At 38.7% G+C, this 230,686-nt stretch carries 240 protein-coding genes, 1 tRNA gene, 11 pseudogenes and 1 riboswitch (1 of these 253 cut by a window edge); of the genes and pseudogenes, 119 read left to right on the plus strand and 133 right to left on the minus strand.

Translation table 11 applies throughout. From position 1 onward, the window contains the following. Positions 1–4,514 (plus strand): PAS domain S-box protein (locus CFPU101_RS02490; protein ID WP_206813764.1); only part of this gene is annotated, 4,514 nt, incomplete at its 5' end. Positions 4,515–4,564: 50 nt separating this feature from the next. On the opposite strand, the gene CFPU101_RS02495 is transcribed toward CFPU101_RS02490, so the two are convergent. Then, positions 4,565–5,803: a methionine gamma-lyase family protein gene (locus tag CFPU101_RS02495; protein WP_206813765.1), complete on the minus strand. Its 1,239-nt coding sequence runs from the start codon at positions 5,801–5,803 to the stop codon at positions 4,565–4,567. 236 nt (positions 5,804–6,039) lie between these two features. On the opposite strand from CFPU101_RS02495, the gene CFPU101_RS02500 reads away from it, so the two are divergent. After that, a complete protein-coding gene (locus CFPU101_RS02500) occupies positions 6,040–6,861 on the plus strand; it encodes an acyl-CoA desaturase (RefSeq protein ID WP_206813766.1) in 822 nt (273 codons plus the stop codon). A 49-nt stretch (positions 6,862–6,910) separates the two neighbouring features. Here the strand turns inward: CFPU101_RS02500 and CFPU101_RS02505 are convergent, their stop codons facing one another. From CFPU101_RS02505 to CFPU101_RS02520, 4 genes are read right to left on the minus strand one after another with little or no spacing between them, the layout of a single operon-like run. Continuing rightward, positions 6,911–7,318 (minus strand): DUF4332 domain-containing protein, encoded by a 408-nt coding sequence (locus tag CFPU101_RS02505; RefSeq protein ID WP_206813767.1) that lies wholly within the window; start codon positions 7,316–7,318, stop codon positions 6,911–6,913. A gap of 30 nt (positions 7,319–7,348) precedes the next feature. After that, the gene (cofG, locus tag CFPU101_RS02510; protein ID WP_206813768.1) at positions 7,349–8,287 is read right to left on the minus strand and encodes a 7,8-didemethyl-8-hydroxy-5-deazariboflavin synthase subunit CofG; all 939 of its coding nucleotides are present in this window, start codon (positions 8,285–8,287) and stop codon (positions 7,349–7,351) included. Positions 8,288–8,296: 9 nt separating this feature from the next. Beyond that, complete coding sequence (locus tag CFPU101_RS02515; RefSeq protein WP_206813769.1) at positions 8,297–8,518, minus strand: DUF4926 domain-containing protein; 222 nt, start codon at positions 8,516–8,518, stop codon at positions 8,297–8,299. A 23-nt stretch (positions 8,519–8,541) separates the two neighbouring features. Further along, positions 8,542–8,850 carry a DUF6883 domain-containing protein gene (locus tag CFPU101_RS02520; RefSeq protein WP_206813770.1) on the minus strand — a complete coding sequence of 103 codons (309 nt, stop codon included), beginning with the start codon at positions 8,848–8,850 and terminating at the stop codon, positions 8,542–8,544. A gap of 147 nt (positions 8,851–8,997) precedes the next feature. Here CFPU101_RS02520 and pheS point away from each other — a divergent pair, with 147 nt between their 5' ends. Both pheS and CFPU101_RS02530 read left to right on the plus strand, forming a co-directional pair. Continuing rightward, complete coding sequence (gene pheS / locus CFPU101_RS02525; protein WP_206813771.1) at positions 8,998–10,002, plus strand: phenylalanine--tRNA ligase subunit alpha; 1,005 nt, start codon at positions 8,998–9,000, stop codon at positions 10,000–10,002. A gap of 23 nt (positions 10,003–10,025) precedes the next feature. After that, positions 10,026–10,364: a DUF4870 domain-containing protein gene (locus tag CFPU101_RS02530; RefSeq protein ID WP_206813772.1), complete on the plus strand. Its 339-nt coding sequence runs from the start codon at positions 10,026–10,028 to the stop codon at positions 10,362–10,364. 40 nt (positions 10,365–10,404) lie between these two features. Here CFPU101_RS02530 and CFPU101_RS02535 read toward each other — a convergent pair whose 3' ends face one another. After that, positions 10,405–11,223, minus strand: coding sequence for a carbon-nitrogen hydrolase family protein (locus CFPU101_RS02535; protein ID WP_206813773.1), 819 nt, complete (start codon positions 11,221–11,223; stop codon positions 10,405–10,407). Positions 11,224–11,580: 357 nt separating this feature from the next. On the opposite strand from CFPU101_RS02535, the gene CFPU101_RS02540 reads away from it, so the two are divergent. From CFPU101_RS02540 to CFPU101_RS02550, 3 genes are all read left to right on the plus strand, one after another. Further along, positions 11,581–12,543 carry a hypothetical protein gene (locus CFPU101_RS02540; protein ID WP_206813774.1) on the plus strand — a complete coding sequence of 321 codons (963 nt, stop codon included), beginning with the start codon at positions 11,581–11,583 and terminating at the stop codon, positions 12,541–12,543. A gap of 131 nt (positions 12,544–12,674) precedes the next feature. Beyond that, positions 12,675–12,833: a hypothetical protein gene (locus tag CFPU101_RS02545; protein WP_206813775.1), complete on the plus strand. Its 159-nt coding sequence runs from the start codon at positions 12,675–12,677 to the stop codon at positions 12,831–12,833. Beyond that, positions 12,820–13,290, plus strand: coding sequence for a GNAT family N-acetyltransferase (locus CFPU101_RS02550; protein WP_206813776.1), 471 nt, complete (start codon positions 12,820–12,822; stop codon positions 13,288–13,290). Before CFPU101_RS02545 ends, CFPU101_RS02550 begins: the two co-directional genes overlap by 14 nt. Here CFPU101_RS02550 and CFPU101_RS02555 read toward each other — a convergent pair. Both CFPU101_RS02555 and panD read right to left on the minus strand, forming a co-directional pair. Next, the gene (locus tag CFPU101_RS02555; RefSeq protein WP_206813777.1) at positions 13,287–13,991 is read right to left on the minus strand and encodes an HAD family phosphatase; all 705 of its coding nucleotides are present in this window, start codon (positions 13,989–13,991) and stop codon (positions 13,287–13,289) included. The two genes, CFPU101_RS02550 and CFPU101_RS02555, sit on opposite strands and share 4 nt — an antisense overlap. 3 nt (positions 13,992–13,994) lie before the next feature. Then, positions 13,995–14,474 carry an aspartate 1-decarboxylase gene (panD, locus tag CFPU101_RS02560; RefSeq protein WP_206814118.1) on the minus strand — a complete coding sequence of 160 codons (480 nt, stop codon included), beginning with the start codon at positions 14,472–14,474 and terminating at the stop codon, positions 13,995–13,997. A gap of 37 nt (positions 14,475–14,511) precedes the next feature. Between panD and CFPU101_RS02565 the strand changes: the two genes are divergently transcribed. Beyond that, complete coding sequence (locus CFPU101_RS02565; RefSeq protein WP_206813778.1) at positions 14,512–15,333, plus strand: DUF3598 family protein; 822 nt, start codon at positions 14,512–14,514, stop codon at positions 15,331–15,333. A 1-nt stretch (position 15,334) separates the two neighbouring features. Here CFPU101_RS02565 and CFPU101_RS02570 read toward each other — a convergent pair whose 3' ends face one another. After that, entirely contained in the window at positions 15,335–16,015 is a 681-nt protein-coding gene (locus CFPU101_RS02570) for a cysteine hydrolase family protein (RefSeq protein WP_206813779.1), read from the minus strand. A gap of 4 nt (positions 16,016–16,019) precedes the next feature. After that, positions 16,020–16,409, minus strand: a complete 390-nt coding sequence (locus CFPU101_RS02575; protein ID WP_206813780.1) for a glutamyl-tRNA amidotransferase — start codon at positions 16,407–16,409, stop codon at positions 16,020–16,022. Between the two features lie 471 nt (positions 16,410–16,880). Here CFPU101_RS02575 and CFPU101_RS02580 point away from each other — a divergent pair, with 471 nt between their 5' ends. From CFPU101_RS02580 to CFPU101_RS02600, 5 genes are all read left to right on the plus strand, one after another. Continuing rightward, on the plus strand, positions 16,881–17,642 hold the full coding sequence (locus tag CFPU101_RS02580; RefSeq protein ID WP_206813781.1) for a Coq4 family protein: 762 nt from the start codon (positions 16,881–16,883) through the stop codon (positions 17,640–17,642). 131 nt (positions 17,643–17,773) lie between these two features. Next, on the plus strand, positions 17,774–18,070 hold the full coding sequence (locus CFPU101_RS02585) for a 4a-hydroxytetrahydrobiopterin dehydratase (protein ID WP_206813782.1): 297 nt from the start codon (positions 17,774–17,776) through the stop codon (positions 18,068–18,070). Positions 18,071–18,177: 107 nt separating this feature from the next. Beyond that, positions 18,178–18,795, plus strand: a complete 618-nt coding sequence (locus tag CFPU101_RS02590) for a MarC family protein (RefSeq protein WP_206813783.1) — start codon at positions 18,178–18,180, stop codon at positions 18,793–18,795. A 53-nt stretch (positions 18,796–18,848) separates the two neighbouring features. Next, entirely contained in the window at positions 18,849–19,109 is a 261-nt protein-coding gene (locus CFPU101_RS02595; protein WP_206813784.1) for a hypothetical protein, read from the plus strand. A gap of 203 nt (positions 19,110–19,312) precedes the next feature. Further along, positions 19,313–19,528: a hypothetical protein gene (locus tag CFPU101_RS02600; RefSeq protein WP_206813785.1), complete on the plus strand. Its 216-nt coding sequence runs from the start codon at positions 19,313–19,315 to the stop codon at positions 19,526–19,528. A 21-nt stretch (positions 19,529–19,549) separates the two neighbouring features. Here the strand turns inward: CFPU101_RS02600 and CFPU101_RS02605 are convergent, their stop codons facing one another. The 6 genes from CFPU101_RS02605 to CFPU101_RS02630 form a co-directional block, all read right to left on the minus strand. After that, positions 19,550–20,476: an ABC transporter permease gene (locus tag CFPU101_RS02605; RefSeq protein ID WP_206813786.1), complete on the minus strand. Its 927-nt coding sequence runs from the start codon at positions 20,474–20,476 to the stop codon at positions 19,550–19,552. Between the two features lie 12 nt (positions 20,477–20,488). After that, positions 20,489–21,562 carry an ABC transporter permease gene (locus CFPU101_RS02610; RefSeq protein ID WP_206813787.1) on the minus strand — a complete coding sequence of 358 codons (1,074 nt, stop codon included), beginning with the start codon at positions 21,560–21,562 and terminating at the stop codon, positions 20,489–20,491. Between the two features lie 49 nt (positions 21,563–21,611). Next, positions 21,612–22,808, minus strand: coding sequence for a BMP family ABC transporter substrate-binding protein (locus CFPU101_RS02615; protein ID WP_206813788.1), 1,197 nt, complete (start codon positions 22,806–22,808; stop codon positions 21,612–21,614). A gap of 56 nt (positions 22,809–22,864) precedes the next feature. Then, the gene (locus tag CFPU101_RS02620) at positions 22,865–23,551 is read right to left on the minus strand and encodes a cysteine hydrolase family protein (RefSeq protein WP_242577737.1); all 687 of its coding nucleotides are present in this window, start codon (positions 23,549–23,551) and stop codon (positions 22,865–22,867) included. Beyond that, the gene (locus tag CFPU101_RS02625) at positions 23,552–25,096 is read right to left on the minus strand and encodes an ABC transporter ATP-binding protein (RefSeq protein WP_206813789.1); all 1,545 of its coding nucleotides are present in this window, start codon (positions 25,094–25,096) and stop codon (positions 23,552–23,554) included. 252 nt (positions 25,097–25,348) lie between these two features. Beyond that, positions 25,349–26,512, minus strand: a complete 1,164-nt coding sequence (locus CFPU101_RS02630) for a sugar phosphate nucleotidyltransferase (RefSeq protein WP_206813790.1) — start codon at positions 26,510–26,512, stop codon at positions 25,349–25,351. Between the two features lie 239 nt (positions 26,513–26,751). Here CFPU101_RS02630 and CFPU101_RS02635 point away from each other — a divergent pair, with 239 nt between their 5' ends. Both CFPU101_RS02635 and CFPU101_RS02640 read left to right on the plus strand, forming a co-directional pair. Beyond that, positions 26,752–27,126, plus strand: coding sequence for a DUF2237 family protein (locus CFPU101_RS02635; RefSeq protein ID WP_206813791.1), 375 nt, complete (start codon positions 26,752–26,754; stop codon positions 27,124–27,126). Between the two features lie 138 nt (positions 27,127–27,264). Next, a complete protein-coding gene (locus CFPU101_RS02640) occupies positions 27,265–27,501 on the plus strand; it encodes a hypothetical protein (RefSeq protein WP_206813792.1) in 237 nt (78 codons plus the stop codon). Between the two features lie 84 nt (positions 27,502–27,585). Here the strand turns inward: CFPU101_RS02640 and CFPU101_RS02645 are convergent, their stop codons facing one another. The 5 genes from CFPU101_RS02645 to rpsF form a co-directional block, all read right to left on the minus strand. After that, positions 27,586–27,909, minus strand: coding sequence for a DUF4278 domain-containing protein (locus CFPU101_RS02645; protein WP_206813793.1), 324 nt, complete (start codon positions 27,907–27,909; stop codon positions 27,586–27,588). Between the two features lie 38 nt (positions 27,910–27,947). Next, positions 27,948–28,015: riboswitch (Glutamine riboswitch) on the minus strand. 91 nt (positions 28,016–28,106) lie between these two features. Beyond that, complete coding sequence (locus CFPU101_RS02650; protein ID WP_206813794.1) at positions 28,107–28,703, minus strand: hypothetical protein; 597 nt, start codon at positions 28,701–28,703, stop codon at positions 28,107–28,109. Between the two features lie 46 nt (positions 28,704–28,749). Beyond that, positions 28,750–29,679, minus strand: a complete 930-nt coding sequence (locus tag CFPU101_RS02655; protein WP_206813795.1) for an FTR1 family protein — start codon at positions 29,677–29,679, stop codon at positions 28,750–28,752. Between the two features lie 42 nt (positions 29,680–29,721). Next, positions 29,722–30,159, minus strand: a complete 438-nt coding sequence (locus CFPU101_RS02660; RefSeq protein ID WP_206813796.1) for a bacterioferritin — start codon at positions 30,157–30,159, stop codon at positions 29,722–29,724. 202 nt (positions 30,160–30,361) lie between these two features. Further along, entirely contained in the window at positions 30,362–30,790 is a 429-nt protein-coding gene (gene rpsF, locus CFPU101_RS02665; protein ID WP_206813797.1) for a 30S ribosomal protein S6, read from the minus strand. A gap of 151 nt (positions 30,791–30,941) precedes the next feature. Between rpsF and CFPU101_RS02670 the strand changes: the two genes are divergently transcribed. From CFPU101_RS02670 to CFPU101_RS02685, 3 genes are all read left to right on the plus strand, one after another. Next, positions 30,942–31,760, plus strand: a complete 819-nt coding sequence (locus CFPU101_RS02670; protein ID WP_206813798.1) for a fumarylacetoacetate hydrolase family protein — start codon at positions 30,942–30,944, stop codon at positions 31,758–31,760. Between the two features lie 135 nt (positions 31,761–31,895). After that, positions 31,896–32,666, plus strand: a complete 771-nt coding sequence (locus CFPU101_RS02675; protein WP_206813799.1) for a pentapeptide repeat-containing protein — start codon at positions 31,896–31,898, stop codon at positions 32,664–32,666. A gap of 131 nt (positions 32,667–32,797) precedes the next feature. After that, complete coding sequence (locus tag CFPU101_RS02685; protein ID WP_206813800.1) at positions 32,798–34,156, plus strand: pentapeptide repeat-containing protein; 1,359 nt, start codon at positions 32,798–32,800, stop codon at positions 34,154–34,156. Position 34,157: 1 nt separating this feature from the next. Here the strand turns inward: CFPU101_RS02685 and CFPU101_RS02690 are convergent, their stop codons facing one another. From CFPU101_RS02690 to CFPU101_RS02725, 8 genes are all read right to left on the minus strand, one after another. After that, positions 34,158–34,592, minus strand: a complete 435-nt coding sequence (locus tag CFPU101_RS02690; RefSeq protein ID WP_206813801.1) for a DoxX family protein — start codon at positions 34,590–34,592, stop codon at positions 34,158–34,160. Positions 34,593–34,660: 68 nt separating this feature from the next. Further along, a complete protein-coding gene (locus CFPU101_RS02695) occupies positions 34,661–35,200 on the minus strand; it encodes a DUF2267 domain-containing protein (protein WP_206813802.1) in 540 nt (179 codons plus the stop codon). Between the two features lie 212 nt (positions 35,201–35,412). Continuing rightward, entirely contained in the window at positions 35,413–37,080 is a 1,668-nt protein-coding gene (locus tag CFPU101_RS02700) for a hypothetical protein (RefSeq protein WP_206813803.1), read from the minus strand. A gap of 5 nt (positions 37,081–37,085) precedes the next feature. After that, a complete protein-coding gene (locus CFPU101_RS02705) occupies positions 37,086–37,259 on the minus strand; it encodes a hypothetical protein (protein ID WP_206813804.1) in 174 nt (57 codons plus the stop codon). Between the two features lie 133 nt (positions 37,260–37,392). After that, positions 37,393–37,551, minus strand: a complete 159-nt coding sequence (locus CFPU101_RS02710; protein WP_206813805.1) for a hypothetical protein — start codon at positions 37,549–37,551, stop codon at positions 37,393–37,395. A 19-nt stretch (positions 37,552–37,570) separates the two neighbouring features. Further along, positions 37,571–37,717, minus strand: a complete 147-nt coding sequence (locus tag CFPU101_RS02715) for a hypothetical protein (protein WP_206813806.1) — start codon at positions 37,715–37,717, stop codon at positions 37,571–37,573. Positions 37,718–37,757: 40 nt separating this feature from the next. Then, complete coding sequence (locus CFPU101_RS02720; protein ID WP_206813807.1) at positions 37,758–37,937, minus strand: hypothetical protein; 180 nt, start codon at positions 37,935–37,937, stop codon at positions 37,758–37,760. A 62-nt stretch (positions 37,938–37,999) separates the two neighbouring features. Beyond that, positions 38,000–38,167, minus strand: coding sequence for a DUF4278 domain-containing protein (locus CFPU101_RS02725; RefSeq protein WP_206813808.1), 168 nt, complete (start codon positions 38,165–38,167; stop codon positions 38,000–38,002). Positions 38,168–38,393: 226 nt separating this feature from the next. Here CFPU101_RS02725 and CFPU101_RS02730 point away from each other — a divergent pair, with 226 nt between their 5' ends. Then, positions 38,394–41,912: a WD40 repeat domain-containing protein gene (locus CFPU101_RS02730; RefSeq protein ID WP_206813809.1), complete on the plus strand. Its 3,519-nt coding sequence runs from the start codon at positions 38,394–38,396 to the stop codon at positions 41,910–41,912. Here CFPU101_RS02730 and CFPU101_RS02735 read toward each other — a convergent pair. Together CFPU101_RS02735 and CFPU101_RS02740 are read right to left on the minus strand one after the other, a co-directional pair. After that, complete coding sequence (locus tag CFPU101_RS02735) at positions 41,895–42,530, minus strand: HEAT repeat domain-containing protein (protein ID WP_206813810.1); 636 nt, start codon at positions 42,528–42,530, stop codon at positions 41,895–41,897. The two genes, CFPU101_RS02730 and CFPU101_RS02735, sit on opposite strands and share 18 nt — an antisense overlap. Before the next feature lie 5 nt (positions 42,531–42,535). Beyond that, the gene (locus CFPU101_RS02740; protein WP_206813811.1) at positions 42,536–43,354 is read right to left on the minus strand and encodes a HEAT repeat domain-containing protein; all 819 of its coding nucleotides are present in this window, start codon (positions 43,352–43,354) and stop codon (positions 42,536–42,538) included. Positions 43,355–43,504: 150 nt separating this feature from the next. Here CFPU101_RS02740 and CFPU101_RS02745 point away from each other — a divergent pair, with 150 nt between their 5' ends. The 7 genes and pseudogenes from CFPU101_RS02745 to CFPU101_RS26120 all read left to right on the plus strand — a co-directional run. Next, a complete protein-coding gene (locus tag CFPU101_RS02745) occupies positions 43,505–43,882 on the plus strand; it encodes a DUF3110 domain-containing protein (protein ID WP_206813812.1) in 378 nt (125 codons plus the stop codon). Between the two features lie 7 nt (positions 43,883–43,889). After that, positions 43,890–44,807, plus strand: coding sequence for an N-acetylmuramic acid 6-phosphate etherase (gene murQ, locus CFPU101_RS02750; protein WP_206813813.1), 918 nt, complete (start codon positions 43,890–43,892; stop codon positions 44,805–44,807). A 20-nt stretch (positions 44,808–44,827) separates the two neighbouring features. Then, a complete protein-coding gene (locus tag CFPU101_RS02755; protein WP_206813814.1) occupies positions 44,828–46,330 on the plus strand; it encodes a site-2 protease family protein in 1,503 nt (500 codons plus the stop codon). 3 nt (positions 46,331–46,333) lie between these two features. Continuing rightward, entirely contained in the window at positions 46,334–47,089 is a 756-nt protein-coding gene (locus CFPU101_RS02760; RefSeq protein WP_206813815.1) for an ATP-binding cassette domain-containing protein, read from the plus strand. A 3-nt stretch (positions 47,090–47,092) separates the two neighbouring features. After that, positions 47,093–47,560, plus strand: coding sequence for a GNAT family N-acetyltransferase (locus CFPU101_RS02765; protein WP_206813816.1), 468 nt, complete (start codon positions 47,093–47,095; stop codon positions 47,558–47,560). A gap of 49 nt (positions 47,561–47,609) precedes the next feature. After that, a pseudogene (locus CFPU101_RS26115) lies at positions 47,610–48,641 on the plus strand (DNA cytosine methyltransferase); the annotation flags it as partial. 39 nt (positions 48,642–48,680) lie between these two features. After that, positions 48,681–49,730, plus strand: a pseudogene (locus tag CFPU101_RS26120) (HpaII family restriction endonuclease); the annotation flags it as partial. Positions 49,731–49,837: 107 nt separating this feature from the next. Here the strand turns inward: CFPU101_RS26120 and CFPU101_RS02775 are convergent. Both CFPU101_RS02775 and CFPU101_RS02780 read right to left on the minus strand, forming a co-directional pair. After that, positions 49,838–50,032, minus strand: a complete 195-nt coding sequence (locus tag CFPU101_RS02775; RefSeq protein WP_206813818.1) for a hypothetical protein — start codon at positions 50,030–50,032, stop codon at positions 49,838–49,840. Between the two features lie 4 nt (positions 50,033–50,036). Continuing rightward, positions 50,037–50,177: a hypothetical protein gene (locus CFPU101_RS02780; protein ID WP_206813819.1), complete on the minus strand. Its 141-nt coding sequence runs from the start codon at positions 50,175–50,177 to the stop codon at positions 50,037–50,039. A gap of 204 nt (positions 50,178–50,381) precedes the next feature. Between CFPU101_RS02780 and CFPU101_RS02785 the strand changes: the two genes are divergently transcribed. Together CFPU101_RS02785 and CFPU101_RS02790 are read left to right on the plus strand one after the other, a co-directional pair. Then, entirely contained in the window at positions 50,382–50,582 is a 201-nt protein-coding gene (locus tag CFPU101_RS02785; RefSeq protein ID WP_242577763.1) for an aspartate aminotransferase, read from the plus strand. Between the two features lie 2 nt (positions 50,583–50,584). Beyond that, complete coding sequence (locus CFPU101_RS02790; RefSeq protein WP_206813820.1) at positions 50,585–50,821, plus strand: DUF6737 family protein; 237 nt, start codon at positions 50,585–50,587, stop codon at positions 50,819–50,821. Between the two features lies 1 nt (position 50,822). On the opposite strand, the gene ilvN is transcribed toward CFPU101_RS02790, so the two are convergent. Next, positions 50,823–51,341 carry an acetolactate synthase small subunit gene (gene ilvN, locus CFPU101_RS02795; protein ID WP_206813821.1) on the minus strand — a complete coding sequence of 173 codons (519 nt, stop codon included), beginning with the start codon at positions 51,339–51,341 and terminating at the stop codon, positions 50,823–50,825. Positions 51,342–51,402: 61 nt separating this feature from the next. Then, on the minus strand, positions 51,403–52,335 hold the full coding sequence (locus CFPU101_RS02800; RefSeq protein ID WP_206813822.1) for an alpha/beta fold hydrolase: 933 nt from the start codon (positions 52,333–52,335) through the stop codon (positions 51,403–51,405). Between the two features lie 218 nt (positions 52,336–52,553). Between CFPU101_RS02800 and infC the strand changes: the two genes are divergently transcribed. Beyond that, on the plus strand, positions 52,554–53,090 hold the full coding sequence (gene infC, locus CFPU101_RS02805) for a translation initiation factor IF-3 (RefSeq protein ID WP_206813823.1): 537 nt from the start codon (positions 52,554–52,556) through the stop codon (positions 53,088–53,090). A 47-nt stretch (positions 53,091–53,137) separates the two neighbouring features. Here the strand turns inward: infC and CFPU101_RS02810 are convergent, their stop codons facing one another. From CFPU101_RS02810 to CFPU101_RS02840, 7 genes are all read right to left on the minus strand, one after another. Further along, a complete protein-coding gene (locus CFPU101_RS02810; RefSeq protein WP_206813824.1) occupies positions 53,138–54,028 on the minus strand; it encodes a PD-(D/E)XK nuclease family protein in 891 nt (296 codons plus the stop codon). 18 nt (positions 54,029–54,046) lie between these two features. Beyond that, positions 54,047–55,840: a protein kinase gene (locus tag CFPU101_RS02815; RefSeq protein ID WP_206813825.1), complete on the minus strand. Its 1,794-nt coding sequence runs from the start codon at positions 55,838–55,840 to the stop codon at positions 54,047–54,049. A 34-nt stretch (positions 55,841–55,874) separates the two neighbouring features. Further along, positions 55,875–58,373, minus strand: a complete 2,499-nt coding sequence (locus CFPU101_RS02820) for a DNA translocase FtsK (protein ID WP_206813826.1) — start codon at positions 58,371–58,373, stop codon at positions 55,875–55,877. A gap of 13 nt (positions 58,374–58,386) precedes the next feature. Beyond that, positions 58,387–59,382, minus strand: a complete 996-nt coding sequence (locus tag CFPU101_RS02825; RefSeq protein ID WP_206813827.1) for a YbjN domain-containing protein — start codon at positions 59,380–59,382, stop codon at positions 58,387–58,389. A 57-nt stretch (positions 59,383–59,439) separates the two neighbouring features. Beyond that, positions 59,440–60,501, minus strand: a complete 1,062-nt coding sequence (locus CFPU101_RS02830; RefSeq protein ID WP_206813828.1) for a hypothetical protein — start codon at positions 60,499–60,501, stop codon at positions 59,440–59,442. 63 nt (positions 60,502–60,564) lie between these two features. Next, positions 60,565–61,416 (minus strand): P-loop NTPase fold protein, encoded by an 852-nt coding sequence (locus tag CFPU101_RS02835; protein WP_206813829.1) that lies wholly within the window; start codon positions 61,414–61,416, stop codon positions 60,565–60,567. A gap of 49 nt (positions 61,417–61,465) precedes the next feature. Further along, positions 61,466–62,293, minus strand: a complete 828-nt coding sequence (locus tag CFPU101_RS02840) for a hypothetical protein (protein WP_206813830.1) — start codon at positions 62,291–62,293, stop codon at positions 61,466–61,468. 225 nt (positions 62,294–62,518) lie between these two features. Between CFPU101_RS02840 and fumC the strand changes: the two genes are divergently transcribed. From fumC to leuD, 7 genes and pseudogenes are all read left to right on the plus strand, one after another. Beyond that, complete coding sequence (gene fumC, locus CFPU101_RS02845; protein WP_206813831.1) at positions 62,519–63,904, plus strand: class II fumarate hydratase; 1,386 nt, start codon at positions 62,519–62,521, stop codon at positions 63,902–63,904. Positions 63,905–64,097: 193 nt separating this feature from the next. Beyond that, positions 64,098–64,397: an RNA-binding protein gene (locus CFPU101_RS02850; protein WP_206814121.1), complete on the plus strand. Its 300-nt coding sequence runs from the start codon at positions 64,098–64,100 to the stop codon at positions 64,395–64,397. A gap of 290 nt (positions 64,398–64,687) precedes the next feature. Next, positions 64,688–65,994 (plus strand): annotated as a pseudogene (locus CFPU101_RS02855) (ATP-binding protein). A gap of 257 nt (positions 65,995–66,251) precedes the next feature. Further along, complete coding sequence (gene phoU, locus CFPU101_RS02860) at positions 66,252–66,920, plus strand: phosphate signaling complex protein PhoU (protein ID WP_206813832.1); 669 nt, start codon at positions 66,252–66,254, stop codon at positions 66,918–66,920. Between the two features lie 76 nt (positions 66,921–66,996). After that, positions 66,997–68,388 carry a magnesium transporter gene (gene mgtE / locus CFPU101_RS02865; protein WP_206813833.1) on the plus strand — a complete coding sequence of 464 codons (1,392 nt, stop codon included), beginning with the start codon at positions 66,997–66,999 and terminating at the stop codon, positions 68,386–68,388. Positions 68,389–68,397: 9 nt separating this feature from the next. Next, positions 68,398–69,891 (plus strand): WD40 repeat domain-containing protein, encoded by a 1,494-nt coding sequence (locus CFPU101_RS02870; RefSeq protein ID WP_206813834.1) that lies wholly within the window; start codon positions 68,398–68,400, stop codon positions 69,889–69,891. Positions 69,892–69,895: 4 nt separating this feature from the next. Further along, a complete protein-coding gene (leuD, locus tag CFPU101_RS02875; RefSeq protein ID WP_206813835.1) occupies positions 69,896–70,504 on the plus strand; it encodes a 3-isopropylmalate dehydratase small subunit in 609 nt (202 codons plus the stop codon). Here leuD and CFPU101_RS02880 read toward each other — a convergent pair. Beyond that, the gene (locus CFPU101_RS02880; protein ID WP_206813836.1) at positions 70,458–71,147 is read right to left on the minus strand and encodes a Coq4 family protein; all 690 of its coding nucleotides are present in this window, start codon (positions 71,145–71,147) and stop codon (positions 70,458–70,460) included. The two genes, leuD and CFPU101_RS02880, sit on opposite strands and share 47 nt — an antisense overlap. Before the next feature lie 75 nt (positions 71,148–71,222). Between CFPU101_RS02880 and rimK the strand changes: the two genes are divergently transcribed. From rimK to CFPU101_RS02910, 6 genes are all read left to right on the plus strand, one after another. Further along, positions 71,223–72,146 (plus strand): 30S ribosomal protein S6--L-glutamate ligase, encoded by a 924-nt coding sequence (rimK, locus tag CFPU101_RS02885; protein ID WP_206813837.1) that lies wholly within the window; start codon positions 71,223–71,225, stop codon positions 72,144–72,146. Continuing rightward, positions 72,143–73,147: a Gfo/Idh/MocA family protein gene (locus tag CFPU101_RS02890; protein WP_206813838.1), complete on the plus strand. Its 1,005-nt coding sequence runs from the start codon at positions 72,143–72,145 to the stop codon at positions 73,145–73,147. The genes rimK and CFPU101_RS02890 overlap by 4 nt, the downstream gene beginning before the upstream one ends. Positions 73,148–73,235: 88 nt before the next feature. Beyond that, positions 73,236–73,484 (plus strand): hypothetical protein, encoded by a 249-nt coding sequence (locus CFPU101_RS02895; RefSeq protein ID WP_206813839.1) that lies wholly within the window; start codon positions 73,236–73,238, stop codon positions 73,482–73,484. A gap of 8 nt (positions 73,485–73,492) precedes the next feature. After that, positions 73,493–73,927 carry an MgtC/SapB family protein gene (locus tag CFPU101_RS02900; RefSeq protein WP_206813840.1) on the plus strand — a complete coding sequence of 145 codons (435 nt, stop codon included), beginning with the start codon at positions 73,493–73,495 and terminating at the stop codon, positions 73,925–73,927. A gap of 16 nt (positions 73,928–73,943) precedes the next feature. Next, positions 73,944–74,825 carry a polyphosphate kinase 2 family protein gene (locus tag CFPU101_RS02905; protein WP_206813841.1) on the plus strand — a complete coding sequence of 294 codons (882 nt, stop codon included), beginning with the start codon at positions 73,944–73,946 and terminating at the stop codon, positions 74,823–74,825. Between the two features lie 98 nt (positions 74,826–74,923). Continuing rightward, entirely contained in the window at positions 74,924–76,624 is a 1,701-nt protein-coding gene (locus CFPU101_RS02910; RefSeq protein WP_206813842.1) for an alpha/beta hydrolase, read from the plus strand. 3 nt (positions 76,625–76,627) lie between these two features. Here CFPU101_RS02910 and CFPU101_RS02915 read toward each other — a convergent pair whose 3' ends face one another. From CFPU101_RS02915 to CFPU101_RS02945, 7 genes are all read right to left on the minus strand, one after another. Then, positions 76,628–76,954, minus strand: a complete 327-nt coding sequence (locus tag CFPU101_RS02915) for a YbaY family lipoprotein (protein ID WP_206813843.1) — start codon at positions 76,952–76,954, stop codon at positions 76,628–76,630. Continuing rightward, complete coding sequence (locus CFPU101_RS02920) at positions 76,951–77,142, minus strand: hypothetical protein (RefSeq protein WP_206813844.1); 192 nt, start codon at positions 77,140–77,142, stop codon at positions 76,951–76,953. Before CFPU101_RS02920 ends, CFPU101_RS02915 begins: the two co-directional genes overlap by 4 nt. A gap of 73 nt (positions 77,143–77,215) precedes the next feature. Then, positions 77,216–77,884 (minus strand): Uma2 family endonuclease, encoded by a 669-nt coding sequence (locus CFPU101_RS02925; protein ID WP_206813845.1) that lies wholly within the window; start codon positions 77,882–77,884, stop codon positions 77,216–77,218. A gap of 5 nt (positions 77,885–77,889) precedes the next feature. Further along, positions 77,890–78,165 carry a hypothetical protein gene (locus tag CFPU101_RS02930; RefSeq protein WP_206813846.1) on the minus strand — a complete coding sequence of 92 codons (276 nt, stop codon included), beginning with the start codon at positions 78,163–78,165 and terminating at the stop codon, positions 77,890–77,892. Positions 78,166–78,198: 33 nt separating this feature from the next. Then, a complete protein-coding gene (upp, locus tag CFPU101_RS02935; RefSeq protein ID WP_206813847.1) occupies positions 78,199–78,852 on the minus strand; it encodes a uracil phosphoribosyltransferase in 654 nt (217 codons plus the stop codon). Between the two features lie 181 nt (positions 78,853–79,033). Beyond that, a complete protein-coding gene (gene rpsU, locus CFPU101_RS02940; RefSeq protein ID WP_002738938.1) occupies positions 79,034–79,216 on the minus strand; it encodes a 30S ribosomal protein S21 in 183 nt (60 codons plus the stop codon). 101 nt (positions 79,217–79,317) lie between these two features. Next, positions 79,318–79,713, minus strand: coding sequence for a metal-sensing transcriptional repressor (locus CFPU101_RS02945; protein WP_206813848.1), 396 nt, complete (start codon positions 79,711–79,713; stop codon positions 79,318–79,320). Positions 79,714–79,955: 242 nt separating this feature from the next. Here CFPU101_RS02945 and ndhL point away from each other — a divergent pair, with 242 nt between their 5' ends. The 4 genes from ndhL to CFPU101_RS02965 are packed head-to-tail and all read left to right on the plus strand — an operon-like array spanning position 79,956 to position 81,755. Beyond that, the gene (ndhL, locus tag CFPU101_RS02950; RefSeq protein ID WP_206813849.1) at positions 79,956–80,195 is read left to right on the plus strand and encodes an NAD(P)H-quinone oxidoreductase subunit L; all 240 of its coding nucleotides are present in this window, start codon (positions 79,956–79,958) and stop codon (positions 80,193–80,195) included. A 15-nt stretch (positions 80,196–80,210) separates the two neighbouring features. After that, complete coding sequence (locus CFPU101_RS02955; RefSeq protein ID WP_206813850.1) at positions 80,211–80,522, plus strand: DUF3007 family protein; 312 nt, start codon at positions 80,211–80,213, stop codon at positions 80,520–80,522. Further along, positions 80,500–81,171: a DUF4335 domain-containing protein gene (locus CFPU101_RS02960; protein WP_206813851.1), complete on the plus strand. Its 672-nt coding sequence runs from the start codon at positions 80,500–80,502 to the stop codon at positions 81,169–81,171. The genes CFPU101_RS02955 and CFPU101_RS02960 overlap by 23 nt, the downstream gene beginning before the upstream one ends. A gap of 14 nt (positions 81,172–81,185) precedes the next feature. Continuing rightward, positions 81,186–81,755 (plus strand): Uma2 family endonuclease, encoded by a 570-nt coding sequence (locus CFPU101_RS02965; RefSeq protein ID WP_206813852.1) that lies wholly within the window; start codon positions 81,186–81,188, stop codon positions 81,753–81,755. Positions 81,756–81,780: 25 nt separating this feature from the next. Here the strand turns inward: CFPU101_RS02965 and CFPU101_RS02970 are convergent, their stop codons facing one another. From CFPU101_RS02970 to CFPU101_RS02980, 3 genes are all read right to left on the minus strand, one after another. Continuing rightward, positions 81,781–82,311 carry a GAF domain-containing protein gene (locus CFPU101_RS02970; RefSeq protein ID WP_206813853.1) on the minus strand — a complete coding sequence of 177 codons (531 nt, stop codon included), beginning with the start codon at positions 82,309–82,311 and terminating at the stop codon, positions 81,781–81,783. 625 nt (positions 82,312–82,936) lie between these two features. Next, entirely contained in the window at positions 82,937–83,269 is a 333-nt protein-coding gene (locus CFPU101_RS02975; protein ID WP_206813854.1) for a P-II family nitrogen regulator, read from the minus strand. Between the two features lie 88 nt (positions 83,270–83,357). Further along, complete coding sequence (locus CFPU101_RS02980) at positions 83,358–84,485, minus strand: sodium-dependent bicarbonate transport family permease (protein WP_206813855.1); 1,128 nt, start codon at positions 84,483–84,485, stop codon at positions 83,358–83,360. A gap of 427 nt (positions 84,486–84,912) precedes the next feature. On the opposite strand from CFPU101_RS02980, the pseudogene CFPU101_RS25380 reads away from it, so the two are divergent. After that, positions 84,913–85,053: pseudogene (locus CFPU101_RS25380) on the plus strand (IS6 family transposase); the annotation flags it as partial. Between the two features lie 136 nt (positions 85,054–85,189). Here CFPU101_RS25380 and CFPU101_RS02985 read toward each other — a convergent pair. Continuing rightward, positions 85,190–86,137 carry a fused MFS/spermidine synthase gene (locus CFPU101_RS02985; RefSeq protein WP_206813856.1) on the minus strand — a complete coding sequence of 316 codons (948 nt, stop codon included), beginning with the start codon at positions 86,135–86,137 and terminating at the stop codon, positions 85,190–85,192. Positions 86,138–86,326: 189 nt separating this feature from the next. On the opposite strand from CFPU101_RS02985, the gene CFPU101_RS02990 reads away from it, so the two are divergent. From CFPU101_RS02990 to cofH, 6 genes are all read left to right on the plus strand, one after another. Next, positions 86,327–87,139, plus strand: a complete 813-nt coding sequence (locus CFPU101_RS02990) for a slipin family protein (RefSeq protein WP_206813857.1) — start codon at positions 86,327–86,329, stop codon at positions 87,137–87,139. Between the two features lie 192 nt (positions 87,140–87,331). Continuing rightward, complete coding sequence (locus CFPU101_RS02995) at positions 87,332–89,584, plus strand: PP2C family serine/threonine-protein phosphatase (RefSeq protein WP_206813858.1); 2,253 nt, start codon at positions 87,332–87,334, stop codon at positions 89,582–89,584. Continuing rightward, on the plus strand, positions 89,584–89,946 hold the full coding sequence (folB, locus tag CFPU101_RS03000) for a dihydroneopterin aldolase (RefSeq protein ID WP_206813859.1): 363 nt from the start codon (positions 89,584–89,586) through the stop codon (positions 89,944–89,946). Before CFPU101_RS02995 ends, folB begins: the two co-directional genes overlap by 1 nt. Before the next feature lie 191 nt (positions 89,947–90,137). Beyond that, complete coding sequence (locus CFPU101_RS03005; protein WP_206813860.1) at positions 90,138–90,317, plus strand: hypothetical protein; 180 nt, start codon at positions 90,138–90,140, stop codon at positions 90,315–90,317. Between the two features lie 28 nt (positions 90,318–90,345). Continuing rightward, on the plus strand, positions 90,346–90,957 hold the full coding sequence (locus CFPU101_RS03010; protein ID WP_206813861.1) for a DUF3318 domain-containing protein: 612 nt from the start codon (positions 90,346–90,348) through the stop codon (positions 90,955–90,957). A 40-nt stretch (positions 90,958–90,997) separates the two neighbouring features. Beyond that, a complete protein-coding gene (cofH, locus tag CFPU101_RS03015) occupies positions 90,998–92,143 on the plus strand; it encodes a 7,8-didemethyl-8-hydroxy-5-deazariboflavin synthase subunit CofH (protein WP_374191929.1) in 1,146 nt (381 codons plus the stop codon). A 9-nt stretch (positions 92,144–92,152) separates the two neighbouring features. On the opposite strand, the gene CFPU101_RS03020 is transcribed toward cofH, so the two are convergent. From CFPU101_RS03020 to CFPU101_RS03040, 6 genes are all read right to left on the minus strand, one after another. Then, on the minus strand, positions 92,153–93,631 hold the full coding sequence (locus CFPU101_RS03020; protein ID WP_206813863.1) for an alpha-amylase: 1,479 nt from the start codon (positions 93,629–93,631) through the stop codon (positions 92,153–92,155). 238 nt (positions 93,632–93,869) lie between these two features. Next, positions 93,870–94,139, minus strand: coding sequence for a YciI family protein (locus CFPU101_RS03025; protein ID WP_206813864.1), 270 nt, complete (start codon positions 94,137–94,139; stop codon positions 93,870–93,872). A gap of 11 nt (positions 94,140–94,150) precedes the next feature. Further along, a complete protein-coding gene (pheT, locus tag CFPU101_RS03030) occupies positions 94,151–96,643 on the minus strand; it encodes a phenylalanine--tRNA ligase subunit beta (RefSeq protein ID WP_206813865.1) in 2,493 nt (830 codons plus the stop codon). Between the two features lie 78 nt (positions 96,644–96,721). Then, on the minus strand, positions 96,722–97,201 hold the full coding sequence (locus CFPU101_RS03035) for an SRPBCC family protein (protein WP_206813866.1): 480 nt from the start codon (positions 97,199–97,201) through the stop codon (positions 96,722–96,724). Between the two features lie 101 nt (positions 97,202–97,302). Continuing rightward, a complete protein-coding gene (locus CFPU101_RS25385; protein WP_242577738.1) occupies positions 97,303–98,061 on the minus strand; it encodes a two-component system response regulator in 759 nt (252 codons plus the stop codon). A 59-nt stretch (positions 98,062–98,120) separates the two neighbouring features. Next, entirely contained in the window at positions 98,121–99,785 is a 1,665-nt protein-coding gene (locus CFPU101_RS03040) for a sensor histidine kinase KdpD (protein ID WP_242577739.1), read from the minus strand. 269 nt (positions 99,786–100,054) lie between these two features. Between CFPU101_RS03040 and CFPU101_RS03045 the strand changes: the two genes are divergently transcribed. The 7 genes from CFPU101_RS03045 (at position 100,055) to glnT (ending at position 107,619) form a co-directional block, all read left to right on the plus strand. Next, entirely contained in the window at positions 100,055–100,954 is a 900-nt protein-coding gene (locus tag CFPU101_RS03045; RefSeq protein WP_206813867.1) for a circadian clock protein KaiA, read from the plus strand. A 51-nt stretch (positions 100,955–101,005) separates the two neighbouring features. Beyond that, positions 101,006–101,320 (plus strand): circadian clock protein KaiB, encoded by a 315-nt coding sequence (kaiB, locus tag CFPU101_RS03050; RefSeq protein ID WP_206813868.1) that lies wholly within the window; start codon positions 101,006–101,008, stop codon positions 101,318–101,320. 81 nt (positions 101,321–101,401) lie between these two features. Continuing rightward, complete coding sequence (gene kaiC / locus CFPU101_RS03055) at positions 101,402–102,961, plus strand: circadian clock protein KaiC (RefSeq protein ID WP_206813869.1); 1,560 nt, start codon at positions 101,402–101,404, stop codon at positions 102,959–102,961. A gap of 2 nt (positions 102,962–102,963) precedes the next feature. Further along, positions 102,964–104,280 carry a cell wall metabolism sensor histidine kinase WalK gene (locus CFPU101_RS03060; protein ID WP_206813870.1) on the plus strand — a complete coding sequence of 439 codons (1,317 nt, stop codon included), beginning with the start codon at positions 102,964–102,966 and terminating at the stop codon, positions 104,278–104,280. Positions 104,281–104,378: 98 nt separating this feature from the next. Further along, the gene (locus CFPU101_RS03065; protein WP_206813871.1) at positions 104,379–105,296 is read left to right on the plus strand and encodes a fatty acid desaturase; all 918 of its coding nucleotides are present in this window, start codon (positions 104,379–104,381) and stop codon (positions 105,294–105,296) included. Then, positions 105,293–106,294 carry an alpha/beta fold hydrolase gene (locus CFPU101_RS03070; protein ID WP_206813872.1) on the plus strand — a complete coding sequence of 334 codons (1,002 nt, stop codon included), beginning with the start codon at positions 105,293–105,295 and terminating at the stop codon, positions 106,292–106,294. Before CFPU101_RS03065 ends, CFPU101_RS03070 begins: the two co-directional genes overlap by 4 nt. A 14-nt stretch (positions 106,295–106,308) precedes the next feature. Next, positions 106,309–107,619 (plus strand): type III glutamate--ammonia ligase, encoded by a 1,311-nt coding sequence (glnT, locus tag CFPU101_RS03075; RefSeq protein ID WP_206813873.1) that lies wholly within the window; start codon positions 106,309–106,311, stop codon positions 107,617–107,619. Here glnT and CFPU101_RS03080 read toward each other — a convergent pair. After that, positions 107,616–108,848: a WcaI family glycosyltransferase gene (locus CFPU101_RS03080; RefSeq protein ID WP_206813874.1), complete on the minus strand. Its 1,233-nt coding sequence runs from the start codon at positions 108,846–108,848 to the stop codon at positions 107,616–107,618. The two genes, glnT and CFPU101_RS03080, sit on opposite strands and share 4 nt — an antisense overlap. A gap of 302 nt (positions 108,849–109,150) precedes the next feature. Here CFPU101_RS03080 and CFPU101_RS03085 point away from each other — a divergent pair, with 302 nt between their 5' ends. Beyond that, positions 109,151–109,768: a hypothetical protein gene (locus CFPU101_RS03085; RefSeq protein WP_374191926.1), complete on the plus strand. Its 618-nt coding sequence runs from the start codon at positions 109,151–109,153 to the stop codon at positions 109,766–109,768. Between the two features lie 38 nt (positions 109,769–109,806). Further along, a complete protein-coding gene (locus CFPU101_RS03090) occupies positions 109,807–110,694 on the plus strand; it encodes a hypothetical protein (RefSeq protein WP_206813875.1) in 888 nt (295 codons plus the stop codon). Between the two features lie 81 nt (positions 110,695–110,775). Here the strand turns inward: CFPU101_RS03090 and CFPU101_RS03095 are convergent, their stop codons facing one another. Next, positions 110,776–110,991: an NAD(P)H-quinone oxidoreductase subunit O gene (locus CFPU101_RS03095; protein ID WP_206813876.1), complete on the minus strand. Its 216-nt coding sequence runs from the start codon at positions 110,989–110,991 to the stop codon at positions 110,776–110,778. Positions 110,992–111,044: 53 nt separating this feature from the next. Beyond that, complete coding sequence (locus tag CFPU101_RS03100) at positions 111,045–113,165, minus strand: recombinase family protein (RefSeq protein WP_206813877.1); 2,121 nt, start codon at positions 113,163–113,165, stop codon at positions 111,045–111,047. 144 nt (positions 113,166–113,309) lie between these two features. Between CFPU101_RS03100 and CFPU101_RS03105 the strand changes: the two genes are divergently transcribed. Together CFPU101_RS03105 and CFPU101_RS03110 are read left to right on the plus strand one after the other, a co-directional pair. Next, positions 113,310–114,656, plus strand: a complete 1,347-nt coding sequence (locus CFPU101_RS03105) for a proton extrusion protein PcxA (RefSeq protein WP_206813878.1) — start codon at positions 113,310–113,312, stop codon at positions 114,654–114,656. Positions 114,657–114,846: 190 nt separating this feature from the next. Continuing rightward, a complete protein-coding gene (locus tag CFPU101_RS03110; protein ID WP_206813879.1) occupies positions 114,847–115,230 on the plus strand; it encodes a group 1 truncated hemoglobin in 384 nt (127 codons plus the stop codon). 87 nt (positions 115,231–115,317) lie between these two features. On the opposite strand, the gene CFPU101_RS03115 is transcribed toward CFPU101_RS03110, so the two are convergent. Next, complete coding sequence (locus CFPU101_RS03115; RefSeq protein ID WP_206813880.1) at positions 115,318–116,271, minus strand: NAD(P)-dependent oxidoreductase; 954 nt, start codon at positions 116,269–116,271, stop codon at positions 115,318–115,320. Between the two features lie 115 nt (positions 116,272–116,386). Then, positions 116,387–117,448 (minus strand): uroporphyrinogen decarboxylase, encoded by a 1,062-nt coding sequence (gene hemE, locus CFPU101_RS03120; RefSeq protein WP_206813881.1) that lies wholly within the window; start codon positions 117,446–117,448, stop codon positions 116,387–116,389. Positions 117,449–117,874: 426 nt separating this feature from the next. Between hemE and CFPU101_RS03125 the strand changes: the two genes are divergently transcribed. From CFPU101_RS03125 to CFPU101_RS03145, 5 genes are all read left to right on the plus strand, one after another. Beyond that, positions 117,875–118,189 carry a hypothetical protein gene (locus tag CFPU101_RS03125; RefSeq protein WP_206813882.1) on the plus strand — a complete coding sequence of 105 codons (315 nt, stop codon included), beginning with the start codon at positions 117,875–117,877 and terminating at the stop codon, positions 118,187–118,189. A 146-nt stretch (positions 118,190–118,335) separates the two neighbouring features. Further along, the gene (locus tag CFPU101_RS03130) at positions 118,336–118,677 is read left to right on the plus strand and encodes a hypothetical protein (RefSeq protein ID WP_206813883.1); all 342 of its coding nucleotides are present in this window, start codon (positions 118,336–118,338) and stop codon (positions 118,675–118,677) included. A gap of 39 nt (positions 118,678–118,716) precedes the next feature. Continuing rightward, positions 118,717–119,100 carry a hypothetical protein gene (locus CFPU101_RS03135; protein WP_206813884.1) on the plus strand — a complete coding sequence of 128 codons (384 nt, stop codon included), beginning with the start codon at positions 118,717–118,719 and terminating at the stop codon, positions 119,098–119,100. An 18-nt stretch (positions 119,101–119,118) separates the two neighbouring features. Continuing rightward, positions 119,119–119,556, plus strand: coding sequence for a hypothetical protein (locus CFPU101_RS03140; protein WP_206813885.1), 438 nt, complete (start codon positions 119,119–119,121; stop codon positions 119,554–119,556). A gap of 2 nt (positions 119,557–119,558) precedes the next feature. Continuing rightward, on the plus strand, positions 119,559–119,822 hold the full coding sequence (locus CFPU101_RS03145) for a hypothetical protein (protein ID WP_206813886.1): 264 nt from the start codon (positions 119,559–119,561) through the stop codon (positions 119,820–119,822). Positions 119,823–119,837: 15 nt separating this feature from the next. On the opposite strand, the gene CFPU101_RS03150 is transcribed toward CFPU101_RS03145, so the two are convergent. The 3 genes from CFPU101_RS03150 to CFPU101_RS03160 form a co-directional block, all read right to left on the minus strand. Continuing rightward, entirely contained in the window at positions 119,838–120,308 is a 471-nt protein-coding gene (locus tag CFPU101_RS03150; RefSeq protein ID WP_206813887.1) for a gluconokinase, read from the minus strand. 2 nt (positions 120,309–120,310) lie between these two features. Next, positions 120,311–122,647 carry a glycoside hydrolase family 31 protein gene (locus CFPU101_RS03155; RefSeq protein WP_206813888.1) on the minus strand — a complete coding sequence of 779 codons (2,337 nt, stop codon included), beginning with the start codon at positions 122,645–122,647 and terminating at the stop codon, positions 120,311–120,313. An 85-nt stretch (positions 122,648–122,732) separates the two neighbouring features. Beyond that, complete coding sequence (locus tag CFPU101_RS03160) at positions 122,733–123,515, minus strand: SDR family NAD(P)-dependent oxidoreductase (RefSeq protein ID WP_206813889.1); 783 nt, start codon at positions 123,513–123,515, stop codon at positions 122,733–122,735. Between the two features lie 556 nt (positions 123,516–124,071). Here CFPU101_RS03160 and CFPU101_RS03165 point away from each other — a divergent pair. Further along, a complete protein-coding gene (locus CFPU101_RS03165; RefSeq protein WP_206813890.1) occupies positions 124,072–124,896 on the plus strand; it encodes a hypothetical protein in 825 nt (274 codons plus the stop codon). A 389-nt stretch (positions 124,897–125,285) separates the two neighbouring features. Then, a complete protein-coding gene (locus CFPU101_RS03170; protein WP_206813891.1) occupies positions 125,286–127,427 on the plus strand; it encodes a catalase in 2,142 nt (713 codons plus the stop codon). 114 nt (positions 127,428–127,541) lie between these two features. Here CFPU101_RS03170 and CFPU101_RS03175 read toward each other — a convergent pair whose 3' ends face one another. The 8 genes from CFPU101_RS03175 to CFPU101_RS03210 form a co-directional block, all read right to left on the minus strand. Next, positions 127,542–128,288, minus strand: coding sequence for a D-alanyl-D-alanine carboxypeptidase family protein (locus CFPU101_RS03175; RefSeq protein WP_242577740.1), 747 nt, complete (start codon positions 128,286–128,288; stop codon positions 127,542–127,544). A 106-nt stretch (positions 128,289–128,394) separates the two neighbouring features. Next, entirely contained in the window at positions 128,395–130,089 is a 1,695-nt protein-coding gene (locus CFPU101_RS03180) for a serine/threonine protein kinase (protein ID WP_206813893.1), read from the minus strand. 187 nt (positions 130,090–130,276) lie between these two features. Further along, a complete protein-coding gene (locus CFPU101_RS03185) occupies positions 130,277–130,576 on the minus strand; it encodes a hypothetical protein (RefSeq protein WP_206813894.1) in 300 nt (99 codons plus the stop codon). Positions 130,577–130,933: 357 nt separating this feature from the next. Beyond that, a complete protein-coding gene (locus CFPU101_RS03190; RefSeq protein WP_206813895.1) occupies positions 130,934–131,083 on the minus strand; it encodes a hypothetical protein in 150 nt (49 codons plus the stop codon). Between the two features lie 137 nt (positions 131,084–131,220). Further along, positions 131,221–132,837, minus strand: coding sequence for an ATP-binding protein (locus CFPU101_RS03195; protein ID WP_206813896.1), 1,617 nt, complete (start codon positions 132,835–132,837; stop codon positions 131,221–131,223). Positions 132,838–132,964: 127 nt separating this feature from the next. After that, positions 132,965–134,104 (minus strand): transposase, encoded by a 1,140-nt coding sequence (locus CFPU101_RS03200; RefSeq protein WP_242577741.1) that lies wholly within the window; start codon positions 134,102–134,104, stop codon positions 132,965–132,967. 250 nt (positions 134,105–134,354) lie between these two features. Continuing rightward, complete coding sequence (locus CFPU101_RS03205) at positions 134,355–134,822, minus strand: response regulator (protein WP_206813897.1); 468 nt, start codon at positions 134,820–134,822, stop codon at positions 134,355–134,357. Between the two features lie 29 nt (positions 134,823–134,851). Continuing rightward, a complete protein-coding gene (locus CFPU101_RS03210) occupies positions 134,852–137,131 on the minus strand; it encodes an ATP-binding protein (RefSeq protein WP_206813898.1) in 2,280 nt (759 codons plus the stop codon). Between the two features lie 152 nt (positions 137,132–137,283). Between CFPU101_RS03210 and ruvX the strand changes: the two genes are divergently transcribed. Together ruvX and hisIE are read left to right on the plus strand one after the other, a co-directional pair. Next, positions 137,284–137,733, plus strand: a complete 450-nt coding sequence (ruvX, locus tag CFPU101_RS03215; protein WP_206813899.1) for a Holliday junction resolvase RuvX — start codon at positions 137,284–137,286, stop codon at positions 137,731–137,733. Positions 137,734–137,820: 87 nt separating this feature from the next. Next, on the plus strand, positions 137,821–138,453 hold the full coding sequence (hisIE, locus tag CFPU101_RS03220; protein WP_206813900.1) for a bifunctional phosphoribosyl-AMP cyclohydrolase/phosphoribosyl-ATP diphosphatase HisIE: 633 nt from the start codon (positions 137,821–137,823) through the stop codon (positions 138,451–138,453). Here hisIE and CFPU101_RS03225 read toward each other — a convergent pair. Both CFPU101_RS03225 and CFPU101_RS03230 read right to left on the minus strand, forming a co-directional pair. After that, complete coding sequence (locus tag CFPU101_RS03225; protein WP_206813901.1) at positions 138,450–139,640, minus strand: aspartate aminotransferase; 1,191 nt, start codon at positions 139,638–139,640, stop codon at positions 138,450–138,452. The two genes, hisIE and CFPU101_RS03225, sit on opposite strands and share 4 nt — an antisense overlap. Before the next feature lie 126 nt (positions 139,641–139,766). After that, the gene (locus CFPU101_RS03230; RefSeq protein ID WP_206813902.1) at positions 139,767–140,144 is read right to left on the minus strand and encodes a hypothetical protein; all 378 of its coding nucleotides are present in this window, start codon (positions 140,142–140,144) and stop codon (positions 139,767–139,769) included. A 560-nt stretch (positions 140,145–140,704) separates the two neighbouring features. Here CFPU101_RS03230 and CFPU101_RS03235 point away from each other — a divergent pair. The 5 genes from CFPU101_RS03235 (at position 140,705) to uraD (ending at position 145,304) form a co-directional block, all read left to right on the plus strand. Beyond that, the gene (locus CFPU101_RS03235; RefSeq protein ID WP_206813903.1) at positions 140,705–141,997 is read left to right on the plus strand and encodes a type IV pilus twitching motility protein PilT; all 1,293 of its coding nucleotides are present in this window, start codon (positions 140,705–140,707) and stop codon (positions 141,995–141,997) included. A gap of 83 nt (positions 141,998–142,080) precedes the next feature. Beyond that, positions 142,081–142,845, plus strand: a complete 765-nt coding sequence (locus CFPU101_RS03240; protein WP_206813904.1) for a circadian clock KaiB family protein — start codon at positions 142,081–142,083, stop codon at positions 142,843–142,845. A gap of 132 nt (positions 142,846–142,977) precedes the next feature. Next, positions 142,978–144,414, plus strand: coding sequence for a uracil-xanthine permease family protein (locus CFPU101_RS03245; protein ID WP_206813905.1), 1,437 nt, complete (start codon positions 142,978–142,980; stop codon positions 144,412–144,414). A gap of 19 nt (positions 144,415–144,433) precedes the next feature. Continuing rightward, positions 144,434–144,796 (plus strand): hydroxyisourate hydrolase, encoded by a 363-nt coding sequence (gene uraH, locus CFPU101_RS03250; RefSeq protein WP_206813906.1) that lies wholly within the window; start codon positions 144,434–144,436, stop codon positions 144,794–144,796. A 7-nt stretch (positions 144,797–144,803) separates the two neighbouring features. Continuing rightward, a complete protein-coding gene (gene uraD, locus CFPU101_RS03255; protein ID WP_206813907.1) occupies positions 144,804–145,304 on the plus strand; it encodes a 2-oxo-4-hydroxy-4-carboxy-5-ureidoimidazoline decarboxylase in 501 nt (166 codons plus the stop codon). A gap of 13 nt (positions 145,305–145,317) precedes the next feature. On the opposite strand, the gene CFPU101_RS03260 is transcribed toward uraD, so the two are convergent. Together CFPU101_RS03260 and CFPU101_RS03265 are read right to left on the minus strand one after the other, a co-directional pair. Beyond that, complete coding sequence (locus tag CFPU101_RS03260) at positions 145,318–145,899, minus strand: antibiotic biosynthesis monooxygenase (RefSeq protein WP_206813908.1); 582 nt, start codon at positions 145,897–145,899, stop codon at positions 145,318–145,320. A gap of 1 nt (position 145,900) precedes the next feature. Then, on the minus strand, positions 145,901–146,470 hold the full coding sequence (locus tag CFPU101_RS03265) for a DUF3124 domain-containing protein (protein ID WP_206813909.1): 570 nt from the start codon (positions 146,468–146,470) through the stop codon (positions 145,901–145,903). 99 nt (positions 146,471–146,569) lie between these two features. Here CFPU101_RS03265 and CFPU101_RS03270 point away from each other — a divergent pair, with 99 nt between their 5' ends. Both CFPU101_RS03270 and CFPU101_RS03275 read left to right on the plus strand, forming a co-directional pair. Continuing rightward, positions 146,570–146,872 (plus strand): hypothetical protein, encoded by a 303-nt coding sequence (locus tag CFPU101_RS03270; RefSeq protein ID WP_242577742.1) that lies wholly within the window; start codon positions 146,570–146,572, stop codon positions 146,870–146,872. Then, on the plus strand, positions 146,869–148,419 hold the full coding sequence (locus CFPU101_RS03275) for a sodium:proton antiporter (protein WP_206813910.1): 1,551 nt from the start codon (positions 146,869–146,871) through the stop codon (positions 148,417–148,419). Before CFPU101_RS03270 ends, CFPU101_RS03275 begins: the two co-directional genes overlap by 4 nt. Here the strand turns inward: CFPU101_RS03275 and CFPU101_RS03280 are convergent. Genes CFPU101_RS03280 through CFPU101_RS03290 form a run of 3 tightly spaced genes read right to left on the minus strand, consistent with a single transcriptional unit; the run spans position 148,416 to position 150,680 of the window. Continuing rightward, positions 148,416–148,805, minus strand: a complete 390-nt coding sequence (locus tag CFPU101_RS03280) for a clan AA aspartic protease (RefSeq protein WP_206813911.1) — start codon at positions 148,803–148,805, stop codon at positions 148,416–148,418. The two genes, CFPU101_RS03275 and CFPU101_RS03280, sit on opposite strands and share 4 nt — an antisense overlap. A 38-nt stretch (positions 148,806–148,843) precedes the next feature. After that, on the minus strand, positions 148,844–149,524 hold the full coding sequence (locus CFPU101_RS03285) for a TrkA family potassium uptake protein (protein ID WP_206813912.1): 681 nt from the start codon (positions 149,522–149,524) through the stop codon (positions 148,844–148,846). Between the two features lies 1 nt (position 149,525). Continuing rightward, a complete protein-coding gene (locus CFPU101_RS03290; protein WP_206813913.1) occupies positions 149,526–150,680 on the minus strand; it encodes an anhydro-N-acetylmuramic acid kinase in 1,155 nt (384 codons plus the stop codon). A gap of 72 nt (positions 150,681–150,752) precedes the next feature. Here CFPU101_RS03290 and CFPU101_RS03295 point away from each other — a divergent pair, with 72 nt between their 5' ends. After that, positions 150,753–151,208: a hypothetical protein gene (locus tag CFPU101_RS03295; RefSeq protein WP_206813914.1), complete on the plus strand. Its 456-nt coding sequence runs from the start codon at positions 150,753–150,755 to the stop codon at positions 151,206–151,208. On the opposite strand, the gene CFPU101_RS03300 is transcribed toward CFPU101_RS03295, so the two are convergent. Beyond that, entirely contained in the window at positions 151,205–152,800 is a 1,596-nt protein-coding gene (locus CFPU101_RS03300; RefSeq protein WP_206813915.1) for an Hsp70 family protein, read from the minus strand. The two genes, CFPU101_RS03295 and CFPU101_RS03300, sit on opposite strands and share 4 nt — an antisense overlap. A 98-nt stretch (positions 152,801–152,898) precedes the next feature. After that, positions 152,899–153,837 carry a polyphosphate kinase 2 gene (gene ppk2, locus CFPU101_RS03305; protein WP_206813916.1) on the minus strand — a complete coding sequence of 313 codons (939 nt, stop codon included), beginning with the start codon at positions 153,835–153,837 and terminating at the stop codon, positions 152,899–152,901. Between the two features lie 479 nt (positions 153,838–154,316). Between ppk2 and CFPU101_RS03310 the strand changes: the two genes are divergently transcribed. From CFPU101_RS03310 to thiS, 5 genes and pseudogenes are all read left to right on the plus strand, one after another. After that, entirely contained in the window at positions 154,317–154,619 is a 303-nt protein-coding gene (locus CFPU101_RS03310; protein WP_206813917.1) for a hypothetical protein, read from the plus strand. A 34-nt stretch (positions 154,620–154,653) separates the two neighbouring features. Next, a complete protein-coding gene (locus CFPU101_RS03315; RefSeq protein WP_206814123.1) occupies positions 154,654–155,028 on the plus strand; it encodes a cyclic nucleotide-binding domain-containing protein in 375 nt (124 codons plus the stop codon). A 57-nt stretch (positions 155,029–155,085) separates the two neighbouring features. Further along, positions 155,086–156,105 (plus strand): thiamine phosphate synthase, encoded by a 1,020-nt coding sequence (locus CFPU101_RS03320; RefSeq protein ID WP_206813918.1) that lies wholly within the window; start codon positions 155,086–155,088, stop codon positions 156,103–156,105. Between the two features lie 273 nt (positions 156,106–156,378). After that, positions 156,379–156,888, plus strand: a complete 510-nt coding sequence (locus tag CFPU101_RS03325) for a DUF1269 domain-containing protein (protein ID WP_206813919.1) — start codon at positions 156,379–156,381, stop codon at positions 156,886–156,888. A 64-nt stretch (positions 156,889–156,952) separates the two neighbouring features. Then, positions 156,953–157,159: pseudogene (thiS, locus tag CFPU101_RS03330) on the plus strand (sulfur carrier protein ThiS); the annotation flags it as partial. Positions 157,160–157,433: 274 nt separating this feature from the next. Here the strand turns inward: thiS and CFPU101_RS03335 are convergent. The 3 genes from CFPU101_RS03335 to CFPU101_RS03345 form a co-directional block, all read right to left on the minus strand. Then, entirely contained in the window at positions 157,434–158,912 is a 1,479-nt protein-coding gene (locus CFPU101_RS03335) for a carotenoid oxygenase family protein (protein WP_206813920.1), read from the minus strand. Between the two features lie 56 nt (positions 158,913–158,968). Continuing rightward, on the minus strand, positions 158,969–160,438 hold the full coding sequence (locus CFPU101_RS03340; RefSeq protein ID WP_206813921.1) for a folate/biopterin family MFS transporter: 1,470 nt from the start codon (positions 160,436–160,438) through the stop codon (positions 158,969–158,971). Between the two features lie 148 nt (positions 160,439–160,586). Beyond that, on the minus strand, positions 160,587–161,219 hold the full coding sequence (locus CFPU101_RS03345; RefSeq protein WP_206813922.1) for a DUF3038 domain-containing protein: 633 nt from the start codon (positions 161,217–161,219) through the stop codon (positions 160,587–160,589). A gap of 139 nt (positions 161,220–161,358) precedes the next feature. Here CFPU101_RS03345 and CFPU101_RS03350 point away from each other — a divergent pair, with 139 nt between their 5' ends. Genes CFPU101_RS03350 through CFPU101_RS03360 form a run of 3 tightly spaced genes read left to right on the plus strand, consistent with a single transcriptional unit; the run spans position 161,359 to position 163,238 of the window. Then, positions 161,359–161,877 carry an adenine phosphoribosyltransferase gene (locus CFPU101_RS03350; RefSeq protein ID WP_206813923.1) on the plus strand — a complete coding sequence of 173 codons (519 nt, stop codon included), beginning with the start codon at positions 161,359–161,361 and terminating at the stop codon, positions 161,875–161,877. Positions 161,878–161,890: 13 nt separating this feature from the next. Continuing rightward, on the plus strand, positions 161,891–162,943 hold the full coding sequence (locus CFPU101_RS03355; protein WP_206813924.1) for an ABC transporter permease: 1,053 nt from the start codon (positions 161,891–161,893) through the stop codon (positions 162,941–162,943). Between the two features lies 1 nt (position 162,944). Continuing rightward, on the plus strand, positions 162,945–163,238 hold the full coding sequence (locus tag CFPU101_RS03360; RefSeq protein WP_206813925.1) for a hypothetical protein: 294 nt from the start codon (positions 162,945–162,947) through the stop codon (positions 163,236–163,238). A gap of 35 nt (positions 163,239–163,273) precedes the next feature. Here the strand turns inward: CFPU101_RS03360 and CFPU101_RS25940 are convergent, their stop codons facing one another. The 11 genes from CFPU101_RS25940 to rpmB form a co-directional block, all read right to left on the minus strand. Continuing rightward, complete coding sequence (locus tag CFPU101_RS25940) at positions 163,274–163,654, minus strand: aminotransferase class III-fold pyridoxal phosphate-dependent enzyme (protein ID WP_277988724.1); 381 nt, start codon at positions 163,652–163,654, stop codon at positions 163,274–163,276. Continuing rightward, positions 163,654–164,505: an aminotransferase class III-fold pyridoxal phosphate-dependent enzyme gene (locus tag CFPU101_RS03365; RefSeq protein ID WP_277988725.1), complete on the minus strand. Its 852-nt coding sequence runs from the start codon at positions 164,503–164,505 to the stop codon at positions 163,654–163,656. Before CFPU101_RS03365 ends, CFPU101_RS25940 begins: the two co-directional genes overlap by 1 nt. A 360-nt stretch (positions 164,506–164,865) precedes the next feature. Next, complete coding sequence (locus tag CFPU101_RS03370; RefSeq protein WP_206813926.1) at positions 164,866–166,251, minus strand: transglutaminase domain-containing protein; 1,386 nt, start codon at positions 166,249–166,251, stop codon at positions 164,866–164,868. Between the two features lie 127 nt (positions 166,252–166,378). After that, positions 166,379–166,451 (minus strand) — tRNA-Glu (locus tag CFPU101_RS03375). 72 nt (positions 166,452–166,523) lie between these two features. Further along, a complete protein-coding gene (locus CFPU101_RS03380) occupies positions 166,524–167,081 on the minus strand; it encodes an NYN domain-containing protein (protein ID WP_206813927.1) in 558 nt (185 codons plus the stop codon). 76 nt (positions 167,082–167,157) lie between these two features. Beyond that, positions 167,158–167,826, minus strand: coding sequence for an energy-coupling factor ABC transporter ATP-binding protein (locus CFPU101_RS03385; RefSeq protein ID WP_206813928.1), 669 nt, complete (start codon positions 167,824–167,826; stop codon positions 167,158–167,160). A 110-nt stretch (positions 167,827–167,936) separates the two neighbouring features. Further along, positions 167,937–168,689 (minus strand): phycobilisome rod-core linker polypeptide, encoded by a 753-nt coding sequence (locus CFPU101_RS03390; RefSeq protein WP_206813929.1) that lies wholly within the window; start codon positions 168,687–168,689, stop codon positions 167,937–167,939. A gap of 141 nt (positions 168,690–168,830) precedes the next feature. Beyond that, the gene (locus CFPU101_RS03395) at positions 168,831–169,412 is read right to left on the minus strand and encodes a phycobiliprotein lyase (protein ID WP_206813930.1); all 582 of its coding nucleotides are present in this window, start codon (positions 169,410–169,412) and stop codon (positions 168,831–168,833) included. Positions 169,413–169,500: 88 nt separating this feature from the next. Next, a complete protein-coding gene (locus tag CFPU101_RS03400; protein WP_206813931.1) occupies positions 169,501–170,010 on the minus strand; it encodes a GNAT family N-acetyltransferase in 510 nt (169 codons plus the stop codon). Between the two features lie 19 nt (positions 170,011–170,029). Further along, positions 170,030–170,905 carry an NAD(P)-dependent oxidoreductase gene (locus CFPU101_RS03405; RefSeq protein ID WP_206813932.1) on the minus strand — a complete coding sequence of 292 codons (876 nt, stop codon included), beginning with the start codon at positions 170,903–170,905 and terminating at the stop codon, positions 170,030–170,032. Positions 170,906–170,975: 70 nt separating this feature from the next. Next, complete coding sequence (gene rpmB / locus CFPU101_RS03410; RefSeq protein WP_206813933.1) at positions 170,976–171,212, minus strand: 50S ribosomal protein L28; 237 nt, start codon at positions 171,210–171,212, stop codon at positions 170,976–170,978. A gap of 150 nt (positions 171,213–171,362) precedes the next feature. Between rpmB and psb29 the strand changes: the two genes are divergently transcribed. The 5 genes and pseudogenes from psb29 to CFPU101_RS03435 all read left to right on the plus strand — a co-directional run bounded on the left by psb29 (position 171,363) and on the right by CFPU101_RS03435 (position 175,602). Beyond that, positions 171,363–172,055, plus strand: coding sequence for a photosystem II biogenesis protein Psp29 (gene psb29, locus CFPU101_RS03415; protein ID WP_206814124.1), 693 nt, complete (start codon positions 171,363–171,365; stop codon positions 172,053–172,055). A 90-nt stretch (positions 172,056–172,145) separates the two neighbouring features. After that, positions 172,146–173,096, plus strand: coding sequence for an ABC transporter ATP-binding protein (locus CFPU101_RS03420; protein ID WP_206813934.1), 951 nt, complete (start codon positions 172,146–172,148; stop codon positions 173,094–173,096). Continuing rightward, positions 173,093–174,073 (plus strand): glycerophosphodiester phosphodiesterase, encoded by a 981-nt coding sequence (locus CFPU101_RS03425; protein WP_206813935.1) that lies wholly within the window; start codon positions 173,093–173,095, stop codon positions 174,071–174,073. Before CFPU101_RS03420 ends, CFPU101_RS03425 begins: the two co-directional genes overlap by 4 nt. 8 nt (positions 174,074–174,081) lie before the next feature. Next, a complete protein-coding gene (gene tyrS, locus CFPU101_RS03430; protein WP_206813936.1) occupies positions 174,082–175,293 on the plus strand; it encodes a tyrosine--tRNA ligase in 1,212 nt (403 codons plus the stop codon). A 76-nt stretch (positions 175,294–175,369) separates the two neighbouring features. After that, positions 175,370–175,602 (plus strand): annotated as a pseudogene (locus tag CFPU101_RS03435) (toxin-antitoxin system HicB family antitoxin). A gap of 284 nt (positions 175,603–175,886) precedes the next feature. Here the strand turns inward: CFPU101_RS03435 and CFPU101_RS03440 are convergent. The 9 genes from CFPU101_RS03440 to CFPU101_RS03475 all read right to left on the minus strand — a co-directional run bounded on the left by CFPU101_RS03440 (position 175,887) and on the right by CFPU101_RS03475 (position 184,299). Next, complete coding sequence (locus CFPU101_RS03440) at positions 175,887–176,567, minus strand: peptidase E (RefSeq protein ID WP_242577759.1); 681 nt, start codon at positions 176,565–176,567, stop codon at positions 175,887–175,889. Next, positions 176,515–176,652 carry a hypothetical protein gene (locus CFPU101_RS25390; protein WP_242577764.1) on the minus strand — a complete coding sequence of 46 codons (138 nt, stop codon included), beginning with the start codon at positions 176,650–176,652 and terminating at the stop codon, positions 176,515–176,517. The genes CFPU101_RS03440 and CFPU101_RS25390 overlap by 53 nt, the downstream gene beginning before the upstream one ends. 236 nt (positions 176,653–176,888) lie before the next feature. Then, entirely contained in the window at positions 176,889–177,143 is a 255-nt protein-coding gene (locus tag CFPU101_RS03445; RefSeq protein ID WP_206813938.1) for a hypothetical protein, read from the minus strand. A 35-nt stretch (positions 177,144–177,178) separates the two neighbouring features. Next, on the minus strand, positions 177,179–178,144 hold the full coding sequence (locus tag CFPU101_RS03450) for an XdhC family protein (protein WP_206813939.1): 966 nt from the start codon (positions 178,142–178,144) through the stop codon (positions 177,179–177,181). A gap of 1 nt (position 178,145) precedes the next feature. Then, complete coding sequence (locus CFPU101_RS03455; RefSeq protein WP_206813940.1) at positions 178,146–178,316, minus strand: hypothetical protein; 171 nt, start codon at positions 178,314–178,316, stop codon at positions 178,146–178,148. Positions 178,317–178,393: 77 nt separating this feature from the next. Beyond that, on the minus strand, positions 178,394–178,627 hold the full coding sequence (locus CFPU101_RS03460) for a hypothetical protein (protein ID WP_206813941.1): 234 nt from the start codon (positions 178,625–178,627) through the stop codon (positions 178,394–178,396). 49 nt (positions 178,628–178,676) lie between these two features. Then, the gene (xdhB, locus tag CFPU101_RS03465; RefSeq protein ID WP_206813942.1) at positions 178,677–180,995 is read right to left on the minus strand and encodes a xanthine dehydrogenase molybdopterin binding subunit; all 2,319 of its coding nucleotides are present in this window, start codon (positions 180,993–180,995) and stop codon (positions 178,677–178,679) included. Next, on the minus strand, positions 180,995–182,404 hold the full coding sequence (gene xdhA, locus CFPU101_RS03470) for a xanthine dehydrogenase small subunit (RefSeq protein WP_206813943.1): 1,410 nt from the start codon (positions 182,402–182,404) through the stop codon (positions 180,995–180,997). Before xdhA ends, xdhB begins: the two co-directional genes overlap by 1 nt. Before the next feature lie 116 nt (positions 182,405–182,520). Continuing rightward, entirely contained in the window at positions 182,521–184,299 is a 1,779-nt protein-coding gene (locus CFPU101_RS03475; protein WP_242577744.1) for an iron uptake porin, read from the minus strand. Between the two features lie 450 nt (positions 184,300–184,749). On the opposite strand from CFPU101_RS03475, the gene CFPU101_RS03480 reads away from it, so the two are divergent. Next, the gene (locus CFPU101_RS03480) at positions 184,750–186,186 is read left to right on the plus strand and encodes an NCS2 family permease (RefSeq protein ID WP_206813944.1); all 1,437 of its coding nucleotides are present in this window, start codon (positions 184,750–184,752) and stop codon (positions 186,184–186,186) included. 80 nt (positions 186,187–186,266) lie between these two features. Further along, positions 186,267–187,592 (plus strand): guanine deaminase, encoded by a 1,326-nt coding sequence (guaD, locus tag CFPU101_RS03485; RefSeq protein WP_206813945.1) that lies wholly within the window; start codon positions 186,267–186,269, stop codon positions 187,590–187,592. 25 nt (positions 187,593–187,617) lie between these two features. On the opposite strand, the gene CFPU101_RS03490 is transcribed toward guaD, so the two are convergent. The 3 genes from CFPU101_RS03490 to CFPU101_RS03500 form a co-directional block, all read right to left on the minus strand. Then, positions 187,618–188,151, minus strand: coding sequence for a GNAT family N-acetyltransferase (locus CFPU101_RS03490; protein WP_206813946.1), 534 nt, complete (start codon positions 188,149–188,151; stop codon positions 187,618–187,620). Beyond that, positions 188,139–188,432, minus strand: coding sequence for a DUF1778 domain-containing protein (locus CFPU101_RS03495; protein ID WP_206813947.1), 294 nt, complete (start codon positions 188,430–188,432; stop codon positions 188,139–188,141). Before CFPU101_RS03495 ends, CFPU101_RS03490 begins: the two co-directional genes overlap by 13 nt. Before the next feature lie 189 nt (positions 188,433–188,621). Beyond that, positions 188,622–189,971, minus strand: coding sequence for a glycosyltransferase (locus tag CFPU101_RS03500; protein ID WP_206813948.1), 1,350 nt, complete (start codon positions 189,969–189,971; stop codon positions 188,622–188,624). A 223-nt stretch (positions 189,972–190,194) separates the two neighbouring features. Between CFPU101_RS03500 and CFPU101_RS25395 the strand changes: the two are divergent. After that, positions 190,195–190,281 (plus strand): annotated as a pseudogene (locus CFPU101_RS25395) (helix-turn-helix domain-containing protein); the annotation flags it as partial. Positions 190,282–190,490: 209 nt separating this feature from the next. Then, a complete protein-coding gene (locus tag CFPU101_RS03510) occupies positions 190,491–194,324 on the plus strand; it encodes a PAS domain S-box protein (RefSeq protein WP_206813949.1) in 3,834 nt (1,277 codons plus the stop codon). 18 nt (positions 194,325–194,342) lie between these two features. On the opposite strand, the gene pth is transcribed toward CFPU101_RS03510, so the two are convergent. The 6 genes and pseudogenes from pth to CFPU101_RS03540 form a co-directional block, all read right to left on the minus strand. Beyond that, positions 194,343–194,963 carry an aminoacyl-tRNA hydrolase gene (gene pth / locus CFPU101_RS03515; RefSeq protein WP_206813950.1) on the minus strand — a complete coding sequence of 207 codons (621 nt, stop codon included), beginning with the start codon at positions 194,961–194,963 and terminating at the stop codon, positions 194,343–194,345. A gap of 79 nt (positions 194,964–195,042) precedes the next feature. Then, on the minus strand, positions 195,043–195,264 hold the full coding sequence (locus tag CFPU101_RS03520; RefSeq protein WP_206813951.1) for a DUF2811 domain-containing protein: 222 nt from the start codon (positions 195,262–195,264) through the stop codon (positions 195,043–195,045). A gap of 446 nt (positions 195,265–195,710) precedes the next feature. Then, positions 195,711–197,230, minus strand: a pseudogene (locus CFPU101_RS03525) (cryptochrome/photolyase family protein). A gap of 45 nt (positions 197,231–197,275) precedes the next feature. Continuing rightward, positions 197,276–198,406 carry a SpoIID/LytB domain-containing protein gene (locus CFPU101_RS03530; protein ID WP_206813952.1) on the minus strand — a complete coding sequence of 377 codons (1,131 nt, stop codon included), beginning with the start codon at positions 198,404–198,406 and terminating at the stop codon, positions 197,276–197,278. A 130-nt stretch (positions 198,407–198,536) separates the two neighbouring features. Beyond that, positions 198,537–198,953, minus strand: coding sequence for a universal stress protein (locus tag CFPU101_RS03535; protein ID WP_206813953.1), 417 nt, complete (start codon positions 198,951–198,953; stop codon positions 198,537–198,539). A 76-nt stretch (positions 198,954–199,029) separates the two neighbouring features. Beyond that, a complete protein-coding gene (locus CFPU101_RS03540; RefSeq protein WP_206813954.1) occupies positions 199,030–199,890 on the minus strand; it encodes an alpha/beta fold hydrolase in 861 nt (286 codons plus the stop codon). A gap of 72 nt (positions 199,891–199,962) precedes the next feature. Here CFPU101_RS03540 and CFPU101_RS03545 point away from each other — a divergent pair, with 72 nt between their 5' ends. Together CFPU101_RS03545 and CFPU101_RS03550 are read left to right on the plus strand one after the other, a co-directional pair. Then, positions 199,963–200,172 (plus strand): hypothetical protein, encoded by a 210-nt coding sequence (locus tag CFPU101_RS03545; protein ID WP_206813955.1) that lies wholly within the window; start codon positions 199,963–199,965, stop codon positions 200,170–200,172. Positions 200,173–200,245: 73 nt separating this feature from the next. After that, a complete protein-coding gene (locus tag CFPU101_RS03550) occupies positions 200,246–200,425 on the plus strand; it encodes a hypothetical protein (protein ID WP_206813956.1) in 180 nt (59 codons plus the stop codon). 44 nt (positions 200,426–200,469) lie between these two features. Here the strand turns inward: CFPU101_RS03550 and clpX are convergent, their stop codons facing one another. From clpX to tig, 3 genes are all read right to left on the minus strand, one after another. After that, on the minus strand, positions 200,470–201,819 hold the full coding sequence (clpX, locus tag CFPU101_RS03555) for an ATP-dependent protease ATP-binding subunit ClpX (protein WP_206813957.1): 1,350 nt from the start codon (positions 201,817–201,819) through the stop codon (positions 200,470–200,472). Positions 201,820–201,827: 8 nt separating this feature from the next. Then, a complete protein-coding gene (gene clpP / locus CFPU101_RS03560; protein ID WP_206813958.1) occupies positions 201,828–202,517 on the minus strand; it encodes an ATP-dependent Clp endopeptidase proteolytic subunit ClpP in 690 nt (229 codons plus the stop codon). Positions 202,518–202,703: 186 nt separating this feature from the next. Continuing rightward, positions 202,704–204,086: a trigger factor gene (gene tig / locus CFPU101_RS03565; RefSeq protein WP_206813959.1), complete on the minus strand. Its 1,383-nt coding sequence runs from the start codon at positions 204,084–204,086 to the stop codon at positions 202,704–202,706. A 203-nt stretch (positions 204,087–204,289) separates the two neighbouring features. Here tig and CFPU101_RS03570 point away from each other — a divergent pair, with 203 nt between their 5' ends. The 3 genes from CFPU101_RS03570 to CFPU101_RS03580 all read left to right on the plus strand — a co-directional run bounded on the left by CFPU101_RS03570 (position 204,290) and on the right by CFPU101_RS03580 (position 208,214). Next, positions 204,290–205,327: an aspartate-semialdehyde dehydrogenase gene (locus CFPU101_RS03570; RefSeq protein WP_206813960.1), complete on the plus strand. Its 1,038-nt coding sequence runs from the start codon at positions 204,290–204,292 to the stop codon at positions 205,325–205,327. 9 nt (positions 205,328–205,336) lie between these two features. Further along, positions 205,337–206,230: a 4-hydroxy-tetrahydrodipicolinate synthase gene (gene dapA, locus CFPU101_RS03575; protein WP_206813961.1), complete on the plus strand. Its 894-nt coding sequence runs from the start codon at positions 205,337–205,339 to the stop codon at positions 206,228–206,230. Positions 206,231–206,459: 229 nt separating this feature from the next. Continuing rightward, positions 206,460–208,214 carry a ribonuclease J gene (locus tag CFPU101_RS03580; protein WP_206813962.1) on the plus strand — a complete coding sequence of 585 codons (1,755 nt, stop codon included), beginning with the start codon at positions 206,460–206,462 and terminating at the stop codon, positions 208,212–208,214. 15 nt (positions 208,215–208,229) lie between these two features. Here the strand turns inward: CFPU101_RS03580 and CFPU101_RS03585 are convergent, their stop codons facing one another. The 3 genes from CFPU101_RS03585 to CFPU101_RS03595 form a co-directional block, all read right to left on the minus strand. Then, a complete protein-coding gene (locus tag CFPU101_RS03585; RefSeq protein WP_206813963.1) occupies positions 208,230–208,409 on the minus strand; it encodes a type II toxin-antitoxin system HicB family antitoxin in 180 nt (59 codons plus the stop codon). Between the two features lie 49 nt (positions 208,410–208,458). Further along, positions 208,459–208,926 (minus strand): DUF29 domain-containing protein, encoded by a 468-nt coding sequence (locus CFPU101_RS03590; protein WP_206813964.1) that lies wholly within the window; start codon positions 208,924–208,926, stop codon positions 208,459–208,461. Positions 208,927–209,015: 89 nt separating this feature from the next. Further along, positions 209,016–209,381 carry a cupin domain-containing protein gene (locus CFPU101_RS03595; RefSeq protein WP_206813965.1) on the minus strand — a complete coding sequence of 122 codons (366 nt, stop codon included), beginning with the start codon at positions 209,379–209,381 and terminating at the stop codon, positions 209,016–209,018. Positions 209,382–209,541: 160 nt separating this feature from the next. Here CFPU101_RS03595 and CFPU101_RS03600 point away from each other — a divergent pair, with 160 nt between their 5' ends. Beyond that, entirely contained in the window at positions 209,542–210,147 is a 606-nt protein-coding gene (locus tag CFPU101_RS03600; RefSeq protein ID WP_206813966.1) for a hypothetical protein, read from the plus strand. A 37-nt stretch (positions 210,148–210,184) separates the two neighbouring features. On the opposite strand, the gene CFPU101_RS03605 is transcribed toward CFPU101_RS03600, so the two are convergent. Further along, a complete protein-coding gene (locus CFPU101_RS03605; RefSeq protein ID WP_242577745.1) occupies positions 210,185–210,487 on the minus strand; it encodes a DUF4090 family protein in 303 nt (100 codons plus the stop codon). Positions 210,488–210,563: 76 nt separating this feature from the next. On the opposite strand from CFPU101_RS03605, the gene CFPU101_RS03610 reads away from it, so the two are divergent. The 4 genes from CFPU101_RS03610 to CFPU101_RS03625 are packed head-to-tail and all read left to right on the plus strand — an operon-like array spanning position 210,564 to position 213,592. Further along, positions 210,564–210,983, plus strand: coding sequence for a BlaI/MecI/CopY family transcriptional regulator (locus tag CFPU101_RS03610; RefSeq protein ID WP_206813967.1), 420 nt, complete (start codon positions 210,564–210,566; stop codon positions 210,981–210,983). Position 210,984: 1 nt separating this feature from the next. Further along, complete coding sequence (locus tag CFPU101_RS03615; RefSeq protein WP_206813968.1) at positions 210,985–211,833, plus strand: M56 family metallopeptidase; 849 nt, start codon at positions 210,985–210,987, stop codon at positions 211,831–211,833. Position 211,834: 1 nt separating this feature from the next. Further along, the gene (gene bcp / locus CFPU101_RS03620; RefSeq protein ID WP_206813969.1) at positions 211,835–212,305 is read left to right on the plus strand and encodes a thioredoxin-dependent thiol peroxidase; all 471 of its coding nucleotides are present in this window, start codon (positions 211,835–211,837) and stop codon (positions 212,303–212,305) included. Next, on the plus strand, positions 212,306–213,592 hold the full coding sequence (locus tag CFPU101_RS03625; protein WP_206813970.1) for an MFS transporter: 1,287 nt from the start codon (positions 212,306–212,308) through the stop codon (positions 213,590–213,592). 3 nt (positions 213,593–213,595) lie between these two features. On the opposite strand, the gene CFPU101_RS03630 is transcribed toward CFPU101_RS03625, so the two are convergent. Continuing rightward, positions 213,596–213,973, minus strand: a complete 378-nt coding sequence (locus tag CFPU101_RS03630) for a phage holin family protein (RefSeq protein WP_206813971.1) — start codon at positions 213,971–213,973, stop codon at positions 213,596–213,598. Positions 213,974–214,142: 169 nt separating this feature from the next. Here CFPU101_RS03630 and CFPU101_RS03635 point away from each other — a divergent pair, with 169 nt between their 5' ends. Next, the gene (locus tag CFPU101_RS03635; protein ID WP_206813972.1) at positions 214,143–214,316 is read left to right on the plus strand and encodes a YqaE/Pmp3 family membrane protein; all 174 of its coding nucleotides are present in this window, start codon (positions 214,143–214,145) and stop codon (positions 214,314–214,316) included. A gap of 43 nt (positions 214,317–214,359) precedes the next feature. Here CFPU101_RS03635 and CFPU101_RS03640 read toward each other — a convergent pair whose 3' ends face one another. Both CFPU101_RS03640 and CFPU101_RS03645 read right to left on the minus strand, forming a co-directional pair. Then, positions 214,360–215,190, minus strand: a complete 831-nt coding sequence (locus CFPU101_RS03640) for a histidine kinase (RefSeq protein WP_206813973.1) — start codon at positions 215,188–215,190, stop codon at positions 214,360–214,362. Positions 215,191–215,299: 109 nt separating this feature from the next. After that, a complete protein-coding gene (locus tag CFPU101_RS03645; RefSeq protein ID WP_206813974.1) occupies positions 215,300–216,265 on the minus strand; it encodes an ADP-ribosylglycohydrolase family protein in 966 nt (321 codons plus the stop codon). Between the two features lie 320 nt (positions 216,266–216,585). Between CFPU101_RS03645 and CFPU101_RS03650 the strand changes: the two genes are divergently transcribed. Together CFPU101_RS03650 and CFPU101_RS25400 are read left to right on the plus strand one after the other, a co-directional pair. After that, positions 216,586–217,143 carry a DUF2828 family protein gene (locus tag CFPU101_RS03650; protein ID WP_206813975.1) on the plus strand — a complete coding sequence of 186 codons (558 nt, stop codon included), beginning with the start codon at positions 216,586–216,588 and terminating at the stop codon, positions 217,141–217,143. Positions 217,144–217,158: 15 nt separating this feature from the next. Continuing rightward, positions 217,159–218,754, plus strand: a pseudogene (locus tag CFPU101_RS25400) (DUF2828 family protein); the annotation flags it as partial. Positions 218,755–218,898: 144 nt separating this feature from the next. Here the strand turns inward: CFPU101_RS25400 and CFPU101_RS03670 are convergent. The 4 genes from CFPU101_RS03670 to CFPU101_RS03685 form a co-directional block, all read right to left on the minus strand. After that, positions 218,899–220,116: an ATP-dependent 6-phosphofructokinase gene (locus CFPU101_RS03670; protein ID WP_206813977.1), complete on the minus strand. Its 1,218-nt coding sequence runs from the start codon at positions 220,114–220,116 to the stop codon at positions 218,899–218,901. A 148-nt stretch (positions 220,117–220,264) separates the two neighbouring features. Continuing rightward, entirely contained in the window at positions 220,265–221,038 is a 774-nt protein-coding gene (locus tag CFPU101_RS03675; RefSeq protein WP_206813978.1) for a DUF6816 family protein, read from the minus strand. A gap of 224 nt (positions 221,039–221,262) precedes the next feature. Then, on the minus strand, positions 221,263–222,717 hold the full coding sequence (locus CFPU101_RS03680) for a diguanylate cyclase domain-containing protein (protein WP_206813979.1): 1,455 nt from the start codon (positions 222,715–222,717) through the stop codon (positions 221,263–221,265). After that, entirely contained in the window at positions 222,714–224,477 is a 1,764-nt protein-coding gene (locus CFPU101_RS03685) for an ATP-binding protein (protein ID WP_206813980.1), read from the minus strand. Before CFPU101_RS03685 ends, CFPU101_RS03680 begins: the two co-directional genes overlap by 4 nt. A gap of 209 nt (positions 224,478–224,686) precedes the next feature. Here CFPU101_RS03685 and psb34 point away from each other — a divergent pair, with 209 nt between their 5' ends. After that, the gene (gene psb34 / locus CFPU101_RS03690; RefSeq protein ID WP_206813981.1) at positions 224,687–224,866 is read left to right on the plus strand and encodes a photosystem II assembly protein Psb34; all 180 of its coding nucleotides are present in this window, start codon (positions 224,687–224,689) and stop codon (positions 224,864–224,866) included. A 54-nt stretch (positions 224,867–224,920) separates the two neighbouring features. Here the strand turns inward: psb34 and CFPU101_RS03695 are convergent, their stop codons facing one another. Then, complete coding sequence (locus CFPU101_RS03695) at positions 224,921–225,703, minus strand: tetratricopeptide repeat protein (RefSeq protein WP_242577746.1); 783 nt, start codon at positions 225,701–225,703, stop codon at positions 224,921–224,923. A gap of 60 nt (positions 225,704–225,763) precedes the next feature. Between CFPU101_RS03695 and psbP the strand changes: the two genes are divergently transcribed. The 6 genes and pseudogenes from psbP (at position 225,764) to CFPU101_RS25410 (ending at position 228,561) form a co-directional block, all read left to right on the plus strand. Continuing rightward, on the plus strand, positions 225,764–226,315 hold the full coding sequence (gene psbP / locus CFPU101_RS03700) for a photosystem II reaction center PsbP (RefSeq protein WP_206813983.1): 552 nt from the start codon (positions 225,764–225,766) through the stop codon (positions 226,313–226,315). A 3-nt stretch (positions 226,316–226,318) separates the two neighbouring features. Continuing rightward, positions 226,319–226,909 (plus strand): nucleoside triphosphate pyrophosphatase, encoded by a 591-nt coding sequence (locus CFPU101_RS03705; RefSeq protein ID WP_206813984.1) that lies wholly within the window; start codon positions 226,319–226,321, stop codon positions 226,907–226,909. Beyond that, positions 226,909–227,538 (plus strand): ribonuclease H-like domain-containing protein, encoded by a 630-nt coding sequence (locus CFPU101_RS03710; RefSeq protein WP_206814128.1) that lies wholly within the window; start codon positions 226,909–226,911, stop codon positions 227,536–227,538. Before CFPU101_RS03705 ends, CFPU101_RS03710 begins: the two co-directional genes overlap by 1 nt. After that, positions 227,539–228,018: a GNAT family N-acetyltransferase gene (locus tag CFPU101_RS03715; protein WP_206813985.1), complete on the plus strand. Its 480-nt coding sequence runs from the start codon at positions 227,539–227,541 to the stop codon at positions 228,016–228,018. It begins immediately after the preceding gene. 100 nt (positions 228,019–228,118) lie between these two features. Then, positions 228,119–228,388 (plus strand): annotated as a pseudogene (locus CFPU101_RS25405) (papain fold toxin domain-containing protein); the annotation flags it as partial. 2 nt (positions 228,389–228,390) lie between these two features. Continuing rightward, entirely contained in the window at positions 228,391–228,561 is a 171-nt protein-coding gene (locus tag CFPU101_RS25410; protein WP_242577748.1) for a hypothetical protein, read from the plus strand. A 184-nt stretch (positions 228,562–228,745) separates the two neighbouring features. Here CFPU101_RS25410 and CFPU101_RS03730 read toward each other — a convergent pair. Further along, positions 228,746–229,923, minus strand: a pseudogene (locus CFPU101_RS03730) (aminotransferase class V-fold PLP-dependent enzyme). Between the two features lie 157 nt (positions 229,924–230,080). Between CFPU101_RS03730 and CFPU101_RS03735 the strand changes: the two are divergent. Continuing rightward, positions 230,081–230,686, plus strand: partial view of a TM0106 family RecB-like putative nuclease gene (locus CFPU101_RS03735; RefSeq protein ID WP_206813986.1) — the 5' end (the start) only. 843 nt of this gene lie beyond the right edge of the window; 606 of the gene's 1,449 nt are visible here — the first part of the coding sequence; its start codon is at positions 230,081–230,083; its stop codon lies off the right edge, out of view.

Here is a 230,686-nt window from a genome sequence, read left to right on the forward strand (position 1 = left end):
ACAATTCGCAACTTGGTATCAGTCAATATTGTTTTGGTTGGGATTTAGGGATTGATCAATTATTTTTTCGCGACACCACCGCTTTATTGCCGAATTCCTATCCTGGCAGAATGGGCATTAATACAGCACTCAATTTCTTGCTGATGGGTTTGGCTTTATTAGCACTCTCTCGTAATACTCATCAGGGAAATTGGCTGGCGCAGATTTTAAGTAGTGTAGCGGCAAGCATTTCGTTGATGGTATTCTTTGGTTATTTTTTTGAAGCTCATGTTCTTGCTCAATGGATAACCTATACAACTGGTCAAGCTCTATCCACAGCAATTACTTTTCTAGTGCTGTATCAAGGAATTTTATGCCTACGACCAGAACAAGCACTCATGCGAGAGATCAGTTGTTTTTCTATTGGTGGGCTAATGGCTCGTCGGCTTTGGTTTTGGCTTTTTGTTTTTCCAGTCTGCCTTAATTGGTTTGTGCTTAAAGGTTATCATCTTGGAAAATACGACATTAATTTTGCTTATGCCGTTCATTCAATACTAAGTACAATTGTATGTGCTTGTCTGCTGTGGTGGAGTGCGCGTTTATTAAATCAGATTGATCACTATTATCAAAATTCGATTAATGCTCTTGTAGCAAGTGAACAAAAGCTACAGTTAGCTCTAGAAGCTGCTCATTTAGGGATCTGGGAATGGAACGTCATAACAGACGAAATCATTTGGTCATCGCAATGCGAGGCTTTATTTGGCTTACAGTCTGGGGATTTTTTAGGGACTTATAAGGCTTTTACTCGCTTTGTTCATCCAGATGACCTAGCTCCTCTAAAACGATCGCTGAAAATGGCGATGCTGAGTCATAGTAGCTGGGAAATGGACTATCGCTCCATTCATCACGATGGCAGCCTGCACTGGCTCACCTCAATGGGAAAATTTCAATATAATCAAGCAGGACAGGCGGTACAAATGCTTGGGGTCGTTAGAGATACCACCCATCGCAAACACACCGAAGAAGCACTTAAAAAACTCAATGAAACTTTAGAAAGCCAGGTTGCCGAACGGACAGAGGCTTTAATTCAAATCAATACTCAACTCAAACAACAATTATCAGAACGGCAACAAATCGAAAAAGCTTTACGAGCCAGTGAAGAACGGTGGCAACTTTCCTTACAAGGCAATCAAGATGGAATTTGGGATTGGAATGTACAGACCAATGAAATCTTTTATTCTTCCCAGTGTAAAGAAATGCTAGGCTATAGCGATCATGAACATGGGAATTTCGCACAAAATCGGCTCGATTTATTACATCCCGAAGACCGAGACTGGGTAGTACAAGCGGTTCAAGACCACTTAGCCAAAAAAACACCCTTTTATCGCTCAGAACATCGTGTGCGCTGTAAAGATGGTAGCTACAAATGGATATTAGATCGCGGACAAGCACTTTGGAATGATGACGGAAACGCAATACGCATGGTCGGTTCTCATACTGATACGACCGTTCGCCGACAAATGGAGGAAGCTTTACGAACCAGTGAAGAATGCTTTCGCAGTGCTTTTGATTACGCAGCGATCGGTATGGCTTTAGTCGCTCTTGACGGCGGTTGGCTTAAAGTGAACCAATCCTTATGTGAAATGCTCGGCTATTCTGTATCTGAGTTGTTAGCAATTAATTTTCAAGCCATTACTCATCCCGATGACTTAGAAACGGATTTAAGATTTGTTCACCAACTTCTGAACGATGAGATTCGTTTTTATCAAATGGAAAAACGCTATTTTTCAAAAAAAGGTGAGATTATCTGGGTGATTCTTAGCGTTTCTCTGGTTCGCAACCAGGAAGGACAACCACAGTATTTTATCTCTCAAATTCAAAATATTACCGCCCGTAAACAGTATGAACGGGAACTAGCCAAGAAGACGGCCGAAATGGCTGCTATTTTTCGAGCGATTCCCGATACAATTGTTTTCGCTGATGAGAATCGTTGTATTCGTCAAGTTAATCCCGCTTTTACTCGATTGTTTGGCTATAGTTCTGAAGAAGTTTTAGGAAAAACTACTGAATTTCTCTATTCTCAGCCAGAGGATTATCTTCAACAAGGAAAAAACCGCTATAATCGCAACGCTCAAGAACAATGGCAACCTTATGAAATTTCCTACCAACACAAAAATGGTCAAATTTTGTTTACTGAAACGGTTAGTGCTGTAGTAAAAGATAGAACGGATACCCTGATTGGTTTTATTGGCATTGTCCGCGATATTAGTGAGCGTAAACAATTGGAGAAAACGCTACAAAAAAACCTGACGCTGCAACAGGCAATTCTGGATGGTGCTAACTACTCTATTATTTCTACCACTGTCGAGGGGACGATTCTCATCTTTAATTCAACAGCTGAAAGATGGTTAGGATATCAAGCTGATGAAGTAATCGGAAAAACTACACCTGTCATCATACATGATCGCAATGAAATCATACGGCGATCGCAAGTCTTATCGGCTCAAATGGGATTTTTAATTGAGCCAGGATTTGATGTTTTTGTGACCAAAGCTTGTTTAGGGGAAATAGATGAGAATGAATGGACTTACATCCGCAAAGATGGCAGCTATTTTCCAGTACACTTGTCAGTTACAGCTTTGCACGACGAAGAAGGCAATATTACAGGGTTTCTCGGCATTGGTAGCGATATTACTGCAAGAAAAGCATCAGAAGAAGCATTACGCCAGAGTGAAGCAAAGCTACGCAGCTTTTTTGATAGCAATTCGATGATGATGGGTGTTGTAGAATTGTATGACCATGATATCAAACATATTTCAGACAATGTGGCAACGGCTCAATTTTTTGGAAAAACTCAAGCTGATCTGCAAAATCAATTTGCGAGTGTCTTAGGAGTAACACGCACTCATATCGATTTTTGGCTTAGTTATTATCGAGAAGCACACCGCACTCAAACCCCTGTTAGATTTGAGTATTTACATGAGTCCCCCAATGTTCAAAAGTGGCTATCGGTTACAGTTTGTGCGATCCCCACTACCTTAATTAATCGCCCTTTAAGATGTTCCTATATTGTTGAAGATATTAGTCATCGTAAACAAGCCCAGTTGGAACTTCAACTAGCAAAAGAAAAAGCCGAAGCTGCTAACCAAGCTAAAACGGTTTTTCTTGCGAATATGAGTCATGAACTTCGTACCCCTCTTAACGCCATTTTAGGTTTTACTCAATTGATGAGTCGTGAGCATTCCCTAGAAGATTCTTTCCGAGAACGTTTAGCAATTGTTGATCACAGTGGTGAACATTTGCTAGCCTTAATTGACGATATTTTAAATTTAGCCAAAATTGAAAGTGGTCAAATCGAATTAAATAAAATTACTTGTGGTTTAGAATCTTTTCTCCTAACACTTGAGCAAACTTATCAATTTAAAGCTCAATCTAAAGGACTAAATCTTTTTTTAGAATGTTCTTATAATCTACCTAAAATTATACAGCTTGATGAAAAAAAAATACGTCAAGTTTTAATTAACCTACTCGATAATTCGATTAAATTTACACATCAAGGTCATGTCATTTTACGAGCCAAATATGAGGAAACCGATGCAACTTCAGGTAGTTTAGGCTTAGAAGTTGAAGATACAGGAGTAGGAATTGCGCCTCAAGAGATCGAGCATTTATTTAAAGTTTTCGTACAAGCGGATGCAGGAAAAAGGTTAAATCAAGGGTCAGGTTTAGGTTTAGCCATCTCCCAAAGCTTAATACAACTCATGGGAGGGAACATTGAGGTTCATAGCACTTTAGGTCAAGGCAGTGTTTTTTCTTTTAAAATTCCTGTCAATACTGTGATTTCAGGTTCTTCTTTAGCACTGTTACACTCAAATCAACGGGTAATTAGACTAGCTCCAGATCAACCGACCTATCGTATTCTAATCGTTGAAGATATTTGGGAAAATCGCCGTTTATTGGTTGAGCTACTAACTTCTATCGGTTTTGAGGTCAAAGAAGCAATCAATGGTGTTGAAGCGATCGCGGTATGGGAAAGTTGGTCACCTCATCTGATTTGGATGGATTTGCGAATGCCTGTCATGGATGGTTTAGAAGCCACTAAACAGATTAAAGCTCAATCTAATCAACCATCAACTGTGATTATTGCGCTGACGGCTAGTGTTTTCTCCTCTGAACGCGAGAACATTCTAGATGCAGGATGTGATGATTTTATTGCCAAGCCATTTGACACAACTCTGATTTTTGTGAAAATGGCTCAACATTTGGGAGTGCAGTATCTCTATGAAACAGTATCACTACCTTTAAAAAGGTTTCCAGACCCTAGTCTGATTTCAGAAGCCTTAGCGTTAATGTCTCTTGAATGGTTAACCCAAGTCCATCAAGCTGCTTATTGCTTAGATGCTGAAGTGATCAATGAGTTGATTAAGCAAATTCCAGAATCTGAGCTAAATTTGGCAGAGGTATTAACCGATCTAGTTAATCAGTTTGAGTTTGATCGAATTATGGAATTAACTTCTCTTAAATTGTCAAGTTAATGAAAAAGTGAACAATTGTATTAGTTAAATTTCCCAACAATATAATTGAGCTACTGAGCTATAGATAAATCCAAATCTTGAAGGACGGCTTCAAGTGCGATCGCGATATGTGTCCAATGAGTACCGCCCTGACAAAAAACAATGTAGGGTTCTCGAAGGGGGCCATCGGCGGAGAATTCGGAGGTACTACCATCGATAAATGTCCCTCCAGCCATCACTAAATCACTCTCATAGCCTGGCATGGCTGCGGGTACGGGGTCGAGATAAGACCCGATGGGTGAATGGCGTTGAATCGCTTTACAGAAGGCAATCAGCTTATCGGGTGAACCGAGTTGAATCCCTTGAATGACATCGCGTCGCGGGGCTAACGGAAGGGGATTTACAGGATATCCTAATTGCTCAAAGACATAAGCGATTAAATGACTCCCTTTAATTGCTTCTCCCACCATTTGCGGCGCGAGAAATAACCCTTGGAATAAAAGACGGTTTTGATCAAAGGTTGCTCCCCCCTCTCGTCCAATTCCAGGGGAGGTTAAACGACAAGCAGCAGCTTCAACCAGTTCCGCTTTTCCTGCGACATATCCCCCCGCAGTAACGATCGTACCGCCTGGATTTTTAATGAGTGATCCTGCCATCAAATCAACCCCAACGGCTGTAGGTTCTCTAGTTTCGATAAATTCACCGTAACAATTATCGACAAAACAAACCGTATCGGGGTTTTGCTGTTTAATCAAATAAACAATTTTTTCGATTTCATCAATTGATAAACTTTGTCGCCACGAATAGCCGCAGGAACGCTGGATTAAAGCTAAACGGGTATGGGGTTTAATGGCGGTTTGTAAGGCTGTCCAATCAATCGTACCTTGGGGAGTTAGTTCGAGTTGACGGTAACTAATTCCAAAGTCTGCGAGTGAACCAAGTCCTGTGCCTCTAATTCCGATCACTTCTTCGAGGGTATCATAGGGCGCACCCGCTACGGCTAACATCTCATCACCTGGACGCAAAACGCCATATAAAGCGCAAGCGATCGCATGAGTTCCTGAAACAAATTGTACCCGAACGGCTGCAGATTCGGCTCCCATAATTTCGGCGAATACTTGATCTAAAGTTTCGCGTCCTAAATCATCATGACCATAACCACTAACACTCGAAAAATGATGGACACCGATGCGATGATTTTGATAAGCTTGAAGAATTTTTTTAAGATTTTGCTTGACCTTAGCGTCAATATCGGAAAAAATCGGTAATAGTGTTGTTTCTGCTGCTTCTAGTAGGTTTGAACTAATCATTGATCAATCTAATTTAACTTTTTTTCTTTAAATCCAACTTTCGAGTGATTTAAAACGACCTTTTTTATGGGGTTCGTTTTGGTAGGGGAAACCGATCCTTTAGATGAAAACATTCTGAATCTAAATGATGCTAATGTTTAATCTAATGAGTAATTATTTACCTTATCTAAAAATTGTAAATTGTGTTGTGTTGCTTACACAACCTTATCAAACTTAGTTCCTATTCAGGTTGCTACATGACTGTTGCTAAATCAAAAAATTACCCTTTAGACTGGAACATTATTTCTTACATGGCGTTTGTCCACTCAGTGGCCTTACTGGCTTTCTTGCCTGCTTTTTTTAGCTGGAAAGCTGTTGGAGTAATGTTTTTCTTTTATTGGGTTACTGCGTGTCTTGGAATTACAATCGGATTTCACCGTATGGGCGCTCACCGTAGTTTTCAAGCACCAAAATGGTTAGAATACTTTTTTATACTTTGTGGAAGTCTAGCCTGTCAAGGTGGCCCACTAGATTGGATTGGTTTACATCGTATTCATCATAAACATTCAGATACTGAAAATGACCCACATGATTCTAATGAAGGTTTCTGGTGGAGTCATTTCGGTTGGATGATGTATCACCTTCCCGCTAATGATGATATTCCTCGCTACACCCAGGATATCGCCAACGATCCTTTTTATTTATTCTGTCAAAAATATTTTGTACTGATTCAAGTTGCTTTAGGTTTATTACTCTTTGCTATTGGAGGATGGCCTTTTGTGATTTGGGGGATTTTTGTTCGCTTAGTGGTTGTTTTCCATGTCACTTGGTTTGTCAACAGCGCGACACACAAATTTGGTTACGTGAGTCATCAATCAGATGATAATTCTCGTAACTGTTGGTGGGTGGCATTACTTTCTTTTGGTGAAGGCTGGCATAATAACCATCATGCTTATCAATATTCCGCCCGTCATGGATTACAGTGGTGGGAAATCGATGTAACTTGGATGATCATTCGTTCTTTACAAATGCTTGGTTTAGTAACAAACGTTAAGTTAGCCCCGACTATCAAAGAATAAAGTTGACTTTAATATGTTATTTATTTAAGGCGCAATATAGCGTCTTTTTTTATAACAATATTTTGGCTTCTTGTACCCACTTTTGTACTAAATCAACCGAAGGACATAAATCTTTTCTTTGTAAGTTAGCTACCTGTAAGCGTAGTATCTGACGATGAATACGATAAACGGGGGTTTGACTCAGTTGCAGTACAGAAGCAATTCCCGAATGTAATAATAACCCACAGTATTGAGAGCCAACACTGGGAATACGGGCTAAATCGGCTAAAGCAATCCATTTATTCAGATATTGAGGATGAATTTGTAATTGACTAGCGAGAGATTGTTTTAATTGTGGATTATGGGTTAAGAAAAGTAATTGTTGTGTTGTAGTAACTCCACAAGATTTTAGGTTGTCTTCTTGTTGTTGACTTAAACCAGGAAGTTGCTCAATTTTCCAATAACAAGACTGTATCATGACCGTTATTAGATAGATTATTTCTCAACTCTAGCTAATTGGAAGAATTTTAGATAGCGAGATAGATAGCCAATCATGATACTGAGGATAGACGGGAAGACGGGGGACTAATTGCCATCCCGCAGACTCTAGAAGTTTAATCAGGGTTTGATGGGGTAAATGGGGATAGTCGGGGTTAACTTCGTCTTTGGGATTAATTCCCCCTAAATCAGTTGCCCCTGCTTCTAAACATAAGAGTAAAATATCTGGAGAGGAAATTAAATTCGGTGGAATTTGAATCGCAATACTTTCTGGTAAGATTTCTCTGGCTTTAGCAACAAGATCAGGAAATTGATTAAGATTAAATTCAGATTCAGTCAAACTTTGCTGACTTCCGACACAATGGGGCTGTAGAATAACTTCTTGGATATGTCCCCAACGGGAATGAGTATCAGTAATTGCTTCTAGAGTATCCCACCAATCGGATTGAGTTTCACCAATTCCTAAAAGTAAACCTGTAGTGAAAGGAATTTTTAACTGACCTGCCCATTCTAACTGTTGTAATCGCACTTCTGGGACTTTTGAAGGTGCATGACGATGAACGGTTGTCAGTAATTTCGGGGTAATTTGTTCTAGCATCAAACCCATCGATACATTTACTTGTTTTAATTGTGCCATTTCGCTGTAACTGAGTGGCCCTGCGTTGGTATGGGGTAAAAATCCCATCGCTAAAATTAATTCACACAAATCATAAATTCTTTGAAACCAAGCGTTTCTCTGGGGTGAATGGGGATGAACTTCACCGCTTAAAACTAAAATTTCTAAAACGTTCTGTGATTGAAGTGAGTTTAAGATTTCTTGTGCTTGTGTTAAAGATAACCCCGCTTCTTGACCGACATCAACCCGAAAATTACAGTAAGTACAACGATTAAAACATTCATAAGTCGGAACTAAAGTATAAGAAGGACTGTAAGTTACTGTTCTTGGCATTTTTGAGATTTAGGCTTCTAATGAAATAATAGCAGGTTCAATTTGAGATGCAGGAACAGCAATCACTGTAAATCCTTTACCCTGATGATCTAAAACTTCTAAAATATAACCGTCTTCTTGTCCTTCTGGCCTGGGACAATAATCTACAATAATTGCACTGGTTCCCTGAGCTATTTTATATTCAGGTAATGCAGTTTTTAATCTAACTTCGGAAAACATTTCAAATTTCATCTTATCTTTCTTTAATCAGGTAATCAAGTGATAAATCGTGTTTCATTACTTAGTGAATCTACAATCCAATAACTTGCTACTCTTAGCCTAACTCCATTCAATCCTACTAAAACTCCTTTGATTTCATAAATATTACCGAAAGATGTTACTTTGTCTAAAGTGGCTTCGTTAACCAGTAATTTTTTTAAATCTTGTTTTAACTGTTGCCAGTTTTCTAGGGTATATCCTGCTTGTGCTAAAAAACCTGATTTATCGTCTTTTGGTAGTTTCTTTAGGAGATATTTGGTTACTTTGGCTTCTGGTACGGTTGCATTAGGAGATAAATAAGGCATTTACTTTCCAAATCTAGCAATTGATCAGGATAAGTATTAAAACTTATTTTGGGCTTTTGCAACAGAACTTTTTTTGATTTGGGTTAACTTCCGCTTTTTTTGTAAACTAGATAGAGTAGCTATTCACATGATCGTAACTCTTATTACATGACCATTTCCCTGAGCCAGATTGAAACAGAACTGCAAACTTTACAACAAGAGGCTAAGGCTGCGATCGCACAAACTGCCTCATTAGACATCTTAGAACAGCTACGGGTGAATTATTTGGGAAAAAAAGGCAAACTTTCCTTAATTTTACGGGGAATGGGTCAGCTAAGTGCAGAAGATCGCCCGCGCATCGGTTCGAGTGCCAATGAAGTTAAAGAAGCCTTACAAACTCAACTCGACCAACAGTATCAAGTTCTCCAAACCGCCCAAATTCAAGCCAAATTAGCTTCAGAAACCCTAGATGTCACGCTTCCTGGGGTCAGTCGTCCTTTAGGTCGCTTACATCCTCTGAATAGCACCGTCGATAAAATGCTTGACATTTTCGTCGGTTTAGGATATGCAATCGCTACAGGGCCACAAGTCGAGACAGATTATTATAACTTTGAAGCTTTAAATATTCCTGCTGACCATCCGGCGCGGGATATGCAAGATACATTTTTCCTTAGCGATGGCAGACTGTTGAGGACTCATACCTCACCTGTGCAAATTCGCTATATGGAAACCCACACCCCACCCATTCGGATCGTAGCACCAGGCCGTGTTTATCGTCGTGATACAGTAGATGCAACACATTCAGCAGTGTTTCATCAAGTGGAATTACTCGCAATTGACCAAAACTTGACGTTTACCGATCTTAAAGGAACACTTAAAGAATTTTTGCGTCAAATGTTCGGCGCAGAATTACCCGTTAAATTTCGGGCTAGTTATTTTCCCTTTACAGAACCCTCAGCCGAGGTTGATGTCCTTTGGAAAGGAAAATGGTTAGAAGTCATGGGATGTGGCATGGTCGATCCTAATGTGATGAAAGCAGTAGGATATGATCCAGAAGTGTACACTGGTTTTGCGGCAGGTTTTGGCGTAGAACGGTTTGCCATGGTACTCCACCAAATTGATGATATTCGCCGTTGTTACAACAGTGATTTGAGATTTCTGCGACAATTTTAAGTAAGGATTTAGGCTAGATTACTATGGAAGAAACTTTAACGAAACGGAAACTTTTAGCAGCAATCAGTCATGGTTCGATTTTACTGAGTGCGACCTTAGTTTCTTGGGCGGTTCCGTTGGTGGTTTATTTAGTCACGGATGATGTAATTGCTAAAGACCATGCCAAAGAAGCTTTGAACTTTCATATCAACATTGCCTTTTGGGGCTTTATTTTCGGTATTTTGACAGGTGTTTTGATTGGTTGGGCTTTCTTAGCAGGTTTAGGTCTTGTTACGATTATTTTCCCGATTTTTGCCCTGTTATCGGTGTTTAATGATCCTGATAAGGTTTATCGTTATCCTTTGATTTATCGTTTGTTGTAGAGAGAGTAGAGACGTGATCACACCGCGTCTCTATAAGTTTTTAACCAAAAACACGATGTTGTAAAGAAGGCATTTGTCGGCGAACTTGTTCTAAACGAGAGGCGTTAATTTCTGCGATCGCAACGCCTGTTTCTTCCCCTGCATCGGCTAAAATAACTCCCCAAGGGTCGATAATCATGGCATGACCGTGAGTATAACGTCTTTCGTAATTGTTTCCCGTTTGGGCGGGTGCAATAATATAACAAGTATTTTCGATCGCTCTAGCTTGTAATAACACCTTCCAATGATCTTTTCCTGTATAAGCGGTAAAAGCAGCAGGAACAAACAAGATATCCGCGCCTTGATCTGAAAGGTGGCGATACAATTCTGGAAAACGCACATCATAACAAATTGATAATCCTATCTTGCCATAGGTATCTGACACATACAAAGGCGGTAAATCTTTTCCAGCCATAACAGTACTCGATTCTTGATAGGTATTGCCGTCGGGTACATTGACATCAAATAAATGGACTTTGCGATAACGGGCGATTTCTTGACCACTGGGGGCAACTAATACAGCAGTATTATAAGCTTTTTGGGGTTCGTCTTGTACTGGAACGGGAAAACCACCGCCCAATAAAGTCACCTGAAAGCGTTGCGCCATTGTTTTAATAAATTTTTCGGCTTTTAGGGCAATATCAGCCGATTGATTCAGCTTATCTGCTTCAGCACCCATAAACGCAAAATTTTCGGGTAAGCCAATCAATTCAGCCCCGCGACGTACAGCGAGTTCAATTAATTCTTCAGCCTCAACTAGATTTTTATCTAAGTCAGGCTTGCTACACATTTGTATGGCGGCAGCAAGATAAGATTTCATGCGTACAATAATTAAAAGTGACGACAATAATTAACCATAGTACTTTATTGTATCGTTGATGTGCTGTACCGTAGCATCAAGCCTAAGCTAATAATATTTGAAAAATGAGTGAGCAAGAATGAACTAACTGCTAAAGCAGCTATAAGTGTATTAAATAGGTTAAATCTGGGAATAGTAACAGAATTTATGAGTTTTTTAACTTGAGCTTGACATTATAGTTATTATTTGATAGGTTGACAGGGATTATTATTAGAACAGATTTACTTTTCATAACTTTTCAGAATTAAAAGATTTTAAGAGAATATTTAAATATAATTAATTATGTCTTGAGTTAAGAAGTAAATATAAGAGAAAAATATGATGAGAATAGCCCATATTATTAATCCAGTCATTGTAGGTGAATCATCAGATCTTTTTATCGCTCAACCGATTACGTTTGATAGTCTAAAAGTAGCGCAAGAATATGCCTCTAATCATGGTGTAAAAGTTGAGCTTTATTCAAGCCAGTTTTCTGAAGATCATGAGATTATTCCAGAATATTTGATTAAAACACCTGATTTAACTCGTTCTATCTTAGACCTTGGCGATTTTAAAATTAAACGTAAATTACCGTTCATTAAAGATATTTTAGATAGACTCAATCAAGCTTCAGACGCAGATTATTTTGTTTATACCAATGTAGATATTGCAGTTGTTCCGCATTTTTATGTTGTTGTAGCAGAATTAATCGCCCAAGGTTATGATAGTTTGGTGATTAATCGTAGAACAATTAGTCAAAATTATAAAACTCCTCAAGAAATTCATTTGATGTATTCTGAAATTGGAACAAATCATCCTGGATATGACTGTTTTATCTTTTCTAAAAATAGTTATAAAAATTTCTCCTTATTTAATACTTTTATTGGCGCAATTCCCGTGGGAGCCTGTTTATTAATTAATCTTTATTATACTTCAAAATCTTTTAAAGTTTTTAAAGACTTGCATTTAACTTTTCATCTTGGTGATGACGGTTTTTGGAAAACTGGAAAGTTAAATGATTATGAGCTTTTTAATATTCGAGAAACAAATGCAACTTTAGAGCAATTTATTGCTCAAGGTAAGTCAATTGACAATCAATTTATTCTAAAATATTATAATGAGCTTTATCACAAAGTAAGTCAAGCTAATTTGAATAATTCAATAGCCATCAACAAGTTAATCTATAGAAAGAGCTTATTATATTTATATTATAAGATTATTGGCTTATCTAATCGATTAAAAACTTTATCTTTGCGAATAAAAAATAAACTAGATTTAGAAACAAACGAAAAAGTTATATAATGTAAAGCTTCTGATAGTTGACATTTGAAATATTTTTTTCTAAGCTACCAAATTTTATAGGTAGTCTAAACCTAAAATCAACGAAATATGATAGCTTAAGAGAAGACTATTTACGATATCTCTATTTTGGTATGTCTTTTTTCCGTCAACATATCGCCCCTTTAATAACCGTCCTCATTTTTTTATTCGCCTTAGTTGCCGTTAGCGCACGTAGTTTTTTACCGTCTGATTTATCGCAACCTGCCCCAATTACAGAAAATCAATCGATAACGGTTAATGATCGCGGTTAAAATGTCACTTCCTGATGGCTATCAGCAACGTAAAGGTTCTCATATTGATCAAACCTTATTGATCGATTTTATGTGTAAAACTTATCAAGAATTTTTTCCTGAACAAAAAAAGTTTTCTCATTTAGCGGATACGGTGGCGCAATATTTTTCGGATGCTACCCCTTTATGGTGGATTGAGTTTAAAAAAAAGCCGATTGGTTGTTTATGGATGGGCAGTGGAGTTGATCAAGTCACTGGACAAAAGTACGGTCATATTTTTTTAGTATATATTAGTCCAGAACATCGTCGTCAAGGCTTGGCTACGGTATTACTCAAACAAGCTGAGATGTGGGCAAAATCTCAAGGCAATTTTCAATTAGGATTACAAGTTTTTTTGGATAATCAACCTGCGATTAATCTCTATCAAAATTTTGGCTTTCAATCACAATCATTATTAATGGTAAAACCGTTGGGCTAAGTAGAACTTCGATTAAATACGGTTTCAATCCGCTCTAATTCTAAATCTTTTAGATAATCGATCGCCCAATTCGATAAACGTTGCATAAAATGAAAAGGATAAGTATTTGCTATTCCTACAACCTGCATTTTAGCTCGTTTAGCTGCTTCGATTCCTGCTGGACTATCTTCAATCACTAAACATTCAGTAGGTTGTAATCTAAGGTTAAAATCTAAGCGGTTGAAGCGTTCTACAGCAAGTAAATAACCTTCAGGATTCGGTTTACTATTATTAATTTCTTCACCTGTAACAATAATTTCAAAATATCGAGTCAGTACCGAACGTTGCAAAATAAAATCTACTTCTGAGCGTAAGGCACCAGTTACTAAACCGATTCTTAAACCTTTATTTTTGACCTTTTCTAAACAGGTTTCTAATCCAGAATAAATCGGTAACTTTTCTAGCTTTTCTAGCTTTTCTAAATAAGAAATCGATTTTTTTTGAATCAATTTAGTTAGATAATCATCAGAAACAATGCGACTTCGACGCGCTAAAATATCTCTAAGACAAGTGCGATCGCTTCTCCCTAAACACAACTCCTGAAACTCATAAGCTTTTGGTGTTAAGTTTTCGCCAAGCAAAATATCTTCTATTAATTCTTGGTGAATTGATTCATCATTAATAATCACTCCATTAAAATCAAATAAAACCACTTTTAACATAAATTAGCTGAAATAAGAATAAAAATGCTCGAATTTACCGAATTGTGTAGTTTTAGCACCCGTTTCGACCGAATTAAATTCAACTCCTTGATGATCTTTATTCGGAATTAAAGATTGCTCAAAAAACTGCTGACAATGATTGTTTTCATCGGCGACTAAAACCTTAGCCTGATGTCCTTTTTTCAGCACTTCAGCCCGTTCTTTGGTTTCATAGGCATAAATAATTAAAACATCACCTGGCTCACACAGTAAAGCCGCCCCCCCATTTGGACAAACTTCACCGCTTCCTCGTTTTCCAGGAAAAACATAAGTAGAAAAGCGTTTCCCGTTGTTGAGGTTAACGATATCGACTTCTTCAAGCGGAAGAATACCCACTTGCTCAATTAAATTCTGATCAATGGTAATACTCCCGATATAATTAACATTGGCTTCCGTTACCCGAACTTGATGGAGTTTGGCGTGCATCAATTTAATGGTTCCCATACTTTTTTCTTTGTAATCCATTAATAATCGTAAAGTTATGCTTACTCAATGGGAATGTCTACTTAAAAATCTTGGTGAATGGCAAGGCTCATTTACTCGCTTATCTCCGTCTGGGGAACTAATAGAAGATACAGCGACTATGGTTTCTTTAGAAGGGTTGGAAAACAATACACTTGTTCATCAAGTTGTTCGTCGTTTTTATCCAGACAAACCGCCACAAGATTTAGTATTAGATTATCGTTCTTTGAGTCGTAGTATTTTGTTTTTTGAAAATGGGGCATTTTCTCAAGGTTCAATGCAATGGGGGCCATTTTCAGAATTTGGGGCAGAATTTGGATTAATCGAACAACAAAGACGGTTAAGAATAGTCATTTTATACAATAACGATAGTCAACTTAATAAGATTACCCTAATTCGGGAAAAATTAGCGAATACCAATGAGCCAGAACGACCTTTACTTACAGTAGAACAATTATTAGGAACTTGGCAAGGAGAAGCGATTACGATTTATCCAGACTGGCGTTCCCCTGAGCAATATCTTACTCATCTTAGTATAGAACGACAAGGGAGCGAGCGTCTTCATCAACAATTAACCTATGGCGAATTTACGATTTGTTCTAGTGCTAGGATCGATGGATCTCGATTACTGTTTGAAGAAAGTGAACTACCAGTACAGATTGTATTATTACCTGATGGTGCATCGATTAACGCGCCATTAGTGATTAAACCGCGTCATCGTTTTGTCTTAGAGATAGGTTGGTTACTTTCTCCTACACGACGACAACGTATTATTAGAAGTTTTAATGAGAAAGGAGAATGGGTAGGTGTAACACTGGTAAACGAAGAAAAGGTGGGATAATCTAAGAAATTGCTTTAATCACCGCATGAGAGTCAGCCACCGCACCAAAAACCCCTCCTTGCATTGTAACCATCTTGAGAGCCGCTAAATGATTTCCGTAGTCTGTTGCTCCAGTACAATCAGAAAGCAACAAACATTCATAACCTCGATCATTAGCATCTCTCATTGTGGTGTGAACGCAGACATCCGTTGTAATTCCTGCAAGCAAAATATTTTGAATCCCTTTTCCTTTAAGGATGAGATCAAGATCCGTCGCATAAAATGAGCCTTTCCCCGGTTTATCGATAACCGTTTCTCCCGCTATCGGGGCTAATTCGGGGATAATTTCCCATCCTGACTCACCACGTATTAGAATCTTACCACAGGGGCCAAGATCACCAATTCCTGCGCCAATTTGCCGACTACGCCATCTTTTATTTTCGGGTAAGTCTGCTAAATCACTACGATGTCCCTCGCGGGTATGGATGATATGAAAACCTTTTTCTCGCATAATAGCCAGAAGATTCTGAATCGGTTCAATCGGCGCACGAGTCAAAGATAAATCATATCCCATTTGAGCGACATATCCTCCAATCCCACAGAAATCCGTCTGCATATCGATAATGATTAATACTGTGTTTTCGGGTCGTAAATCGCCGTTATAGGGATAAGGATAAGGATTTGCTTCAATATAACAGCCCATTTTATCAAACTCCTACGTGTGCTAAGTATTTTTTCCAGCCGCCATGTTTTGTAATTTCTCGTTCTTTGGTACACATGATCGCTTCACCGAGTACCCCTAAAACTTCTGTTCCATCTGCTAAACGGACTTTTCCAATCGATAATCCTGGGGGTTCACCGATTAAAACCTCAGCGAAACCCTCTAGAGGAATCGCCCAAATTTCAAGAGCGATCGCATTTCCCCCTTTAGCAACTCTGAGCATAGCAGGATAGCGATCATCGATGGTAAACAATTTATAGATCGGTTCTGTAGTGTCTTCTCGAACAAATTGAGCATTAACAGCGATCAGTCGTTCATTAGCGTCCATTCCCCGCATTAAACCGCCATTTACAGCAAGATCAACAGTTTCAGTCATTGATTAGCCCAGATCAGAAATCAGTCGTAGCTTGACAAATTTAGGGCTTGTATTGTGTATTAAATGTTACATTTTATAGAAAAGTGCTTAAGCTAATGACCAATTGCTTACTGTGCAATTAGTATCAAAAACGCAGATCTTATGAATTAAATAGAAATATTTTTTTTCTAACGCTTAAAAAAATTACAATCAAACTATTTTACTCAAGCCCATACAGAGCAATTTATTCTAACATAATTATTTATTATTATTTATGAATTTATTTTAAAAATACTAAAGAAAAATAACATATTTATTATCCTATCACTCTTCAAGACAAATTTTAATTTTTGCAACCTAACTCGATCTTAAAAACAATGTAAGCTTATATAATTTAGTTGGATAATTTGAAAAACAGGCTTCTGTTTTAGCAACAACTATCTTGGTCTAATTCACTTTAATGAATCTTCTAATTTACAAAAGGTTGAGTCTATGAGTTTCCGATATATTGATCAATTGCTTACACCAGAGAACTTAAAGCAATTCTTAGAGCTAGTCGATTTAGGTGCAGGAGCGAATAAAGACGTTAACAATGTCTTTGACTTGAGTGACAAGCTGCATTCCAGTCGTCCGATGCAGTTATGTATCCAAGCCATTAAGTCTAACCCCGCCTCGGCTGAAATCTTGAAGGAGCGATATGTCGGCCCTCCCTATGAATTAGAGGCTATGTTGAAGATGCCTAAAGGTTCGCTAGGCTGGACTTATGCTAAAGTCCTTAGTACATTAGGCTACGATCCACAGTTCTATCGAACCCCCGATCACTTTGAAAATGACGCAGAGTACATTTCTTTTAGAGTTTATAAGACTCACGATCTACATCATATTCTGACAGGCTTTAGCTTAGATAATCTAGGAGAACTAGGAGTAATCTCTGTCACAACGGGCCAAACGGCTTATCCTGCCTTTATCTTTATCGCTTTAGTCTCATTTTTAATCAACTTTTTCAAAAGTGAGCAACTCTATAACAAAGAACTTGAAAGTACCGAAAATGCGAAAACCCTGGGTTATGTTTTTCGGCTCGTCAACCAAGGCATCGATATGGGACAAGCTGCTAAACCCTTATTTCCGATTAAGCTCGAAGAACACTTAGAACGTCCTCTAGATGAACTCAGACAAGAATTAAACATTCATCCAGTCACCGAAGGAATCTATAGCTGGTACAGTAGACCTGAACTACAGGCGGCGATTACCTGAAGATGAAAGATAAGCAAGTTTTAATCACAGGTGGAACGGGGGTGGACTAGGAATGGAACTGTGACGATTCCCTTGCGAAACTCAAAAGAGGTAGAGCGTCTAAAATCTATTACCCAATCTAACAAAACACTATGACCTTGCCAAATCCGTTAACTCCTACTGAGATTGATCACGCTTTAACCCAATTAAAGGGTTGGAAGATCAAAGATGAAAAACTTCACCGAGAGTTTGAGTTTAAATCTTTTGTCGAAGCTTTTGGTTTTATGTCTAGTGTGGCACTGGTCGCCGAGTCAATGGGACATCATCCTGAATGGTTTAATGTTTATAATCGGGTCATCATAGTCCTAACAACCCACGATGTAGGCGGAATCAGTGTCATGGATGTGGAACTTGCTCTAAAAGTTAATGAATTAGCAAGTCAGGAATAATGGGTAGTGTCATTAATCATTCACGAAAGTGGTTATGTTGAACTTGATTTCACTCAATCTATCAAAGGCTATCTCTATGCTTAAGGTTTGACTTCAAAAACACAGATATGTACAAAGAATCATTCATATTTACCATTTTCTTTTTGACACTTGGCCCAATCAAGATCATTTCAGCTTTTGGCAAACTCACTCAAGGGATGACACTCAAATTTAAACGTGAAGTGGCGATTAAGGGAATCTTGATTGCGCTCGCTATTTGTCTCTATGTATCACTGCTAGGAGAGGGAATTCTGAAGAAGTATCAAATTTCTCTAGAGAGTTTAGAGATTGCTGGCGGAATTGTTTTATTGCTATCTGCATTAAAAGCCATCTTCCCTGAGATTCAGCCGACTAATCCGCCTAAATCTCAGCCTAGTGCGCTACAATTGGCAATTTCACCCGTCGCCTCACCAATTGTCGTTCCGCCCGTAGGGGTTGCTGCTATTCTTATTTTTGTGATGCTCGCTCCCCGTCATCCTGGAATGGGGTTTGTTATTGCTAAGGCACTATTGGTGATGCTGCTACTAGATTTTTTAGTCATGTTCTTCATCGACCAAATTATTAAAGTGCCAGGTTTAATGCTCGTTCTTCAAGTGCTTGGGTCTGTACTGGTGTTTGTTCAAGTTGCCTTAGCTATCGAAGCTATTTTAGAGGCTTTTAGGAATTTGGGAGTATTTAAGACATAACTATCAAAAACAGAGACTACATTCAATCTCAATATAAATTAGGTGATTTTGTATTGGGTAAGGTTGAGTATCATACACCTTTTGGGATTTTTATCGATCTTGGAGAGTCTGAGATTAAAGGTTTAATCAAAATTCCAGATTTTTTAGACGAGGGAGAAATGATTCAAGAAATGTATCCAGAAATCGGTGCAACCATCGGGGCGGTAGTTGTTGGATACAATCAAAGTAATGATCGTGAAGTTTATCTAAATGCCAAGCCAAGTGTACTGCATGAGGCTCTTGTCCCTTTTAAAAATCGCACTTTGACCGTGTAATATCGCATCAGTTCAAGATAATCTTATGCAAGAAAAAGATGTTAGGGATCTTGTTTGAGAAAATCAGCGATCGCAGTATAACTTACAATTGAAGAGTAGAAGCTTGAGGAAATCAGTTATGACAGCTAAAGAGCAACTTCTTAGAGAAATCGAGCAAGCACTTCTAGGAACTGATTGAGGCAATTTTAAATCTTTTGCGGTCTGTGAAAGCACAATCTAGTCAGAATAGTATTCCAAAAACAGATCGCACTCAGATTACTCCGTCCCCTCCTCAGACAAATCAATCGTTACTAAATCTCTTAAATGACTTCGAGCAATTTGCAGAAAGTATTCCTCCTGAAGAACTCATTAACTTACATACAGATAGCGCAGAACAACACGACCAATATCTTTATCAAACTCCTAAAAAGCTAACATGAAGCTTGTTTTTGTAGATATTTTTAATTATCACTCCCCAAGGCACCAGGAACACCGCTTAAACTGCGTTTCGGTGAACAGGTGATAATCATAATGAGTAGTGTCAGAATGTAGGGTGAAGCATTGAATAGGTAATAATAAGAGTCTACACCAACAGCTTGTAAAGTCGGCCCGATCGCTTGCGCCCCACCAAAGAGTAATGAGGCATAAAGACATTGAATCGGATTCCAACGGGCAAAAATCACCAAAGCAACGGCCATTAAGCCTTGTCCACTGGAAATCCGTTCTGTCCAGCTTCCAGGGTAATATAAAGATAAGTATGCTCCGCCAATCCCTGCTAGAAAGCTCCCCGCAATAATACTAAGCATCCGTACTTTAAAGATTGATAAACCCATCGCTTTAGCTGCATCTGGACTATCTCCAACTGCACGAATTAATAAACCCCAACGAGTTGAACGGAAAAACCATTGCATCAAAGGGGCAAGAATCACTCCGAAGACAAATAAAGGACAGACTTGTAAAGCACTCTTTAGCGCAGCAAAATTACTCCAGTTGCCAAACTGCCAAGAGGGTAAAGGAGGTGCGACGGGTTGAATAAACGGTTTGCCCAAGAAAAAAGCAATCCCACTACCAAAGATAATCATTGCAATCCCAACCGCAACATCATTAACTCTCGGTTGTTGACAAAGCCAGCCATGAATTGCCCCTAAAACCATGCCCGAAAGACCTGCAACGATGACTCCTAACCAAGGTAAACCCGTAAGATAGGATATTGCATAGGCACTCATCGCCCCTGCTAGTAAAGTTCCTTCCAGTCCTAGATTAATTTTGCCGCTTTTCTCGGTTAAACATTCACCTAAAGAGACAAATAAAAACGGCGCACTTCCCCGTAAAGTTCCTGCTAAGATACCTAATGGAACACCCCACCATCCGATCGCTTCTGCTGCCATTGTCAGTCCTCCTTAGACAGTAATTGTATTTCTTGAACGCTCAGCCTGTTCTTTAAAAATTGAGAATTTTCCGTACAGTGATTCACTATACAAAACCACTAAAAAGACAATTCCTTGAAAAACCAGAACCGTTGCATCGGGTAATTCATGAACTCGTTGTAAGATTCCACCACTGGCTAAAATTCCCCCTAATAAAATCGAAACGAGAATCGCTGCTAACGGGTTATGGCGAGCGAAAAAGGCGACTAAAATCCCACTATAACCATAATTGGCATTGAGGGATTCATTAGCGCGACCATGAATGGCAGCTACTTCCACCATTCCAGCTAAACCTGCACAGGAACCCGCTAAGAAACATACCGCCATCGTTAGTTTACCGACGGGAATACCTGCTAAACGGGCGGCGCGAATATTTCCCCCTGCGGTTCTTGCAGCAAAACCAAAAGTAGTCCGTTGGATGAGAAAATAAGCGATCGCACAAGCTACCAAACCATAAATCAAGCCGTAATGAATGCGAGTCCCTGGGATAGTTGATAACATATCGGCGGGATCTAAGGGATAGCTAGAAGGTTTATTAAGGGAACTTGGATCACGCATCGGCCCATTAACCAGTTGATTGAGAATAGCGATCGCAATATAATTCATTAATAAGCTACTAATGGTTTCATTGACAGCGCGATAATGACGGAGTGCGCCGACTGCACCGATCCATAAACCCCCTGCTATAATTCCCGCTAACGCCATCGCAATTTGTACGATTAGTGAAGGTGCCGCAGAAATTGCCAGTCCCGCAGAAACCGCCGCTAAACCGCCTAGAACGATCGCGCCTTCATTGCCGATGATCACTAAACCTAAACGAGCGGGAAGGGCTGTACACAAGGCACTGAGCATCAAGGGAGAAGCTCTGAGTAGGGTGTTTTGCCAGCTACTCCAATTCCCAAAAGCGGCTTTATAAATTGAGCCATAGACAGCAAAAGGATTCGCCCCTGCTAACCCACAAAATAAGCCAAAGATCAGCAGAGCCACTAGAATAGCCGCTAGGGGAATCACGATGCTTTCGGAAGTTTTACGAAAATTTTTTAGCATAAAACCTACTATTTGTCAATGTATTCTATACTTTTTTTGGAAATGGGCATTAACTAATACTGCCATCAACACCTTCAACCAGCCAATTCATTTTTTCTAGTTCTACATCTTTTTGCGGTAGGGCTTTTCCAGCAGCAACGATCGTTTTTCCTGTGTTATCTTTTATTTCTCCTGTATAAATTACCATTGAGCCATCAAGCAGCTTGGATTTTGCTGCATCACCGTCTTTTTTAGCCACATCAGTCACCGCAGGGCCATAAGGAGAAAGAGCAAGGAAGTTTTCTTTAAATCCTCCGCGAACGATATGAGGAATGCCACCGTTCATCAGGGTTTTTCCCCCTTGAAACAGATTGACATACTCAGTATAAATACTTGACCAATCCCATTCTGCCCCCGTTAGATAGCCTTTAGGTGCTAGGGAGGATTGATCAGCATGATACCCTGTACTGTAAATGCCCCGTTTTTCTGCGGTTTCGATAATCACTTTCGGGCTATCCACGTGACAAGTAAGTACATCAATACCTTGATCAACCATACTATTCGCTGCTTCTGCTTCTTTAACAGGAACTGACCAATCACCTGTAAAAATGACTTGGGTAGTAATGTCGGGTTTGACTGTTCTTGCACCCAAAGTATAGCTATTAATATTTCTTAAAACTTGGGGAATGGGTTTTGCTGCAATAAACCCTAATTTGTTCGATTGTGACATATGAGCCGCGACAACGCCCGCGACATACTCAGCTTCATCGATATAACCGAAATAGCTACCGACGTTTTTCGGGGTTACACCCTCTTGATACAATCCTCCTGCATGGAGAAACTGGACATCGGGAAACTCTTGAGCCATTTTCAAAATATGGGGATCAAAATAGCCAAAAGATGTTGGAAAGAGATATTTTGCGCCATCTTGTTCGATCATACTCCGCATGACTTCTTGTACCTCGTTGGTTTCAGGTACACTGGCTTGCTCGACTACTTTCACCCCTGGTAATTTAGCGATCGCTGCCGCACCTTGAGCATGGGCTTGATTATAACCAAAATCATCTTTTGGCCCAACATAGATAAATCCAACAACAATGTTATTAGCATTACCTGCGGCTGGACTTGCATTAGTTTGAGGAGTCGTATTTTCAGCTTTTTGATTGCATCCAGTGATTAATTTAGAAGTCGCACTAAAGGCCGTTGCACCGATAATTACTCGAATAATTTGACGACGTGATAGATTCAATGTTCTTCTGTAGCTCATTTTTTCGATTTTTTCCTTTGAAAAACAATATTGATAGATGGATAAATTAATGTTTATTAGCCCGTGTTCCATCCCTTCAAGGCTGAAATAATATCGGTAGAATGTGCCGTCCAGCCTACGATTCCACCTTGAGCGCGTACCATTTCTAATGTTGCTTGTTTAAAAAAAGGAAAATAACTTTCTGTGCCATCCTCGACTAATAAACATTCATAACCGCGATCGTTAGCTTCTCGCATTGTAGTTTGAACACAAACTTCTGTCGTGACACCAGTGATCATTAAATGGGTAATTTGTTGATTCTGTAAGTGTTCCTGTAAAGATGTTGCATAAAAAGCTCCTTTACCTGGTTTAGTAATGATGATTTCGTTATTAAGTGGCTTTAATTCATCAATAATCTGATTACCCTTTTCACCTAATATTAAAATTCTCCCCATTGTTCCTAGATCGCCAATTTTCTGGCTTCCTTGACCTCGCTTAAGTTTCGCAGGAGGACAATCGGATAAATCGGTTTTGTGACCTTCTATCGTGTGAAAAACAGGTAAATTTTTCTCTCGAAATACTGCTAATAATTTCTGAACGGTCGGAATAATCACTCGTAAGCGACTAACATCATTTCCTAAAGCTTCGCCAAAACCACCCGATTCTAAGAAATCTCGCTGCATATCAATAATTAATAAAGCGATTTTTCCCTGTTGCGGAAGTTCATAAGGATAAGGTTGCGCTTGAATCAAGTCCATCATCATTTAATGACCCGCCATGCGCTGACCAATGGTTGTAAAATCAGCTTCATTGATCGGACTTTCATAGACTAATTGTCCATCACTGATCACGAAAATCCGATCGCTTAATTTGAGTAATTCGTCTAAATCTTCACTCACCAACAAGACCGCTACACCTCGGTTTCTCGCTTCCACAACAGCAGTATGAATAAAATCGACTGCCGCAAAATCTAAGCCAAAACAAGGATTAGCTGCAATCAAAAGATTAATCTTTTCGGACGATAATTCTCTAGCTAACACGGCCCGTTGCACATTCCCCCCCGAAAGATGACTAATTGGGGTATCAGGTGAAGGTGTTTTGACCGAAAACTGCTGAATTAAACCCATTGCCGCATGATGAATCGCTTGGAGAATCAGTAAAAAGCCTTTTGCTTGAGGGGGACGGTCAAAGGTTCTCAGTGCCATATTTTCCGCCACACTCATTTGAGGAACACAGGCATTGCGAAGGGGTTCTTCGGGTAAAGCAAAGACATGATGCTTGGCGATTTCTTTGCGGGTTGCTTGATAGACTTCGCCATTAACCAGCATTTGACCGTTTGTCGCTGGACGTTGACCCGCTAGAACTTCAACAAATTCTCGCTGTCCATTGCCACTAATTCCCGCAATTCCGACGATTTCGCCTTGATAAATTTTTAAATTAACTCTTTTGACCGCGCTAAGTCCATTATCTTTATTAGCCTGTAGTTCTCTGACTTCTAAGACAGGAGTTGGTGAATTGAAACTGGTTTTATTGACGGGTTGCGGTTGGCGTTTTTCTCCCATCATCATTTCGGCCATATCCGAAATTGTTAAATCTTTGACTAAACCCGACCCTGCAAACGTGCCTTTTCTTAAAACGGTAATACAGTCAGCAAACGCCATCACTTCACGAAATTTATGGCTAATCATCAATACGCTTAATTTCCCGTCGGTCACTTGTTCGCGTAGCAGTCCTAAAACTTCATCGGCTTCCTGTGGTGTGAGTACCGAGGTCGGTTCATCTAAAATTAAAATACGACTTTTTAGATACAGTTGTTTAAGAATTTCTAGTTTTTGTTTTTGTCCTGCTGCAAGTTGAGTAATGGGAATATCTAAAGGAATTTGAAACGGTGAAGTTTTCATAAAGGCGGTTAAATCTTCATACTCTTTGTTCCAGTTAATGAGATGAGTTTGATCAAAACGCGACAAAACTAAATTTTCAGCAACTGTCATCGAGGGAACTGAGGTAAAGTGCTGATAAACCATACCAATACCGTATTGATGGGCATCACGGGGACTTTTGAGTGTCCTTTCTTGTTGGTCAATTAAAATGTTTCCCTCAGTCGGCGTATAAAAACCCATGATACATTTGACCAGGGTACTTTTACCTGCACCGTTCTCTCCGAGTAAGGCATGAAAAGTTCCACTCTTTAGCTTCATTGAAACACGATCCAGAGCGACTAAAGAACCAAATTTCTTAGTCATGTTAACGACTTCGAGTTCGGATGGTGCTTCTATGTGTATCGATGTGCGTTTTGTTAGTGTGTCCATCAAATTCGCTTCATGTAATGAATGTTGCTCAAATCATCGTCTTTTAAGGTTTAGCTTGTTATTGCTTTAAATTTCCTCTTTTTGTGTGCAGTATACTTAGCTAGTGAGACATAGCTTGACAAATTTACAAATGGTTAAAAGTATCGCAAATTACTTTTTTTGTTAAATTTTTTTTCTTTCTTTGGGATAATTCGTAAAAAAATAAGACACGTTGTGACGCATCTTGATGAAATAATGACGATGAAAAAGATTTTAAGGATCTTGTTTAAGTAAATCAGCGATCGCTCTAACTTCTTGACGATCATCAAAGGGTAATTTTTCTCTCACATCAGTAATCAACCAATCTAACGCCGCTTCTTGCAAATTAATCGTATGTCCTTCTTTATCAACACAATAGCGACCAAAGACCAATTTATCAACTAAGCGAACACCAGGGCCGAGACGGGAATACTCAAAAATAATGCTATTATCGACGATCGTACCGCTACAGATTCGGCAATTGGGGCCAATCATACTCGGGCCGATAATTTTCGCGCCATCTTCTATTTTGGTCATCGCACCGATATAAACGGGGCCTTTAATTTCCACCTTATCCCAATTGACGGCTACATTTAACCCAGTATAGATATTAGGTTTAACTTCAACACCTGGAATGGCTACATTTTTCACTTCTCGTCGCAAAACTCCACGAATAGCGTGCCAATAGTCTGGAACTTTACCAATATCTACCCATTCAAATTCCATATTTAAGGCATAGAACGGCGCACCTTTTTCGACGAGTTTCGGAAATAATTCACTTCCAATGTCATATTTTTGATTCGGTGGGATAAAATCAATTACTTCGGGTTCAAAAATATAAATACCAGTATTAATACAAGTGCTAAGGGCTTCTTCTACAGACGGTTTTTCTTGAAAGCTTAAAATTTTTCCGTCTTCATCACTGACGACAACCCCATAACTCGAAACATCTTCAGATGGTACACTTTTTGTAATAATCGTGGCAATTGAACCCTTAGCACGATGCCATTGTACAGCTGCCGTTAAATCAAGATCAATTAAAGCATCACCACACAAAACGACAAAAGTATCATCAAAAAAAGGATTAAAATCTTGTATATTACGCAATCCTCCAGCAGATCCCAGGGCATCCCCAATTAATGTACCATCTTCGATCCGCCCTTCAAAAGAATAACCAATTTGAACCCCAAAACGTTGACCATCTCGAAAATAATTTTCGATTTCTGCTGCTAGATGGCTCACATTCACCATAATCTCATTAAAACCATGTTGACGTAATAGTTCTAATAAAAACTCCATCACTGGCTTTTGTAAGATGGGAATGAGGGGTTTAGGAATTGTATAAGTGAAGGGACGCACCCGTGTTCCTTTCCCTGCTGCCAGAATCATGGCTTTCATGAATACCTACTTCCTCAAGCTAATGCCACAGATTTTTACATAATAACGCTTAGTTTACCATTTACGTCTCTCAGATGTTATTCATTAGTCCTCTTTAATGATTTTGTTTAGTAATTAAAATATGCGTTAAGAGGAAAATGATTCCTTTTATTCTCAAAAACCTGATATTTTTGGTTACTTCTGCTCGAATTAGATAAACTGAAAGCTATTGACCATCGGCACACAAAAGGCTAGACGATATGTACAAGGTAACAGAAGCAAAAAACGTACTTGGCGAAACTTTACAGGTTTGTTCATTGTCTCCCAAGACGGGGTTTTATCGGGATGGTTGTTGTGAGACAGGGCCGCAAGATATGGGGGTACACGTCGTTTGTGCTGAGGTAACCGCAGAGTTTCTCGCTTTTACCAAGTCTCAAGGAAATGATTTAAGTACTCCTGCTCCAATGTACAATTTTCCTGGACTAAAAGAAGGCGATCGCTGGTGTTTGTGTGCCTCCCGTTGGAAAGAAGCAATAGAAGCTGGTGTTGCCCCTCCTATCGTCCTAGAAGCTACTCACGAAGCGGCTTTAAAATATGTTGCTTTAGAAGTTTTGCAAGAACATTCTTTATCTTAAACTCTATCTTAGGGCTGTTTTTAGAATGGGCAACTGAAAGGCTATACTATGGTGAAAATTTCAAATTATTCCAGCTAAAACATGAAAAAAAGTACTGTTTTTTCGATTAATTATTTGCTTTTCTCTTTTTTGTTTTTAATGTCTTGGTCTAGTGTAGCCTATGCTGATGAAGATCGCGATGTAACTCCCGAAGAAAGAGCTAAGGTGACTCAATCTCTAAAAGAAGCAGGTTGTTCATCTTTCGATGATATAGATTTTTATATTAATCGTAATCTTTTTAAAGCTGATAATGTCATGTGTAATGATAAGAAAAATTACGACGTTTATCTAGATAAAAACTTTAAGATTGTCTCGAAACGGGAAGATCTAGATTAAAATTTATCGCCCTTAAAAAATTGGGTGGAAAAGTCTCCACCCAGATTTAATTTAATTAGTTGTTAGTTTGAGTTTTTTTGGTGTTTATAGCCCGATGTCTGTCGCTAAACGAGTCAAGACATTTTGATGACGTTTGCGGGTTTCTTTTTCTTGATTAAAGACTGACAGACGTGCTTTTTCTTGAATCGAAGTAGCCGACTTTCCATCGAAAACGGTTTCAACTGTACTCGCTTTGTTGTATGCAACTCCCCGATAAGTTAAATTAACGGTCGGTTGTAAAACAAATGGTTTTTTTAGATTGCGGAATCTCCAATCAAGACCCCGATATTTTCCGCCAGTCTCGCCATCTGTCGTTTCAACAACAGGAGGGTTGTAATCGTAGCTAACGCCGCGATAAGTAAGTTTCATGTTTTTTTCGCTCCTCAAGTTAATGATGTGTGGTTTGAGGCGCGTTCCTTCGGGAGTTTTCCCTACTTCCGTCTTTTCTGGAATTTCTAGAGAAAAGATGAACGAAATTTATTTCTGTATCTATTGTTACTGTTTTACAAAAAAATGTCAAGGGTTAAAATCTTTTTAACCCCCCAAAAAAAGTAGTAATGTTACGACTATCTGATACGGTTGGGTTGTAAGCGTTGGTTAGGTAATGGAATTGGCGGTGTGTCAGTCGATGGAACTTGATCCGGATAGGGAAGAGGCACTAATTCAGCAGGGCTAGGGGTAGGTGGGTTTTTCTCTGGTGTATCTGTCGTCTCAGGTGTATCAGGGGGTTCTGGTGTAAGATCTGAGGTATCTGGTGTCTCAGGTTCAGATGTCGGAACTTCTATCGGTACACTGGGTTCCATTTGAGCTTGTGGTTGCTCAAAACCCAATAATTCTCTACTAAAAGGGAAATCATTTTGCCAACGTTTGATACTTGGATCAGTATTCCAATTGTTGCGGTTAACTTCTACGGTTAAAATAGGTGCAATGGCTCCTTTATTTTCCCCGATGACCACCACGCGAACTTCTTCTAAAGATTGATTATTCTTAAAACGTTGTTGAATGGTATTACTTGTCAGAGTTTGCGCCCTTTGGATAAATTGTTCATAGTTTTCAGTCTCTTGACGCTTGAGGGATAAATTAACTTCAGAGGGAATTGCCCAAGCGACTCCAGTGGTTAGAATGCCACCAAGGAGAGTAATTAGACCCAAGAATTTATACATAGCTTTTTCAGGTGATTACTAAAGAGATTTAAGACTTTCAGTTCTTTTATTTTGTTGATGCAATTACAGTTTTTTGAGAGTTAGGGGTTTGACTGCCAAGACTCTGAAAGTATATCGTTCCAATCGTGAATAAAAAGAGTAGATAGGCGATCGCTTGTCCTAAGTATAGAGTTTGACGATAACCAAACAGTGCTTTTAGCAGAATACCTGGAAATTGTTGATCGCTTAAAATAGTTGAACCATCCCAAATTTGTGGCCCCAGTAAACAGGATGAACCCGCAAATAAACACCGATTTTGTCCACTCATCTGAGAGTATAAAGCTACTGCTTGATCAAAATGTTTTAAAACACCGATTAATAAACCACCAACAATTAATAAGAGGAAAATTCCCATTATTTGAAAAAATAGACGGATATTGAGCTTGACACCGCCTTTAAATAAAAGAATACCCAGAATCGCGGCTGAAATTAAACCGACGATCGCGCCTAATGTGGTTGCGGGCAAACCTTGATCGAATTGCGCCAAAATAAACAAAACGGTTTCAAACCCTTCACGGAGAACCGCAATAAACACCAATAAAAATACCGCTTTTCCTGCTTGTTCATTTTGACTTAAAGCCTTGGTAATTGCGCCTTCTACTTCAGATTTCATTGATTTAGCCTGTTGAGTCATCCAAAGTAACATCCAACTCAACATAACAACCGCGACTAAACCAAAAAAAGCCGCTAAAATTTCTTTAACTAAGGGTGTATAAGGACTCGGTGAATGATTGACTCCTTGTAAGACACCTCCTAAAAGAAATCCAATCATAACACTTGCGAGAATTCCCGCAATAACCCCTCGAGTAACCCAGCGATAGAGGTAAGTTTGTTGTGCTTTGTTCAAACAGGCTAAAACAATTCCAACCACTAACGCTGCTTCAAATCCTTCTCTGAGGGTAATGACAAATGTTGGTAAAGCTGCACTGATATTCATATCAAGATCAAAAGCACAAGAGAAAAGCTTATATTTTATATGCTACTGAATAAAATCGCGCAACATCTTTTTAATCTCAATGTTGTGTAGTTCTTCTTGACCGATCATACCTCTAGCGAATTCTTCTAGATAGACGCTGGCATCTTCTACCGTATCGAGCAAAACTTTATATAAGTCTAGGGCTTTTTTCTCGTGGTTGAGGCTTTCTGTCAAAATCGCTTGTAAACCATGTTCGTAGCTTTCTTCAATTGTGGCTATTTTTAGGCTAGGATGCCCTTCTAGACCTGTTAAAATTTCTCCGACTTGTTGAGCATGAGTTAGGGATTCTGTGGCTTGCTGCTGAAAAAACTGCACAATGGGAATACGATGGGGCCCTGTGACCATTAGGGAATAGTGAGTGTATCGAACTACTCCAGCCAGTTCAAATTCCATGATCTGGTTTAAAAGATCAGTTGTTTTTTCTCGGTTTAATTCTCTCATTGCTTTTATCTATCATAGTTTCTCAACTTATTTTAGCGAAAAATCTTAAGTAAATGATAACGATAAGCCGAGGATGTCTTCAATGCTAGGAATTTGTATTTAAAAAATTTTTTATGGTTATTGATAATAGTTACTATTAAAAAAGGCTTAGAAACCATGCCCCTACATTTGATAGTAGGGGTTTGGTCTCCAAACCAACTAATTACTCTTCAGCAGAATAAAGATCATCGTCATCCGTTGCTGCGGGGAACGGTGTATCTACAGCGGCTACAGGTTTAGACTCTCTAGGAAATGATTTTTCTGAAACACCAGAATCAGAAATTGCCGTCACCAAAGGTTGATCAGTATCTAGCTTAATCGTCAAATAACGGATCACTTCATCAGAAAGACGCATCGCTCTTTCAATGGGTGCGACTTGTTGTCCATGACATTTGTAATTCATTTGGACATAAAAGCCTTCACTGTGTCTTTTGATCGGATAAGCAAGTCTGCGTTTGCCTAAATTTTTGACCTGAATTTCTTCAGCGTTCTGTTCTTGTAAAAAAGTCTGATATCTTTCAATCTGTTGGTTAACCTGTTCCTCAAGCAAGTCTGGACGCAGGATGTACATCATTTCGTAAGTTTGAGTCATGTCGTTCGTCTCCTTATGGACAAAATGGCTTCTTTGTCAACTGCTAGACAAAACCTATAGGGATTTGCTATTTAGCATTAAGTAAAGAAGCAAGGATATACGATCTTACTACTTCTTTTGTCCCGATCGCTAGTCATTTAGCAAAAAAGATATGGCGCAACGTTACGTTAGAGTCAAAAACTATCAAGGACAAATCTACTATGGTTTGCTTCAGCTTAACCGAAGCATCATCGTTTTAGATGCCCCTCCGTGGTTAGGTGGTAAACCGACTGAAATGATTCTTACCGCAGATAGTTATCATCTTCTTTTTCCCTGTAGTCCCTCGAAAATTATTGCAGTTGGGAAAAATTATTCAGATCATGCCGCCGAAATGGGTACACCTGTTCCATCTGAACCGCTACTCTTTCTCAAACCTCCTACTACACTGATCGCCCTTGATCAGCCGATTTATTATCCCAAACAGTCGCAAAGAGTAGACTATGAAGGGGAATTAGCCTTAATTATTGGACAAGAAACAAAAAACTGTTCTCTGTCTCAAGCGCGTCAAAAAATCTGGGGATATACGATCGCCAATGATGTGACCGCTAGAGATTTACAGAAAAAAGATGGTCAGTGGACGCGAGGGAAAGGATTTGATACATTTTGTCCCCTTGGGCCTTGGATTGTCCGAGAAATTAATGCAGATGCCAAAATAACGACCTTTATTAATGATGAAACACATCCTCGTCAGTCGGCGTTACTCTCTGATATGGTTTTTTCCCCTGAAGAAATCGTTTCTTATATTTCCCAGATTATGACACTGCTACCAGGTGATGTTATTTTAACAGGTACACCAGAAGGAGTGGCAGGTATGCAAATCGACGATCGGGTTCGCGTCGAAATTGAAGGAATTGGAGTCTTAGAAAACTTTGTTGCGAATTATGTCGAAAATAAAGTAATTAGTCAGGAAAAGCCAACATTATCAACTTAGATATCTGGCTGATCACAAAAATATTTAATATACTCTTGGAAAGTGCCGCAGTTTGCCAAATTAAAACAGATAAAAACTTGCTCCCTAACCAAACAGTAAAAAATCTAAATTTTTTATTTCAGGAGTAGGCGGCTCATGAATTCTTTTGACGCAGAAAAAATTAAAGAGCGTTTTCTCAAGCTTCGTGATGTCAAAAATCCTTATGAGAAAAGGTGTGAACTTTTTCGTATTGCTCGTGATTTTAATCTAACTTTAGAAGAAATTAAAGTTTTGTGGGAGGACTACAATACACCTGAAGCTCGTCATAGAAAAAATTTTATAGTTGATTTTTTCAATGATTATAAAAATGTTCTTAGTGTTGCTGAAACAATTCTAAAATTTAGTATTTTTACAGGTGCTATTTTGTTTATTGCAGAAGCAGGAACACGAGAAAAGAAAGCAATTAATGATTCATGGCAAATCCTTAATGAAGTTCAAAACCAAAAATCTGATTTGGGGACACAAAAAGTTAGTTCTGGTGCGATCGGTGCTTTAGAATTTTTAAATCGTGGTTGTGTAGAGAAAAAAGAATGGTTATGGCCTTTTAATACAGAAATCATTAGAGATAAACTTCCTATACTTAAATATTTCTTTGCTAATTGCGTTGAAATTAATAATGTTAATCTATCTCAAATGTATCTATCAAATGTTTCTTTAAACTATTCTACTTTGAATAATACCAAATTTCAAAATTCTAATTTAACAGAGTCCCAATTGAGACAAGCTAATTTGCAAGATTCTGAGCTATCAGGTGCTGATTTAACTCAGTCAGATTTAAAAGGAGTCGATTTATCATTTGCTAAGTTAGTAGCAACCAATTTAACACATACTAATTTACAAAATGCTATTTTTCTAAATGCGATTTAAGTTATGCAAATTTAAACAAAGCCGATTTACGAGGAACAAATTTAATTAATGCAGACTTAACTACGACCAATTTAAAAGATGCAATTTTCGATGAAGTAACAATTAAAGTTATTCCAGGTCTTAAAAAATTATTGAAAGATCAAAAAAAGGCTATCTTTATTGCTCCTGGTGAGTCTTTAGAGAATAAAGATTTAGAAAATTTAAATTTTTCTAGAAATAACTTACAATCAGTTCTACTTAAAAAAGCTAATTTAAAAAATTCTATTTTAAGAGATGTTAATTTAAAAGGTGCTAATTTAGAGAGAGCAGATTTAAGAGGAGCAGATCTTAGAGGGGCTTATTTGGATCAAAAATTTTTAAATAAGATTATATATGATGAAAATACACAATTTAGCATATTTAATTACTATAATAATAAAAATTTCTATTTTATTAGTAAAAATCAGCCATCTAGAATAAAAGCTGAGATGATAGATCTCAGCAATGCTAATTTAAGTAATGTTAATTTTATAAATGCTGATTTTTTAAAAAATGCTAATTTAGAAGGAGCTAATTTAAGAGGTGCTGATTTAACTGGTGTAGATTTAAGCCAAGCTAATCTCAACAATGCCTACTATGATGTAAATACCAAGTTATCTAATCAAACAAAAATTTTATTAAAAAATAAAAAAGCTTATTATCTTGAACCTTGGCAAGTTTTAAAAAAGGCTAATTTAGAAAATGCTAATTTAGTTAAACTAAACTTGGCTTCAGCTAATCTTAATGAAGCTAAATTAAATTATGCTAACTTAAGCCAATCTATTCTTAAAGACGCTAATTTAGAAAAAGCTCAGTTATTTGAGGCTAATTTAAGTTATAGTGATTTATCTAAAGCAAAACTAAAGTCAACTAATTTAGTTGGAGCTAATTTATCCAATACAATCTTGAAAGAAGCTCAATTAATTCAAGCAAAATTACAAGCAGCTTTTCTAAACAATGCAAATTTAGAAAGAGCAGATTTAACAAGTGCTTTTCTGCAAGGAGCCTATCTAGCAAAAGCTCAATTAAGAGGAACTATTTTAGAACGAGTTAATTTTGAAGGAGCAGTATTAGATAGTGCTGATTTAGCTTATGCTAACCTAACACGGGCTAACTTAAGAAATGTTGATTTATCCAATGTTAATTTAAGCAAAGTCAATTTAGATTATGCTTATTATGACGCGAATACTAAGCTTCCTTTAAACTTTAAAAAACATAAAAATTTTTATTATTTAACGCAAAGAGCAGATTTAAAAAACGCACAACTCCAAAATGCAAAGATAACAGGTGTTAATTTAAAAGGTGCTACTTTAACTAATGCTAATCTAACGGATGCAGATTTAACCAATGCAGATTTACGTAATGCTATAGGATTAACAATAGAGCAAGTAAAAAAAGCAAAGAACTGGGATCAAGCGATTTATAGTGGTGAATTAAAAAAACAAGTTGATGCTGATAAAAAGAAAAAGTAAATTAAGAAGTTCTCCCGTCTGCTTGGCGAAATAATGCCCTGATAAAACTAGCCCCCGCTTGCTTTTCGGGTTCTTTGGTATACCACCATGCCCAAGCAATTAAAACCGCTTGAAAGGGAAGTCTTATCCAGTAAAAAGCTTTGATATCGGGAATGCCTTCTATCGCAATACCGTTAATTGCTTGATTGATATTGGCAGGAAAAACCGCGATATAGAGGGCAATCAATCCCCAAGCTGCTGCTACACTAACATAAGGAATCAGTAGACCAATTCCGCCTAAGATTTCAAAAACACCGCTAATATAAACTAATTCAAACGGATGAGGAAGCTGTGGCGGTACGATTCTGGCATATTGTTCGGGTTTGATAAAATGGGTGATCCCTACAATAATGATGGCTACCGCGTGAATACCTCGAAGAATTTCTTTACGATTCATTTATTTAATTAAATTATTTTAAAAATAGATTAAAGACGCGAAGTGAGCGCGCCTTTTGTATTCATTAATTATGCTTCTTCCCAAAGTTTACGCACATGAGGAGGAAGCCAATTAGCTACTTCTTCAATACGTTCTTCAGAAAGTTCATCTTTAGTTGCAGAAAATACTGCTTGTACTGCCACTTCTCGATCTAATCCTGGGGCTAAACCGAATTCATTTTCGACGCGGAATAAAAAGCGATCGTCATTGATTTTAAAGATTCCAGGGCCTTGCCAAGGTGGACGAACCCGACTTAAAAATCTGACAAGGGGGTTAGTATCTCTCCAAAGATCTGCGATTTCAAGTTTTAGTCTTTTTTCTTTGGTATCATAAGCTTCTTGATGCAGTTCTGATTCAACTTCAAGAGCATCTTCAGTTGACATCAAATCGCGCATTACACGAAAAACTACTTCTGCAAAGTCCCTAGCATCATAGGGGTCAGCAAATCCACCTTTTACCATTACTTTTTCTAAAAATGAACCATTTTCATCAGCAATAATGGCTCTACGATCTTCCATTTCGGAAGGATCGAGTTCAGGCCGATTTTTATTGAAAGCTTCATCTGGCATAGTTTTTTTTATGTTTCTTAAAATTGAACAATTAAACTCATAACAGTAAAATCGCATACTTAAAAAACTTTCTGCATCATCCCCAAGTTTTAGATAAGGTGTAGACAAAAGGAGTAGATAGAGGAAAAAGGGATAGATAGCCATCATGTTGTGAGCTAAACTATCCCTATCGGAGCTACAAGATTAAATTACTGTTAAAGTTATACTATTTTCTAAAAACGTGCCGCAGTGAGGGTAATATCGGCATAAGCCCAAGCTTTTTCCAGACGAGATTGAATGGTTTGGGCTTCTGTTGTTTTGCCTTGTGCTGCTAGACTTTCAGAGAGTCCGTAGAGTGACCAACCATTCTCAGGATAGATTTTTAATTCTTCACGGAACGTTTTTTCTGCTTCTATCGGTTGGTTTGCTTCGAGTAATACAGATCCAAGTAACTGTCTGGTGGGATGATACCAATCTTGAGGTTCAGTATAGATGAAAGAATCTTCGATTTGAACGGCTTGTTGAAGATGTGTAATTGCAGTATGATAATCATGCTGTTTGGCTGCAATTTTAGCAGTTAGTACCTCAGTCGCAATACTCAGAACTTTAGCCGTTGCATTAAAACCCCAGATTTTCAGTTCTGTCAAAGCGGGTAAAGATGCGATCGCCTCTAGGCTATTTAATTCCTGTTGCGCTTGTAATAGTTTACCTTGGGATGCAAAAGCCATTCCTCTCGCATAGTGCCATACACCTGTAGGATATTCTAAATCTGATGCGGGGGCTTTAGTGGATAAGATTTTATCCCATAGCCCAAAACGAACATAAGTGTAAAGCGGGATGCTGTAATAATGTTGTAGAGAAGCGGCTAGAGTTGGATCACGCATCAATTCAGGATTAACTTTAGCGGTATGTAAAGCTGCATCAAGAGCAATTTGACTTTGACCACTCATCAGGGCAGCAAACCAGAGAAAATGTTGATTATGGGGCATATAAGCTAAAGGATAGATCCCTTGCAGATGACATCCCGCAAGATAGTTTTGATCGGCGATAATTGCATTCTGGTTAGCGACGACTGCATCCTGATAGCGTCCGACTCTGATGTAAATGTGAGAGGCCATATGTACTAGATGACCCGCATCTGGAGCAAAATTGAGTAGGCGATCGGCTGATTTTTCAGCTAATTGGGGTTTTTCAGCTTCTACAGCGTGAATATAGAGGTGATTCGCGCCTGGATGATTTGGATCGCGTTGCAGGATTGATTCTAATGTCGATATGATTTCAACTGCTTCGGGTTTAGGTTCGCCGTTCTCTTGCCAATAGTCCCAAGGTGTGGTATCCATTAAAGCTTCTGCGTAAATAGTCGCGGCATCGAGATCATCAGGATAGCTTTGAGAAACTTGTTGCATCGCCTTCGCAAAAGCGAGATCATGGGATTTACGGTCTTCAATTGGTTCAGCCGTATAACGTAAAGATAGCGCATTAATATAGGCTTTTTCTTTTGCCGACGCATATTGACTCAATTCTTGGGCTTTTTGGATGGCTTGCCATGCTTGACTAGCCGCAGTTTCATCCATTGGTACGTTAATATTTGGCCCTGAAACAAAAGCAATTCCCCAATAACAAATAGCACATTTAGGATCGAGTTTTGCAGCTTCAGTAAAAGCACGGGCAGCTTCAGCATGATTAAATCCATAAGCGAGGATTAATCCTTGATCGAAGTATTTTTGAGCCTGTTCAGAAGTAGATGAAATCGGATGATGATGATTACCTAGTTTTTGAAATAATGGTGCATTGGTATGATTAGTATGAGATTGGCTGTGATTTTCGGCTTTTAGATAATGATTGACTCCAGATAAACTGAGCGTTAGTAATAAAGTGATTATAAATAGTTTGCGATACATTTGTTTTACCTCTCTTGCTGCATTCTTTCTAAAAGTATTTTTCCGTGTTGAATTTCTGTAATATGATTTGAATAATCGGTGCTAACCATCCGAACTAAAAGACCTAAAGTAATGATACTGATACACAAAGTGATATGATTAGCAATATTTAAAAGGATATCTTTATCAAGTTTTAACATAGCTGGCCTCTGGGATGACAGGATAGAGAATTCAAGAAAAGTAGAGAGGGAAAATTAAATTAGAAGCGAGGGACGTTAGATAACTCATACAGTCTTGAATTCTATCTTTGGGGTCATCTATAGCTATCTAAATTTAATCTGGTGATTTTACCCATGTGCAAATCAGTTTAGAGTTTTCGTCTAATGTCCATTGCATCATTAAGCGAGGAGTGGTAATTTGTTCTTGGGTAGGATTCACAAGAGTTTTTTCTGAGTCTTGAATCGGTGGTGTTAGCAGAATAGGAGGTACCATTTTAGTTTGCTCCAATTGATTAAGTTTGTAAAATAAGATTGAGTTGATGTTGACTAGAATTTGTCCATTGTAGGGATAACTGATAAACTCTGATTTTGGGTTGAGTTTCGGTTATTGTTTTGGGTTGATTATTAGAGCTTTTTTGCTCTTGGTTTAAATTAAACATCAGAATTTCTCCTTGCTAGTGATGACCAAAAAGATTGATTTTATGTTTGCCAACGCCAGTTAATCACTTTAGGCTGTTGATAAGTCATTTTAGGTAAATTATTGTCTTCATATTTTTCCCCAGCAACTCGATAACGCCAGTTGATTGTATGAGGTTTTTCATAAGCGATGACTTGACGAGAGTGATAAGGAAAAGTTTGACCACGATAGATAAGTTCCATTGTTTTTGAATCCTGTAATTTATTTGAAAGTTGATGGAGAGAATTGGTTAGTGATTGTTCTATTAAATCGTGTAAGCAATACCGCGATATTTTAGATTTTTAGGGGTTAAAGACTGAGTAGCGAGAGAACTAATTTGATATGGAACACCGCGAAATTTAAGGATTTTATTAATTGAGAAAGCAGGATAAGATTGAGCATGATAAAATTGACCACGATAAGAAAGAAACATTGTTTTGACCTCGTTAATTAAGAAATTGAATTCCGTTTTTCTGGAGTTGATTGATTTATTTTGTTATCTTTAATATCGCGTCTATTCCTCATTCACACCAGGATTTTTAGGCATCTTCACAGGCAATTTAAGAAATTTCTCAAAAGTATTGATTTAGCTTGATGGAACCATGTAACATATCTTCGCTACAATGGCTTAAAATGCCTAAAATACCTAAAAGTGATCTGTGAATGAATCCAAACAACAACGACAACGAGGAGTCATTCCCACTCCTCAAGGTCTAAAGAAGCTACAAGATGCAATTCTCGTTCTAGAAAAAGAGGATGCTTTTGAGTATCGTTTTACTCAAGAACGTATTAGCGAACATACAGGGTTAGCAATACGAACCATTCGCAAAGTTTTTAACCGTGAGGGGATGGTTAGTATCAGTACCCTACAAACTCTGTTTAGTGCATTTAATTTAGAATTGGTCAAGAGTGACTACACAAAACCGATAAAAGAAGATGTTATAGTCAGTCCTTTACCTATTACCCATCAAAATCGGATAGATTGGGGAGAAGCGATCGATGTTTCGATGTTCAAAGGTCGCAGTGCAGAACTTGAAACGCTACAAGATTGGATTATTAAGGATAAATCTCGCTTAGTTCTCTTGCTTGGAATGGGGGGAATTGGTAAAACTGCTTTATCGGTTAAACTTGCACAAGAATTAGCTGATCAGTTTGAGTGTATTATATGGCGATCGCTACGGAATGCGCCAGCCTTACCGATACTAATTAGTGAATTAGTCGAGTGTTTATCGGAACATCAAGAAAAAGCGGGTGATATTCGTCAGTTAATTTCATACTTGCGATCAATGCGTTGTTTAATTATTCTCGATAATCTCGAAACATTGCTACAACCCCAAGGAACTGCAGGACAATATCGCAAGGGTTATGAGGAATACGGCACATTATTACAATCTGTTGCAGAGATTGGACATTCTAGTTGTCTTGTGCTTACCAGTCGTGAAAAACCCTCGGAAATTGCAGCATTAGAAGGATCAGAGTTTGGAGTACATACACTGATTCTAAAAGGTTGTCCCGAAGCAGCAGAAACCTTATTATCAGCAAGTGGGTTAGTCGGAACCCCGCAGCAAAAACAAACCCTTGCTAATGAGTACGGAAATAGTCCTCTAGCTGTCAAAATTGTCGCAAATTCGATTAAAGATCTATTTGATGGGGATATTGCCGCCTTTTTAGAACAAAATACCACTGTTATTAATAATATTCGCTATTTATTAGCCCAACAATTTGAGCGTCTCTCTCCACTAGAACAAACGATCTCTTATTGGTTAGCGATTAACCGAGATTGGACATCGATTACGACTTTGATTGAAGATATTACACCACCTGTTATCCGTACTGAATTATTATCCGCGTTAGAGTCCCTTAATTGGCGATCGTTTTTGGAACATCAAACGAGTCGTTACACACAGCAACCCGTCGTCATGGAATATGTCACCGAACGTTTATTAGAACAAGCGATTGTAGAATTGACACAACATCATCTGAAGCTTTTAAAAAATCATTCTCTTTATAAGGCACTCATCAGCGACACAATTAGAGACATTCAACAACAATTAATCATTGTTCCTCTCATTCAAGAATTACTAAACCATTTTGGACAAACGAATACAGTACAAGCGTATTTAATTCAACTTTTACAGGAATTGCGTCAATCTAAGGAAATCAATTACTTAGCGGGAAATTTACTAAATCTTCTGTGTTATCTTAAAACCGATCTCAGTGATTTTGATTTATCGGGTCTGACGATTTGGCAAGCTGATTTTAGAGATATTTCTTTACAAAGAGTCAACTTTACTGAGACTAATTTAGCTAAATCGATTTTTTCTCAGACTTTTGGTACTGTATATGCGATCGCATTTAATCCCAATCATCAACAATTAGCGACAGGACACGCAGACGGTACAATACGAATTTGGCAAATCACGACAGGACAATTATTAATCAATCTTAAAGGTCATCAAAGTTCAGTTTGGACACTTGCTTTTAGTCCGACTGGAGATATTTTAGCCAGTGGAAGTTTTGACCAAACAATTAAACTTTGGAACCTTGCACTCTTTACAGAATATTGTACTCTGTATGGTCATGAAGATTGGGTAACTGAAGTCGCTTTTAGTAGTGATGGACAACTTTTAGCCAGTTGTAGCAATGATCAAACAATAAAAATCTGGAATAGTCAAACAGGAAAAGAAATACAAACGTTCTATGGTCATACGGCCCCAGTTACGGCAATTACTTTTCATCCCCAAAATGATTATTTAGTGAGTGGAAGTGAAGATCTTACTCTTAGATTTTGGAATTTGAGTACAGGTGAATGCCTAAAAATCCTAGACGGTCATACTACCGCGATTTCTTCCGTCAAATTTAGTACCGATGGCGAGATTTTAGCTAGTAGCGAGGAACAACGGATCAAACTTTGGACAGTGACAAACGGGGAATGTATTCAAACGATAGAAGATTTAACCTTAGTTTGGTCTGTTGCTTTTAGTCCTGATGGGCAACTTTTAGCAGGAAGTGATGGACAAACTTTAAGACTATGGGATATCAAAACGGGAAAATGTTGTCAAATTCTTTCTGGATATACTAGCCAAATTTGGTCGGTCGCATTTAGTCCCAATGGTCAACTTTTAGCCGCAAGCGATAATGAACAAGTAGGATTATGGAATGTTCAAACGGGAGAACGTTTAAGATATTGGCATGGTTATACAGCTTGTGTCGAGTCTTATTGGTCATTAGCCTTTGATTCAACGGGTCAACGTTTAGTCAGTGGGGACGCAGCAGGAAAAGTGAGAATATGGGATCTCACGACTGGAGACTGTCTAAAAACCTTTCATCAACCTAAAAAAACAGTTCATACCGTCGCTTTTAGTCCCGATGGTCAAAAAATAGCCGCAAGTGGTGAAGATAAAAATATCTGGTTATGGAATCTTGAACAAGGAACCATAAATCAATCTTTTTTAGGACATACCGAAACAGTGTGGACGCTTGCTTTTAGTCCAGATAATCAATATCTTGCTAGTGGAAGTGCCGACCATACAATTAAACTCTGGGATCTCAGAACGGGTCGCTGTTTGAAAAATTTAATCGGACATCTGGATCGCATTCTATCGGTCAATTTTAGTCCAAATGGCCAATATCTTGCTAGTGGAAGTGCCGACCATACGATTAAACTCTGGGATCTCAAAACGGGAAACTGTTTACAAACTCTAGAAAGTCATCAAGATTGGGTTTGGTGTGTTGTTTTTAGTCCTGATGGCACAAAAATCGCTAGTGGAAGTGGCGATCGTACTATTAAACTATGGGATATTGAGAAAGGATGTTTAGCAACTCTATCGGATCATACTAAATTGGTTTGGTCAGTTCGTTTTAGTCTTGATGGCCAAAAGTTACTCAGTGGGAGTGCGGATCAAAGTGCTAAACTGTGGGATCTAAAAACCTTACAATGTCTACAAACGTTTCAGGGTCAGACGGATTTTATGTGGGTTTTTCACTATGCTAAGCATGAAGAGATTTTAGTTAGTGGGAGTACAGGGGAAGTGATTCAAGTTTGGAACTTCCAGACGGGAGAATGTCTGAATACACTGCGTCGTCCCCAACTTTATCAAGATATGATTCTTGCTAGAACGTCTGGTTTGTCTCCCGCAACTTTGTTTAATTTACAAGCATTAGGAGCTAAAATTTAAAACACTCTCTGCTAACTGAATACGGGCGCAAATCACCTGTTCTGTTTCAGATCCTTTCATTTCCTGAAATCGCTCAAAAATTTTATCTAGTTCAAATGTACCCTTTGTTGAAACGGCAAAATTCTCTAACCCAACTACCGCAGCATAACGTACCACCCATTCAGGATCATGAGAGACTTTAATTAAAGCATTTAAGACTTCTTCTTGTGCGGTTTGAGCATCTTCACCAGATATTTTATCCCAACGAATGCTCCCTAACCCTTTAGCAGCAGCACGACGGACACTGAGGGAAAAATCATTCAATGCTGCATCTAAAAGTAATTCTAATGCACGAGGATCACCAATTCCCGCTAAAGCACGAGTCGCCCATGCTCTTGCCCCATAATTATAACCATCCACTTGTTCTAGGATAGGAGAAACCGCAATCTCTCCTATCTCGATTAACCCATCCACAGCAGCAACGGCAGCCCCAGGGTTATTGTATTTTAGAACCTCGATTAATGTCGGAATCGCTGCTTGGTGACGAACCGCACAGAGGGCTTTTACTGCATCGAGTAAACCCTCCGACGTATCTGCTTTTTCGACTGCTTGAATCAATTCTGTAACGTGATTTTCCATTGTTTTCATAGTAGTCCGTCCATCAGTCCCATCACGTGTTTACTTTCATCAGATAAAACATTATTGTGATCTTTAAGATGATTTTCGAGTAATCCTTTGAGGGCGATCAGTTTTAAACTATTTTCAGCCAAAGTATTATAAATCGGTTCAGCCGCACTTAAATAGCCGATCGCACCTAAATCCATTAAAGCAGAACGGCGTAACTGTAAGTCTTTTCCGTCTAAGGCTTGAATTAAGCGATCGCCATAAATATTTTGACCTGTCAGTTGATACAACGCCCGCGCCGCAGCATATTGTACCTTCTCTGTAGAATGGCCTAGAAATGGTTCTATTAATAAAATGCTGTTTTTTACTCCAAGTGTCCCCAACGCTTCTAAAATCGCTTCATAGGGTTGTCTCAAATGAGGTTTACCTACCACCTGCACTGCTGCTTCTACCCCGCCATCTAGTAAATCGATTAAGGCTGGAATCGCTCTTTGATCCCCAATCATTTCGAGGGCTTGGGCGGCAGATTCTCTGACATAATAATCTTCACAAGTTAAACAGTCGATTAGTGCTGGAACGGCGGTGGTTGCTTCGAGTTTACCTAATGCGGTGGCTGCATTGCGTCGGAGTGGATAACCCCCATCGGGTGTACGATCGGTATCATCGGTTAATGCTTCCATTAATAGGTTCATTGCTTTGGGTTCAGAAACGCGAAACCGTCCTAACCACCAAGCAGCATAATAGCGTAAACCTAAATCCTCTTTTTGTTGTAAGTTCGTCAAAGCTTGTTCGACAGTGAGCGATGGGCTATTTGACTCGTATTCGGGAAAATCTGACATTAGAATTTAAGATTTATAAAAATTCTGTTTTAGTGTAGAGGGAAATATTTGACCTGTGATCTATTATATGACAAGCTTCCACACAGATTCGCGTTGATGGACTTAATCTAGTACAGTAGATAAAAAATCCTTTTATTGAAATTAATTTCTATGCGCGTATACGTCTTATTGTTTAATGCCCGAACGGAAAACGAGGGAATTCATACGGTGCAGGTGGGTTCACAAAATAAAGTTTTAATGTTTGAATCCGAAGATGATGCCACCCGTTACGCTTTGTTATTAGAAGCACAGGATTTTCCCTCTCCAACTGTTGAAGCGGTGGACTCTGAAGAAATTGAAGAATTTTGTCGAGAGGCAAATTACGAATCAGAACTAATTAAAGATGGTATGTTGGCGATTCCACCAGATCAAAATGTTGTTAGTCCAGATTGGACAGAAGAAGGGGAACCAATGGAGGTTGAATCAGAGTCGGAAATGACTGAATCAGAACTTGATCGCATTCGTCGTCAACTCGAAGGATTAGTCTAAAATATCGATGGAAACACTCGAAAATAGAGGATATCTCCTCACCGAACAAGTTAACCCCAATAGCCAAAATCTTGATGAACTAACAACCCTGGAATTAGTTGATCTATTTAATCAAGAAGATATTCAAACTTTAAAAGCGATTTCTTCTGCTCGTCAAGAACTTGCCCAAGCCATTGATCTCACGAGTGAATCACTCTTTAAAGGTGGTAGGCTCTTTTATATTGGTGCGGGAACCAGTGGACGATTAGGAGTACTCGATGCTGCCGAATGTCCGCCCACCTTTTGTACGCCACCCGAATTAGTACAGGGAATTATCGCAGGTGGTACATCTGCACTGGTTAAAAGTTCCGAAGACTTAGAAGATAAACCAGAAGATGGCGCGGCAGTGATGGCACAAAGAAATATTACAGTCGTTGATGTCGTAGTGGGAATTACGGCAGGTGGCACAACCCCTTATGTACACGGGGCATTAGCTGAAGCCAAACGTCGAGGCGCAACGACGATTTCTATCAGTTGTGTTCCATCTGAACAGGTGAAGATTATTGCTGATGTCGATATCCGCTTACTCACAGGGCCAGAAATTTTAGCAGGTTCGACTCGTCTCAAAGCAGGGACAGTAACCAAAATGGCACTGAATATTTTATCGACTGGCACAATGGTTAAACTGGGGAAAGTCTACGGTAATCGCATGATCGATGTTGCTGTAACAAATCGTAAACTACACGATCGCGCTTTACGCATGATCCAAGATTTAACCGAATTAAATCGAGATGAAGCAGGATTATTACTAGAGAAAAGTGGCAGGCGCGTTAAACTAGCTTTATTAATGCACTGGAGTGGTTTAGAAGGAGAAATGTGCGATCGTTTACTCAATGATCATCAAGGTAACTTGCGTTCTGCCCTTTTAGCCAGTCATAAACTTTAAAATTCATTATTTTTAAACGAATGTTAAACGCCTCCGAAACGACTGCTATTGTTCTAATTCTTTTACTTGCCCTAGGGATCTTGATCTGGGGCTACAATCGCTCTAGAGTTTATGGCAAGTTGGGTCTACTAGCGTGGTTACAATCTGTTATTTTAATGGCTCCTTGGCTACTCTTTTTTGGACTCTTTGCGGCAGGAATTTATTTGAATCTTGCAGGGATTCTTTTATTGCTGATTCTCAGTACGATCGTTTATATTTATCTGGGAAAACGTTTACGGGCTGCTGGACAAGATACCATCCTTAGAGAACGTGCCGCACAACGCATCCAAAGCGAACAGCTAGAAAATCATACCAATAATTTTAAAGCAACACCCAACGTTGATGGTAAAGTTATTCCCGACGTTTTACCCATCCCCGAAGAAGATTTAAAAACTATTAAAAGTATTTTTGGGATTGATACCTTTTTTGCAACAGAAACCATTCCCTATCAAGAGGGAGCAATTTTTAGAGGAAATTTACGCGGGGAAACAGAAGAAAGTTTTAATCGTCTTTCAGAAAAATTAAAAGAGCATTTTGGTGAGAAATATCGTCTTTTTTTAGTCGAAGGTGTCGAAAATAAACCCGTAGTGATTATTCTCCCTAGTACAAATGACCCGCAGCCCACTACCACAGCGCAAAAATATATTGCAATCATTCTCTTTGTCGCAACCATTCTCACCAGTTTAGAAGCAGCAGGATTATTATTAGGATTTGATATTTTTTCTAATTGGGGACGTGCTATCGAAACTATTCCCATGTCTTTAGGACTTTGGGCTGTTTTAGGGGCGCATGAAATGGGACATCGTTTTCTAGCCAATCGTTATAATATTCGTTTAAGTCTGCCCTTTTTCCTCCCTACTTGGCAAATCGGATCTTTTGGTGCAATTACTCGTTTTGAATCTTTAGTCCCCCACAGAACAGCCTTATTTGATGTCGCATTTGCAGGCCCAGCATTAGGGGGTTTAGTATCGCTTATTTTATTAATTATCGGTCTTACATTATCTCATACTGGAAGCCTTTTTCAAATCCCTAGTCAGTTTTTCCAAAGTTCGATTTTAGTCGGTTCACTAGCAAGAGTTGTGTTAGGTGATGAATTACAAAAAACCATTGTTGATATTAATCCTTTAACAATTGTCGGATGGCTAGGATTAGTGATTACTGCCCTAAATCTTTTGCCCGCAGGTCAACTTGATGGGGGTAGAATTGTACAGGCTATTTATGGTCGTAAAGTAGCGCGTCGTACCACAATTATTACTCTAGTGATTTTAGGGGTTATTGCTATTATTAACCCGATTAATCCGATTCCTTTGTATTGGACAATTTTAATTCTTTTCTTACAAAGAGAATTAGAACGACCTAGCTTAAATGAAATTTCTGAACCCGATGATACCCGTGCAGCTTGGGGTTTACTTGCTCTATTTTTGATGTTAGCGACTCTCATTCCTTTAAGTCCTTCTTTAGCGGGACAATTGGGGATTGGTTAGAGAATGAATGATAATTTTATCCTAGAACTTAAACAAGTTGGTTTAACCGCTTCAATCGGTTTGGATTATTTGTTAAGAGATATTTCGTTTAAAGTGGATAGAGGCGATCGTATTGCAATTATTGGTTCATCAGGTGCAGGAAAAACGACTCTTTTACGTCTGCTTAATCGCTTAATTGAACCCACAGAAGGAAGAATATTTTATAATCATCAACCGATTCAAAAAATACCCGTTATTTCTCTTCGTCAACAAATCGTTTTAGTTCCCCAAGAACCGAAATTATTAGGAATGACCGTTCAAGAATCCTTAGCTTATCCATTAGTTTTACAAAAACGTTCTCAGCAAGAAATATCAGATAAAATGAATACTTGGCTGAATCGTTTATTAATACCTTTTGAATGGTTAGAACGCAATGAATTGCAACTTTCTTTAGGACAACGCCAAATTATTTCGATTGCGCGGGGTTTAATGATGCAACCGCAAATTTTATTACTTGATGAACCCACCTCAGCATTAGATCTCGGAATAGCCAATCATTTAATCGATATTTTAAAAGAATTGACTGAAAATAAAGTGATGTCGATTTTAATGGTCAATCATCAATTAGAAATTACTAAACAATTCGCGTCAAAAGTCTTTTATCTCGAACAAGGTAAATTAGAAGCTACAATGAGTCATCCTGAAATTAATTGGCAAGAAATAAAAGAAAAACTAATTCAAACTCAACAAAATAAACTAGATGAATGGGGAGAAATATAATACATGAATATTCGCCCTGCTAATCCGAATGACGTAACATTAATTTACTCATTTATCAAAAAGAAGGCAGAATTTGACAGAAATATTGGTGCTTTTCAAGGGGTTTTAGAAGTTACAGAAGAAAAAATACAGAAAACACTTTTTGGGAATATTCCTTTTTCTTATGTTCTATTTGTGGAAAACGCAGGTAATGAAATTGGCTTTGCTTTGTACAACTTTCGCTATTCTTCTTTCTCTGGACAACCGAGTATTTGGATTGATGATTTATATGTAGATGAATCTCAAAGAAGTCAAGGTGCAGGTTTAATTTTAATGAATAAACTAGCTCAAATTGCTTCAAGAACAGATTGTACTCATCTTGCTTGGAATGCTGATGTTAGAAATATTCGCGGCTTAAACTTCTATAATAAAATCGGTGCAAAAATAAATAAACAAGAAGAAAATCGCTGTTTTTTAACATGGTTGCCTTGAGACTAATTTAGAAATTTGCTATTATTTATATAATATTTTTGATTATACTATGTTAACTTTTATCGATTTATTTGCAGGTATAGGAGGATTTAGAATTGCCCTAGAAAAATTGGGATGTAAATGTGTTTTCTCATCTGAAATTGATCCTTTTGCCAGAAAAGTATATTTAGAGAATTTTGGTCATCTACCTGAAAACGATGATATTAGACAGTTAAATGAAAATGATGTTCCAGAACATGATATTCTTTGTGCAGGATTTCCCTGTCAAGCGTTTAGTATTGCTGGTAGAAAAAATGGCTTTGAGGATGCGAGAGGAACTTTATTTTTTGAAATTGCTCGAATTATTAATGTTAAAAGACCAAAAGCATTTTTATTAGAAAATGTTCAAGGTTTATTAAATCATAATAAAGGTAAAACTTTAAGAATTATCTTAGATATTCTAGAAAATGATTTGGAATATTATGTTCCATCTCCTAAAATTTTAAATGCAAAAGATTTTGGTGTTCCTCAAAAGAGACCTAGAATATTTATTGTAGGTTTTAGAAAAGATTTAAACATTTTTAGTTTTTCATATCCTAAACCAGTAGGACAAATTGTTACTCTAAAAAATATCTTAGAAAAAGATGAAGTAAGCGTTAAATATTATTTATCCGAGCAATATTTACAGACTTTGGTAAAACACAGAGAGAGACATGAAAATAAAGGTAATGGGTTTGGTTATGAAATTATTTCTAATAATGGAGTTGCTAACTCTTTAGTTGTTGGAGGAATGGGCAAAGAAAGAAATTTAGTAATTGATGAACGATTAACTAATTTCATACCTGTTACTCGGATTAAAGGAGAAGTTAATAAATCATTAGTTAGAAGAATGACACCAAGAGAATGGGCAAGACTACAAGGATTTCCTGAAGATTTCAAAATAGTGGTTAGTGATGTACAAGCTTATAAACAATTTGGAAACTCAGTCGCTATTCCTGTAGTTCAAGCTGTAGCAGAACAAGTTATAAAAACTTTATCATTTCCTGAAATAAACACTGGATATTTAAAGGATATGCAAGGTGAACAATTAGAATTATTTTCAAAGGAAAATGTTATGTATAAAACTTTTAATAAAGGAGAATGGACAGAAATCTATGTTCTTTTTTATCTACTAGGAACAGGAAAGCTTTATAAAGGTGATTTTCAATTTAAAATTATTCTAAATTCATTTTATAACATTAATAAGATTTTACGGTTAGAGAATTTAGATAATCTTGAATTTACTATTCAAGACACTGAGTCGAAAATCATTATTAGTAGAAATGGTAAAGATACTAAAATCATACCTATGAGTGATTTTATTGATAAAGCTAATAACTTAATAAAAGAAATTAGAAATAATAGTAATACGTTTGCTTTGCCAAAGGTTGAAGATTTTCTTAAAAGTATTCATTGCGTATCTATTAAGAGTTCCTCTAAAAATATTAAAGATATAGAAGTTGAAATTATAGATCACGATATACAAGCCTCAGAAAAATTAAGTTTTTCCATAAAATCTAAATTAGGAAGTTCTCCGACAATTTTTAATGCTAATCTAAAAACTAGCTTTATTTATCAAATTGAAGGAATTAATAAACAAGAAGTTAAAGAATTAAATCAACTAAGCTCGGGAAAGCAAATTCTTAAAAAAATTAGAAATAATAAATTAATTATATTTGATGAAGTGAAAACCAATAATTATACTGAAATACTTTATAGAAATTTAGTTCTTGTAGATAGTCAAATGCCAGTCATAGTATCAAGTTTATTACTTAACTTTTATAGTGATGATAAAAGTAATATAGTTGATTTACATCGGAAAATTGTACTAGATAATCCTTGCAATTATCAACTTGACAATATTAATGACATTTATGAAAGAAAAATAAAAGATTTCTTAAATAGTATAACTTTAGGTTTAAGAGCATCAGAAAACTGGAAAACAGAAGAAGCTCCTAATGGATTTCTAGTTGTTAGACAAGATGGCGAAATAGTTTCTTATCATTTATTAGACAGAAAAATCTTTGAAGATTGCTTATTTCATCAGACGAAGCTAGACAGCCCCTCAAGCACAAGACATAAATATGGCAAAATATATGAAGAAAATAATCAATTTTATATAAAATTATGTCTTCAAGTTAGATTTAAGTAAAGAAAAATTAGTAGCAGATATTACTCATTTATATTTCAAAGTTCAAGAAATCAGAGAAAGACTAATTCAATCTCAACAAGACAAACTAGATGAATATGGAGAATAAATTATTTTATTGTCAAATTCAATTCATTAAATTGTTTAATGAGTTCTTGACATTTTTTTGAGGCTGCTACTGCTTCTTTCATCAAAGTTTTACCCTCACTTCTTTGATTATTCTCAAAAGCGATTGATGCTTCTTTACTTAATTTAGCTGCTTGGCTAGATTCATATTTTATTTGTACTTTTAATTCTTCCATCATTGATTTAATCCTCTTGTTCTGACAATATCGTTTCTAGATTCTCTACCACTTCATACAGTAAATCTGCTTGACTTTGAAGTAAACTAGCATCATTATAATTTTCTTGCTCAACTGCGTTATCTGCTTCACTATATAAATCAGTCACAATACGATGAAGTGATAAAGCAGCCCGTTCTAAAGCGTTAAACGTCTGTCTTTCGATAGCTATATTTCCAATATAAATTTATAATTATTATCGCAAAGTTAGACAAAAATTTCCACAAGCCAAACACAGCAAGAACTTTTACAATTGATAGAGACGATCTTAGTTTACAAGTTACCGAAAGTCAGTAGGCAGGAGATAGAAGCAATGTTTAGTTTAAATGATTTAAAACAAACTATAGTGTATCACGAGGGTCGAGAAGAAGGTCGAAAAGAAGGGAAAATAGCCGCAAAATTAGAATCTGTACCTCGTTTAGTCGCGTTAGGATTGAGTTTGGAGCAAATCGCACAAGCTTTAGACTTAGAAATCGAACAAGTTAGACAAGCAACTCAAGAAACCCACAAATAATCATGTCAAACACAAAATCGCTTAATGTTTGGGACTATAAACCTTGGTGGTGTCAACCTTGGTCAATTTTACTGACTGGCATCGTTATTATCGCGGCTAGTTGGTTCCTTTTTCAAAAAATTTGGCTTGTTGTCGGGGTTTCTTTCCCTATCCTCGTTTGGTGGGTGTATTTTTTAATTATTTACCCAAAACTTGTACAACAAGCTTTGATAGCCTCGCAACAGCCTATTAAAGAGTAAACTACACTTTGGCTTCTAAAGATTTGAGGTATTCTGTATTGACACCAGACTCACGAATTAAGGCGATTTTACCCGTTCTTGCTACTTCTCGAATGCCAAATTTATTCAACATTTGCATGATAGCGACCATTTTACCTGGGTCACCGACGACCTCAATTGTCAAGGTTTCTTCAGAAATATCAACAATTCGGGCGCGGAAAACTTGAGCGAGTTCAATAACTTCAGCGCGACTGCTGGCATTCGCATTCACTTTAATTAGCATCAATTCCCGTTCAACGGCGGGGGTTTGGGTGATATCTTGTACTTTTAGGACATTAATCAGCTTGTAGAGTTGTTTAGTTAGCTGTTCAATATCATCTTCACTTCCAGGGACAACCATCGTAATTCTAGAAATGCCTAATTGTTCCCCAGGCCCTACTGCTAAACTCTCAATATTAAAACCGCGACGCGCAAATAAGCCAGCGATGCGACTTAAAACTCCAGCCTCATCTTCCACTAAAACCGAAAGGGTGTGTTTCATGGCAATCAATTTTTATCTCTACTTCTAAGCAATCGGCATTCCAGCTAGATTTTGTATTTTATCACACATCTAAAGCCTTTTTAAGATGAAAATGTTTCTTAATCCAGGCTAGCAAGATAGCATTAAAGCGATCGGGACATTCATCGTGCAGACAATGACCCGCTTGCTCAAAATCAACTCTTTCAATTCTAGGATTAAGATCACTGAAAATAGAAGCTAGGGCAAAAGGAACCATTTTATCTTGACTACCCCAACACAACAGCATCGGTATCGATAAATTAGGTAAAAGTTGCCGAACTGAAGGCGAAAAACTTGGATTACGCGAGGTTTCAAACAAAGCACAAAAAGCTCGTTCTGCCCCTTCATCTTGGGCGGGGGCGGCTAAAATATGTATTAATTCATCGGTGACAGCTTTTTTGTCTTCATAAGCAATACCAGCCCATTTTCGCAGGATTTCAGGACGACGCAAAAAGCGAAATAAAGGTTTTAAAAGCAGGGGTGAAGCAAATAAATTTTCAATATTCGTCACCAGAGGAGATAAGAAACCTGGAAGGGCTTCTTGTCTGAGGGAAACATCGGGTAAACTAAGCATAGCAATTCCTTTCACCATTTCGGGATAGCGAGATGCAGCCAATAAACAAACCAGAGAACCTACCGAGTTACCGACTAAAATTACAGGTTTTTTAATAAAAGTCCGCCAAAAATCATAAACTTGCTCAACCCAAAGCTCTGTGTTATAGGTAACATAGGCTTTTCTCGATGCACCAAAACCCAATAAATCTAAAGCATAAACTCGATGTTGCTGACTCAGAACAGGGATATTGTATCGCCAATGTTCGATCGCTGCTCCAAAGCCATGTAGTAGAATAATAGGGGGATTCACTTGTTCTAATTCTGAAGAGGAGCGCATAAAAGTGTAACGAATTTGCCAACCCCGCCAGACCCAATCCCTCTGATTACCGATACGCTGTCTCCAATGCGTCGCAACGGTCACACTTTATCCCTCAACGTAAAAAATGTTTACAATCTCTCTTATCCTATTTTAGTCACATGAACGTAAGCGGAAGAAATTGGATTAAGTTCAATTAAAAACAAATCCAAACAGTTTAAGTACAATTAAAATTAAAGAACATAGAGTCAATGCCAAACCGTTTATTGATCACTGACTCAAATTCTATTTTATATACTCATCGGAGACGATAACAAAAGCCTGTGACTGAAAGAAAACGTAATCAACGCGATCTGCCTCAAATTAACGAAAGAATCCGCTTTCCGACTATCCGCGTCATCGATAGCGATGGTGGACAGTTAGGTATATTAACGCCTGACGATGCGTTACGGATGGCCGAGGAAAAAGAACTTGATCTTGTTTTGGTCAGCGAAACAGCCGACCCGCCCGTGTGCCGTATTATGGATTACGGTAAATATAAATTTGAACAAGAAAAAAGAGCCAGAGAAGCGAAGAAAAAGCAGCATACAGCAGATGTAAAAGAAGTCAAAATGCGCTACAAGATCGATGACCATGATTATCATGTTCGCGTTAACCAAGCAAAACGCTTTCTCAAAGATGGAGATAAGGTCAAAGCAACCATCACTTTTCGTGGGCGAGAAATTCAACACTCTAACTTAGCAGAAGAATTACTCAAACGCATGGCGATTGATTTAGAGGAACACGCTGAGATTCAACAAGCCCCTAAAAAAGAAGGGCGTAATATGATGATGCTACTGTCACCGAAAAAAGAAAAATAATATGTAATCTAAGGGTTTGGTCTTCAAACCCTTATTTGACAAAGACTTTAACTGGCTTCTGTATTTTCAAAAAAGCTTTGACACTTTCGTTTTTGAGGGCAAAGATTACATAAATGAGGATGAATGGTAGCAGGTGGCGGTTCTGAGTCTCCACTTTCCCAAGTTAACCATTCTTGCATCTGTTGTAATTTGTATAGAATAGATTGATAGATTGTTTCTTCTAGTTTTTCCCAACTATAAAAATCTGTTTTCAAGTTAGGAAAGATATAGGAAACTTGGGCATCGACAGGAATTCCTTTCGTTTGTTGTAGCATGTAGCTGTATAGTGCTACTTGAACAAATTGAGCGATCGCATTAGAAGCAGGATAGGTTTTATAATCAACAACAGCGAGACGGTTTCTAGAAAAGTTAAAAATTAGACTATCCAGTTTTCCTCGTACAATTTGCTCTTGATTATTAGGTAATTTAAAATTATATTTGAGAACATATTCTTGCAAAATGAAGGTTTTTTTAATAACTTTATCAGCCGAACAAAAATGGCGATTCAAAATCAGTAATGTTGTCCAATCATCAATTAAACTGGTTAAACCCTGCCACAGTTTTAGTAAAAAATCAACTTTTTTATGATAATTTTTTTTGATTTCACGTAAATAAGGTAAAAAGATCAGTTCATATAATAAATTTTTAATCTGTTGATTTAATTTTTCTTGATTAATTTGTTCTGGTGAACCTTCTAAAAATTCGCTAAATTTTGGCTCGTGTCGCATCGCATCAAGACATTTTTCTGCTAAACCATGATAAGTAATGCCAATTCCTAGAGTTTTTTCAGGTGAATTACACATTAGCTTTCCACCAAACTTATGACCCAAATAGAATAATCTAGGACATTCAAAAGCAACTTTAACTTTAGTGACACTAAATGAAGGATTTTGAGCCATTATATTTTTGATAATTAACTAAGCGATTACACTTTTAAGATTAATTAAATATTTCGTAGTATTGAATAATTGAAAACTTTGATAATTTTGTAATGATTGCAAAATATCTTTAATCTTAAGTGAAAAATTAATTCCCACTGCCACTGATATTGATAGTCCCCGTGTCGAAATACCAATAATTTCGCCAAATTCATTAATCGTTGGGCCGCCCGAATTTCCAGGATTAATTAGAATATTATGTTGAATTGTTCCTCTAGTAATTGATGGATGTTTACCTTCTTGATAATCTTCATGAATCTGGCTAACAATTCCATTAGACATGGCAAAACCAAACCCTTTGGGATAACCAAAAGCATAAAGTGTATCACCTATTTCTAGTTCTGAATTTTTAGCAATCCCAAAGAAGTCTAAAAATTCTGTATTATCTATATCAATATGGAATAAAGCAAAGTCTAAATGTTGTACATCAGCTTGAGAACCATCAATTTTTGTAATGGCATTTTTAGGGATAATAAATTGCTCAATTAAAAATTCTTGTTGATTCCAAATCGCTACAATTTTTAAATCAATATCAGCTTTAAAATTTAAGTATTTTTGAATAAATTCTGGCCAATTAAGTATCTGACTAATAACGTGTAAATTAGTCATAAAGTAACAACGCGATTTGTGTTTATTCAAATCAATTATTTGTTTATACATAAAACTACTGCCACTGGATATAGCAGAATTATTTAGACGCATTTCGAGCAGGGGTACAGAAAGTTTTGCAATTCTGACTAATTCTTTTTTCTCAGCTTGTTCTAAAACAATTTCGCTAACTTCACGATAATTATTACTTCTTTGTATTCTTCTTGGAGAATATTTTAAATTCATTGTAGTTTGAGGAAGTTGTTGTATTTTCTTTAAATCATTAAGAACTTCATCGGCATTTTGGTATCTATCTTTAACGGTTCTTTGTATTAATTTATCTAAAATTGATTTAAGTTGCTCACTGATCTTTATTTCTGGATGTATATAATCTCGCCATTTCCACCGTCCTGTAGAAGTATCATATAAAACGTCTGATATACTATGATTATATAATTTTCCAGTCAATAATCGAATACAAGTTACCCCTAAACTATACAAATCACTACTAAAAGAAACTTCACCCATCGTTATCTGTTCGGGAGGTGCATAACCAATAGTTCCGATAATTGTACCTATTTGATTTTTAGATTCACTAATTAATTTTTTAGAAATGCCAAAATCAATTAAAACAATTTCACCCAGATTTTTTTCTGATGATATCGTAGAACGACAAATAATATTTTCGGGTTTAATATCTCTATGAATAATGTTATGATTATGTAGTAATTTTAAAACTGGTAATAGTTGTTTTAATAAATGAATAATTTTTTCTTCATCAAAAGTACCATTACTTTTTAATTCAGTTAATAAATTTTCACCTGAAATAAATTCCTGAATCAAATATAATTGTTTATTGTGTTCAAAAAAAGCATAAAGATCAGGGATTTGAGGATGTTTACCAAAGTCATGTAATTGTTGCGCTTCTTGGTTAAAAAGAGAAATAATTTGATCATCTGGCTTTTGACCTAGAGGAGATAAATGTTTAATTACACAAGGATAATTAAATTTGTGAATATCTCTGGCTTCATAAGTTCTACCAAACCCTCCACTACCTAATTCACGAATGATTTGATACTGATGATGAAATAGAGATAATAAGTTAGATGAGCCACAGTTACGGCAGGTTTGAACATTAACAGGGTTAAACGGTTGCGAACATTGAGAGTTGTTACAATAAAGCATATGTTGATATCAATAAAGCAGTTAATTTTAATTACTAAATAAAAAATTTTTCGACAAACAATGATTGTAGTCGTTCTAATTTACCAGCCATTTTATAAAGTAAATCGCCTTTTCCAAGGAGTTTAGCCGCTAATTTATCGCCTAAAATAATTTGTGAATCAGCTTCGCTATTTGTTCTAAGTGCAATTCTTCCAGGTAAATTAGACCGAATCAAAGGTGTAACAACTGTAGCATCTGGACGCTGTGTAGAAATAATTAGATGAATTCCTGCTGCTCTCGCTTTTGCTCCTAAACGTTTTATACTATTTTCTAATTGAGTACGGCTTTCTTTTTCGGTCATAAAATCAGCGTATTCATCGAAAATACAGACAATTCTCGACAAAGGAGAATCAGTCAATTGATTATAGGTTTTCAGATCGGGACATTTGGCTTTATCTAAGATTTGATAACGTTCCTCCATGATTTCTACTAATTGATTCATTAAATTAATTGCGTCTTCGGTGTCTTTAACAATTGGTGCATATAACCAAGGCAATTTTTCACACTCAGAAAATGTCACACGTTTAGGATCGACTAAGGCAATTTGTAACGTATCGGGTGAATGACGAACTAATAAACTCAGTAATAACGATCGCAAAAACTCACTTTTCCCGCTTCCTGTACCCCCTGCAACTAGGAAATGACACGTATTCGGATCGGCTAAATCTGCTTCTATTAGCTTTCCATTTAAGTCAATTCCGATAGCGATTGTCATTTGCTCACTGGTAGATTTAGAAATATACTGCTCAAATCTTGCAGTTTGGCGATCTTTTCGCGGAATATCTACACTGATAAACCCTGCTTGAGGTTGTAGCATTGGTGGTGATTCTAAACCTAGATGCACCTGTAAATCATCTGAACGATTGACAATTGTTACAACTTTTACTCCTGGTGCGGGCTTAATTTTTACTCTGATAAAAGAAGGAGCCAGAACCGAACCAATATACTCAACTTGAACACTAAAAGCTTTTAAAATCGATACTAATTCTTGTCCGATTGTGTCTGTAACAACAGGTGGAGGAGGTGGAGATATTATAACAGAATGAGGATTGAATAAGCTTTGACAAGTCTTCTGTTGAGGGCAAATAGTACAAAGTTGTTGATAAGATGTAGAAGGTGGAGAATTAGGGTTAGGATCTTTCCACTCTAGCCATTGATGTAACTGTGGTATCTTCTGGGTAATAAATTGCCAAAAAATGGATTCAATTTGACACCAAGAATAAGTTATCTCTTTAGCATCTGGAAGTCTTAAATAAGTAACTGAACTAATTGGAATGTTTAATTGTTTTTGTAGCAAATAACTGGATAGAACAAGATCTATTTCTTGAGAAAGTGAATCAATTAATGAATTAGCTTGATAACGAATCATTAGTAATTCTTTTTGTTTCCAGTTATACACAAAGTCGCGTAAACTTCCTTTAATAGTTTGCTGTTGATTAGCTAACTTAAATTGATGTTCTACTGAAATATTTTGAGCAACAAACGTTTTAGCAAAAACTGTATCACTTGAATAAAAATGGCGATTATCGATTAAAATATCTGTCCATCGTTTGAATAAATCGGTGAGTATCTGCCAGATAGCCTGAAAAATAATAGCTTGCTGTGGATTTGTTTTAATATGTGTTTGTATATAATTAAAAATTACAGATATATAAGATAATTCTTTTATTTCTTGAGCTACATTTTCAGTGTTTAGTTGGTCTGTTGATAAATTTAATAGCTGACTAAAACGGTTATCTGTAAGAACTTTGCTTATCAGTTGATCTAACAATTCATTAAATAACTGCTTAGACGATTCCTGCTCGTGCTTAAAATTAGTTTCACCTCCTTGATGAGAAACTAAATAAAATAAACGTGGACATTGCTGTGCTAATTGGATATGTTTTAAATTTAAAGAAGGTAAATTGATGGGGTCTATAAGATCGACACAAATAGGGTAATATTCTTGGATGATTTCATCAGTAGTAGTTTGACATTCTAGTAAGTCTTCAATATTGTCCTTTTGCGGTTCGTTAAGTATAGACTCAATTAGAGGAAGATAAATTTTTACTTGCTCAAAATTATCTTCAAAAAGATTTTGAAGAAGTTCAGAAGTTAAGCGATCGTCTTTTACCATCAGACTATTTTGAAAAATGATTAACTGATTCGTAAAATCGATTTCAAAATTGCCGAACAGAATATGAGAATTAAGACTCATCAAAAATTTTATGACTTCTGATTGTTGATGAGAAGTGAATTGATAAGGAAGAATAGAAGATAAAGTGACTTGCTGATTATCTTCATCTATATCCAAAAATACATCAATAAAAACTATCCAATCTGTCTCACTTTTTGATTGGGAAGTAACAAAACTGATTACCGATCGTTCTGGCTCTTCTTTAAATTTAATTTTTTGCTCACGTAGCCATTTTTTTGTAATTTGATATAGATTACCTTGTGTATTTTCGGTTTCCTTTCTAAAAATATTGCCAAAAGATACAAATAATTTATTCATGTTCTTCCTTTACTTAAGCAACAATTTTAGTCTGTAATACTTCAGTCATTTTTCTCCCCATACTAACCTCTTCTATTTTTTTGATAAAACTGTCCATTACTTGTATATTCATATAAACAATATTTTTAATCAAAGCTTGACTTAATACATAATTTGTCACTTTAATGCTAGTTTTGTAATAAATTTTCGTAAGTTGCTCATTCATTTCAAAATTTCCAAAGTTAACGACAGCATTAATTTGCATTAAAAACTCTGCAACAGATAAAGTATTTTGTTGTGGAATTGGCTTCGGATAAACAGAATAAAAAATAAAGTAATCTTGCTCTTCTACTGTTTTTGCGAAACAATCCCATTGTTCTTCATCTCCCTGAACACTCAATATTAATACATCTTCATCTGAACTTTTTTGATAACTCCAGTTTTCGTCTTGAAAAAATTGAATTACAGCATCTAGTAATCGACTCATTTTAATTTTTCCAAAGTTTAATAAATAATCATGAACATGAGCTAAATAAATTACATCCATTGTGGCGTAACTAAGTTGTTCAGGTGTTAGAGGACGTTTACCCCAGTCACTTGTACCCTTATCATCAACCAGAGAAAAATTACATAATTGAGCAGCTAAAGTTTTAAGTTTTAAATCTGAAACTTTCAATTTTTCACGAGTGATGTTTTTAGCTATTTTTAAAGTACAAGTTATATTTTTGGTTGGTTTTCCTCCTAAAAATCTTAAATCATAACTAGCATTGTGAAAAACTTTCTCGATATCCGAATTCATCATAATCTGCTCGATAAAATAATCTATCAGATCTGACTTATCTAATACATCAAGAATATAGACATTAATTCCCGAAAAATCTTGTAAATTTGCTGAAATTTGAATAATAGATAAGCGAGGTTTACGTGTTCTCCAATCTGCTATTTCTGTATCTAACCAGAGAACAGGATAAGACGAAAGATGATTAATTGCATTTACGATTTCACTAGCTTGAGTTAAGTATTTTGGCATGAGGGTACATAGAATTAAGGTTTATTGTTTGTAAAAAATTAGTCTAATTTAGAGAAATTAACTAGACTGAGGAACCCAAGCAACAAGCTGTTCTTTAGGTTTGGCTGGTGAAGGATTGATAATAGTTAATGAGCCTCTTATATGCACATCTTGTAAAATTTCCTCACAATCAACATCACTTAGAGCAATAAATTGATTTCTCAGTTTTCCAATAATAAAAGAGCGACCTAATAAACATTCTTTTTGTAATAAGTTGATCAAAAATTTTTGAGCTTTTTCTTTCATCTGGACATCAGGAGATGGAGGAGCTTCAAACAGCCCTAATTTTTGCAATAACTGACAATCTTTTAAGACACCTGAATCTCTAACTAACTGTTCTAGTGTCGGTAAATCAATTGTCTGAAAGTTAACGTTTAAATCTCCTGATTCAGCTTCATAGGCTAATTTTTGATAAGTTCTGAGATAGTGAACATCTTCTAAAGAAGGAATGATATGTGTATGGGGAGTAGTAGCACCGAACATACTTTCATACAGTTGATAACCTTTAGTATTTGGCTTACCTAATTTTGCGGCTCTGATCAGTATAAACAAGTCGCAGTAGTTGTTATCAATTACTATTTTACTAGCATTCATAGCATGAAAAAAACTACTCATATGCGGTGCTTCATACCAAAATATCCCAGTTTTTTTCTGAGAATTTTCAGAAAGATTACAACTCAATGAATAATTAGTATAGCTCAGACTCTTTAAAAGCCTTGACTTAATATTTTTAGCCTGTAAAGCTTTTAGATTTTTTTGTAGCATATCAATTAGTTGTACTCCTGAAAAATCACATATTTGTTGCACTACAGACTTTGTTTTATTAAATTCATCTTGCCAAATTAATTTAAAAGCTATAATTGGGTCGATAGGTGGTTTGATTATTTCTATACTTGATTTATACTCTGCATATAAGATTCCACCATAATTTAATGATGCTCTTAAATTAGCTTTTCCACTAGGAAAGTTAGCATCTAATTTTTTTTTGTCTAATGGTGCAATTAAAGAATCTGGCAGAGGATTAATTTGAGAATGTATCGGATAAAGTCGATTTGACCAAAGTGCTTCTACTTGCTCCAAGCTAATTTTTTTGAGTGAAATCTTTTTTTGAATTCGGGTTAAATCAGACTGTGGAATTGTATTTTAATACCTGTTCCAGTTGTTTCTTTCAATACTAATAATTACGAGAAAGTTTTTAAATTGATTATTGTGAAAAGTTGTGTTAATTTTGAAAAAACCACTAATATCACGAGAACCATTAGATAATTGTGGCCCGAGTTCTACTTGATCGAAGCACAGTACAATTGGGATAGTTGCATCTGTAATTTTACCAAAATTACCTAAAATTAATCTGGCTATAACTTCATCATCGATTGCACGATGAACTCCCAAATTTTCTAGATCTTCTTCGCTAAGATCGTCTCCTCTTAGCCATTGATAAGCCAAAAAAGATTTATCTGGTTGTGTCAATTCGTATAAAATGCTAAAGAACTGCTGCGCTTGATCTAGATGAGGATATTGAGTAGTTAGTTGATTAATAAAAGCTTTTCTTTCTCCGAGCAAAAGTTTAATTAATCCTTGATCATAAAAGACAGGTAAACTTTTTAACCAAAGAAGCAATTGAGATTCTTGTTGTCCTTTGGGTGTATAAATTAAACTATTTACAACATAGCGGAGAGTATGTCTCCACATATAATCGTTACTCGGCCAAGGTTCGATATAAGCAAAAAAAGCTTCTGAGTTTAGTTTCTTTTTAAGACGACCCAAAAGATAACTTCTTCCAGAACCTCTGTCACCCTCTAATATAATGCTACGAGTTGCATGATCTTTCTTCATTTCCACAAGCGTTTCTGTAACTTGATTAATTGCCTCTTGATGAATAGATTCAACTAAAGATGAGGTAGGTTGGTTATCTGTCCAGAAATTGCCAGTTGTAAAAGTTATAGGATCGAAAGGATTACCTTCTTTTAAAATGATGTCATCTAAAGTCGCCATGTTAGTACATTAAAAAGTGTATAGAGAAAACAAAGAAAAATCACAGAAATTAGTTAGTAATCAAGAAAAATAAACAACCGCCGATACCTTGCGGTATACCTGCTTGAATTTGCTCAGGGGTATAATGAACAGATTCAACTAAAGTACTCAATTCTAGTTTGTCTTGCTTCTCCAAACGATAAAGTGCTTGATCTAATTCATTTCGTGACAAGGGTGGCTGTAATTTTTCTCTTAGATAAAAAATCGGTAGAAAGTTTTCGGTTCCAAGTTCTTGATCAAGGTTGATAATAGTCTGTAAGATTTCATCATCATTGGGTTTCGGAAGATTTAAGTCTTGATTAATAATTTTTTGATGCTCAATCCCAACTAAGATAAATTTACGAATCAAAGATAAATAACCTTTTAACATTGATGAACTCAGAATAAAATTTTCTTCACCCGTTGGTTGATATTCATTGGCTAAAAATTCTTGTCCCTTTTCTGATAGCGATACTTCCTTGATCTCTGTACTTGCTACTTCTAAATAGCCTTTGTCTATAAATTTCTGGATCAGTTCATCTCGTGTTTTTGCAAGAATTTTTTTGATTTGGCTTGGTTTGATCGCTCCTTGTTGGCAAGCTTGCAGGATTTTTTGTTCTTCTCTACTCAGAGGATACGGGGAATTTTCCAGTTTGAGTACATTTTTACCATCAGGTGTCAGCTTAATGGTTTTAATTTCTTCCTTACAGTCTATTAATTTACGATCGCGCAACTGACGACAAATCTTATTTCTTTCGGCTGCCTTGGTTTTATCATTAAGTTTAATCTCACTCAAGGAAGCTTGATAATTATCCTTGCTCAAAAGTTTGAGAAGAAATTTTAGTTCTAGGGTATCCATGTTTTTACGACTACAACTGACGGAATAAGCTAGACTAGGCAGTATAGAAAGGTTCTAGCGATTTTAGATGACACGCTTGACTTCTTGTTCAACCTAGCTACGTGGATTTACAGTGTTAGTATTCCCAGAAATAGCCGCAAAAATCACAGTTTTAAAAAATTTATGACTTTGACTTTCTTCTAAAATATCTAATATTGAAATTTGTTAAGGACTGATTTTACTTTTATGACGCATCGTATCGAAAAAGACAGTATGGGTGAGATCGAAGTGGAAAACGATCGCTACTGGGGCGCACAAACACAACGTTCTTTGATTCATTTTGATATCGGTAATGATCAGATGCACCCAGAATTGATCCGCGCTTTTGGTATCCTAAAAAAAGCCGCAGCAATGGTGAATCATGATTTAGGAAAACTTCCCACAGAACAAGCACAATTAATTATATCTGTTGCGGATGAGGTGATAGAAGGGAAATTAATGGATCATTTTCCCTTAAGAGTTTGGCAAACGGGAAGTGGCACCCAAACTAATATGAACGTTAATGAAGTGATCGCCAATCGTGCGATAGAATTAGCGGGTGGAACGATGGGCAGTAAAAAACCGATCCATCCGAATGATCACGTTAATATGTCCCAATCTTCTAATGATACTTTCCCGACGGCGATGCACATTGTCGCGGCTACAGAAATTATTAATCAACTCATTCCTAATGTTAGTCAATTACGGGATGCGATCGCACAAAAAGCCGAAGAATTTCAAAATATTATTAAAATCGGTCGCACTCACTTAATGGATGCGGTACCTTTAACCTTGGGACAAGAATTTTCAGGATATGTCGCCCAATTAGACCAAAGTATCCAACGAATTAAAAATAGTTTACCTGATTTATATGAATTGGCTCTCGGTGGAACCGCAGTCGGAACAGGTCTAAATACTCATCCCGAATTTGCTCAACGTTCTGCCGAAAAGATTGCTTTATTGACGGGACTACCTTTCACTAGCGCACCGAATAAATTTGCAGCTTTAGCAAGTCATGATGCTCTAGTTGCAACCAGTGGTACCCTCAAAACCATAGCCTGTTCCTTGATGAAAATTGCGAATGATATTCGTTGGTTAGGATCAGGGCCTAGATGTGGCTTAGGTGAATTAATTTTACCTGAAAATGAACCTGGTTCCTCGATTATGCCTGGAAAAGTCAACCCGACACAAAGCGAGGCGATGACGATGGTTTGTCTACAGGTCATCGGGAATGATACCACAATAGCGATCGCAGGTACACAGGGAAATTTTGAATTAAATGTCTTTAAGCCTGTGATGATTCATAATTTGTTACACTCAATTGATTTATTAGCAGATGCTTGCCGTTCTTTCAAGGAACATTTAGTCATCGGTATTCAACCTAATCATCAACAGATTGAGTATTATCTAGAAAATTCCTTGATGTTAGTTACAGCCTTAAACCCTCATATCGGCTATGAGAATGCCGCGACAGTTGCTAAAAAAGCTCATGCAGAAGGAAAAACTCTAAAACAAGCTTGTTTAGAATTAGGTTTTTTAACCTCCGAAGAGTTTGAACAATGGGTTAGACCCGAAAAAATGATTAATCCGTAGCAAGAAGGTCAAAAAATGTTGAAAAATTTCTCAAGTATGTTAGAATAACGAATAGAGAAATAAACTCGGTGTCCAAGCTCGGTGTCAGTGTTAACTAGATTAAAGTATTTAAGATTTGGTATTCGTCAGCTTCTTTCCGAAATTAGCCTCTCTACATTTTTTCCGAACATTTTGATTGAACAGGTACAAGCGTATGTCTATTTTTATCGGTAATCTCTCCTATGAGGTAACCAAAGAAGATCTCTCTGATGTCTTCACTGAATACGGCAAGGTTCAGAGAGTTCACATTCCTACTGATCGTGAAACAGGCAAAAAAAGAGGTTTCGCTTTCGTAGAAATGGAAACTAAAGTTCAAGAAGCTGCCGCTATTGAAGCCCTAGATGGTGCTGAATGGATGGGGCGCGAATTGAAAGTCAACCAAGCCAGAGAGCGTGAAGATAAAGGCTCGTTTGGTGGTGGCGGTGGTGGCGGTAACAGACAAAGACGCTACTAGAACGAAAAATATCTTTTAAGATCATTTGAATTTTAGTTGAGGGAAGCTAGTTAAGCTTCCTTTTTTGTTGTGAATAGGTAATAACACTTACTTTACCACCTCTCCCCCTAGCCCCCTCCTCACAGGAGGGGAAACGTTAGAGGAATATGTTTATCGGTGGGAGCGTCAACTCCTTTACCCTTTCATCTCCTAAATGATGTTAGGCTAAATTTCATAAGAGAATTTATTATATCAGTTCAAGTGTACTGATTGTAATCAAGACTTGAGCTTTAGAGAATTACCCTAGATTAATGAATACATTTTCCTTTATTTTTGGATTAGTTTTAGGACTTGTCATCTGTTATTGGCAAAGAGTGCGTATCAATAACCAGTTATACCAACTGCTGAAGACTTCACCCTATCCCGTTGATTTTTCCACTTCTTTACCATTGTTGTCTCTAGTGCGACGAGAAATACATTATTTGTATGAAAAACAACAGCAACTAGAACAAGAAGTTGTAACCCAATCATCAATTTTAGAAACAGCACCTATCGGTTATTTAGAAGTTGATTTAGACAATCATCTTTTAAAATGTAATCAGCAAGCCAAAGAACTATTAAAAATAGATCGATGGCAAATCGGGCAAATGAGATTACTTTTAGAGTTAGTGCGTTCCTATGAATTAGATCAATTAATTGAAATTACTCGAAAAACTCAAAGACCACACGTTAAAGAATGGTTTTTTTACCCTACTCAATATTCCCTCAATGATTCTACAGAAAAAACTCTAAAAAATAAATTTAATATTAATAAATCAACGGCTCTTAAAGCTTATAGCTATCCACTTCCAGATGAAAAAGTTTGTGTTTTTCTAGAAAATCAACAACAGCTAGCTGAACTTGTCCAATCACATGATCGCGCCTTTTCTGATTTAACCCACGAACTCAGAACCCCCTTAACTTCTATCTCTTTAGTTGCTGAAACCTTACAAAAACGCTTGCAAAATCCCGAAAAACGTTGGGTAGAGCAACTGCTAAAAGAGTTAATCGTTTAATTAAACTCATTCAAAATTATTTAGAAATTAATCAATTACAAGCTAATCCAGACCAATTAAATTATGAAATTGTTAATGTAAAAGATTTAATTCTATCCGCTTGGCAGAGTATTTTACCAATTGCTCAACAAAAAGAAGTTACTTTAGATTATCAAGAATTAGAAGAATGTTTAATAGAAGGTGATCCCGCACGTTTGACCCAAGTTTTTTTAAATCTATTCAATAATTGCATTAAATATAGTCCAAAGCAAGAAACCATCTTAGTACAAATAGTTTTAAAAAGGGAAAACAACGAAATTAAACAAATACAAATCGATTTTATAGATTCTGGGATTGGATTCCTAGAAACCGATTTACCCTACGTTTTCCAACGTCTCTATCGTGGTGATCTCTCTCGAACTCGACAAGATGAGACAAATTCTTTAACCCCAGGTTGTGGTTTAGGTCTTTCTATTTCTCAACAAATTATTCAAGCTCATCAAGGCTCTATGATTGCAAAAAACCATCCACAAACGGGGGGAGCATGGGTTACTATTATTCTACCTCTCAAAAAAGTCAGTTAATTTGTCATCAAATCGTGACTTTGAATTGATGAAACTGAGTAATTGCTAGATAAAAAATGCTCATTCCATAAGCCATAATAGCTTGATTTAGATCAAGAAAAGAAAATTGTTTTTAGTTAAATTTAGTTTAAAGCTATTTTCCTTGTAAAAGTTAGTATCTATCTTTGGGATTATGTTTATACTCAAAAAGAGTTTTTCTTGTTATTAATATAAATAGAATCTAAAATATACAACTTTAAGGTCTTGCTATTTGTCAAGTGAATTTATCAGCCTACACCAACCGCCCAGAACGATCGCACTTTGAACGATGTCTCAAACGTCTAGAACAAGATGTCTTACGCATGGGCGCATTGGTTGAAGAATCATTTCGTTTAAGTCATCGCTCACTGTTTGAGCGAGATCTAGAAGCAGCCCAAAAAATCAAAAAACTAGATAAAGAAATTGATCGCTATTATCGTCAAATCGAATCAGACTGTGCTACCTTTATGACGCTACAAGCCCCAGTAGCTCAGGATCTAAGATTATTAAGTGCTTTTATGCAACTGGTGAGAGATTTAGAGCGAATAGGTGATTATGCCAAAGATTTAGCCGAAATTGCGATCAAACTTTTCTCATATCCTCCTCATGAGTGTATGAAAGAAATCCTCGCCATGTCAGAATATGCTCAACTTATGTTAGCAACCAGTTTAGTTGCTCTGACTGAATTAGACCCAGAAGCGGGGCAAAAAGTGAAAAAGCTAGATGATAACGTAGATGATGCGTATGATCGACTCTACGAAATTTTAGCGCAACAAAGAGATATAAAAGGAGTCGTTGAACCGATTTTACTGATGGGCTTAATGATTCGTCATTTAGAAAGAATGGCCGACCATGCGACCAATATAGCCCAAAGAGTGTCTTATATTGTGACGGGAACTCGTGGCTAATTAAGCAAATCACTATTCACTGTTTACAGCTTATAGGTAAGATAAGTCACAGAAGTGAATTTTAAAAAAGGTAACCTTGACAGAAAATCTAACATCGATTCAAACCGGTTTACGCAGTGAACTACGACAATTAGTCCGTAGTCAACTCGAGCTATTGTTAGAACAAGGGAACTTAGAGGGAGCAAAATCGCTACTCATTCCAGTTTTGCCCGTCGATATTGCCGAAGCCATTGAAGGTTTACCCGAATCAATGCAGGTCATTGCCTTTCGTCTATTGTCCAAAGCCGAAGCGATCGAAGTTTACGAACATTTAGACACCACCGTTCAACAAGCATTAATCCAACAATTTAAACAGCAAGAAGTTCTCGACATCGTTGATAAAATGTCTCCAGACGATCGAGTTAGATTATTTGATGAACTCCCTGCTAAAATTGTACGCCGTTTACTTTCCCAACTCAGTCCAGGCGAACGACAATCAACCGCTTTATTATTAGGCTATGAAGAGGGAACCGCAGGGCGAATTATGACACCCGAATATATTTCCCTCAAAGAAACCCTTACCCTAAGCGAAACCCTAAAACGAATTCGTAGTTTAGCCAATGCTTCAGAAATCGTTTATTACCTATATGTTACCGATGCGTCACGTCAGTTAACGGGAATTGTTTCACTCAGAGATTTAGTGATCTGTGATCCCGAAACCACTCTAGGGGAAATCATGACGCGGGAAGTTGTTTGCGTACATACCGATACCGATGAAGTTGAAGTCGCCCACATGATCCAACGCTATGATTTACTAGCATTACCCGTAGTAGATCGAGAACAGCGTCTAGTCGGAGTCGTCACCGTCGATGATATCTTAGATATTTTGCAACAAGAAGCCACTAAAGATATTTATGCGATCGGTGGTTTACAATCAGACGGCGATAATTACTTTCAGACTGATTTAATCACCGTCGTTCGTAAGCGCGTTGTTTGGTTGTTAGTCTTGTTACTAACGAATACAGTCACAGGAACTATCATTAAGACACAGACTGGCATCATTGAAAAAATGGCGATCCTAACTGCTTTTATTCCGCTACTAACGGGAACGGGGGGAAATGTCGGGGCGCAATCTTCGACTGTAGTGATTCGGGGTTTAAATACCGACGAAATTCGTACACTCGGTTCGTTCAAAATCGTCTGGCGCGAAGCTCAAGCAGGAATTCTCTTAGGAATTATTTTAGGAGCATTAGCCGCTTTTTGGGCTTATTTTTTACTTCATGCTAACGTAGCTGTGGCGATCTCAGTCGGTATTAGTTTAGTTGGAATTGCTCTTTTAGCAGCCGTCGCAGGTTCAACCCTACCCTTTATCTTTCAATCATTGGGATTAGATCCCGCTTTAATGTCGGCACCTTTTATTACGACTGCCGTTGATGTACTTGGGGTACTGATTTATTTTACCATCGCCCGTATGATTCTAAATCTTTAAATAGCGATTATGTTACTCAATCAACTTCATTGGCTAGACGTTTTAGAATATGTGTCCTATGGCATTACAGCGATTAGTCTTTTAATTGCACTCAATACAAACTCTTTTATCTATACACTGATTGGACTTACGATTACACTTGGACTCAATATTATTAATCGTGTACGGGCAGCCCACGCCTCAATTAGTAACCGTAAAATAGTGACAGGAACCGTTAAACAACTACAGCATCAATGGAGTGAAGAACTGCATCCTCTAGCCCAGAAAACAACTCAAGCAACTGAAACAATGAGCCAAAACCTCGCAGTTGTTGAAGAAAACCTCTTTACGTTAGAACAATCTCTCAATGGGATTATACAATATCTTAATAACCACGCGCTACGAGAACGAATTGAACGAATTGAACGCTCATATCTTCATTTAAAAAAAGAGATTATAAATATTCTGCCCGAAACGTCATCCCCTGTCTTGCGAGATATTGAACCGCCACCAACCGACTTACCCACCTCTTTACCTAGTATTCATCTTGTACCTCATCCTGCGGCGACGATCTCTGAACCTCAATGGAACTGCCTTCATCAATTTCAAGCACATCAAGATGCGATCGCTTCAATGAGTATCAGTGCTGATGGACAACTTATAGCTACTGCTAGTTGGGATCACAAGCTAAAAATCTGGGATCTGAAAACAGGTCAGATCATCAGTACTATAAAAGCTCATGATCAAGCTGTCTTAGCCGTTGTTTTCACCACACATGATACTGAATATCATCTCGCGTCGGGAAGCTTTGACCACACTGTTAAACTCTGGTCTTTGGCTGGAAAACAGTTAAAACTCGATTTATTGCTGACTGCCCATACGGGATCGGTTCATGCTTTAATCTTTGCTCATCAAGCCGCCCTCTTACTCAGTGGTAGCTATGATCAATCTGTTAAACAATGGCAAGTCGAAAACGGTGAAATGACGGCAAGTTCTTATGAAGCATTAGGCGCGATCTATGCTTTAGCACTTGATCCACTTGAACAATTAATTGCTAGTGCAGGCGGTGATGGAACTGTTAATATCTGGAAAGTCGGAAGCGGTGAAAAAATCTCTCATTTGGGTGGGAATATTTCTTCAATTAAATCTTTGGCTATTAGTCCCGATGGACAAATTTTAGGGGCGGGGTGTGTTGATGGTAGTGTTAAACTGTGGCAATTTGAACAACAAGGGATTAAAAAAACTGTCCAACCGATCCGAACTTTTAAGGCACATCAAGGACAAGTACAAGCCCTTGTTTTTAGCGAAAATGGAGAATTTTTAATCAGTGGAGGTGCAGATGGTTTAAGCAAAATTTGGCACCCTAGCCATCAGGATGCGATCGCTACCCTCAGTTTAACCGATGATTCTCGTCCTCCCGCAATTTTTACACTCGCTTTAAGTAAAGATGGTCAATATTTGGCAGCAGGAGGCGGTAACGGTATGATAAAAATCTGGCAGAAAAATCAATCGGAGAAAAACTAAAATTATGAGTCAAGTTAAACGCATTGTTGGGACAGGTATTCCTTTAAGTGGTGATGATATTGATACCGATCGCATTATTCCCGCCCGTTTTTTGCGTTGTGTCACCTTTGATGGACTCGGTGAACAGGTTTTTGCCGACGATCGCACTCAAATGCAAGGTCAACATCCTTTTGATTTACCCCAGTATCAAGGGGCTAAAATCTTAGTCGTCAATGCTAATTTTGGTTGTGGTTCTTCTAGAGAACACGCCCCCCAAGCGATTATCCGATGGGGTATACAAGGTATTATCGGCGAAAGTTTTGCAGAAATCTTTTTTGGCAATTGTATCGCTAATGGTGTTCCCTGCGTAACTGCCTCCCCAGAAGCCGTCAAACAAATACAAATGATCTTACAAGAAAACCCTCAAGCTTCACTAACACTCGATCTAGAAAATTTAGAAGTCCATTGCGAGCAGTTTACAGCAGCCATTTCAGTCAATGAAGGATCACTTTCTATGCTAATTGCTGGTAGTTGGGATTCTTGTGGACAACTAATCCAAAATACGGATGAAATTAAGACCGCAGCCACTAAATTACCCTATTTACATTGGCAAAATACCCCATCTGTGGTATAATATATAGCTCAGTTCTTAACTGTTCTAAAGGCATTTCCCAAAGAGTATTCCATTTAATTCCGACTAAACATTTAGCCTGTTTACCCATGATCCAGCCTTGAGTTAACGCATCTAAGCGTTGATCCGCTTGGTCAATGTCATGAATTGCGGTTTTTAGGAAATTTTTAGCCAACATCGCCAAAGCAAAACGAGAAAAGTGTAATTGAGCAGCAATAAAAGCCTGTAACTTGATCTCGCCCTCCATACTGGTATCCGCCCCAATTGCAACGTGCCAAATATCATGGGTTTCAGTCAGATGAGTCATCAAATAACTATAATCGTTTTCTGATTTTGTGAATTTTAATTCAACGGGTTTTAGTCCGTTGCTCAACAGATGAACCCCATAGGCATAACCAAAAGTATCAGGAGGTAAAAGCGACAATTGGTGTAAATCAATTTTTCCTAATTGAAATCGTTCTCTAAAAGCAAGTTGAGTCCAAGGAGTTTGAAAAAGCCTATCCAGCATTTTTTGCATACTTTCAGGATCACTGGTGGCATTCACTAAAAGCCCAATAGCCTGAAAGTCGCCGTAGGGGGCTTGAACAAGTGCTATAAATTGTTCTAAGATCTCGTCGGTTTGATTTCGTAGCGTTTGATTGTTCATAGGATTTATAAACCTCCGTTTCTATACTTAATCATCAAAAGTTTTCAATGCTTTTACGGATGCTCTATCTAATTTATGAAGATTGCTATCCTATCCCAAGATGCTTCACTCTATTCAACGAGACGACTAAAAGAAGAAGGAGAAGCTAAAGGGCATCAGATACAGGTGATTAATTACCTACAATGCTACATCAAGATTACAGCCCATCAGCCTAGCATTTTATACAATGGTAAACCCTTAGAGAGCTTTGATGTCATTATTCCTCGTATTGGTTCTTCAAAAACCCTCTATGGAACAGCAGTCGTAAGACAGTTTGAGGTAATGGGAGTTAGAAGTGCCAATTCATCTCAGGCTATACAACGATCGCGTGATAAGCTTCAATGTCTGCAAATCCTAGCCCGTGAAGGAATTAGGATACCTGTGACGGGGTTTGCCGAGATCACTCAAGATATTGATGACTTAATTGAAACCGTAGGAGGTGCGCCATTAGTGATTAAATTACTAGAAGGATCGCAAGGTTTTGGTGTAGTTTTAGCCGAAACTAATCAAGTTGCTCGATCGATTATTGAAGTATTTCGTCAATCCAATTCCAATATTTTAGTACAAGAATTTATCACTGAATCAGCAGGAGAAGATATCAGATGTTTTGTCGTGGGAGGTGAAGTTATTGCAGCGATCAAACGACAAGGGGCCGCAGGTGATTTTCGCTCTAATTTACACCAAGGAGGACAAGCTAAAAAAGTTAAATTAACGTCTCAAGAAAAGAAAATTGCGGTTCGTGCGGCTCAAGCAACTGGATTAAATATTGCAGGAGTGGATTTATTACAATCTAATCATGGCCCAGTTGTTTTAGAGGTTAATTCTTCACCTGGATTAGAAGGCATCGAAAAAGCGACACACGTCAATGTAGCAGGCAAAATTATTGATTTTGTGACGAAAAATGCTATGTTGGAAGTTAGCGCTGCCGCAGGCAGGCGTAGCGCACGTCTTCCATTATGAAAATTGGTTTAGTTATCTTAGGTGTCGGGCGTTGGGGTGTTCATTTTGTCAGAAATTTTTTACACCATCCATCGGTAAATATTATCGGAATTGTTGACCCATCCGAGAGCAATTTAGACAATTGTAAAACGAAATTTGATTTAGATCCACAAACGATTTTAACGACTCAATGGGAAACGATTCGAGAAAATAAAAATATTAATGCGGTGGTGGTTGTTACTCCTGCATCAACACATTATTCTTTGATTGCTGATGCTTTAAGTTTAGGCTATCATGTCCTATCCGAAAAACCCCTAACCCTTGACCCGTCTGAGTGTGCCGCTTTAACTCAACTCGCACAACAACAAAAGCGCATCTTATTTGTCGATCATACTTATTTGTTTCATCCCGTCGTTAATAAAGGGGCGGAAATTATACGAGCGCAATCTTTGGGTGAGTTACGATATGGTTATGCAAGTCGGACTCATTTAGGCCCTGTTCGACAAGATGTTGATGCACTTTGGGATTTAGCGATTCATGATCTCGCTATTTTTAATTATTGGCTAGATGAAACACCGATTTTTGTACAAGCACAGGGTACAACTTGGCTACAGTCAGGTTTAGCGGATGTGGTTTGGGCAACTGTAACCTATCCCAGTGGTTTTAAAGCTTATTTACATTGGTGTTGGTTAAATACCGATAAACAACGACGTTTATCTATTGTTGGTACTAAAGGAACTTTGATTTTTGATGAGATGTCATCTAATGAACCGTTAGTTTTACAGCATGGCTATTTTCAAGATCCCTATATTCCAACAGGTGTAGCAAAAGAAATAATACCAGTCGAAAAAGGAGAACCTTTAAAAAATGTCTGCGATCATTTTATTGAATCAATCCAGACTCAGCGTGTAGAATCAAGAGCATCAGGACAAGTTGCAACCGATTTAGTTAAAATCTTAAAAGGATTAAATAATTCATTACAACAAGACGGAAAATTAATTGATGTCTTAGATTACAGTTAGTGACAAAAGTTGATTATGGATATTATTATTAATTATAATTATCACTACAATCGTTAAAAATTGTCTCTTATCTAAAGGATCAATTGTTATGGACTTTTCTCAACCCCATGCTAAAGAACCTACACCAGAAGACTTAAAAAAATTAGATCACCTTAAACAAATGATTGAACGTGCTGTAGAAGATGGAGTAATTACAGGTCAAGAAATTGAAGCGATTAAACAAGAAATATTAAGAAGTAGTAAAGGCTCGGCTGATCAACTCTATCGTGAACTAGAATTATATGATAATCTTGTGACTCAAAAATTACGAACTGATGAATTAGAGTACGGCGCATAAACTCAAAGATGCCTAATGCCTTACTCAATGATTGGGTAACAATTTTTATCAAACTATTTCTATCAGCTTTGATGGGGGCTGTGATTGGTTGTAATCGTTATCGAGAGCATAAACCAGCAGGAATTAGAACTCATATGCTTGTTTCCCTTGGTTCAACGATTTTTATCATGATCCCCTTTCAAGACCCGCATCTTATTTCACCGAGTCAAGTGATTCAAGGTGTGGCGCAAGGAATCGGTTTTTTAGGTGCAGGAGAAATTATTCAACAATCTAATGAGAGCAAAAGAGGAGAAATTAAAGTTAAAGGTTTAACTTCTGCTGCTGCAATTTGGACATCTTCTGCATTAGGTATTGCGGTTGGAGCAGGTTTTTTTAAAATTGCTTTAGTCGGTTTTTTGTTTATTATTTTCACGCTTGAATATGCCAAGCGATTTGAACACTAAAGAGGAATTAATTATTATGCCAAATCCTGAAGAAATTATCAAAACTTTTGTAGTTCCTCCCGACAAAAAAATCTCTCTCAAAAAAGACTACGATCCAGCTTATAAAGCAGATTATGTCAAAAAAGAAGATGCGGCAGGAATGTTACAAGAAGGGATCGAGCAACTTAAACTCTATCAAGATATGCTTTATGCTCAAGATACCTATGCGTTACTCATTGTTTTTCAGGCGATGGATGCAGCAGGAAAAGATGGCACTATTAAACACGTGATGTCTGGAGTTAATCCCCAAGGATGCCAAGTTTATAGCTTCAAAGCTCCTTCAAGCGAAGAATTAGATCATGATTATTTATGGCGATGTGCTAAAAATGTTCCCGAACGTGGTCGCATTGGTATTTTTAATCGATCGTACTATGAGGAAGTGTTAATTACTCGTGTTCATCCAGAAGTTTTAGCCAAACAAAAGCTACCTACCTCAATCATGGATAAACACATCTGGAAACGCCGTTTTGAAGAAATCAATAATTTTGAAAAATATTTAGTAAATAATGGAATTGTTATTCTAAAATTTTTCCTTAATGTTTCTAAAGATGAACAAAAAAAACGCTTTTTAGACCGCATTGATCGACCTGAGAAAAATTGGAAATTTTCTGCTAGTGACGCAAAAGAACGAGCTTTCTGGGATGATTATATGGATGTTTATGAAGATATGTTTAATAATACCAGTACCGCTCATGCACCTTGGTATATTATCCCTGCTGATCGTAAATGGTTTACACGTCTTGCGGTAGCAGCAGTAATTGATGAAAAACTAAAAAGTTTGAATCTACAATATCCTACGATCAGTGAAGAAGCCAAAATTCAACTCATGCAAGCCAAAGAAATTTTAGAAAATGAATAAGAGACAATTGTTTACAAAAAGAGCAACACATTAAAGTAGTGATGGTCGGTTTTTTAGATGGTTCTGCTTTATATTAAAAATAAAGTAGAGAGTCTCTAATGACTTGCAAAATCAGTAAGCAAAATCGTTCTAGGAAAATAGCCATTAAATTGAGAGGGTTAACATATTCTCTCATTTTAAGCCTTCTATCAGTCTCTTTTCCTTTGGTTCCCGTCGTTGCAGCCAATCGAATTATATTTACCTATGGGCCATTAGAGTTACCAGTTGATCTTGATTCACTCTCAAATTTTGCTAATTTTGGAACGAGCGTACCAGAATTACTACTTTATCTCAATCAGGTTAATCCTCAACAACAAGCTGATTTCCGTACCGCACTCACCAAACGTCATCAACTTAATCCCACTCAAGTCGCTCGCTTTTTTAATAGTGATTTAGGAGAAGATCTTTTAACATTTTTAGGACAATATATCAAGATTGAAAGTGGAAGTAACGAAAAAAATGCTTTACGAACAGCAATTATTCAAGCATCGCGCCAAAGAGAAGGATTATCATTAATTGACGTTCTTGCTAATTTGCCAACTAATGTAAAAATCGATGGAGAAAAGCTTTTATCGTTTATTAAATATACAAATTTTATTTTTAAAAGTTCGCTTCTATCACCTGAATTGATTAGTGAATTATCAGCAAAAGAAGCAGCATTAAATGATTCTACTGATTTTTCTGAGATAGCTGATCTTCGTCAAGATGGAACTTTTGAGGTTCAAGAAGAAAAGTGGATTTTACAGGCTCAAAACCGCGCACGCAGATTTTATGTTCTTGTTTACAAACCGCAACAACTGCAATTACGAAAAACGCCTGTTGTCATTATTTCTCATGGGCTAGCGGCTAGACCTGAAGATTCGGAAAAACGCGCTCGATATTTAGCGTCTTATGGCTATGTCGTTGCAGTTCCTCAACACCCTGGTAGTGATTATGAACATATTCAAAGTGTTTTAAATGGTCAAACTAAAGATTTTATTCCAGTTAATGAATTTATTGATCGCCCCTTGGATATTACTTTTTTAATTGATGAACTTGAAAGACGTAATGATACAGAATTTGCAGGACAACTAGACATAGAAAATGTTGGTGTTTTAGGTCATTCTTTCGGTGGCTATACAGCATTAGCTTTAGCGGGTGCCGAAATAGATTTTAAATTTCTTGAAAAAGATTGCACAAATAAATTCGATTATTTAGATCTATCTCGTCTTCTTCAGTGTAAAGCTTTAAAACTTCCTCGAAACGTTGGTAATTTTCGTGATCCTAGAGTTAAAGCGATCGTACTGCGTAATGCAATCAATCGTAGTATTTTCGGCCCAGTTGGACTTAGTAAAGTTAAAATTCCAGTGGTGTATTTTTCAGGCAGTTATGACCCCCTTGCTCACCCAATGTATGAACAAATTTACCCGTTTATTTGGCTACAGACTCGTGATAAATATTTAGGTTTAGAAGAAGGACAAGCACACGCTGATTCTGTGGGATTAGATGGCGGTCTATTTCAAACTCTTGGCTCTGTACCCGATGTAATCTTTCCGAAACCTGAAACCCTTGCCGTCTACAAAAATACAACAATCTTAGCTTTTTTTGAAGTTTATCTAAATCAAAATTTAAGCTATCGTCCTTATCTTCAATCTTCTTATGCGGCTTATTTAAGTAAGAAAGAACCGTTTAAATTTTACTGGATTAGTGCTGATTCAGTTGCTGAACTAGAAGATGATGTAAGAAATTTGACAACACGGGAAGGTTTACCAGAACTTTAGAGTTTATTTTTCAGAATTAGTAGTAACAGGATTAACTACAATTTCGATAGTGGTTGGACTATTGTTGGTAATTACAGAATATCGATCGGTATTAATCCAGCGTAACTGTTCATTAATTAATATTCTGGCTTGTACAGCGTAAGAATGGCGAGGATTAATTTGATTTGGCTCGTAAGCTAATTGAAAAGGAATCGGAACCTGTTGACCATCAGTTATGATAGTTTGTTCCGCAAGAACGATCGCAGGTGCATCAGCACGACTCACATCGACTAACTGAACCGCGATTTTTGCCCCAGAAGGCAAGGCAATACGCTGACGATAGGTAATCACCCAGAAACCATATTAGACTGTGTAGCGGTCATACAATGATAGATAAATTGATGACCGTCCATTTGTAACAGTAATTGTTTAGCTTCTGCTAAAGTTACTGAATTGCGTTGCGGAAATGAAGACACTTGAGGATGACAATTATACAATTGCTCGGCATTGACCACACCAATTGATGCTATTTGAGTCAATATTGTTATAAAACTTGATAAAAATAGATAGCGCACTTTTAAAATTTTTCTCCAAAAGGCTGTAAAGGTTTGATTATTCGGGCAATTCTCCGAAACGCTCTTGATATTGTTGTAACTTAGCCTCCATTTCAGCTAATCTTTGTGCAGTAGCTTGTAATTGCGCATCTTTTTCCTGTAAAGCTTGGACTAATTCATCGGGAATCAGTAATTTTTCCCCATTATCTTCACGGGTAAAGCCAATGATTTCACCTTCTACAACTAATCGTAATTGTAACGGTTCACTCCGTCCATCCTTAATTAATCTATAAGTATCGTCTTCTAACCGATAACCTTTTAACTGTTCTTTGATCCATTCTCCCCTCGGATCAAAAAGCCAATATTCAAACACTCCTAATTGTTCATACAGCGTTTTTTTAAACTCTAAATCTTGGTTTTTTGTTCCTGCTGAAGTCATTTCAAAAATCACTTTAGGGACTTGTCCTTCTTCCCATATTTTGTAATTATCCCTACCACCTGGTGGAACATCAAAAATCACCATCACATCGGGGGCAACTCGCAAACGTGGGAACCCTTGGGCATAATACATAAATTGATCGGCTAACACAGTAGCTTGACGACCCGATAGATATTGTTTCAAGACGGCTAAAGTCGTTAAAATTGCATTAAGATGCGAATAGGATTCAGCCAAGGGTTCACCATCCGAACTCGGATAAAAAATTTCTTCTTGAATCGTTTGAAGCATTTGTACTAATCTCTCGGCTCATTACGCCCATTAACAGGATCAAGTTGTTGACGGACATCATCGATCGCTGAATTGAGTTGTGCTATCTTATCTTCTAAACTACGGCGGGCAGTCTCCATATGGCTTTCATTTAAAGTAGCATCAGACTCACTTTCTAGCATTGCTTTTTCGGTTTTCTTCTGGCTACGAGACGCTAAAACAGAACCTAAAACGCCACCAACCACACCACCAAAAACCGCACCTGCAATAAATCCAGACCCAAAACCCTCTCGCTGACTCATAATCTGATTCCTAATCTTAAATGAATATCTTTATTATGTTCCAAAAGCTCGATCCCCTGCATCTCCCAACCCAGGAACAATAAAACCTTTTTCGTTAATTTCTTGGTCGATAATTGCCGTATAAATATTCAAACTGGGGTATTTTTCGCTCAATTTTTGTAAAGCGGGGGGTGCAGCAACAATCGATATAATACGAACAAATGCGGGATCTCCCCCTCTACTGGTAATTTCCGACATTGCTGAAAGGATCGAGCCTCCAGTAGCTAACATCGGTTCTAGGATAATAATATGGGTCTGTGGTGCAAAGCGATCGGGCAGTCTATTGAGGTAACAACTTGATTCTAGAGTTTCTTCGTCTCTGACTAATCCTAAATGATAGATTGAAGCATTATTCGGTAAAGCGGTTTGTGCGCCATCTAGAATCGCCAGTCCCGCACGAAGAATCGGTATAATAACAGTAGGAATATCTTCATTAATAATCGTTGCAGGGCAGTCTGATAAAGGCGTTTCAACGATCACATCAACAGTTGGATACCAGTAACGAGTCGCTTCATAGGTTAACCATCTTCCTAATTCCGTCATTGCCATTTTAAAGAGAGGATAGGGAGTTTGGACGCTACGTGCGATCGCTAACCAATGTTTAATTAAAGGATGATCTGGAACATAAACACGAAGTTGTAGGGTCATGGAAATACTATAAGGGATGCTTACTACAAGAAAAGGATGGCTATTTTTAGTTGCTCATCCTTTTCCTTTTAGCTAAAGATTATCACAGACTTAGTAACAGTATCCGAACGATCACGCCCCTTTTAAAAATTCTAATGATGTTTTATTCTTGAGTCTTTTTGATGTAGTGTTCAGATTTTGTTTAACGACGACGAGTACGCTGTCTTCTGCGGGCTACAGCTTTACGCTTACGTTTCTCTTGGGGAGTTTCAAAGAATTGATGCTTTTTAATATCAGCATAAATTCCAGCTTTAGCAACTTGTCGTTTAAAACGACGTAAGGCAGATTCAATGGCTTCGTTTTGACCTACAACAACTTGGGTCATTGTGTACTTTCTATACCTCCAAATAAACAAAACAGAACTAGACAGATTTTCACCTGTCGTAAAATTCCATCATACTATCATAGCTTGCTTGGGTAATTTTTTTAGGGCAGGAATCGATCTAAAGCGGCTTTAAGTTCTTCAATTTCAGTATCGATGTTTCCCTCAGAAGCAGCGCGGGCAATACATTCGCTTAAATGCTCATCTAAGATGATGCGGGCAACTTTATCGATCGCACCACGAACCGCCGCAATTTGCATTAATACTTCAGGACAAGGGCGACTTTCTGTCACCATTGTTTTAATCCCCCGAACGTGTCCTTCGATGCGAGATAGACGATTAACAATTTGTTTAAGAGAAGCTTCACTATGAACATGAGGCGTTGTAGAGTTTGAATGGTGATGATGTTCATGTTCATGATCATGTGTTAGTTCAGCTTCAATCGATTTCTGTCTAGACCTAGCTTTTTGATGTTGCGGCGTTAATGATTGGATTTCCATTCTATATGATTGAGCTTGATGGGCTTGTTTCTGTTATACTCCAGTTTGACATAAAGAAGCATTTCTACGCAGAATTTTAACAGATTTTTTCAATGACAAGAGCGTCAATACTCAATTTTTTCTATACTTCTTATTGGTTTTCCTGTGGCTAATCAAACGGTTAACGGGAGCAAAAAATGTGATAATACAAGATACATAAATCGGCTTAATCTTCTGTAATCTCTTGACAAAATAATAAAAATATGCTTGCAAACCTATCAATAGATACCTTAATCGTTCCAGCCCTTTATTTAATTCTAAGTGGCTTATACTTATTGATCGTTCCAGGTTTAGTCTATTTTTATCTCAATAGTCGCTGGTATGTAGCAAGTTCCTTTGAAAGAGGCTTTATGTACTTTCTCATGTTTTTCTTTTTCCCTGGAATGTTATTATTAAGTCCGTTTCTTAACTTCCGTCCGCAACGGCGAGAAATCAAAGCCTAAGCATCTAATAAAATTATGCGACGAATTGATGTCATCGGAATTGGAATCGGTGTTTTTATCGCCGGGGGCGTAATCTACCTAGTTTTAAAAAATGCTGGGTTAGACGGTATCTCGGCGGGAATTTGGAGTCAGGCTATACTGGTAGGAGGGCTAATCGGTTGGGTGCTGTCCTACTTATTCCGAGTTCTAAGCAGCAATATGACTTATAACAAGCAGTTGAAAGACTATGAGACAGCAGTTCTACAAAAACGACTTGAAGAAATGACCCCAGAAGAACTCGAAAAACTACAAACTGAAATCGAAGATGAATCTAAAAAGACAATATAATTTACCCAACTGCACTTTGATCGTTGAAGGATTTAGTGATGGGATCACTGCAACAAACGCTTCAGACGGACAACCCGTTTTATCCATTGTCACTAATGCAGAATGTCACATCAACGGAACCAATCAAGTTTTACAGGGGGGACGTACTTTTTTAGAAAACTTAACCAAAGCAGTGAGTAGTTATGCTCAGGAACTCTTAAGCGGAGTCCGTCGGCCCCATGAAGTCACCCCAACCGAAGATCAAATTACACTTGAAAAAGTATCAGATACCTATCATCGTCTAATTTGGTATCCGCCATCAGACATTAAGATATCAGAAAAACCTTTTTCAATTAATCTATCAACCGTACAACTATTCGATCTAGTCGAAGCAGTCGATCAATTTTGTACCGATCAGCGTACCTTACCCGATATAAACTTAAAATTACAGCCACTTTCGCGCCGTTATCGTCAAAAAGATGAACCTATTGCCAAAAAAGCTGTACCAATGGCAGTCGGTTTGAGTAGTTTAGCTGTAGTTGCTGCTGCGTCTTATTTTCTTCCCGTTCCCGAAATTCGTAAACCCGATCCAAACCCGCAAGTTAGTCCGACTCGAACCCTACCGCAAACCCCACAACCTGGTGCAAGTCCAGTTCCTAGAATTCCATAAAGACAAAAATAGCCATGAATCAAACCACAAGCGATCAAGTTTACTGGACAGTTCATGATCTAGAACTGTTACCCGATAATCCTTGGTTACGTTATGAAATTATCGATGGAGTGTTATTGGTGACAAGGGCCCCACATTGGAATCATCAGACAACTTGTGGTCGTTTTTTTCAGCACTTAAATACTTGGTCTGAAACAACGGGTTTAGGAAAAACAACAATTAACCCTGGTGTTCTTTTTTCAGAAGCAGACAACGTGATCCCTGATGTCGTTTGGGCAACTCAAGAAACATATGATCAACTCATTGATGAAAAAGGTCATTTAACAGGTGCGCCCGAATTAGTCATTGAAGTCCTATCTGAAAGTCAGCAAGATCAAAACAGAGATCGAGAAACCAAACTGAAACTTTATTCAACTCGTGGAGTCAGAGAATATTGGATCGCGGACTGGCGAGTGCAAAAATTAGAAATTTATCGCCGAGACAATGGACAATTAAAGCTAGTTACAACTCTATTCAGTGAGGATATTGTGACTTCTCCTCTATTACCTGGTTTTAGTTGTGTGGTTAAAGAATTTTTTCCTTAAAATCGGCTTAATTTAATCATTAGAGTTACTCGTCCGAGTTTGATTTCACGTAATCGACTACTGGCTGACGCAACCGCTCGATCACACTCGAAATGATAGCGCGATCGCACTGTGTCCATTCTCTCGGTTGACCGAACATACACGGCTGTAGGATTCCCCAGAGTTGCTCATCCGAAACGATGTGAGCGTGAACTAGGGCGCGATGTCCAAGAAAGTTACGCTCGAATTCAACGTTAAGCACTTCAGGTGGGGCGGTTTCGATGTCAGATATAAAGATCGGGGGAGCGGTTCGCAAAGCGGCAGCAAACATGGGGTCTTCTTTTTCCCATTCCTCTTCGCTTTGCCAACCGTCGGTTTCAGTATTCGGCAGATCAAGGTTGCGTCGCCAGCAGAAGTTACGATAGATTCTTGTTTGTGGATGGCGAACCAAGAGGAAACAGCGATCGCACTGCATCACTTCACCAATCGCTTTTAGCAGTTCTGAAAAGAGTATTTCTGGGTTAGAGTCAGCCGCAAAAATTTCTTCTAAAGCAGTGGGTAGAGATGATTCAGACATAGAAAGTATGCGGTTCAAATTACATCGCTATCCTACCAGCAAGGACAAGTATAACCTCTATGTCTAAAGAGAGCATTTTCAGCTATCCGATGTATTTATTCTCTTATGTTACTTCCAGGAGAGTGACAGAAGAGGGATAAAGTATCGCCTGAGCGCATTTAACTTAATCAACACCTTTGCTACACTACTGGGATAACCTAACGTACTCTACAAGATCAGATAATCGCACTGTTTGTTTTCATCCCACATTCCGCAGGTTGACTCCATAGATAGAGTAATTTATTTGTCTCACACTGCCGCAAGCGTAACGAACAAATAAACAATGCTATTTGCTGTATGTACAAATGCTCTATGCGTGAGACGAGTCAAGTACGCACAGACGGCGATCTCTGCTATAGACCTGCACTAGCCAGCCTTCGCTGGTCGGGTCAATTCTGATTCGCGATTTCGTCGAGTCAAACTTGTTCATAGTGTCTACTCCATGCTGATCGAATGTGGGCCGAAGCGTGGCGGGGGCTGGCCTGCCTCGACGGAAACATCTGCTAGTAATGGAGAGCATCTCCGAGAAAGACAAGCCTAGTCGTCAATGAGTGACGTGGGCAAATAGGGACTGTGTCGTCTCGACTCAACAGCCGTCTGGCCCACAGAAACTGTGTCCGTACAGTACCTCCGCGTCACAGATGTAGATAATGCCTGCAAAATCGAGGAAAAACTTCACTGCGACCTGATCTGCAATGTTCTCGGCCATGTCTCGATCTGGGGTCAGCACCTCGAATTTTATATTCGCCTGGGTGTCGGAAACGTTGGGTTGTCCCGACGAGCGCACGTTGCGACTGCCGCTACCGCCAGTTTCCAGAACCGTATAACCAGTCGCCCCCGATTCTTCGATGATCTTGGCGATCTTTTTCAGCAGAATCTTTTCTGTGACGATGACGAGCTTTTTGGCTGGTTTGGCCATGTTGATTACCTCTTTAAATATGTACATTTATCAATCTACTCGGTCTGCTGGGCCAAGAGAACACCGACAGACCATGACCCGTCTGGGATTAGAGGCCGCCGATCGCCTGGGCAAGCCCGAGGAAGAACGGTATACACAAGCCGATCGCCACTGGTGTACCGATGGCTGTGGACGCGCCGATATAGGCGGAGGGATTAGCCGACGGGATACCCGCTCGCAACGTAGGTGGCCCTGAGATGTCTGAACTGGAGGCGGCGATAACGGCCAGGATCACAACGCCGCCCCAACTGAATCCCGTGGCGTAGTGGGCAATCATACCGAGACCGAAGGCGATGAACCCATGCACAAACGGTGACACCACGCTATACACGACATACCACTGCGCCACCTTACGCAGTTCGCCAAGTCTTGACCAAGCCTCCATACCCATGACCAGCATCAAGATCGAAAGCAAGCCGCGAAAAAGGGGATCGTAGAAGCTTTTATAGACATTTTCTGGCTGGGTGAATATGCCAAGAGCTAGGCCTAACAACATTGCCGATAAGGCAGGGCCCCGAAGGCTTTCCTGCACGATCGGCCATATCTTGACCCGATTCTCAGGCTCCTCCTTCTTGCTGAGGTACTCCTGCCGAGTGCGGGGATAATCCTGCTGATCGGGATAATCGCCTGCCACAACTGCTTGCTTGCTAAAAGACTCCTGCCCAGTAGCGTAGGCTGCTTCTTTACGCATCTTCTTGTTGAGATAAATGTTCGCCACCACAATCGCCGTTACGAGGGCAGGGATATCCATAAAGGGATAGAGTGCGCCAGCCCATGCCTCGTATGGAATTTTTTGTTCTTCCAGTACCGTCAGGCCGGCAGCCATCGTGGAACCACTCACGGCTCCAAACAACCCTCCAGTAGCGATCGCATCGACAACTTTGACCTTTGGCAGATTGGCCAAGGTATAGCGCGCGATGAACACAACAAGAACCCCTACTATTACGGCACAGATCATGGGTAACACCATCTCCGTTAGGTTAGAATTGCGGATGGCAATTCCACCGGTCAGACCGATTTTGGTGAGCAGCATGAAGACGATGATCTGACAAATCGCCTCTGGGATTACCAATTCGCTCCCGAGAGCAGCAATGATCATCCCACCAATCAAAAAAGCGAGTGTCGGGGACTGCAACTGTTTAACGAAGTCCATTAAAAAAAAGGACAAAAAATCCACTGTGTAATTCCTCCTTGATCAGATATTAGGGGTCAGGACAGCAGGCAAGCGTAGCCTCGAATCTGGGGTAGCTGCCTCCACGCATCCGAGTGAGCGGCAAGTCAACCCGTCACTAAGAGCGCAAAGGTTTTGCTCTGGCGAGAGCAAAAGATCGCACTAATCAGTGGTGATTCAGGTTCGGGAATGAGTCGCGTTCAATAAAGGAGAACACCCATCCGTGTCAAAGTGAGCGATTACCCGTCACGCTTAACCCGAAAACATAAATCATAGATATAGGTCTTAGTCTATGCTAATCGCTTTTGCTATATAAAAGAGTCTACAGCAAAACCTGAAGAAATTATTTAATTGAAAGAACTATTTTCAAATCCACGTTGAAAGCAACAGGTATGGCTCTGGTTCTGTTGCAAACTTGAAATCCTCTTTTCTGATGACTCAAAAAGATCTAATTAAAGGGAAGCACTTCGAGAAGGAAATTATTTTACTCTGTGTCTGTTGGTACTTACGCTATAGTTTAAGTTATCGAGATTTAGAAGAAATGATGTTGGAAAGGGGAATAAAAGTCGATCATACAAGGAACGATTTATATATGGGTCATTGAATTAGCCCCAGAAATCGATAAGAGCTTATCGGTCAAAAGAAACTTAATGACAGCTAAAGCAGCAAGACAGTGAAAAGGGTGAGTTATTCAATCTCACCCAATCATCCTAAACTGTAGTTGCTACACCTTGACCGAAGAATTTTGGCGGTGCAGAGAGGGTATAGACTTCTTGATGTTGTGCGATCGCATTCCGTATATACAATGGAGTTTGTAACATTCCGAGTAAAGACATTCCATCAATTAAACGTAAACCACCTGTTGTTTTTTCGGCTAACACTTGATCAACTGCTTGAGGATCTGGAGTAGTATTCAAAGGCTCATTACCACACAAAGCAAAACCCCAGGGAGATCCATAACTCGGTGTTGGAGCGCAGTACGCTTGTACGTGAGGAAAAACAGATTTTAAAGTATTCACCACACGAGCATGATACATCACAAACGGGGGTGAAACTGGGCCAGATTGAACAATTACTAAACCCTTTGGAGCGAGGACACGCTGTAACTTTTCGTAATATTCTTTCGTAAAGAGGGGAAATGATGGCCCTTCTTCAATAGGATCAGTTAGATCAGAGATAATAATATCCCACTTCTCATCAGTCGTATCTAAGACTTCTAGGGCATCAGCAACAACCAATTCAAAACGAGGATCATCAAAAGAACCCTGGTGCATTTCGCTCAGATGTTCTTTACACGCTTCGACAACCTCACCGTCAATATCAATCATCATCACTCGTTCAACGGTTTTCCAGCGTAAAATTTCTCTAGTGGTTGCCCCTTCTCCCCCACCTAAAATTAAAACCTTTTTCGGGGAGGCATGGGTGATCATCGCAGGTTGTACTAAAGCTTCATGATAGATAAATTCATCACCTGTACAAGATTGCCATTTACCATCTAATACTAATGCTTTACCATAAGCCCCAGATTCAACCACATACATGTCCTGAAAAGGAGTTTTACAGTAAGCCAGAATACGAGTAATTCCGTGACTATAGATATCCCAAGGGGTAATATACTCGTTCACCCATAGATCAGCCTTGACATCGCTTCCAGCCATTGAATCAAACCTCCTGTGAAGAATTGGCACAAAGATCCATTTATAGCATATCTAGCAATTATCTTGTACTTATCCAAAGCAGAAAGTATTATTAAGTCTTCGTTAATTGTTTAAATCACTGCCTAGAATAGAAGTATCTTTCAACGTAGAGACGCGCTATAAATAACCCGTCTGTACAAGGATGCAAATATGGATCTAGTATTAATCGGTTTTTTAATGCTTGCCAGCGTCGGTTTAAGCGGCTGTAAAATTGATCGAGAATATCAGCGAGGGGTAATTTTTCGTTTAGGAAGATATCAAGCTACTAAAGGGCCAGGTTTATACTATATTTTGCCATTACTTGACCAAAAAATGCAGGTTGATATTCGGACTAAAACCGTTGATATTGCTCCACAAGAAACAGTAACAGCCGATAGTGTAACCATTAAAGTAAATGCGGTTCTTTACTATCGAATTATTGACGCTTTTAAAGCCATTAACCGAGTTGAATCTTATCAAAATGCCGTCTATCAAGCTGCGATGACAACCTTACGCAATGTGGTCGGACAAAACAACTTAGATGATGTGCTACAAGATCGAGATAAAATTAATCATAAGGTTCAAGAAATTGTTGACGAAATCACTGAACCTTGGGGCATTGATATCGAACGAGTTGAAATGAAAGATGTTGAAATTCCGACATCGATGCAACGTGCCATGGCAAAAGAAGCCGAAGCATTAAGAGAAAAACGCGCTCGTATTATTAAAGCTTCAGCAGAACAAGAAGCCTCACATAAACTAGCCGAAGCTTCTCAAAAAATTATGGCAAACCCTGCTGCTTTAGAGTTACGCCGTTTACAGATGTTAACTGAAATTGGAGCAGAAAATAATACAACTACGGTTGTCATGATGCCATCTGATTTAATTACTTTGAGTAAACAATGGTCAGAAGCAATGGAAAAAAACAAAACTCCTGAAAAAGAGACAAACGGCAATCAAAAAATTACCGAATATTTAAGTTAGTCACAAAGGATAAAACTAAATAAAAAGATTGATTATTGTCTAGAGATGTGTTATGGCACGTCTCTATTTTTAAGGACGAAAACTCGAAAAAAACGATAATGCTATGATTGGGGAATAAAAATAAAATTATCAAGATTCACAGTCAGAGCCATTACAATCTAAGTTATTGCTCTTTGAAATTAGAGAGTGTTTATGGAACAAAAGGCGGTAACTATCCAGTGCCAAAACTTAACTTGTTTAGCATCTAACCCCCTATCTCATCAAGTTTGCGAGAACTGCGGTACCCCATTAGTGCGGCGGTATTTAAGAATGCTCGGAGATTGGGTCAAAACCTATTATAGAGTGGGCGAATTAATCGATGAGCGCTATTTAATCAAAGCCCCTCAAATGGTCTTAGACACTAAACCAGTTTTAGCACCCCAGGTTCCCGAAGAATTTCCGTCCTACATTCTCCCCTATCTCAAACTTTTTCCCTATCGTTGGCACGTTCCTCAAGTTTACGGCTATGTTCCCTCTCCAGACGATCGCCTAGATATGACGATTTGGCTGCTCGAATATGGTACAGTACCGATATCATCTGGAGAACCGCAACCCGATTTAGTCCCACCGCTAACACAGCTATGGTCGGAAGCGACTGCGATGCGTCAACTCTATTGGTTATGGCAAATTGCCCACCTCTGGCAACCGTTTCAGCAAAGACGGGTGGTTTCAAGTTTATTAGATCCAACTTTATTACGGGTTAATGGGGCAACTGTACAAATTTTAGAATTAGCCCTCGACCGCGATGAGACAGCATCGTTATCCTTAAAACAATTGGGTCAAGTTTGGTCAAATTGGATACCTGAATCGTCTTCTGAAATCAAAAACTTTTTAACCCGGTTGTGTGAAAATCTAGAATCAGAAAAAATTACTCACCCTGATCAATTACTCAAAATTTTAGACGGGGCCCTGCAACATTGTGCCGCTTCACAACAACGAACCTATCATCTGTATACCTGCACCGATACGGGAACCATGCGGGAACATAATGAAGATGCCTGTTATCCCCCATCTGGAACCACATTAACCCATGATGAGCAAGAAAATACTCTAGCGATCGTTTGTGATGGAATTGGTGGGCAAGAGGGCGGCGAAATTGCCTCACAGCTTGCCATTAAGTCTCTACAAGCCGATGTGGCTCAGATGTTTAAAAATAGGTCTAAATGGAATCAGTCTGATCTAATACAAACCCTAAGTCAATCCATTGGTCAAGCGAATGATGTTATTAGTCGGCGTAATGATGTTGAAAAACGCCAAGAACGACGACGCATGGGTACAACGCTTGTCATGGGGTTAGCTCATCAACATCAAATGTATATTGGTCATGTAGGAGATTCTAGAGTTTATCGCATCACCCCACAAGGTTGTCATCAAATTACGGTTGATGATGATTTAGCGTCTAGGGAAGTTCGTTTAGGTTATCTGATCTATAGAGATGCTATTCAATATCCGAATGCAGGGGCTTTAGTACAAGCTTTGGGCATGAGTTCGGCAGCCTCACTTAACCCCACTGTACAGCGTTATATTTTAGATGAAGATTGTGTCTTTCTGTTCTGTTCTGATGGTTTGAGTGATTACGATCGCGTTGAACAATATTGGGATACTGAGATTCTACCGATTTTAAAAGGCGAAAAAAATGTTACTGAAGTCGGACAACGTTTAATCGATCTGGCTAATCAAAAAAACGGTCACGATAATTCAACGATCGCTCTATTTTACTGTCAAGTTCAAAACGCGATCAATCCCATCTCCCCTTTAACCTATGAAGGTGTCACAGAACAACCCTCAGATGACGTAACAACCCTGGAAACCTATGAAAATGAACAAGATGCCGCCGCGGCCTCCGAATTTCCCACAGAACCCTCATTTACAGTGCGCCCTAGAGTTACTTCACCAACCCCTCTTTCTACACCCAGTACGACTCCTACGGTTACCGTTTCGCCTCCCAAGTCTTCTTTACTAACTCCGTTACTCATTGGTTTAGGTGTACTAACGGCTAGTCTTGCGGGTTTTTATCTTTGGCGGACTTCGGTTTCAACAGTTGCAGTTGATCCAATTCCCACTCTATCTAGTACCTCTGTTCTGCCTTTAGAAGCCTTAACATTAGGACAAGTGTTTAAAACAACGACAGAAATTACGCTACAATCGGCTACAACGACAAATAATGTGCAAGTAACTGCATCTATTCCTCTACCACCTAATAGCATTGTTAAGGTCATTGAGCCGTCATCTGAGAATAATATCGTTAAATTAGAGGTCTGCTCTCCAAATGAGCTTCAGTCGTTGCAAGGAACCATTGCGGTGAATGGACTACAAAATGTGTTGGTTAGTTCGACACCAGATGAACAAAGTCAATGTTCTATGACTTCTACTCCTCCTTCTCCCTCACCGACGAGTACTAACTGATGGATACGATACATTTAACTGGAATTCGCTGTTATGGCTATACGGGATATCTAAAAGAAGAACAAATTCTCGGTCAATGGTTTGAAGTTGATCTAACGCTCGGAGTAGAATTATCAAAAGCGGGAATGAGCGATCGTATTGATGATACAGTTGATTATCGAGAGGCGATTAATATCGTACAACGCTTGATTAAAACGTCTAAATTTGCTTTAGTGGAAAAATTAGCAACGGCGATCGCTGATGAAATTCTACTCATTGATCAAGTGCAACAAGTGCAGGTGCAACTCTCTAAACCAGCCGCCCCGATTCCAGATTTTGGTGGCACCATTACAATCAGTATTACAAGAAATTGCAAAAGCTAACCGAATCGCTAGGTAGAAAATTCGTAAATTTACTGAATTCAATAATTAAGTCTTCAAATCTTCCGTAATTCTTGTGAAAGTAACTTAGCCCTCGATCTGCCAAATTAGTAAATAGATAATAAATGGTTAATCCTCTCTCATAGACTACGGGAAGGATCGCTAAAAATGCTATAAATGGAGATCTTCTCACAATGTTATGGAAAGCTCAACAAATCTGTCATCCGATCTGGCTATATCTCAATCAACCCGTCTTTGATTGCTATCATTCTCAAGTTTGGCATCCTTATCGTTTTTGGTATTCTTATAAAATCAATTTATTAGAAAAATGTTTAAAAAAAGATATAAATTCCGAAAGCCATTATACTCAATGATCAAGGAATATATAAATCTGGCTCAAGTATGAATCTAGATACTGAAATTAGTCATTTAATAGAGTTGATGCCTGCTTCGGGGCGGATGATGACTAAAATTGTGAGTCAACCTCAACAAGCCAAAGTCATTGAAACATCTTTACCGATGCCTTGGCAACAAGGAACACGACCGATCTTAATTAATTTCGATCTTTGGCGAAATTTGTCTAGACCACAGCGCGATTTACTTTTGTTACGCTCGGTTAGTGGTTTAATTGGGGTTAAATGGTTTAAACCGAATATCTATCAAGCGATCGCAGCAGCAGGTTTATTAGGGCTAGTCATCGAAATAAGCCAAGCTGACGCAGTAGGAATGATGGTGGCTGGCGGTCTAACAGCGATCGCCACTAATCAAATTTGGCGCAGTAACCGTAGTCTTCAAAAAGAACTTGATGCAGATGAGTCCGCCATCTCTGTCGCCATCAGACGAGGATACACTGAAACAGAAGCCGCCCGTCATTTATTATCCGCCCTTGAAACCGTCGCCCAAATTGAAAATCGTCCCTTAAATTTTACTGAGTTACTGCGTTCTCAAAATTTGCGAGTCATTGGTAATCTTTCGCCCGTTGTGGTTCCTAGCAATCTACGCACAGAAAAATAATTAGATTTCTTCTACAATCGGTGTAGGAAGAATAAAGATGATCAACGTGACTAGCGCAACCAAGACCGTTAATACGATTTTGAATGAAGTAAGAAGCGGTAAAGATTTATCGCCTTTAGAGGGATTGACTTTATTGCAACAAAGTAAATCAGAGATTATTAGTGAAATTCAACAGACTGCCGATCAGCTTCGAGCTAACCAAGTCGGTCATACTGTTACCTATGTGATCAATCGCAATGTAAATTTTACTAACATTTGTGAGCAGCATTGTAGTTTTTGTGCATTCAGGCGAGATGATGGAGAAGATGGCGCGTTTTGGTTAGATATTGCTCAAATTTTAGAAAAAGCATCGGATGGGGTACAACGAGGAGCAACCGAAATCTGTATGCAGGGCGGTTTAAACTCCGAAGCAAAACGAAATGGCACCAGTTTAGATTTTTATCTAGAATTGGTTACATCAATTAAAAAAACCTTTCCGCAGCTTCATCTACACGCCTTTTCACCCCAAGAAGTTCAGTTTATCGCCAGAGAAGATCAAATTAGTTACGAGGATGTAATTACTGCTTTACGGGATGCAGGTCTTGGATCGATGCCTGGAACCGCCGCCGAAGTGTTAGAAGATGCTGTAAGACGGGTGATCTGTCCCGAGAAAATTAATAGCGAAACTTGGCTAGAAATTGTTAGTCTAGCCCATAAGTTAGGACTGCCTACCACCAGTACCATGTTATGCGGTCAGATCGAAAGCAAAGAACAACAGATCAGCCATTTAGATCAATTGCGATCGCTCCAACAAAACTCAATTCTACAAGGATATCCCGCCCGCATCACTGAATTTATTCTCTTACCCTTTGTCGGACAAGAAGCCCCAAAACCTTTAAGAAATAGAGTTGGACGCGATCAACCTGTTTTAGCCGATACCCTGTTACTCACCGCTGTCTCCCGATTATATCTAGGAAACTGGATACCTAATCATCAACCCAGTTGGGTAAAATTGGGCTTAAATGGAGCCGTAGAAGCCCTCAGATGGGGATGTAACGATATAGGTGGAACACTGATGGAGGAACATATTACCAGTATGGCAGGGGCGCAGGGTGGTACTTGTATGGAAGTCGATACCCTGCAACAAGCCATTCAATCTATTGATCGTCCTTTTCAGCAAAGAAGTACGATTTATGAGTATCTGTAGGAAAAATAACTAGGACTGTGGAACCCAAACCGAAACCGAGCCACCATTGCATCGAAACTCCGCCCAACCTTCGTCATTGGTTGTCACAGATTCGCTGATATGTTCGGTAATATCAATATACGTTTGATTCGGTTGCCCGACTTCCATCCATTTCGTACCATCTCCTCCATTACTCAGCACGACTGCCATTCCTCCTGGATGTTCTTCATCGCCTAAGCGTGTCCAAGCGATGGTATTAGCATGATCAAAATAATCGTATTGCTCACCGTAGGCGTAGGTTTTCCGCGCAAATAGGTATTTATCAATAAGCCACCGATGGCTATCCATCCAAATTTCGTATTCATTGCCATCAGGGCCTGCGTCTTTGTAATGGGCCCCGTAGTAGTCAGCATAGAAAATACAGGGATATCCTTCACGCCGTAGTAAAATTAAAGCATAGGCAAGAGGCTTAAACCAAGGTTCAACGACTGATTCTAGCGATTGTAGGGGTTGTGAATCGTGGTTTTCAGTTAGCGTGACGGCGAGGGTGGGTTGATGCTGAACAAGAGTATTATCGAAAATGGTGCGCATATCGTAGCTATCACCAGCTTGACTCGCGGCATGAAAATTGTAATGAAGTGGCGCATCAAATAACGTCACCTTACCGCCTGTTGCTTCGACAAAGCTATGGAGTGCCTCGACTTCATAAGACCAATATTCACCCACAGCAAATAACTCGCGCTGTGCATGATGGCTAACGTGATCGAGCCATTCGCGGAAAAATTCGGCTTTTACGTGTTTGACGGCATCAAAGCGAAAACCATCAACGTCAGTCGTATCGACATACCATTCACCCCAGTATTTTAGTTCGCCAGAAACTTCGGGGTTTTGCATATCGAGGTCACAACCCATCAGATAATCATAATTCCCCTTTTCTAGGTCAACATTGTCCTCAAACTCTTTGCCTTTGAGCAAATAAATCGCATTTTCCTCGCCATTATAGACGTTGTAATCGATCGCATCAAAATGCCACCAATGCCACTTCATACTGGAATATTTATCACCGCGACCTGGGAAGGTAAAATGAGTCCAAGCTTTGATTTTCTGATACTCGCCTACGGTTTCATTGCGGTTGTCTGGATTAAAAGGTGTAGCTTCTGCTTCTTCTTCTTCATCGGCACCTAATTTGTGGTTTAGTACAACGTCTGCATAGATGCGAATTCCTGCTTTTTTGGCTGCTTGAATGGCTCGCAAATACTCTTCTTTTGTGCCGTATTTTGTCCGTACAGACCCCTTTTGGTCAAATTCACCTAAATCAAATAAATCATAAACTGCATAGCCGACATCCAACCCGCCACCTGTACCTTTATAAGCAGGAGGCAACCAGAGAGATGTTATCCCTGCTTCGGCTAATTCTTCTGCCGACTCCGCTAACTGATTCCATAGTGAACCGTCCTCTGGAATATACCAGTGGAAATATTGCATCATAACTCCGTTTGCTTCGGACATAACTATCTCCACAAGTAAAAATATAATTAGATTTTTTTGACTGTAATGAATATACCTGAGACTTTCTTTTTTCTCTCTCTCTCTATTGAAAGAAGGAATTTTTGTAAAATCATGATATATTCGAGTATTCTTGATTGTCCTTGTGTGTTAATGGGTCATGAGCTTCTCGCTTAACAAATCTCGTCCTAATGGCTTAAAACTTGCTTTTTCATCTCTTCTTAGCCTAATAATAGATTTCTTAAATTGCTTGTATCCATTCTTTAATGTCGTATTCTGTCCAAATGCCATTTTTCCAATAAGGATCGGATTCGATGAGTTTCTTGACAATCTCCTCATTTTCTGCATCATAAATTCCAAAGACTTTCGTAACATCTTTGGTTGGGCCTAATGTAACTAATATTCCTTGTTCTTTTTGAGAAACTAGACCATTTAAGTGTTCTTGGCGGTAGGGCGCACGTTTTTCGATTACATCCTCGCAATAGCTACCCCACATGATGTATTTTGGCATAATGATTGATCCTAACTTCTAAGTGTGACTTGAAATTGTTTAACTAAAGCTTCGCGTATTTTGTTGTGGACGGGTTCTACTTCTGTATCTGTCAGAGTCCGATCGCTGGTTCGATAGACTAAACTAAAAGCTAGACTTCGTTCACCTTCTGGCACATTTGCCCCTTTATATTCATCAAAGACTTGCACGGTTTCTAAGAGTTCTCCCCCCGCTTTTTTCATGGTTTTTTCTAACTCTGCAACGGATATTTTGAGAGGGGCAAAAAAGGCTAAATCACGAGAGACGGCGGGATAAGTCGAATATGCTTTAAAACGAGGGGTTTTTGTATCGTCTTTATTTAAAGCAGATACTAACACATCTAGATTCAATTCAAACCCATACACGGCATCGTCTAATTCTTTTTCTTGTCGTAGTTGGGGATGTAATTGACCAAAAATTCCCAAATGTTGCTTATTTAACGATAGTGATGCGGTTCTACCTGGGTGTAAGCGTTCGTCTTCGGAAGTTGCTTGATATTCTACCGTTAATCCTAGACGCTCAAATACACTTTCTAGGATACCTTTGGCTTGATACCATGTCATCGGGTCGTGTTTTCCACCTCTTACCCAGTTTCCCTCTGGTAAAAGATCTCCTCCTAAGATACCACCAATGCGATCGGATTCTGCAATACCATCTTCAGTACACCAGAAAACACGACCCATTTCAAAACCATTTAAGGCCCCGTTTCCTTGTGCTACGTTATATTCAAAGGCATCAATTAAACCAGAGAGTAGGTTAGTTCTGAGTGCGGAATATTCAGCTAAAAGTGGGTTAGCGATCTGGACTTCATCTTTTATCGGTTTAACGAGAGAATACTGCACTAATTCGGTTAAACCAACGGAACGAAAAACCTCTCTGATTTTCCGATGTATCTGTTCTTCAAAGGATAATCCCCCTGCAATGCTGTTAGAGGGCAATGTATCACAGAAATGATCATAACCATATAAACGGGCGACTTCTTCAATAAGATCAATTTCTCGTTCTAAGTCTCGGTAACGGTAGGATGGAACGGTAACAGACCAAATTTTCGGCGTTTCTGAAACATTAGTTAACTGACATCCTAAGTCGGTGAGTATTCTTTCTACATCGGATGCTGGAATTTTTCCCGTCTCTACATCTCCTAAAATTTGATGCAAACGTTCTAGACGGAGTTCAATTGAGTAACTCTTAAAATCAGCACGAGCATCGGCGATAGATTGAGTCGTGACAGCACCGCCCGCAAGTTCTATAATGAGTGCGATCGCTCTATTGGCTGCATCTTCTAAAGCAGTGGGGTTAACGCCTTTTTCATACCGTGTACTCGACTCACTGCGTAGGTTTTGACTTTTTGAAGAACGACGAATTGTAATCGGATCGAATAACGCAGATTCTAGAATAATATTTTGGGTATTCTCATCGACTTCGGTTTCTTCGCCACCCATGACACCCGCGATCGCAACTGGTGTATCATTAGCAGTAATCAGTAAATTTTGTGGTTTGAGGGTGCGAGTTTGTCCATCGAGGGTTTTTAAAGTTTCACCATCAGTCGCAAACCGTACACCAATATTTAAACTATCACCCTTAGCCAATTTTTCTAACTTATCTTGATCAAACGCATGAAGTGGCTGTCCCCATTCAAGTAAGACATAATTTGTAATATCTACAATATTATTAATTGGTCTGACACCTGCTGCTTGTAGACTAGCTTGTAACCATTTGGGAGACGGTGCAATTTTTACGCCTTCGATGATAGTTCCGATGTATGCTAGACAAGCTTGGTTATTTTCTACGATAATATTTACAAAATCTTTGTTATTGAGCAAGTTTTCAGTCTCTTCTAAAGACGGAAAAGAAGTGTCAGCAGACGATAGTACAATTCTTTTAACAGATGGTATCAAAAGACTTTCAGGAAGTGATAATTTTGCACCTGTTAACGCGGCTATTTCTCTCGCTACTCCAATCATACTCAACGCATCAGCGCGGTTAGCAGTAGGAGATATATCTAAAATTACGTCATCTAAACCGAGTAAAGGGCGTACATCTTGACCAACTATAATATCTGAATTTTCGGGAAAAATATAAATACCATTCGATTCTTTTTCTACACCCAATTCAGTCAGAGAACAAATCATACCTTCTGATTGAACGCCGCGCAATTTAGCCGATTTAATCTTAATATCAATCGCGGGTAAATAGGTTCCTAAAGTAGCGACTGGAACTAAAATATCTGCCCTCGCATTAGGCGCACCACAAACAATAGTCGAGGGGGTACTTAGCCCAATGTCAACCGTACAGACACTTAATTTATCAGCATTGGGGTGTGGCTGACGCTCTAAAATTCTACCAACAACAACACCATCAGCATTCCGACGACGATCTTCTATATCTTCTACTTCGATGCCTGCTACCGTCAAGGTTTCGGCTAATTTTTCAGGAGTTAGGGTTAAGTTGACTAATTCTTTTAACCAGTTGACAGAGATACGCATTGATTTCTTTTGACGCTTGATTGACCTCAAACCTAGTATCTCATATCATCCCGTTTCTTGTTGTGCTACAGTAAATTCCTAAACACTTATTCTTTCAGCAGCTTGGGCTAATTCGGCAGCGACACGGGCAGAATAGGGACGAATTAACCACCAAATGAAAGGAGATAACCAACCTCGTAGGGTGACAGAATAGGAAATATAACTACCACATAGGGTAGACTCGACCTGATAAGTTATTTTTTGTTCCATGCCAGGAATTGCTAAAACTCTGATACTCAGTAACTCTCCAGGGCGTACATTTTCAACAAAAAACTGAATGGGAAAGGGAGTGAAGCGTGTCACGACTTGATAAATTAGACCAGGCTTTGGAATTAAGCCACGTGGTACATTTGTCCTAGCAATCAAAGGATTCCAAGACGCATCAGCTAAATTAATCAGTTTTTGCCAAAGTACGTCTACAGGGGCGGTACTGACGACGCGATAGGTTTTATAGAGGGAAAAGTAACAGACTAGCTTGCCTTTAGCGGCAATTAACTTAAACGAAAAATTGAGTATCACAGTCTCCCTCCCACTAGAGAAGGTTAATCAGATGTATTATTCTAACTTGACTTTTTGGTTATAAGACGGAAAGTCGCAAAAATTGTTACCAAGGATAGATCTCAAGACTCAATGGCAATTTGTATAACTTGCAATAACTCTTCGACTTGATTTTCGCTTTTAGGAATTAGACAAGGGAAAACGGATAAATTACTAATCTGATTAGCAGCAGCCGTTACACTGGTTTCCATAGTAATGAGTGGAATAGCTGATAAAGATTCACAATGACTCAAGGCAGTTAGATATGCGATCGGTTCTTCTGTCACTAAATCATCTAAAATAACCACATCTATTTTCCAAACACTGGCCATAATTTCCGCCTGTTCTAAGCTATCCGCTTCTAAAAGACGATAATTCAGTTGTGAGAATTGACCATTAAACAATAAATCGAGAGCCGTTTGCTCCATTAATGAGTGTAAATCAGCAGGCTTGGCATGAGGATAAAGACGTAATATCGTGACATTTTTGAGAAAAGAAGCGGTTCTAAAGGCTAATTGCTCTAAAACGGTCTGTAAGGATTTTTTTTCAATAGGAAGTGCTACAAAACCATCAGCCCCTTTTTGTTCACTATAAATTCTTTGCTCATTAGACCCCATCATAATCACTTTAATATGACTGGTGCGAGGGTCGGATTTTAAAAGGGTTAGAACATCCCATCCAGATAATAAAGGTAATATCGGATTTAAGAAAATGCGATGCGGTCGAACTTGGCGAGCTTTTTCTAGTGCTTCTGTACCAGTCCGAGCAACTACCACACGATAACCTAATTCTGTTAAGGGTTCACTAATTTCATTAATCAAACCTACTGCCGATTCTACCACTAGAATAATCGGACAACTGGGTGTCGAAATAGAATCGATTGGGAGTTCATCATCTTTCGCTAAAGGATGAGGAGGAAGAAGCAGGGTAAATTGACTACCTTGCCCGACTTGGGAAAAAAAGAAATATCCCCCCCATGTGCTTTAGCGAGATGTTGAGTTAAAACTAATCCTAACCCTGTTCCTTCAAATTGCCGAGTTAGAGGACTTTCTAACTGTTGAAATTTCTGAAAAATTAGATGCTGATATTCTTCAGGAATACCAATACCTGTATCCCAGACGGTAAAAGCAATCCAGTTTAAAGAACGATTAACAGAGATGCCTATTTCACCGCCTTCTGGGGTAAATTTAATGGCATTATCCAATAAATGAATTAGCATTTGCTGTAAACGTAATTCATCAATGACTAATTGTTCTAGACCAGGTTCGATTTCTAACTTAAACGTAATTTGCTCATCTTTTCCTTTAAGTTTATCCCGCAAAGACTCATAGGCTCGTTGACAAGCCTGTTGAATCTTAACTACAGTTGGATTAAGCTTGAGTTGTCCCGTTTCAAGACGTGTTAAATCGAGTAAATCATTAACAAGGGACATTAATTGACGACCACTCTTATAGATTAATTCCGCATAACGCGCTTGACGAGAATTAAGTTCACCGATTTTTTGTTCTTTCAGCAGACTAGATAACCCAACCACTGCGGTTAGAGGGGATTTGAGTTCGTGGCTAATACAGGCTAGAAATTCATCTTTAAGACGATTTAAGTGAACTAAATCGGCATTTTTGAGGGCTAATTCTTGTGTACATTGATGCTGTTGAGTGACATCGGTCGCTAAAATGAGCCATAGTGGGGCAGATAACGAATTTTGCGGCGAATCGGAAAAATGTAAGGGAATTTTGCTAAATTGCCAAATTAAAGAGTTTGCGGTTGCTTCCGTTGTAGTCATAGCGACTGACCTCACCGATTCTTCTATGGCTATATTTGAAGAAGCGGGCGCAAATTGAGCGATTAAGGATTCATTTTCTTTTAAAAATTCGGCATGAATCTTCGATAAAGGGTCAGGTATACTATTCCACCAATTTTGAGAGGGGGAAGTCAGGGAAGTTCCAGTATGAAGTGTTGGGGAACTTACATTCAGATTTTCTATCGAAATTGATGCGCCGATTTGTTCGCACCATTGTTTATTTTGATAAATGACCTGATTCTGCTCATACGCAAGCATAATCGGTAATGGGAATTGTTCGATAAATTCTTGCAAAAACTGATTCAATGGATGAGATGACCATCCGAGAAAGTCTGAGTGAGGTTTTTCGGTATTAGCTCCCAATGATTTTAGCAAACTCCAGCTATTGAGTAAGCCAACAAATACACCTTGTCCATCAACTAACCCATAAGTTGTGGAAGAGTTGCGCTGTACCTCAGACGCCTGTAATGAGAGAAATTCATCTACACTCATTTGCGCGTTTAGGGTAGCAAGAGGCAGCATGAGCGATCTAAGATTAAGAGAAGGAGATGGACTTGCTGCAATCCATGTTCTTTGCCAATGTTCAACAAGATAGGAGATTAAATATCGACAATAGATTGTTCCTAACGGTTGTTTGTTTTGGTTAACCACTACCATTATTTCATGTTGATCCGATTGTAGAGTGGTCAGTACAGTTTCTAGATTAGCCGTTTGTTCACAAACGGGGACTGTCTGACTAAAATGATTAAGGGTAAGTTTAGGCATAACCATGAGCAACCCGTCTTGAGTTCTGAGTAATTAAGCTCAACGAGTCAAAAATAAAATTCTCGTTCTCACTTGTGTTCTTCAACTTTTATTATGACTCTCTTAGAGGGAAAGAAGGGTTAAAGAAATTATAATTAATTACAGTTAATTAGGTAACTTCGTCAATGTTAAGTCTTTAATCAATACCACATCTTTAACGGTAATTCCTTAAGCTGAAACATTACTTAATATTTTATTGTCTATTATTTGTTATTTAAGTAGAAAAACCTTTGTCACTGCGTCTTACGATCGATCTATTTGTTCTTGATTCTGACCTCGCTCAGTCCTTAAAAACCTTGCTGAATGAGGAGCGATACGATTTATATTTTTTTCAATCTCCAGATCAATTTATTAATTGTCTTAAAGAACATAAAGAAAAAATTGATTGTCTGGTGGTCTATTTTCAATCTCCTTTATTACCCTCATTTAATCAACTGTATGAGGAAGGATTATTATTACCAATTGTCATCATCGGTGAAGACTTGAGTCAGCAAAAATCCTCATCAGATCATCCGACCCATTTTTATCACAGTGCCGAAATTCACACCGATTCTAGCCAAATTGAGGAGATTTCTGCCATGATTGACCAAGCGATCGCACAATTTCTTCATTTAGGCCCTAATTGTTCGATTGCAGATCAGCCATTTCTCTTAAATAAAGCAAATCAAATGGAGAGTAAACAAAGCTTTTTGTTACTACAACAACGTCGTTTAGCCGAAAAGTTAAAAGAGCGATTGGGATATTTGGGCGTATACTATAAAAGAAACTCTCAATATTTTTATCGGAATTTGTCACAAAACGATAAACACGAGCTACTCGAACAACTTAAACAAAATTACCGCGAGATTATTCTAAATTATTTTTCTATAAACTATCCAATCAATCAAGAAATTGATGAATTTGTTAATCAAGTTTTTTTTGCTGATGTTTCAATCTCAAAAATTCTTGAAATTCATATGGAATTAATCGATACATTTTCTCAACAATTGAAACTCGAAGGAAGAAGCGAAGAAATTTTATTAGATTATCGTCTAGCTTTGATTGATATTCTTGCACATTTAGGAGAAATGTATCGCCGCTCTATTCCTCGTGAAGATGTTCCCTATGAGCTATTATTTAGCCTAGATTAAAATCCTCTAAAATGAAGTCATCGCTAACCGCAATTAAAATAATACGATTTTATGAATAGCATTAGAAAAACTTATGTTCTCAAGCTATATGTAGCAGGGAATACACCTAATTCAGTGAGAGCATTAAAAACCTTAAAAAACATCTTAGAAGAAGAATTTCAAGGTGTTTACGCGCTAAAAGTTATTGATGTTTTAAAAAATCCTCAATTAGCTGAGGAAGATAAAATCTTAGCAACTCCTACTCTATCAAAAGTTTTACCGCCACCTGTTCGTAAAATAATTGGGGATCTTAGCGATCGAGAAAAAGTCCTGATCGGATTAGACTTACTCTATGAAGAGATCAGAGAACGCGACCTAGAAAGCTAACTACAAAGCGACTATACTAGAATAAATTAATAATTTCTTTCGATTTGCTTAATAAATTTTGATAAACGTTATTAAAAAACAATGAGTCAACTGATTCCGAATGGAAAAAAACAAAAATATCACTCTTTAGGTGTCCGAAAGATTCGGACAATGATTGAAGGATTTGACGAGATTAGTCACGGTGGTTTACCAGCAGGAAGAACGACTCTAATCAGTGGCACATCAGGAACGGGTAAAACCTTGATGGCGATCCAATTTTTATATCATGGCATAAAATATTTTGATTTTCCAGGTCTATTCGTCACCTTTGAAGAATCACCTAATGATATTATTCAAAATGCTTATAGTTTTGGTTGGGATTTACCTGCATTGATTGAAGAAGGTAAACTATTTATTTTAGATGCTTCTCCAGATCCTGAAGGACAAGAAGTCGTCGGAAGCTTTGATTTATCCGCCTTAATTGAACGCATTCAATACGCAATTCAAAAATATAACGCTAAATTAGTTTCTGTTGATTCAGTAACCGCCGTTTTCCAACAATATGAAGCTGCTTCTGTTGTACGACGTGAAATCTTTCGTTTAGTAGCGCGTCTAAAATTACTCGAAGTCACCTCAATTATGACAACAGAACGTGTCGAAGAATACGGACAGGTCGCACGTTTTGGGGTGGAAGAATTTGTTTCCGATAATGTCGTCATTTTTCGCAACGTATTAGAAGGAGAACGTCGTCGTCGTACTGCCGAAATTCTCAAATTACGCGGTACAACTCACATGAAAGGAGAATACCCATTCACCATGACGAATGATGGAATTAATATCTTTCCACTGGGTGCAATGCGACTCACTCAAAGATCTTCGAATGCACGGATTTCTACTGGGGTAAAAACTTTAGATGAAATGTGTGGAGGAGGATTCTTTAAAGATTCAATTATCTTAGCAACAGGTGCTACTGGAACAGGAAAAACCCTTTTAGTCAGTAAATTTTTAGAAGAAGGGTGTAGACGCGGCGAACGTGCGATTTTATTTGCTTATGAAGAATCAAGAGCGCAACTGTCTAGAAATGCGTTTTCATGGGGAATTGATTTTGAGGAAATGGAACGAAAAGGGTTATTAAAATTACTCTGTTCTTATCCAGAATCAGCAGGTTTAGAAGATCATTTACAGATGATTAAATCAGAAATTGCTGAATTTAAACCCTCTCGAATTGCGATTGATTCTCTTTCAGCATTAGCTAGAGGAGTTAGTAATAACGCTTTTCGTCAGTTTGTGATCGGTGTGACTGGATTTGCCAAACAAGAAGAAATCACTGGATTTTTTACTAATACAACCGATCAATTTATGGGGGGAAATTCGATTACAGAATCCCATATATCTACGATTACGGATACGATTTTGATGTTGCAATATGTTGAGATTAAAGGGGAAATGTCACGCGCTATCAATGTCTTTAAAATGCGTGGATCTTGGCATGATAAAGGGATTCGGGAATATACCATTAATCAAGATGGGCCAGAAATTAAAGACTCTTTCCGCAATTATGAGCGTATCATTAGCGGTTCTCCGACGCGGATTACAGTTGATGAAAAATCAGAACTATCTCGGATTATGCGCGGTGTTAAAGATAAAACCCAAGATGAATAGATATGTTTCAAAGAACACGTCGTCGTCTTGCTTTATGGTACACCACTGTTACTGCGATTCTGCTATTGTTGTTTGCGACAGGGGTTTATTTTTATGTCCGTAATACCCTCGTCGAACGCATTGATGATACGCTAAAGCACGTTGTCGAAGTGGTGAATCGCTCAATTGTCCTACAAAGTAGACCGACTATGGGGGGACACTATCAGATTAACTTAGAAGCAACCTTTGGAAATAGTACGGAAACCAAAGAAGACGACCATATTGATTTAGAATGGTTTAATCCGAGTGGTCAACTGCTGTGGTCAACTTTTTCTGAACCGTTAAACATTCCCCTACATCCTAACCGCTACGGAGAAACGATTTATCTACAGTCTGATCATTTATTGCGACAAGTCACCACGAGAGTCGAACGCGAACACCATATCTTAGGTTATCTGCGAGTAAGTCATCCTTGGTTTGAAGTGACTAAACCCATTCGCCAATTGATTATAGACTTATTTTTGTGGATTAGTGCCATGATTATTGCTGTCGGTGCGAGTGGTTGGTTTCTCTCTGGTATAGCGATGCAACCAGTTAAGGATTCATACTCTAGCTTAAAACAATTTACCGCCGACGCATCCCATGAATTACGAAATCCGATCGCTATGATCCAAACTAATGTTCAAATGGCCTTAGCATATCCTCAGAGTGAACCCCAACTGCAACAACGACAACTAAGAATTATTGAAAGACTAACGCAAAGGCTAGGGAATTTAGTGAATGATTTGTTGTTTTTAGCACGATCGGATAGTGGTATTGTACAATCCAATTTTCAATCAGTTCCGTTAGATGCGTTACTCATTGAAGTGGTTGAAGAACAACGGCAAACGGCAGAAAATAAAAAAGTTAGTTTATGTTTACAGATTCACAGTCCAGTCGAATCGTCTTTAGATGAAGATAATTTTACTTTAAACGGGGATTGGGATCAATTAGCTCGATTATTTACCAATTTAATCAGTAATGCTCTTGAACACACGAAAAGCGAAAAATCAGTAGAAGTCGAACTGCAACAAATTAAACGCGAACGCCATCATTTATTACAGGTGAAAGTCAAAGATACTGGAAGTGGTATCTCAGAAACCGATCTACCACATATCTTTGATCGTTTTTATCGTGTTGATCCCTCGCGCACTCATCAAAAAGAAAATGCTGGAGGATCGGGGTTAGGACTTGCGATCGCTAAAACCATCGTTGAAAGTCATCACGGACAAATTAGTGTCGAAAGTGTTCTAAAACAGGGAACCATCTTTATTATTACTTTACCGAAAAAAGATACATAACTGAAAATTTAAGACGGTAGCAGTAACTACAATTTTACACATCAACCCAAAGATATATTTTAAATAGCTAATTTTTATCTGGGTTGGGTAAGTGTGCGATGTCTACTTCTGTCATTAATTCCAAACACTATCAAATTCTATCGGCTGAAGAATTAGGCGTTTTAAATGAGCGTTCTGATCGAAAAGGTCTATTACAACTAGCAGGACATCTCGGTATTATGGGAGTCAGTGGATACCTGTGGATCACCCATCTTACTAATTTACCGATCGCTATTCCTGCGGTGATCGTTTATGGTTTTAGTCTAGCGTCGATGTTTGCGCCGATGCACGAAGCCACACACCGTACAGCTTTTGAGAGCGATCGCCTCAATAAGTTAGTTGCTTGGTTTGCGGGACTTCTCTCGTTTTATAACAGCACTTTCTACCGTCGCTATCATAAATGGCATCATCGTTACACCCAGATCCTCGATAAAGATCCCGAACTTGGCGATCTCACCCTCAACAACTTCGGAGACTATCTTTTAGAAATTAGCGGTAAAAATTGGTGGATCGGAAAAACTAAAACCCATTTCCGTATTGCTTTTGGACAAGTCGAACAATACCCTTATATTTCTGAAGCAGCACAAAAAGAAGTCATTTTCTCAGTTCGTTTACAATTATTAACTTACTTAATTGCGATCGCTATTTCGGTTATTTTTGGACAGCCTTGGTTTATCTTATATTGGTTACTACCTCTAATCATTGGGCAACCGATCTTACGTCTAATTTTAATGGCTGAACATACTAACTGTGCCAATGAAGCTAACCCACTAACCAATACTCGTACCACCTTAACACTTTGGCCGATTCGTTTTTTGATGTGGAATATGCCTTTTCATGCAGAACATCATATGTATGCTTCTATTCCCTTTCATGCCTTACCTGACGCACACCAAAAACTCGGAACCCACTTTAGGCACGTTGAACCAGGATATGTAACAGTTAACCGTAAAATTATTGCTCAATTGGGACAATGACCCATTGTTTCACCCTAAAAAACTTTGAATTACAGTGTGGGGTCGTTCTAAGCGAAGCGCATCTAATTTATCAAACCTATGGGGAATTGAATGACTCACACACGAATGTTATTCTCTACCCGACTTCCTATGGCGCACAACATACCGATATTGAATGGCTGATCCGCGCTGATGGGATTCTTGATCCGACTCGTTGGTTTATTATTATTCCCAATATGTTCGGCAATGGTCTATCTAGTTCCCCCAGTAATAGTACATACATATTGACAAAATCAGAACTTTGGTTTAGTCACTTTGATAATATTCGCGCCCAAAAAAAATTATTAGAACATCTAGGGATAGAACAGTTAGCCTTGATTTATGGTTGGTCAATGGGGGCCCAACAAGCGTATCACTGGGGGGCCTTGTATAGCGATCGCATGTCAAAAATTGTCTCACTTTGTGGAACCGCCCGCACCACCGATCATAATAAAATCTTTTTAGAAAGCTTACGCTCTGCGCTCAGGGCTGATCCAACTTGGACAGGTACTCAGTTTGAAGGCATTCCCGAAAGAGGTTTACAAACTTTTGCGCGAATTTATGCTAGTTGGGCCGCTTCACAAGCATTCTATCGAGAAGGACTGTATTACTCACTGGGTTACACCTCACTCGAAGACTATCTAGTGAGATTTTGGGAAGTCAGCTATCGTAAACGAGATCCCCATAATTTATTAGTCATGATCGATACTTGGTTACGCTGTGATGTTAGTAATAATCCCATCTATCAAGGAGATTATCAACGCGCTTTAGGATCAATTCAAGCTAAAACCTTAGTCATGCCTGCGACAACTGATCTTTATTTTACAGCCGAAGATTGCCAGATTGAGGCGAAAATAATACCAAATGCTGAATATAAACCGATTATATCGATCTGGGGACATCGTGCTGGTAATCCCTATCAAAATCCCTCAGATGAAGCATTTATTCGTGAAACCGTTCGAGATTTTTTAGATACCTAACCCTAACACATACTATGACTGACCCTCTTTCCCAAATTGCCCATCAAAAGGGTATACGTTACTTTCTGATCTGTTTTACTGATCTGTTTGGTGTACAAAGAGCGAAATTAGTGCCATCACAAGCGATCGATCTTCTAGCCGCTAATGGTGCGGGTTTTGCGGGTTTTGCGGCATGGTTAGATATGACCCCTGCTGATCCCGATATCCTTGCCATTCCCGATCCAAATAGCCTTTTTCAACTACCTTGGCGGCCCGACGTTGCTTGGATGCCTGCGGATCTGTATTCTGTGGATGGAAAACCGATCATACAAACACCCCGTTTAGTCCTAAAAAGTGTTCTCTCACAAGCAGAGGAACGCGGTTATCGGGTTCGTACAGGGGTCGAGTGTGAATATTTTCTCTTGAGTGCCGAGGGACATCAATTATCTGATCCACGCGATCGCTCTAGTAAACCCTGTTATGATCAAGAGTCTCTGATGCGTCGTTTTGATGTCATTTCAGAAATCTGTGACGGAATGCTGAATTTAGGATGGGGGCCGTATCAAAATGATCATGAAGATGCGAATGGTCAGTTTGAGATGAATTGGACGTATGCGGATGCACTCTGTACCGCCGATCGTCATGCCTTTTTTAAGTATATGGTGAAATCCATTGCAGAAAAACACGGTTTGCGAGCGACCTTTATGCCGAAACCCTTTCCTCATTTAACAGGAAATGGCTGTCATACTCATCTTTCAGTTTGGGATAATGCAGGAACCACCAATCTTTTTTATGATCCAGAAGGAGAGTTAGGGTTATCGAGTTTAGCCTATCAGTTTATTGGGGGTGTACTCCATTCGGCACAAGCTTTATGTGCTTTTACAAATCCGACGATTAACTCGTACAAACGTATTCATGCACCTGTAACCGCTTCGGGTGCCACTTGGTCGCCCAGTACCATTAGTTATAGTGGTAATAATCGTACCCACACGATCCGTATTCCCGATGCAGGTCGTTTTGAATTGCGACTGGCTGACGGTGCTGCTAACCCCTATCTGTTACCTGCGGCTTTAATTGCCCTTGGACTTGATGGCATCGAACAAAAACGCGATCCAGGCCCACGTTACGATAATAATAGCTATACTGATCCACTGCCGAAAGGAACCGTCAAATCTTTACCTATTCATTTACTCGATGCCCTACGTTCTTTGGAAACAAATACAATCCTCGCCAATGCACTAAATAATGGTTTTGTCAAGTCTTATTTGAAATTAAAATATCAAGAATGGCGGGACTATAGTAAACAGATTAGCCCTTGGGAATTAGAACAGACAATCAATTGTTAGAATTCTTCGACCACCTCTTGAAATAGGGCTTCATACTTATCTAAAGCGCGTTCAAAAGCGTAGTTTTCTTCGGCAAAAACTCGTCCCTGTTGACCTAAGATTTTAACTCGCTCAGGATCAGAATATAATTTTAAGATAGCTTGGGCGAGTGATTCGGGGTCTTCGGGAGGAATAACCAACCCGCCACCACTGCTAATAATTGCTCTCGCGGCGGTTCCTGTTTCGGGAACAGAGGCAATAATGGGACGACCACTGGCTAATAAAACCTGAATTTTTGACGGCATATTAAAAGAAATCACATTATGTTTTTGCATCACCATCGCCACATCAGCCGCCGCTAACATTTCTGGTAGCTTTTCTCTCGGTTCAAACGGTCTTAAAATGACGTTATTTGCCCCTTGTTGTATCCGATAGTTTTCTAAACGGGCTAAAGCTTCTTCTTTTCCGACAATCACAACCGCTAAATTAGAAAGATGGCTTAAACGTGCCGCCGCATCGATTAAAGTTTCTAGGGGTTGAGTGAGGGCAATATTTCCCGAATATAAAACAACAAATTTATCTTCTAAATGATTGGCTTTGCGGAAGTAATTATTTTCTTTTGGTAAAGGTTTAATAAAATTGACATCAACCCAATTAGATATTTCTACAATTTTTTCGGGTTCAACACCTTTAGTTAAAAGATTTTTCGTAAAACCATCGGCAATAACACTAATGCGGGTAGCAGTACGATAGGCAAAACGTTCTAAACCTGAAAAGACTTGAATCATTTTTTGATTCGTCAGTAACCCAACATGAACCGCCGCATCGGGTAAAATATCTTGAAGATTGAGAACGATCGGAACTTGATAAATAGAGCCTAAAAAAGCCGCAGGAACACAAACGGGTAAACCTGGTACGGTTAAGAATATTAAATCGGGTTTCCAGCCCCTAAGAGCCTGAATTAAGCTTAAACCAACAAAACTCAGTTCAAATAGAACACGATTTTTTAGACCCCGTTGTTGACGTACCCAGACAAAACAACGCTGTATTTTAACCCCATGGCGTTCTTCAGTAAAATATAAACGATCGCGGTACTCTAACGGAATTTCACTAGCAGGATACCAAGGAACCGCCGTCACCACCCGCACCTCATGACCCCGTTTCACGAGTCCTTCAGCAAGTTCAGTCATCAAGGGCGCAATCCCGATCGGTTCAGGATGATAATTATACGAATAAAGTAAGATCCTCATATTCACACGCGAAAGTCATAAGGCATTTTAACAGGTTTATTGATTAAGACAAGGTTTAGGGACAATTCAAATTTTGTACTTCTAGTTATAAGTGATTGGCAAATCATCCCTAAGAGGGTTGTCATTTAATCAATTTAATTTTATTTTTTCTTCTGATAGTATAGTGTAAACTTAAACCAATTGAGAATAGTTAATCAAAACTATTTTTGGATTAATTTAGATGAAAAAATTAACACAAACCGAGTAATCGATAGAGCTATACTACAAAAAGAAAATCTTTTTTGAATTTCTATTGATTAACCATGATGCGACGATTACAAAGAATGTTAATGGTTTGCTTACTAGCGAGCCTTTTGTTAGTAACATCCTGCGCTAAAGCACCTTCTCAGTTTGACCAAGCCCAAAAAGAAAGTACAGCCAAAGGAGCTAGTGCAGTCGTAAAAGACTCTACAACAGGCGGTACATTTAATCAATTCTTCCCACCATCAGGGGGAGGATATGATCGAGTTTTTGTTCAAGAAAAGAAAGGTTTTGCTGAAGCCAAGCTGAAAAAAGGTGGAACTGAGTTAGCCGTGATGTCGATCTCTGACACACTTAATAATCCCACTGCAACCGCTAAATTTAAAAGCAGTCAAGCACAGATCAAAGGTTATCCATCCGTGCAACAAGGCACAACAGGAACAGCACTTTTAATAAATGATCGTTATCAAGTAAAAGTTCTGTCTCGTGATCCAGCTTTTACTGAAAAAGATCGACAAACTTGGTTACAAAAGTTTGATTTAGCAGGTTTAGCGAAACTACAAGCTAAAGGTGAGACGAATACCATCACCGCGAAAAAAGCTCCCTCTTTTATCCCTTCGCCAAAAGAACCCGATGAATTGACAGCCAAGAAACAACCCGCTTGGATATTTGCTAATTAATCATTTTTAGATCAATTAAGTAGTAGGAGAGTCAATTTGTGAGTAAGCCTATTTATGAATTAGTCGATGAGTTACCGACCAATAATATGACAGTAACTACCCTGAGAGCCTTAGATTTTGTGGTTCCAGGACAATGGGAAAATATTGTCGGCTTTAAAAACACAATTGTCAAAGTCACAGGGGAAACCGATGAAGCCCTAATTCAACAAATTGGCGATCGTGCGGTATGGTTATTTAATGATAAATCCCAAGGCTATCAACGGGCTTTATGGTTATATCAAACCATTGATGACGCTGATGCTGCATTAGCCACAGCCGCTTTAGCCAATAAAATCAGTGGTAGGATTCCTTTAGGCGGTTTACTCAATCGTATAACCCCCAACTCTGAAAAGGCTCAAACCTTAGACCTCGTTCTGAAACTGGTCACAGAATTAGTCGCTTTTTGTCAAATTAATGGCATTCCAGGCGATAGTATTGGGGATTTTGTCGGTGCATTGGGTGAATATAGCGGTGAATCTTTGATGCGGATGGCTGCCTTAGTTTCTATCGATGGTTTGATTCCCTTGGGGCCTGATTTTATCAAAAAAGTTGAAAGCACTCTCGGTATTCTTTCCCCTGCTGAGTTAGAAAAAAATTCAACCTTTGGTAAAATTAAGCCACTCATTCCGGGTGAGAGTACAGAAGGACAATTAGCCTTTATTGGTGAAAGCTTTAATTCGACGAAAAACTGGATGGGTAATTTTGTCGCACAAAAATCATTAACCCCTGAAAAACTACTGAATCGTTTTAATAGCTTTATTGATTTTTCTGAAGGTAAGTTAGATTATCTAGCCGCTTTCTTGGATATTACAACTAATTATTTTGAACACACGGGAACCCAGTCACTCGCTAGACGATTGATTGAACGTGCTGTTGCTGAAATTTAACCTTTTTTAAACAGAAGGCGGAGAAATCAGGTATTATCTATCCTGAAATCTCTGCCTTTTGTTTTGCGACAGAACGCTGGCTCAAACTGCTTCTAATTGCTCTAGCCTAAGCCAAACATTAGGAGTCGGAACATAAAATTTAACTAAAGCATATTCGTCGTTGAGATCAACAACCTCGCCCTTACTGTTGAATAAATAAGCAGGAAAACGGCTATCACTGGCTTTCGCTTCTAAGCTATTGTTTAATTGTTCTGGAAGGACACGAACTAAAGATCCTCTTTTAATTGTTGCTGCCATAATGGTTAGTTTTAGTGTTTCTTTCCTACAAATTGTTACACAAAGTTCAGCCTTTACACCGCTTCAACGGGTGCTAAATCTTTAATTTCTCTGGATGCTTGGACTAATGAGAGTAACGGGCCGATTTGTTCAGTTCCACTTACACTTAAATCACTGTGACATAAAATAATTTTTTCGGTGGCGCGTCCCAATAAATCTTTGATAATTCGTTGTAAACGCTCTTGATCGGCGATTTCTTGATCTTCGGGTGTCCAAACTTGTCCCGACCAATTGCGTAAAAATAAAGGTGCGCCGTATAATGTTGCGGCCCCACCTTTTGGCCAAAGGGGTGAACCAGTATCGAGCCAAAATTGCCAACGATGGGCGGTTCGTAGTGATCGATACTGAAAGATATTCGATAATGTGACGGCACCTTGATGACTTAAATTTCTCACGGGATAGGGATTTGCAGTAATGGTTCCTCGGCGCAATAATTGGATAAATTGTGCGATCGTATCGGTGGGAGTTTGGAAACTAGGTTCATTTTGCCGTAATCTGCGATCAACTTCCCAATAATGTTGTGCGGTTTCCATCAATTCTCGTAACACGGCTAGTTGATCGAACATTAACTGTTTATAATTGATCAATTGTTTAATCGCACGATCTAAGATCATAATCGGCGTTAAACCCTGTTGTTGCCGCAATTCTTTAATGTGATTAATCCATTCTAAAATCTTAGAATAGCTTGTTGATGCGCGATATCCTAAACGATCCCATCTTTGAAATGTTTCAAGGGGTAACAGTGAGGGATATTCTGGATCAACATGATAGCAGGAATCCGCGATTAATCCTGCTCTGACGGGATCGATATCAGATCGGCTTAATATAACTAACATCTCAGCGACAGCATCCTGTGTCACCAAACGACCTAAACCTGGATAGATTAAAGCAAGCAGGGTTAATAAGGTACGAACCAAGGGAGAACTATTTAAAGGACGTTGTTCATTTAATGGTTGTACTGGGATATTTTCTTTAGTCAGGGCTTCAATAAAGCTATAACGCGCAATTTCATCTAAACCTGGTGCAATAATGACAATATCAGCAGGATTGATATATTGTTGTTTGACCGCTTGAATAATCACTTCTGAAATTTTTCTTAAATTATCAGCGCGTGAGATGGTTTGGATCGATTCAATTTGATCGGGTAAACTCTTGAGATAGATAGGATCGTTAATCGATTGAATTAATGTCTCTTCAAATTCGCTGGCTAGTCCTTGAGGTTCTAAGAGCGTTTTTATCCTACATCCTGCCGCGATACTGGCTAAATGATCTGGATCTGCATTTAATCCTAAACGAATTTTGCCATTAGAGTTAAAGGTAAAAACACAGTCAACTTGTTGAGTAAGGAAAAAATCAAATAAATCTTTGGCAATAGCTGGATAATCATCTAAATCATCAGCGAAAACAGCAGATATACGGCGTTTTAACTGATTTTGATATTTAGGATCAGGCAGTAAACACCGCCAGTAAAGATCGTAAATAATACCGTAACTCAGTAAGCCTCGGTCTATGCACCATTGTCGCCAAATGTCAAGAAATTCTTTGGCTTTTTGGATACCCTGTTCTGGATCGATCGCTTTAAGTAATACGCGATCGTCACTCGATAATCCATCATCTAACAGAGTTGGAATATCTTCAAGAGCGATCCCACTCGCACCCGCTAACTGTAATAAGTCTAAGACGGTTCGGACTAAACGAGCTTCACTAATTCCGATGATGGGGTTAGGATAGTACGAGCGCCATAAACGTGTGGCTAATTCCTGTTCAGTTTCAGGGCGTAGACGTAAGGGAAATTGTGCTTTAAGATTGAGTTGTTCAAACAGTAATGGCCAAAATAGCATTACTTCATCGGTAATAAATCCTAAAGGGGTTTTACACAACATAGGATAGCTAAGAGAAACCGCATCAGACAAAAATCTTCGATTATCCTCATTAGCAGCCAAAACTAACACAGATGCGACGAGTTGGTCACTTGGGTTCTTGGTTTTGGAGATTAACTGGTATGAACTCCGTTTTCTTAAAACCCATCGACGGAAAGCATTCACCAAATAAGTTGTTTTGCCACTGCGAGTTACTCCATTAATCCACAAAGGAAAAGACGATTGGCTTATATTGTCGAATTTATCTGCTAACATACCATATACATAGGATAAAAAATGGTTGATGAGTTATTTGTTAAAGACAGGAACCGACTTTCTGTGTCAAGTAATTTAGTTCGATACATCAAATCATCCATCTTAATTAATTCGGTCAGATCGAGGTTAAATGTTAATTGAGCTATGAGTTTAGGAAAAATTGTTCAATCAATTATTCAATGGTACGCTAAAACTCCTGAAAGAGCATTAGATCAAGCTTATCGCGCTGCTTTAAAAATTAAAGATATTGAAAATAAATATTTTAATGGACAGAAAGTATCTGGAGAATTTTCTGGTTATGGGTCATCGATTGTTGCTTCTTTTAAAACAGAGGTTAACGGCTTTCTCCAAATTATTAAAATAAGAAAAGCCGAATATGAAACGAGTCGGTTTATAGGGATTATAGCAAATTTAGCGTACTTTCGCTCAGGAATTAGAGATAGTAACGATGAGTTAAATGCGATCAATGCTGATTTGCTGATGTTTGAAAAGCTTCAATTAATTGATGAAACTTTAGCTAAGTATCGATTTAAAGAGAGTTATGTTAATCATGATAGTCGTGTGAGTCAGCTTAATTCGACAGCCATTAGAAAACAAACAAATATGACAGCAAAAAGTCGCGCTTTGTTTGATTTCATGGAAAATAACCCTGATTATGAAGATATGAATCGCTTACAAAAAGTAACCGATAAATCAGGTGTTTTACCGCGTTCTTTTTTAAATACGATTAATAGGATCAAACAAGATATCGATCCGAAGTCTGTAGAAAGTGAAGAAGCCGTATTACAAAAATATCGAACTTCTCGCTATCAAACGGCGATGTCAATCAAACTTATACTTTTGTTGCTTATTGTTCCTTTATTAATTCATCAATTAACAAAAACGTTTTTGATTAATCCAATGGTTAATCAATATGCTCAAAATCATGAACAAGCCATTTTTATTAATCAAGATTATGAAGAAGAAGCTTTTGTCGAATTAAAGCATTTTGAAGACTCTTTACATTTTAAAAATTTAATCCAACAAACTCCCCTACTTTCTCTAGAAGAAATAGAAACAGAAGTGAAACAGAAAGCTACCGAAATTTCCGAAGAATTTCGCAATCGCGGAACTGATGCGATCGCTAATGTTTTTGCTGATCTAGCTTCCGTTGTTGCTTTTGGAGTGGTCATCTTTTTTAGTAGAAGAGAAATCGAAATTGCTAAATCATTTTTAGATGGAATCCTCTATAATTTGAGTGATTCAGCTAAAGCATTTTTGATTATTCTTTTGACAGATATGTTTGTTGGTTTTCACTCCCCGCATGGTTGGGAAGTAATTCTAGAAAATGTGGCGCGTCATTTCGGGTTACCAGAAAGTCGAGATTTTAACTTTCTCTTTATTGCTACTTTTCCCGTCATTCTAGACACCATCTTAAAATATTGGATCTTCCGATATCTCAATCGTATTTCGCCATCTGCTGTAGCCACTTATCGCAATATGAATGAGTAACCAGCAAATACTTAAAATCCAGCATTTCAACTCTGACAATTATTAATTAGGATAATCAAAGTTTTTACTTCCTAGCTAAAAATTATATTAAGAATGAATAAAAAATAGAATTAAAAGTAAAACAGTTGAGATAAAATTTCAGTATCAATCATGGCATGGCGTGTACCTCTTATTACTAAAGGAGCCTAACATGAATACGAAAAATACAGTATTAGAGCAGCTAGGTGGGGTAGAAACTGTTCGCGTAGCAGTCGAGCACTTTTACAATCGAGTGTTACAAGATAACCGAATCAATCATTTTTTTGCTGGTGTGGATATGGTGAAGCAGAAAGCACACCAAACAGCCTTTCTGTCCTATGCTTTGGGTGGTTCTAATCATTACGAAGGAATGTCGATGCGAAAAGCTCATCAGCATCTCGTCGAAAGAATGGGTTTAAACAATGAACATTTTGATGCCGTCGTCGAAGACTTAGTTAAAACCCTTGAAGAACTTAAAGTTGCTCCAGAGTTAATTGAGCAAGTTGTCGTCGTTCTAAGCGATCCTAATCAACGCAAAAACGTGCTTAATCAGTAGTTTTGTGAGCGAAAAGTGCGAATTTCATCTATGTCTACGATATCGCTGACACAAACGAGTTTTGGTCAGTGATTTTGTTAATAAATCTTAGCTTTTTCTAGGGATACCTCGCAAAGCCAAAACATCATCTATTGTTGAACAATAATTTTTTAAACCAAAACTAGCAGGTGATACTGTATTTTTGTGAGTAAAATGACGATAATCCATCAAAAATAGATCCCACTCGGCCATTCTGATATAAAACACCTTGATAAAAAAGTCGGCTAAAGTTTTGGTTAAATTGATCCGAAAATAGATTCTTTTTCCTAAATAATGACAGATTTGTTCAACTGCTTCATTAGCGGTTACAGGTGCATTTCCTAAGACTAAATCTCGGTTATCGGTTTCTTTTAAAGGATGATCAACAAGATAGGCGGCTACTTGTGCGATATCCTTGGCATGGATATAATGAAAACTCCCATCTGCTTTAAACCAACGAATCAGATCCGCATATTTGAGTACATCGGGTAAACCTCCATACAAATGAGAATAGGGGTATTTTTCGTCACCTCCGAGAACCAAAGTCGGATAAAGCGTGGTGATTTTAGAAGCGATCGGCAATTGATTTAATTTAGAATGACAGATATATTTAGTTCGTATATAGTCTGTACCAATTTCTCCCGCTTCTTTTAAGGGTTGGTTGTTGCGATCTAGTATACTTTCCGTCGAAAAATAAATCACTTGTTCACAGACATCGAGATCTAGCAAATTCAGTAAAGTTAGCGTTTTAGTGACATTAATTTCTTCGGTTTCTTCCTTTCCTCCCCAACTTGTAGCCACTAGGATCGCAACATTAATGATTTTTAATAAATCGCTATATTTTTCAATTTCTTTCAGATCGCCCGTTAGAATATGGATATTTGGGCGAGATTGATGGTTAAATTTTAATTTATCGGGATTTCTAACTAAAAAATATAATTCGTGATCCGTTTGTTGGATCAGTTCGTCTGCGAGATAATGACCAATACAACCACTAACACCCGTTACAAAAATCCGTTTCATGCCATTCTAATTTAAAAAATAGAGGGTTCGACAAACAAACCCCTACAATCTTATCCCAAAAAATAGAGGGTTTGACGAACAAACCCCTACAATCAATTAAATAATATCGTATTGATTACGCATGAACAGCTAATAATTGATCGACTTGTTTAGCGGTTTCAAAGAAATATCTGACGTTATCTTCGGGAGTTCCCACCAAAACACCATGACCTAAGTTTAGGATATGACCCTGATTTCCTGCTTTGCGAACTGTATCTAAAATACGTTCTCTAATAAAGCTATGGGAACCATACAAGACACCTGGATCAATATTACCTTGTACTTTCATCTGCTTCCCTAAACGTTGTCTCGCTTCAGCCATATCAACAGTCCAGTCTACACTAACCATATCTACACCCGATTGTCCCATTCTTTCTAATACACCTGCACTACCACTAATGTAGAGAATTAATGGGGTATCTGGGTGGGTTTCTTTAACCTGACGGATCACTTGTTGTTGATAGGGTAAAGCAAATACATCATAGTCTTGGGGACTCATTTGACCTGCCCAAGAATCAAACATTTGTACTACTTGCGCTCCACAATCGATCTGATAGCGAACATAAGTGGCTACCATATCAGCAAGTTTGCTTAAAAACTGATGTAAGACTGAAGGTTCAGAAAAAGCCATGCTTTTGATCACAGAATAGGTTTTTGATCCTTTTCCTTCTACAGCATAAGCAGCAAGCGTCCAAGGTGCGCCCACAAAACCTAAAACAGTTGATTTGTTCCCAACTTCAGAACGCAGTGTTTGTAAAATCGTTTTAATAAACGATAAAGACTCATCAGGTTCTAGGGAGTGTAAATTATCAACCTGTTCTTGAGTACGGATGGCAGGTTCAATAATGGGCCCTTTGCTTTCGATAATATCAAAAGGGATACCAATTCCTGCTAAGGGAGTTAAAATATCGGAGAACATGATCACGCCATCTGGTTGAAATGCCCGCCAAGGCTGTAGAGAGATTTCAATTGCAAGATCGGCGTTTTCTGATCGATCGCGGAAACTTGGATATTTATCGCGCAAATCTCGATATACTTTCATATAGCGTCCTGCTTGCCGCATCATCCAGACGGGAGGACGGTCTAAAACTTCTCCTCTTGCTGCACGTAGCAAATAAGGGATTCTTGAATCAGTCATGTTCTTTCCTGTAACAATTTCTTCCATGCCTTTGTTAGCTTATCACTCTGTGAGAGGTCATTTGGAGTTGTTTAAGAATATTCACGCTTAATTTAGGATCACCTTCAGCGAGGAGGAATTTAGGCCCCTAGCACTACAACGGCTGTCATGATTAATTCACCGCTAATGTTTTCACAACGAGTCATCTTGGTAGTTCTCTTAGAGAAATTATTTCATCAGGTTTTGATTAAGTACTTTTTAGCTTCCCAAGCTACCCTTTCAAATCTATTTATTCGATTTTTTTATTAATTTATCTACATTTTTCGACATTTTTCTATTTATTACGAGTTTAGTTTCTATTTTTTTGGGGACTGACATGAAAATTTTAATCAAGTAGCTTTAAAGAAATTACTGAATGAACAGCTACATCAAAGGATTAAAACAATCATGAAAAAAGTCATCTTCAGTTTACTAACACTCACCACTTTAAGTTCTTTAGCAATGCCCGTTAAAGCTGATGAGGTGAATATGCAGAATACCCAACAGATGAATACTCAAATCGGAGATAATAATCGCAGTTATCAACGAAGTGAACAGACCATTCGTTCTTCCTCCAACAGAAATAGGTATCGCACCAACGATGTAAACAGCACTGGTACCGTTCAGGATCTTTATCAAGACTCATACCAGGAAGGATCTCGGAACGTCGGTCGCCAAGTTAACAGACAGGAAATTGAGATGCGGACTCGATACAGACGTTAGGTAAAAAGATTCAATTTTCCCTTGCTCTAACCCAAAATAGGACGGGTTTACTGTTAGAGTTCCCCGCTTTTAACCCGTCCTTCTCTGTATCGACTGTGTGATCGGAATCCTCCTTTAATCTGTACTAAAATTAAAGAGGCGAGACTATGAAAATTAAGTATTTCATCGGATTGACAGTCGTGCCAACTGTTGTATTGATGAGTACGATCGCTTCGGCAGAAGACATCGAAGTCCGAACCAGAAATATGGATATCTATCGACGAAACGGCAGTATTTACATAGATACTGGTAGCGTTCGAGTCAATTCCTCACCCTCTCGGTTTCCCGATCGTCGGCGGCCTTATCTTCGCCCGAATCAACTGAAGTGCGATCCCCCTTGGGATCGCAGTAGGCGAGCGCGCCAACACACGATCCGTCAGTCTAGCCGACAGCATTACTCTAAAGTCCGCTCTAGTCAACAGACAAGCACTTCTGAAATCTGCTATTAAACTGATCCGAATTTTTAGTAAACAAGAGGAATATTAGCGATGGAAAAGCGTAAAATTTCTTGGGGTCTACTTGTCATGACCCTCGTTGGGGGCTTTTGGACAACTCAGCCCACTACCGCCCAATGTCTTCAGGCTGATGTTTCAGTTCAGTATAACATTAGTGGCTCGAAGCAACCCACCAAACGTAGCAATGACGTAGTGATGGAAAGCCAGCCTGGTTGTCGGGGAAATGCCAGTGTCACGACGGGAGTTCAGGGCAATATCGGCGGGACAACTCCTGTTGAACAGCATAGACGGGTACGCCATCAACAGCAAGGCAGTCAGAATCAATCTGGTCGCTTAGATGATTCTACCCTACAAATACGCTCTAATGTGGGTATTGATGTTTACGATCCCTCGGCTCAGTATCGGGAAAAATACTAACTGAAATAAGGCTAGATTATGGATGCTCACTATTTGGGAATAGCGGCTGTCTCTAGTTTACTACTGGTAATATCATCTCTATCTACAGTGCAGCCGTCTCCAGCCAATTTCCTAACCGTACAAGTTCAACAGCAGAAGCAAGTGACTACCTATCAAATTGATGCTGCCACTTTAAAACGTCCTTGTTGGCTGAGTGTTAGGGCGAGTAATTTTACTTCAATTCAAGGTCGGATTACCTTAAATAGAAGAGTTATCCATTCTCTTAAAAATACTAACACTAGACTGGATCTCGCTCGTTATTTAAGAGTCGGAAAAAATACGATCGCCATCACGGGTAATTACTATCCAGTCGATGATTCCGTCATGATCGAATTCGATAGTCAAGATATTCGCCTCCAGCAACAGACGGGTGGGAATGGCCGATTAAATCAAATTTTAATTCTTGAGGTGAAATAAAAATGTTTAGACAATTTAGTTTTCTGAGTCTGATCGCTCTGATCTTTCCTCTACCATCTTATGCTGACGTTAGAATTGTTCAAAGTAGCAACCAGACGGTCAGTGTATCTGGGTCTAATAATCAAGTTTATCAGGTCATCAATCAGACCATTATCTATCGCCCTAAGAAAAGACAGAATGAGCGGGACTGGAAGCCAAAGAAGGATAAGATTAGAGAAGATCAGCGTGATCATAGGGAAAGAAGAGAGCAAGACAATGACGATTAGTTTTTACATCTTTTCTCAATCCAATAAATTAACAATGCGATCAATAATTTCTTCAGGAAGTAGAGAAATATCAATCACTAAAGCGTTTTTGGGTTCTTCAAGAGTGGCAAATTGTGATCGCAACATCTGGGGTTGCATAAAATGTCCTTGTCTGTGTTGCATTCGTTCTAAGATCTCTTCATAGCTACCTTTAAGATAGATCCAAACAATATCAGTACGCTCACCTTCTAGATAATCTCGATAACTTTCTTTGAGACTAGAACAAGCGATAATGGCGTTTTGATTTTGTTCAATGAGTGAGCGTAGGGTAGATAGCCAAGATCGTCGATCTTCATCGGTTAATGGAATTCCTTGACGCATTTTAGCGATATTTTCTCTGGGATGGAAATCATCGCCATCGTAGAAAGGCCAACCGAGTTTTTGACTTAACAGTTGACCAATAGTTGATTTACCTGAGCCTGAAACACCCATGAGAATACAGATCATAGTTAAAATCTTAACTGTCGGGCAGTTCCATCATCAGTAAAACGTTGTTTCCCTTTATCAACAACATCCACAATGATTTCACGTTCGCTTAAGACTAAAGAACCTTCACGGGGACTAATATCAACGATAACATTGTCTCCTTCTATTGAAACCCGATATTGTGTAGTAGCCCATGCTTGCTGTTGATATTCAAAAGTATGACCATCATCTTCATACAAAGTAAACTCACCTTCACCAGGGAAGACTTTTATCGTCAATTCTGTGGGAATATCTTCATCAATGTATTGTCTGACGGGATATAGCGGAATAATAGAACCCGCTTTGACATAAAGTGGCATTGTTTCTATAGGTGCAGCCGCTAAAATATGACTATTACCTTCATACGATGTACCCGTCCACCAATCATACCAAACACCATCGGGTAGATAGACTGCTCGATATTCTACCCCAGGACGATAGACAGGTGCAGCCATTAAAGAAGAACCTAACAGAATTTGGTCGTGTAATTGATAAGTTTTGAGATCATTAGGATAATCATACAAAAGCGGACGGAAAATCGGCGCACCTGTTTGGGTCGTTTGCCAAAACAGCGTATATAAATAAGGGATTAAACGATAACGTAAGTTAAGATATTCTCGACAAATATCCTCAATACGTTGACCATAAACCCATGGTTCACGACGGGCTGTAGACATCGCTGAATGCGCCCGCATAAAGGGATACAGCATACCGACTTGTAGCCAACGAGTGAACAGTTCTGCGTTACCATTTCCTGCAAACCCACCAATATCACAGCCAACAAATGGAATACCCGATAAACCCATATTAAATAGCATCGGTAAAGATAGTTCCAGATGTTCCCAAGTTGCTTGGTTATCACCCATCCAAACCGAAGACCATTTTTGTATCCCTGCATAACCCGAACGAGTTAATAAAAAGGGGCGTTCATTCGGACGTAAATGTAACAACCCATCATAACAAGCTTGCACCATCATCAAACCGTAAATATTATGGGTTTCTGCATGGGTGACTTGTTCATCAGCTGGCCCCTGTAAACTCTCTAATGGAAACCAAACTTTTTGACCTTTATCACCAAAAGGACGGTCTGAGATCGAAGGTTCATTCATATCATTCCAAATACCTGCAACCCCTGCATCGGTTAGAACTTTATGACTGTCTCCCCACCATTTTCGGACTTCAGGGTTGATAAAATCTGGAAATAGGGCTTTTTCGGGCCAGACATAACCATGAAACAGTTGTCCATCGGGCTTACGGACAAAATAATCGTTTTTTATCCCTTCATCAAATGGAGCGTAGTCTGCTTCTGGTTCATATTTTACCCCCGGATCGACAATGGGAACGACTTTAAACCCTTCTGTTTTTAATTGACTTAAAAGTTGTTCTGCATGAGGAAAACGTTTTGGACTCCAAGTAAAGACCCGATAGCCGCGCATATAATCAATATCTAAGTGAATGACATCACAGGGTAGCTGACGGTTACGGAATTCTTGGGCGATCTCATGAACCACATCTTCTGAATCATATCCCCAACGTGACTGATGATAACCTAATGACCAACGCGGCGGTAAGGTCATGCGTCCAGTTAGTTCTGTATACGTTTGTATTACTTGTGAGGGTTCTGTCCCGTAAATGATGTAATAATCTAATTCTGGGCTACGGGTTTCCATTTTCCAGATCCCTAGTTTAGTCACACCGATATCAAATTGACTCCAATAGGTACTATTTAAGAAAATCCCATAGCACAAATTGGGACGTAATGCCATAAAAAATGGAATGGCAGGATACATTTCATCGGTGAGAGAATTGTAATCGATACAGTCTACTGTCCAATTCGTCTTAATTTCACTGCGTTGATCAAGTAGTCCAGTCCGTTCCCCAAACCCGTAAAAATGTTCATCGGGTTCGATTATTTTCCATCCTGCAACTGCCCCAGTATGCCAACCCATCCCAATTTCGGCATCACAGGCAAATGGCTGACCATTATGATCGCTACATTCGATCCGTCCTTGGTTGCGTTCAATGGTAACTTTGATCTGTTCGGTTTGAATACTAATATTTTCATTCTGTTCTGTAACTTCAAAAGGTGTTTTGTTCCAGTCGCCATCTTTTTTTGCAACAGCCCAAGAACGTCGCGGCTGAAATTCGCCAGTAGGGGCTAAACGAACTCGAATTAAATTGGATGCAAGTATACTAATTTTAAACAGTGATTTACCGCAATGAAAATCGATAGAGCGCTCGCTTTTTTCAATTCCTTTAATAGGTTCGATGACTGACCAAGGTTGTTCGTTTGTTTGTAATTTTCCGAAATACTGTGGCATAACATCCCGTGACTGAATAATAGATTTTTTAAAATGAACTGCGAGGAATTAATTTTCGATAAATTGACTTGACAGAATAGCAACTTCACCCTTCTAGTAAAGATTGACCACCATCGACCCAAACTTCTGTCCCTGTAATGTGACTAGAGTTATCAGAAAGAAGAAATAAAACCAATTGAGCGACTTGTTCGGAAGTTCCTGGGTTTTTTCCCGTTAAGGGGATCTCTCCTTCGGGAAATTCAACGGGGATTTCAACTTTGTCTAAATTCTGATGATCCGTATTATCATCAATATCAGTGTCGATCGCTCCAGGACAAATCACATTAACCCGAATCTTTTGACGGGCTAATTCGACGGCTAACATTTTCGCCATAGCAACTTGTCCCGCTTTCGTAGAAGAATAGGCTGTAGCACCCGTATTGCTAAACATCCGTGTTCCATTAACCGAAGAATTAATGACAATAGCCCCACCTTGTTTCTTTAAGTAAGGCACTGCATATTTAATTGTTAGGAAAGTTCCAGTAAGATTAATGGAAATCGTTTTATCCCATTCTTGAGGATCTAAATCTTCAATTGGAGCCCAAACGCCATTAATTCCCGCATTAGCAAAAACAAGATCAATGCGTCCCCATTTTTGGTAAATTTGTTCGTAAGCTTGTTGTACTTTTTCTGGTTGAGATATATCACCCTCTACCGTGATCGCCTCGCCTCCTTGTTCTTGAATTTGATTAACAGTTTCTTGACTATTTTTAGGAGTGCGATCAATGGTTGCAACCTTAGCACCTTCTTTCGCTAACAATAAGGCTGTGGCACGACCTATTCCCGATCCAGCCCCACTGATCACAGCTACTTTTTCTTTAAGCTGCATATTGATAAAAGCCCTCCCATTAAACACTCAAGTTATTACTCAGTTTCTGGCTAAACCCTCATTTATGCCTCTATCTTGGGAGGTTTATCGTAATCTACTTTCAGGTAGAAACACCAAGCTATTCAATCAATAAATTCATGTTTTGGGCTAAGGACATTGCTCTTTAACCAAACTGTACCTCTCGTTTTGCTACTTTTGATGCTTCCTAGTATATTTGTATTAAAAAATACAAGCTTTACTGTTTGCTTTGTAAAGACATTCAGTTGAAAAATCAAATTTTAAAACTTAAAAAATATCAATTTATAACTTTTTTTAAATTTAAAGTTCATAAAGATCATATTATTTTGACATTTTTAAAAATTAATTAAGAAAAAAGAAACTTATACATTCTATGTGCTTTAAAGCTTGTATTCATACATAAATCAAACAAATTGATATTGTTTTGACATTTGAAAACTATTTTGCTATATCTATTACATCTTGATTAAATAAATACTTTGAGCTAAAAAATAGCTCTAATTTTGTCTATCAAGAACTTAACTTTTTTGAATAAAATATGAACAAAATGAACTTTGTTACTACTTTGAAATATACAGGTCTACTTGCTGTAGCTTTTTCTCTAACTGGGATTCCAGCTTGGGGATATTCACTGCAAATAGTTCCACCACCTTCAATTCCTCTAAATGGAGGGTTTTCTACAGAAGGAACTTTTCAGATTACGTCAGCAACCGGCTATCGAACAGATGGTACAACCTATGATTTAGGTAGTAGTGCGATTAAGAATGCTAATTTAAACGGGCCAACACCACCTCCAGCATTTACCCTTTACCCTGATATTCCTGATGATGTTGAGGTTCTGCGTCTAGTGGGGAACTATACCTCTACCAATCCCGTTTTCATTCCTCCAATTGCTAACTTTGATATTATTGTGGGCGGAATTGTGCCGAGTGGGCCGTCAGACTTTACCTACTTTCTTCCTGCTACAACTGGGCAACCTCTCTCCTATCAAGTGACCGATTTAGAAGGGGATGGACTTGAAGACAATACCAATACTTTTCTACCCAGTACAGCATGGACTTCGCCTACAATCTCCTTAACTCCTCCCCCTCCTGGTCTATTGATTGACACTTTTACTCAAACTGGACAAACATGGTATATTGCATCAACGCCGATTGGTAATCCACCTCCACCACGCGTATCACGAGGTTGTTCGCCAACGGGTGGCCCTTTACCCATGAATCCTCATGGAGGATCTGTTACATTTCAACAAGTCTGCCCCGTTCCCGAACCTAATTCGTCCTTTGGAGTTTTGACTTTAGGTATATTAGGAGCAAGCTACGTTTTTAAACGCCAATTGTCTAATGCAATGAATCTGAAGTAATAATTTAAAAGCTGCGTAAGCGTTCTATAATATGAATTGCCTACGCAGTGATTTACAACAGGGCTAACGTGCTAACCATTACCTCAAATAATTAATCCATTTTCACGAAGTTAGTTTATTAATAAGCCAAAAGATGGATAATAGATGCGAGGTTAATATGCTAATAATTAGTGAAATAATTTATTAATTGGCTTAGTGTCTTCAACAATACACTTACTATTATTGAGTTGGTAAATTATACATACTTCTCAAGAGTTTTGTCTCTAAACAAATAGTTAATTCTACCTTGGGATAAATTTGGCTTTTAAAAAAATACTGCTTTTGGTTGAGGTTTTATAGTTTCGATTTCCGTCAGAGTAGAGGTCGATGCAATCCGAAAGAGGAACACCATGAGCGAGCCGAACAATCATCAAGTTAACGAACAAAGCAAGATCAAAGACATGGAGCCGTTTCGCCAAGAAGTAGGCGAATATATGACGACTAACCAAGGGGTAGGTATTAGTGATACCGACAATTCCCTTAAAGCGGGTGAACGTGGGCCATCACTCCTAGAAGATTTTCATCATTTAGAAAAAATGTCCCACTTTGACCGTGAACGCATCCCCGAACGGGTTGTTCATGCTAGAGGTGCAGGAGCGCATGGCTATTTTCAAGTTTATGAATCGATGGCCAATTACACAAAAGCGAAATTTTTGCAAGATCCTTCAGTCAAAACACCTGTATTTGTTCGTTTTTCTAATGTAGGGGGTTCTCGTGGTTCTGCTGATACCGTTCGAGATGTACGGGGTTTCTCGATTAAGTTTTATACCGAAGAAGGTAACTATGATTTTGTCGGGAATAATATTCCAGTCTTTTTTATCCAAGATGGAATTAAATTCCCCGATATCATTCACGCTGTCAAACCTGAACCCAATAACGAAATACCACAAGCGTCATCAGCCCATGACAATTTCTGGGATTTTATCTCATTAGTCCCTGAATCGATGCACATGATCATGTGGTTTCTTAGTGATCGTACATTGGCTAAAAGCTATCGCATGATTCAAGGATTTGGGGTTCATACCTTCCGCTTCGTTAATGAGCAAGGTAAGGCACGCTTTGTTAAATTCCACTGGAAGCCTTTACTCGGTGTCCATTCTTTTGTGTGGGATGAAGCACAAAAACTTTCAGGAAAAGATCCAGACTATCATCGGCGTGATCTTTGGGAAATGATCGAAATGGGTCATTATCCAGAGTACGAGTTAGGTGTCCAAATCATTGAAGAAGAAGACGAACTGAAATTCGGATTTGATATTCTAGACTCGACTAAATTTATTCCAGAAGAACTTGTACCCGTTATACCCGTCGGAAAAATGGTTTTAAACCGTAACCCCGATAACTATTTTGCCGAAACCGAGCAATCTGCTTTTCATCCAGGACGAGTTGTACCAGGGATTGATTTTAGCGACGACCCACTACTGCAAAGTCGGATCTTCTCCTATCACGATACGCAACTTTATCGTCTCGGTGCTAACTTTGCTCACTTACCGATTAACCGTCCCGTCTGTCCCGTTCATAATAATCAACAAGACGGTTTTATGCAGACGAATATTAAACAGGGACGTACCAATTATTACCCGAATTCTCTGGGGGGTGGTTGTCCGATGATGACACCCGAAGGGATGAGTGCTTTTAGTCATTACTCTGAACAATTAGAAGGAAATAAGGTTCGTAAACGTAGCGAAACTTTTAAAGATCATTTTAGCCAAGCAACCTTGTTCTGGAATAGTCTGACTGATATCGAGAAAGAGCATTTAGTAAAAGCGGCTCACTTTGAGTTAGGTAAAGTACAAACCCTCGCAATTCGGGAACGGATGGTCGAGTTATTTAATCAAGTAGATCACGAATTGGCTAAACTCGTGGCTAAAGGTATTGGTGTTGCCGCCCCCACTAAAGCAGCGACCGAAAATCACGGGAAAAGTTCGCCCGCCGTCAGTATGGAAAAAATGAAAGAGAAGATGGAGAAATCGGCTAAAACTCGTCAAGTGGCTATTTTAGCGGCGGATGGGGTCAATTCTTCTCAAATAATGGAGATGAAAGAACTCTTAAAACAAGCGGGTGTATTACCTCAAATTGTCTCCGAGTTTAAAGGAACAATTAAAAGTGCTGACGGTCAAGAAATCGAAGTTAATCAGACCTTCCTCACGGCTGCATCAGTTATGTTTGACGCGGTGTATGTTCCAGGTGGCAAACAAAGCGTAGAAATGCTAGTGAATAAAGATGATGCGATCGAGTTTGTTCATGAGGCGTTCAAACATTGTAAACCAATCGCAGCAGTGGGCGAAGGGGTTGAGCTACTCAAACAAGCCCATCTTAAAGGCGTAAACTTTGATAAGGCTGGCTCTAACGGAAAAGTTCACACTGATAATGGAATTGTCACCAGTCAAAACGGTAGCGATATGCACAGTATCGGACAAAAATTTATCGAAGCGATCGCACAAGGTCGGTTCTGGAGCAGAGAGCAAATGGAAAAGAAAATGGTAGGCGTATAATACGTTAATCATTAATCGGCTCTATTGAATCTAAATAATCTTAAAAATCGCCTGTTAGTCTTATTGAAATTATCTTTAGTAAGCTTACAGGTGTTTTTTTGTCAAGTCAAAATTTTAGTGTAAAAAACTTCTAGCCGTTGCAAAAATTTGCTGAGAGCGAGGAGACGCAACATATCGCCAGTGCCAAGGTTCAAAACTAACTTTTTGAAAATTATTACGTGGAAAGGACAATTCAAAGCCATAATTGCCTGCATAAGCAGTTAACCAGCGATAGGTCTCCGTATCTTCAAACTCAAACTTAAGATCAGTATTAGGTTGTTGTTCGTCGCCAATATCGATCGCATAACCCGTATGATGTTCACTATAACCTGGAGGCGCACTTAGTTTGGATGCTGCTTCCTTACTCCCTCGTCGTTGAATCTGCTTAGTAAACAGTTGTTCTTGATCAGCAATCGAGCGAAATCCTGAAATTAATTTAAGACTTATTCCATTGGTTTTAGCATCTAACTTCATGCGATTGAATGCTTCTGCTGCTTCGATATCTAAATACTCGATCCGATTGTAATAAGAACCAACTTGTACTAAACGCTGTGGCTCGTCTTCTTGATAGGGGAGATGACCATACAAACTGACTATCTGAGTAGGTATTTGAGGTAATGCGGGTGGGGGGGATGGCGTAACAACGGGTGGAATTTCTGAGTTCGATTGAATTTGTGGAGGCTGAGGTGTTAGGGGGCGCGGTGGTAGAACTGGCGGTAAATCTGGCGTTATAGGAGTCGGAACAATTGGCGATGCACTAATAACAGGAGGTGGCGTGGGTACCGTAGCAGGAACTTGAGGAGAGTTAGGCGGTCTCAGCATGAGTTGAAGACTGATCCCAAGTCCAACGATCACTAAAGCGGTTATAAGACTGATCAGTATCAGTTTCAGGCTGGCTAAGGATTTCATACAACCTCGCTAATAGGGTTTAATCCACTTTAATTAATTGTGCAGCAATCCAACCGTCAGCCCCCGACTTGGGAAAATAGACTTTATACCAAAGATAACCCCCTTGATCGTAATCTTGATCGATAATTTGTACCCGATCCCCTGGGTAGGCAATATGTCGCGCTCTGTAATTCGTTCCTGGCCCCGTCCGAATATTCTTACTACCTGGACTCCCGATAATCGTTGCATTTGTACTACTTGTTGCGGTTGGTGTGGGTTGGGGGGATACACTTTGACCATCGATCATCAGCAATTGAGACGCAATCCAGCCCTCAGCCTTCGATTTAGGAAAATAAATCTTGTACCAACGGTAGCCACCTTGATCGGTTTCAGAGCCAATCACTTGAACCCGATCCCCTGGGTAAGCAATATGTCTTTGACGATAGTTAGTTCCAGGGCCAGATCGAATATTTTTCTTCCCAGGACTTCCTACAATCACCGCATTTGTAAAATTCGGACGCTCTGGAGAGGGTTGAGGATCTTTTGGTGTAATAGTGGGCTGAGTTGGGCTAGGGATGGTTTGAATTGGTGTTGAATTTGGCGTTGGTTCAGGTTCAGATGTGGGGCTAGATGCAGTTTGTTTCGGTTCTTGAGAATCTTCTTGTAAAACATTCAGAAGGGGTGTTCTCAAAGCAAATGTACTAGCTAGAATTGACCCCCCAATCAGCCCACCGATAATTACAGCCTTTTTCCACTTTCCTTGTGCGGAAGGACTTTGTAATGATGAAATCTGAGTAGTTATGGACTTAGATGCAGGGGCAACAGCAATAGTCTTGATTTCAGAAGGAGTTGGAGGAGAAACAACTGTAGGAACTGGGGAAGAGGTAACTGTATTTAGACCCAACGCTTGAAGCATTTCTCGTGCTGTGGTAAAGCGATCGCGGGGATGTAGTTGAATGGCTTGATCCAAAATAGCAGCAAAAGCGTCACTTACTGGTGGTGTATCGTTGCGCCAAAGTAGTGAACCAGTACTAGGATCGGTCTCTAGTTCTTGTGGAAATTTCCCGCATAATAGATAAATTGCAGTTAACCCTAAGCTATAAAGATCACTCGAATAAATTGGTCGTCCTGATACCTGTTCAGAGGGCATAAATCCAGGTGTTCCCACAACAATCGAATGCTCAGTTTTTCCTTTAGAATCAAGTACAGTTCCCATTGTTTCTTTGACTGCACCAAAATCAATCAAAACAGGTTTAGCATCTCGTTGACGCAATATGATATTGTCTGGCTTAAGATCACGATGAATAATAGTTTTTTGGTGAATATAATCTATTACCGTCAAAATTTGGCTTAAAATCTTTCTGACAACGTTTTCACTTAGTAGACCTTCTTTTTGAAGTTTTTGAGTCAGGGTATCTCCTTCAATCCATTCTTCTACTAAATAAAACTGATCTCCCTGGGCAAAATAAGCATATAACTTAGGAATTTGAGCATTACTCTCGCTTAATGTTTCTAAAATCGCCGCTTCTCTTTGAAAACGCTCCTGTACCAGTTGATGAATTTTTGGATTGTCGTTGATGGGTTTAAGTTGTTTTACTACACACCTACGCTTAGAGGGCATATGTGTATCTTCTGCCAAAAAGGTTTGGCCAAAACCACCCTCACCTAATACTTGAATCACTCGATAGCGGTTATTTAAAAGATGGAGTAGCGGGATCTCAGAAGCATTTGTCATTGTCTTGACTAGGGGGTAATGACTAACAAACAAGTATTTTTTATTTTTACAGGTGTTGAGCAAAAAATCTGTATTCTTAATCGTAAGATCAGCTTTAATCTCTCAAAAATATTGATTAATGTTTTAAAAATCATTGCCCACCTGAACTTATTTTAATAAGACTACGGGCAAGGTTTTTAATGAAGTTTTATATTTGCTCAACGTCTAAAGATTCATCAACACCATAGGTATTAACGCTGACATTTCCCGTACTGCAAACTTGGATCGCTTTTTCCATTTTGCAATCTTTTTTGTTGATGATGAGTGTTAGTTCGCTGTCAGATGCTTTGAAATAAAGACTATCATCCGTATGAGTGATTCTTACATTAGAGTAGATATCAACTGCACCTTCTATATCTTCTACGGTAAATTGACCAAAGGCTAAACTGGGCGTTGCTAATAATGCCGTAGAAACAGAGGATAAAATCAGTGTTTTGATCGATGTCATATAAATTATCAAGTTTGTTATCTAATTGCCATTTAAGCCTTGTAGCTGACGATAGGGCTTTATTTATCAATTCTTGTGATAATTATAGACATCTGAGAGAGGTAGAGATAATAATCCTCTTAAATCTTTAATAAAATTCGTTGCTTTTTATCTCTATCTTGATGAATTTATTAAAAATACAGTTTGATCAAGCCACAATGTTTCGGTCATACATCTACTATGGCTTAATACAATGAAAAAATTTTACTTACAGCAGTTTAGATGTATTGCAAACTGTTTTTTTAGTCTAAAATTCTTACAAGCGATCGTAGGCTAAATCTCGAATGAGTGGGGTTTTGTTTTGAATATAATCACGAACTAATAACTTTCTTCTGGAGTCAGGGAATTAAGGTTGTCCAACTTTGAGAGCATTTGTTCTACTAAATCTCTAACATCAAGATTTAATAGGATGTGGGTTGGTGTTTCATCGATAATACGCCAAAGTTGATTTAACAGATTGGGTTTCATTAAACTCTTCCTCCTAAAGTTGGATGAGTCGAGGGTATAAGGTGATTTTCAAATCTAAAGAAAATCTTAAGATATTTTTGAGAATTATTCAAGAAAATTTAATATTTATTAGCCAACCTAAGATAAAACTCTATGTTTCACTCTTGACGTAGATGTTTTGGTAAGTTCACGGTGACTTGAGTTCCTTTTCCTGACTGGCTTTTCAGCAAAACTTCACCACCATGTAATTCGATACTCGCTTGAACGATCGATAATCCTAAGCCCGTACCAGGAATCGTATCAATGTTACTGCCACGACGGAAAGATTGAAAAATGCTGCTTTGTTCATCTTCGGGAATACCGATGCCTTCGTCTTGAATCTGAACTAGAATTTGTGAAGCTTGCCCAATCAGATTAATATCAATTTTCCCCCCATCTGGAGAGTATTTAACGGCGTTGGAGAGCAAATTATCAAAGATTTTTTTCAATAGTTTGTGATCTGCCCTAAAACCTTCAAAATTGCCTGTTTGTTTTAAACTTATTTGATGTTGGTTAGTGTTTTGCCGATATTCTTCAACAAGAGAGGCGAAAAACTGCGGTAAATCTAGAGGAATTGGATTAAAATCGGCTTTTTGCTGCTCAAAACGACTGAGGGTTAACATATCGTCAACCAATCGTGACATATATCTTGATTTGTTTTCAATCAGTTGGAGAAATCTTTGCTGTTTTATACTTTCTAACTGTTCTCCATGTAATTTTAGTGTAGAGGCAGCTGCGAGTATAGCTGCTAAGGGTGTTCGATATTCATGGGAAACGGTGGCGATAATTTGGGATTTTAAGGCGTTCAGTTTTTTTTCTTCTTCTAATGCCACTTGGGTTTTGGATAAAAGTTCAGCTTGTTGAATGGCTAAAGCGAGTTGTACTGAGACTTCTTGCAGCATTTCAATTTCTTCTAAATGCCATTGTCTTGACTTAGAATATTGATACACGACTAAAAAACCCCAAGGTATCGGTTTAGATTGGTTGAAAGAACCGACAATAATAGGAATTTCTAAATTAGTATTGATGCTTTTAGAAATTTGACCATTAGAACGACCATTATTTGAACCCACTTCGCAGATAGCAGCAAGTCTATGTCTATTATCCTCAGAATTTAACTGATAACAAACTTTTTGTTCTTTGACACTTAAACTATGCCAATCAATGTTTAATAAATTATTGGCTGCTGACTCATACCGACAAATCACCACTCGTTCGCAGTTTAGCAGGTGTTGGATCTCTAGAATAGCAGTGATTAAAATTTGTTCTAAATCTAGCGACTGACGAATTCTTAAGGCGATGGTTGCAATTACACGCTGTCTTTCTTGAGTTTTCTTGAGTTGAGTCTGTAAGTGAGATCTTTCTAAAACACTTCGTACTGCTAATTGTAGGATATCCGACTTTAGATGGTTTTTGGCTAAATAATCTTGCGCTCCAGTTTTCATGGCTTGAACTGCGATCGCTTCATCGCCAAAAGCGGTTAGCATAATCACAGGAAGGGTATGATGAGTTTTCCTTAATTCATCAAGAAATTCTAAGCCATTCATTTCAGGCAGTTGGAAATCGAGTAGAATGACATCGCAAGCGACCTTATGACATAAACTCAAACCTTCCTCAGCCGAATCTGCTTCCAATATACAATATGACTGTTGTTGGTCTTTCAACAGATAGCGGCGATACGTTTCTCGATCCTCTGTACAATCATCAACTATCAGAAGCGTTTGGCTGTAGTTCATAACAGCATGGTTTGAATATGTCAACCTTTGTTTTAAATTGTTTCATATTTTGTATAAGTTTGAATAAAATCTTATCAAAATTTGACATACTCTCACGCCGTGAACGGCGGAGATTCTTATTCATGGTTCACAGAAATCCACTTACTATATTAGGTTTCCCTTCAATAGCAGAGGCGGTTTTCTCCCCATGCTTTTCCTCGGTAGAGGCAGATTCCTTTTGCCCAAAGGTACTGTCTTGAAAAATCGCTTTACTTGGGGAGACCCCAAGACCGCGTTTTTCGCTGTTTTGCCATTCCATTCCTAAAATACTCATGCCCTTTTTTAAAATATTAATTGCCGCATTTTTATCACGACAAATTTCTGTTTGACATACAGAACATGAATGAGTTCTAGTGCTAAGGCTTTTCTTAACTCGATGACCACAGTTAGAACAATCTTGAGATGTGTAGTTAGGTGAGACCGATACCACTGCTTTATTCCAGATTTTCCCGTAGTAGTCTAACCAAGTTGTGAACTGATACCAACTAACATCAGAAATTGACTTAGCCAAGTGGTGATTTTTAACCAGATTACATACTTTTAAATCCTCATCGACAATCACATCTGAGAAGTGAACCACGCACCGAGCTTGCTTAATCGCCCAGTCTTTACGCTGCCTTTGGATTTTTAGGTGAAGTACCGAGAGTCTTTTTCTTGTTCTATGGTAGTTATTTGATTGAGGTTTCTTGTCCTTATTAAATTTTCTACCTAACCGCTTCTGTAGTTTTTTTAGTCGTTTTTCAGACTTCCTTAAATACTGAGGGTAGACCACCGCGTTATCATTTTGGTCTTTGTATAAATACTTTAATCCTAAGTCTAAACCAATAACGTTACCTGTATATTCTCCTTGTTCAGATCGGTCTGTATCGAAGCAGAATTGAGCATAATATCCATCTGCTCTTTTGACAACACGAACACGATTTATCTTAAGTCTAAATAAGTCTTCTCGTGTTTCAAAGTTACAATACAAAGACAAAGTACCAATGTTAAAACCATCGCTAAACGCAATACTCATGCAGTCATTTGATAATTTCCATCCTGATACTTTGTACTCGACCGAGCGAGTATTTTTTTTGAACTTAGGGTATCCCTTTTTCTTCTCCTTCTTCTTGCAACGAGTATAAAAACTAGAAATAGCCTGCCATGCTCTTTCGGCACTAGCTTGTCTAGCTGATGAGTTTAACTTCTTGGCAAAAGGAAACTCTTTAGCTATGTCTTTGCTTTGCACAGCCCATACAAATCGGCTTTACTCACTCTGGAATTATCTATCCAGTATCTAACCGCCTTATTTCTAATAAATTGGGCAGTCCGAATAGCTTCATCAAGAGCTAAGTATTGCTCTTTTGTCCCGTTTAGTAGCTTAGCCTCTCTAATTAGCATAAAGCTATTTTATTACAAAAAGTTGTAGATAAAAAATATAATAGAAGAATAAAGCCGTCTCCATTCGACGGGGCTTTAAACCCAATTTTTCGGTAAAGTTATCTAATTGTTTCACTGGATTGAAAATTAGGTGGGATATTCGTTTCCAGCCAAAAATTGACAAATGAGTGTATCGTTTTTTGTAATTCTGGTGTTCCCACTGGTTTAATTAAATAGCCATTTGCGCCTCTTTGATAACATAACTCAATATCATCAGGATTAGAAGATGTAGTAAAAACAACGATCGGAATTTTCCTAAAACTTTCATCTTGCTTGATTTTTTTCAGCAATTCACGACCATCTAAACCGGGTAAATTGAGATCTAAGAGAATCACTGACGGACGTGGTGCATCAATTTCACTTTTATATTCTCCCTCTTGGTAGAGATAATCGAGAACTTCATCGCCATCAGAACATCGATAAATGGGATTTTGAACATTGAATCGCCTCATGAAGCGTTGGAAAACTGCAAAGTCTTCGTCGCTGTCCTCTGCCACTAGCAAAGGTTGATCATGAATGATTATCATTGTATTATTTTATATTTTTTTATTAAAGTTTAGTTGCTTTTTATACTATAAGATTGTAGCGTAAAGTAGAATGTTGTACCGTCTCCGTAGACAGATTCAGCCCAAATTAATCCGCCGTGTCGTTCAACAATTTTTTTAGTAATCGTTAAACCTGCACCAATCCCACCACCGAACTTATTTTGTGCATGGAGTCGCTTAAAGAGTCGGAAAATAGTTTCTTGATGACGATCGCGGATACCGATGCCATTATCTTTGACATAAAATACAGGTGGTGCGTCTAAAGCTTGTACTTCGTCGATCCAGTTTTTTTCGACTTGCGCTTGGGGATCTAAATAGCCGATTTCTACCCATTTTTCTGTCTTATTATTATATTTATAAGCATTACTAAGTAGATTACTAAGCACTTCACTAATTAACACCGAATCACAACGAACTATCGGTAAAGGACGAGGCACACGAATTTCTAAATCATGATCGCTATAACTGACATTAAACACATTAATCACTTGTTCGAGTAAGAAATTAAGATTGCGCGTTTCTAAATTTAATTCCGCTTGTCCTAAACGCGAATATTTCAGTAGAACATCAATCAAAGATTCCATTCTGTGGGTTAAACGCACTAGTGTCTGTAAGCGTTCAATTCCCAATTCATCGAGAACATCTGTATAATCTTCTAGCAAAAAAACCGAGTAATTGTGAATCCCTCTAAGAGGTTCTTTGAGATCATGAGAAGCAGCAAAGGCAAAGGAAGCAAGTTCTAAGTTACTACGTTCTAACTCTTGATTCAACTTGGCTAATTCATCAGCCTGAGTTAAGATTAAACCGATGATCGCATTGCGAAACTCGATCGCACTTTCAAGTTCACTGTTTTTCCAAGGTTTAGAGACAAAACGGACTGTTTCTTGCCAGAGTGCGAAAGACTTCCTCGGAGACATTACCAAGTTTCCATCCGCCCCCACTTGTATTGATTCTAAAGGATTACCTGCCCAATTAACGGTCTGAATCACTTCAGGACGAAACCAGATAATATAGTAACGTCGGGTTTGGGAGATGCGTAACAGCAGAACCCCACTAGCCACATTTTTATAAAAAGCGGCTCCTGGATATAATTTAGAAATAGAATCGGTATAAAAAAGACTGTCATTGATTTGCGGTTCAATCCATTCAATCAATTGATTAATTGCTTCTTGACTAGGGGTATTCCCGACTACCACCATTTCATCATCTAAACTAATTGCAGCCCCTTGCGCGTTCGCCAGCTTTAGTAAGCCCAATTCGGGAGATAATAAAGCATCTTTGAAATTCTCTTTTTTGGCCATCACTTCTAGAACTTCCGAGTGTAGCGATTGTAATTTGACTTTATCGTCTAATTCCTCTTGGGCGATTTTATTAGCTAATTCTAATGAGGCAAACTGTCCCAATAAATCACAAGCCACTCGTACAGGATAGGGTAAAGTTTTGGGGGTGTAGTTGTGACAAGAAATTAACCCCCAAAGTTTACCATCTTTAATTAAAGAAATCACTAAAAGTGCAGCAACACCCATGTTGTGATGATATTCCACACAACAAGATTCAACACTCCTAAGACTGACTGAAGTGAGATCCAGCGTTTGGCTATGTGCAGCATCTGGAGCGGCTAGAATATCAATAGGAGGGGCGGTCATGTCTGGAATGTATCGCAGACGACATTCTAAGTAGAGCTTTCTCGACTCTGGAGGGATATCAGGTGCAGGAAAGTGTAAACCTAGATAGGGATAAAGATTTTCATTTTTAGCCTCGGCAACCACTTCACCCGCATCTTGTGAGTCAAATTGATAGACCATTACTCGGTCAAATTGAGTAATATTTTTGACTTCAGACGCGACTAACTGCAAAAATTCTTTTAATCTTGAGGTTTTTTGTAAATTAGCTAGCGCATTACTCACCCAAGCAAAAAAATCAGGTAAATTTTCCGATTCTTCAACAGTTTTCGGTTCTAATTCTACAGTAATCGTATCTGCTAAACGATGGGCGATGCCATGAAATTCTTTGGTTCCCGCAGATGTAGTGAGAGAGATTTGGTGAGAATTGTTGATTCTCGTTGTCTGAGAAAGCGTCTGGTTAATGTTTTGAAGTTGTGAAGGGTTTAGAAGCTTCTTCAGAGGTTGATTGAGGAGATTTTGCGGTTTAATCCCTAAAAAGTATTGGATATTTTGACTAACGTGCGTAATCCTGAGATCAGGTTCAGTCAACGAAAATAAGATACCATAGGGTTGAATTGAGCCAGGGGTATGTAGTTGCTGACTCTCATATTGATGTAAATTGGCCATGTGTTTTTAGGGTTAGGATCTGGCTCGACTTATTTTCATTAAACCGTATCGAGGTTTTTTAGGATTATCTTTTCAGTTTAACTTGTTTGGCAAGAATCATATAATTAGCTTAGGTTTAAAAGTACGATCGCTCAACCCTTTTAAAAATCAAAATGAAAAAAATCTCAGCCCTGGGGTTGGATATCGGAGGTAAACGGATAGGTGTTGCAGGATGCGATGGTTTAGGATTATTTGCAACGGGTTTAACCACTGTTGTTAGAACGTCTTTTGCCAATGATGTAGAACAGTTTAAAAAAATAGTAGACGAAAGGGAAGCAGAAATTTTAGTGATCGGTTTACCCTATGCAATGAATGGTACGATCGGTACTCAAGCTAAACAAGTCCAAAAATACGCCCAACGTTTAGCCAACGCTTTAGAATTGCCTTTAGAGTATATTGATGAGCGATTAACCTCAGTTGAAGCCGAAGAACAGCTAAAAAGACAAAAACGTTTTTCGACTAGAGATAAAGGCGCGATTGATCGTCAAGCAGCAACCATTATTTTACAACAGTGGCTTGATCAACGTCGCGTTAATGAAAGTTATCGGTACACCGACTTTTAAAGTCGGTGCCTGCGATGACCGCCTTCCGCGATCAGAATCTATAATGATTTGTGAGCAAATTTTTTTAAATTGAAACCCCCAAGAATTATGTCTGCTTTAATCAATGCTATTCCGTTGGATCAAATTCGCTACAACGAACAGGGGTTAGTTCCTGCTGTTGCCCAAGATTATTTAGATGGTACAGTATTAATGATGGCTTGGATGAACTCAGAATCCCTTCTTAAAACCCTCGAAACTGGAGAAGCTTGGTACTGGAGTCGTTCGCGTCAAGAATTATGGCACAAAGGGGCAACATCGGGACATCTGCAAAAAGTCCATTCGATTCGCTACGATTGTGATAGCGATGCTTTATTGATGTTGATCGAGCAAGTTGGTGATATTGCTTGTCATACGGGTGAAAGAAGCTGTTTTCATCAGATTGAAGGTCAAATCATTCCACCATCGGCTGATATGTTATCCCAATTGTATCGCGTGATAGTCGATCGTCGAGTTAACCCCAAACCCGAATCTTATACCTGCAAACTGTTTGAAGGGGGAGACAACAAGATTCTGAAAAAAATTGGGGAAGAATCAGCTGAAGTCGTCATGGCGTGTAAAGATGATGATCAAGATGCGATCGCTTCAGAAGTCGCTGACTTGTTCTATCATACTTTGGTCGCTTTGGCCTATCATGATGTGGATCTTAGAGATGTTTATCGGAAACTACAGCAACGCTCTTAATGATTGTAACGGATTCCTGCGTCTCGGATGCGTTGGAGAGCTTCACCAAGGCGATCAACATCAGCAATTAAACTGACTCTCACGTATCCTTCGCCACCTTCACCAAAAGCATTACCAGGGGTTAAAACGACACCAGTTTTACGCAACACATCGAGGGCGAAATCAGTCGAATTGAGGCCCACTGGACAAGGAAGCCAAAGATACATGGTTGCTTTTGATGGTTGAATGTCCCAACCTAATTCAGTAAATTCTTTGATTAAAAAGTCTCTGCGTTGACGATAACGATCTTGGACTTGCTTAACATATTCATCGGGTAATTGTAAAGCCGTTTCCGCCGCTTTTTGCAGAACCGAAAAAATCCCGTAATCTAAATTGGTCTTTAAAGTCCGTAACCCTTGGATAATATCGGAATTTCCCACGACAAAACCCACACGCCAACCTGCCATATTATAGGTTTTAGAGAGGGTATGAAATTCTACGCCAATTTCTTTAGCCCCAGGTATTTCTAGTAAGCTAGTGGGTTGATAATCATCGAAAGCGAGTTCAGCATAACACAAGTCATGGACTAACATAATTTCGTAGTGACGGGCAAACGCTACGATTTCTTCAAAGAATTCTCTGGGCGCGGTGGCTGTTGTTGGGTTACTGGGATAATTAAAATAGAGAATTTTTGCTTTGTGGGCAATTTCATCGGGAATTTGGGTTATATCGATTAACCAGTCTTGTTTCGCACTTAAAATAATCGGATATAATGTAGCACCTGCAATCAACGGGCCTCGAAAATGTGGCGGATAGGAGGGACTCGGAACCAGTACGACATCACCAGGATTAATATAAGCTAGGGCTAAATGGGTTAATCCTTCCTTAGAACCGAGTAAAGGTAGGGCTTCATTATCAGGATTGAGATCTACACCGTAGCGACGTTGATACCATGCTGTAATTGCTTCCCTAAAACTAGCTGTTCCTTCAAAGGGGGGATAGCCATGAAAAGGTGCATGGGCGAAAGCTTCTCTAGCTGCTTCGATGACGGGTTTGGGGGCTAAACCATCAGGGTTGCCCATTCCTAAATCGATTAAATCAATTCCTTGCGCCCTCGCTTGGGCTTTTAGTTCATCGAGACGAGCAAAAACGTAGGGAGGTAATGCACTTAAACGGTTCGCACGGCTATTCGTCCAGTTAACAATCATTGCTAGAGCATATTGACCAAATCACATAACTTATTATTATGGCATTCTTTTAAACGTTTTCATGAAAAAACCCGGTCATTACCGGGCTGCACTAGCTTGGAGAAATAATGATAAAAATTGCTCATTTTAGGAACGAGATAACTCACAAGTTAGGGGACAAGACGCATAAACAGAAATATTTGCGGGCTTATCTTCACCATGCAGCCATCTGAGCCAACTAACTTCTTGAGGATGAATACCTTTTGCTGTTAACAAACCTGCACCGATGAAAACGGCTAATAAATTTAAACTAATCATGCTACCCGCAACTAATAGCACTGAACTAACGGGTAAAACTGAATGTAAAATTACAGCTAATAATGCTCCTACTGTCATCATTAAAACAATGAGTGGAAATCCGATCACCAGTAAACAAACTGTTAATGTAAAAGACCAAATTAGAAAACTTTTTAAAACAACCAGAGTTTCGACTTGATGCCAAGTATTTTTTTCGGTTAACTGCATAGCTTTATCCCTCTGTTAATAATACGGTTGGAAGTACGGATTTTCGTTCTGATTTTTTCAATTTGTGAAAACCAGTATAGAAAAATTTCTGAACTAGATGAGCAGTTTGTAAGATTACTTTACAGACAAGCAAAAAAAACTATGATAAGCTTTGTACTTCGTTACATTCTTCGCTCATCTAAGTTAATTTCTTAAAATCATTTTCTATCCCCAAAGAGGTAAAAACAGTACTTTATTCCTTGATCCCAAGACATAAGTTTAAATACTTAGTAGTCTCTCGGCTTTACAAAAAGCACTGATTCGAGTAGGCTTTACAAAATTTAATCATTAGCAAAAATGTTTCTCATAGAACTAAAAAAGTATAAATACTTAAATCCATTGATAAGTAAGTTCAGTAGTTCAACGGAGTAATCATTGAGTGAATTTGGGCAAACTAATTGATAGAGATCACTGCTCAATTTGGGTTACTTCAATTAAGCATTGCTGTAAAGAAATTTGAACAGGATTTATAGTTCATTGAAACTATTCAGAAAAATCATTATTTATCCTTTGAATTTTCTATGACTCAATCATCCCGTCCACCCATTCCACCGCCACCGCCACCCATTCCTAATACTTCTCCACCCACAGCAACTAATCTTCAGACCAGTCCACCGTCTGATCTAACCCAAATTGCAAACCCCAGTCAATTTCCCCCACGTACTGCCCCAACTGGAACCGTTTTCCGTCCTCCTGCACCCCCGCCACCCCCACCCGCCCCACAACAACCACCCAGACGGGGACGTTCTCCACATCACCCCAGCCTAGAAAAATTAGTACGAATGGCCTTTGATGAAGGGTATTCTGACTTGCATTTAGGAGTCGGTGAAAAACCTCGAATGCGCGATCGCGGTGAAATCATCATCCTCGACTATCCAGAAGTAGATTCAGACACTTTTATGAGTTGGATTAGAGAAATTCTATCCGAAGAAGAAATTCTGCGCTTTAAAAAAGAATTAGAATTTGACGGTGCTACCCAATATGAATACGCGAGGGTGCGGATCAACATTTTTGATAGTCTCAGAGGGGCTGGAATGGTCTTACGTCTCATTCCTTTGAAGATTTTGACCCTAGAACAACTCCGCTTACCGATGGTCTTTCAAGATGTCTCGGACGTTCACAAAGGCTTAATTTTGATTACTGGGCCAACAGGTTCAGGTAAATCAACCACACTCGCGGCGATGGTAGACTACATTAATAAAGAACACGCCAAACATATCATCACCATCGAAGATCCTGTAGAATTTGTTCATCAAAGCCGTCGATCGCTTATTAAACAACGGGAAGTCGGCATACATACCCATAAGTTTGATAATGCCCTCAAAGCCGCTTTACGTGAAGACCCAGATATCATTCTAGTTGGGGAAATGCGGGACAAAGAAACCATGAATACTGCCCTCAAAGCCGCCCAAACAGGTCACTTAGTCTTCGGGACTTTACACACTAATAGCGCAGTCAAAACCTTAGAACGGATTTTAACCCTGTATACCGCAGACGAACGGGAGGCCATGCGGGTAGCGATCGCAGAATCATTAGTTGCGATTATTGCTCAAGGACTTTGCCGTACCACAGACGGTAAACGGGCAGCATATCATGACATCATGGTCAATACTGAAACCGTCAAAGACTATATTCGTCAGGGAAAAAATGATGAAATTCTAGAACTGATGAGAGATGGTGAATATGATGGAATGATTACAACCAATCAATCACTCTTTAATCTTTATCAAGAAGGTCGCATTACTGAAGAAACCGCGATGGAGATGTCACCGATTCCCAACGAATTAGCCATGATGCTACGAGGTAAAATCTAAAATAAATACAGAAAAATTCAGGGTAGAAACGGTGAATGCTTGCATGACTCCCCTGATCTACCCCCGCTATCGTTTCAATCGCTTTGAAATCCAACGCCGTTACCAAACCAGAATTATTTAAAGGAATCGCCCTATTTACCCCAGGAGGCGATTTAATTTACTGCATTGATCCAAGTAAACAAAGTCAGTGGCATTTAAGTCTTTGTGTCGCCCTACAAGATTTATTGAGTTTGTCTGAACCACCCCATTTTCTGATCCCCGGTTATACCGCAACCCTAGATCGATGGCGTGATCCCTACACTCAAAAGATACAAATCAGTGCTGAAATATACCCTGCCGTCCAACGCTATCAAGATTTACTCAATGCTGTTTTTGAGACTGATCAAGAATGGCAAGTCGCCCCTTGGCAAGAAGAATCTTCTAATTTCATGTTGTTAGAAACTTATCGTGCTTCATTTCCTCAACTGTGGGAATCCCATGATTTAATAGTCAGAATGAGTGGTCAAGATCGGATCGGGTCTAGTGTAGAGCCTTCAGTCGAAGTAGATTTAGATGATTTGGTTTCAAAGAGCGATCGTTCTCAAGGCTATATTTTACGCTTATTTGTTTCAGGCAATAATCGAGTCACTAAACACGCACTAGAAAGCATCCATCAACTTTTAGAACAGGGTTTACGCTATCCTTATACGCTAAAAGTGATCGATATTTCGCAACATCCCGAAGAAGCTGAATTGAATCATGTGACGGCAATACCAACCTTAGTTAGAGTCTGGCCAAAACCTGTTAAACGTATTGTCGGTGAACTCGACGACTGGTCACGAGTGTTACAGATTATTACAGGAAATTGAATAAATAATAAATTAAATTCTTTTAATCAACTCAAAGTTATTTTTTCAGTAAATTTGCGTATTATTGAATACAATTTATTTTAGGTTTATTTGTATACAATCTCATTGTTTCTTAAAGATTAAAAGTAAACAATGACACAATCTAGCCCTAATCTACCCGTAGAAGAAGTTATAGAAGACATCTACGAACCACCCAAGGTAGCCGCCGAACTCATCTATGGTTTATATGATAAACCTCCAGCCGTAGAAGCCTTTTTTGTGGCACTTCAGCACGTACTCGCCTCCTTTGTCGGGATTATTACACCACCATTGTTGATTTGTAATGCCCTAAAACTCGATGCAGCAAACACCAGTTATATCATCAGTATGTCGCTGTTTGCCTCTGGTATTTCTACTTTTATTCAGTGTAAAAAAATTGGCCCGATCGGATCTGGGTTACTCAGCCTACAGGGAACCAGTTTTGCTTTCCTTGCGCCCGTCATTGGTGTAGGTGTTGGGGCAGTTCAAGCAGGTAGAACCCCAGAACAGGCTCTAGCTCTAATTTTTGGGGTTTGTTTTGTTGGTGCTTTTATTGAAATTATTCTGAGCCGTTTTCTCCATTTAGCCCAAAAAATCTTTACCCCTGTTGTCACGGGTACAGTGGTTATGATCATTGGTTTGAGCTTAATTAAAACGGGACTCTTTAGTATTGCAGGGGGAGCCGTCGCTAAAGCCAATAATACCTATGGAAGCTGGCAAAACTTGGGCTTAGGGCTTCTGGTGATGGCTGTGATCATCATCATGAACATGAGTAAAAATCGCTTTTTGCGAATGGGAGCGATCGCTATTGGTTTAGGTGTCGGTTATATTGTTTCTATCTTTTTAGGCATCGTTAATTTTGGCGTGTTGAGTGAACTACCTTTGTTCAGTATGCCCATACCCTTCCGTTTTGGCTTCGATTTTAATTTTCCTGCCTTTGCACCTTTTATTATCCTCTATGTAATTACGGCGATTGAAACGATCGGTGATTTAACTGCAACTTCTGCCGTTTCTGGGGAACCTGTCAAAGGGGGAACTTATATGCGTCGGATCAAAGGGGGTGTTTTAGGAGATGGTGTTAACTCGGCACTGGCAGCCGTTTTTAATACCTTCCCCAATACCACCTTTAGCCAAAATAACGGAGTAATACAAATGACTGGAGTCGGTAGCCGTTATGTTGGTTTTTATGTCGCTGGAATTTTCACCATTTTGGGGTTAATTCCCGTTGTTGGTGGTGTTTTTCAAGCCCTACCGCAAGCTGTTCTCGGTGGTGCGACAATTATTATGTTTGGGATGATTGCTGTTGCAGGTATGAATATTGTCTCATCTGTTGAGTTAGGTCGTCGTGAATTGATTATCCTTGCAACGTCTCTCGCTCTAGGTTTAGGTGTGGTTTACAATGGCGATATTTTCACCGATAAACATCCTTTATTCCAAAGCGTTTTTTCTTCTGGTATTTCGACAGGTGGTCTAACTGCAATTCTTCTGAATTTATTGCTCCCTCGTAACCTCAATGATGATAAAAAGGTAAATACGACTTCAGAAGAGTAGTATTAGGAATTAATTAAAAATGCCAGGGAAATTAACCACTCATATTTTAGATACGGCTCATGGTTGTCCTGCAGCAGGTGTGACAATTGAACTTTGGTCAGTGAATTTAGAAACCAACCAAAAATCTTTAGTCAAAACCGTTATGACCAATGCTGATGGTAGAACAAATGAGCCTTTATTATCTGATGGCACACTGAAAGCAGGGGTTTACGGGTTAGTGTTTATGGTAGGGGATTATTTTAAAAATTCTGGCGTAAAATTAGCAGATCCGCCATTTTTAGATAAAATCCCTGTACAGTTTGGGATCGCCGACCCCAATGTACATTATCATGTTCCTTTATTAGTATCGCCTTGGTCTTATAGCACCTATCGCGGGAGTTGATGGTCAAATGAGCTATTCTTTAACTCAACTCAATCAAATGAGTCAAGATGAATTTGTCACTGTGGTTGGCCCTATATTTGAGCATACACCCAGGATTGCCGAACAAGCAGCGTCAAAGCGACCTTTTGCTGATGTCAGTGAACTGTATCAAACAATGGTAAAAGTTGTTAATGAGATGAGTTCGGAAGAAACATTAGCCTTAATTTTTGCTCACCCCGACTTAGGAACTAGGGCGAAAATGGCCGACGCATCTGTTAAAGAACAATCTGGAGTAGGGTTAGATCGTTTATCTCCTGAAGAGTTTGATCGCTTTTTAAGATTAAATCAAGTATATCGCGATCGCTTTGGCTTTCCTTTTATTATTGCTGTCAGAAATCACACTCAAGAAAGTATTTTAGATGCTTTTGAAGTCCGTTCTAATCACTCATTAGAAGAAGAAAAACAACAAGCTTTAAGTGAAATTTGTCAAATTGCGCGATTTCGTTTAGAGGATTTAGTCACAGATTAATTTGTCTAAAAACTTAAAGACGTTTTTTACGACTATAAGGATATAACCAAAAAGCAAAAATTCGTGTCATTCTAGGCATCACGACATAAGTCATGAGTAAAACTGTTAATCCTGTAGCTAGAAGGTCTTGTAGTAGAGTCGGTAGAAAGAAAAGCCAAGGTTTAAAATAATAATTGACGATTTTAATTAAAGGGAAAAGTGCAATAAAGGTAATTGCTGCCATCTTATAACGTGGAGGAGGAATAATCGCATCAGAAGCAGGAAGAGTAAACCATGTTTCTAAACCCGTGAGAACTTCAACCACAGGAAAACCAACAATTAACACTTTTTCTCTTGCGATCCATTGACGACGACATTCTGAGTTTTCCCATTTTTTTAGATTACTACGACGATTAAACTTAAAAATAACGCGGTATTCTGGAATAGCAGGATTAAGAGGGCGAATAATCGTAGCACCTAAGTGTCCCTCAAACGTCATAGCTGCTGCTGTAATTCCAGAAACATATTCCTCAAATGCTTGCTCACAACCTGGTTTAACCCGTCTAGTAATAGAAACGGTGATAGGAGGATCTAAAAGTTCATCTGATTGATTCATATTATTGACACAGTTTAACAGACACAGGGTTTGAGTTTTGAATGACTCGACCTACACTGGTAAATGAAATTCCTTGAGTAGAAACGGTACTCAGCATAACACCTTCAAGAATTGGAGGATTAACATTTTTTTCCGCGACCCATTCGATAATAAAGCTTGTTCCAATACCTTTAGCTTGTCGAGTGTTGACAGCTAAAAAGTCGATTGATGCTAAAGGATCTAGTTTTTTAGCACAGTCTATATATTGTTTGACTAATTTCCCATTACTATCATAGTAACGAACTGAAGTAAGAATAATTGGATTTTCTAAATCTGTATTACGAATACTTAAAGCGGCTGTTAGATCTAAAGTTTGATTTTCTAAATGATAAATCTTCGGATAAATCGGTACATAAATCGTTTCTCCTGTTGCTATTTTTTCAACAGCTTGAGTAACACGATTAGAGGAAGTAGTTGTAGTATTACTCGATTGTGCTAGAGTTCCAATTTTTGCTTGTTGTCTAACACTCTCATTTTCACATGAAGTCAATAAAACAAAAACCATGACCAACAGTAAAAAAGATATCTTCATGAGAAAAAATAGCTTGATTTCTAAATTAATAACTTGATTTTGCCACAAAAATAAATTTAAAGTAGAGTACAGTGAGAACAATCTAAAATTTTTGAGGTGATGATGAACAACGGTGAAAACAGTAGATTAGATCGACTCGAAACCTTAGCGGAGAAAATCTTAGAAGGATTGGCAGAAACTAGACTGAGAACGGATTCTAATGCTCGCTCAATTGAAGCACTGACGAATGAAGGGAGAATCGCACGAAATCGATTATATGAAGCAATGACACGGTTAGCTGCTGCTCAAGCGACATTTTGGGAGATTCAATCAGATTATTATCAACATTTAGAACAGATTGACGAAAGACAAGCAAGGATGATCGAGCTTCTCAACCGACTTGAACAACGTCTAGCAGAATGAATTCTGAATTAGTCACCAGTTTAATTATTCTTCTCTTGGTTGCGACGGGTGTAGCGTTGGTGTCGCAACGTCTCCGCATTCCCTATGTTGCAGGTTTAGTTTTAGCAGGTTTGGCGATCGCTGAATTATTACCTCAAAAACTGGGTTTAAATGATTCCCTAATTTTTAATGTATTTTTACCAATTTTAGTTTTTGAAGCATCGATTAATACAGATGTCAGTCGTTTACGGAGTACCGTCAAACCGATCGCATTATTAGCAGGCCCTGGGGTGATTCTTGCTTCTGGAATTACAGCCATGATCTTAAAATGGGGTTTAGGTTTAGATTGGATTGCCGCGCTGTTAGCAGGGGTAATTTTAGCCATTACGGACACGGTTTCAGTGATTGCTGTTTTTAAAGAAATTTCGGTTCCTTCGCGTCTAACGACCATTGTAGAGGGAGAGAGCCTATTTAATGATGGAGTTGCACTGGTTTTATTTAGCTTGATTTTAAAAATACACGAAGCAGGTTCAATTACCCTCGTCGAAGGTGTACAAGAATTATTATTAGTGATTATTGGGGGAACTTTAGTCGGGATAGCTTTAGGCTATTTAAGTACAGGTTTATTTGTGCGTTCTGATGAGCCTTTAAGTAGTATTCTATTAACAATAGCGATCGCTTTAGGTGCGTTTCAAATTGGTCATATTCTACACGTTTCGGGCGTGGTTGCGGTCGTCGTTGCAGGATTAATTCTCGGAAATATTGGTTTATCGGGACAAATTTCAGCCTCAACCCGTTTAACCTTATTAAGTTTTTGGGAGTCGGCTAGTTTTGGGGTCAATAGTTTTATTTTCTTGTTGATTGGAATTGAAGTCAAATTAGGCACACTCTGGCAAACTTTACCTGCTGTATTACTGGCTATTATTGCCTATCAAATCGGTCGTCTCATCTCAGTTTATTCCGTTCTAGCACTGGTTCGTCGTTTTGATCGTCCAATTCCTTTACGTTGGCAACACGTTTTATTTTTGGGTAATATTAAAGGATCACTTTCAATGGCTCTTGCTCTTAGTTTACCTGTAACTATTGGAGAGCGATCGCAGTTAATTTCGTTAGTTTTTGGTGCTGTTTTACTGTCTCTTGTTGGACAAGGAACGAGCTTACCCTGGTTAGTCAAAAAGTTAAATTTGTCCCGTCTTTCTGATACTCGTCAACAAGTCGAAGAATGGCAAGCACAGTTAATGACTTCTAAAGCAGCACAGGAAGAATTAGATAACTTATTAAAAACAGGTATTCTCTCTAGAGGAATTTATGAGGAAATGCGAGCGTCCTATCAGGTCAAAATTGCGAGTGCTGAAAAATCGCTTAGAGAATATTATAATCGTCGTCCCGATGAATTTGATCCTAAAAGTGGAGATCTCTCAAAATTTGATAGTCTACGTCGTCGTTTACTGTTAGCAGAAAAAGGTTCACTCACTGAAGCACTTCGTAAACGTATTTTATCTGAGGAAGTCGCAAAAGAACGGATGAAAAAAATTGATGAACAGTTACTCAGTTTAGAAGATGATTAGAGAAATGATTTAATAATCGAAGTTGCGATATTTGGACTACTCGGATTAACGTCTAATATCCTGAGACTGGGAATAACGACTAAATCCATATCTTCCATTGGAATAGCACCGAGTAAAACTTGTTCACCCATAACCAAAGCACCAGCAAAACCAATTCTATTTTTAAAACGAATTTCTATCGGGCCAACATAGGGAATTAATTTACGAGATCCATCAGCTAATGTTACTTCTTTGCGGTCAATTTCGGTTAATTGAAGCTGAATTTGGATATGTTCAGGTATACACAGATGTACAGCACCCGTATCAGCAAGAGCCTCTACCTCAATCGGTGATAAATTTGGATTAACTGGATTTTTAAGTTGTATTTTACTGAAAACTAAGCCCATTCTATATTTCTCCTCGTTTTTGCTCAAAAAAGTAGCATTTAACAGCGACATTCTTCCATAAAATCAACGACTTGGTGTAATGAATTGGGTTTAGTCACAATAAGAACTGTAGAACCTTCTTCTAAAAGTGTACTGCCATTAGGAATGATTAGATCTTCGTGAGGATGCGCTTGATAACCAATAATTAAAGAACCACTAGGAAATTTTGGATCTTGAGCAATATCAGCGACGCTACGACCTGCTACATTACAATTGTAGGGAATTGGTAATTTTAAGACCTCAATTTGTCCCTGTTCAAAGTGCATCATTGATTCAACTTGAGGATATTCAATGGCATTTACCATCGTGGAAACAGCTAATTCAATTGTACTAATAATATGATTAGCTCCAGCAATTCGCAACGGTTGAGTAAAATCACCATGACGCATTCGAGAGATAATATGAGGTACGCCATAATGTTTTGCAAGGGTCACCAAAGCTAAATTTAGCGCATCATTCCGTAACACAGCCGCGAGTGAATCGGCTTTTCTAATCCCTGCTTCGATGAGTGTTTCTGTACTAACTGCACTCCCTTCAAATGCCATTACTCCAACTTGTTCACGCGCATAACGACAAGCATTCGCATCAATATCAATCACTGCGACGGTATGCCCCAAATCAACTAATTTTTGGGCTAAATTTAACCCGACTAAACCTGCTCCACCAACGAGAATATACATATTACTGATGCCTATTTTTTAAAATCGGAATATGAATTTCACCTAATAACATATCTTTTTTTGCTCCAGTAACATGAGGTAAATTACCCGAAAAGTCATGGAGTCGCCAATAGGCTAATACGGCAAATGCGATCGCTTCTTTAAAATCACTATTCAATCCTACATCATCAGTGGTTAAGACTTGACATTTTTCGTCTAATCTGTATTGTAATCGTTCTTTTAGATAAGAATTTCGACTGCCTCCCCCACATAATAGGACTTGATCGGGCATTTGGGGTAAAAATTGGCGATAATTCAGAGCAATAGAAGCAACAGTAAATTCAGTTAAAGTTGCTAACCAGTCAGCCTCACTTAAATGATAGGGTTGTGCAGTTTTCCAACAAGATTCTAAGTATGATGGACTAAATAACTCGCGTCCTGTTGATTTTGGCGGTGAAATCCGAAAATACTCATCATTTAGCCATTGTTGCACTAATTCTTCACAGGGTTGGCCAAGTCTAGCCCATTGTCCATCAGCATCATAGGTTTGTTTTCCTTGCGTCAGTTTTTGAATGGCTAAATCAATTAAAACATTTCCTGGCCCTGTATCCCATCCATAGGCGAGAGTTTCCCAATGAGGAATATTACGCGGAGGTAGATAAGTCACATTCCCGATACCGCCAATATTTTGAATACATCGGTGTAAAGTGGGATGTGCAAGGAGACACACATCTATTTTAGAGACTAAAGGCGCACCATGTCCCCCTACGGCCATATCTGCAACCCGAAAATTACTAACGGTCTGGATGCCTGTTAAATGGGTAATTAACGCCCCTCGTCCTAATTGTAGGGTGTACCCCATCGTCTGAGTAGGGGGACGGTGAAAGACCGTTTGACCGTGAGATCCGATGACTTCTGTGGGGTATCCTGTTTGGATTTTTTGGGCAGCAATGGCGAATTCTGTAGCGATCGCATCATCTAATTCTGCAAATTCTATCATTGAAATGGGATGCCCTGCACAGACGGCTAAAATCTTGTCTCTGAGTTCTTTTGAATAGGGATAAGTTTCACCCTGCAACAAATCAACTTGTAAATTTAATCCGTTTCCAGTAATTTTGACTAAGGCTGCATCTATGCCATCAACAGACGTGCCACTTATTAAACCGATACAATACATTTGGTTTTCAATATCCTAAAAATAAAAGATAGTATAAGCTGATTTATAGAATTTCTATCACATTTTAAAAAGATGAACTTCAGTAAATTTTTAACCGCGTCTTTCTTATTAATGACTACAGGGGTCGCCATTTCTCCTGTTACCTTAGCACAAAACCCACCCGCCGAAACGTTTCAGCCTGGGCCTTGGCAACCTATAGCTAGAGTTGATGTACAGCGTCCTGTCGGAGTGAAAATTTTTAATGAAACTGATATCATACTCGACTACGATTTAAGTGCGAATGTCAATGCGTCCCCTGTACAAATTGCCCCTGGAGAAGCAGCTACCCTAAAAACGGTCAGAATTCCTGCGTACATTTTAATTAATCGTTCCGTTTCTACGACTGAAGTACCCACTTATAGCCTAATTTATAGCATTGACGTTGATGAGAAAAATATGGTTACAGTTACGGTAACCAAAGCAAGTAGTGATATACCAGGCTATACAACGCTTAATATTAATAGACAGGGTGGAATTTTTGCTTACTAACTCAACTGTGCGACAATTTGATTATTGAGTAAGACATCTTGAGTTAATAAATCTTCGACGGTAATTCTTAATTGACGTAGTTGATCGACTTTGAATGATACTTTAACACGATCGCGTCCAGGGTATCCCAAAGGATTAAGTTTAGCAATAGTACGACTTCCTTCACGATCATTCAAGGGTTGTACTATTGTTTCCCCTCCTCCTATTGTACGAGTAATTAAACGATCGCCATCAAAATAAACTTCAGTTCCACTACTTTCGGCACCCAGTTCACCGATAATTAATTCGATACTCGGTTGTGCTTCGACAGATGCCCCTAAGACTAATTCTACAGCTTCTCCCATCGGATAAGGTTGCCCCGTTTTAATAATGGGATGCCAACTGTGACGATTGATTTTTCGATTCCAATAGCGAATCCCATAGCTATGATAGAGAAAATCTTTTACTTCAATCCCTTGAGCGAGTTGTAAAGCACCAACCGCTATGGCTTCAAAAGGACGATCGTATTTAATTTTAGCTTCATCAAAGTATTCTTTCACCCAATTTTGTACCGAGGGAATTTGTACCGTTCCCCCAACTAACAAAACTCCATCAATGTCACTGACTTCTATTCCATTGCGTCTTGCTTGTTGTAGAACTTGCGTCATCAGATCATCTAATTGAATGAAGAAATTCTGTTGTTTTAGAATCTCTTCAAATTGTTCTCGTGTCAGACTCAGTTCATAACTATCAAATGTCTCATCATTAAAATAGACCTCTGTTGCTGCGGTTTGGCTGGATAATTGAATTTTCAGACGTTCTGCTAAACGAGTTGTTAAAGAAGATTTGGGTAAATCTTGGGAGGTATGGAAATAGTCTACTAACCAATTATCGATATCTGTTCCACCTAAACTGGTTCCCGCTTTGGCTAAAACTCTGGCTAATTTGGTTTTTTGAGCCGAATTTTTACCTAAGCTTTTGTCACCCCATTTGAGAATAAATCCCTGGGTGGTTTTCTGTTCCCCCAACTCTAGCTGAACCAAGGATAAATCAACGGTTCCACCCCCAAAATCAACGACTAACAGTAATTCTTGTCCTAATGTGCCATAACCTAATGCTGCTGCGGTAGGTTCATCAATAAGACGAATTTGTTCTATATTCCAACTTTGACAGACTTGACTTAACCAGTTGCGATAGGTTTCAAAACTATCGACAGGAACCGTTAAAACCAGTGATTGAGGGGTTTCTGAGGTTTCCGCTTTCAGTTGTTCGATGAGGGTGGTTAAAAACCATTCGCCGACTTGTTCAAAAGTAACAACTTTATCGTCTAATTCTGGTAAAAATCCTTGAATTTGTGCGCCAATTCCCCGTTTAAAGCTACGAAAGAAACGAGAATCAGAATTAATATTCAATCCTTGATCATAAACTTGTTGTCCTGCGATCACTTGACCTAGCTTGGCATCTTGCACATAAACTAAACTGGGAATTAATGGCGGGTTATCTCCCACTTGTTGAGAAAGTCTAGGGAGTCTGATGATTTCTGGCTGTGCGGTGACAGCATTCCAACGGGTTATAACGGTATTACTGGTTCCGAAATCGATGGCGTAGAACACTGATAGGATCTAAAGTAGATGGACGGCAAGAATTATTTTATCCGATTTCTCTCAAGGTTCGGCAATATTTGCAGGGTGAATTTGCACAGAAAAATAATCTAATAATAATGAGGAACAAAAAATTGTTCATTACGAGGAGGACGAATATAATCGGTGGCTGGTTTTCTCGGTGGTAAGATTAAAGGATCAGGGGTTAAATCTTCGTAGGGTATTTTGCTCAAAATATGCTTGATACAATTCAATCTGGCCCGTTTTTTATCATCCGCTTCAACGGTAAACCAAGGGGCTTCGGGTATATTAGTATGGGCAAACATTTTATCTTTTGCTTGAGAATATTCTACCCAGCGTTCTCTCGATTCTAAGTCCATTGGGCTAAGTTTCCAACGACGGGCAGGATCTAATAAGCGCGACTGAAATCTGGTTTCTTGTTCATGATCACTAACTGAAAACCAATATTTAAGGAGAATAATACCCGATCGGATTAACATTCGCTCAAACTCTGGACAGGAAAAAAGAAACTCTTTATACTGTTCGTCTGTGCAAAAGCCCATCACGTGTTCAACACCAGCCCGATTGTACCAACTTCGGTCAAATAAAACAATTTCACCCGCCGACGGCAAGTGTTCTACATAACGCTGAAAATACCATTGAGTTTTTTGTAAATCCGAAGGTGTTCCCAAAGCAACAACACGACATCCTCTGGGGTTAAGCGGTTCAGTGATTCGCTTGATTGTTCCTCCTTTTCCTGCTGCATCTCGTCCCTCAAATATGAGGACTACACGTAATCCTACGTGCTTGATCCAGTATTGCATCTTTACGAGTTCTACCTGAAGACACGCCAGTTCTTTCTCATAAAATTTATTATTTAGTTTACTGGTCTGATCTTCATGATTAAGTGTATCGAATTGTTGTGAGGGTTCGTAGAGAGCGTCTTTGTGTTTTTTCTTCTGTTTTTTTGATTTTTTGTTAGCTTTTTGCTCTTTTTTACCTGCTCCATCATTTAATTCATGAACAGCATTTTCTAGAATTTCACTCATTTATTTACCTCAGATTTTTATCAAGATGTTTGATTCGAAAACGGAGCTAATCTTTTTAAAACAAATTTTATTTAGTATTAAATAAACTTCAATAGCTATTTGTATTACAGGATACAGCCGAATACTGGACTAGAAAATATTTATGATTCATAAAGAATACTTCTAGATCAAGATTGCTGCTGATATTCTAACTGAAAGAGTTTTCCCGTTCGGCTCTCTTAATCTTTTATTATAGATCTCTTTAGGTTGTTCATCGTACTTTAGATGCGTTATAAGATGTCGGTACTTAAAACATTTACTGGGCTGTAATGTCATTCAAGAAAAAATAAAATAAATAGTCATTCAAGATTCTAAGCGTAAAATCAGGCGTTATATTTTAAAAGAGGGTCACTCATCGCTGATCTGTACAAGGATAGTGAGAACGTGGCAAGATCAACATACCTTGTCTTAAAACATATCGTTTAGCATCAACAACACGCATGGAAAACAAAAAACCCGAATTCACGATTCTTAATCAAAATCAATCCGTTATTTCCCTGATTACGGAGCTACACAACTATTTTCGAGATCTACAGTCATATTACAAAATTGCTCATGGTAAACTGCATAATGAACTAGAATCAACTACAGATCAAGCCAGAATCGAAGAATTACACGCTGAACTTAAAGAACTCTGTCATAAAATGGAGTATTTTCACGTTTTGAATAATGCAATCTCGACAGTCAATGTGATCGTCCATACAGAAACGATCGTATCTGAGTTAAGTCCCCCTAAGATATAAAAATAATTTTTCCTGAATGGGTGAGCTATAAATGATCATGCAGCCGATCGAAACGATTAAAATTCTTCAAAATCAACCCGATCAAATCTTTAAAGCTGGCGATGTTATATTTAAGACTGGACAAAAAGGCCATGTTATGTATGGTGTAATTGAGGGTGAGTTAGAAGTACATCTCAATGACCATGCGATCGAAACCATTAAAGCTGGAGATGTGTTTGGTGTCGGTGCATTAGTTCATCAGGATGAGTTAAGAGCTACCACAGTGATCGCTAAAACTGATTGTAAACTCGCTTGCTTAGATCGAGAGCATTTTCTTTTTGCAGTACAGCAAGCACCGATGTTTGCACTCCAAGTGATGAAAAGTTATTCGGATCGTTTTCGTCGCCTAAAAGATATCGTAACCCTATAGATATTCTAAATATCAAAACACGTAGGGGTTTGGTTGCCAAACCCTATTTTTTAACTTATGAGAGAACCACAAACTGCTATAAAAAGAATTTTAGATGCCAATTTAGATCGCGCTAGAGAAGGACTCCGTATTATTGAAGAATGGTGTCGTTTTGGTTTAGACGATCGTCAATTAGTCGCAGAATGTAAGCAGATGCGTCAAGAAATCGCCAGTTTTCATAGTACAGAAATCCGCCAAGCTAGAGATACCGCAACCGATACAGGTACAACACTATCCCATCCACAAGAAGAACAACGTAGCAGCATTGAACATCTTTTACAAGCAAACCTCTGTCGTGTACAAGAAGCGTTGCGAGTCCTTGAAGAATACGGAAAGTTATACAATTCAGAAATGGGAATCGCTTTTAAAAAGATGCGTTATCGGGTTTACATCCTAGAAAGTCGTTTGCTTCCTCAACGAGAACAGCAATTTAAGGATATTCAACTCTATCTCGTAACCTCTCCGAGTGAAACCTTATTTGCTACGGTAGAAGCAGCCTTACAAGGTGGATTAAAGTTAGTGCAGTACCGCGATAAAAACACTGATGATCTGATCCGACTGACTAATGCTGAAAAACTCTGTCAACTTTGTCATCAATACGGTGCTTTATTTATTATGAACGATCGCGCTGATTTAGCCAAAGCCGTCAATGCCGATGGTGTACACTTAGGACAACAGGATATACCCATTGCTATCGCTAGAGAAATTATAGGACAAGGAAAAATCGTCGGACGTTCTACCACAAACCCTCAAGAAATGGAACTCGCGATCGCAGAAGGTGCCGACTATATTGGAGTAGGGCCTGTTTATGAAACTCCGACTAAAATTGGTAAAGCGGCGGCAGGTTTAGAATATGTGCGTTATGCTGTTAGTCATTCCCCTATTCCTTGGTTTGCGATTGGGGGGATCGATTTAAGTAATATTAATGATGTTCAAGAAGCAGGAACGCAAAGAGTCGCCGTAGTTCGTGCCATTATGCAAGCGGATGATCCCACTTCTGTAACACAGCAATTTATTTCATTATTACAGCCAAAATAAATTTTATCTATCTGATAAATTAGTTAAATCAGCTTTAATTTTTACTTAAAATTCAGAGCCATTACAAGGATTTTAGTACTAATCGAATCGGAACAAAAAACAATGATTAAAACAGTCTAAAATTATACAAATAGCTATTCAATTAACAGAACTTGGTATACACTTAATAAAGGTGAATGAATGAGTATGACTTGATCTCATTTATTAAAGAAGCTAATTCAAAAACGCAACATTAGCATAACTTACATCGATTATTTATACGGAGGAAATTCAATGAGTGATTTAATCGCGATCGCATACGATGATCTATATAAAGCTGAAGAAGTTCGCTTAACTTTAGCTAAACTTCAAAAGGGACGTTTGATCGAACTTGAAGACGCGGCTATCGTTACTAAAGATGCAGATGGTAAAGTAAAGCTAAATCAAGCGGTGAATCTGACAGCAGCAGGAGCCGCTAGTGGCAGTTTTTGGGGCTTATTAATTGGTACACTTTTTTTAAATCCTTTACTGGGTGCTGCCGTTGGTGCCGCTAGTGGTGCTATTAGCGGTGCTTTAAGCGATATTGGTGTTGATGATCAATTTATGAAAGATCTTGGCGCAACTCTTCAACCTGGGACTTCCGCGCTTTTCCTGTTGGTCAGAAAAGTAACCCCCGACAAAGTACTAGAACAAGTGGCACCCTATGGCGGTAAAGTGTTACAAACTTCATTGACTAAAGATCAAGAAACCGAACTTCAAGAAATTCTTACCAATCGAGGAATTAAACCCGCACCCACAGCATAGAAATATAATTTTGTCAAGTTATTCCAATTTCTTCGTCGTCAGAACCTTAATGAAAAGCTTCTCTATGTCTGAAATTACCTTACAAGTAAATGGCAAACCTGTGTCTTGTTCATCACAGACTCATTTACCGAAAGTATTAGAACAGTTGGGACTTAACCCCCGTTTAATCGCAGTAGAATATAACGGGGAAATCCTACATCGTCAGTACTGGGAAGCAACTGAATTACAGGATGGCGATCGCTTAGAAATTGTGACCATAGTCGGAGGAGGATCAGAAAAAATAGAAATTCTGATCCCTCAAGCTTGGTTAATTAACTATGAAGCTTTAGCCCAAAAAAAAGGAATTGCTCTTACAGAATTATTAACTGAAGCGATCGGTCAATACATTAATAGAACACAAAATAATACAAATGCGTCTGTTCCTGTCACTGTAATTGCTCAAGAAAACAATGACGAATGGGAAGACGAACCCGACGAAATTCTAACCGATTTTTTGCCCCGTTAATCGATATAGCCAGGGAATTAAGTCTCTGGCTATCGGTTATCTACACAAAGCATTCTGATGTCCAACTACCATGTAAACCGTAAGGGATATGATGTTTTAGATGGATTGTTGCGATCGGTTTTTGTTCTATATTTTTTCCATCTAGGATAACTACATCAGAACGGTGATGAGAACTATCATATACTAACAGCATAATCCAGCCGTCATCTTCTGCGGTGGAGTTAGGTTTAGGAATAAAAACGGGTTCACTGACATAACCCTGTCTAGCAAAAGAATGTAACTGACGTTCTCCTGTTTGCCAATCAATTTTTAAGATCGCTTGTAAAGGTGCATTTCCTGTAGGATTATGTGCCGCACCAATATAAAGATAGCGATAATTTCTGCCGACTCGATCAGGATGAATTGCTGGAAACTCGCAACAACGCCCCTCTAACAACTCCCGTTCTACGGTTTTTGTGTCTAAATTAACGCTAAATCGCCATAATTTCCCCGGATCTAAGCGATCAAAATCTACCTCTTTGTAACTGATATCGGGGTCAACTTGGGGTAAAGAATCATAACAAATTGAATCAATACAAACTTTATTCCCCTCTTCAAAAGCATTTGCATGATGGAAGACAAACCCTGAAGGTGTTTCAATCATAATCGGTAAGACATCTTTATCACGACGAGAAATCAAAATAATTCGCGTCGGTTGGTTTGCTTGATACTGCACACATTCACCCGCACCTTTTAAACCCAATAAAAAGGGAATCGGGTTAAATCCGACTGGATTTTGAAAGAAAATACAGTAATTGGGTGTAATGGCGAAATCATGAATAAAGGAAAATCCAGGGATACTATGAGAATGACGACGTAATAGTTTACCTTGTAAGTTAAACTCAAAAATCGTCAGACTACTAGAAAGCCCTGATTTTAGCGCGAAATTCACTAAACAAGGTTCACCGTTATCCATTGCACAACTCGGATCGATCCAAGGATGAGCCGAAAAAGCATCACCCGGTTTTAAGAGTCCATCAAGATAATCTATCCCAATCGTTTCTAACGTTTTAGGATCTAAACGATAGGGTTCTGCTGCTTCCCAAAGTGCTAATAGTTTATCACCCCAGTAGATCACATTCGTATTCGCAATATTTTTCAGGCGAAAATCAAAGGCATTATTGAAAAAACCCCCTGGCTTTTGGGTTCCAAAAACACCGCGATAAAGAATTTTACCTGATGCTTGTTCTTGTACATAAGCTTCAGTCTGTACAAAACGGTTCCGAAAATGGACTTTACCATCTTTAAAGGTCACCGCGCTAATCATACCATCGCCATCAAATGGATGACGAATGGGTGTACCATGTATTTCTAGTAAACCAGGGCCATTTCTAAACAGTGTCCCTTGTAAGTCTTGAGGAATTTCGCCCTCGATATCGTCTACCCAATAATCATATTCTGTGGGTTGAGACTGATAACCGTTTCTCCATTCTGTGCGATCGTAGGATTTTTCGGTGGTGTTAAGTAAGTTTGAAGTCATGATGCTGCTTGGGATAAAAATCCAACTCTTAATTAAAATAACGAATCTGAGTCAATTTAGCTTTGGCGGGATTGTTCGGATTTTTCGCCAATTAATCTCGGTACTAATTCAGGAATGTATGGAGTTTCAATCATGGAACCTGTCGCATGATGTTCGATGAGTTCAGTTGGGGGTAAAGATGACACTTTTTGTTGAGTTTCGATAGTTTGCGGATCACCATCTGGAAGCCAACTAATCAGAGGAAGAGGTAATAATGTAGAAACGTTGGTAATAACGACTAATAACCAAAGACGATCAAAGTTATTTTCAGTGACTCCTAACCAATGAGTAAGTAACGCGCCTAATTCTTGGGATAATAAACCCGAAAGGTTCCAAACAGACATCAAAAGGGCAAATAGAGATGCTTCGATCCCCGGTGGACATAATCGCGCCGAAAGGACTAAAACAGGTAGAAAGGCGATTTGTCCCATGACGGTTAAGATCAGACTATCGCCTAAACTAAACCAATGATCATCAATTCCTAAACTACGATTTGTATGGGTGACGAGTAAAAGGGTTGTCATGCCTAAAATAGATGAGATGACAGTACTCCATCCTAAAATTAAGCGAAAGGAAAGGGTTTTGAGGTAACGTTGGTAAACCCAAACCCCCAGTAATGACGCAAAGCTAGTGACTAAGCGTACTCGTCCTAAAAATTCGGGTTCAAAATGAAGGTCATTTGTCGTAAAAAAGAAAAACGCAGAATCAGCACTAGGGGTTGCTTGCCACAGAAAAATAAAGATCATAGGCAAGAGAATCGTTTTTTGAGTAATTGCTTTCCAGAGTTGACGAATTTGCTGTTTTATGCTTATTTTTTCTTGTCCTTTTATCGTTGGATCAGATGAGATTTTAGTTTCGACGATCAACCACGCTAAACCGCAGACAATCAGAGGAAAGATTGCAGTAATCGCAAAAACGGTTCGTGTGGTGAAATGTGCGAGTAATAAGCCACTCAGATAAGCTGTAATTAATCCGCCAAGTGCTGAGACTCCCCATGTTAAGGATTGTAAAGAACCTGCTTGACCGAGTGATTCTTTTCTAGCGCGTTCAACGACGATCGAATCCACAATGACATCACTAACGGCGACGGAGAGGGAAGATAGGAGAATAGCGATCGTTGCTTGTAAAGTCGTTTGAACAACAGTAGCTAGAGCGATCCAAGCGAATGAGCCAAGAATTCCCGAAAGAATCAGATAAGGTCGTCTGCGATAGCCAAAAATAGGAAATCCATCGGATAAAAAACCAAAAACAGGCTTAACGATCCAAGGAAGTGCCGCCACGCCGACTAATGCACCCATTTGGGCTGGACTTAAGCCTAACTCATCTTTAAGAAAAAAACTAACCGCGAGTCGAGCTAAACCTAAAATTCCTTGAACAAAATATACGCCCAGAATTGCCGTTAGTTCAGGGGTAGGTTTATTGCCGAACAGAAAATCTTTTTTAACAGATTTTTTTATTCGATCAATGCTTATAGCTAATAATGCCATGAATTTACATTAATTTTTATAACTTCCCCCTATGATAACTCTAAACAAAAAGTTATAATCTATCGGGAGACTGTCTTATCTAACAACAAAGTGGGCAGCCTAACCCTAAAGTAATGAGTTTAGCGGCTATCAATATTAACTATTGCTCCTAGTTCCCCGACACTTCACCATCAAATAAACTCACCCAGAAACGCTGCATCCCTGTTGTCCCCGTACAAAACAGAAGTTGATTAAGTAAAGATATAGCGAGTTCATTTAGTTCTTCTTCCGAATTGAGATAAATTGAAACTTTAGCGCGACGAGGGTTCATACGGCTACGAAAATTAGAGCGAAATCGTTCTAAATAGTCTGATAACAAAAAATTGGTATCAACAGGTAAATCTTTATCCCGCATCTGTTGTTCTTCAACGAGTAACTTTCTGAGGGTGTAATTTAACTGTTTAGCCCGATAAGAAGCTAAAATAACTAAAGCTTTGGCTTGATCTAGCGTTAAGGTATCACGATTGTACGATCGCCGCCAATAATTCGTACATCTGAGTCGCCATAAAACAATCCGATTTTTAATAATTTGATCTAAACCTAATTCTTGAGCCGTTTTAAACATCGCTTCAACTGCATTAATCTCAAGTGATTCAATCGTCAGTAAGATTAAATCAATCTGTTGCTGTAGACGCAAAACACCACGTTGTCTAGGAAAAGGAAGATCTCTTAAAAGATCTAGAATGACAGGCTTAGCGATCGCTGTAGAATTAGTATCAGACATTATTTGGGTTGAAGTCATGCTTAAATTAGGCTTATCAAAAACAAATTACTATATTTTTTAAAGAATTTTGATGGTGATCCAGCAACAGACAATTATTCTAATTGTATTGTATAGATAAAGCAGTCTCCCTATTCATCTAACCCTAGAATTAGCAAACATGGATCTCAAAACCCTTATTCGTAATATTCCCGACTTTCCCAAACCAGGGATCATGTTTCGTGATATTACTACCTTACTCAACCATCCCGAAGGATTACGATACACCATTGATACTCTAACGGAAAAATGCCAACAAGCAGGATTTAAACCCGATCATATCGTCGGAATGGAATCTAGAGGGTTTTTATTTGGTGTTCCTTTAGCCTATCAACTAAATACTGGTTTTATTCCCGTTCGGAAACCGGGTAAGCTTCCTGCTGCGGTTCATACCATTGAATATGAATTAGAGTACGGGACTGATACACTGGAAATACATCAAGATGCGATCGCGGCTCATCATAAAGTCATAATTGTCGATGATTTAATTGCAACAGGTGGTACCGCTAAAGCAACCGCCGAACTCTTACAAAAAATTGGTTGTGAAGTGTTAGGATTTGCTTTTATCATCGAATTAGTAGACTTAGCAGGACGACAAAAACTCCCAGATAAACCTATCATCACTCTCGTTCAGTATTAAGTTTTCTTAATCAATGACTCAAAGCACCCCTTCAGATCAATTTAGCGATCGTCTTTCTGGTTTACAATCTCTCCTAACCAGTGAAACTGTTTTATACATCATTAAACGAGTTTTACAAGGTCTTCTCACGCTCTTACTCGCTTCTGCTCTTAGTTTTGCCATTATTCAGCTTGCACCAGGTAGCTATCTCGATACCCTATCGCAAAATCCCAAAATCTCCCCAGAAACCCTAGCCCAATTTAAACAAGAATTTGGACTCGATCAACCACCTTTAGTACAATATTGGCGTTGGTTAGTACAGGTGGTGACTCGGTTTAATTTTGGAACCAGTTTCGTCTATTCTCGTCCCGTTACTTCTTTGTTAGTTGAACGTGTTCCCGCAACCCTACTACTCGCCATTTCTTCAATTCTCATCACTTGGGCGATCGCTATTCCCCTAGGGATTCTCAGTGCTGTTAAACAAAATCAACTGAGCGATAAAATACTTAGGGTGCTAAGTTATTTAGGTCAAGGTTTCCCCAGTTTTATTACTGCATTATGCTTATTAGTTATTGCTCAGATGCTTTCCCCCTATTTACCAGTAGGAGATATGACGAGTGTTAATCATTATGAACTGTCTCCCATCGGCAAAATATTAGACATTGCTTGGCATATGATTTTACCAACGATTGCCCTCAGTATTACTAGCTTTGCGGGGTTACAACGGCTGATGCGTGGACAATTATTAGATGTACTCAGACAAGATTATATTCAAACCGCTAGAGCAAAAGGTTTAAGCGAAGATAAAGTAATTTATGTTCATGCCCTGCGTAATGCCATTAACCCTTTAATTACGCTTTTAGGATTTGAATTCGCGGGGTTACTCAGTGGTGCTTTTATTGCTGAATTTTTCTTTAATTGGCCAGGTTTAGGACGCTTAATCTTACAAGCTGTGACCGCGCAAGATTTATATTTAGTAATGGGTAGTCTAATTATGGGGGCTGCCATGCTGATTATTGGTAATTTACTCGCTGATTTACTCCTTAAAGTGGTCGATCCTAGAATTAAACTAGAAGATTTGAAATAAAATGTTTTCTGAAACCTATTATGCAATCCGATCGCGTCAAGATGGACAATATTTAGTAGCGCATATCCCTAACCCCAAAACGGAAACCCAATCTAATTATCTGTTAGTGTTTCGGGAAAATTTTGAAGCCTTGACATATTTGAATACTCATGCTAGGGGTTTAGCTGATCGGTTTTCAGTAGAAACCTTATCGACTAATCAACTGAATGGCGTGATGAAAAGATGGGGGTTTAATGGGATGGGTTTAGTACAAGAACCCCTCGAACCCAAGATCCAATTTTTAGTGAATGGGTAATACCCAATACAGCCAAGTGTAAAGGGTATTTTAAATTACATCAAAACCTTAGCAATTTTCGACATCGCCCAGTCAATTTCCTCTGGTGTAATGACTAATGGAGGTGCAAAACGAATTACATGATCACGGGTTTCTTTTGCTAGTAAACCCTCTTTGGCTAAAGCTTTACAAAAACGTCGCGCCCCTCCTGAAGAGGGATGTAGTTCGACACCAATGAGTAAACCTTTACCCCGTACTTCTTTGATATGTGGACTAGAAAGCGCACGTAATTTTGACATAAAATCGTCGCCATTGACTGCCGCCTGTTCGCATAGATTTTCATCGATAATAACATCTAGTGCAGCATTGCCGATCGCCGCCGCTAGAGGATTCCCGCCAAAAGTGCTACCATGATCGCCTGGGTTAAAAACGTCCATCACTTCAGCAGTAGACAGAAAAGCCGAAATTGGATAAAAACACCCGATAACGCTTTACCAATAGTAATCCCATCAGGTTTTACCCCTTCATGTTGATGGGCAAACATTTTACCCGTTCGTCCTAAACCCGTTTGAATTTCATCGAAAACCAATAAAACGCGATTTCTTTTACAGATTTCTTCGGCTTTTTTCAAGTATCCTTCAGGTGGTACAATAATACCGCCTTCACCTTGAATCGGTTCAACTAAAAAGGCTGCTGTATTCGGTGTAATTGCCTTTTCTAACGCTTCGGCATCCCCAAAAGGAACCACTTTAAAACCGGGGGTAAAGGGTGCAAAACCGTCTTGATATTGGTCTTCTGTTGAAAAACTTACTAAACTAATGGTACGTCCAGCAAAATTGTTTTCACAGACAATTATTTCGGCTTGTTTATCTAGAACACCTTTGACTTGATAAGCCCATTTTCTGACGGCTTTTAATGCGGTTTCTACTGCTTCGGCACCGCTATTCATTGGAAGCACTTTCTCAAGTCCAGAAATTTCCGACAATTTTTGATAGAATTTTCCTAATTGATCATTGCGAAAGGCACGAGAAGTCAAGGTAATTTTCTGGGCTTGCTCAACCATTGCTGCTAAAATTTTTGGATGGCAATGCCCTTGATTTAAGGCTGAATAAGCAGATAAGAAATCTAGATATTTATTTTCTTCAACATCCCAAACCCAGACACCTTTCCCCTCAGTCAATACAACATCTAAAGGGTGATAGTTATTCGCTCCATATTGGGACTCTAGATCAAGATAATCTTGAGTTAAAAAAGACGAATTGAGCCGATCTAATCGGATATTTGCCATTACCATAATTGTTGATATTCTCCAAACGATAGTTAAATATTGCTTCTGTGATACAGATGCACACAAGATGACGCTAGGATTAGATGTTGATACACCCAGTTTTCTAATCCATTGCAAAAAAGGTCAGTAAAAATTACTTGTGATCGAACAGACTCGCTGTTTTGAATTAAAAATTTAGCTTAAGTTTCTAGAGGTGAAACCCGTCACCCATTCTGTTTGTATACAAAACTTAACTTGCATAAGTAGCGAGACTTGTTACGAATTGAAGGTTAATAGACCCTATAAATACTACCATCTCTAAAGCTTTTTGCAAATCCTACGAGGGGGCTTTTGACTTTTAATGATCACTGAATCTAATTTTTAGTTATATTCGACAAGTGTCCAATACTGATCCCCTTGGGTAAATTTTGCTGCGATCGCTACTTTTCTCGAACCAATATTCACGGTTCCTGTAAACATTGTGCCTTGTCGCTCCAAATTTCTCCATTTTTGCGATTCTTGATCAATAATCACCACTTTTAAGGCATTCGGTACATTAATCTGAAAATAAACGGACTGATGCGCGGGTAAAGTTTTGGTTTGAGGAGTAAATAAATAAGCATTATTCTGGGCAAAGTGGGAGTAAGTTAAAGGAAATGCTTCACCTTGTGCCTGTGCAATCACTTTATAGGTAATCGCTTCGGGGTATAGTCCGTCTTGAGCTTTTTTCTTGGAGAAAATTCGGAGTTCATAAGCACCTGCTTGTGGAAAAGCTGCATTAACAAATATTTTATTTTGTTCTCTTTGTGCAAGGGTATAAGATTTGTCCAGTAAACCAGACGCAGATTCCAGACGGGCTGATACGATCGTATCTAAAGGAGCTTCTAGAATTACTTCTGTAGTTCCCTGTGCTTGTATAGTGTTTGTTCGATGACTCACCATCTGTAACCCATCTCGGAAAAATTGCGGTTTAACTTCGGGTAACGACTCAAACTGTTGTTTCGTATAAAGAACGGGTAGCAGTTGCCAAGAGGGGTTAGTCGGAAAATGATCGTAAATAAATTGTGCGGGTGGTGTGGCGAAATAATGGGGGTTATATTTGCGTTTAAACTGTCGATCTTGAAGAATACCTGCACCCCATGTCACATCGACTAAGTACCACGCATTATCGATTTTTACCGCATTCCAAGCGTGGTTTTCATCACTGTTTTGACCGACTCCGTAACTGACTCCTTTCGCCATCCCTGGAATAATTTCAGCTTGTAAACCCATTTCTTTGGCTAAAGCTTGATAGAGAATGGCATAACCCGAACAAATTGCTTTACGGGATTTTAAAACTTCTTCAGGTCTAACAAAGCGATATTGTCCGCTATAGAACATTTCTACATCATAAGCCACATGATGCGCGATCCAGTCATAAATCACTTTTGCTTTCTCGCCATCAGTCACCGCAAATTGAGATAGTTTAGCGGCAAGTTCTGATACAGAAGTACCATTATAGTTTAAGGAAGATGCCTGACGCTCAAGTGTGTTAACTGTCTTACTTCTAATTGCTTCGTCTGTACCTGCTTCAATCTTTTTAGGTTGTTGAATAGCTTTGATTGAGTCTACTACAGCATCGGGGACAAAGCGATCTCGAAGAGATCCGAAAAGCGGTGTGTATTTCCAAGTGAGCCATGTCGAGAGAGCAATTACACTAAAGAAGAAAAACCATGATGGATTTGTTTTAGTTTTGTGGCGACGGTAAGATGAAGCTTTTTTTTTCATTTGTGAATAATGATGAGGAAACGAAGCAAGTCTAATTTAAGATGCCCAACTGAAACACCGAAAAGATAACGGGGCATTTTTTTGATCCTAACCAAAAAAGAACGGCTTTAACCGTTCTCTTTTTAGATACCCCCAAGGGAATTCGAATCCCTGTCGCCTCCGTGAAAGGGAGGTGTCCTAGGCCACTAGACGATGGGGGCTTGTTTTTTTCGGACATTTTCAAATATAACGATAATTTATCAGAAAGTCAAGCATTTTTCTAAAATTTCTTTTCACTCTGGTTTAATCCCGTGCCGTAACTGGGCTAAACGTTGCTGTACCTTGATATCGAGTGAATTAACTAAAAAACGTCTTTGAGGCGGCTTTTTAGAGCGTTGTTTACGCTTGATCTGAAGTTGAGTAAATTCTAAATCGGCTTCAAGCTGTTTCGCACTCAGCCATTCTGCGCCATAGCCTTGTACTGTAAGACGCTGTGCTTGATCGGATGTAGCGACAATCAAACGAGAGGCAACTGGGACGGCACGACGCGAATAATAAGACGCGCAAGTTTTTTCGATGTAGGTATCTGCTGTCTGGGCAAAAGCTGTGAAATAAATCGATAAATTTGGGCTGTAGTCCTCTTGAGTCCCTGGCGTATCCTGATAGTAAGAATCAAAAACAACTTGAGTCTTATAACCGTTGTGGGCGGTATAGTTGGTCAGTTTTTCGACTAACTCATAACGAGCCATTTCTAGACCAAATTGATCACGAGTTTGTTGTAAGGATGACCAAGAACCGATGATGTTATAGCCATCAACCAGAAGTAACGCACAAGGGGAAGAGGTAGACATTGTTTTAAGGGGATTTTTTGCACAGTTAGACAAACAGTAACTACATCTTCCAAGTTTAACAAAAAATTTACGTTTCTTAATCAGAACTTTTCAGGAGTTTTGCTTTCAGTCGTTGAGGGTTTCCTTGAGCGACTACTTTACCGTTCTCGAGTAAAAACGCCCCATCAGCATAATCTAATTCATCAAGACGATGGGTGACCCATAAAGCCGTAATATTGCGATTTTTGACCAGGCGTCGCACTTGGGCCACAAGTTCTAATTGTGTATCGGCATCCAGTAAAGCCGTCGGTTCATCTAACAGTAACACCTCGCAGTGACGGGCTAAAGCACCTGCGATCGCAATTCGTTGTTTTTGCCCACCACTGAGTGCATAAATCGGTCGTCTTTCTAAATCTAATAAATTAACGGCGGCTAAAGCTTCTCTGACACGATCTTTGACAGCCACTAATGATAAATTTTCCTTCACTAAACCAAAAGCCACATCAGCCCCAACCGTCGGCATCACTAACTGATGATCAGGATTTTGGAACACAAAACCCATCGGCTCAATCATGTTTACTTCACCTTTTGAAGGAGTCAGTAAGCCTGCTAAAATCCTCAGTAGTGTAGATTTGCCGCTTCCATTGGTTCCCAACAACATCCAAAATTCCCCTTTTGGTACCTCTAAAGAACAAGATTGCAAAATGGGAGTATTTTCAGACCAACTAAAATCAAGATCTTTGATAGAAATGCCAGAATCAGTCATAAATTTCAATTAAATAGGGGCAGCCACAGATCCACAAGATAACTTAGTTTTTTGACTAAATCATCTCGCCCATCCGCAACTATCCCCTACAAAGAGCATTTTAGTCAGAATTAACGACGAGGTACAGAAGCTGCAATGTCGATATTCTGTGCGCTAACGCGAGGTGTCGGGTTTCCTTTAGCACTTGAAAGACCCCGTGCCATGTCGAGATATAAAGAGGGATCGCCCGCTTTGGCTTTCTTCTCTTGAGGAACATAACGACGGATTTCGTTTTGCCAAACGATTTGAGGGAAGCCCAATTTACCCCGATAGTAGGCATCATAACGAGGCGATTTGATATTAAAAGGAAGTTCTCCTGCTTCACGACCAGGTAAGTTACGACGACGCTGATAGGGGAGTGTGTCATAACCAAAGTTTTCTAGATATTCGTCACTGTTGAGTAACGCATCTACAAAACCTTGAATACCTTTGGTTGCAACTAGGATAGACCAAGTAATTTTTTCTCTTTCGCTGTATACATCACGACCTAATGCCCGTTGTACAGTTTGTTCTACGAAGCGATAGTTACTATTTTTTTCGTAGAAGCTGTTTCTATAGGTATTTGATAAGAGTAAACCGCGAACAAAGTCACGAACGGTAATCTGTCCGTTGCGAAGTTGAGATTCGAGAAAAGGTTCTCTGTCTGCTTTAAAGGCATGAAAGAAGATTTGGCGGTAGGCCGCTTCAATCAATTCACCTAGATCAGCAGGAGACAAGATATTCTCGGTGGTGTAGACTTTTGGTTTTTCATCTCCACCAACTTCGTAACCTGTAACACGCGCATTTTGAGACTTAGGCGCGTATTCTAAGAGAGGAATAGCCATCGAATGAACCTCGTAGTCTTAGACAATTGCAAAAACTTTCCTACTCATCATAAGGGAGTCAGTGCATAAGTGCTGAGATATGTTAAAAATTCTTACAAATATTAAAACAAAGCACGAAAAATCGATCACATTCATCCTCTTTTACCAGCCACTAATTGAGTAAAACGGTTGATCAGCCGTTTCTGATGTTTGAGGTTCGGTTGTTTCCTCGCGGCTTTCAGCACAAAAAGTAGCCGTATTAAAACCACCAAACCGTTGTACTGTACTGGTTCTCAGGCGTAAATCAGGGTTAGCAAACCAGAATCGTTCAATCGTAGACATGGTATCGTATTCTGTAATCAAGACCAGTCCTTCGAGTTCGTCCATGTGATAGCGTCCAGCGATCGGTACAATTTCTGCATAACCCCTTTCTCTGAGTAATACACCCGCCCTAGGATTATCTGCATCGGGAATTAAGGCAAAAACCGTCGTTCCTTCGTGATTTTCGTCGTCTTTATCCCATGCCATTGAGCCATCCCAACTGACAAACGCGCCACCAACCGCTAGTGATGGATCATACTCGTGCATTTTACATATCTCAATCACTTTTGGATGGTTTGCATCGAGTGCTTCGACATAAATATCTGATCCACCCGTTTCAGCGCGTCTAAAGGCTAAATGATGGGTTGTGCGTTGCGATTTCCAGCGTCCCCCACTGTGCTGAAAAAATTCCATCGCGTCCATATTATTTGACTCCTTGATTGATTGCTACTTAATCTAATGTAACTAACCCGCTCATACAATGTGAAGATAAATGAAGTGCAGCGATCAATTAAACATTCTTAAACTCTGAATGATATTTGACGGTTCCTTTTACATTTTGTAAAGCACCGTTTTCTGATTCCAAAACCAAAAAGACCTCATCAGGTACGTGGTACTCACATTTTAATCCTTTTTCACTGGCACAGAAGAAGCCAAAACGCTGATAATAAGACGGTTCACCTAAAACAACTACAGCGCGGTAACCTGATTGAAAACACTCTTTTAGTCCGTGTCGTACTAACATTGAACCGATACCTTGTTGTTGATATTCGCTCTTTACAGCTAATGGTGCTAATCCAAGAATTAGAAGATGCTCAGGATCAGTTCCTTCAATTGTAACGGGACTGAAGAAAATGTGACCGACGACTTGTTTGGCTACTATGGCGACAAAGGAAAATGTGTTATGAACTAATCTTAATCGCTCAACAAGATTAGCTTCATTCTCTCGTTTAAAGGCAGCGAGATTAACTTGACGAACTGCTTTAAAATCTTTATTTTGTTCGGCTTGAATTTCTATCATAAAGATCAAAAATACTTATTTAGTCTAGATAAGCCCGACTCATTGCTTGTGTGCCTTGTTCTGCTCCTTGCTCCATTTGGGCTACTATTTTAAATAAACGATCGGCTAATTCAACTCCAGGTAGATTTTCCTGACTAGCGGCGACAATTTCTTGCACAAATCGTAAATCTTTTAGAATATGTTTAATCATAAAGCCCGGTTCTAAATTCTCTGCAACAATTTTCGGGCCTAAATTCGCTAACGCCCAAGAACCAGCCGCGCCTGTTTGACAAACCTCGATCATTAAACTGGGGTCAATTTCTTGGATTTTTGCCATTTTAATCGCTTCACACAAGGCTACCATATGAATCGCCCCTAACACCTGATTACAGAGTTTAACGGCTTGTCCACTACCCACTGCACCACACAAACGAATGGTTTTGCCCATTGCTGTAAAATAAGGCTGACACTGAGCAAAATCTTGTTCATTGCCACCCACCATAATCGTTAATGTTCCCTGAAGGGCCCCAATATCACCCCCAGAAATAGGTGCATCAAGAAACCGTAAATCATGTTTTTCTAATTCTGAAGCGATTTTTTTGGCTGCTTGACTGCCAATGGTACTCATATCGACAATTAAAGTACCTGCTTTGGCTTTTCGGACTACCCCATTCTCCCCCAATAATACTTCTTCGACATCAGAAACATCGCCAACACAGGTAAAAATAATTTCAGCCGTTGTTACAGCGTCTTGAATAGAATTTACGACATTTGCCCCTGCTTGTTTGACGATTTCTACACCAGTCGTATTTGAGGTACGATTCCAAGCATTGACAGAAAACCCTTGACGGACTAAGTTTACCGTCATTGGTGCGCCCATGACACCAAGTCCTAAGAATGCGAGTTGATGAGTCATAAAATAATGTCTTTAAAAAAAACAAGAGGGGTATCAAGACCCCAAAACCTGTTCATGTAAGAATAAAAATTTAATAGTGATTAAGATTAATCCCTGCTTCTTTAGCCATTGCTTGAATACCTCTGGTTTCGAGGGTTTTAATTGCTTTAGTCGAAATACGAAGTCTAACCCAACGGTTGCCTTCTGCCCACCAAATGCGCTTCCATTGTAAATTAGCTTGTTGTAGTTTTTTCGTACGGCGGTGCGAGTGGGAAACTGCGTAGCCATTATTCGCCTTTTTGCCTGTCAATTCACATCTACGAGACATTTAATTCTCCTCTTTGTCGGTTATAGTCCAATTGTCTATCATAGCTAAATGTATAGAACACTTACAACTGAGTTATTGGACAAAAAATAATTGCAAGTGGGAACTTTACAAGAGAGAATGAAAATACTGTCTCATTTAAAATCTTGTTCTGTGGAAAAAGTACGCACCGTTTCTGATAGTAAACGCAATTTTCATACCTATCATACCCGCCCCATCAATTCAGTTTATCGGCGAGTTGTCGAAGAATTGCTGGTAGAACTTCATTTGCTATCGGTCAATGCAGACTTTCGCTATGATCCTATTTATGCTGTTGGCGTAATCACCTCTTTTGAGCGTTTTATGCAAGGATATCGCCCAGAACAGGATAAATCATCGATTTTTACGGGTATTTGTCGTTCTGTTGGGGCTGACCCCGAACAATATCGCCGTGATGCCGAATCACTCATTGCAGCAGCAAAAGGATTATCTTTAGATAGCTTCATCTCTAATTCTGCAGGCGATAATCAAATTGTTTCTACTTTAAATGCGATCGCTTCTGAGGGTCAATTCAAATACAGTCGTTTGTTCGCTATTGGACTCTATACCCTATTAGCAGAAGCAGATCCCTCTATTACACAAGAAAAAGAAAAGCGAGATCAAGTCTTAGCTAAAATTGCTGAAAAATTACATCTTCCTGGTGAAAAGATGCAAAAAGATCTTGATATCTATCGTGGGAATCTTGACAAAATGGATCAATTACTTACTGTCATCGAAGATGCTTTAGAAGCAGAACGCAAAAAACGTCTACAAAAAGAACAAGAAAAACAAGAAGCAGAAGCGAAAAACCATTCGAGTTTTGCGTAAATTATTTTGATGAAGGAGTGTTTGATGGTTCTGACACTTCTTTATCAATGTTCGTGTTAATTAGGTAAAAGCTTCTAGTTGATTGATTTTATGGAACCCGAATACGCAATCGCTACTTACCAACTGACGAAACAATATGATCGCCATATTGCGGTTAATCAAGTAGAATTGCAAGTAGAAAGCGGGGAAGTTTATGGACTAATTGGGCCAAATGGTGCAGGAAAAACGACCTTAATCCGAATGTTAGCCGCTACCGAAGAACCGACAACAGGAGAAATTTATATTTGTGGGGAAAAATTACTTAGAGATGGTAATAATCCTCGACTGAAGCAACGTTTAGGCTATCTTCCAGATGATTTTCCTTTATATGATGATCTCACCGTTTGGGACTATTTAGACTATTTTGCGCGATTATATCATCTCAAGCAACCTCATCGCCGTTATCGTCTCAATGAAGTTTTAGAATTAGTACAACTCACGGCAAAACGTCATAGTCTCATTTCAACTCTTTCACGCGGGATGAAGCAACGTTTAAGTTTAGCCAGAACGATTATTCATGAACCGATGATACTCTTATTAGATGAACCCGTCTCAGGTTTAGATTCCATTGCGCGAATGCAGTTTCGAGAAATTATCAAAACGTTACAAAGTGCGGGAATGACGATTCTGATTTCCTCTCATGTGTTAAGTGATTTAGCAGAACTGTGTACCTCGGTTGGTATTATGGAATTGGGCTATTTAGTCGAGAGTACATCCCTCAAAGAGTTATATCAGCGTTTATCGCGTCAACAGATTATTATTTCTACATTAGATAAATTAGAAAAATTAGAATCATTTTTAAAAAATGCGCCATATATCGACGGATGGGACAGAATACCAGAACAAAATAGTTTAAAAGTCGGTTTTTCGGGCGGAAACGAAGAAAGTGCAGCGTTATTACGATCGCTGATTAATGCAGGTATCCCAATTTCTGAATTTCATTGTACCCAAGAAGATTTAGAAACAATCTTTTTAAAATTAGGTCATCAACAAGCCTCATGAAGCCGATTATTATAGCTCATCGGGGGGCGAGTGGTTATCGTCCTGAACATACCCTAGAAGCTTATGAGTTAGCAATTGTTTTAGGATCTGATTTTATTGAACCCGATCTCGTTTCTACTTCAGATGGTATTCTCATCGCACGTCATGAAAATGCTTTAGCCATTTTAGATCCGATTACTGATCAAGTGATCGAAGCGACAACGAATATTACAGATTTACCTCAATTTAGCGCTCGTTTAACAACGAAAATCATTGATGGAAAACCGCTTACAGGTTGGTTTACTGAAGATTTTACCGCAGCAGAAATCAGAACCTACATCCGTGCTAGAGAAAGAATACCTCACATCCGTCCGCAAAATATCCAGTATAATGATCGCTTTTTAATTCCGACTCTACAAGAAATTATCGATTTAGCCCAACAAAAAAACATTGGTATCTATCCCGAAACCAAACACCCTAGTTATTTTGCTTCTATTGAACTTGCTCTAGAAGAACCTTTGATCAAAATCTTAACCGAGAATGGCTATACCCAAAAACATGATCCTGTTTTTATTCAATCTTTTGAAGTTAGTAACCTACAAAATCTAAAAACCTTAACCTCATTACCCTTAGTTCAGCTAATCAGTGATCAAGGTCATCCGTTTGATCGTCTGGGTTTATCTTATAGCGAAATGATCACCCCTTCAGGACTCGAACATATTGCTACTTATGCAAATGCGATCGGGCCAAATAAAAATTTATTACGTGTGCGTAGTAATTTAATCCAGAATGCTCATCAAGTGGGTTTGCAAGTACATCCTTATACCTTTCGCAATGAGGATATTTTTTTACTAAGTGAGTTTAAAGGTGATCCTCAAGCAGAATATCGTTTTTTCTATCAAATGGGAGTGGATGGAGTGTTTACTGATTATCCCGATACCGCCATTCAAGTCCTAGATGCGAGAATCTCGTATAATGGATGGTCTGACAAATTTTAGACACAACAATGACATTATCTTCACTCGACTGGTTAATGCGTGGAACCAGTGAAATTTTTCCGAATCAAACAGACTCCGAGAACGAGTCGGAAAACTTAGTTAAATTATTACAGAAATCTGAACGACCATTACGGATTAAACTAGGGATTGATCCAACAGGTAGTGATATCCATTTAGGTCATAGTATCCCATTTCGGAAACTGCGAGACTTTCAGGATGCAGGACATACGGCTGTCGTCATTATTGGTGATTTTACCGCACAAATCGGCGATCCAACGGGAAAATCGGAAGTTCGTAAACAACTCACAACTGAACAAGTTCGAGAAAATGCGAGTCAGTATTTAGAGCAACTTCGTCCTATATTAGATTTTGAGACACCCAATAGACTTGAAATTCGCTATAACTCTGAATGGTTAAGCGGTTTAGATTTAGGGAAAATTTTAACCCTACTTTCTACGATGACGGTAGGACAAATGTTAGCCAAAGAAGGTTTTTCGGAACGTTTCCTTAAAGAAAACCCGATCTTTTTACATGAATTTCTCTATCCATTAATGCAGGGATATGATTCAGTCGCTGTTGATGCAGATGTGGAACTTGGGGGAACCGATCAAAAGTTTAATATTGCAGTCGGTCGTGATTTACAACGCTATTTCGGCAAAAAACCGCAATTTGGATTATTATTACCGATTCTTATTGGGACAGATGGCACTCAAAAGATGTCGAAATCTCTGAATAATTATGTCGGTTTGCGAGAAGATGCTTTATCGATGTATTCCAAGTTAGAAAAAGTTCCCGATGCTTTATTAAAGAATTATTTCGAGCTATTGACAAAATTACCACTCAATACAATACCAGAAAATCCCAGAGAAGCCCAAAAATTATTAGCCTTAGAAGTAACTTCACAGTTTCACGCGCTAGAAGGAGCGAAAATTGCTCAAGAAACAGCCTTAAATCTGGTTAAAAAAGGAGATGCAACAGCAGCAGAAGCAGTTCCCGAATATGACTTATCTAAAGTCGAATTTCCTGCCAAACTTTTTTATATTCTTTCTTCTAGCGGTTTGTGTAAAAGTAGTGGAGAGGGAAGAAGACAAATTCAAGGCGGTGCAGTAAGATTAGATGGCGATCGTATTTCTGATGTTGATCTGACATTTGATACACCCGAACAACTGACAGGAAAAGTCTTACAAGTCGGTAAAACTAAATTTGCTCGTTTGGTTTAATTATTCTGGAACTTCGCTCAAGGTTGGTAGAGCAGAGTGTCTTACGTGGAGAATACAAACTGTAGGAGGAACGAAAATGGGAACTTTGACCATTCGTTTAAGCGATGATAAACATACCCGATTAAAAGAACTTGCACAAACTAGAGGATTAGTGTGAATAAATTAATTGAAGAACTGTCTACTATTGCATTAACTGAATTTGATACAATGACTCGTTTCAGAGCGATCGCTGCTAGTGGTAATCCCGAAGAAGGTTTACAATTATTAGCTAAACTCGATTCTTTCTTTTCTACTCAAAAAGAAAGTTAACAGTCTAGTTTAACCTAAGTTTTTCTTAAAGTATACTAACCCTCAAGGATCTTGCTATATTTACGATGACCGCCTAACCTCTCTCTAAGCTTGTTCCTATCTGGGTAGTAAATTAATTTAACCGACTTTTGGGCAGATGGGAAGGAAGTTAACCCGATCTCCCCATCCGCTTCCACTCAATCTAACTCCGTTAAAAATTGCCCCTAAAAGCCCTACTAACCTCAAAACGATAGTTGCAATGCACCAAAATGTTTTGACAATCCAAGCGAGTTGTTATACGGCAATTAGCATAGATACCTGGTCTCCAGAGATTCTTCAATGATTTGTCCATCTTCCCTCAGTTTTACTTGATACGCTTTTGCTGCTGGTCTTGAAGTAACAACTTCCATAACTTGTTGCCCTTCAAACAACACTGCCGCTCCGTCATCAATTCCAATACCAGGAGGCAATTCACCGTTTTTGATTAGCTGATGAAAGTCGGCTCTTCGGTTGGATTCACTATCGTAGTGTGGTGTGCAACTACCCCGAACTAACCCCAAACCTTGCAACGAACTCAGCTTACCAACCCAAGTTGAGTCACTTCCACCATATTCAAACCAACAAATTGCACCAGCACTCATCCCAGTTAGTAAGATGCCAGATCGCCAAGCCTTCCTCAAAATCTCGTCGATATTCCACTCTCGCCATACTGCAAGCATTGCGCGAGTATTTCCCCCACCCACATAAATCAAGTCTTGATTCAACAGATGTTGTTCAATATCAATTAATGGGATTGCACTTGATCGCGGTTGACGAAAGAAAGCAAGATGTGATGGTTTGCAGGAATACCTAGCAAATGCTGTGTAGAAACGTGAAAGGAAGTCTTCTGAATCGCCGCTAGCAGTAGGAATAAAGCAGACTTTGGGAGCGGTTTTACCCGTGCAGTTTAGACAGTACTGATCCAACAGTAGATTCTCTGGTTCCATTAAGAAACCGCCACCACCAATTGCGATCAACTTTGAAACCATACAAGATAAATCGTTCAATTTTTCCCCTAATATAAAATAACATAAAAGTAACCAAATCCTAAGTAAACCTTCGTTTCACAATTGGCTACCTAAACCAGATTGCAGGTTTTTCCCACTCCCTTTTGAATCTGTAAGCAGCATACCCCGCCAATATATACATTCCCCTCACTTCGTTTCAAGTCGGGGCGGGTGCTGGTTAGGGGTAAAACCTCTAAAACCCCCAATCGGGCGGACAAGAAAAAAGTGATTTTTTCTTACTTATCCTATTAACTAATCGAGCTAACAATCATCTTCTTTCCCATCTGCCCAAAAATAGCCTTGAACAAACTCATCAAAAGAACGAAATCTCCCAGTCTCAAAATCATCTAAACCCTGTTGTATTCCATTAATTGCTTCTTGATAATCTGTTGCTTCCCACTCCAAAATACGGGTGAGCAGTTCGGCTGCAACAAGAGAAATATCTTTGCCCTGATGTGCGGCTTTATCACGAAGTTGGGCTTCTATTTCCGAACTCAGATTAACAATAATTGCCATAAATTTAATCTAGCATCAAGTCGGTAACAGTTATTTTAGCCTAATTTCTGTCGCAAAGCGTCTCTTAGGGGCTTTCCTGTACCACCGCGACGTACTAAGATAAGTTCTGCACAGATACTCACGGCGATTTCTTCGGGGGTCAAAGCCCCAATATCTAGACCAATAGGGGCATAAATCGAAGATAGGCGATCGCTCTGACTTCTAATATTTTGATACACTTGTATTACTCTTTTTTGACTGCCAATCATACCGATATACTGACAGGGTAATGTCCTTTCTAACAACGCTTCTAATGCCTCTAAATCGTACTTATAGCCCCGTGTGACCAAGGCGACGTACATCTGTTCATAGTGGGCTAATTGTTCTAATGTGGTCGAAATCGGTTCATTAAAGATATGGGTTGCCTGGGGATAACGTTGCGGGTTGGCCCAAGAAATGCGATCGTCTTGTATCATAATTTGATAACCGATTAAATGTGCGACTTTGGCTAATTGTTCTGCGACATGACCCGCACCAACAATCAGTAAAATAGGTGATGGTTGCAAAGTTTCGATAAAAGCATGATCTAATTTTGGAACGGTATCGACGATGTAGGGATTATGGTCTGATGATAGGGGAGTGACTACTGTAACACTTTGACCCGACTCCAGACGTTTTAGGATCTCTTGGACTAAGTTTATCGCATCTTCACCCGACCAACGTTCTAGCCATACTTGCATCATCCCCCCGCAAATGCCTTGAGTTTCGCGTGTTTGTGAACCTGTGAGGTCAATTTCTACGAGTTGCTTTTCACCTGTTGTTAATACCTTCATTGCAGTATTGATGACTTTAGCTTCACCTGCACCCCCACCAATTGTATTAAAAATACGACCATCAGGACAAATGACCATTTTTGCCCCAATTTCTCGCGGTACAGAACCTTTACTATTAACTACCGTTGCTAAAACTGCAGGGCCATTTTGTAACGCTTGAGCAAGTTGTTGATAGCAATGAACGGTCATCTTACCAGATTTCCTTGCCTACTGGAAAACCCGAATCAACTCCCTGATGACGATTTTCGAGTGTAATTTTTTCTACTAGTTCATCAAGAGAATATTTCTGATTTCTTTTAAACTTAGTCTTTAAATCTTTCTCTGATTGATGCTCAATATTATTGTTTTTAATATCGTTCATTATATTTGTGATTTTTAAATTAATTTTTTAACGTCAGGATAAGATGATATTTTTTTATCTACTGTTAGGATAGACAATTATAAATTTTTGCTGTAGCTTAGTGCTTCCCAATCATCTAAATCGGTAGCAGATTCAAAAGGAGCATCATAACGAATAACCCTGCCCTCTAATGAAGAATGTTCTAAGTTAATAGAAGTTTGAGAACGTTCTATAATAATAACTTCTACAACATCTCCTTTTTTAAAAGGTAAGTTTTCGAGGTTTAATGTACCGCTTTCCAAGATAATTTTTTCTGAGTGATGAATAGTCATTAAAATTTTCTCCTAAGATATATTTTATCATTTTTAAACAGGCTAAATCCTAGACATTAGCAGTCGTTACGGAATGTGCTTTGACATAATCAATCGCCGTTAAAGTTGCTTCAGGAGTTGCGGGTAAAGCAAGGGGAATATAATCTGTTTTTCCAAATGCAGCAATAGCAGCACGAATAGCCTCCCGTACGGAAATAGCTAACATAAAGGGGGGTTCACCGACTGCTTTACTTCCATAAATCACACCATTAGAGGGGGCGCGTTCTAGTAAATGGACGTTAAAATGTTCTGGAACATCGCTAATTGTGGGAATTTTATAGGTACTAGGGGCAAAGGTGCGGAGTCGTCCTTTATCATCCCAGACGAGTTCTTCCATTGTATGCCAGCCCATCCCTTGTACAAAAGCCCCTTCTATCTGTCCCTGGTCAATAAAAGGGTTTAAAGATTGTCCGACATCATGGACGATATCAACTTTTTTTAGTTTAAAGGCACCTGTCAATCCATCCACTTCGACTTCACTCACAGCAGCACCATAAGCGAAATAATAGAAAGGACGGCCTTTACCTTCGATGGGGTTCCAGTGAATATTCGGGGTGCGATAGTATCCTGTTGCAGAAAGACTAATTCGTTCATTGTAGGTTTGTTGAACGACTTCATCGAATGAGACTCGCGCTCTAGGATAACTCTTACAATAGATCCAATCGTCCTCAAATATAAAGTCTTCGGGTGCATCTAATTGTAAAATTTTCGCTGCGACAGGTGCCATTCGTGCTTTGAGCGTTTCACAGGCATTTTTAATCGCTTGTCCGTTTAAGTCAGAACCACTAGAAGCTGCTGTGGCTGAAGTATTTGGGACTTTTTCAGTACTGGTGTGCATCATGCGAAACCGTTCGATTTTGACTCCTAATGTGTGGGCGGCAACTTGAATCATTTTGGTGTGTAAACCTTGCCCCATTTCGGTTCCACCATGATTCAGTTGAATACTGCCATCGGTGTAAATTAGAACTAATGCACCAGCTTGATTGTAGACAGTTTTATTGAAGGAAACGCCAAATTTAACAGGAGTAATGGCAATACCTTTCTTTTTGTACGGACTGGTTTGATTAAATTCATTGACTTCGGCTAATCTTTGGGCAAAATTAGAGTTGGTTTTAACTTCATGCCAAACTCTGTCTAAACGGTTATCGTATAATTCTTGTCCGTAGTGGGTGGTATTGGTTTCGCCTTCTCCGTGATAAAAGTTGCGTTCACGGATGACATGAGGCGGTATATCTAGTGTACGAGAAATGCGATCGATTATATCTTCAATGACAATCATTCCCTGCGGCCCACCAAACCCCCGATAGGCTGTATTAGAAACACGATTTGATTTGGTAATCTGTCCACAAACCACTAAATCAGGAATATAGTAAGCATTATCGATGTGTAATACGGAACGTCCTAAAACGGGTGGCGATAAATCTAAACTCCAACCACCATCAGCATAAAGATTTGCCGATAAAGCAGTGATTTTTCCCTCTTTCGTAAAACCAACTCGGTAGTTTACATAATAACCGTGTCGTTTCCCTGTCAGAATCATGTCATGGTGTCGTCTGAGTCGAACACGTACAGGGCGGCCAGTTTTTTTGGCGGCAATTGCGGCTAAACAGGCAAATATATTCGCTTGTGATTCTTTTCCACCAAACGCGCCCCCCATCCTTATACAAGTCACTACTACGAGATTAGCGGGAATACCTAAAACCCGCGCTACAATATGTTGAGTTTCGCTTGGATGTTGGGTAGACGCATAAATTTTATAACCCCCTTCACCATCTAACAACGCCCAACTGGTATGAGTTTCGAGATAAAAATGGTCTTGCCCATTCATATCTAATTCTCCTTCTAAAACCATTTCTGCTTCTTCTAGGGCTTTTTCGGGGTCACCGCGCCGAATAACGTTGGGTTGTCCTTGAAAACTGCCTAATTTTACCGCTTCTCTAACGCTAGTAATGGCATCTAATGGCTCATATTCTACAATAATCTTTTCGGCCGCTTGACGGGCTGCGTCTTCGGTTTCGCCCACTGTCCAGATAACGGCTTGTCCATAGTAATACACTTGTTCTGTCGGAATCAGAATTTCATCATGAATAATAACACCCGTATCGTTTTCTCCTGGGATATCATCGGCAGTTAGAACAGTGACAAATCCTTCAACCTCACTGGTTTTACTGGTATCAATCTTGAGAATTTTTGCGGCAGCGTGGGGTGAAAGAACAGGATACAGAGATAACATTCCTTGAAACTGACGTTGGTCATCCGTATACATCGCATGACCTGTGACATGACCTTCCGCACTTTCATGAGGTTTTTTGATTCCGACTGCACTCATTAGATGTTCTCCTGACTCATTTCTACAAAAAATTTCTCAAACAAATTAGCGACTAATTTTTTACGATATTCGGCACTTCCGCGTAAATCACTTAAGGGTGTAAACGCTTCATACAAAGCAGTTTTGGCTTGTTGTATCGTCTCAAGTGTCCAAGGTTGACCGACTAACATTGATTCGACAGATAATGCTCTAGCGGGGGTTGCAGCGACTCCACCATATCCTAATCTAGCGTGAACGATCGTGTTATTAGAGTCAAGATCGATCGTATAAGCGGCCGCGACAATACTGATATCATCAGTACCTCGTTTTCCAATTTTATAGGACTGACTCAAGCGACGCACTGCATTAGGGGTAATCGTTTTAGGAATTGTAACAGAAAAGATAATTTCACCTTTTTGGAGTTCGGTTTGTCGATAGCCTTTAAAAAAGTCGGCTAATAAAATGGTTCTTTCACCGTTGAGACTAACTAGCTTGACTGTTGCATCGAGGGACAACAATACTGGAGGTAAATCACCAATAGGGGAAGCGGTTCCAATATTTCCGCCTAATGTAGCCCGATTTCGGACTTGTCGCGCTGCAAACCAGTAAATCATTTCATCGATACTCGGAAAAATACCCTGTAAGCTTCTCTCAATATGCGTCAGGGGAACGGCTGCACCAATTTCGACAAAATCTGAAGCATGATTAATAAATTTGAGTTCTTCAACTCCTTCTAATGAAATCATGATGGGATAAGTTTGACGATGCCAACTGAGTTCTAATCCTAAATCGGTTCCACCCGCTATTAAAGTCGCACTAGGATGCTGCTGTAATAGTTCTAAAACCTCTGATATATGGCTTGGACGATAAAAATGATGGTCAGAAAAAGTATAATCAATTGGCTCTAAAAACGTGTCACAATTGCTCAATTTTTCGGTAAAACTATCATTTTCTACTTTTCCAGTAACCATTTCTGAAGCGCGACGAATGGCCAGATATCCCGTACAACGACACAAATTCCCATCAATGCAGAGATCATCCACCTTACCTTCATAATACGCTGAAAACATACTCATGATAAAACCAGGGGTACAATAGCCACATTGAGAACCACCCGTTTGTACCATTGCCTCTTGTACAGGGTGTAACTTGCCATTCGCTAGACCTTCTGCGGTAATGACTTCACGTCCTGCAACCGAACCAACGGGAATCAAACAACTATTCACTGCTTGATAAGTCGGTTTTCCTTCCGCACTCTGACCAATTACAGCAACGGTACAGGCCCCGCAGTCACCATCACCGCAGCCCTCTTTTGTTCCGACATAGCCATGTTGACGAAGATATTCTAGTAGTGTAATGGTTGGTGCAATATCCTTAAGACGTACCAACTGACCATTAATCGTTAGTGTTAATTCTTGTATAAGTTGCATCACGCTTTCCTGTGATTGTTGAGTGAGCAAACAATATCTTAGATCGATATTGTATACAGTTTAAATTCAGCTAGATGTACCTTTGGCTACAGTAGCTGAATTTTAAAGAAGCAAATCTAAAATAAAAATTGCGTTCGGATATTTCCAACGTATACGGTCGGATTATTGCTAAAGTTATTGGGATTCCAAATCACGTAAAAAGCAGGAACAACAGCGATATTATTGGTAATCGGAAAATGATACGATGCCTCTAATTCATATTGTGTCCCACCATTCCCGTTACCTGAAAGCAAGTAACGACGACCGCTAATATAGTCTTGAGGGACTAAGAAGGAAATAACCCCTAATGCACCCTCTTTTCCTACGTCTGGAAATCCAAAACCAAATTGAAATGCTTGAACATTAAGATCTCCTTCTGAACGATCGTCATTTTCTGGGACAATACGAGTATTACCATAAGAATATCGTCCAAAAATCCCAAACTTGGGAGCAATCAACCAATCAAAGTTAACAACCACTGTATTAGAACTGGGGTCTTTAATGGGGCCACCAAAACCATCATCAACAAAACCATAGGGTATCGGTTCGCCATCTGCATTCCCCGCAACCCCACCAAAAGCGCGAATATGAGAACGAGTATATAAAACGCGCAAGTTAAAATTATTGGTTGGGGAAAAGGTAATCTGTCCAGTGATGGTATTCGTCGGACTAAATAATCCTGTTGCGGGGTCATTCGCTGTATTCAAAAACCCGGGTAGAAATTCGGTATTTTGTCCTAAATAGGCGACTGAAAGCTGTAATTGTTTGAGCATCTGCCATGATACATACACCCCCGAACCTCGGTCAACCGAGTTGGATAGGGTACTACCATTGGAGTTAAAAGTCGTCGCACCATTGAGAAAAAAGGTAAAACGGTTATTGTCAAAGTAGCGATAAAAATTAAGTCGCGGCCCAATTGCAACCGTTAAGTTATCTAAAGGGGAAAATTGATAGAATAACTCTCTGATGATGACATTATTGGTTTGAGGCCCTGCGGTTTGGTCTAGAAAAGGAACACCCCAAGAATTATAATAGCCCGCAGAAACCAGTTGATTTGCTGGTGAATCACCATTTCCTGCGGCTAATTGCGTGACTAGACTATCTTTTCCTGTAAATGACGTATTGAAAGTTAACCATGTCAGATAACTAAATGTTATTTCGGGTTGCTCTCGTCTGAAAACAGAGGGTTTATTAGTCTCAGGGTCTCGAACTGGTGGAGTAAAAGGATCTCCCGCAAAACGTCGTTCCGCTCGAACTCGGCCATTGTTAAAAGCACCCGTTAAATTAAACCAAGCTGCTCCCGAAAGTTTAGTAGTCGTAGAAAACTGATGATCTTCTAAAAATGCTGTACGATTTTCTAAGTTATCAACTCTTGTCCCTAAAACTGCAAGTTCTGTTTCAAATTCCTTTGCTAAACGCTGCAATTTGTCAATATCTTCTTTAAGAACTGAAACATTTTCTTGGATCAAACGCTCAATCGTATTCAGACAAGCATTTAACCCCGCCGCAAATTCCCATCGGCTCGTCGCTCGATTGCCCCTAAAGGTTCGGTCAGGATAACCAACAATACAACCATAACGCTCGACAAGACTCCGCAAAGCCTCATATGCCCAATCTGTCGGTGCAACATCCTTTAACTGAGATACTGAATTAATCTGCGCCATCACTGCATTCTTATGATTTTTCGGTGCGCTTTCACTCAAATCTGCTACCGAATTAATCTGCGCCATCGCCTCATTATTTTTTTGACTATCTTCTGTTAAAGGTGATTCTTGTGCGATCGCAGGACTAAATAGACACGCAAAATTGCCCGCAGCTAACAAAATTGTTAGTGCATTTTTTCCATTATTAAGCATTATTTAATTTGACTCCTCACACCTTAGAAATCACATACAGTATGCACAAAATTTCTGTTTATCCTAGGTTAATTTTAGGTTAGTTATTGTATCGCTGATTACAAAATATAATTGTGTAAAAATTAATAACTGGTGAGTTAAGTTAACTTATATTAATACATTCTTCTTCAATTTTATTAAGGTTTCTTGACAAGAGCAGATTAAACAAAGCTTTGCTTATCAGGATATTTAAACGTTATTAAGTCATACAAAGTTTACTTTCATAAATTGCATATAACTAATTATTCACTAACATTCTGTAATTAAAAAGACAAAATTGATTAAGTTCTTAGAATACATTGTATACAAATTATTAAAAAAAATTAGAGTCATTAAAGACTTGTGGAAAACTGACAGTTACACTAAAACATCGTGCTAAGGTTTGTTAGAAATAAAGGAGTTTTTTAAGGCATGACTGAAAATAGAGAAGATCTAACCAGTCCTGAAGTTAAGTGGACACCAAGATATCAATATCAAGGATGGCAAGCAAAGATCGCAGATTATTTCAAGTTTGATTTTTATCGAACTAACTTTCGTACAGAAATCCTCGCGGGTCTAACCACTTTTATGACGATGGCTTATATTTTAGTGGTTCACCCCTCAATTATGTCCGATGCGGTTTTTTTGGAAACACCCAAAGACTTATTCAGAGAATTAGTCGTTGTTACAGGAATCTCATCAGCAATTGGCACCTTAATTATGGGTGTTTTGGCTAAATATCCTTTTGTTTTAGCTCCTGGTATGGGTACAAATGCTTTTTTCGCCTATTCAGTCGTTTTAGGCTTAAAAATCGATTGGCGAACTGCATTAGCCGCCGTTTTAATTGAAGGATTAATCTTTATTGGTTTAACCATCACTGATATTCGTCGTCACTTAATTACCGCTGTCCCCAACTCCATTAAAGCCGCTACTACTGTTGGTATAGGACTATTTCTCGCCTATATTGGGTTAGCCAGTGCCGTCAAAGTTGGTGGGGCTGGTTTAATTGTCGCTAATGAAGTCACTAAAACCTCTTTTGGTACCTTTCGTGAACCTGCTACTTTATTGGCAACCGTTGGCATTTTTCTTTCATCGATGTTTATGATTCGACGCATCAAAGGGGCTTTACTTTGGGGCATTGCGGCAACAGCAATTCTAGGCTGGATATTTGGTGTTGCAGCTACCCCTAAAGGTTTAATTGAAGTTCCTGGGTTTCCCTCACATTTATTTGGTCAAGCTATTGTTGGTTTATCGGGCGTAAATGCCAGTAATTTTATTGACTTTATCGCAGTTATGTTAGTGTTTCTCTTTGTCGATATGTTCGATACGATTGGCACCCTCTCAGGTGTTGGCACTCAAGCAGGTTATATTGACGAAAATGGGGAGTTACCTCGCGCTAATGAGGCATTAATGGCAGATGCGATCGGCACAACGGCGGGTGCAGTTTTAGGAACATCGACAGTAACAACCTTTGCCGAGTCAGCAGCAGGAGTCGCTGAAGGAGGTAGAACTGGTTTTACAGCCGTTATTGCCGCAATCTTGTTTATAGTAGCCTTATTATTCGTTCCTATTTTTGAAGCGATACCCGCTTTTGCAACGGCACCTGCTTTATTAATTGTGGGTGTACTGATGATGAAAAGTGTCGTTGATATTGACTGGCAAGATTTAACCGAAGCAATTCCCGCTTTTGCCACCCTCTTTTTTATTCCTTTGGGCTTTTCGATCGCGGCTGGTTTATCAGCAGGTTTAATCCTTTATCCTTTTGCTAAAATCGTCCAAGGACGCGGCAAAGAAATCTCGCTGGCTACTTGGATTTTAGCCGCTATTTTTCTCGCCAGATATATTTTTACAACAATGCGTTTTGGTTAGACAACTTTGATGAATTGAGCAACCCCATCCATTCCATATTTATAGGGGCTTGGTGAGCAAGCCCAAATCTAAATCATCTTATGCTTAAAGCTTATCGTGCCGCATTTTTAGACTTTATTGCCGATCCTTTTTATACGACTGAATCAGAGAGTATTCGTTATTTTCCTGATGGTTTATTAGTCATTAAAGATGGGAAAGTAGAAGCTTTCGGAGATTATGAAGCTTTAAAAGATGAATATATAAATACTCCAATTACAGCTTATCCAGGAATGTTAATTACACCTGGATTTATTGATATGCACGTCCATTTCCCACAAATTGAAATGATTGCGTCATATGGAGAACAACTTTTAGAATGGTTAAATAAATATACGTTTCCTACTGAAGGAAAGTTTAATGATCAAAATTACGCTCAACAAATGGCAGGTTTCTTTTTAGATGAATTGCTCAAAAATGGCACAACAACAGCCGTCGTTTTAGCGACAGTTTTTCCCCAATCTGTAGATGCTTTTTTTGAAGAATCATCAAAGCGTAACTTAAGAATGGTTGCGGGCAAAGTATTAATGGATCGCAATGCCCCTGATTATTTAAAAGATACAGCAAAAAGTTCTTATGAGCAAAGTAAAGAATTAATTGAAAAATGGCACAATAACGGACGTTCTCTTTATGCAATTACGCCTCGTTTTTCGGTTACTTCAACTCCAGAACAACTAGAAGCAGCAGGAAAATTATTAGCAGAATATCCTGATGTTTATGTTCATACTCATCTATCAGAAAATCGAGCGGAGGTTGATTTTGTAAAAGAACTTTTTCCCGATAGCAAGAATTATTTAGATACTTATGATCACGCTGGATTAGTAGGAGAACGTTCAATCTTTGCTCATTGTATTCATTTATCCGAGCAAGAGTTTGAACGATTATCAGAAACTAAAGCGATTATTGCATTTTGTCCAACCTCTAATTTATTTTTAGGGAGTGGATTATTTAACATCAATCAAGCCAAATCATCAGACTATCCAGTGAAAGTCGGTTTAGGAACTGATGTCGGAGGTGGAACCAGTTTATCGATGCTACAAACAATGAACGAAGCATATAAAGTGACTCAAATGAGACAACAAAAACTATCACCTTTACAAGCCTTCTTTTTAGCAACTTTAGGGGGAGCAAAAGCCCTTTGTTTAGAGGATAAGATCGGTAACTTTGATGTAGGAAAAGAAGCTGATTTTATTGTGATCAATCCGCGTTCAACTTCATTAATGGCATTACGCAACCCCGAAGAAGTTCTTAACACTTTAGAAGAATTATCAGAACGATTATTTACTCTAGTGATTATGGGAGACGATCGCGCTATACAATCTACTTATATTATGGGTGAATTAGCTTACGAAAAATCTTTAATTTGTTAAAAACTTTAGCTCATCTCATGATTATTCACAAGCCTTCAAAAGCCGCTTTGACTTCTTTGAGAGAAATCATTAGTGTCAATGGCTCAACGGGTGACGCTTTAAAACCAGCCTTAAGGTAAAAAGCTTTAGCTTCTTCCGATAGAGCATGAACAAGAATCGCTTTGATGCCTGCCAAGTGACTAGCTTGCCAAGTTCGTAAAATGGCATCTCGTAACAAGCCTCTCCCAATTCCTTTACCTTTCCAAGAACAATCGACGGCCAAACGGGCTAAAATCATCACGGGAATCGGATTAGGCATATTCCTTTTAATCAAGCTAGTGGCGATTTCCCGTTCGACTGAGCCAACGGCCAACGCATAGTAACCGACGACTTGGTTTCCGACACAGACTACATAGGTACGCGAGGCATCGGCGATTTCATTGGCTAAAGCACGTTTTTTAAGCCACTCGTCAAGGCTGGCCTCACCGCAGCAGAAGGACTCCACCTCATGCCCTTCGGTTAGATTTTGAGGGGAACTGAGTTCAGAAAGCGGCTTGAACTCAGGGGTTAAGCTTCCCAAGGTGGTACACTTTGTAAAAGGTTTTGTAATTTCGGGTTCGGCACGACTGGGGCATCCAGCGCATCTAAAAATTCATCCCATTGCTCTTGGCTTAAGGAGAAAGTACGCTGGTCTAGCAAAACATCTTCCGCTTTCTGACAAGCGGCTTCGAGCATGAAATCGGAACGACTTTTACCTAAAAGCTCGGCTGCTCTGTCAATTAAAGTCCGTTGCCGTGCTTGGGCGCGGATATTAATTTTTGTATCGCGCGTGGCTGCGCTTTCTTTTGATACGGATGACATTTTTCCGTTACTCATCAATCAATAATATTCTTTACCCTAACGCTGATGTAGGTACATTGTCAACACAAATGGGCGTAGTCTAAGACAGTTGTGTTTCACTACCCAATCACTAAAACGGCTTTCTGTTTCTCATTCAAGCTGAAACTTATAGATAACATGGTAGATTTCTCTTTATCTTAAATATTGTACTTAATGACCACTTAAGAACTTTTCAATTTCTACACAGGATTGAGCAACACCGTTTTCTTGTTGAATTTGTTCCCCTAGTGTACTAGCTTGTCGGAATAATTGATGATTATTTAGGATTTCGGTTAACGTTAAAACGATTTCTTGAGTTTGATAATTCCTTAAAAATAAGGTCTTGCCCACGCCTAATCGTTCAACTCTGGCTGCATTATCGAACTGATCGGCTCCAAACGGAACAATAATCATTGGTTTACCCGCTTTGAGAGCTTGCGCCGTTGTCCCAATTCCTCCCTGATGAACGATCGCTTTTCCTAAAGGAAATAAAAGAAAATGCGGTGCATAATCAACCGCGATAATTGTGTCATCCAGTAAATCGCTAGGTTTGTTTCCCAGATTTCTACCTGTTAGTAATACAGCCCTTTCACCTAACTTTTTAGCCGCCATTGCACTCTCTGTGTAAAAAGTTTTCCCGACTTCGACAGCCGATGAACCCAGAGTGAAGATTAAAGGTGCTGTTCCTGAATTTAAAAAATCCCTCAACTCGTCAGGTAGCTTAGAATCAATCGGCTCAAAATACGAAAACCCCGTTAATCTAGCTTGTGCTGGCCAATCAGGCTGTGGTGGGGCAAGTAAAGAAGAAAATAAACCTAAAATCAAGTCTGGAGAATATTGGTCGTCAAAAAATGGATCTTTTGCTGGCGGCAATCCTAATTCTTTTCTCAGTTTTTGGATTGGATGGCTCGTTAAATAGAGCGAAAATTTAGCAAACTGAATAAATAATCGTTTAAACCATAACGGGAAACCTTGAAAGTTGAGAATGGGATTAAAGATCGGTAGGTCATCAGCCGAAAAAAAACTGGATGGAGCTAAAACGGTTGAAATCCAAGGAATTTGTTTTTTTTGTGCAACAAATGGGGCGGCGAATGCAATTGGATGAGAGATCAGTAGTCTTGCATCTTGACAAATTTCTTCTAAATCGTCGTAGCTATCTTTAAGGTAAGGTAATAGTACCTCAGAGAAAAGAAAGATAATTCCATCAGGGCGAAACGTTCTTTCTACTAGCTCGGTACGGGAGAAGTATTTTTCAGGATTGGGTCTAACGGGTTCAAATTTGATATTTTCCGATTCGATAAATTCTCGAAGACTCTCAGAAGCAGCTAAAACAGGGTGATAACCTCGCTGTTTTAATTCGATAGCGATTGCTAAATAAGGGTAGAGATCGCCTAATGAACCAATCGTATTAATAACTATTTTAGATTTCATCGGTTTTCCCTGAGCCATCACTAGGGTTAAAGTACGGTTTAAGTTAAAAATAATTTTAGCAAACGAATTTTTAAGCTCCCAAACCATCATCCCACTGCTAATCTGTGCAATATCAAAATTCTCTCTAAAGGTAGATCAACGTTTCTCTTGTTTGATAAATAATTAACCATAGCGTACGTTATAGGGTGCTTTCTTGATGCAGTCTAAAGAAAAATCTTCACTCAAAAAGACAGCCCGACTGGAGCAACCTGAAGTCAGCCAAATGATTCAGGAACTTCGACATCTAACAGCATTGACCTAAGAGCAATTTGCGGCCCTGTTAGGTGTGACTTATAGTACGATCAATCGGTGGGAAAATGGTCATATGCAACCCTCCCCTTTAGCACTCAAGCAGATCTGATTCGTCCTGAATGAGATTAACAGTTCTTCTAGAGACGAGTGGCTCTTAGAACGCAGCCAGCAAATTCTAGAGCAATACTTTGATATCAAGGAGCAAAGGCCGTAATTCATGGAAAAAAAGATCACTCGTAGACACTATCATGAGAAAACGGAGTACCAGATAACATAGTCCCACCTTCAACTCCAATCTATTGCCCTGAAGCGATCGCTATGACTGACCAACTGACTCAAAAATCTTTGACCCTACCGATACCTCCAAATGAGACTGAGCGGTTGTCGGCACTGCATCGCTACAAAATTCTCGACACGCCTCCAGAAGTGGCATTTGATCGCATTACTACTCTAGCAGCACGGTTGTTTAAAATGCCGATCGCCCTCATTTCCCTAGTCGATGAATCAAGAGCCTGGTTCAAGTCCTGCATTGGCTTCGATGCTCGTGAAGTGCCGCGTGATGACACACTTTGCAGCTTTGCCGTCTTAACTGATGAGCCTCTGATTATTCCTAATACTCGGCTTGATAAGCGTTTTGCCTGCAATCCCTTCGTACAAAGTGAACCAGGGGTGCGGTTCTATGCAGGTGCGCCCCTGCTCAGTCATGACGGCTTTAATTTGGGAACACTTTGTCTGCTCGACAGTCAGCCCCATGATCCATTAACCCCAGAGCAACAGGCGACTCTAGTTGACCTAGCAGCAATGGTAGTCGATGAACTAGAACTGAGATTAGCGGCTCAGAAGATTGCTCAGGTCGATGCGGCATTGCTAGAGATTACCCAAGGCGTATCGACAGTAACGGGTGGTGCTTTTTTCGATGCGCTGGTACAGCATTTTGCCAAAGTTTTAGAAACAGATTATGTTTACATTGGCTTAATAGAAGGTGATGACCCCAAACAGCTAAGAACGATCGCCACCTTGGCTCAAGGTCAAATTGTAGATAACCTAACCTATCCACTACAAGATACACCCTGCTGGGAAGTGATTGGGCAACGCAAAATTTGCTGCTACCCGCGCAATGTACAGACTCACTTTCCGAATGCGCCCTTACTCAAGCCGCTCTCCGTTGAAAGTTATATAGCGGCTCCCTTTTTTGACTCTGACGGCAAACCTCTGGGGATTTTAGGGGTGATGGATGGTAAACCTTTAGAGAATGTGCATTTAGCGGAATCGTTGCTGGCAATTTTTGCTAGTCGTGTTGCCACTGAGATAGAGCGACAGCAAACAGAAGATGCTCTGCGCGAATCGGAAGAACGCTATCGAGCTTTTGTAGCTCACAGTAATGAAGGAATTTGGCGATTTGAGTTAGAAGAACCGCTCTCAATCACAATTGATGAACATTCCCAAATTGAGCATATGTATCAATATGGTTATCTGGCTGAATGTAACCTAGTAATGGCTCAGATGTATGGCTTTTCTGAGATTGAAGAGATTGTTGGAGTACGGTTGGGCGAATTTTTATCTTCATCCGATCCTCGCAATATAGACTATTTACAATCGTTCATTCGCTCTGGCTACCGACTGAAAGATGCAGAATCTTATGAAGTTGATCGCTTTGGCAACGCAAAATACTTCGCCAATAATTTAGTTGGCATTATCCAAGATGGTTATCTGATTCGAGCTTGGGGAAATCAACGGGACATTAGCGATCAAAAATTAGCAGAAGAACAATTGCGTGAATCAGAAAAGTTTTTAAAGGGAATCAACGAAACTGCGCCGAATCTACTTTATATTTACGATCTAAATGAACGGCGAAATTTGTACGTCAGTCCACAAATTTTTCCGATGTTAGGCGTTTTGCCTAAAGACGTGCAAGGAATCGGTTCACAGCTTTTCGCTGAATTGTTCCATCCCGAAGATCTCGAACAAATCGTACAGCATCACGACCGAATTCGAGCCGCAAGAGAAGATGAGATTTTTACCATCGAATATCGCATGAAACACTCAAGCGGTCAATGGCGTTGGCTGGCAAGCCGCGATTTGATTTTTGCCCGCGATGAACTGGGAAAGCCAGTACAAATTCTCGGTTCGGCAATAGACATCACCGAGCGCAAACAAGCTGAAACCGCTTTACTTGAAAGTGAAGCACAGTTTCGTCTATTGGCTAACACCGTTCCGCAACTGATCTGGACGGCTCAAGCGGATGGTGGGATCGATTATCTAAATGAACAGTGGCTAGAATACACGGGCATCCAGGCGCAAGCATTTTACGAATGGGGTTGGCAACAGATTATCCATCCCGATGATTTACCGCACACGCTAGAGGTTTGGACAGCAACCTTACAAACAGGCGACCCAATTGAGATCAAACACCGTTTCCGCCATCTAACAGGTGAGTGGCGTTGGCAATTGGTACGCGGTGTTCCGTTCAAGAACGAAATAGAGCAAATTGTCAAGTGGTTTGGTACCTGCACCGACATTCACGAGAGCGTGATGCGCGAGCAAGACACGCAGTTCTTGTCAGACCTCGGTGAAGCGATTCGCACCAGCAATAATCCTGATGAGTTGATAACGACGACAGCCGAAATGATTGGGCAGTATCTGCAAGTCAAGCGATGCTACTTTGCCGAAATTGATGAAGCACACGATCGCTGGCGGATCAACAGCGACTATCATTCCTCGCTGCCTTCGATGGTGGGTGAATACCGCGTCTCGAACTATCCACCCGTCATTCTGGATCTCCAGCGAGCAGGACACCTGTACATCTCCGACGACAATCAGATCGATCCGCGCACAGTTGATTATTATGCCACCGCTTATAAGCCATTGGGAATCCGCGCTCATATTGCCGTGCCGTTCTTTAGTGACGGGCGTTGGGCGGTGAATCTGATTGCAGCAACCGATGAGCCGCGTCAGTGGCAAGCCCGCGAAATCAATCTGCTCTCGTCGGCGGCGGAGCGTGTCTGGTTGGCGGTCGAAAAGCTACGGTCACAAATTGCTCTGCACGACAGTGAGGCGCAAATCCGCCATATTATAGAAAGTATCAATGATGGATTTTTTGCGCTCGACGAGAACTGGCAATTTATCTACGTCAATCAAGCTGCCGAAACTCTCACGGGTCGCACCTCAAACGATTTGCTTGGCCGAATTTTCTGGGAAGAATTTCCAGGTGTCAATGGTAGCGAGTTTGAGCAGATGCATCGGAGCGTGATGCGCGATCGCGTCGCTGCCTCGCAGACTGCGTTCTATCCAGATCACGATCGCTGGTATGAAGTCAATAGTTATCCTGCGGCTAACGGTATTACAGTTTTTTTCAGAGATGTGACCGCTCGTAAACAAGCTGCACTTCAGCTACAGCAACAAGCCTCGGAACTTATTAAGCTAAATGTGGCTCTAGAGCAAACCGCCTCTAAGTTAAGTGAACAAAATCAAGAGTTAGATCGTTTTGTTTATACTGTCTCTCATGATCTCAAAGCTCCTTTGCGGGCGATTTACAACCTGTCTTCTTGGATTGCTGATGATTTAGAAGGGCAACTCGACGAAGAAAACCTGCACCAAATGAAGCTTTTGCAGAGTCGGGTTGTTCGCATGGAAGCCCTGATTAATGGATTGCTTTCCTACTCTCGGATTGGTCGTACTGAAATCGTTACCGAACGGGTCAAAGTTGATGAATTGCTCTCGGAAATTCTCGACTCTCTGACGATTCCCTCGACCTTTACTATTTTTGTACAGCCAGAAATGCCAATTCTCTTGACTGAAAGATTACTTTTATCCCAAGTCTTTTCTAATCTCATTAGCAATGCTATCAAATACAATGATCGCATCGATGGTCGGATCGAAATTAGAGCTAATCTAAAAGGAGAATTCTACGAATTTTCGGTCGCCGATAATGGCCCTGGTATTGCACCAGAGAATCATGAGCGAGTTTTTGAGATCTTCCAAACGCTGAACGGACAAGAAAATCCAGAAAGTACAGGGATCGGTTTATCGATTGTTAAGAAAATTATTGAAACAGAAGGCGGCTCGATCATTTTGGAGTCAAACTTAGGTGAGGGAGCAACTTTTCGCTTTACTTGGAAGAATCGACACGAAGCGGCAAAAATTGCAGAATAATAATTTTTGCTCAAAAAACTATTTTTGCTCATTCATTAGACTAAAACTATTATAAAGACTCATTGATTTTTCAAACCCTTCTTTAAGACTTAAATCAACTGCTTTTTCGGCTACTTTCAAAATTTCAGAGGTAATTTGTGCTTCTTGAGACGTGAATTTCCCTAAAACATGGGATATCGTTTCTTTTTGTTGATCTTTTCCGATCCCAATTCGCAAACGAGGAAAATTTTGGCTATTGAGATGAGAAATAATTGATTTCATGCCATTATGTCCCCCCGCAGAACCCGATAAACGTAATCTGAGTTTACCCAAGGGTAAATCCATTTCATCATAAATGACTAAAATCGATTCTGGAGATAGCTTATACCAGTCTACAACCGCTTGTACCGCCTGCCCAGAACGATTCATATAAGTTGTAGGTTTGAGAAGGCGAATTTTGTTGCCATAGCGGTGTTGTCCTTCGCTAAAATATCCCTGAAATCGCTTATTTTGTTGCCAAGATAATCCCCACGCATTAGCTAAAATATCCACAGCTTCAAAACCGATATTATGTCGCGTTTTGTGATATTTTTCTTCGGGATTTCCTAAACCAACAATTAATTCAGGGATCACAATCGATTTAGGTGAGGTTTGAGTCATAATCTGGCAATTTTCGTTTCAATGCAGCAGACTTTCGAATAATAAGCTAACACCGCTTGTCAAACTAATCTAACTCAGCTTAAGATTTCTGAAATAGATGCTCTAGATAGACTTTAGCGCAGTTTTTATAAGTCCGAGAAGGTTTAGGGTTCTGCTTTTTCTCATTTTGCAATAAGAACACGGATAAAGCAACGGCAAAAACTTGATCTTGATCCCAGTTCGGATGACTATCTAAATAGTGCTGAAGAGATTCATGAAGTTCTTCTGGGATTTCTGTCAAAATACTGATTGATGTACTCATAGTGACCTCAAAAAAGGAAAAAGAAAATCCCTCACTGACGGCAACTTAAAAGAAGCATAACTTTTTTAAGTGGTCGAAGCTAGGTAAGCGTGCAAGATAAAAAATTTGACGTGATGACTATTTTCAAGGAATGTAGGTCGAGTTGTCAATGCTACGAAACGTTACAAAACTCTTCAGAAAAATTATAGATTTACGAGAAAATAAGGATCACAGGTCATTTTTTTTTACATTACTTCATGTTAACTCAGTATTTGTCAATTTTTTAGTTTTACAAACGTTTCTTTTTTATTGTTCTCAACCCCAGATTCTATCGTGCTATCCTGTGGAAAACTCTGGGTAAATTGTGGAAAACTAGAAAAAAGCTGTGGAAAAAATGGGGAATGTATGGGGGAAAACTAGACCAAAAAATAAGAATTGCAAATTTAGTCATCTGTTAATTGTCAAGATTATGTTTTGTGACTTTTTTGTTGTTGTCGCCATTGGTGTGCTTGAAACTGAATCATATTAATCTCATCTGTAGTTAAACGATCTAAATGACCTAAAATCAAGCTCATTCGTCCTTGATCACGCAGTTGATCTTGATGACGTAATAAAAAATCCCAATAGAAATAATTAAACGGACAAGCTTTTTCACCTATACGTGTGTTCTTCTGATAAACACATTTACCACAATAGTCGCTCATTTTATCAATATAATTGGCAGAAGCAGCATAGGGCTTTGATGCTAACAGTCCACCATCGGCAAATTGTCCCATTCCTATTACATTGGTTTGCATCACCCAGTCATAAGCATCAATAAACACCGCATGAAACCAATTTTCGATTTCTTGAGGAGAAACGCCTATAATCAAAGCAAAGTTATTCAATACCATCAATCTTTGAATATGATGAGCATAGCCCATTTTTTCGACTTGGGAAAGCGTTTGATGTAAACAGTTCATATCCGTTAGTGAACTATCCCAATAAAAAGCGGGCAAAGGTTCAGTATGATTAAACCAATTATTTTGGGCGTAGTTTTCATCACTGTAATGATAAAAACCGTGTAAATATTCCCGCCACCCCAAAACTTGACGAATATATCCTTCTATGCTGTTTATTTCTAATTTTTGTTCATAAAAAGCGTTTTCGACAGCTTGGATGACTTCAAAGGGTGTCAGTAAGCCAAGATTGAGGTATGGAGAGATTAAACTTGCCACATGGTTTCCTCTCCAGTAATCATCGCATCTTGATAGGGGCCAAATGTCGCTAAATTATGTTGTATAAAATGCTCAAGAATGATTAATGCTTGTTGTCGAGTTACTCCCCAGCGAAAGGGTTGAATGTTGCCATACAAAGGAAAATCAAATTTATTAACTGTTTCAATGACTTCTAATGTGATCTCATCAGGTTCAAACCAAATGGGTTTAGGTGTTTTTAACTCTCCTTTCGGGGGTTTACGATTTTCCTTATCAAAATTCCATTTTCCCCCGATCGGATCTTTGCCATTCATCAGAACCTTAAATCGTTTGCGCCCTTCTCGATAAAAATCCTCTAACAATAAACGTTTACGAGTTTTGGCCCAAGTTTTAAACTCATCCGTTGACCACAAAAAATGATTATTTGGAATTAGAGTAATTTTACAATTAAGCTTAAGTTCTTGGATTAGTTTCAGAAAAGGTCGATCGTTTGGAGTCATCACCCGTAATTCTGTAATCTTTTCTCGTTTGATCCAATTCTGAAGGGGAGTGAGAAAATCATCAGCTTTTTCATAACTCACTCGATAACCCGACTGTTTTAATTCTTCAGCAAAATGACGCATTGCTGACCAAACTAAAACCACTTTTTGTCGATGATACCAACGCTCTTTAATATGATTACAAGATTCAATGAGAATAACTGGAGTGATCTTAGGGTTTTGTGAACAACTTTTCTTAGCGGCTGGCTCTAACCACAATTGATCGCCTAACATCCAAATACCGATCGTCATAAAAGTTTATTTTTTAGATTCTTTTCTAAAAATAATACATTTATCCTACTGTTGCAAAACTAAACGGGCTAAACCGACACCTGGATAATAATGCCCTAAAATTTCTTGATAATCATAACCTTTCTTGGCATACTCATAAGCCCCTGTTTGACTCATGCCTTTTCCACCATGAGCGCGGGCGACAATTTCATCGGTTGCAGCATACAATGATTCTACGACACCCCCTTGATAACTGAGGATTTGACCTGCTGTTTCATTGACTGCATGATGACTTGTATTATATTCGCTTTGTAAGCCTTTATAGACCTGCCAGCGTTGGGTATTGCCCAGATTATACCAAGGACTCGCGGGCCGAATCAGATGGACTAACGCATAGGAACGAGCCGCGATCGCCTGTGCTTTTAGTGCTTCGGTGGGGGCGTTGGGGTGCATTTCACTACCCACGACACTATATAAATAGTCTTCTAAGTTGACATAATTAACGACTAATAAACTACTACCTTGGGAAACAATCAGAATTTTTCCTCGATACCAGCGATCGCCTACATAAACTAAACCCCCGCTACTAGGCTGTACAAAAACAACCGAAGGGAGTACAGAATTACCAATATTTAGATTTGAACCATTGGGAATCACTGAAAAACCTTGATCAGAATGAAGTTGCTTTAAGACTTGTCCACTTTGATCCAAGACATTCGCCGACTGTGAAACACCGATCATTGATTGAGGTTCATCACGTGCGATCGCTACTCTAACTTCTAGTTGAGGAGGTTTATAAGACGGTGATGGCGGTAATGGTGCCATTTTTCGAGGTTTAGTCGCTGTCACTTTAGGTTTTTGTGTCGGTGTCTGTGCTGACTTTTCTGTAACTTCTCTCTTGACAGATTCTACTTTTTGTGATAATTCCTTTTGAGGTTCGGGAGGTTTTGGAGTGGTTTTTGGGGATGCAATGGGTTGAGGTAGGACAATAGCGGGAGACGAAGGTAAGGGCGTATTTTCGCTCATTTTGGGACTTTGGCCCAAAGCGGGTAAGATAGATTGCTGTTGGGTTTCTACAGGCTGAGGATTAGACCAATAAGCAAAGACTAAAGGAAGAAATGCGGTAACTGAAACTAAAGGAATAGCCAAGGCTCCTAAGTTTTGTACAAGCGGATTCAAAAATTTTTTTTCTTTCATAATATGAGGTCATCTGTTTTTCATCCTCAGTTAGGAACTAAGGGAAGAAAATAGGATGTAAAATCAACTGAGCGGTAGATGGCATATGCACAAAGTTCTACTACATATTATTCCCATTTTGCTTTGAAAACTATGGTTTGACAACCAAGACCGAACAAGGAGCCTCAGAAACCACTTGACTACTAACCGAATCTGAAATAATACGATCAACCCCTTTTAGTCCGCGTGTGCCTATTACCACTAACTCAGCTTGATAAATATTGGCTAAACGGATAATTTCTTCGGCAGGATCACCATTAACAATTTCGATGATACTCTCTAAAAGTTGTTTTTGAAGATCTTTGAGATGTGCTTCTGCTTGATGATAAAGTAATTCTGGAGATTGATGAGGCAGTGTTGCATCGATATCGACTCCAGTCTCAGGAGAAGGGAGAACATGAAGGAGAATAATTTCAGTTGTTGCAGTGATTTGTAAAGTTTTTAGGGCTTCTAAAATGTTTGTGGACATTTCGGAACAATCCAAAGCAACTAAAATCGTTTCTAACACTGCGATCGTCTCCTCTCAAATCAGTTATTGTATCCATACTGCCTTAGAACTATACCATCACAGTACACTTTAAATTTTAGTTTTTTAAAAACTCTTTGACGATTTTTAAATAAGTGTCAAAATCTTCTAGCATTGGAAAATGGGCAGTTTTGGACATTTCTACATACTGAATCTTATCATTTAACTTAGCCGCTTGTTGACCCAATTTCGCTGGAATAATAATATCTTTTTCTCCAGAAATTAATAAAGTTGGTGTGGTAATCTGAGCAAATTTTTGTGGCATGACTTCCACCGCTTTTTTACTAACTGAAGTAAAAATCGTTCCCAGTGCCGCCGCATAATCTGCCAATAAATAATCTTCTAAAAAAGCCAATCGTTCGGCTTTATCAATAGGACGGTGTAAAAAACGCGCCATAAATAAACGATCAGCAAAGGGAACTTTGAGAAACCAAGGATAACGAAATTTTACAACATAGCCACCAAATTTATAAAATGTCTCGAACGCTTTTTGATCATATTCAAAAATACCATTACAAGTCAAAATCGCTTTTTTAACTCGCTCTGGATAGGAAGTAATAAAATAAACTCCAACTGATGCCCCCATTGAATGACTGTGGAGATAAATTTGATCAAGCTTTAAAACATCTAATAAAAAGGCTAAATCATCGGCATATTCTTCTAAATCATAGGTCGTCTCTACCGATGTTGTGGGCAGCTTAGAACGACCAAAACCCCTTAAATCATACAACAAACAATCAAACTGATCCGATAAAGCTGTGGCGGTACGTTTCCAGTATCTAGCAGATCCGCCCCAACCGTGAATAAATACCATAACTGGTTTATTGATATTTTCATTCGGCTGGCGTATCCATTCATAATAATGATCAACGCCTCTAATATTGATGGTTTGTTGGACTTGTAGTGAGTTGGGTAACATACTAAAAAACAATAGAATAGAGTCAGTATTGGAGTCAGCAAAATTTTACATAATCTTAAGATTTTTGAATAAATGCCTATTCCTTTTGAAATTGTCTCCTTAATTGAACGTTTAAATCAAGAACTTGAGCAAATGGAACAAGAGACTATTAGGGGAGCAAATCTAGCTTTACAGTTATTAAATCGTTATACTAATAATGCAATACTAACTCAGTATTATGCTTATTTTGAAACAACTCGCTTTTTTATTATAACTACGAGAAACCAAATTCACGTCATTTAGGATTATTATTAGGTCGTGTAATCGAAGTTAAAATGAATCTTATTAGAACACAATCAAGATTAAATAACTGGTTATGATAGAAAAACTTAATTCTCAACAAGTTGCAGAGCTTGAAGAAATTCTAGATTTAGCTAGAATGACTGAACAACAAGCAAGGGAGATGTGCGAGTTATCAACAATGATTGCTTGGAAATACCAAAAACGCATCAACAACAAGTTACAGTCTACGGAAAATAATATCAGTAAATTTTAGGATATCTATTTAAGATACCCTAAACAAAATTACTTTAATTTATATTAAGCCGTTTCTTGAGTCGGTATCGAAGATGGATGAATCAAAATATCGGCGGTAGAACGTTTTTTGACCATTTCTTCGGTGATGGTACATTGTCTTAAATCTTTGCGAGATGGTAACTCGTACATCACATCTAGCATTAATTCTTCGACAATTCCGCGTAAGGCTCTTGCTCCTGTTTTGCGTCGATGGGCTTCTTGAGCGATCGCTTGGACGGCATCTGGTTTAAATTCTAACTGAACATTGTCCATCTTCAGCAGTTTTTGATACTGCTTGACTAAAGCATTCTTCGGCTGAGTTAGGATCGCCATTAATGTTTCTTCGTCTAGGGGATCGAGTGCTGCCATTACGGGAATACGACCCACAAATTCGGGAATCATGCCAAATTTAACTAAATCTTCGGGTTCTACTTGTTTAAGCAAGTCAGCCACCCGTTTATCTTTAGAAACCTGATTCTCACCTGGACGAATAAAGCCCATTGCTTTTTTGCCGTTGCGTTGTTCGATGACGCGATCTAAACCAACAAAGGCACCACCGCAGATAAAGAGAATGTTACTGGTATCAATTTGGATACAGTCTTGATAGGGGTGTTTTCGTCCACCTTGGGGCGGCACATTTGCCACCGTTCCTTCTAACATTTTCAGTAAAGCTTGCTGTACGCCTTCACCTGATACATCTCTGGTGATCGATGGATTTTCGCTTTTACGAGCTATTTTATCGATTTCGTCGATGTAGATAATGCCGCGTTGAGCTTCTTCGACATCGAGATCTGCGACTTGAAGGAGTCTGAGTAGAATATTTTCGACATCTTCCCCAACATATCCCGCTTCAGTTAGGGTTGTGGCATCCGCGACGGCAAAAGGAACCTCTAAAATCTTGGCTAGGGTTTGAGCGAGTAAAGTTTTACCTGAACCTGTCGGCCCTACGAGGAGAATGTTCGATTTTTGCAGTTCTACGATGTCATCTGTGTTCAGACCCGCTTTTCGCGATTGGATATCATTTAATCGCTTGTAGTGGTTATAAACAGCAACTGAGAGAACTTTTTTAGCCTCCTGCTGCCCGATGACATACTCGTCTAAATGCTTTTTAATTTCTCTCGGTTTGGGAATTTGAGTCAGTGAAAGCCGATCGCGGTTACTTTTCCGTTTATTTGCCGTTGGGCGTTCTTCTGGACGTGGCGCACCCGCCGTGACTGAGGTCGGCTGTTCTAACAATTCTTCGTCTAGAATTTCGTTACAGAGTTCGACACATTCATCACAAATGTAGACTCCCGGACCAGCGATCAGTTTACGAACCTGCTCCTGGGATTTACCACAAAACGAACATTTTAGGTGGGAGTCGTATTTAGACATAAGCGGTTTTACCTAAGTGATGTAACCGGGATAGTTGGATCGGCGAGGGTTTCACGAGCGATTACTTGGTCGATTAAACCGTAGTTTTTCGCATCTTGAGCCGACATATAAAAGTCGCGTTCTGTGTCGTTGGCGATCGTTTCGTAAGGTTGGCCAGTATTGCTCGAAAGCATCTCGTTGAGTCGTCTTTTGATGTAGAGAATTTCTCTGGCTTGAATTTCTATTTCGACAGCTTGTCCTTGTGCGCCACCGAGGGGTTGATGGATCATGATCCTACTGCTAGGCAGGGCCATCCGTTTGCCTTTGGTGCCACTCGAAAGGAGAAAAGCTCCCATCGATGCTGCAATTCCAAAACAAATGGTCGCTACATCAGGGCGAATTTGCTGAATGGTGTCGTAGATTGCTAGACCTGCGTAGACTGAGCCACCTGGAGAGTTGATATACAATTGAATATCTTTTTCGGGATCTTCTGCATCTAAATACAGTAGTTGTGCGACAATCGAATCAGCTACATTATCATCGATCGCGGTTCCTAAAAAGATAATTCTTTCTCGTAATAAACGTGAGTAGATATCAAAAGCTCGCTCACCCATGCCTGACTGTTCTACTACAACAGGTACAATATTTTCAGGGCCTGAGTAGATGAGTGGTGAACGATAACTCACGATTGGATAGTCAGGGGATTGTGATTGAACCATAGGGTTATAAGATGACCGCTTTCTTAGAACAATTTACGAAGATTTTGAGATTTTTTAGATTGATATTTCTTTCAAAAACCAATATATCTCGTTTTCTGGTGTTCTTTTTATTATGCCTCAAGTTTAACTTAAATGGTGCAAATATTGGGGTAGGGTAATCACCCACACCCCTATTACGTGATCACATTATTCAGTGTCTTCGATCACTGCTGCTTCTGTTTCTATTGTTTCTTCTTCAGTTTCAGTGTTTAATGTCCCTTTTGGAACTAGAGTAATTGATGCTTTTTCTTGTAGCCATTCTAAGGTTTTTTTCGTGACAATTTCTTCGGCGATGACTTCCTGCAAACGTTCTGGATCGACATCTTGTCCCGCTAGTTGTTCAGAAATTTCTTGAATACGAGCTTCAATCGCATCTGGTTCGGCTGTAATGCCTTCAGTTTCGGCAATTTTTTGTAAGACTAAGGCTTGGGTAAGTCGTTCAATGGCTTCGGGACGGATTTCCGCACGCATTTGAGGCACTGTGTCGGAATTAAACATGGAGCGAATATCTAGCCCCATCTGTTCCATCTGCATCGCGGTTTGAGTGAGCATTTGATTGACTTGTCGCTCGATCAGAGTTTCGGGTAGATCGGCTGTACTAACTTCAACTAAGGCTTTAGTGATTGCACCGTGAATACTATTTTCGGTTTCGGTTTCGGCTTGTTCTTTGTAACGTTTTTCTAAAGATTCTTTCAATTCCTCAAAAGTTTCATACTCACTGACTTCTTGAGCAAAATCGTCGTCTAGTTCAGGAAGTTCTTTCGCTTTGACTTCTTTAACGGTGATTGTAAAAATAACGGGTTTACCTGCTAAATCCTCTCTGGGATAATCTTCAGGAAAGGTTAGGGTTAAATCTTTCGTTTCTTCGGGTTTCATGCCGACAATACCCTCGATCATGCCTTCAATGAAACGCCCTTCTATTAGATCAACTCTAAAATCTGTACCTTGAACCCCTTGAATTTCTTCGCCCGCTTCTCCCGCTTCGGTCAGGGATTTTCCTTCATAATCGATAATAACAACATCCCCCAATTGAGCCGAGCGATCTTCAACTGGAACTAAAATTGCTTTTTCTTCTTGTTTTTGACTTAGCCATTTTTCGACTTCTTCGGGATCGTAAGGCGTTTCTTCGGCAGTCACTTCAAGCTTTTGATAATCTCCTGGTTCAACAGTTGGGGGAACATCAACCGACGCTGAAAAACTTAGCGGTTCACCAGGTTGGTATTTTTCGACTAATTCCTCAAAACTAGAAACCAGCTTAAGATTACCGATTGATTCGATGTTTTCTTGGCGTATGGCTTCATCTATGGCTGTTTGAATCATATCTTCAACAGCAGCCGACTTGATGCGAGCTTGTCCCATGCGTTGAATGAGGATAGGACGCGGGACTTTACCTGGGCGAAATCCTGGGATTTGAGCAGAACGTGATAAATTTTGAATAACTTTCTCGTAAGTGTTTTTTGAGGTTTCGGCAGAAATTTCGATTTCTAAGCCAACCTGAGAAGCAGGAAGTTTTTCCTGAGTAACTTTCATTGATTTTTCTATCTCTATCAATTAACAAATGGCTTCGGAATGGGGACTTCTCATGATATCCTTTTATGAGATATCGTCTCATTCAACAAGGCATAACGATCATACTATTCTAATCTAACTTTGAATGGGACATATTTGTAAACGGTAACGCTGATTGGTGACTTAAAAAAGTCTAAAGAATTAAGCAATTGAAGGAGAACAACTTGGCTATGAGCGTGCGGGTGGCTATTTTAGGGGCAACGGGAGCCGTTGGAACTGAACTTTTAGAATTATTAGAGAGTCGTCAATTTCCTTTAACGAGTTTGAAACTGTTGGCTTCTCCACGAACAGCTGGTCAAACTTTATCTTTTAAAGGAGAATTGATCGTTATTGAAGCGGTTGATGAGCATTCATTTCAAGATGTGGATATTGTTTTAGCGTCTGCGGGAAGCTCGACCTCTAAACAATGGGTTAAGACGATCGTTGATTCGGGAGCGGTGATCATCGATAATTCTAGTGCTTTTCGGATGGATCATGATGTACCTCTCGTTGTCCCCGAAATTAATCCCGCCGCCGCCGCCCAACATAAAGGGATTATTGCGAACCCAAATTGTACAACGATCCTACTGGGGATGACGATTTGGCCACTTCATCAAGTTCAACCCATTAAACGAATTGTGGTCGCAACCTATCAGTCAGCCAGTGGCGCAGGTGCAAGAGCAATGGAAGAACTCAAAACCCAAGCACAAGCGATTTTAGACCAACAACAACCCGTAGCAGAATCATTTCCTTATCCGTTGGCTTTTAACCTTTTCCCTCACAACTCGTCCTTAAATGAGTTAGGATATTGTGAAGAAGAGATGAAAATGATCAATGAAACCCGCAAAATTTTTAATGACCCTCACATTCGAGTCAGCGCGACCTGTGTCAGAGTTCCAGTGTTGCGGGCCCACTCAGAAGCGGTTAATTTAGAATTTGAGCAATCTTTCTCAGTCGAAAAAGCCAGAGAAATTTTAAAAAATGCGCCAGGGGTTCAATTAGTTGAAGATTGGCAGAATAATTACTTTCCAATGCCGATGGATGCCACTGGAAAAGATGATGTTTTAGTCGGTCGGATTCGTCAAGATCTTTCTCACCCCTGTGGTTTAGAATTATGGCTATGTGGTGACCAAATCCGCAAAGGTGCCGCTCTCAATGCTGTACAAATTGCCGAATTATTAGTCAAAAATAATCTGCTACGTCCTTCCGTCGTTGCTGTATAAAGGAAAAGAATGACCCATCAACATTTTGGACGAGTTTTAACGGCAATGGTAACCCCTTTCGATGAGTCGGGGCAGGTATCTTATGAAGTTGCAGAAAAGTTAGCTAGTTATTTAGTGACTCATGGCAGTGATGGGCTAGTGATTTGTGGTACAACAGGAGAGTCGCCCTCACTTACTTGGGCTGAAGAATATGAGTTGTTTAAAGTCGTTAAAAATGCCGTAGGAAAAAGAGCAAAGATTCTAGCGGGAACGGGATCTAATAGTACCTCAGAAGCGATTGAAGCCACCCGAAAAGCCGCCGAATTAGGTTTAGATGGCTCTTTACAAGTCGTTCCGTATTACAATAAGCCCCCCCAAGATGGACTCTATGAACACTTTAAGGCGATCGCTAAAGCTTGTCCAGATTTTCCTTTGATGTTGTACAATATCCCAGGAAGAACAGGGCAAAATCTGTTACCCGAAACGGTTGCTAAACTTGCCGAAATTGATAATATTGTGGCAATTAAAGAAGCAAGTGGGAACATTGATCAAGTTTGTCAAGTCCGTTGTCTTACTTCTCCCTCTTTTGCCATCTATTCGGGTGATGATTCTCTGACTTTACCAATGATGACCGTCGGTGGTATTGGGGTTGTTAGTGTAGCGAGTCATCTAGTCGGAGAACAAATTCAACAAATGATTCAAGCTTTTGAAGATGGAAAAACCACTTTAGCTGTAGAATTGAATCTTAAGTTGTTTAATCTGTTTAAAGTGCTATTCTGTACAACGAATCCAATTCCAGTTAAAGCAGCATTAAATCAGCAAGGTTGGTCAGTTGGAGGGGTACGTTTACCTCTGAAAACACTCCCGCTTGAGCTAATCCCCTCGTTAGAAGCGGCGATGCGAAATTTAGACTTACTATCATGATTTTTGAGCAGAATTGTTTAACTAGCCCCAGAAAAAATAGGCTAAAATAAAGATAGGTATGTATACTAAATCTCAAAAGTTGGGTAGATTAAGATCAAGCAGATAAAATTGCTCAGAAATGATAAAAACCGAGTATTAATAAATTAATTAAAAGAAACTAACTTATACTAATTTCATTTTATTTAAGCGATTAAATGACTCACAAAAACAACTCAAAATAAGGAACCTAATGACACAAAACGAAACTCAGTCGAAACTCAAAGTTATCCCCTTGGGAGGTTTACACGAGATTGGAAAAAATACCTGTATTTTTGAATACGAAGACGAAATTATTTTAGTCGATGCAGGTTTAGGCTTTCCGTCCGAAGAGATGCACGGAGTTAATATCGTATTACCCGATATGACTTATTTACGGGAAAATAGCCATAAGATTAAAGGTATGATCGTCACTCACGGTCATGAAGATCATATTGGTGGTTTACCCTATCATCTCAAACAGTTTGATATTCCAATCATTTACGCACCAAGGTTAGCAACGGCTCTCTTACGAGATAAATTAGCAGAAGTCGGGTTAGCAGAGCGAACAATTCTTGAAACAGTGTCCCCTCGGCAAACCGTCCGTTTAGGTCGTTATTTTTCAGTCGAATATATTCGCAATACTCACTCAATGGCGGATAGTTTTACGGTTGCTATTACTACCCCCATTGGTGTCATTATCCATACAGGTGATTTTAAAATTGATCACACTCCTGTAGATAAAGAATACTTCGACCTCCAAAAACTGAGCGAATACGGCGAAAAAGGGGTTTTATGTCTGCTCAGTGACTCAACTAATTCAGAAGTACCAGGGTTTACTCCTTCTGAGTTTTCAGTTTATCCCCACTTAGATCGCGTGTTTGCTCAAGCTCCTGGACGCTTGATGTTGACAACGTTTGCCTCATCGGTTCATCGAATTAATCTGGTGTTACAACTAGCTGAAAAACATAACCGTAAAGTGGTTGTCGTCGGTCGGTCGATGCTCAATGTCATCGCCCACGCTCGCAATTTGGGCTATATTAAATGTCCTGATAGTATCTTTGAACCTATCAAAGCCCTCAAGAGTTTACCTGATGAAAAGATTTTAATTCTGACTACAGGATCTCAAGGTGAACCCCTAGCAGGAATGACCCGCATTGCTAAAGGAATGCACCCTCAGATTAGAATACAGCAAGGCGATACCATTATCTTTTCGGCTAACCCGATCCCAGGAAATACGATCGCAGTGGTCAATATTATCGATCAACTGATGATGCAAGGAGCAAATGTTGTTTATGGACGTGATAAAGGGATTCACGTTTCAGGACATGGAGCGCAAGAAGATCAAAAACTGATGTTAGCCTTAACGAAACCTAAGTTCTTTATGCCTGTACACGGTGAACATCGGATGTTAGTCAAACATTCCCAAACCGCGCAAAGCTTAGGTGTTCCTCAAGATAATATTGTAATTGTCAGAAATGGCGATATCGTTGGGTTATCTCAAGACAGCATCGAGGTCATTGGACAGGTACCTAGTGGTATAGAATTAGTTGATCAAGCAGGTATCGTTCAAGAACACGTCATGCAGGATCGCCGACAACTTGCTGATGATGGAGTTGTAACGATCGCAGCTACCGTCAGTGGAGAAGGTAAACTAATTACTCAACCTGAAATTCATCTTCGAGGAGTTGTGACCAGTGTCGAGCGCTCGTTGTTAAATCAACTGATTATTCGCTCAATTGAACGCACTTTAACCGAAAAATGGGAAGAATATAGCCAAAGCTCAAATCCCGAAGCACAGTTATTACAGTTGCGTGAAGAAATTGAAACTAACTTGCAACGACTGATCAAACGAGAATTACAAAGTCAACCGTTAGTAATCTTCTTGTTACAGACAGCCGTCACTGAGTCATCAACCTCATCACGAGTTTATCGTCGTCGTCGTCCAACCGCTTCGATCGCATCGTAATCATCTTAGGGTGGGTTAATAGCCCACCTTCAACTGATACTCATTAGCTACTTCCAACCATCCTGTAATAGCATCTTGAAGATTATTCATAACTTCTTCTAAAGAATCTCCTTCAGTGATACAACCAGGCAAAGCGGGAACTTCTGCCCAGTATCTGCCTTCTTCGGCTTGATGAAGAATGGCTTTAATTTTCATAATGGCTAACTTAAAAAAATAGAGTATTTCTTTGATTCTTTATTTTAGTTTAATTCAAATCAGGCAACCAACTTTCATCTAAAACTTGTTCTAATGTAAATGCAGGTTGTAGTGGAAAAATATCTGAAGCGAGTTCGGTTTTGACAATAACGATATCTCTGGCATCTTGATAAGTCTCTTCAAAAACTTCTGTTAAATAAGATTTTAAACTAGGATTATTTTTGAGTAGTTTTTTAATTTGTTTTCTTTGCTCAATAATCGTTCCTTTCCAATTACGAGCATTATATTCTCTTTCTACACTCCAATAAGCCAATTTTAGTAAGTGTTCCAATAAAATTAGTAAACGACTTTCTAGCTTATGCTTTTGTTCGTTTCCCAAATCTTCCAACTCTTCTAATAAATGCTCCCAGTCCACTGACTCAAAACTTTTCTTTTTAATTTGTGCAATAGTTGTTTGAAGCCAGAGATAAAAGTCTTGAGTGTAAGGAGTTTGAGAAGTAAGAATAGGAATGGACATAATACTGATCTTAAAATTTATCTTTAAAAGGGTTTGGCGATCAAACCCTTATATCACATCAGTATAAAGAATTCTGCACTTTAGAGCTATTAAGGAGTGGCGGGAATAACTTTGAGAGTTGGGGCAGAATATATAGAAAGGAATACTGCATCTTCGGTACCTTCATTAATAGCCCCGTGAACTTGTAACGGTTCAGCAACATCAATCTGACCTGCGGAAATCACTTTTTTTTGTCCATCACCTAGATAATAGGTTAATTCTCCCCTAACCATGATCCAAGTATCTTGTCCGTCGGGATGAGTATGGGCGGGGACTTGTTGCCCAGGGCGAACACCCCATACGGCAATGCTAGAATGTGGTGTAATTGCTATTTCTGTAACGATCGCTTTCTCATTTGAAAAGCGGACTAAGGACTCTGCGTCGTAGGTGCGTTGGGTAGATAAAAGCTCAGTCATGATAATTTCTAGATGCTGATGTTGGTGAGAGTATAACAATTTGGATAGTTTTATTTTGTTCATCTAAGCAAGTTTTTTAAAATAGAGTAAGGATTATTTAATCTTTTCTTAGAAGTGCGATCGTTTAAGATTTGAAGAAACAGGAATCGTTTTAATCGTTATGCTGTCCCAAATCGTTCGCCCTTTAGTCCAAACACAGATCCGCTTATTGGCTAATTCTCAAGCGACTTACCCCGTTCTCATTGAGACGATTTGTCGCTGGTTAGGTTATCTCGGTGTGCAAGCAAAAGTAACTCATCTTGCCCCCACATCCGATCAAATACAGATTTCTCTATCCGTTGGAAAACCTGATTCTTGTGATCAAGCAGATTGGCAAAAAATTCTCACTCAATTAGCCCAAAACACTTGTACTCAATCTCAACCGTCCGATGAATTCAAAAAGAAAATTAGTCTTGAAGAACAAATTCTAGTTAGTCGTTTGTTAGCTTATTTGATTCAAGTCGGTAACCCAGAAAATATCTTAGAGTGGGAAACTTTAAAAGAGCAATTAACCCCACTTAATCTCGATGAAACCCTGACACAAGGCCTTAAATCCGCCTTAAAAGTTCCTCAATCGAGTGAAAGTTTGATGAAGAAACTTAATCCAGATCTAGCGGCGATCGCTTTACCAATGGCTGTTAAAATTGCGATGTTAGATCAACAGATCAATTCAGAAGAAAATACTACTTTACAGGCTTTGTTAAAGGCTTTGAATCCTGCTGTCTAAAGGATAGAGACGCATCTAATCACGTCTCTATCTGATTTTACTTAGTGTAATAAAAAGCGATTTCTTTTTCTTTTAAAGGTGCAAAGCCAGCATTAGCCAACATTTGATTTAATTCCTCTTGAGGAATATGTTTAGCACCGATGCGAACAATTCGAGAACGCATGGTATTACTTACGCCACTGCGTTGCCGTTGCGCTTCGAGTAACATTACTTTATGATATAGATCGAGTTTTTCAGTAGGAATCGGTGTCCCATCAAAGTCAATTCCTTGCGCGATCGCTACATCGATGGCATCTGCCCCTGTAGTGGTTGATTGATTTTGGTTCATTTCAACAGACATAATAAAATAAGTTGTCCTAAAACATCTTACCAGTTTGGCTTTTGTATTTTTTCCTTTCTAGAGCATTTATGTAATTATGAGTCTTTTACCGAATTATCGTCCGAAACAATTATCGCTTGGCCCGTTAGAATCAGAAATACTACATATTGTCTGGGAATTGGGAGAAGTAAGCGTTAAAGATGTTCACGATCGGATTTTATCTGATCCTGATCGAGAATTGGCTTATACTTCAGTGACAACGGTTTTACGTCGTCTGACAAACAAAGGTTGGTTAAGCTGTTATAAACAAGGACGGGTTTTCTATTGGGTTCCTTTAGTATCCCGCGAACAGGCTGAAGTGATTAAATCCTATGAACAGTTACATCGTTTTCTGTCGATTAGTAATCCAGAAGTAGTCGCCTCGTTTGCTGATAGTCTAGATACAGCAAGTGTCGAACAATTAAAAGCGATCGCATCTCGGATCGAATCAGTTCGTCGTCAACGGGAGAAGAAATAAGATGCACAGTTTAATGATGTTAGTTGCGTTGGGGATTGCTTGCGGGTTTAGGCTAAGTGTACCACCGCTTGCTCAAAAAAGTTGGCAACGTTCTTTATTTTTCTTTTTGTTTCCTCCCCTGATTTTATTGATGACATCCCTTGCGATTCTATACATGGGATATCATGGCAAAATGCTAGGCTTAAAAGCAGATTGGTTAAGCTATGTATTTGCGATTGTTTTCTTAAGTTTTGCTGGATTTAAATTGATTCAACTTTTTTATCAAGCTTGGATCGCACAACAAGAGGTACGAAAACATCCACAAACTTTAGTCGGTAATCAATTTGCTCACCTGATTGATACGGAATTTCCTTACAGCGCACAAATTGGCTTTTGGAATTCTGAATTACTCATGACTCAAGGCATTATTAAGCTTCTTGATGCTAAGCATTTAGACGCTGTTTTAGCACATGAAAAAGCGCATTATAATTATCGTGATACTTTTTGGTTTTTCTGGTTAGAGTGGCTGCGTTCTTTTACGGCATGGCTACCTAATACAAAACTTTTATGGCAAGAATTATTATTCCTCAGAGAAATTCGCGCTGATCAAATGGCTGCTCAATCTGTTGATTCTTTAATACTTGCTGAATCATTATTGATCGTTGCTGAACAAGTTAATCGAGTTTCACCTTTTGATTTTTCTCATCAGATTTGTGTAGCGTTTCATCAATCTGATCAAAGCCGTTTGCTAGAAAGAGTAAATCTGATTTTAGATGAGCCTGCGTCTACTTCGTTTCAATTAAGCTGGTACAATCGGGCTATTCTTTTAGGTTCTCTCATGCCGTTTTTTACTCTACCATTCCACGCTTAACATGATTGAACTTGGACAGCAAGCCCCAGATTTTGCCCTAAAAAACCAAGATGGCAAGTTAGTTAGTTTATCTGAATTATTATCGTCTTGGTTAATTGTTTATTTCTACCCCAAAGATGATACCCCTGGTTGTACAATCGAAGCAAAAGATTTTACTGAATTATCCTCGGAATTTAATCAACTCGGTGCCGAAATCATTGGTATTAGTCCAGACTCAGAAAAGACCCATTGTCGATTCATTAAAAAGCATCAATTATCGATTCAGCTACTGAGTGATCTAGATCATCAAGTTGCAGAAAGTTATGGGGTGTGGGGTTTAAAGAAGTTTATGGGCAAAGAATATATGGGGATTATTCGTTCAACTTTTTTAATAGCACCCGATGGCTCAATAGCACATATCTATAAAAATGTCAAGACAAAAGGTCATGCAGCAAGTGTTTTAAAAACCTTACAAGACATGGTTAGTAGATAGATGAGTGCTTTTTTAATGATTTGGAGTGGACAACTTGTCTCTTTAATCGGTTCTGGTTTGACAAGTTTTGCTCTGGGGGTTTGGCTCTATCAAAACACTGGCTCTACTACACTATTTTCTTTATTTTATCTGTTTGTGACGCTACCGTTTACGCTGGCTTCTCCTATTGCAGGTGTTTTAGTAGATCGTTGGGATCGTCGTCTAGTGATGATTTTAAGTGATACAGGGGCTGCTTTGTGTACTGGGGCGATCGCTTTTTTTTTATATAACAATCATCTGAATATTTGGTTAATTTATCTAGCAACCGCATTGATCTCTACTTTTGGGGCTTTTCAACTTCCCGCTTATCTTGCTGCGACGACTCAATTAGTACCGAAACAGTCACTAGAACGAGCCAATGGACTAATTCAGTTAGCTGATGCTGCATCTAACCTCATTGCACCGATTTTAGCGGGATATTTACTCGGAATGATTAAATTATCGGGAATTATCCTACTTGATTTTGCCAGTTTTTTTGTGTCGATGCTGACTTTATCAGTGATTTCTATTCCAAAACTCAAAACCAGTAACGACGAAACGAATAAGAAGAAAAGTACATTAATTCAAGAAGCGTTAGACGGTTGGCATTACATCGCATCTCGTCGGGGGTTACTGGGGTTGCTCGTCTATATGATGTGCAATAATTTCATCATTTATATTGCAATAATTTTATTAACTCCCCTCGTTCTCTCTTTTGCGTCTGCGGAAAATTTAGGAATGATTACATCGATGGGAGGAGTCGGAATGTTGTTAGGAAGCCTTTTATTTAGTCTTAAAGGTGGTTTACAGTCCCAAATTAAAGCTCTATTTACCTTTGTTTTTTTGGGAGGATTATCAATATTAATTGCAGGTTTGCGTTCTTCTGTACTATTAATCGGATTTGCTTCTTTTTTGGGCTTTTTTGGCATCCCTATTATTAATAGTGCATCTCGCGTTATTTTTCAAAAAAAATCGCCGTTGCATTTGCAAGGCAGAATCTTTTCTTTTTATCAAACCTCAGAAACACTTGCTTTACCCCTTGCTGCAATTTTGGCGGGGATTTTAGCCGATCGCATTTTTGAGCCGTTGATGGTTCAAGATGGACTTTTTGCGAATAGCATCGGTCAATTCATTGGTATCGGAAAAGGTCGTGGCATCGGTTTATTATTTATTTGTTTGGGTTTATTATTGATGCTAACAACGGTTTTAGCCTATTGTTACCGACCTTTGAGGTTAGTAGAAAAAGAATTACCCGATGCTATTAACTAAAGTTTATTCTGATGCTTCGGCTGGAGGAAGTGATGGATATTTTTCAGCAAAATATTTTGTTAAAAAGGTATTTGCTGCGGCTAAAATGACTGGAGCGAGTAAAAATGCAATTACTCCATGAACCGCAAAACCAGGCACCAGAAACGCTGCTAATGCAAAACAAATTCCATTAATCACTAGGGTAAATGCGCCTAATGTGACTAGGGTTAAAGGAAGAGATAAAACCGAAACAATTGGCTTAACAAATGCGTTAACCAATCCAATTACAGCACCTGCAATCAACGCTACAGGAAAACTGGTAATTACGACACCCTTAAAGAGAATGTCTACAACTAATAAACTTATAGCTGTGACCAGTATGGATAAGAATATTCCCACCATCGTTTTTACTCCTTGATTTTTTCAGAGTTAGTAATATTTTATCTCAATTTCCCTAAAGAGTTCCTCTCTCATCAGTAAGAGGCTCACTTTTAAGGCTATGTTAGAATTAAATTGACAAAGTTTGCAAAAGATAAATATCTAGAATTCAGATTCGGGAGGAAAACCGTTTATGCTCCTTAAAATTATTTTAGCCATTGTTTTACCCCCTCTTGCAGTTTTTTTAACGACGGGCCTCAGCACTGCTTTTGTGATTAATATTGTCCTGACTTTTATTGCTTGGATTCCTGGTGTTATTCATGCACTCTGGATTATCACTAAAGAATCGGAAAGATCTGGGCTTTAACCCGTCGTTAAATTGTGTTTACAAGAGTCAAGAATCTTTCGTACTATTTGATCAGATCGGGTTGATCGGAAGATTCTTGTTCTTGAGTTTTTTCGGGAAGGCTAGGAAGTGATTTTTTATCCTGAAAAAATTCAGTAATTGATTTCCATAAGTCTCGTAAAATAAGTTTAATTTCTTTTTCTTTGCGGGCAACGGTTGAACCCGCTTGACTTAACTTATCTTCAATGTCTTTTTGTTTTTGTTGAACTTGAGTATTGAACTGCTCAGGGTTTTCTTTCGTTTTTTCGTACCAAACTTTCGCTTCTTCTAGATATTTTTTGATATCTGCCTGATCTCCGTATTTTTCAGCTAGATTAGCTTGTAACACAGCAAGTTGTGATTTAAGTTGAGCGTAACTTTTTTGTAAAATAGCGAGTTCTTCACTATTTTTAAAGTTTTCCACTACAGAATCAATGGTTTTTTTAATCTCAGTCGGTTGTTGATTACTGGTTTGCTGAACTTCATCTAAAATCACTTCTACGTCTTTTTGAATAGCTGCTTCAGTCGCATCAATTTGTGCTTCAAGCTGTTTAATTTCTGCTTGGGTTTCAGAAATACTTTGACGTTTTGAAGTATTTAGACCACGAATGATACCTTCGATAGATGCGGTAATTTCGTCTTTTAGTTCGGTTCCTTTTTCTTTATAAGTATCAATAACAGCCGACAGTGAATCAGTGACGAGCGTTCTTACTTCAGTTGAGCCTTCTTTAACTTCTGATTTGGCTTGTGAAACGGCATTTTGAATAATTTCTCTGATTTTTTCGGTTCTCAGTTTTCCTTCTGCTTTAGCTTTTTCGAGAGCTTGTGTAATTTCTTCTTTAGTTGAGTTCGTCATAATTTTTTCTCCCACTTCATCTATTACTTTTTATGGTACTGCAAGGCTTCATGGAAAAAATAACGGATAACCGTACCTTAATATCAAATAAACCCAATCTAAAAATATTCTAATAACCTGATTTAAGTTTAGTTGCCAAAATTTCTGCCAAATCTACAATATCTTGCCGTCTAGTCAGTTGATCTATCCAATGTTGAGGAATACTTTCTAAACCGTAATAAATACCTGCTAAACCTCCCGTAACAGCAGCAGTTGTATCGGTATCATCTCCTAAATTTACTGCTTTTAAAACGGCTTCTGCATAATTTTCGCTATTGATTAAACACCATAATGAAGCCTCTAGAGTATGCAATACATAACCACTCGATGCAATATCATTAATTTTTAGTTGAGCAATTTTACCATCTGTAATCCTTGAAAAATGCTGTAATTCAACAATATAAGGCGGTTTGCTATAAATTTTTTTAATATCTTCTATTCCTTGAAGATAAGCCGTTTTTGCCGACTCACCCGCTAATAAACGAATCGCAATACTGATATAAAAACCACAAGCAATTTGAGAACGTAGATGTGCGTGAGTAATTGCTGAAACCAGATGGGTGAGTTTAATCAATTCAGGAAAGACTAATAAATCATGGCAAAAAGCGAGGGGTAAAATTCTCATTAATGAACCATTGCCGTTACTTTTTTCACTATTTTCTCCAGAGTGTTTTAATGATACACCTTGAAGAAGATGATTAACTGAGCGTTCGGTCGTTCCCCCGATGTCAAATGCTTGATTAAAAGGTGTCAAATATCCTTGGGTATACCAACGGCAAAAGTTTTGTGAAACCAGTGTTAGTAATTTTTCGGAATTATTTGGAGAAACTTGGGAAAGTGCATCTACTAAACAAAGTGTTAATGAACCATCATCAGACCATGTACCAGGAGGTTGATGATAAGTTCCATAACCGATCATATCCGAAATGGGGAATCGTTCTCTTTCTTCTCGCTTGCTAAATTGAACAGGTAAACCTAAAGCATCTCCTACACAAACCCCTAAAATTCCTGCGGTTATAACTGACTGATTAGACATATTTAAAACCCATTTTGACAATAAATATAAGCCATTTATGCACCCTCGCCCAAGTCATCTGAATCGATGTTTAGGAGGTTAATACAAGAGTCATTTAGTTATATACGACTTGCCCTAATTTTTAAACTGACTCACCTCAAGACACGATACCAGAATATTAGCGACTTCTCTCCAAAACTGCAAGGATAATGAAACGATTTCGTTTGAAAATTGTCATTTTAAGCTTATAGTAAATACAAATATACTAACAAAGAGATAGATTTAACTTACAGCGAGAAAAAACATGATTTTCTACTAACTACAACACTAGAGCAATCGTTATGAATCAATTTTTATCAACTTTTAATAAAGCTTTAACTCAAAATTCTGCATTCAGTAATTATTCGACTCTTAACCCGTGTCTAGATTTTTTTGCACAAGGTGGTAGCCTTCGTAATCAAAGTCTTAGCTATATTCATAACCTTTTTTCATCAGCTTGGCAAGAAAATCTGCAACTCGCGATACAAATTATAGTTTGGATTTATGATTGTCGGGGTGGTTGTGGTGAAAGAGAAGTTTTTTATCATTTATTTGTTTGGTTAGCTAATCATCATCTTGAAACAGCTAAAGCTAATTTGTATTTAATTCCAGAGTTTGGGCGTTGGGATATGTTGGTAAGATTATTATATATTCCTATATTACAAGAACCCATTTTAGCTTTAATCCGACAACAACTCGAAGATGATTTAAGCCAGATGGAGCAAAACTTATCAATTTCTCGGTGTGCTAAATGGCTACCCCGTGAAGCAAAACATAATGAGTATAAAGCTAAACTAAGTCAAAAAAACTTAAATTTAACTCCTAAAAACTATCGCCGTTTACTGTCTTCTTTATGTTAATATCTCAAAGTTGTTGAACAACCAATATGCGCTCAACAATGGGAAACGATTAATTATGCTCAGGTTCCATCGAGATCGAGTATGATTTATCGTCATGCTTTTGGTAAACATGATCAGACTCGATATCAACAATATCTAAATGATGTAGCTGCTGAAAAAGCTGAGATTAAAGCCACCCAATTAGAGCCATATGATATTATTATAAACTACTTAAATAATCAAGCTGAATATTTAATATTGGAACTACAATGGAACGCTTTACCGAATCCTTTTGAACAAGAAAATTTAAGATCTATTTTACCCGTTGTTGATGTTTCTGATTCCATGTACACAAGTCAAAAAATTAGACTGCTTGATGTTTTAAGTATTTTAGGAATTTTCTTTTCCGAAAAAAATTCTAGTATTTGGAGTGGGAGTTTTATAACTTTTTCAGGTAGTCCAGTTTTTGAATAACTAAAAGGCAAAACATTAAAAGAGAAAGTTACTAATTTATGTCTAGCCAGTTGGCAAATGAATACGAATATTCAAGCCGTTTTTGACTTGATATTAAAGAAAGCAACACAAAGCCGTCTTTCTAATTCGGAACTTCCCGAAATGGTTTAAATTATCTCTGATATGGAGTTCGATCAAGCTCAATCAGGTAAGACTAATTATCAAGCCATTGATGATAAATTTAAAGCCGCAGGATATACCCGCCCTGTGTTAGTTTTTTGGAATGTAGATGCAAAATTCCATCAATTTCCAGTGAATAAAAATGATGAACGTGTGATTTTATTATCAGGTTTTTCTCGCAATGCTTTCAATCTAATGAGTGGCAAAATCATCAACCCAATCGAAGCAATGTTAGCTATAATAGATATAGATAAATATCGTCGTTGGCAAGCTGTATCGAGTCCTAATCTAACTCAAGAAAATATGATTAAATCTGCATTTAATCTCTCAGTTTATCCTCAAGGTTTAACTTCAAAGGAACTTAAAGAGATTAAGCAATCTTTACAAAATAGATTTCAAGAGTCGGTAGAAACCCCAAAAGAGGAGCATAGACAGCGTACTTCTAATCTGAATAAAGTGGATTTTTCTAAAATTAAATTAGGTGATTATCTGTTTGATATTCAATACTATAAAGTCGTTGAAGTCAACCCCAAATCAATAGCAGTAGTTAATGAAAGAGGTTTCGCCTCCGAAATTGACCAAGATATTATTGAAGAGGGAATGTATACGGCTAATCAGTATGAATTTGAGAAAACGGTTTCTCGGACTGAAATTTGCGAAATATTAGAGCAAGCTGGTAATTATATTTTTACAGTTAACTTTAATAAGCAAGTTCGAGAAAAAGATCTTAAAGACAAACTATTAGGGGCAATTAAAGATAAAAATGGTAAACCTCTAAGTCATTCCGAAATTGAAAAAGCACTTACTAAAGTGAGTCAGGAAGCAATACAAGGCGAAGAAAGAACGCTGATTGGTTATTTACTCAAACTTGAGCCGAAAATGGGTCGTAGCACCGTAATCGATCTAGAATGTACTGTAGAGCGCAATCGTCTTCGTTTAGTCGATCATCGTACTATTAATTGGCTAATTTTAAGAAATGTCAAATATGTCGTCAAGTAAGATGATTTCAACTTAGATTGCAGGATACACTAAGTTGATTAAAATAAGAGACAAGGCTGGTAACTGCAACAAATATACTACTTCGTTCTATTGAACATAAAGTAAAAATCCCAGCCTGTTTTTAATCAGTATTTTAGTGAGCCTCTAAATAAAGAGGGGTAAATGATCGAAAAATAGGGAATTAGGTAGTATACAAGAGTTGGTTTCCCCTAAATAAATTCCGAGCGATCGCGCTGTTTTGACCATAAAACCATCGGGATCAACTGGATAAGCACAGCGATTTTCAGCATGACATTTCTTAATAATATTAATAATCGGTTTAAGGGAAACACTTTGTACTTGACCCTCACGCCAAACCACCACTTGATCGTATTGTTCTTGTTCAATTAATTCAACGGCTTTAATGCCAAATACAGTCGCTAAAAGACGATCTAGAGATAATGGAGGACGACTACGCTGTAAATGTCCTAAGACAGATACTCGGATATCCATTTGATTGAGATGACAGAAGCCATGATCCACTTTACATAAAACTTGGCTATATTCCCCTAAACGACGGGCAAAATAATCACCAATATACTTTTCTCTTTCATTTTGTTGATTTCTCACCCCTTCAGAAATAACAATGAGGGCAAACTGACGACCATCTGCACGTAGATTTTCTAACTGGTGACAGCAACCATCAATTACATCTAGATTCAATGTTGGGGTTAATTCTGGAATTAAGATAATATCTGCACCCCCCGCAATTCCTGCATGAAGGGCTAAATGTCCCGCATCTCGTCCCATCACCTCTACAATCATCACTCTTTCATGACTTGCCGCCGTAAAAGTTAAATCATAAAGAGCTTGTGTAACGATATCAACTGCTGTGTTAAAGCCAACTGCCCATTCAGTAAACGGTACATCATTATCAATGGTTTTAGGCACCGCAATCAGTTTCCAGTTGCCTTGTTGTGCTAAATCATAGACGATATCCAGACTGCCATCACCACCAATCACAATTAAAACATCTAAACCTAGAATTTCATATCCTTTTAAAATGGCTTCGGTCATTTCAGGATGTTCTGTATATCCCCTACTCAGAGATCCTAAAATACTGCCACTTAAAAACTGCAAAACATCTAAACCTTTAAGAATACCAGGTAAATTGTAACCATGCTTAGTGAGGATTAAATCTTCGCTTTGATATTTTCCACGAGCAATATCAATAAAACCATCAGTTCCGTAAGGAATTCCATAAACATCCCATCCTTTTAATTTTGAAGCTTTGACCACTGCTCGAATCACAGCATTTAGTCCAGGACAGTCGCCACCACTGGTCAAAATACCTATTTTTTTTGAGGTTTGATTTGTGAACACAATCGACTCACTTTGTTGCTATACATTACTCAGTAAACAGTATTAAAGGTGGATCTTTTTTTCTGTTAATAATTTATTTATGATTAATATTAAAACTTAATACTTATCTATTAGATTAAGATTTTGTCATCTATAAAAATATTTCTATTTATTTCTTAACCAAAGATAGTAAAAGTCGATAACGGTAAAGGGCAACAGGTTGATCAAACGCTTGAAAATAGTTAGGATCTTGGGGAGAAAGATAAATTGCTGTAATTTGCTCCGCTTCTATTTGTTTAGGGTTCACTAGATGATAGGCGGTAGTCGTTTCTACTTCATTAATAAATAGACTTGAATCTATTTTAAATTGTTGTTGCGTCAGTTCAGTTGCTATAAATTGTCCAGTTGATGGTGAATCTTGGCTATGACCGATAGTCGTCGAAATCAGTTGACGTTGTTGAGGTAAAATGGTGATTAAACAAGTTGGGTTTTGGCGAACGGTCTCTACAGAAAGAACCCCTGTTTCTCCTAAGTATGCCTGTGCAATGTGAAGACCATTAAACTTGCGATCGGCTATAATTTTTGAAGTTGTGGAAGATAAGGGAGGTAACGGCCATTTTTGTGGCTCAGATGTAGTTTGTGACTGAAAACGAACTGTAAAAGTAATCGGTTGCTCTAAATAACGACGATTACTTTCAAAACCGGGGGTAACTAAACTAGGTGCAAAAGGTGCAATTTGTTCAGTTAAAATACTGGTTACATTCCAAATTCCTTGTAACCATTCAGGATAGTAAATATCTCCTTTACGTTCTTTGATTAATGGTTTATGATGCCAATCGGGATAAGTTGAAAAACGTTCTAAAATTGTTTCTGCTAGAACTATAGAAGGATTATACCAAATTAAAAGACAAGACAAAAAACTGATGATTAAGCGAGCGATCATTGTTGAATAATTAATTAAGAGCATTTAAAAGAATAACTTAAAAAAATGAGTATTATTACTCAGTTTACAAATCTACACAATTAATGAATTTATGTTATATTAAAAAGTATAAGAGTTGGTTAAATATTTTAGATATGGATAAAACAACAGCGTTTCCTCTATTTATTCAGACTGGTTTATCCTTCCTTGGATTTCTTGCACTCATTATTTTATTTGCTTAATTTTTAGTGATTATTAATTTGAGAAGCAATTACACAATTTCGCCCTTGTTTTTTGGCTAAATAAAGAGCCTGATCAGCAGCCGCCATTAAAGAAGTTAAAGCAACGTTTTCAGTTGGAATTAGGGTTGCTACACCTAAACTTAATGTAACATATTCACTAACAGATGATTTTTGATGTGGAATTTGAAGTTGGTGAATTTTTTTGCGAATCATTTCCGCAACTTTAATCGCTCCTTCAATAGGAGTATTAGGTAATAAAATGGCAAATTCTTCGCCACCACTGCGAGCAACGAGATCTGTAGAACGATGCACACAAGAATTAATCGTTTGTGCAACGGTTTTTAAACAATCATCCCCTTTTAAATGTAAATAAGTGTCATTAAAAAGCTTAAAAAAATCGATATCCGCTACGATTAAAGATAAAGGTAATTGTTCTTGAATTAAGCGATTCCATTCTTGATCAAAATACTCATCAAAACAACGACGGTTAGCCACACCAGTTAAGCCATCCAAGTTTGCTAAACGATGTAATTCATTGTTTAAACGATACAATTCTCGATTCATTTGACGTACAGAAGATTGTACCCGTTCTAATTCTTCATCGGCTCGTTTCCGTTCACTGACATCGGTTAATACCCCAATAAAATAAGTAAGATTTCCCTGTTGATCAAAAATAGGTGAAATAGAAATTTCATTCCAAAAAAGTGAACCATTTTTACGATAATTGCGGACAATAACACAACATTCTTTTTGGTCTTGGATCGCTATTCTCATAATCTCAATCCCTTCTTGCTCTCGATCATTTCCTTGCAGAAAACGGCAGTTTCTTCCGATAATTTCTGCGGATGTATAACCAGTCATCTCCTCAAAACCACGATTGACATAAATTAGTGGATGATGAGGTTGACTCGCATCTGTTATCACAATTCCGTTGTGAGTTGCTGCGATTGCATTTTTGAGCAGTTCAAGTTCTTGACTATCTTGTTGTGGAGTAGTATTAGTTATTTTTTGAGTTTTAATTTGTTCCTGCAATTGATGAATTTTTTGATTCAAACAGTCCCATCTTTTTTTAATTCGTAGTTGCTCTTCAACTCTAACTAAAATTTCTTCTAATGAATAAGGTTTTAGTAAATAATCTGAGCCACCAAGCTTAAATAACCTAATGCGTTCTGCTACATCATCTAAGGTTCCAAAAAAAATTAAAGGAATAGCTTGAGTTTTTTCGTCATTTTTTAACAAACGACAAAGTTCATCACCATTCAATCGAGGTAAAGACGTTTCCAGCAAAATTAGATCGGGGAGTATGGTTTGAATTGCCAATAATGCCATTTCGCCATCAAGTGCTTGCCGAATATAATAACCCTGATCTTTCAGGAAATTAGACAACAGACGAAGTTCATCTGGACTATCATCTATTACTAAAATATTAGCTTTCTCAGATGACGAATATTGATTCATGGGCGAGATAGAAGAAATTGAGTTAATTCTTTCAACTGACGAAAATTAAATTGATTGACTAAACTTTGAAGATTATTTGCTAACGTCTCATACTCAGGTGGAATTTCTTTAAGAAGTTGCTCAATTTTTTGACCATCTCCTGCGTTAGCACTTATAAAAAGTTCTTCAATCCAATCACGGGGCATCACATCTAAATTATTGGATTGAATCAACTGCTCAGAATTCAAATTTGAGGATAAAAAATTTTTAGTATATTTTCTATCTTTGCGTTGAATCCCACTCCCCTGACTAGAATAACTGAGTGAGGGAAATTCGGAAAGCGGAATTGTACTGATATCATCCTCATCAAAATCGCCTTTTTCTTCGATTTCATAGAAATAGCGGATTTTGAGATGTTGAGCAATTTTTTCTAAAATGATTTCAATATCAAATGGTTTTTGTAAAATATCATCACAACCTGCCGCTAAAATATCAGCTTGATTTTCTTCAACTGTCCCTGAACTCAGACCAATAATAATGGTTTTAGTAGATTCTGGTGATTGAGAAGCTTGTAAATGTTGAATTTGTGCGATCGCCTCATAACCATTCATAACAGGCATTCGAGTATCCATAAAAATTAAATGAGGTTGCCAACTTGACCACAAATGGATCGCCTCTTGTCCGTTGGGTGCTTCTTCTAACTTAAATCCAAGCGGTTCTAACAATTTAATTAATAAATAGCGGTTTTCTCGACGATCATCAACCACCAGAAGACGGTATTCGCTTTGGTTGGGAGCAAGACCAATCACTCGTCCTGATTCTTGTAAGAAAGTATCCCACTGTCCGACTTCCCAACCCTTAACCATTATTTTAACTTTGACAATTGTACCTTGAGCAATTTTACTCGTCAGTGTGATTTTTCCCCCAAGTAACTTGATGAGTTTTTGACTAAGGGCTAATCCTAAACCGATTCCTTGAATTTCTGGCTTATTATTGGCACTTAGAGGCCCAAAAATGCGTTTTAATTGTTCTGGAGCAATCCCCGCTCCTGTATCTTCAATTTCAAAAAAAAGAGCATGAGACCCTAAATTATCTGGATCATCGTCTTTACCTAACATCCATGCACGATCGCTAATCCCTACTCTTAGAGTCACGCTACCTATTTCAGTATATTTAAGCGCGTTATCTAAAATATTGAGTAAAGCCTGACGTAATTTTTGTTCATCTGTCGTAATGCTAGTCGGAATATCGGGGGGAATAAAAAATACTAAATTGATTCCTTTGGCGATCGCGAAGGGTTGTATCGTCTTTTCTAAGGAATTGAGAAAACGTCTGATATTAAAGCTTGTTTCGTGTAATTCAAGCTGATTTGTTTCAAGTTGAATGATTTCTAGAACATCATTAATCAAGGCTAATAAAAGTTCACCATTTTGCCGTATTTGTTCTAAATTCTCTTGATTGTCCTGGATCAGATGAGGATAGCGTTGTAAAAGTTGGGTATAACCTAAAATCGTATGAAGCGGATTTTTCAATTCAGAGCTAATTTTCGCTAAAAAGTTTTGTTTAGCTTGTTTGGCTTGTTCTAGCGCAATTTTGACTTCTTGTAGTTCCACAGAGTGCAAAGCTACAGTTTGCTCTAATTCTCGATAAAATTGTTGCAATTTCTCGTTTTTTTGTTGAACGATTTTTTTAAGCTGTTTTGTCTTCTTGTTAGACCACCACCAACTGCCCCCTAGAATAATAATGATAGTCAATAGTACGGCGTTGCCCATCGAAGCCATATCCAAACACTCTAACCTTAGCAAGTTGACGTTATTTCCAGTTTAAGCCGAGACTTGAGTCAGTGTAACTATTTTTCACCCCCAACCCGTGACCGCTTATTGATTTGCTAATTTATTAAGCAATCCATGTTTTTGTAAAGTTTTATTGTTTTGCATGAAGAATGTAAAATAAATATAAACTTAAAGTGTCAATTTTGAGGTTAGATTCAATGCCGTATACGACAGAAGAGGGCGGACGTTTAAATAATTTTGCGAGTGAACCGAAAGTTTATAAGGCAGAACCCCCGACGAAAAGTCAACAAAGAACCTATATTATTTTAGGTGTAGCAGCTTTCGTGTTAGTAGGTGGCTTGATTGCGATCGCAGTCTATGCCTCTAATGCTAGCTAATCAGGTCATCAGTAATCAGTAATCAGTAATTAGTTTTAATTTGACGTTTACTGTTTACTGTTTACTATTTTGAATCGCGTCTATTGCCTTGAGAGATTTTTGGGAAGGATCGGTTTTTCCTTGCGTTGTAAAGAGTTTAGCCGCTTGTTCTAGTTCTGCGATCGCTTTTTGTGCTTGCCCTAATTTAAAATAAGTTAATCCCCGATTGTGAAACGCTTCGGCAAACTGAGGATCGATTTTAATCGTTTCGTTATAATCAAAGAGTGCTTTTTGATGTTCACCAGCACGATTATAGGCTAAAGCACGATTATAATAAGCTCTGGCGCGACGTGCATCTATACGGATCGCTTGGCTATAATCTTTAATAGCGGCTTTGTGATCCCCCGCGTCATCTAGAGCATTACCCCGATAGATAAAATAATCCACCGAATTGGGTTGAAATTCAATCGCTTTAGTACAATCCGCGATCGCTATACTGTAATTTTTCAAAATATAATTAGCATAACAACGATTCCCATAAGCATAAGCATATTTAGGATTGAGTTTAATTGCTTGGGTGTAATCCTCGATCGCTTTTTGATAATTGCCCAAAATTAACTCAGCATAGCCACGATTATAATAACTATCAGGATCATTAGGATTTAGTTTAATTGATTCACTAAAACTAGCACTTGCTCCTTTGTAATCTCCCGCACTTAATTGATCGACCCCTTGGTTATAAAATGTAACTGCGCTTTGTTTTTGAGCGATCAGTGGAACCGTTTGGGCTAGAGTAGATAACGGGTTCATGAGTCCCATTAGAGTTAAAATACTGCCAAGAATCAGTGAGTGTTTCATTCTAGTTTGGGTCATCGAATCAGGATAAAATAGGACAGCAAAGCTCAAGTCTTTCTTAAAATGTACAAATCTTTAGTTGCTATCCTACTAATCATAGTCAGCTTTATTGTAGTGAGTTGTTCCCCACAAGTCGGACAACTACAAAGCTATGTTAACCAGCAACAAGGGTACGGCTTTTTTTATCCCAACGGTTGGATACCCGTAGATGTCAAAAATGCCTCAGAAGGGGTTGATGCTGTCTTTAGAGATTTCATTGAACGTAGCGAAAATTTAAGCGTTATTATTAGTCCAGTCGAAAAAAACCAGCGTTTAGAAGATTTAGGCAGTGCTTCCGATGTCGGATATCATTTCTTGAGACGATTAAATGATGATCCTAATGTTAAACGGGATGTCGAGTTACTGCAAGCAGATCTCCTTGAAAACAAAGGAAAAACTTATTACATTTTAGAATATCAAGTACAGATGCCCAATAAACCGCCAAGGCATGAATTGGCTAATGTCACGATTAATAATGGTAAACTGTACACCTTTAGCTTATCGACTCCCCAAAGACGTTGGGAACAAGTCAAAAATATTTTTTATTCAGTCGCTAATTCTTTCTTTGTTTACTAAAATATGAGTATTACTTTTGTGTTAGCGTCTGCTTCTCCTGCGCGTCGCAAACTTTTACAAACAGTCGGAATAGAACCTGTCGTTTATCAAAGTAATTTTGATGAATCTTTAATCCAAAAAGATAATACAAAAGATTTAGTGCAAACCTTAGCCCATTGTAAAGCTCAAACCGTCGCTCATCAAATTTCTGATGCTTTAATCCTGGGTTGTGACTCGGTTTTAGAACTAGATGGCGAAATTTATGGTAAACCCAAAAACTTAGAAGAAGCAATTCAACGATGGCGTAAAATGAGAGGAAATAAGGGGAGTTTATATACAGGTCATGTTTTAATTGATCAACGACAGCAAAAACGACTAATTTGTTGTGGAATCACTCAAGTTTATTTTGCTGATCTCAGTGATGCAGAAATCGAAGCTTATGTGAAAAGTGGAGAACCTCTAAAATGTGCGGGGAGTTTCGCCATCGAAGGAAAAGGAAGTTTATTTGTTGAAAAAATCGAAGGGTGTCATAGTAATGTAATTGGTTTAAGTTTGCCCTTACTCAGAAATATGTTAAAAGATTTAGGCTATCAAGTTATCGATTTTTGGAAATAATTATGAGCGAGAATTTTCAAGTTTTTGACGAAGATTTATCAGAAGTAACGCTAAATTACTATTTAGAAGCCGATGCGATCGCAGTTGATACGGAAACGATGGGACTTAACCCACAACGCGATCGTTTATGCTTAATACAAATCTGTGATCCGAGTGGTTTTGTGACTGCAATTCGGATCGCACGTGGACAAACCGAAGCTCCACTTTTAAAACAGTTAATGGAAGCTCAAAATATAGAAAAAGTCTTTCATTTTGCGCGTTTTGATGTGGCACAACTGCGGTATCATTTTGGGATTGAAACACAACCCATTTTTTGTACCAAAATAGCCAGTAAAATTGCCAGAACCTATAGCGGAAGTCATGGACTAAAAAATTTAGTTCAAGAATTAGAAGGAATTGAACTGGATAAATCTGCACAAAGTTCAGACTGGGGAAATGCAGCTAATTTAACCCCCAAACAACTAAGTTATGCAGCTAATGATGTCAGATATTTAATCAATCTTCGAGATAAGTTAACTCAAATGCTAAAACGTGAAGAACGTTGGGAGATTACACAAAAATGCTTTTCATGTATTCCCGTTTTTGTTGATTTAGATTTACAACAATTTAAAGATATTTTTGAACATTAAATGAAGCAATATTATCAAGATTATCTTATTAGAGGTTGGCAAGTACAAGATAGTTCGACTGTCATCTCACTAATTCAACAGGTTTTAACAGAATATGGAATCGCTTGGGAACCTGAATCAGCCGATCAAGATGTGGTGGAAATCGAAAAATATTATTTAGAAAATAATGGTGAGTTTTGGGTAGTAGAAACTCAAGGTAAAATAGTGGGAACTGCTGCTTATTATCCGATTTCCAGAGGGATTAAATCAGTAGAAATTCGGAAAATGTATTTATTACCCGAAGCGAGAGGAAAAGGGTTAGGCAGCTATTTACTTAGACAACTCGAAACAACTATTCAAGAAAAAGGCTTTCAAGAAATCTGGATCGAAACAGTTACCGTTTTAAAAGAAGCCGTACAATTATATGAAAAAAATGGTTATCTACCTGCTTCGGGTGTCGAGACAAATAGATGCGATCGGGTTTATGTAAAGAATATTTAATAATTATATATTAATAATGTGTGAGTTAAGTAATGAAGAAATTTATCAAAAAATTGATGAAGTTGTCAGTCGTCTCGATATTTATTAGTGTTATGAATGTGCGTTAGCAGTAAAACAGTGGTTAGCTGCTCATAACATTAGTGGTAAAATGATTGAATTAAAAACACGATATCGAGATGAAAATTATCTGATCAGTGATTGTAAAGGAAATAATCAATCAATTACGACAAATAGTAAATATTATGGAGTCGAAGTTAAAGACATAGTTTTTGATAATCTTTCTACTAATGGATTAAACAGGGAAGAATGGCTAAAAGACTTTCATTGTCAAAGCGAAGAATTTATTCTTACTGAATTGGGAGATGAGTAAATATGGATAAAAAAGGCGGTTTATTTGAAATTTTAGGCAAAATTAAAGCTAAACCTGGTCTATATTTAGGTTATCCTTCTGTTTGTGATTTATTTGTTTTTTTAGTAGGTTATAAAACGGCTAGACGTGAATTAGGAATTGAGCCAACAGAAGCAGAAATTAGATTTTATTAAGAATTTCATCAATTTATTGAAAAAGAATATAATCTTCACACCTCTAATTCTTGGGCAAAGATTATTATGCTTTACAGTTCAGATGAAAAACAAGGATTTGACCGCTTCTTTCAGTTTTTAGACAAATTTAAAAGTCAAAATCAAGAAATACCTTATCAAGAAAAAATTAAATTAGTCCTCTAACCTAAACAATTTTCCGAATAGCGACAACTAACTGTTCAATTTCGGCGGGCATTGTTAGATAATGGACACAAGCCCGAACACAACTTGGATCAGCGATCGTTCTTAAGTAAAATCCTAGACTTTCCAACTCTTGCACCAGTTGTTGCGGTGAGGTATTACTCGTTGTTTGAAAAGAAACTAAACCCGACTCTGGGGGCGTATTCTTTAAACACTTAATCCCTTCTACTTCCGCTAACAGTTGCCACAGATCACCACTCAATTGACAGATTTGTTGATAACGTTTTTCGGCGGTTGCCCAGTTCCGATGTACCGAAATAGCCGCCCGTAACCCTTCATACTGAGGATAGGCTGAGGTTGCTACTTCAAAGCGTCTACCATCGGTTTTCGGGTGACTCGGTTTGCCGTTAGTCGTAATATCGATACCGCGCCATCCGATAAAAGTCGGCTGTAATTCCTCAAAAACTGCGGGCGAATATATAACCCACCAACACCCGCAGGGCCACACCACCATTTATGACCCGTAAAGGCATAAAAATCAGCCTGTAACTCCGATAAATTCAAGGGTAAACATCCCACCGACTGCGCCCCATCAACAAGGACGTAGACGCTATTTTCATGGCACAGTTGCACAATTTCGGCTAGGGGTAAAACTTGACCCGTATTCCACAGAACATGGCTCAAGACTAATACGCGTGTATTGGTTTGGAGAGCTTGAGCAATCACCGAAACAGGATCACCTTCATTTAAGGTTTGTTGAATGGGACAAGTTGAAATTTTGACCCCAAAGCGTCTAGCAATTTCTTGGACTGTTGCTATAACGCCTGGGTGTTCGCAGTCAGTCAGTAATATCTCATCCCCTGCTTGCCAATTGATCCCCCACAAAGCAATATTACAACTCACTGTGACATTTTCAGTTAAGGCGATCGTTTCGGGAATAACCCCTAATTCAGCCGCAATATTCTGTCTCAGAAATTCTGTTTTTTGCTGTAGCCACGCATTGACTTTTGTTGAAAAAGGGCCATGATGCTGTAGATATTTATGAGTATCAATAATCGCCTCTAGTGCTGCCCTTGGTAAAGGCCCTTGTCCACCAAAGTTAAAATACAGTTTATTGTTAATGCCGGGGAATTCTTGCCGATGTTGTTCGAGTTGATCTGTAGTATTCGCTGTGTCAAGCATAAATATGATGGTTATCTTAGCCGAAATAATCGTTTAAAGAAAGATTTTTTTGTTACCGTAAGGGAAGAAGGCATAACAGGGAAGATTTTTATCAATACTAAGATTGCTCCTCATCTTACCCTATACTTTGTTTAAAGCTTCACGAAGAACGGGAAGAATGCTGCTTACTGATGCTCTACTTCTAGATTATAAACGCTGTCAACGTCGGGCCTTTCTCAATACTTATGGCAACCGACAACAGCAAGATCCTGAACGGGATTTTTTGCTTAAACTTCGTCAAGAAAGTCAGATCCATGTTGAAAAGGTCTTACTCGAATTTTACCCCGATTATCAACGTCCCGAAGCTGATTTATCTAATCCTAAAGCATTAGCTCAAGCAACAGAAGTCCTAATGCTTGAAGGTGTATCTTGTATCTATCACGGTGTTTTATTACGATCGCATTCCTTTCAAGGTCATTCGATTGACTTGTTGGGTACGCCTCATCTCCTAATTAAACAACCTGGACAATCTAAGTTTGGTGACTGGCAATATTATTCTACATCAATTCAGTTGGGTCGTCGTCCCAAGCCCGAATATAAGATGATTGCTGCTTATCATGCAGATTTATTAATGAGTATTCAAGGTGTTACCCCCAAGACTGCCCAAATTATTTTACGTCGTCATCATCCTACTTTTGTTGAGTTAGATATTTGGATACCTCGAATGCAAGAAACTTTATTCGATTGTATGGAGATGCTTGTTAAAAAACAAGAACCAGAAGTT

Source organism: Chroococcus sp. FPU101 (assembly GCF_017312365.1).
Taxonomy (GTDB): domain Bacteria; phylum Cyanobacteriota; class Cyanobacteriia; order Cyanobacteriales; family Microcystaceae; genus Chroococcus.

Coding starts and splice junctions, on each gene's coding strand:
- CFPU101_RS02620 (WP_242577737.1), bottom strand. CDS start 23,551: ATGATGATGGACTTGATTCAAGCGCAACCTTATCCTTATGAACTTCCG.
- psb34 (WP_206813981.1), top strand. CDS start 224,687: ATGCCGTATACGACAGAAGAGGGCGGACGTTTAAATAATTTTGCGAGT.
- CFPU101_RS02965 (WP_206813852.1), top strand. CDS start 81,186: ATGAATCAAACCACAAGCGATCAAGTTTACTGGACAGTTCATGATCTA.
- CFPU101_RS02775 (WP_206813818.1), bottom strand. CDS start 50,032: ATGATGGAAGAATTAAAAGTACAAATAAAATATGAATCTAGCCAAGCA.
- CFPU101_RS03005 (WP_206813860.1), top strand. CDS start 90,138: ATGTTATGGAAAGCTCAACAAATCTGTCATCCGATCTGGCTATATCTC.
- CFPU101_RS02500 (WP_206813766.1), top strand. CDS start 6,040: ATGACTGTTGCTAAATCAAAAAATTACCCTTTAGACTGGAACATTATT.
- leuD (WP_206813835.1), top strand. CDS start 69,896: ATGAGTCAAGTTAAACGCATTGTTGGGACAGGTATTCCTTTAAGTGGT.
- CFPU101_RS03580 (WP_206813962.1), top strand. CDS start 206,460: ATGACACAAAACGAAACTCAGTCGAAACTCAAAGTTATCCCCTTGGGA.
- CFPU101_RS25390 (WP_242577764.1), bottom strand. CDS start 176,652: ATGTTATTTTATATTAGGGGAAAAATTGAACGATTTATCTTGTATGGT.
- xdhA (WP_206813943.1), bottom strand. CDS start 182,404: ATGCAACTTATACAAGAATTAACACTAACGATTAATGGTCAGTTGGTA.
- CFPU101_RS03390 (WP_206813929.1), bottom strand. CDS start 168,689: ATGGCTATTCCTCTCTTAGAATACGCGCCTAAGTCTCAAAATGCGCGT.
- CFPU101_RS03695 (WP_242577746.1), bottom strand. CDS start 225,703: ATGAAACACTCACTGATTCTTGGCAGTATTTTAACTCTAATGGGACTC.
- CFPU101_RS03705 (WP_206813984.1), top strand. CDS start 226,319: ATGAGTATTACTTTTGTGTTAGCGTCTGCTTCTCCTGCGCGTCGCAAA.
- CFPU101_RS03290 (WP_206813913.1), bottom strand. CDS start 150,680: ATGTATTGTATCGGTTTAATAAGTGGCACGTCTGTTGATGGCATAGAT.
- CFPU101_RS02715 (WP_206813806.1), bottom strand. CDS start 37,717: ATGTTTAATTTAAACCAAGAGCAAAAAAGCTCTAATAATCAACCCAAA.
- CFPU101_RS02625 (WP_206813789.1), bottom strand. CDS start 25,096: ATGGACACACTAACAAAACGCACATCGATACACATAGAAGCACCATCC.
- CFPU101_RS02650 (WP_206813794.1), bottom strand. CDS start 28,703: ATGTATAAATTCTTGGGTCTAATTACTCTCCTTGGTGGCATTCTAACC.
- rpmB (WP_206813933.1), bottom strand. CDS start 171,212: ATGTCTCGTAGATGTGAATTGACAGGCAAAAAGGCGAATAATGGCTAC.
- CFPU101_RS02515 (WP_206813769.1), bottom strand. CDS start 8,518: ATGAAATTTGAAATGTTTTCCGAAGTTAGATTAAAAACTGCATTACCT.
- CFPU101_RS03650 (WP_206813975.1), top strand. CDS start 216,586: ATGAATCAATTTTTATCAACTTTTAATAAAGCTTTAACTCAAAATTCT.
- CFPU101_RS03345 (WP_206813922.1), bottom strand. CDS start 161,219: ATGACTTCAACCCAAATAATGTCTGATACTAATTCTACAGCGATCGCT.
- CFPU101_RS03235 (WP_206813903.1), top strand. CDS start 140,705: ATGACTCAATCATCCCGTCCACCCATTCCACCGCCACCGCCACCCATT.
- CFPU101_RS03210 (WP_206813898.1), bottom strand. CDS start 137,131: ATGGCCAATTTACATCAATATGAGAGTCAGCAACTACATACCCCTGGC.
- CFPU101_RS03010 (WP_206813861.1), top strand. CDS start 90,346: ATGAATCTAGATACTGAAATTAGTCATTTAATAGAGTTGATGCCTGCT.
- CFPU101_RS03395 (WP_206813930.1), bottom strand. CDS start 169,412: ATGGACGCGATGGAATTTTTTCAGCACAGTGGGGGACGCTGGAAATCG.
- CFPU101_RS02760 (WP_206813815.1), top strand. CDS start 46,334: ATGAATGATAATTTTATCCTAGAACTTAAACAAGTTGGTTTAACCGCT.
- CFPU101_RS03080 (WP_206813874.1), bottom strand. CDS start 108,848: ATGAGGATCTTACTTTATTCGTATAATTATCATCCTGAACCGATCGGG.
- CFPU101_RS02690 (WP_206813801.1), bottom strand. CDS start 34,592: ATGAATCGTAAAGAAATTCTTCGAGGTATTCACGCGGTAGCCATCATT.
- CFPU101_RS03270 (WP_242577742.1), top strand. CDS start 146,570: ATGATGAACAACGGTGAAAACAGTAGATTAGATCGACTCGAAACCTTA.
- CFPU101_RS02900 (WP_206813840.1), top strand. CDS start 73,493: ATGCCTAATGCCTTACTCAATGATTGGGTAACAATTTTTATCAAACTA.
- ruvX (WP_206813899.1), top strand. CDS start 137,284: ATGAAAAAAATCTCAGCCCTGGGGTTGGATATCGGAGGTAAACGGATA.
- CFPU101_RS03615 (WP_206813968.1), top strand. CDS start 210,985: ATGCACAGTTTAATGATGTTAGTTGCGTTGGGGATTGCTTGCGGGTTT.
- CFPU101_RS03420 (WP_206813934.1), top strand. CDS start 172,146: ATGGAACCCGAATACGCAATCGCTACTTACCAACTGACGAAACAATAT.
- CFPU101_RS02810 (WP_206813824.1), bottom strand. CDS start 54,028: ATGGCTCAAAATCCTTCATTTAGTGTCACTAAAGTTAAAGTTGCTTTT.
- CFPU101_RS02605 (WP_206813786.1), bottom strand. CDS start 20,476: ATGGCAGCAGAAGCGATCGGATGGTGGGGTGTTCCATTAGGTATCTTA.
- CFPU101_RS02975 (WP_206813854.1), bottom strand. CDS start 83,269: ATGGCCAAACCAGCCAAAAAGCTCGTCATCGTCACAGAAAAGATTCTG.
- CFPU101_RS02870 (WP_206813834.1), top strand. CDS start 68,398: ATGTTACTCAATCAACTTCATTGGCTAGACGTTTTAGAATATGTGTCC.
- CFPU101_RS02505 (WP_206813767.1), bottom strand. CDS start 7,318: ATGATACAGTCTTGTTATTGGAAAATTGAGCAACTTCCTGGTTTAAGT.
- CFPU101_RS03265 (WP_206813909.1), bottom strand. CDS start 146,470: ATGAAGATATCTTTTTTACTGTTGGTCATGGTTTTTGTTTTATTGACT.
- CFPU101_RS02815 (WP_206813825.1), bottom strand. CDS start 55,840: ATGCTTTATTGTAACAACTCTCAATGTTCGCAACCGTTTAACCCTGTT.
- CFPU101_RS03340 (WP_206813921.1), bottom strand. CDS start 160,438: ATGGCATTATTAGCTATAAGCATTGATCGAATAAAAAAATCTGTTAAA.
- CFPU101_RS02970 (WP_206813853.1), bottom strand. CDS start 82,311: ATGTCTGAATCATCTCTACCCACTGCTTTAGAAGAAATTTTTGCGGCT.
- CFPU101_RS03590 (WP_206813964.1), bottom strand. CDS start 208,926: ATGTCCATTCCTATTCTTACTTCTCAAACTCCTTACACTCAAGACTTT.
- dapA (WP_206813961.1), top strand. CDS start 205,337: ATGACCCATCAACATTTTGGACGAGTTTTAACGGCAATGGTAACCCCT.
- CFPU101_RS03245 (WP_206813905.1), top strand. CDS start 142,978: ATGACACAATCTAGCCCTAATCTACCCGTAGAAGAAGTTATAGAAGAC.
- ilvN (WP_206813821.1), bottom strand. CDS start 51,341: ATGAAACACACCCTTTCGGTTTTAGTGGAAGATGAGGCTGGAGTTTTA.
- CFPU101_RS03365 (WP_277988725.1), bottom strand. CDS start 164,505: ATGGCAAATATCCGATTAGATCGGCTCAATTCGTCTTTTTTAACTCAA.
- CFPU101_RS03285 (WP_206813912.1), bottom strand. CDS start 149,524: ATGTATATTCTCGTTGGTGGAGCAGGTTTAGTCGGGTTAAATTTAGCC.
- CFPU101_RS02880 (WP_206813836.1), bottom strand. CDS start 71,147: ATGAACAATCAAACGCTACGAAATCAAACCGACGAGATCTTAGAACAA.
- CFPU101_RS03350 (WP_206813923.1), top strand. CDS start 161,359: ATGGATCTCAAAACCCTTATTCGTAATATTCCCGACTTTCCCAAACCA.
- CFPU101_RS03225 (WP_206813901.1), bottom strand. CDS start 139,640: ATGATTGTTAACTGGACGAATAGCCGTGCGAACCGTTTAAGTGCATTA.
- CFPU101_RS02555 (WP_206813777.1), bottom strand. CDS start 13,991: ATGTTAAAAGTGGTTTTATTTGATTTTAATGGAGTGATTATTAATGAT.
- CFPU101_RS03140 (WP_206813885.1), top strand. CDS start 119,119: ATGGATGCTCACTATTTGGGAATAGCGGCTGTCTCTAGTTTACTACTG.
- murQ (WP_206813813.1), top strand. CDS start 43,890: ATGGAAACACTCGAAAATAGAGGATATCTCCTCACCGAACAAGTTAAC.
- hemE (WP_206813881.1), bottom strand. CDS start 117,448: ATGACTGATTCAAGAATCCCTTATTTGCTACGTGCAGCAAGAGGAGAA.
- CFPU101_RS03115 (WP_206813880.1), bottom strand. CDS start 116,271: ATGAAACGGATTTTTGTAACGGGTGTTAGTGGTTGTATTGGTCATTAT.
- CFPU101_RS02670 (WP_206813798.1), top strand. CDS start 30,942: ATGGCGCAACGTTACGTTAGAGTCAAAAACTATCAAGGACAAATCTAC.
- fumC (WP_206813831.1), top strand. CDS start 62,519: ATGACGCATCGTATCGAAAAAGACAGTATGGGTGAGATCGAAGTGGAA.
- CFPU101_RS02735 (WP_206813810.1), bottom strand. CDS start 42,530: ATGGAAAATCACGTTACAGAATTGATTCAAGCAGTCGAAAAAGCAGAT.
- CFPU101_RS03125 (WP_206813882.1), top strand. CDS start 117,875: ATGAAAAAAGTCATCTTCAGTTTACTAACACTCACCACTTTAAGTTCT.
- CFPU101_RS02675 (WP_206813799.1), top strand. CDS start 31,896: ATGAATTCTTTTGACGCAGAAAAAATTAAAGAGCGTTTTCTCAAGCTT.
- ppk2 (WP_206813916.1), bottom strand. CDS start 153,837: ATGAGTGAAATTCTAGAAAATGCTGTTCATGAATTAAATGATGGAGCA.
- CFPU101_RS02955 (WP_206813850.1), top strand. CDS start 80,211: ATGCGACGAATTGATGTCATCGGAATTGGAATCGGTGTTTTTATCGCC.
- CFPU101_RS02610 (WP_206813787.1), bottom strand. CDS start 21,562: ATGCTAAAAAATTTTCGTAAAACTTCCGAAAGCATCGTGATTCCCCTA.
- CFPU101_RS03460 (WP_206813941.1), bottom strand. CDS start 178,627: ATGACTATTCATCACTCAGAAAAAATTATCTTGGAAAGCGGTACATTA.
- CFPU101_RS02695 (WP_206813802.1), bottom strand. CDS start 35,200: ATGCCAGATGAAGCTTTCAATAAAAATCGGCCTGAACTCGATCCTTCC.
- CFPU101_RS02545 (WP_206813775.1), top strand. CDS start 12,675: ATGTCTTTTTTCCGTCAACATATCGCCCCTTTAATAACCGTCCTCATT.
- kaiB (WP_206813868.1), top strand. CDS start 101,006: ATGAATAGCATTAGAAAAACTTATGTTCTCAAGCTATATGTAGCAGGG.
- ndhL (WP_206813849.1), top strand. CDS start 79,956: ATGCTTGCAAACCTATCAATAGATACCTTAATCGTTCCAGCCCTTTAT.
- CFPU101_RS03175 (WP_242577740.1), bottom strand. CDS start 128,288: ATGCTGAGACCGCCTAACTCTCCTCAAGTTCCTGCTACGGTACCCACG.
- CFPU101_RS02925 (WP_206813845.1), bottom strand. CDS start 77,884: ATGCTTCAAACGATTCAAGAAGAAATTTTTTATCCGAGTTCGGATGGT.
- bcp (WP_206813969.1), top strand. CDS start 211,835: ATGATTGAACTTGGACAGCAAGCCCCAGATTTTGCCCTAAAAAACCAA.
- CFPU101_RS02960 (WP_206813851.1), top strand. CDS start 80,500: ATGAATCTAAAAAGACAATATAATTTACCCAACTGCACTTTGATCGTT.
- clpP (WP_206813958.1), bottom strand. CDS start 202,517: ATGGTTCAATCACAATCCCCTGACTATCCAATCGTGAGTTATCGTTCA.
- CFPU101_RS02890 (WP_206813838.1), top strand. CDS start 72,143: ATGAAAATTGGTTTAGTTATCTTAGGTGTCGGGCGTTGGGGTGTTCAT.
- CFPU101_RS02725 (WP_206813808.1), bottom strand. CDS start 38,167: ATGTTTCTTTCTTATCGTGGTCAATTTTATCATGCTCAATCTTATCCT.
- CFPU101_RS02570 (WP_206813779.1), bottom strand. CDS start 16,015: ATGGGCTGTTATATTGAAGCAAATCCTTATCCTTATCCCTATAACGGC.
- tig (WP_206813959.1), bottom strand. CDS start 204,086: ATGAAAGTTACTCAGGAAAAACTTCCTGCTTCTCAGGTTGGCTTAGAA.
- CFPU101_RS02495 (WP_206813765.1), bottom strand. CDS start 5,803: ATGATTAGTTCAAACCTACTAGAAGCAGCAGAAACAACACTATTACCG.
- CFPU101_RS03185 (WP_206813894.1), bottom strand. CDS start 130,576: ATGACATCGATCAAAACACTGATTTTATCCTCTGTTTCTACGGCATTA.
- CFPU101_RS03110 (WP_206813879.1), top strand. CDS start 114,847: ATGAATACGAAAAATACAGTATTAGAGCAGCTAGGTGGGGTAGAAACT.
- CFPU101_RS03070 (WP_206813872.1), top strand. CDS start 105,293: ATGACCCATTGTTTCACCCTAAAAAACTTTGAATTACAGTGTGGGGTC.
- CFPU101_RS03385 (WP_206813928.1), bottom strand. CDS start 167,826: ATGACTGATTCTGGCATTTCTATCAAAGATCTTGATTTTAGTTGGTCT.
- CFPU101_RS02700 (WP_206813803.1), bottom strand. CDS start 37,080: ATGTATCGCAAACTATTTATAATCACTTTATTACTAACGCTCAGTTTA.
- CFPU101_RS03260 (WP_206813908.1), bottom strand. CDS start 145,899: ATGAATCAATCAGATGAACTTTTAGATCCTCCTATCACCGTTTCTATT.
- CFPU101_RS03445 (WP_206813938.1), bottom strand. CDS start 177,143: ATGGCAATTATTGTTAATCTGAGTTCGGAAATAGAAGCCCAACTTCGT.
- CFPU101_RS03510 (WP_206813949.1), top strand. CDS start 190,491: ATGACTGACCAACTGACTCAAAAATCTTTGACCCTACCGATACCTCCA.
- CFPU101_RS25410 (WP_242577748.1), top strand. CDS start 228,391: ATGGATAAAAAAGGCGGTTTATTTGAAATTTTAGGCAAAATTAAAGCT.
- CFPU101_RS03165 (WP_206813890.1), top strand. CDS start 124,072: ATGAACAAAATGAACTTTGTTACTACTTTGAAATATACAGGTCTACTT.
- CFPU101_RS02905 (WP_206813841.1), top strand. CDS start 73,944: ATGCCAAATCCTGAAGAAATTATCAAAACTTTTGTAGTTCCTCCCGAC.
- CFPU101_RS02790 (WP_206813820.1), top strand. CDS start 50,585: ATGTCAAACACAAAATCGCTTAATGTTTGGGACTATAAACCTTGGTGG.
- pth (WP_206813950.1), bottom strand. CDS start 194,963: ATGACTCAAACCTCACCTAAATCGATTGTGATCCCTGAATTAATTGTT.
- CFPU101_RS02615 (WP_206813788.1), bottom strand. CDS start 22,808: ATGAGCTACAGAAGAACATTGAATCTATCACGTCGTCAAATTATTCGA.
- CFPU101_RS02575 (WP_206813780.1), bottom strand. CDS start 16,409: ATGACTGAAACTGTTGATCTTGCTGTAAATGGCGGTTTAATGCGGGGA.
- CFPU101_RS03545 (WP_206813955.1), top strand. CDS start 199,963: ATGCCTATTCCTTTTGAAATTGTCTCCTTAATTGAACGTTTAAATCAA.
- CFPU101_RS03475 (WP_242577744.1), bottom strand. CDS start 184,299: ATGCTTAATAATGGAAAAAATGCACTAACAATTTTGTTAGCTGCGGGC.
- CFPU101_RS03195 (WP_206813896.1), bottom strand. CDS start 132,837: ATGAACTACAGCCAAACGCTTCTGATAGTTGATGATTGTACAGAGGAT.
- CFPU101_RS02825 (WP_206813827.1), bottom strand. CDS start 59,382: ATGCCAAAATACTTAACTCAAGCTAGTGAAATCGTAAATGCAATTAAT.
- CFPU101_RS03085 (WP_374191926.1), top strand. CDS start 109,151: ATGATGCGACGATTACAAAGAATGTTAATGGTTTGCTTACTAGCGAGC.
- CFPU101_RS03275 (WP_206813910.1), top strand. CDS start 146,869: ATGAATTCTGAATTAGTCACCAGTTTAATTATTCTTCTCTTGGTTGCG.
- CFPU101_RS03605 (WP_242577745.1), bottom strand. CDS start 210,487: ATGTCTGTTGAAATGAACCAAAATCAATCAACCACTACAGGGGCAGAT.
- CFPU101_RS03380 (WP_206813927.1), bottom strand. CDS start 167,081: ATGTCTACCTCTTCCCCTTGTGCGTTACTTCTGGTTGATGGCTATAAC.
- panD (WP_206814118.1), bottom strand. CDS start 14,474: ATGGGAACCATTAAATTGATGCACGCCAAACTCCATCAAGTTCGGGTA.
- CFPU101_RS02640 (WP_206813792.1), top strand. CDS start 27,265: ATGTCTTGGTCTAGTGTAGCCTATGCTGATGAAGATCGCGATGTAACT.
- CFPU101_RS02630 (WP_206813790.1), bottom strand. CDS start 26,512: ATGAAAGCCATGATTCTGGCAGCAGGGAAAGGAACACGGGTGCGTCCC.
- CFPU101_RS03155 (WP_206813888.1), bottom strand. CDS start 122,647: ATGCCACAGTATTTCGGAAAATTACAAACAAACGAACAACCTTGGTCA.
- CFPU101_RS03065 (WP_206813871.1), top strand. CDS start 104,379: ATGTCTACTTCTGTCATTAATTCCAAACACTATCAAATTCTATCGGCT.
- CFPU101_RS25940 (WP_277988724.1), bottom strand. CDS start 163,654: ATGGACGTTTTTAACCCAGGCGATCATGGTAGCACTTTTGGCGGGAAT.
- clpX (WP_206813957.1), bottom strand. CDS start 201,819: ATGTCTAAATACGACTCCCACCTAAAATGTTCGTTTTGTGGTAAATCC.
- CFPU101_RS03685 (WP_206813980.1), bottom strand. CDS start 224,477: ATGGCTTCGATGGGCAACGCCGTACTATTGACTATCATTATTATTCTA.
- rpsF (WP_206813797.1), bottom strand. CDS start 30,790: ATGACTCAAACTTACGAAATGATGTACATCCTGCGTCCAGACTTGCTT.
- CFPU101_RS03675 (WP_206813978.1), bottom strand. CDS start 221,038: ATGATCGCTCGCTTAATCATCAGTTTTTTGTCTTGTCTTTTAATTTGG.
- CFPU101_RS03325 (WP_206813919.1), top strand. CDS start 156,379: ATGAGTGATTTAATCGCGATCGCATACGATGATCTATATAAAGCTGAA.
- CFPU101_RS03640 (WP_206813973.1), bottom strand. CDS start 215,190: ATGACGAACTCAACTAAAGAAGAAATTACACAAGCTCTCGAAAAAGCT.
- CFPU101_RS03370 (WP_206813926.1), bottom strand. CDS start 166,251: ATGAAAAAAAAAGCTTCATCTTACCGTCGCCACAAAACTAAAACAAAT.
- CFPU101_RS03355 (WP_206813924.1), top strand. CDS start 161,891: ATGACTCAAAGCACCCCTTCAGATCAATTTAGCGATCGTCTTTCTGGT.
- CFPU101_RS03520 (WP_206813951.1), bottom strand. CDS start 195,264: ATGAGTACATCAATCAGTATTTTGACAGAAATCCCAGAAGAACTTCAT.
- CFPU101_RS03540 (WP_206813954.1), bottom strand. CDS start 199,890: ATGTTACCCAACTCACTACAAGTCCAACAAACCATCAATATTAGAGGC.
- CFPU101_RS02705 (WP_206813804.1), bottom strand. CDS start 37,259: ATGTTAAAACTTGATAAAGATATCCTTTTAAATATTGCTAATCATATC.
- CFPU101_RS03150 (WP_206813887.1), bottom strand. CDS start 120,308: ATGATCTGTATTCTCATGGGTGTTTCAGGCTCAGGTAAATCAACTATT.
- CFPU101_RS02530 (WP_206813772.1), top strand. CDS start 10,026: ATGGAAGAAACTTTAACGAAACGGAAACTTTTAGCAGCAATCAGTCAT.
- CFPU101_RS03550 (WP_206813956.1), top strand. CDS start 200,246: ATGATAGAAAAACTTAATTCTCAACAAGTTGCAGAGCTTGAAGAAATT.
- CFPU101_RS03715 (WP_206813985.1), top strand. CDS start 227,539: ATGAAGCAATATTATCAAGATTATCTTATTAGAGGTTGGCAAGTACAA.
- CFPU101_RS03130 (WP_206813883.1), top strand. CDS start 118,336: ATGAAAATTAAGTATTTCATCGGATTGACAGTCGTGCCAACTGTTGTA.
- CFPU101_RS03310 (WP_206813917.1), top strand. CDS start 154,317: ATGGAAAACAAAAAACCCGAATTCACGATTCTTAATCAAAATCAATCC.
- CFPU101_RS02565 (WP_206813778.1), top strand. CDS start 14,512: ATGCTTACTCAATGGGAATGTCTACTTAAAAATCTTGGTGAATGGCAA.
- CFPU101_RS02720 (WP_206813807.1), bottom strand. CDS start 37,937: ATGGAACTTATCTATCGTGGTCAAACTTTTCCTTATCACTCTCGTCAA.
- CFPU101_RS03480 (WP_206813944.1), top strand. CDS start 184,750: ATGACTGAAAATAGAGAAGATCTAACCAGTCCTGAAGTTAAGTGGACA.
- CFPU101_RS02945 (WP_206813848.1), bottom strand. CDS start 79,713: ATGGAAATCCAATCATTAACGCCGCAACATCAAAAAGCTAGGTCTAGA.
- glnT (WP_206813873.1), top strand. CDS start 106,309: ATGACTGACCCTCTTTCCCAAATTGCCCATCAAAAGGGTATACGTTAC.
- CFPU101_RS03585 (WP_206813963.1), bottom strand. CDS start 208,409: ATGAAAATTAAAGCCATTCTTCATCAAGCCGAAGAAGGCAGATACTGG.
- CFPU101_RS02990 (WP_206813857.1), top strand. CDS start 86,327: ATGGATCTAGTATTAATCGGTTTTTTAATGCTTGCCAGCGTCGGTTTA.
- CFPU101_RS02520 (WP_206813770.1), bottom strand. CDS start 8,850: ATGCCTTATTTATCTCCTAATGCAACCGTACCAGAAGCCAAAGTAACC.
- pheS (WP_206813771.1), top strand. CDS start 8,998: ATGACCATTTCCCTGAGCCAGATTGAAACAGAACTGCAAACTTTACAA.
- CFPU101_RS02985 (WP_206813856.1), bottom strand. CDS start 86,137: ATGGCTGGAAGCGATGTCAAGGCTGATCTATGGGTGAACGAGTATATT.
- CFPU101_RS03160 (WP_206813889.1), bottom strand. CDS start 123,515: ATGCAGCTTAAAGAAAAAGTAGCTGTGATCAGTGGGGCTGGATCGGGA.
- CFPU101_RS03645 (WP_206813974.1), bottom strand. CDS start 216,265: ATGTCTAATCAGTCAGTTATAACCGCAGGAATTTTAGGGGTTTGTGTA.
- CFPU101_RS03610 (WP_206813967.1), top strand. CDS start 210,564: ATGAGTCTTTTACCGAATTATCGTCCGAAACAATTATCGCTTGGCCCG.
- CFPU101_RS03040 (WP_242577739.1), bottom strand. CDS start 99,785: ATGCCTAAACTTACCCTTAATCATTTTAGTCAGACAGTCCCCGTTTGT.
- CFPU101_RS03280 (WP_206813911.1), bottom strand. CDS start 148,805: ATGGGCTTAGTTTTCAGTAAAATACAACTTAAAAATCCAGTTAATCCA.
- CFPU101_RS03530 (WP_206813952.1), bottom strand. CDS start 198,406: ATGAAAGAAAAAAAATTTTTGAATCCGCTTGTACAAAACTTAGGAGCC.
- CFPU101_RS03450 (WP_206813939.1), bottom strand. CDS start 178,144: ATGACCGTTCATTGCTATCAACAACTTGCTCAAGCGTTACAAAATGGC.
- CFPU101_RS03500 (WP_206813948.1), bottom strand. CDS start 189,971: ATGATGGTTTGGGAGCTTAAAAATTCGTTTGCTAAAATTATTTTTAAC.
- CFPU101_RS02740 (WP_206813811.1), bottom strand. CDS start 43,354: ATGTCAGATTTTCCCGAATACGAGTCAAATAGCCCATCGCTCACTGTC.
- rimK (WP_206813837.1), top strand. CDS start 71,223: ATGAAGATTGCTATCCTATCCCAAGATGCTTCACTCTATTCAACGAGA.
- CFPU101_RS02710 (WP_206813805.1), bottom strand. CDS start 37,551: ATGGTACCTCCTATTCTGCTAACACCACCGATTCAAGACTCAGAAAAA.
- CFPU101_RS02660 (WP_206813796.1), bottom strand. CDS start 30,159: ATGAGAGAATTAAACCGAGAAAAAACAACTGATCTTTTAAACCAGATC.
- uraD (WP_206813907.1), top strand. CDS start 144,804: ATGAGCTATTCTTTAACTCAACTCAATCAAATGAGTCAAGATGAATTT.
- CFPU101_RS02765 (WP_206813816.1), top strand. CDS start 47,093: ATGAATATTCGCCCTGCTAATCCGAATGACGTAACATTAATTTACTCA.
- CFPU101_RS03230 (WP_206813902.1), bottom strand. CDS start 140,144: ATGCAGTTAACCGAAAAAAATACTTGGCATCAAGTCGAAACTCTGGTT.
- CFPU101_RS03360 (WP_206813925.1), top strand. CDS start 162,945: ATGTTTTCTGAAACCTATTATGCAATCCGATCGCGTCAAGATGGACAA.
- CFPU101_RS03095 (WP_206813876.1), bottom strand. CDS start 110,991: ATGGCAGCAACAATTAAAAGAGGATCTTTAGTTCGTGTCCTTCCAGAA.
- CFPU101_RS02895 (WP_206813839.1), top strand. CDS start 73,236: ATGGACTTTTCTCAACCCCATGCTAAAGAACCTACACCAGAAGACTTA.
- CFPU101_RS02655 (WP_206813795.1), bottom strand. CDS start 29,679: ATGAATATCAGTGCAGCTTTACCAACATTTGTCATTACCCTCAGAGAA.
- CFPU101_RS03335 (WP_206813920.1), bottom strand. CDS start 158,912: ATGACTTCAAACTTACTTAACACCACCGAAAAATCCTACGATCGCACA.
- guaD (WP_206813945.1), top strand. CDS start 186,267: ATGCTTAAAGCTTATCGTGCCGCATTTTTAGACTTTATTGCCGATCCT.
- CFPU101_RS03025 (WP_206813864.1), bottom strand. CDS start 94,139: ATGCCAAAATACATCATGTGGGGTAGCTATTGCGAGGATGTAATCGAA.
- CFPU101_RS03680 (WP_206813979.1), bottom strand. CDS start 222,717: ATGAATCAATATTCGTCATCTGAGAAAGCTAATATTTTAGTAATAGAT.
- rpsU (WP_002738938.1), bottom strand. CDS start 79,216: ATGACCCAAGTTGTTGTAGGTCAAAACGAAGCCATTGAATCTGCCTTA.
- cofG (WP_206813768.1), bottom strand. CDS start 8,287: ATGCCAAGAACAGTAACTTACAGTCCTTCTTATACTTTAGTTCCGACT.
- hisIE (WP_206813900.1), top strand. CDS start 137,821: ATGTCTGCTTTAATCAATGCTATTCCGTTGGATCAAATTCGCTACAAC.
- CFPU101_RS03100 (WP_206813877.1), bottom strand. CDS start 113,165: ATGTTAGCAGATAAATTCGACAATATAAGCCAATCGTCTTTTCCTTTG.
- CFPU101_RS02910 (WP_206813842.1), top strand. CDS start 74,924: ATGACTTGCAAAATCAGTAAGCAAAATCGTTCTAGGAAAATAGCCATT.
- CFPU101_RS03295 (WP_206813914.1), top strand. CDS start 150,753: ATGAACTTCAGTAAATTTTTAACCGCGTCTTTCTTATTAATGACTACA.
- CFPU101_RS02835 (WP_206813829.1), bottom strand. CDS start 61,416: ATGGCGACTTTAGATGACATCATTTTAAAAGAAGGTAATCCTTTCGAT.
- CFPU101_RS02755 (WP_206813814.1), top strand. CDS start 44,828: ATGTTAAACGCCTCCGAAACGACTGCTATTGTTCTAATTCTTTTACTT.
- CFPU101_RS02580 (WP_206813781.1), top strand. CDS start 16,881: ATGAGTTTCCGATATATTGATCAATTGCTTACACCAGAGAACTTAAAG.
- CFPU101_RS03440 (WP_242577759.1), bottom strand. CDS start 176,567: ATGGAACCAGAGAATCTACTGTTGGATCAGTACTGTCTAAACTGCACG.
- upp (WP_206813847.1), bottom strand. CDS start 78,852: ATGACCCTACAACTTCGTGTTTATGTTCCAGATCATCCTTTAATTAAA.
- kaiC (WP_206813869.1), top strand. CDS start 101,402: ATGAGTCAACTGATTCCGAATGGAAAAAAACAAAAATATCACTCTTTA.
- CFPU101_RS02635 (WP_206813791.1), top strand. CDS start 26,752: ATGTACAAGGTAACAGAAGCAAAAAACGTACTTGGCGAAACTTTACAG.
- CFPU101_RS02785 (WP_242577763.1), top strand. CDS start 50,382: ATGTTTAGTTTAAATGATTTAAAACAAACTATAGTGTATCACGAGGGT.
- CFPU101_RS02745 (WP_206813812.1), top strand. CDS start 43,505: ATGCGCGTATACGTCTTATTGTTTAATGCCCGAACGGAAAACGAGGGA.
- uraH (WP_206813906.1), top strand. CDS start 144,434: ATGCCAGGGAAATTAACCACTCATATTTTAGATACGGCTCATGGTTGT.
- folB (WP_206813859.1), top strand. CDS start 89,584: ATGGATACGATACATTTAACTGGAATTCGCTGTTATGGCTATACGGGA.
- CFPU101_RS02540 (WP_206813774.1), top strand. CDS start 11,581: ATGATGAGAATAGCCCATATTATTAATCCAGTCATTGTAGGTGAATCA.
- CFPU101_RS02550 (WP_206813776.1), top strand. CDS start 12,820: ATGATCGCGGTTAAAATGTCACTTCCTGATGGCTATCAGCAACGTAAA.
- CFPU101_RS03190 (WP_206813895.1), bottom strand. CDS start 131,083: ATGAAACCCAATCTGTTAAATCAACTTTGGCGTATTATCGATGAAACA.
- CFPU101_RS03455 (WP_206813940.1), bottom strand. CDS start 178,316: ATGAACGATATTAAAAACAATAATATTGAGCATCAATCAGAGAAAGAT.
- xdhB (WP_206813942.1), bottom strand. CDS start 180,995: ATGAGTGCAGTCGGAATCAAAAAACCTCATGAAAGTGCGGAAGGTCAT.
- CFPU101_RS02930 (WP_206813846.1), bottom strand. CDS start 78,165: ATGAGTCAGCGAGAGGGTTTTGGGTCTGGATTTATTGCAGGTGCGGTT.
- CFPU101_RS02535 (WP_206813773.1), bottom strand. CDS start 11,223: ATGAAATCTTATCTTGCTGCCGCCATACAAATGTGTAGCAAGCCTGAC.
- CFPU101_RS02820 (WP_206813826.1), bottom strand. CDS start 58,373: ATGAATAAATTATTTGTATCTTTTGGCAATATTTTTAGAAAGGAAACC.
- CFPU101_RS03180 (WP_206813893.1), bottom strand. CDS start 130,089: ATGACAAATGCTTCTGAGATCCCGCTACTCCATCTTTTAAATAACCGC.
- CFPU101_RS03425 (WP_206813935.1), top strand. CDS start 173,093: ATGAAGCCGATTATTATAGCTCATCGGGGGGCGAGTGGTTATCGTCCT.
- CFPU101_RS02850 (WP_206814121.1), top strand. CDS start 64,098: ATGTCTATTTTTATCGGTAATCTCTCCTATGAGGTAACCAAAGAAGAT.
- CFPU101_RS03600 (WP_206813966.1), top strand. CDS start 209,542: ATGCTGTCCCAAATCGTTCGCCCTTTAGTCCAAACACAGATCCGCTTA.
- psbP (WP_206813983.1), top strand. CDS start 225,764: ATGTACAAATCTTTAGTTGCTATCCTACTAATCATAGTCAGCTTTATT.
- CFPU101_RS03320 (WP_206813918.1), top strand. CDS start 155,086: ATGAGAGAACCACAAACTGCTATAAAAAGAATTTTAGATGCCAATTTA.
- CFPU101_RS03405 (WP_206813932.1), bottom strand. CDS start 170,905: ATGACTCATCAACTCGCATTCTTAGGACTTGGTGTCATGGGCGCACCA.
- CFPU101_RS02590 (WP_206813783.1), top strand. CDS start 18,178: ATGTACAAAGAATCATTCATATTTACCATTTTCTTTTTGACACTTGGC.
- CFPU101_RS03630 (WP_206813971.1), bottom strand. CDS start 213,973: ATGGTGGGAATATTCTTATCCATACTGGTCACAGCTATAAGTTTATTA.
- CFPU101_RS03205 (WP_206813897.1), bottom strand. CDS start 134,822: ATGATAATCATTCATGATCAACCTTTGCTAGTGGCAGAGGACAGCGAC.
- CFPU101_RS03635 (WP_206813972.1), top strand. CDS start 214,143: ATGCTCCTTAAAATTATTTTAGCCATTGTTTTACCCCCTCTTGCAGTT.
- CFPU101_RS02585 (WP_206813782.1), top strand. CDS start 17,774: ATGACCTTGCCAAATCCGTTAACTCCTACTGAGATTGATCACGCTTTA.
- CFPU101_RS03170 (WP_206813891.1), top strand. CDS start 125,286: ATGAGCGAGCCGAACAATCATCAAGTTAACGAACAAAGCAAGATCAAA.
- pheT (WP_206813865.1), bottom strand. CDS start 96,643: ATGCGTATCTCTGTCAACTGGTTAAAAGAATTAGTCAACTTAACCCTA.
- CFPU101_RS03400 (WP_206813931.1), bottom strand. CDS start 170,010: ATGATAGAAATTCAAGCCGAACAAAATAAAGATTTTAAAGCAGTTCGT.
- CFPU101_RS03135 (WP_206813884.1), top strand. CDS start 118,717: ATGGAAAAGCGTAAAATTTCTTGGGGTCTACTTGTCATGACCCTCGTT.
- CFPU101_RS03020 (WP_206813863.1), bottom strand. CDS start 93,631: ATGTCCGAAGCAAACGGAGTTATGATGCAATATTTCCACTGGTATATT.
- CFPU101_RS02995 (WP_206813858.1), top strand. CDS start 87,332: ATGGAACAAAAGGCGGTAACTATCCAGTGCCAAAACTTAACTTGTTTA.
- CFPU101_RS03060 (WP_206813870.1), top strand. CDS start 102,964: ATGTTTCAAAGAACACGTCGTCGTCTTGCTTTATGGTACACCACTGTT.
- CFPU101_RS03105 (WP_206813878.1), top strand. CDS start 113,310: ATGAGTTTAGGAAAAATTGTTCAATCAATTATTCAATGGTACGCTAAA.
- CFPU101_RS03595 (WP_206813965.1), bottom strand. CDS start 209,381: ATGACTGAGCTTTTATCTACCCAACGCACCTACGACGCAGAGTCCTTA.
- CFPU101_RS02645 (WP_206813793.1), bottom strand. CDS start 27,909: ATGAAACTTACTTATCGCGGCGTTAGCTACGATTACAACCCTCCTGTT.
- CFPU101_RS03625 (WP_206813970.1), top strand. CDS start 212,306: ATGAGTGCTTTTTTAATGATTTGGAGTGGACAACTTGTCTCTTTAATC.
- tyrS (WP_206813936.1), top strand. CDS start 174,082: ATGACATTATCTTCACTCGACTGGTTAATGCGTGGAACCAGTGAAATT.
- CFPU101_RS03145 (WP_206813886.1), top strand. CDS start 119,559: ATGTTTAGACAATTTAGTTTTCTGAGTCTGATCGCTCTGATCTTTCCT.
- CFPU101_RS02840 (WP_206813830.1), bottom strand. CDS start 62,293: ATGGATACCCTAGAACTAAAATTTCTTCTCAAACTTTTGAGCAAGGAT.
- CFPU101_RS03495 (WP_206813947.1), bottom strand. CDS start 188,432: ATGTCATCCGTATCAAAAGAAAGCGCAGCCACGCGCGATACAAAAATT.